Consider the following 202,514-nt stretch of genomic DNA (forward strand, 5'->3'; position numbering starts at 1 on the left):
AACGGCCATTGAATAGGAATTCAGGTTGGTATAAAAGTAATGTTACTGATATTAATTATTTGGTTAACAATTAGTTAACTTCTGATTAGTGTGTTTTTCTATGGGTATTAATTCATTTTACAAAATATTCTGGCTTGGATTAGTGCCTTATGACTTGTTGACAAAACAAAATTTTGTAGTAATTTCACTTTACGAAATTAGTGATTAGCTAATTAGTGCATTGCTTCATTAACCTAACTAAGAACATGTTGAAACGTTTACTCATTGCCTCATTGTGCCTATTGGGCACGGTGGGCTTCTCCTTTGCGCAAACCCGTACGGTTTCGGGCAAAGTGACCTCCGCCGAAGACACCTCTCCACTTCCCGGTGTAAACATTGTCGTCAAAGGAACTTCCCGCGGAGCGACGTCCAATGCCAACGGCGAATACACCCTCAGCGTGCCTGACAATGCCGGAACGTTAACGTTTTCGTTTATTGGATTTAAAACGACGGACGTTTCCATCGGGAATCGCTCGACGGTCGATCTGGCGCTGGAACCCGATGCATCGACACTTCAGGAAATTGTGGTGACGGCCCTCGGTATTTCGCGGGAGAAGAAAGCCCTCAATTACGCCGTTCAGGAACTGAAACAGGAGAAACTGAACATTGCCCGCGACCAGAACGTGGCCAACGCCCTGGCCGGTAAAATTGCGGGTGTGCAGGTGTTGGGTCAGTCGGCGGCTAAGTTTGGCAGCCCCAGCATCCGGGTTCGGGGGGTCAACTCCCTGACGGGCGGTGATCCGCTGTATGTGGTAGACGGCACGCCCACCGATGTGAGCCAGGTCAACATGGACGATGTGGAAACGCTGTCGGTGCTGAAAGGTCCTTCGGCGACGGCTTTGTACGGAAACCGGGCTTCGGCCGGGGTTATCGTTATTACGACCAAACGCGCCAAAGCGGGCGAAACCCGGCTCGACATCAACCACAGCACCACCATCGATATGGTGGGTCTGCTGCCTAAATACCAGAACGAATACGGCGGGGGCTACTCGCAGGACTGGGCAACGTTTGAATATGATCCGGCGTTGCATCCGGCTGCCTGGTCAGCGTTCAACGGGCAGAGAATCCTGGATTATTCGGCCGATGAAAGCTGGGGTCCCCGCATCGACAACTCTCCGCACCGCTCGGCGGCATCCTGGCAGCAGGGACCCGGTTTCGGACAGTTGACGCCGTATTCTGCGAATCCCAACAACGTGCGCGATTTCTTCGCCAAACCGATCAGCAACAACACCAACATCGCCTTTTCGCGCGGAACGGAAGCGTTCCAAAGCCGGATTTCGTACACGCACATCATCAACAACGGGATTGTTCCGAACTCGTCACAAACCCGCGATTTTGTCAGTGCCAAAAACACGATCAAATTTGGCAGCAAACTGTCGGCCAACCTGAATGTGAATTATACGGCGTTCAAAACGAACAACCTGCCGGCTGACCGCTACGGTTCTTCGGGTGGTACGACACCGTCGAACAGCCCGATCGGTATTTCGAACGCTACCCTGAACGGGTATAACCAGACGATCGGTTCGTTCAACCAGTGGTTTCAGCGTCAGCTTAGCATCGACGACCTCAAAAACTACAAGAATCCGGACGGTACGTTCCGGAGCTGGAACATTGGCAGTCCCACCGATCCGCGCCCGAAATACTGGGATAGCCCGTATACGCAGGTGTACGAAAATACGAACACCAACCGCAGCGACCGGCTGTTCGGAGACATTGGGTTGACGTATGAATTTACGCCTTTCCTGAAAGCCTCGGCCACTGTCCGGCGCGACCAGAACTACTTTACGCAGGAATCACGCGTGGCACAGGGTACGCTAAACGCAGGCGGTTTGGGTGCCTACTCGACCCTGGGAGCCAGTGCCCGCGAAAACAACTACGAATTTCTGGCCAGTTACAACCAGGAATTTGCCAACCTGTCGGTGGTCGCCAATGCCGGGGGAAACATCCGCTACAACCGCATCGACGGTCAGTTCCAGGCCACGGTAGGGGGGCTTTCGGCGCCGAATTTCTACAACATTGCCGCTTCCATCGACCGGCCTTTGTCGAACAATTACTTGTACGAACGGCAGGTCAACAGTGTATTCGGAAACGTGAGCGTTGGTTACAAAGATTTTGTTTTTGTAGAAGCTTCGATTCGGAACGACTGGTCGTCGACCCTGCCGAAAGCCAACAACTCGTATCTGTATCCGTCCGTGTCGGCCGGTTTGGTGTTCTCGGAGTTGATTCCGCAGAACAGCATTCTGTCATACGGTAAAATCCGGGCCGGTTATGCCCAGGTGGGTACGGACGTTGGTCCTTACCAGACGGCGTTGGCCTACAACTCCGGAACACCGTATTCGAGTAATGCAACGCTGTTCCTTCCATCGCTTTTGCCAAATTCCAACCTGCAGCCGGGTCTGTCGTCGTCTTATGAAGGTGGTATTGACCTGCGTTTCCTGAATAACCGACTGGGTTTTGAATTTACGGCCTATCGCAACGACAACAAAAACCAGATTATTCCGGTGCCGGTTACGCCGACCAGCGGCTATACCAACGCCGTTATCAACGCCGGTCTGATTCAAACCAGCGGTCTGGAGTTGCACATCAACGCGACGCCGGTTCGGTCGGCATCCGGTTTTACCTGGGAATTTGACATCAACCTGGACCGCAACCGCTCGAAGGTCGTTGAACTGCGGGAAGGCTTGACCAACTACCAGATCGACGGCCCCCAATGGCGGACGTTGACCCTCAACGCCCGCGAAGGCGAAGACTGGGGTCTGCTGGTAGGGCAGGGAATCAAGAAAGATGCCAACGGAAACCGCCTGGTCTACGGCAGTGGTGCCAATGCCGGTTTATACATCAAGGAAGAAAACGTGCCGCTGGGATCGGTGCTGCCGAAGTTCAAGGGTGGATTCCTGAATACCTTTACGTATAAAGGGCTGTCGTTGCGGGTGAATGCTGACTTCATTGCCGGGGGTAAATTCTTCTCGACCACAAAAATGTTCAACAACTATTCGGGTCTGGGTGCCGAAACCGCCGGTCTGAACGAGTTGGGTGTACCGAAACGCGATCCGGTTGCGAACAATGGCGGTATTTTGCTGGAAGGTGTAACGGAAGATGGCCAGCCAAACACCACCCGGGTCGATGCCCAGAACCTGTATGAAAACTGGCTGTTTGCGCTGAACGAGTACTGGATTTACGATAAATCCTACATCAAACTGCGCGAAGTAGCTGTGGGGTACAATTTCCCGAAAAACATGCTGGGTAAATTCATCAAATCGGCCAACATTTCGCTGATTGCCCGCAATCCGTTGCTGATTTACAGCGCGATTGGTGGCGGTATCGATATTTCTGAATCGGAGACCCTGTGGTATGAAGGCGGTCAGTTGCCGCCTGTTCGCTCGTTCGGGATCAACCTGCGCCTGGGTCTTTAATCAACACTTCAAAAACAGACATCATGAAACTTTATAAGTCCATTCTTTTTGCCGGGTTGATGCTGACGACAGTCGCCTGCAGCGATTTCGAAGAAATGAACGTCAACCCCAACAGTCCGCTGTTGCCCAACACCGCCAGTTTGTTTACGGGGGCCATTCGAACCGTCGGAACGATGAACAGCCAGGTGGGGCCGGCCGGGTTCAACATCACGCCGGCTTTGTACGTTCAGCAGTTTGGCGATGTAACGTATATCGAGGATTCCCGGTATAAGACCATCAACTTCAGCTACAACGGGTTGTATGCGGGGCCGCTGGTCAACCTGCAGGCCATCATCGATCAGAACACCAACGAGGCTACCCGCGCCAGTGTGGCGACATACGGATCGAACAACAACCAGATTGCCATTGCCCGGATTCTGAAAGCGTATATTTATCAGTGGATGACCGATCGCTGGGGCGACATTCCGTACTCACAGGCGTTGAAAGGCGATCAGAATTTCTCACCGGCTTTCGACAAGCAGCAGGATATTTATACCGATCTGTTTAAGGAATACAAGGAAGCCGCAGCCCAGTTTGATGCCGGGGCGGCTGTGAAGGGTGATATTTTGCTCAGCGGAAGTGCCGCCCGCTGGAAAAAGTTTGCCGCAACCCAACGGATGCTGGCCGCGCTGCAACTGTCAAAAGTCGATCCAACGAAAGGGAAAGCCGAATTTACAGCAGCTGTGGCCGATGGCGTTCTGGCTTCGAACGCGGATAACGTCCGGTATACGTATCTGTCGGATGCCAACAACGAGAATCCGTTGTATACCAACTATGTCCGGAGTAACCGGAAAGACTTCGCGGTGAGCAACACGTTTGTGGATTATCTCAAGAAAGTGAGCGATCCGCGTCTGCCATATCTGGCGGCTCCCAACCAGCGGGGGGAATACGTAGGGGTTCCGTATGCGGTTTTCCCGGCTACCGGCCCGGCGCAGAACTTCTCGCTGGCGGCAACAACGGTTGCGGCACAAAATGCCCCGGCCAACATCGTGACCTATGCTGAGGTTTTGTTTGCGCAGGCTGAAGCGGCCAAACTGGGCTGGACGACGGGTAACGCCAAAACCTTGTATGAATCGGCTATTAAAGCTTCTCTCCAGCAATGGATGGGAACTGCCTATACGGATGCGGCTTATACAGCTTACATTGCTCAGCCGGATGTGGCCTATAATGATGCCAAAGGAATCGAATTGATTGCCACGCAGCGCTGGATTGCATTGTTCAATCAGGGAACGTCGGCCTGGAACTCCTGGCGCCGGACGGGCTTCCCGGTGCTGAAACCGGCGGCTTCACCCCTCAACGGCGGCACGGCCATTCCGCGTCGCCTGGCCTATCCGGTCGCAACGGAGGGGACGCTGAACACGGCTAACTACAATGCCGTGATCGCCAGCCAGGGTCCCGATGATCCGTATACGCGGGTATGGTGGGACAAACCCTGATCCTGCTCTGGACGAGTGACATCAGTAACGTCCCCCCTGCGACCGCAGGGGGGACGTTTTTTTTTATAAAAAATGTCCTGTAACTACTAGATTTTCAGTGTAGAGATTAAATCCGCATTAAATTTTATAATAAAGCAGGATAAGGGAACAAAGTATTGCAATTATGAATATTGACTGATAGAATATTTTGTATATTGGCCGTTGTAATTCATTAACCTACGCTAAAAACATGAAAAAAGTTTTACTATTTGATCCGCTGTATCCCCTTGGTACAGTGGCCGAATCTCCCCCTCAATTGAGACGTTTGCCGGATGCATTGATTTCCGGAAACGCCGACTCGCTACTTTCCGGTCATTCCATCGGCTCATTTAGCTCATCTTTTACCAACGGCGCTGGTCACCAGTTTCGTTAAAAATTTACCCCCTACATCTCAGCGTATTTTACAGTACGGGTTGTTGCCCATACTCTGAAATTCAGTTCGTCAGACGCATTGATTGCTTACGCATCAGGTGCGATTTCGTACCCCATGCGACAGCGACGGGTAGTTGATCGGTCATGACGCTACGGTTTTGGAGTATCTGCACAAAACTCATACAGTCCGCTTTCAGCGGGAGACTTTTCTAAAACAGGATGACGTAAACGGGCCGTGTTGACACTGCCACCGTGATCGTCTGTTTCGTTGAATTAACCAAACAAACTACAATTTCATTATGAAAAAACATTTACTCAGTAGCTTGCTGCTGTCATTTGTGTTCTGTCTGCCTTTGTGGGCGCAGGATCTTACCGTATCGGGCCGGATCACGGCCTCGGAAGATGGTTCTCCGCTTCCCGGTGTGAATGTGATTGTGAAGGGAACCACCAAAGGAACCACGAGCAGTGCCGACGGTACCTACCAGATCACGGTCGGAAAAGGAACGGTATTGCAGTTCAGTTTCATCGGTTTTCTGAACCAAAGTGTTACGGTCGATACAAAAACCCGCATCGATGTTACCCTGAAATCCGACGTTTCCCAGTTGCAGGAGATTGTGGTAACGGCCCAGGGCATCCGGAAAAACCAGCGGGAAATTGGGTATGCGTATTCCAATGTAACAACCGAGGATGTAACCGTGGGGCGCTCTCCTCAATTGGCTCAGGCGCTGTCGGGCAAAGTAACCGGCTTAGCGGTCTATAACGTCAACAACAGCGTTGACCCGGCCGTGAAAGTGGTCTTGCGGGGCTATCGCTCTTTGACGGGGAACAACGAAGCCCTCGTGGTGCTGGACGGGATGCAAACCACCTCGACCGTGTTGGCCATCATCAATCCGAACGATATTGAGAGTGTATCGATCCTGAAAGGGGGCCAGGCGGCAACCTTATACGGTTCGGCCGGGATCAATGGTGCGCTGATCATTACCACCAAGCGGGGGGCCAAAGGAAAGCTGAAAGTATCGTATTCAAACAGCACGAACTTTGAGCAGATCAGCTTTCTGCCCAAACTTCAGGATCAGTTTGGCTCCGGATCACATTATGCTACTTCCTTCGGCGGAGCAGGGTATAAAACTGACTACCTGGAACGGATGAAAGACAACTGGCGCTCGTATGAAAACCAGCAGTATGGCGACCGGTTCGATGGCTCCATGCGGATGCAGGGCCGGACCACGGAAAGTGGTGGTCAGTACATGCTGCCGTATTCCGCTATCAAAGACGCCCGCCGGAAGGCTTTCGATACGGGTATCTCGATGAATAACCAGGTTAACTTCTCGGGGGGCGACGAAACCAGCTCGTTCTACATGTCGATTGAAAACCAGACCGTACACGGCATTGTGCCGCATGATAAAAGCAACCGGACCGGTGCCCGGCTGTCGGCGACGAAAGAATACGGCAAACTCACCACCAGTTTTAACGCGGCTTATACCCAGGCCGCGTATGACCGAACCTCGGCAGACTTTTACAATGACGTGCTCAATCAGCCTGCCAACCTGCCTTTGAAAGACCTGCGCGACTGGCAGACGAATCAGTTTGCGAACCCCAACGGTTTTTACAACGATTATTACAACAACCCGTATTTCAACGCTGATAACCAACGGATGCGATACAAGGATTCCAACCTGAACGGCAATGTGAGCCTGGTTTTCAAGCCCACTTCCTGGTTGATGTTCACCGAGCGTTTAGGGGCCATGAATAACTCACGAACCGGCAAAAACACCACCGGTAAGTTTTTATACTCAGACTGGGCTAAAAGCAAAGCCTTTATTCCGGCGCCCTTCTATCGGGATGGCGATGGCACGGGCGTCTACCGCGCCATTACCGATAACCTGGGTCAGGTGTTGGATTATTCAGGAACGGAAAACGTCATCAACAATGAATTTCTGATTCAGTTGTCGAAAGACTTTGGGCCGCTCTCCAACAAACTGATTCTGGGAAACAGCGTTTACCAACGCACGACCAAAGCCATTGGGGTTGGTTCCAGCTCCATCGTGGTACCCGATGTGTATAACGTAGCCAACCGCCAGGGCGAATTGACGGGTGGGGAAATCAGCTCGCAGGAGCGCCGGTTTGGGTACTACGCTGACTTGACCATGAATTACAAAAACTGGCTGATTCTGAACGGTACGTTCCGGTTCGATGCAACGTCACGGTTCTACAAACCCGATCGTCCGGCCAACACCTGGTCATATCCGTACTACGGTGCCGCCCTTTCGTTCATTGCAACCGATGCATTTCCTTCGCTTAAAAACAATATCCTGAACTACGCCAAGCTTCGGTTGAATGCCAACAAAAACGCCAACGACAACATTCCGTTGTATGGCCTAGACCTGGCCTATAACAATGGCGCGAACTTTCCGTATGGCAACGTGGTCGGTCTTTCGGTGGGGAACGTACTGCCCGATGGCAACCTGAAGCCCGAAATTGTCTACTCGTCTGAAATCGGTGGTGAATTCCAGTTGCTGAATAACCGCATCAATATTGACCTGTCGGCTTACTCGCAACGATCTAAAGGGCAGGTGATTACGGTTAAAATACCGAATTCGACCGGTTTCAATAACTTGCTGATCAACGTGGGGGAGACCAAAAACTGGGGCTATGAGGCTGAATTAAAATACCTGATTGCGCGGGGTGGTAAATTCTCCTGGGATGCCAGCGTTCGCTACTCTTTCAACGACAACATGGTGAATGACCTCTATCCAGGCGTCAATGAATTCCAGCTTAACAATACGTTTGCTTACGCCAACACCAACGTAATTAAAGGATCCCGTTTCCCAATGCTGAAAACCGATGGGTATCAGTATGCTCCGGACGGATCGGGTCGTGTGCTGGTGAACTCCACCACGGGTTATCCCTTGCGCAATGCGGCTTTGTCAACCCGGGGCGGTGTACTGCCCAAGCACATCGCCGGGCTGGGTTCCAAAATGGAATACGGCAACTTTGGCTTTACGTTTAACTTCGAATACCGGGGCGGCAACGTGATGTTCAGTGACCTGGGCCGTCAGATGACCTTCACCGGAACCGGTAAATGGACCGAAAACCGGGTTCCGCATGTTTTTCCAAACTCGGCTTATCTGGATACGGACGGCAAAACCGTCGTCAACAACACAACGGTTAATGTACGCGAAGCGGAATACGGCCTCTGGGTGGATAACTACCGGCTGATCTCCGAGAACTTCGTTGCGCCAGCCTGGTTTATCAAACTCCGGGACATCAACCTGTCGTATCGTCTCCCATCGGATATGCTTGCTAAAACGAAGTTCCTGTCGGGCGCCAGCATTTCCATCTACGGACGGAATGTATTCACCATCGTGGATAAACTCAATTATTACACGGACCCAGAATTCAGCAACGTAGGAAATCAGACGCCGGGTAATACGGCCATTCCAGGCACGACAACCGCCAACAGTGTGGGGATCAATACCACTGGCCAGACGCCACCGGTGCGTCAGTATGGGGTAAATATCAACCTTACATTTTAGTAACCACTGAAATTGTCTTGACATGAAATTAAAATCATTCTTCATAGTTGCCTTAGTGGCCTTTCTTGGTACGTCTTGTAAAGAGTCTTTTCTGGACATCAATACCAATCCGAACGTACTGCCGACGGCATCGCCGAGCTTTGTATTCACCAATGCACTGAATACCACGTCTACTAACCTGATCGGGAACAGCTCAACCGGAAACCAGCCCAACGAACTCGGTTATTACTGGGCGGGGCAATGGACGCAGGGGAATGGGTACATTATTAACACGACCATCTTTGCCTACAACTTTACCAACGGTGATTTCACGTATTGGGATGCCTACTACGATAACCTGCAGGACTATCAGTTTGTGATCAACAACGCCGATGCCAATAATCAGAAGTATCTGAAAGGCCCGGCGAAAGTGATGAAAGCCATGTTGTTTCAGCAATTGGTCGATATGTACGGAAACGTGCCGTATACCGAAGCCTTGAAAGGGGGCGACGTACTGGCTCCGAAATTCGATGATCAGAAGGCCATTTACGAATCGCTGATTACGTTGCTGGATGAAGCTATTGTCGATTTGAAAGCCAACCCCTTTGCCAGTGCTTTTACCGGTTCTGATATCGTCTTTAAAGGCAGCACAACCAAATGGGCACAGTTTGCCAATTCGCTGAAGATGAAAATTCTGATTCGTCAGTCAAAAGTGGCTGGCAAAGAAACCTACATCAAGACCGAGATCAATAAGATTGTGACTGAAGGTTCGGGCTTTATCACGGGCGAAGAGGTCGGTGTCGGTGGCCCTTCCTTCTTTTTGGCAACCGCCGGGAAGCTTAACGGTGTTTATGACCGCTGGGGCTACGACGCCAACGGAGCCAAACGCGCGTTGAACAACTTTCCGCGTCCCACCAAGTTTCTGATCGATGGGCTGAAAGCCGCCGGTGACACCCTGCGGATGAAGCGAATTGCCTATGCCAATGGGGGAGAAAATGGGACCGTACCGGGCACAAGTCTGCAAAAGGAGGTTTCGGCTAACTATTCCGGAACGCCGTTTGGCGTTAGCTCCGGTTATTTACCCGCCAACACGACCTCACTGGGACCCAGCCTGATCGTGAAAGGTGAATACAACCGGCCCGCGATTTTGATGACGGCGTCGGAAGTTCAGTTTCTGCTGGCCGAAGCCAAACAACGGTATGCGGATGTAACGCTGCCACTGACTGCAAAAGCGTATTTTGAAGCCGGTATTGCCCAGTCGTTCCGCGTATTGGGTGCGAATGTCGCCGGTGCAGAAGCTTTCAAGGGAAGTAAAATTGAGAACTACGATTGGGATGCATCGACGAACAAACTGACGGCCATCGCCATTCAGAAATGGATTGCCCTGACCAACTTCAGCGGTTTGGAAGCCTGGACCGAATACCGCCGTACGAACCTGCCGGTTCTACCCCAAAGCATCCAGGTGGCGGATGCAAAACGTCCTGTACGCTTTTATTACCCCAATACCGAGTCGGGTTCAAATGGTGCCAACGTAACCGCCCAGGGAACGATCGATGCCTTTAGCACGAAACTTTTCTGGGATGTTGATTAAGATAAATTTTATTAGGTAGGTTATTGGAAGGAGGTCATCGTATCGATGGCCTTTCTTTTTTAGGAATCATAAATGCAAAATGATGAATGCTAAATGTACAAGTAGAGTGCGCTAGCCTCTTCACTTGTACATTTAGCATTCATCATTTTGCATTTTATATTGACTTGAAAGATCACAAAACCGTCACGGTCGCCGGAACAGCGGGTTCGCTTTCTTTCTCTTTATCCTTCGGGAAAACGAATTTCATCGGTTTAGAAACCTGTTGGGGCAAAAGGGCCGTTTCCAGCACCTGATCGACCGTATCAACGTAGTGGATGGTCAGATCCTTGATGTAATTCTGGTTGATTTCCTCCACGTCTTTCCGGTTTTTCGAACAGAGCAGAATTTCACGAACACCCGCCCGGTTTGCCGCCAGAATTTTCTCCTTGATACCGCCCACCGGCAGCACCTTGCCGCGCAGCGTAATTTCACCGGTCATCGCCAGATAAGGCCGCACTTTTCGTTGGGTATAAATCGAAGCCATCGACGTCAGCATTGTAATGCCCGCGGAAGGGCCGTCTTTGGGCACCGCACCAGCCGGCACGTGAACGTGCAGATCGTAGTGATTGAAAACGTTATAATCGAGACCGATCTCGTCGGAATGGGCTTTCAGATACGATAAGGCCGTTACCGCCGATTCCTTCATGACATCGCCCAACTGGCCCGAAAGCGTCAGGTTGCCTTTGCCACGGCTCAGGCTCGATTCGATGAACAGGATTTCACCCCCAACCTGTGTCCAGGCTAAACCGGTCACAATACCGGCAATGTCGTCGTCGGAATACAGATCGCGGTCGAAGATTTCGGCCCCCAGCATTTTCAGCACATCCGCCGGTTTGATGGTTTTCGGATAGTCTTCTTCCAGAGCAATCGACTTGGCGATTTTGCGAACCAGCGCACCGATTTTCTGCTCCAGATTCCGAACACCCGACTCACGGGTGTAGCTTTCGATGATACGCTGAATGGCTTTATCGTCCACCATCAGATCTTTCGGCTTTAAACCGTGTTCTTTCCGTTGCTTCGGAATCAGGTATTTCTTGGCAATCTGGATTTTCTCTTCCACCGTATACCCCGTGAGCTCGATGATTTCCATCCGGTCACGCAGGGCGGGGTGGATGGTGTCAAGCGAGTTGGCGGTAGCAATGAACAACACTTTCGACAAATCGTATTCCACTTCGAGGTAGTTGTCGATAAAGGTCGAGTTCTGCTCCGGGTCGAGCACTTCGAGCAGGGCCGACGACGGATCACCCCGGAAATCGGAGCTTACTTTGTCGATTTCGTCCAGAATAAAAACCGGGTTCGATGAATCGGATTTCTTGATATTCTGAATGATTTTGCCCGGCATCGCGCCGATATAGGTTTTCCGGTGCCCCCGGATTTCGGCTTCGTCGTGAACGCCACCCAGGGCCATCCGGATGTATTTCCGGCCCAGGGCTTTGGCAACCGAGCGACCGAGCGAGGTTTTTCCGACACCCGGAGGGCCGTATAAACACAGGATCGGGGCTTTCATGCCTTCCGAAGCCCGGTCGTTTTTCAGTTTCAAAACCGCCAGGTATTCGATCATCCGTTCTTTCACTTTCTCCAGCCCGAAGTGGTCGCTGTCCAGGACTTTCTGCGCCCGCCGGAGATCAAAATTGTCTTTTGAATACTCGTTCCAGGGCAGATCGACCATCAACTCGATGTAATTCATCGTCACCGGATACTCGGGTGCCATCGGGTTGATCCGTTGGAGTTTGTTCAGTTCCTTGTCAAAATGGGCCTGAACCGCCGGGGTCCATTTTTTGCGGGCCGCCCGCATCCGGACTTCTTCCAGGTCGCGGTCGGGGCTGTCCATGCCGAGTTCGTCCTGTAACACCTTAATCTGTTGCCGCAGGAAATAGTCGCGCTGTTGCTGATCGATGTCCGAACTGGCCTTGGTCTGAATTTCGCGTTTGAGCTCCAGCAACTGAATTTGCCGCAGCATGAATTCGAGCAGCAGCGTGGCCTGTTGCGCACCTTCGGTCGTTTCCAGTAATTTCTGTTTATCGGCCACTTCGCCTTCGATGTTCGACGACAGAAAATGCATCAGAAACATCGGGCTTTCGATGTTGTCGAGGGCAATCCGGGCTTCCTGCGGAATTTCCGGATTCAGACGCAGAATTTTATAGGCTGATTCTTTCAGTGATTGAATCAGGGCTTTCGACTCCTTGCGGTTCGGGCTCGGGAAATGGTCGTCGATCTGGCGGACGTTGGCCGTCAGATAGGGTTCTTCCTGGAGGTAATTGACAATTTCAAACCGTTTTTTGCCCTGAATGATGATGGTAATGTTGCCATCGGGCAGCGTAATCATTTTGATGATGTACGCGACCGTTCCCAGGCGGTAGAGGTCGTCGGCGGTCGGTTCGTCTTTTTGCTGGTTCGACTGCGCTACGACGCCAATAATGCGGTTTCCCTTGTAAGCCTTCTTTACTAATTTGATCGATTTCTGCCGCCCCACCGTCACCGGGATCACCATGCCCGGAAAAAGCACCGTATTCCGTACGGGCAGAATCGACAGGTCGCTGGGGACAATATAGTCTTCGTCGGCATCATCGGCTGATCCCAACGGAACAATTTCGAGATTGTCCAGATCCGATTCAGCTAACCACAATTGGGTATCGTATTTACTGTTTACACTCATAATTAGGTGCCTGCCAAACTGACAGTCTTAATGTATCATACAGGCTTAATAGGTATTGAGAAACAAAGATTGATAACTAGCGCAAGGGGTATGCCAAAGATTTTGTGTGAAAAAACAGGCAGAATTGTCTGTATCGATACAAGTAACAAAAAAGGAAATGAAACTCAAAGCATACGCAGAATCAATGCATTTCCTTCGGGTAAGTACATCTACCAGGTCAGTACCTGCTGCGTATTGCTTTTTCGGAACAGGACGGTTTTTTTCTCGGTCAGATAGCTGACGTTCACCAGATTCATCTGGTCATCGAACAAATCCGTCAGCATGGATTGCTGGAGCAGACTGCCCTGAACCGGTTCGTTATACGGTATTTCGATGTAAATCCAGGTGGCATCCACTTCCTGTTCCTTGCCCAGATACCGATACGGTTTTCGCTGACGGCTGGCGCTGGTCAGGCCGAAATGCTTCCGGACGTAGCGTTCTACCAAGGGACCGTTGGCATCTTTATCACTGAGTCGCACGCGCTGGTTGTTGTTCTCTTTCGTCAGAGCCTCTTCCAGGTCGTCGGTAAACACCCGAAGACTCACTTCAAACGTCTTTTCAGCCGCATTGTACTGCATTTGTGTAATGCTGGTATGCACCGGATGGCTTCCAGTCAGGCAGAAAAGTGCAAGAAGGCAAAAAGTTATTTCGCGGAGTTGAGCGGAGGTAAAAGGAGTTAAGCGGAGATTACTAAAAACTTTGCTTAACTCCTTTTTTCTCCGCCCAACTCCGCGAAACAACTCTTCTTTAAAAAACCGCTTTGAATACATCATTGAAGATTGCAAACGCCATCAAACTCAGCAGAATTACCATGCCAACCCGTTGGGCTCCTTCCAGGAACCGGTCGGACGGTTTCCGTCCCGACACCATTTCGTAGAGCAACAGCGTCGAGTGACCGCCGTCGAGGGCCGGAATCGGCAGAATGTTGAAGAAAGCGAGGGCCATGGACAGCAGGCCGGTTACGAACCAGAAACGTTCCCACATCCAAACACCGCCAAAAAGATTCTGGGCGATGCCAATCGGGCCGCTCAAGGCTTTGGAAGCGGATACGTCGCCCCGGAAGATTTTACCAAATCCTTTGATGTTGTCGTAAACCACGCCGAAAGCCTGTTCCGTCCCTTTCACCAGCGCCTGACCAAACGTGTAGTCAATGTGTGTTTTCTTCAGCAGCGTTTCGGCGCCAAAACCGATCTGGCCTTTGTCGGTCACGGTTGTCTGGAGCAAAACCGGCTGGGGAACGTTCGGGCGTTGTACGGTCAGGGTAATCGGTTTGTTGACGTTCGCCTTGACCATGTCCTGAAACTCGTGGTAGAACCGCGTGGGCTGACCATTGACGGCAGTGATGACATCGCCTTTTTTCAGACCTGACTTTTCGGCGGGCATTCCCGGTACGAGTTCACCGACCCGGAAGGGCTGAATGGCTTCAACAAACATCCCGGCATTCTTCTTGTCGGATAACTTGTTGATAAAGTCGTTGGGAATGTCGATGGTCACTTCCTCCACTTTCCCGTCGGCGCCCGTGCGTTCAACGATGTAGTAGCTGTCGGAGCCCAGAAAGACCTCCGAACTCCGGATGTCGCTGAAATCCTCGAAGGGTTTTCCGTTGATGCGAACGATCTTATCACCGGTTTTCAGGCCGATTTCTTTGCCCAATTCGTAGGCGACAATACCGTATTTGGCATCACGGGCCGAAAGATACGTTTCACCGTTTTTGTAGGTAAGAGCGACAAAGATGACAATCCCGGTGATGACGTTGATGATGATGCCACCCAGCATGACGATCAGCCGCTGCCAGGCGGGTTTGGAGCGGAATTCCCAGGGTTGCGGTTCCTGCTGCATCGCTTTGGTATCGAGTGATTCGTCGATCATCCCGGTGATTTTGACAAAACCGCCGAGCGGGATGGCACCGAGACCATACTCTGTTCCTCCGCGCTTGATGCTCCAGACTTTCGGCGGGAAACCGATGAAATACTGCTCCACGCGCATCCCAAACGCCTTGGCGGCCAGCAGGTGTCCCAATTCGTGCAAGCCCACTAATATTGACAGGCCCAAAATGAGCTGTCCTGCCATGATTACTATTTCCATTCGTTCAAACTTTGATTATTGCAGCGAACCGCCTGCTTGTTAATTGATTAGGTTTTACTCTATTGTTGCTTCTGCTTTCTGAATTTCAGGAGGTACGCAATGCCGAAAATGACGGAACAGACCGCAAGGGCCTCGCTGAACCCGTACCAAAATTCCTGATTGATCAGCAGCATATTTCCTTGACTTTAAGGCCGGCCTTTGTTTTCTCTTCGAAATACCTTGAGCAGAACGAAGCCAATCACCAACCCAATGATAAACCAAACCCAAAAATCCATACGTAGATAACGTTGCGTAGTTAAAAAACTTCCGAAAAGCCACGAATTAATTCGCTTTTATCGGGAAACAATTAAACGAAACTTTTAATTCGGGCGGTGGCAATGCGCCGGGTTTCTTCATCCGTCCGAACGTAGTCTTCGTAGGTTGGCTGGGCCACGTATGCCACTTTCTGCATGCCTTCTTCAATGATTTCGGAGATTTCCAGAAACCCGATTTCGTCGTGCAAAAACGCTTCTACGGCTACCTCATTGGCCGCGTTGACGATGCAGGGAACGTTGCCACCCCGTCCGAGCGCGTCAAAAGCGAGTTGCAAGTTACGAAATGTTTCAAGATCAGCCTGTTCGAATGTGAGGGACGGATACTGGAGGAAGTCGAAGCGCGGAAAATCGGACGGGAGCCGGTAGGGGTACGCCAGCGCGCATTGAATCGGCAGTCGCATGTCGGGCAAACCCATCTGCGCTTTGATGCTGCCATCCTGAAACTGCACCATTGAATGAATGATGCTCTGCGGATGAACCACTACCTCAATCTGCGACGGTTCCAGCCCAAACAGCCACCGGGCTTCGATCACCTCCAGCCCCTTGTTCATGAGCGTGGCCGAGTCGATGGTAATTTTGGCCCCCATCGTCCAGTTCGGGTGTTTTAGTGCCTGGGCTTTGGTAACGGTTTTCAGAAATTCCCGCGTTTTTCCCCGGAACGGCCCGCCCGAAGCGGTCAGAATGATCTTCTCGATCGGATTATGCAATTCACCGGCCAGGCACTGAAAAATGGCCGAATGCTCCGAATCGACAGGGAGAATGTTGACGCCTTTTTCCTGCGCGAGTTTGGTAATCAGTTCGCCGGCCACCACGAGGGTTTCCTTGTTGGCCAGGGCAATGTGCTTCCCGGCTTCGATGGCCTTGATGGTGGGCAGCAAACCGGCGTAACCCACCATGGCCGTCAGCACGATGTCGATGCGTTCCATCTGCACCACCGACGACACGGCTTTGGCACCGGCATAGACCTTGATGCCCAGCGGATCGAGGGCCGAAAACACCTGATCGTAGCGGTCTTCGTTGCAGATCACCACCACGTTAGGACGCACCAGCGCGGCCTGTTCGATCAGCAGTTCGGCATTGTTGTTGGCCACGAGCACTTCGACTTCGAACGCATCGGGATGGGCGCGAATCACGTCGATCGTTTGCGTTCCGATGGAGCCGGTGGAGCCCAGAATGGCAATATGGCGTTTGGGGTTAGTCATCCAGTAAATCTTGTGAACGTAGATATTCTCTAACTTTATTGACAAAAAAAGTTGCATTCTGAAAGCCAATGGAGGCTTCTTCATGCGTTATCGTTTCGTCAAAATCATAATCGGCTTCTATCCGCAAATCTTCGGTAGCAGTCAACAACGTCGCCATTTCCTTAGGAAATATAAAGCTCTCCAAACTTTACATGCATTCCTTTGTGAGTTTTAACGTGTAAACCATGAATTAGCAGCAAGGCTTGGGTAGCGCAAAACATAGCGTAATAAGCTCGATTGACAGCGACTCCAAAGAACCCATCCTCAAGATTTGATTTTGTAGCGGCCAAATTCTTAATTCGTAACCGGATGGCATCTTTCATAATACAATGCCCTCACGTTTGATAAAATAATAGATCGCGTTTGGTCTATTTTTATAATCGCTTTCAGTAACGGCCTTTGTCGACAATAGTATGTTGTTGCTGATCATCAAATCATATTTTAAGGCAACAAGGTCATTGATCTCTTGTAATCTTGATACATTTTTGTCTTTCAATATGATAAGTAGATCAATGTCAGATTCCTCATGGTAATCGCCACGCGCATAAGAACCATATAAAATAATTCGATCAAGCCGACTTTTATACCAGGTTTCCAGCCTTGATTTCACTGCCTTGATAAGGGACTGAATAGGGTCTGGAAGGGTTGCCAAATGGTCGGCAGGATTAATGCTTGTTTCCATCTCTACACCGTTTGCATCGTCTGTAACAACCCTTCCCCGATCACCCGGTCGTTCGATAACCGGGGTACTTTGTTCTGACCGCCCAGCTTGCCCTGCGACTTCATGTAATTCCGGAACGTTTCGCGGGGCAAAACCGTCAGCTTCAGCGGACGCAGGATACTGCCCGAAATCAGATCTTTGTAATACACGTTGAGTTCGGTCAATCGGCGGTCGAGGTCGCGGACGAAGGCTTCAGCATCATGCGGTGGCGTCGCAAATTCAACAAACCACTCGTGGTAGGGCAGTCCTTCGCGGGGCGAAACCATGGGGGCCACGGTGAACTCGACCACTTCCGTTTCGGGGTGTTGCTCCATCGCGTAGTACAGGGCTTTTTCAACTTCCTCACCAATAACGTGTTCGCCAAAGGCCGAGATGAAGTGCTTGATGCGCCCCGTTACCAGCAGCCGATATGGGTCGTTCGAGACAAACTTAACAGTATCGCCCAGCGAATAGCCCCACAAACCGGCGTTGTTGTGAATGACCACGGCGTAATTCTTGCCCAACTCGACCTGCTCAATGGTCAACCGACGCGGGTTTTTGGAAAAATAGTCTTCAGCCGGGATAAATTCGAAGAAAATCCCGCTGTTCAGCATCATCAGCAGCCCTTCTTCCGTTTGCGTATCCTGGTAGGCAATGAAGCCCTCCGAAGCCGGGTAGGTTTCGATGCTATCGATTTTCTTGCCAATGGATTCGTACAATTTCGCCCGGTAGGGTTCGAAGTTGACACCCCCGTAGACAAACAGCGAAAAGTCGGGAAAAACGTCTTTGATCTTCTTGCCGGTTCGCGCTTGAATGCGATCAAAATACATCTGCACCCAGGGCGGAATGCCCGAAATCAGCGACATCGGCTGCGTCAGCGTTTCGTCGATGATCTTTTCCAGTTTGGTTTCCCAGTCCTCGATGGTGTTGGTTTCGTACGACGGCAACTGGTTGGTGCGCAGGTAGGCTGGAACGTGGTGGTTCGAAATACCGGAAAGCCGCCCGATGTTGATGCCGTTTTTGACGACCAGCTCCGGGCTGCCCGACAGAAAAATCAGCTTCTTGTCCAGAAAAGCCGACTTTCCGGTTTCGTGGATGTAGTTCAGCAGCGCGTCGCGGGCCGAGTTGATGTGGTTGGGGATCGACTCTCTGGTAATCGGGATATACTTCGTGCCGGAGGTGGTTCCGGACGTTTTGGCCATATACACCGGCTTGCCTTTCCACAACACATCCGATTCACCGGCCAGAATCCGCTCGATATACGGTTTGAGGTCTTCGTAGTCGCGGATGGGAACAGCCTGCCGAAATTCGGGATAGGAGTTAATGTCTTTAAACCGGTGATCGCGGCCAAAAGCGGTATTTTTAGCCCCCTCGACCAGGGCCTGAAACCACCGTTGCTGCGTCTCGCCCGGCCGGTGCATCCACTCCTGTTGCCGCTGTACGACAAACTGCGCCAGTGGCTTGCTCAATACTGATCGGATTCCCATAGCCCCGCAAAGGTAACAGTTTTACGCTAATGTATCCCGGCGGAATGATATTCTGAACAACCCGGCCTGGTGTTCCAAACCGTTGTTTTTTTAGTAAACAACCCTTATGGATAAAAAATAATAAAAATCCAATTATTTAGCGATAGTTGTCTCGAATTATCTATATTTTTGCACCTCCAAAAACAGGAGCTACACCGTGCTTGCACGAAAATAACGAATGGCACTATTTAACTTTCTTTCAAGCGATATTGCGATTGACCTCGGTACCGCCAATACGCTGATTATTCACAAAGACCGGATTGTGGTGGATGAGCCTTCGATCATCGCTATGGACAAAATTAATGGGAAAGTCCTGGCGATTGGTCACAAGGCGATGCAAATGCACGAAAAGACGAACGAGAATATCAAAACAATCCGCCCGCTTAAAGACGGTGTCATCGCCGACTTTACGGCCGCTGAGCTGATGATTCGCGGGTTGATTAAGATGATCGATACGGGCAACCGGCTGTTTTCACCCTCCCACCGGATGGTGATCTGCATTCCGTCTGGTATCACAGAAGTGGAGAAGCGGGCCGTCAAGGACTCTGCCGAACACGCCGGCGCCAAAGAAGTGTACATGGTCCACGAACCGATTGCGGCCGCCATCGGAATCGGGATCGATATTACCCAACCGAACGGAACGATGATTGTCGACATCGGCGGAGGCACCACAGAAATTGCGGTTATTGCCCTGTCGGGAATCGTCTGCGAACAGTCGATCCGGATTGCCGGTGATGTTTTTACGCGCGACATTGTCGATTACATGCGCCGGGAACACAACCTGCTGATTGGCGAGCGTTCGGCGGAACAAATCAAGATGGAAGTGGGCTCGGCTCTGCCCGAACTCGACAACCCACCGGCTGACTACGAAATTCGGGGCCGCGACCTGATGACCGGGATTCCGAAAGAAATCAAGGTGACCTACAGCGAAATTGCCTACGCCCTCGATAAATCGATTTCGAAGATTGAAGAAGCCGTGATGAAGGCGCTGGAAATTTCGCCACCGGAATTGTCCGCCGATATTTATACGAACGGAATTCACCTGACGGGCGGTGGCGCATTGCTGCACGGTCTCGACAAGCGGATCGGTGCCAAAACCAAGCTGCCGATCCACGTGGCCGACGATCCGCTGAAAGCCGTCGTGAAAGGAACCGGCGAGGTCATCAAAAACCTCGACATGTACAAATCCGTCCTAATTAGCTAATAAAAATGATGAATGATGAACGATGAATGATGTCTATTATAATCGTTCATCATTCATCGTTCATCATTCATCATTTTTAGCTCATGTTTGAGTTATTTCAGTTCATCGTCCGAAGCCGGAACATCATTTTGTTTGTTCTGCTCGAGGTGCTGAGCTTTTATTTTATAATCAATACCAATAACTACTGGAGCGTTCGGTATTTCAATACCTCCAATTATTACGCGGCCAAAATTCTGGACTGGTCGAACAAGGCGCAGGAATATGCCCGGCTGCGGCAGGTCAACACCGATCTGGCCGAAGAAAACCGGCGGCTCAATACGCTCGTTACCCAACTTCAGCAGCAAAAACCGCAGGCTCCCACCAGCTACCAGACGGATTCGATTTTCGCCACCCGGTTTCAGTACCGAGTGGCCCGGGTGATCAACAACACCACGCAGCACCCCAACAATTATATTACGCTGGACAAAGGCACCGCCGATGGCATCAAACCCGGCATGGGGGTGATTTCGCCCACCGGCGTCGTCGGTAAGGTCAAGATTTGCTCCGAACACCTTTCGATTGTGACTTCCATCCTGCATTCGGATTACATGGTTTCCTCCAAACTGGTGAAAGCCGGGGTCATCGGGACCGTTAAATGGGATGGCATCAACCCGACCCGGATGAAAATGCTGGACATTTCGCGCAACACGAAAATGTATCGGGGCGATTCGGTGGTCACGTCGGAATACAACGCCATTTTCCCGTCGGGGCTTCTGGTGGGCCGTGTCATCCGGGTTGGCGAAATGCCCAATCAGACCTTCCACGATGTCACCCTGTCCGTGGGGACGGATTTTAATAACCTGTCTTTCGTTTACGTTGTCGAGAATAAATTGCAGGGCGAGCAGGAAAAACTGGAAGAAACCACCGAACCGGAACGGAGATAAAGTCAACACAAACCCATGACGTTACGCGAAATACTGAACATCATTTTCCTGTTTGTGTTGTACCTGGCTCTCCAGATTCTGATTGTGCGGAATCTGGTGCTGTTCGATGTGGCGTTTTGTTTTGTTTACGTGGCCTGTATTTTGCTATTGCCCGCCGAAATGAGTCTGTCGGCTACGTTACTGACGGCTTTTGGGGTCGGAATTATCGTCGATACGTTTTACAACACGTTGGGGATGCACGCGGCCGCAACGGTATTGATGGCTTACGTTCGACCGGCGGTGGTGCGGTTTCAGGCGGCCCAGCGGGGCTTTGACAGCCGGATTGTCTTTTCGATTCATGAAATGGGTTCGCGCAATTTCTTTTATTACGTCCTGATGCTCACCTTCATCCACCACTTCGCACTCTTCCTGATCGAAGCCAATAACGTCCTCCTTTTTCTGCCAGCTATGGTAAAAATTATCGCCAGTACGGTATTTACCTCCGTCACCATCATGCTGGTGCAGTATTTTTCTCGGAATTAATTCTCTGGCTTCTGGGTCATTACAGTATGGTTTGTGTGCAGAAATGGATAGGAAAGTGATTTAAAGTTATTGGATAACCAAGCTAAATTTTGCCCCAGTAGGGGCTCAAAAGCGCAGCGTCGGTAGTCCAGAATTCCGACCTGCTCCCGCGTGCCGTGAGGTACGCGACCGTTGGGTTGCTGCGAATCGTTGCGTGCCTGACGGCACGCGAAAGAATAGAAGACCATTCTACTACCGATGCTACGCTGTTCAATCCCTGCGGGATAAGTAGCTCCGCTATTTCTATTTGGCTTTTCATTGAGATCGATCGAAATCCTATTCGATAGCGATAAATTCCTATATTACGGCTTTTTTGCAGCATCATTCCTAAAATCAGCCGAATTCCAACCCCTTATGCCCACCTACATAGCCGCCATCGACCAGGGCACCACCAGCACCCGTTGCATCGTTTTTGATCGCCAGGGCAACATTGTCTCCATCGGACAGAAAGAACATTCCCAGATTTATCCGCAACCCGGCTGGGTAGAACACGATCCGGAGGAAATCTGGCGAAACACGCAGGAGGTCATCGCACGGGCCCGTATCAATGCCCAGCTTCAGGCCAGCGACATTGCCGCCGTCGGAATCACGAATCAGCGTGAAACCACCGTGGTCTGGAACCGGAAAACCGGAAAACCGTATTACAACGCCCTCGTCTGGCAAGACACCCGCACCGGCGATCTGGTGGCCAGCTATTCAGAAGAAGCCGGGCAGGATCGGTTTCGGGTGGCCACCGGATTGCCGATGGCCACGTATTTCAGTAGTTTGAAAATCAAGTGGATACTGGACAACGTACCGGAGGTGCGTGATGATGCGGAGCGCGGTCTGGCATTGTTTGGCAATATGGACACGTTCCTGATCTGGCATCTGACGGGCGGTATTTACAACGGACAGCACATTACCGATGTGACCAACGCCAGCCGGACCCAGTTGATGAACCTGGAAACGCTGGAGTGGGACGATGCCTTGCTGGAAGCCTTCGACATTCCACGGGCAATGCTGCCGCAAATCCGGTCGAGCAGCGAGGTCTACGGCACCGTGACGTCGGAAGTGTTGCCGGGCGTTCCCATTGCCGGTATTCTGGGCGACCAGCAGGCGGCTTTGGTGGGGCAGACGTGTTTTGAACCGGGACAGGCCAAAAATACCTACGGAACCGGCTGTTTTTTACTCATGAACACCGGCACCGAACTGCGCCATTCGACCTGTGGTTTGCTGACGACGGTAGCCTACCGGTTTGGCGACCAGCCGGTTCACTATGCCCTGGAAGGCAGCGTGGCCATTGCCGGGGCACTGGTTCAGTGGCTGCGCGATAACCTCGGCCTGATTTCGACCAGCGCCGAGGTCGATAGCTTGGCGAGAACCGTGGCCGACAACGGCGGGGCGTATTTCGTTCCGGCTTTCTCGGGCTTATATGCGCCCTACTGGAAAGCCGACGCGCGGGGTGTCATCGCCGGTTTGACACGATACGTGACCAAAGCCCACCTCGCGCGGGCGGTTTTGGAAGCTACGGCCTATCAGACGCTGGACGTGGTGCAGGCAATGGAAAAAGACGCCGGTATTGAACTGAGTTCGTTGCGGGTCGATGGCGGCATGACGGTCAATGCGTTGCTGATGCAGTTTCAGGCGGATATGCTCGGTGTGCCGGTGATTCGTCCGAAAATGACGGAGACGACCGCTTTGGGCGCGGCCTATGCCGCCGGTCTGGCGGTGGGCTACTGGAGCAATTTTGACGACCTGCGCCAGAACTGGGGCGTCGACCGGACTTTCGAACCCCAGATGGCCGAAGCCGATCAGCAACGGTTTTATCGCGGTTGGCAAAAAGCCGTTGAACGCTCGTTTGGCTGGGAAAATTAACCGGTCTTCCTGTAGTCATTGAATTAATTCGGTGACTACAGGAGGGCGGAGACCATACTCCTGCGTATTTTTGCAGCCGTACATCCCGTACACGTACGTAAACCGGCTATGACGCATACGCTCATTCTTAAAAAACCACTGGCTTTCTTCGATCTGGAAACCACGGGCATTGACCCGATGAAAGACCGGATTGTTGAAATCAGTATTGCCAAGGCACTTCCCAACGGCGAGGTGGTCATCAAAACCCAACGCATCAATCCCACGATTCCCATCCCGATCGAAACCAGTCTGATTCACGGTATTTACGACGAGGATATAAAAGACGAACCAACCTTCAAAACCGTAGCGCGCTCCATGGCCCAGTTTCTGGACGGCTGTGATTTGGGTGGTTACAACTGCAATCGCTTCGATATACCCCTGTTAGTGGAAGAATTTTTGCGCGCCAATGTCGATTTTGACCTCAAAAACCGGCGTCTGATTGATGTTCAGCGGATTTTTCACATGATGGAACCGCGTACGCTGAAAGCCGCCTACAAGTTTTATTGTGGCAAAGACCTGATCAACGCCCACAGCGCAGAAGCCGATACTGTTGCCACATTTGAAGTCCTGGAGTCGATGGTGGTTCGCTACGATGGTGCCATTGTCAACGACGAAAAAGGCAACGAAATCATCATTGGCAATGATGTGGATGTTCTTAACAAGCTGATGCTGAACAACAACGTCGATTTGCGGGGGCATATGGTCTACAACAAGGAAGGTAAGGAAGTAGTCAATTTTGGCAAGCACAAAGGCACGCTGGTGGTCGATGTCCTGCAAAAAGAACCGTCTTTCTACGACTGGATTCTGAAGAGTGAATTTCCGCTCGATACCAAACGGAAACTGACGGAGATCAAACTGCGGATGTTTAACAAACGGTAATCGCGGAAGCAAACCGTCCGGTAACCTGTACTCATTCCAAATTCCCAAACCATTTGAGTAAGCGGGAATATTACTTAACTTTGCCGGGTCTTCTCCGCTGCTCACCCAGAACCGGAACAAGGCCTTAACCAGTAGTAATCGAACTTCAGAGTCGTATGCAGCCAACCCAAGTGCCGATTCAAGTACCCGAAGTGATCCAACTGATCGACTTGAAATACTACCTCATCATTAGCACGGCGCTGTTTGTCATCGGCATTATCGGTGTATTGACCCGGCGAAATGCCATCATCATTTTCATGTCGATTGAGCTGATGCTCAACTCCGTCAATCTGATGCTCATTGCTTTCTCATCCTACCGGGCCGATCCTACCGGTCAGGTTTTTGTCTTTTTCATCATGGCAGTTGCTGCGGCCGAAGTAGCCATTGGGCTCGCCATCATCGTGATGATTTACCGCAATACCCGTTCAATTGACGTCGGCTTGCTCAATAAACTCAAGTGGTAAGTAGTTAATGATGAATTATGAACGATGGATGATGAATGAGTTGAATTCATCACCGCCAGGTTTCCCGTTGTAATTCATCATTTATAACTCATCATTCATCATTCAAAATAACGCTATAGCTCTAAGAAATGCAGACGGATTTACTGATACTCTTGATTCCGCTGTTGCCTTTAATCGGATTCATTATCAATGGAATTGGTTTTCGGAAGGTGCCTGCCAGTCTGGTCGGAATCATTGGTGCCCTGGGGCCGCTGGCCGCTTTTGCCTGTGTACTGCTGGTGTTCGACGGTTTTACCACCATTTCTGAACTAGGGAATGCCGCCCCCATTCGAACGGTTTTGTTCGACTGGATCACGGTCGGCCACTTCAACATTCCGTTTTCGTTCCAGATCGACCAGCTTTCGCTGATCATGTTGCTGATTGTGACCGGTGTCGGATCCTTGATCCACATTTATTCCATCGGCTACATGAAACACGACGACGGCTACGGAAAGTTTATGGCTTTCCTGAACCTGTTTTTGTTCTTCATGCTCCTGCTGGTGATGGGGTCCAATTACGTCGTCATGTTTATTGGCTGGGAAGGCGTCGGGCTTTGCTCGTACCTGCTGATCGGTTTCTGGAATAAAAATACGAGTTACAACAACGCGGCCCGGAAAGCCTTCGTCATGAACCGCATCGGGGACCTCGGTTTCCTGCTCGGTATTTTCATGATCATGGGCGCGTTCGGCACCGTCGAATACCTCGAAGTGTTCGAACAGGCGGCCGGTTTTCCCGTCAGCGATCCCACGGTCGTCGCCATCACGATGCTGCTGTTTGTCGGAGCCATGGGGAAATCAGCGCAGATTCCGCTCTATACCTGGCTTCCCGACGCTATGGCCGGGCCAACGCCGGTTTCGGCTTTGATCCACGCAGCCACGATGGTGACGGCGGGCATCTACATGGTCGTTCGCTCGAATGTTCTCTACACGCTATCGCCGATTACGCTCGAAATCATGGGCGGTATTGCCATCGCCACGGCTTTGCTGGCCGCGTCGATTGGTCTGGTTCAAAACGACATCAAGAAAGTACTGGCCTACTCCACGGTCAGCCAGTTGGGATATATGTTCCTGGGATTGAGTGTGATGGGGTACACCTCCGGCATGTTCCACGTCATGACCCACGCCTTCTTCAAAGCTTTGCTGTTCCTCGGTGCCGGTAGCGTGATCCACGCGATGGCCGATGAGCAGGACATCCGGAAAATGGGCGGTTTGCGGAAATACCTGCCGGTTACCTACTGGACCTTCCTGATTGCCACCATTGCCATTTCCGGTATTCCGCCGTTCGCCGGTTTCTTCTCCAAAGACGAAATTCTGATGCACGTCTATGAGCACAACAAATTCCTCTGGATTCTGGGTGTGATCGGCTCGGCCATGACCTCGTTCTACATGTTCCGACTGCTGTTCCTGACGTTTTTCGGACGGTTCCGCGGCACGGAACACACCCGTGAACATCTGCACGAATCTCCCGCCACGATGACGGTTCCGTTGCTGGTACTGGCGGTTCTGTCGGTTATCGGCGGTTTCTTCAACGTGCCGGAAGCCCTGGGCGGCAGCGCTCATCTGGCGGAATTCCTGAACCCGATTTTTGAATTATCGCACAAAGTAAGACCCGAAGCGTTTAACGAAACCCTGCTGACCCACAGCGAAGAATACATGCTGATGGGAATTTCGTCGGGCGTTGCTATTTTGTCGCTGGTGGTGGCTTACGTTCTGTATATCCAGCGGGTTACGATGCCCGAGCCGGATACAGTCGACCGCCCGGTGGTCGAAAAAGTGCTGTATAACAAATATTACATTGACGAACTGTACGAAACTATCATTGTGAAACCAACCCGTGGGTTGTCGGATGCCTTCTATAGTTTCGGTGAGTTTCTTATCGACGGCGTCGTCAACGGCCTCGGCTGGGGCGTCAAACAAACGTCGGGGCAGTTGCGGAAAATGCAGACCGGTTCAATTGGGTTTTACCTTTTCGCGATGGTCGTTAGCATTGCCACCATTCTGTGGCTGCGGTTTTTTATCAAGTTTTAGTGCATGGGCGGATTGGTCAACAGTCACTTATCATACAACTAGTAGATGCTTACACTTTCTATTCTGCTCTTTCCGATTCTGGCGGCCCTGCTGGTGCTGGCTGTTGGAGGGAAACAGGCCAAACAAATCGCTTTTCTGGGCGCTCTGGTCGAACTGGGCTTGTCGGGTTACGCTTTTTTTAGTTTTGTTCCCGACGCAACGTCGCAATTCGCCTTCGATTATCCGTGGATTGCCGCGGGCAGCATTCGCTTCAGTGCCGGGATCGACGGCGTCAGTCTGTTGCTGGTGGTGCTGACCGGCCTCCTGACTCCCCTGATCATTTTATCGGCTTTTCGCCATACCTACGAACGTCCGGCGGTTTTTTACGCCCTGATTCTGTTCATGCAAGCCGCCCTGATGGGGGTTTTCACGGCGCGGGATGCGTTTTTGTTCTACCTGTATTTTGAAGCGGCTCTGATACCGATTTACTTCCTGGCTGCTTCCTGGGGTGGCGAAAACCGGATCGCGGTCACGTTTAAGTTCTTCGTGTACACAATTTTCGGGAGCCTTTTCATGCTGGTGGCGCTGGTTTATCTGTACTTCAAGACGTCGACCGCAGCCGGTCTGCATTCGTCGGCGATTACGGATCTGTATAACCTGACGCTGAGCGCAACCGAGCAAACCTGGATTTTCTGGGCCTTTTTCATTGCCTTTGCTATCAAAATGCCGGTTTTCCCCTTCCATACCTGGCAACCCGATACCTACGTCGAATCACCAACACCCGCCACCATGCTGCTGGCCGGTATTATGCTGAAAATGGGGGTTTATGGCGTCATTCGTCTTTTGTTACCGATTGTTCCCGAAGGCGTCAACCTCTGGGGAACCACGGCCATCGTTCTTTCCGTGATCGGGATTGTCTATGGCGCAATCATCGCCATTCGCCAGCGCGACATCAAGCGGCTGATTGCCTATTCATCCTTTTCGCACGTCGGTTTAATGGCCGCCGGGGTTTTCTCGCAGACTTCTTACGGTATTCAGGGTGCGCTGGTGCAAATGCTGGCGCACGGAATCAACGTCGTCGGGATGTTTTTCGTGGCCGATATCATCGCGTCGCGCACCAACACCCGGCTGCTCGACCAAATGGGCGGCATTACCCGCTATACACCGAAACTGACGGTTTATTTCATGATTCTGTTGCTGGGCAGTGTGGCCCTGCCGCTGACGAACGGTTTTGTCGGTGAGTTTTTGCTGCTGGCCGGTGTGTTCGAATACAACAACATTCTGGGTGCCATTGCCGGTCTGACCATCATTTTCGGGGCGGTTTACATGCTGCGGTTGTTCCAAAAGGCCATGTTTGGCAAAACCACGGATATAACGACCGGTTTCAAAGACGTTTCCGGAAGCGAAAGCTGGGTGTTCATTCCGCTTTGCATCATGGTTTTCTGGATTGGACTGGTTCCCAACTCGTTTTTGAAACTGACCGAACCGGCCGTCGCGAATCTGTTACAGTTTATAAAATAGTTTGACGTTTAAAGTTTAATGTTTAAAGATCGATCATCTCAATAACAGACTAAACGCTAAACTTTAAACCTGATACCTCAAACGACTTCAACTATGCTTTCGATTATACTGCTGTCTGTATTTGGAATCGTACTCTTGTACCTGGGCTTTCTGAAGTCCCGGGCGGTTCTGTTACCGGCGACTTTATTTTTTATCCTGATTGCCCTCGGAGCCGGGTTTCTGGAGTGGAATAAATCGTATCTGTATTTCGGCGACATGTTGCTGGTCAGCAACACGGCGATTTTATTCACGGGCATCGTGCTGGTTTCGGCCTTTATGGTCGTTGCCCTTTCCGGTGATTTTCTGGACGATGAAGCTGCTCAACCGGCTGAATATTATGCCATTCTGTTGTTTTCCATCGTCGGTGCCATCATGATGATCGCCTACGAGAACCTGATTATGCTCTTTGTCGGCGTCGAAATTCTGTCGGTCTCCATGTACGTCCTGACGGGTAGCGACAAGCGGAATCTGCGTTCCAACGAAGCGGCCCTGAAGTATTTTCTGATGGGGTCTTTTGCCACCGGCATCATGCTTTTTGGCATGGCGTTGTTGTACGGCGCGGCCGGTTCATTCACGCTGACCGACATCAAAGGCTACATCGCGCTGGCGCAGGGCCGTCCTTCGCTGCTGCTGTACATGGGCGTATTGCTGGTGCTGATCGGGATGCTGTTTAAAGTATCAGCGGCCCCGTTTCACTTCTGGACGCCCGACGTTTACGAAGGCGCACCGACTTTGTTTACCGCTTTCATGTCGACAGTCGTCAAAACCGCCGGTTTTGCGGCTTTGCTCCAGTTGCTGTCGGTCGCTTTCGGGGCCATTTACGGTTTCTGGTGGATCACACTGGCGGTTATTACGGGGCTGACCCTGCTGATCGGAAACCTGACGGCGGCCTACCAAGACAGCTTTAAACGGATGATGGCCTATTCGAGCATTTCCCACGCGGGCTATCTGCTGATCGGGTTGGCGGCTTTAGGGCAACAATCGAAGCAGGCATTGGTGTTTTATTCATTGGCCTATTCCGTCGCCACCATTGCGGCCTTTGGCATTCTGCTGGTGGTGGCTAAACAGCGCGTTTCCGACGGACGCCCCGACGATACGTACTCGGCTTTCAACGGACTATCGCGTCAGAACCCCTTGCTGGCGTTCATTCTGGCGGTTTCCATGTTATCATTGGCCGGTATTCCGCTGACGGCCGGTTTCTGGGGGAAATTTATGGTTTTCTCGGCGGCAATCGACAAAGGCATGGTCTGGATTCTGGTACTGGCGGTTTTGATGTCGGCAGTGGGGATTTATTACTACTTCCGGGTGGTGATCGCCATGTATTTCCGGGAAGGGTCATCGACCTACATTCAGGTGGCTCCGTTCTACCGGTTTGTGTTGATCGCGGCCACGGCCATCACGATCATTCTGGGGCTGGTGCCCGGTTTATTTCAGAATTTGATGTAGGGCCTGTCAACCGTTGGCTCATAAACTTCTCACCGATACAGGTGTAATTCGGGTAGTTTTTTACCTTTGAGTTCTCAAACAACTAAATTCCCCTGCACCAGGTGATCAGTGTGAATAACAGCCAACCTAAAATCCAGGAAGTAAAAGGGAAAAGCTTTTTTACATTCTTTTTAACGGCGCTTTTAGGAGCCACGGTCAACTTCGTCTCCCAGATTTTCTATCGAAAAGTCTTCAATTTCGATACCAGCGTTTTATTAGGCTACCTGACAGCCACGGTGGTCAGCTTTCTCCCCACCAAGAATTATGCTTTTTCGGCGCGGGAAACCGGCAATACGGGTCGTGAAGTTGTCAAGTTTCTGGTGATTGCGCTGGTTGCCTGGGGGGTGCAGGTGGGCATGGCGGTTGCAACGCTGAAATGGGTCGCCAATCCGCACTTCCCGACCGTATCATTATTCTGGCGCGAAAAAAGCTCACACGTCGTCGGAATGGGATTCAGCTTTCTGGCCAATTATTTCGGACATAAACTGTTGACTTTTCGCAGCACCGGCATGTATGACCGATTCAAAGCCCGATCCAGTCGCAGTACAGAATAAATACCATATGTAATGTGATATTTAGAAGCCTATCCTATATTTTACCAGTTGAGAGGCAGGATGTTATTGTATTTTTTGATTTTATGTTAAATTTGAGACTCAAACCTTAAACGCCCCGAGACGCAATGAAAAAAGTATTCGCACTTCTGTTCGTAGGTAGCATGCTTACCTTCGCAGCTTGCCAAAGCAAACCCAAAACGGAAGAAACGACAACAACAGACAGCACGGCTACGATGTCATCAGACAGCAGCATGATGTCGACCGACAGCGCAACGGCTGCTCCGGCTGACAGCGCGGCTGCCGATACGACGAAGTAATCCGACGATCTGAAAACGAACTGACGGAAAAAGCCTTATCTTTATGATAGGGCTTTTTTGTTTTTAGTGGGAATGGAAGTACTTCGTCTATTTGAAAAACACCTGCCGGGCCATGCCGTCACCTATTGTTACGATTTGTGGAAAAACCATCCCTTCACATTTGTTGCGTCGCGTCCCCGGCGTACGAAGCTGGGCGATTTCCGGGCCGAACCCGGAAAAGGATTGACCATTACCGTCAATAGCGACCTGAATCCCTACGCTTTTCTGATTACTTACCTGCACGAAGTCGCTCATTTGCTGGTTTACCAACGCTACCGCCGGTTTGGGCAGCCGCACGGACCGATCTGGAAAAAAACCTTCCGGGAAGTCATGCAGCCTGTGTTGCACGAGTCGGTTTTCCCCAAAACCGTATTGATTCCATTGAAACAGTATCTGAGTAACCCGGCGGCTTCGACGGGCGCTCATCCGACGCTCACCCGTTCGTTGCGGGAAATGGACGAGCAACCCGCCGGGAAACAGTTGCTGGTGGAGATGCCGGAAGGGGAGACGTTTCGTTTTTTGCAGAAAGAATACATCCGGGGCATGAAACGGCGAACCCGCGTCGTTTGTACGGAGAAGACTACAGGATTGAGAGTATCGATTTGGGCGCATGTTTGGGTGGAAAAAACGGACTAGATGCGGGTTGGCTGCTTGGCTGCTTGGAATCGGATGGGCTCTGGTTACGCAGGCGCAACCGGTACCGTCCGTATTGGCCGAGGGATCGTGGCTGAAAATAGGGATTACCAAAACCGGTATCTACAAACTCGATGCGGCTTTTCTGACGAAATCGGGCGTCCCTGTTTCGACCGTCGACCCGCGCACGATCCGGCTTTTTGGCAACGGCGGAGCCGCCTTACCGCAGGCCAACCACAAAGACCGCCCGCGCGACCTGACCGAAAATGCCATTTGGGTAACCGGCGAAACCGATGGCCGTTTCGACGTCAGCGACGTCGTCTATTTTTTCGCTGAAAGTCCGCACCCCATTTCTTACGATTCGACTTCCCGGCGACTCTCGCACCAGATTAATCCCTACAGCGATACGACGTATTATTTTCTGACGTTTGGCCAGAAAACCGGCAAACGCATTGCCACTCAGCCTACGTTGCCGCAAACCGGTACGGTAATTACCGAATTTGACGACTACGCGTTTTACAAAACCGGAGGGGAAATGACCAACCTGGTGCGGTCGGGCCGGGAGTGGCTGGAATACCTCGGCATTGGAACCGATAAAACCGTTTCTTTCAATTTGCCCGGTATGGTACCCGGCTCGAGTGCGCTGGTGACCTCCAATGTCGTAGGGCGTGCGCTGATCAATACCCAGTTTCAGTTGAAATGGGGCGCGCAAGTCGTCGGAACCCAGGCCATCGAAAGCGTAACGGATTACCAATATGATCGGAAAGGCCGTCAAAACCGTCAGACGTTTACCCTAATGCCCGCTTCGCTGGAAAGTCCGGTGAAACTGGCATTGACATACGACAGAAACGGGCAGGGCTATCTGCAATCGCTGGCGCTTCAGACCCGGCGCATCCTTCGCCGGTATGACGAACCCTTTCTTTTCCGATCGCTGGAATCGGCCCGTTCCGCAACCGTCCGCTATGTTATTCAGCAGGCCAACGCGACGATGCAGGTGTGGGATGTGACCAACCGGCAACTGCCGGTTTCGATGCCCGTCACCCTCAATGACAGGCAGGAGGGAAGCCTGCCGGCCGTGGGAAACCACCTGCGGGAATACCTGGTTTTTTCGCCGGAACAGGCAAGCATGCCCGAAACCGCCGTTGCGGTTGCCAACCAGAACCTGCAAAGCCGCGAAACGCCCGATTTACTGATCATTACCCCGGCAAGCTGGCGAACACAGGCCGAACGGCTGGCCGATTTCCGCCGGAAAAACGATCAACTTACGGTGCTGGTCGTCAGTTCGCAGGAAGTGTACAACGAATTTGCATCGGGCCAGCCCGACCCGACGGCTCTTCGGGATTTTGCCCGTTTCCTGAATAACCAGACACCGGGTAAACTCAAATACCTGCTGCTGTTTGGCGACGCGACGTTCGATTACAAAAATTATTCGAAGTTGCTGACCCCGGCTCAACTGGCGGCTACGCTGCCAACTTACGAAAGCCGGGAGTCGCTGCACCCGGTTTTGAGCTACAGTTCCGACGACTATTTCGGGTTTCTGGAAACCGCCGAGGGCGAGTGGACAGAAGATTTTTCGGGCGATCATTCGCTGGACATTGGCGTGGGACGACTGCCGGTGAAATCCGCTGAGGAAGCTCGGACGGTGGTCGATAAACTGATCCGCTATGCGGCCACGGGAAAACTGCCGGGCGACTGGCAGACGAAGATTTCCTTTGTGGCCGACGATGGCGACCGCGATTTTCCGAACATTCACCAAACCGACGCCGACCGGCTGGCCCAGAAAATAACGACCTTACGACCGCCGTTTCGGACCGAAAAACTGTATCTGGACAGTTTCGCTCAGGAATCGAGCCCCGGCGGGCAAAAGGCTCCGCTCGTGAATCAGGCCATTACGAAAGCGTTAAACGACGGTCGGTTGATTGTCAATTATACGGGCCACGGGGGCGAGTCGGGCTGGGCCGAGGAACAGGTGGTAACCTTGCAGGACATTCTGGGCTGGACCAACCGGCGGCTCCCGATCTTTGTCACGGCCACCTGCCAGTTTGGTCGCTACGACGATCCGGCGCAGACGTCCGGGGCCGAACTGGCTTTGCTGAACCCCCAGGGCGGCAGCATTGCCCTGCTGACGACGGCCCGACCGGTTTACGCCAGTACGAATTATCTGTTGAACAATGCTTTTTACGACGCCCTCGCCCAAAATACCGCCGACGGTGCGCCCCGGCTGGGCGATTTGATTCGGCTGACTAAAAATGGCAGCCTCAGCGGCAGCCTGAACCGCAATTTTACGCTTTTGGGCGATCCGTCCATGCAACTGGCTTTTCCAACGGCCCAGGCCGTGCTGACCCGCATCAACGGGAAAACCGTTGGAGACCAGGCCGACACACTCCGGGCGCTGGAAACCGTTCGGCTGGAAGGCGAAGTTCAACAGGGCCGGTCGGTTCTGAATCCATTTAATGGGTATGTAAAAGTGACGCTGTTTGATAAAGCGGACACCATAACGACCAATGGCACAGAGTTCAGCCCACCTATGAACTATGCGGAATACCGGAGCCCGCTGTATTCCGGTCAGGTACGCGTTCAGAATGGCAGGTTCGTCTGTCAGTTTGTGATGCCGAAAGATCTGGACTACCGCGTTGGTCTGGGAAAACTGTTTCTGTATGCTGTACAATCGGATAGTCTGGTTGAAGCCGCCGGGAGTTACGATAATTTATTAATCGGTAACAGCGTCCCGAATCCGGTGGCCGATACGAAGCCGCCCGTTATCCGTCTGTTTATAAACGATACGACTTTTGTAGATGGCGGAACGGTTTTTGGACCGATTACTACACTGATTGCCAAACTAAATGACGAAAATGGCATCAATATTGCGCGTAATGGTATTGGTCACGAAATAACGGTCCGGCTGAACGACGGGATGCCGGTTGTGGTGAATTCGTATTTCACCCCCAATCTGGATGATTCGCGGGGCGGGACGGTCCGCTATGACTGGCCAAACCTGCCACCGGGTGCGTACACAGTTCAGGTAAAAGCGTGGGATGTTTACAATAATCCATCGGAAACAACGTTGACTTTTGTAGTTTCCGCACAACCGCCCCTGGTCATTCGGTCGGTTGCTGTAACACCCAACCCATTTCAGGAACAGGCGAACTTCGGTTTGCAACACAATCGGCCCGGCGATGCGTTAGAAAGTACGCTGCTGATCGTCGATTTGAGCGGCCGAACGGTGAGCGAACGAATCGATCAATGTTCCAACTGCAACGCGTCTATTACCGGACTAAGCTGGAACGGAACCAGGCCGGGTGGAGCAGCGGTGATACCCGGTTTGTATGTATATCGGCTTATCTTGCGTTCAATGTCGGATGGCTCGTCGGCCATGCATTCGGGCAAGTTGCTCTACGTTAGATAGTTATAAAAATATATTCTAATTGTCCTTTTATATTCTATCTTAAACATCGTAAATTTGGCGTTCTTACCCTGGTTACCCAACGAACGCGCTGATTCGGGAGTTAATTAAACCTCTTTTATGACACGTACCTTATCGTCAATTTGTTTACTTGGTTGCCTGACACTTCCGCTTGTTTCAAATGCCCAGGTTAGTGGGGGGTTATTGGGACAGGACACGGTTGCGTACCGGATTCCTCAAATGTCATTGCCGTTCCTGAACTTTACGCCCGACGCCCGCAGTGCCGGGTTGGGGGATGCCGGTGCCGCGCTGGGTGCCGATGCCAATGCGGTTTTCTGGAATCCGGCGAAGCTGGTTTTTGCGGAGAAGGATCAGGGGCTGGCGTTGTCCTACACGCCCTGGCTGCGGAGTATCGGGGTAGACGATATGTATTTTACGTTCTTATCGGGCTACAAAAAAGTGAGCAAGAACGATGTGATCGGTCTTTCGCTGATGTATTTCGATATGGGAACCATCGACTTCACCACCATCCTGGGGCAGCCGGCCGGTTCATTTAACTCCAGAGAATATGCCGTCACGGCTTCGTATTCCCGTCGGTTGTTTCAGAACTTCTCGATGGGCGTCAACCTCCGGTACATCAACTCGAACCTGTCGGGCAACTATTCCGTCAATGGTGTCTCGTTGAAACCGGCATCGACGGCGGCTTTCGACATCAGTGCTTTTTACCAGAACGAAGTTCGGGACGATATTACCGGCAAAGGGTTTAAATGGGCGTTCGGCGGGATCATTTCCAACATTGGCGGTAAAGTAACCTACGGTACGTCTACACCCGCGCCCATCCCAACCAACCTGAAGTTAGGGACGGCCCTGACGTTGTATACCGATAAATTCAACAAATTTAACTTCATTCTCGACCTGAACAAGTTGATGGTGCCTACTCCGCCGGTGTACCAAACCGTCAATGGGGTGGTTCAGTACAACGGTGTCAACCCTATCATTGCGCAGGGGAAAAATCCGAACCGGCCAACCCTCAGCTCCATTTTTGGTTCATTCTCCGATGCGCCCGATGGCTTCTCGGAAGAGGTGAAGGAAATCAACATTGCCACGGGGATCGAATACTGGTATAATGAGCAATTTGCAGCCCGTGTTGGCTATTACCACGAACCTCGCCTGAAAGGCGGTCGGCAATATTTTACGACCGGTCTGGGCATTCGGCTACAACAGAAATACGGTGTCGATTTTGCTTACCTGATTCCGGTAACGCAGGGTAGTCCGCTGGCGCAAACGTTCCGGATTTCGCTGATCATCGACATTGACAAAAAAGCCAAATCGGCCGAAGTGGATGATGCCGAAGACAATCTTGAATAAGCTACTATAACTCCAACTGTAACGATGGCACCCTTCGGGCGTGCCATTCTTTTTTTACCGCCTGAGCAATTGCACTTGATTGAACAATGGAAGTTGTAAACCGAACCGAAGCTCCCGAATACAAACGAATTGAAGAGGTCAGGGTACCGGCCATTGCGACGCTGACGATGGACAACGGTCAGCCGCTGTATGGGATCAACGCCGGCCAGCAGCCCGTTATCCGGCTGGAGGTGATCTTTGACGCCGGTGCGTGGTATGAACCCTTACCGGGGCTGTCGACACTGGCGATGAAAATGCTGACGGAAGGAACCCATTCTCACACTTCGGCCCAAATCAGTGAATATTTTGACCGGTTCGGGGCTTTTGTCGAGCAACAAAGCGGGACCAACCGCGCCAGCCTGACGGTTTACGGTTTGACAAAGCACCTGCCAGCGTTGTTACCGATGATTCAGGAAATGCTGATGGAATCGGTCATTCCGGAAAAGGAACTGAATCACCAGAAAAACATTACCCTGCAAACACTACGGGTTAATCTGGAGAAAAACAACTTCGTCGCCAGCCGCCTGATTCGGGAAAAGGTTTTCGGTGCCCACCATCCGTATGGTCATAACCAGAAACCGGAAACCCTGGAAGCGATTCAGCGGGACGGGGTGGAAGCCTACTACCGGCAACGCATTCGACAACGGCCCTTCCGGGTCATGGTGGCCGGGCAGATTGCCGAAACCGAAATTGCCCTGATCAATCAATATCTCGGCCATCAGGTCGTTGAAACCGTTCCAGAAACCGCTGATGCGGCAAAAACCGCTATCAGTGACTTTTCGCCGGGCCTGGTCGACAAACCCGACAGCCTGCAATCGTCGATCCGGCTGGGGCGGTTGCTGTTTACCCGCAAACACCCGGATTATTTTCCGACGCTGGTGATGAATGAAGTGCTGGGCGGTTATTTCGGCTCCCGGCTGATGAAAAACATCCGGGAAGAAAAAGGATTTACGTACGGAATCTGGTCGAACCTGGCGATGCATCCCAATGAGGGATCGTTCCTGATCGGAACCGACGTCAAACGCGAAAATACGCAGGAAACACTCGACGAAATCGGGAAGGAAATTGGGCGGCTGCGCGAGGAACTGGTGCCGGAAAACGAACTGGAAACGGTTCGGAACTACATGGCGGGGTCTTACGTGGGCAATCTCAATACGCCGTTTGAAATTGCCGACCGCTACAAAGCGTTGCTCTTCGACGGTTTACCCGCCGACTATATCTCGACCTACATCGAACACATTCGCGCCGTCACGGCCGAACAGGTTCTGGAGATGGCCAACCGGTATTTGCCGGATGGTTCGTTGATTGAGGTGGTCGTGGGAGGGAAATAGTAGCCACGGACCTATTGATTTAAACCAAATAACCGCCGACTTCATATTTGGCTTAAATCAATAGGTCCCTGGGTACCTACTGAATTTCAAAAGCCGATAACTCCACAAACTTCGCGACCCGCTCGTTGATTTCGTCGGTCGTTAGATTGAAAAGTCGTTCGGCACCGAATTTTTCGACGCAGAATGACGCCATAGCCGAACCGTAAATAATACCGCGTTTCATGTTGTTGAACGATACATCGCCGGTGCTGGCCAGGTAGCCGATAAAACCGCCCGCAAACGTATCACCTGCACCGGTTGGGTCAAATACTTCTTCGAGGGGCAGCGCGGGCGCAAAAAAGATGTGGCCACCGTGGAACAGCAACGCGCCGTGTTCGCCTTTCTTGATAATCACGGTTTTGGGTCCCATCGCACCAATCTTGGCGGCCGCTTTCACCAGGGAGTATTCGCCGGACAACTGGCGGGCTTCCTCGTCGTTCACCGTCAGCACATCCACCAGTTTGATTACGTCCATGAGGTCGTCCCAGGCGATGTTCATCCAGAAATTCATGGTGTCGAGCATGATCAGTTTCGGGCGGTTCGGAAGCCGTTCGATGACCAGTTTCTGAATGGCTGGGGCGGTGTTACCCAGCATCAGAAAATCGCAGTTTCCGTAGGCTTCGGGAATAACCGGGTCGAACTTTTCCATCACATTCAACTGCACATCGATGGTATCCCGCGTATTCATGTCGTTGTGGTATTTTCCCGACCAGAAGAACGTTTTTTCGCCGGGGCGGATTTCCAGCCCGGTGGTGTCGACGCCGTGGCTTTCGAGGATGTCGATCATCTCCTGCGGAAAATCGTCGCCGACGACGGCTACCAGGTTGTTTTCATTCGTAAAATACGATGCTGACAGCGTAATGTACGTGGCGGCTCCTCCGATGATTTTATCGGTTTTGCCGAAAGGCGTTTCCAGTGCATCGAAAGCCACTGAACCAACGGTTAACAAACTCATGCTGATTGGATAAATACAGTGTAAACTAACTTGTTGAACGAACAGAAGGCTGACTGCCAGCCCAGAATGTTGCGAAGATAGGAAAACTACGCCATTTGCCACTCGTCACAACACGCTGACTTCCGACGAACATTGTGTAGATTTGTGGTCGAAGAAAACCGTAGGGTCGGATCGACCGATTGAAGAATGACAACACCGACACAGCCGCTAAAGTTATACAATACGCTCACCCGCCGGAAAGACCTGTTTGTACCGATTGCCGCGCCTTATGTGGGCTTGTACGTTTGTGGGCCAACGGTTTATAACTACGTGCATTTGGGCAACGTCCGCACGTTTCTGACCTTCGATACGCTGTTTCGGTATTTGACCCACATCGGCTACAAAGTTCGGTATGTGCGGAATATTACGGACGTGGGCCACCTGGTGGGCGATGGCGACGATGGCGAAGATAAGATCGGGCGGATGGCGAAGCTGGAAAAAATCGAACCGATGGAAATCGTGCAGCGCTACACGAACGATTTTCATTCGGTAACCGAGCTGTTCAACCTGCTGTCGCCCAGCATCGAACCCACCGCAACGGGCCATATGGTCGAGCAGATTGAAGCCGTCCGGGTTTTGATCGACAAGGGTTTGGCCTACGAATCGAATGGCTCGGTGTATTTCGATATTTTGCAATACAACCAGCAGGGCGGTAACTACGGCAAACTGTCGGGGCGTATTCTGGAGGATCTGCTGAACGAAACCCGCGATCTGGACGGTCAGTCGGAAAAACGGAATCCGCTGGATTTTGCCCTGTGGAAAAAAGCCGCCCCCGAGCACCTGATGCGGTGGCCGTCGCCCTGGAGCAACGGTTTTCCGGGCTGGCATTTGGAGTGTACCTGCATGAGTACCAAATACCTGGGAAAACAGTTCGATATTCACGGGGGCGGAATGGATTTGAAATTTCCGCACCACGAATGCGAGGTGGCGCAGGGGCAAAGCATTTACGGCGAAGAACCGGCGCGGTACTGGATGCACTCCAACATGCTGACGGTGAACGGACAGAAAATGTCGAAGTCACTGGGGAACTCCTTTCTGCCGTCGGAACTGGTGACCGGCACGCACCACCTGCTCGAACAGCCCTACAGCCCGATGACGGTGCGGTTTTTCATGTTGCAATCGCATTACCGGAGTACGCTTGACTTTTCGAACGAAGCCCTCAAAGCGGCCCAGAAAGGCTACAAACGGCTGGCAAACGGGTTGCGGATCGCGAAGACATTGACCTATACTGAAGCCGATGACGTGGCGGTTGATGAAAAAAAACAACAGGAAATTCGCAAGGCCATCGCCGATTTTTACGGTGCTCTGAACGACGATCTGAACACGGCCGTTGGCATTGCCCAACTATTTGCGTTGCTGAAATACATCAATATGCTGTATGCAAACCAGCTTCAGTCGGCGGCTTTGGGAGAGGAAATTTTTACAGAACTGAAAGAGTCGTTCATTCAGTTCATGGAAGGTGTTCTGGGGTTAACCGAAGAAAAAACCGGGAGTGATGCGGTATTGGACGGCATGTTGACGTTATACCGGGAGTATAAAGACCAGAAGCAATACGATAAAGTGGATCAGGTCCGTTCCTATTTCAAGGCGCAGGGGCTGGCCATCAAAGATATGAAGCACCGGATCGACTGGGCTTACGAAGAGTAGTCAAACCTTATCGGTAAAACATGCGCCTAAACAGGAAAATCATTCTCTTTTGGCTGGCTGCGGTGATCACCGTCAGTTCCTGCAAAAGCAAAAAACAGGATCAGCAGGAAAATCAGGCCACCGAGGTTAAAGCGGTTACAGCTCCGGCGTTCAATGCCGATTCGGCTTACGGCTACGTTGCGAAGCAGGTGGCATTTGGGCCGCGGGTGCCCAATACCGATGCTCACCGGCGTTGTGGAGACTACCTGATTGCCCAACTGAAGCAATTCGGCTGCGAAGTCACGGTGCAGAACTTCACGGCAACGACCTACGACAACCTCAAATTAAACGCCCGCAACATCATTGGCAGCATCAATCCGAATGCGCCCAAACGCATTGTTCTGGCCTCCCACTGGGATTCCCGCCCGTTTGCCGATCAGGACAGCGTGGCCCGAACCAAACCGGTGATCGGTGCGAACGACGGCGCCAGTGGCGTCGGTGTTTTACTCGAAATGGCCCGAACCATTCAACAATCCGGCGTGAAGCCCGACGTGGGTATCGATCTGATATTCTTCGATGCCGAGGACTGGGGCAATTCCGAACTGGCGAAAGACGAATACGGCGGTTTTTGTCTGGGATCGCAATATTGGGCAGCCAATAAGCATAAACCGGGATATACGGCTTATTACGGTGTTTTGCTGGATATGGTCGGTGCCAAAGGGGCTACGTTCCTGAAAGAAGGCAATTCCATGCAGTATGCGCCCACGGTGGTCAACAAAGTGTGGGAAACGGCCAGCCGCATGGGCTACAATCAGTATTTTGTCGATACGGGCCAATCGGGTCCTGCCATTACGGATGACCACCTGCCGGTGAATAAAGTCGCCAAAATTCCGATGATCGACATCATCCACCTGAAAGTAGAATCCGGTAGTTTCTTCAAAGACTGGCACACGGCCCACGACGACATGGACAACATCGACCGCGGCACACTCAAAGCCGTCGGCCAGGTATTGCTGCAAACGCTATACAATGAAGAATGAACCGTTAACCGCATTTATTTTCAGGAAGGGTCGGCGGTTTTTTCTTCGGCTGTTCACTCTTCCGGGCGCTTTGTTCCTTCTAGCAAGCTGTTCTCCCCCGCCGGATCAGCTTGGTAAGCTGGATCTGGTCAAATGGCGGACGGATCGGGGTGGTTGCAACGGCGTTAGAGCCACGCTGGTCGATGATTTCAAAACCGTTCGGCAGGAATTGAAAGGGAAATCCTCGAATGAAATTGGCCAGATTCTGGGCCGCCCGGACAGTGAGCAACTGGACGACCGCAATCAGAAATTCTACATTTACTTTCTCGAAAAAGGCGTACACTGCGAGGATCCAAAGGTGAAAACCGACAGCCGCTCGGTGGCGCTGCGAATCAGTGCGATTGGGTTGGTGACGGAGATTACGTTTCAGCGGGGGCGACCCTGAAACACCTTGCTCATCTTGCCCGGTTAAAACCGAGGGTTACAACACGATTCACTCCTGAGGGGGGGCTTATCCCAGAGGGATGAATAGTTTGTAAGGATGGGTTTTCCCACCGAATCTAAACATAAAACTTCTTCCGTTCAATAATTTCCCCCACCACATCCGGGACCAAGTAGCGAATGGAGCGGTTATTTTTAAGGGAATCGCGGATGAAGGTAGCGGAAATGTCGAGCAGGGGCGCTTGCACAAACCGCACATTCGGGTGCTGTTCCAGCGGACTGGGTTCGCTGTTCGGGCGCGGATACACATAGAGCCCAAAATACTCCAGAATCTGTTCGTGGTTCTTCCAGTTGGGAAACTGCGCCAGGTTATCACCGCCGATGATCAGTTTGAAGGCGTGCTGCGGGTATTTTTCCTGCAGCCGGATCAGCGTGTCGATCGTGAAGCTGGGGCGGGGCATGGAGAACTCGATATCCGTCGCTTTCAGCTTTGAATTATCGGCAATAGCCCGCTCCACCAGATCGATGCGGTCGAACTCGTGCAGCAGGCTTTTGTTCTTTTTAAAGGGATTTTGGGGAGAAACCACAAACCAGACCTGTTCGAGGTCGGTGGTGGTCGCCATGGTATTGGCAATGATCAGATGGCCGATGTGTACGGGATTGAAAGAGCCGAAGAACAAACCGATTTTCATAAGCAGACCGCGTTCAGACTTACCATCCGGTTCGTATTATACGACAGTGGCCTTTTCCGGAATGATGTTCTCGTTCAGGAAATTATCCGTCAGTTTCTGGGCTTTTTCCAGGGTTGTTTCCAGATCGTCGTTCACCAGAATAACGTCGAACTGATCCTGAAAGCTCATTTCGAAGTGGACCTTAAACAGCCGTTTTGACAGGCTGTCGTCGGTTTCGGTTCCACGGTCCAGCAAGCGTTGTTTCAGGGTCTCTTCGTCCGGTACTTTCACAAAAATGGCCAGGGCTTTATCTCCGTAATATTTCTTGAGTTTCAAGCCGCCCTGAACGTCGACATCGAACAAAACGTGCTTTCCGTTACTCCAGACGCGTTCGATCTCGGATTTGAGCGTTCCGTAGAATGCACCGACATACACTTCTTCCCACTCGACGAATTCGTCGTTGTCAATTTTTTCCTTAAAATCTTCGGGAGTCAGAAAGTAATAGTCTTTGCCGTTTTGTTCTGCGCGGCCCCGGCGGTCACGGGTGCAGGCGGAGATTGAAAAACCCAGATTCGGGTTTGTGGCTAGTAAGTGCCTGACAATGGTGGTTTTACCTGAACCGGAGGGTGCCGAAAAAATAATCAGTTTGCCGTCCAATGCCGCTTATTTAGTGATTTCGGATCGAATTGCGGCCGCAATTTTGTCGGGGCAGCACTTCTTTTCAACTTTGCCCTGTAAGGCTTCTTTGATACACTTTTCAAGGTGGTACATATCGATGCACGGTTTGCAGATATCGATATGCTGCTTGAAATGTTCTTTTTCTTCTTCGGTAGCCCCACCGTCCAGAATCGACTGAATCCGTTTCAGGCACTCGGCCTGATGTTCGCAGCTTTCCTTCATGGGGGCGGTCGCCTGCCTACCCTCTACACCAACCGTAGTCGACGAATGCAATGTGCCTGACATTGGAAATGTTTAATTTATTCCAGAAATAGTTCTACAATATGTAACTTGACATAACAACCAAGTATCTATCTCAAAAAGTTTCAGTTAGTCATCATTTTTGTTGTAACCCATTGACGCTGCGTATTCTTTCAGCTTGTCTTTCAATAGATTCCGGGCACGGTGTAACCGTGAGCGAACCGTTCCAATCGGAATATCCAGAATTTTGGCCATTTCCTCGTACGTGAATCCTTCGATGTCACAGAGGATAATAACCGTCCGGAAATCGACCGGCAGCGAATTGAGCGCGGAAGCCACTTCGTCGCCAATCATGTCCTGCACCGTTTCGAACCGAAGGTCCGTCGTGTGCTCGGTTTCCGATGCTTCGTCAGAATTGTAGGTTGTCTCTACATCCTGATAATCAACCTTCGCAGGTTCTTTACTTTTCTTGCGATAATCGTTGATGAAGCTGTTCTTCAGAATGCGGAACAACCACGCTTTCGCGTTAGTTCCCTGTTCGAAGGAGGAGATAAATCGAAAAGCTTTTAAATAGGTATCCTGCACCAGGTCGTTCGCGTCATCTTCGTCCATCGTCAGGCGGAAGGCAAAGTTGTACATGGAGTCGATGTGGGGCATGAACTCCTTGTTGAAGACCTGGTACTTTTGTTCGTCTGTATACCCTTGGAGTTGCGTATCTGACATAATTTCGGGCATCGTCGTCATAAAATTACAAATGAAAATTAAATGGCATCCATTTTTTTCTCGGGTTCAATACATACGGATGCGTGACTCGTAGCGATGTTTCATAGAATCAAGGGGTTAGCGCTTGAGAAAGACTATTTAACGGATAATAAAAAAATCAACGCCAATGTTTTGAGAATACTGCAAAAATCAATCCTAGCCGGTCCTGATCTCAGGAATTGCAAGGAACAAGACAAATTGGCAGGACGCAAGCCGGGGGTGATGGATGGTTGGTTAAGGCGGATGGAAGGACAGAAATAGCGAGTGAAAATCAGAACCTCAGGAATCCCGTTCGATGAGGGGGAGCGTGACCAAAAATTGTCCATTCTCTTCGTAGACGGTCGGCCGGGGTTGATTTAACATCTGGTATTTACTTAAAATATTGGAGATACCGACACCATTTGAAAGAATGCGGGAGGGTTTTCGCTGCAAATTGTTGGCGACCCGCACCGTGCCCTCATCGGTGGTAGCAATCTCGATCAGCAGCGGTTTGTCGGGCAGAATCATGTTGTGCTTGACGGCATTTTCCACCAGCAGCTGAAGCGTCAGCGGGGGCAGTTGGTGGCTGCGGTAGCGTTCGTCCACGCGCAACCGGAGTTCCAGCCCGTCGCCGTGGCGGGTTTTCAGGAGGTGAAAATACGAGCGGATAAAATCGAGTTCGGTTGTGAGCGAAATGAGATCCTGCTCGTTGGAACGCAGCAAATACCGGTAAACGCTGCTGAGTTCCTCCAGAAACTGACCCGCCTGTTTCGGATTTTCGTCGATCAGCGCGCCGAGCGAGTTCAGGCTGTTGAACAGAAAATGCGGATTGACCTGCTGCTTCAGGGCTTCCAGTTGGCTTTGCAGGTTGGCGATTTTGAGTTGCTCCTTTTCTTTTTCTGATTGGCTGAGCAGGATCGAAATGCGAAAGGCTTCGTAGACGCCCAGAATCACCAGTGTGATGGTGGTGGCACTGGATAAAATACTGTCACTTGATCGGGTTTGAAACGACACGCGCCCCGTCAACAGGAACGACGAAATTCCGCTAACCAGAAACAGGATAACGCATGTTGTTATGAAGCAGGAAGATGCGGTCCATGCCAGGCGTTTGATTACCTGCGAGCGGTGTGGAAACCGCTTCAGAAAAAATCCGATCAATAAGCGGTTCATTTCCCAGATCACGGTCATGAACACCAGGGCAATGGCAATTTTGATCAGACCGAACTGGGTGATTGGCGGGCGCAGATACCCGGTTGAGCTGACACTCAGCAGCGTCAACAGCAGAATGCCACCAATCCGGAGCCCGCGGTTATGGAGTCGGTCCAACATGAAGGTGTTTTTAGCAAGGGCGTTAAACACTGCAAATGTGTGCAAAAAATCCACATCGCCAACATGCACTTGCGCTTACGAAACCAGCGTGATGCTCAGTCCCTGCCGCAAGGTATTGTGGATTTCGGCAATGCGGTCCGTGTGTTTAATCAGCGCGTCAATTTCATCCGAAGGAGCGTCGGAGACGACCCGGGCTTTGTATTGAAAGTTGGTGCCCGGTTCGCCCACGCCCCCGAACTGGCCGGTGCAAACCACCTCCACTTCCGACACGGTGATGTTTCGTTCGGCGGCTTCCCGGTAGATGTCATTGCAGAAGCAGGTTGCCAGCGACAGCAGGAGAAGTTCGCCCCCGTTGAGCGACGATCCGTAGCCCGACGGTTTCGAGGCAATCCGGACGGTTTTTGCATCGCCGTTGGTTTGCACGACCACCTCGTGCTGCTGGAAGGTATTTTTGAGGGAAGCGGAAATTTCCATGCCTTTGCGGATTTAAATCGGGTTGGATCGCGTCTCCCCGCGGTTTTTATGCTCTGGTAAAGCTACTGAAAAGGAGAGACGCTTCAAAGTCTGTCGGCAGGAGAAACGGGGTATAGGTCAAGGCATTCAGACTGACAAAATTTCTTTTTCGACGGTATTTCTGGCAGAAAAACGGCCCTGTTTCTGTCATTTTTTCTGCCCGAAATACCGTTGGCACAGGGTTTGAAAAACCGGTTCCTGACGGTGAAAACCGCTCATCGATGTTCATTTCTGTATTGTTTAACTTTTAAAAAAGGAGGTTGATATGTCACTCATCAAAAGGAATGGGGCTTCGTCCCCGGCGTTTCCGGCTTTGTTCGATGACTTTTTTAGCCGGGATCTTTTTAATTGGAACAACAGCAATTTTTCCACAACGCAAACGACCATTCCGTCGGTCAACATCAAGGAAACGACCGAAGCGTTTGAAGTAGAACTGGCTGCGCCCGGTATGGAAAAAACGGATTTTAGGGTTGAGCTGGACGGCAATCAGCTTACGATTTCCTCGGTGAAACAGCACAGCGAGGAAAAAGAAGCGCAAAATTATTCGCGCCGGGAATTCAGCTACCAGTCCTTCCAGCGCAGCTTCGTGCTTCCCAAAGACGTGGTGGATGAAGACCGGATTGAGGCCAAATACGAAAACGGCCTGTTGCATCTGACGATTCCCAAGCGGGAAGAGGCCAAACAAAAAGGCCCGAGACGCATTGAAATCGGCTAAACCGAACGGCCTGCTCCCCGAGCAGGCCGTTTTTTTTGTGTCGAAAGGATGAGGTAATTTTCGGGGTACCGTTGGTTGTCAACCAATTACAGGCACCAGACCACCAGTTACCAGATTTTTACTACCAGTTACCACTCCGGCGTTGTGGACCCTTGGCCGACCCCCTACTTTTGATGCATCAACGGGTCAGAAAACAGCGAAACCCGGACGCTGACATCATTCCAAACAACTACTTCCAAACACTACGATGAACACATCCATCCCTTCTTCGACCACCAATTCGATTCTGGACAATTACGTTTCGGTCCTGAAAAAGTACAATGATTTTAACGGGCGCGCCCGGCGGAGTGAGTACTGGTATTTTTTCCTGATCAACATGCTGGTTACGCAGGCAGTCAATTTCACCAACATCCTGCTATTCGACGGTCTGGCGGTGATTGGCTGGATAACGATGCTGTTTAACTTGGCGATTCTGGTCCCTTCGGTGGCCGTAGCGATCCGGCGGATGCACGATGTCGGCAAGAGCGGCTGGTATGCCCTGATTCCGTTTTACAACCTGATTCTGGCCTGCACCGAAGGCACACGTGGCGTCAATGAATATGGCCCCGATCCAAAAGCCAAAGCCGCCACAGTTGCCTGATTTGTAGGTTTTAAGATATAGATGAGGCCGCCCGATTCGTTAGAGTCGGGCGGTTTTATTTTGCCTTGTCCGTCAGGGAGCAAGTTGGCTCTACCCGGGCTGTAAAGGGTCGCGCTTTTGCCAGTGATAGGCCGCAACCGAGTTCTTCCAGAAATACTTTTCGGCTACGGTTCGGCCTTTCGCGTTGAAGTATTCCTTAACGAGGCCCAATCCGACGTGAAAAGGCCGCCACTGATCGCTATTCGGCCAATCACTGCCATAGAGCAGTCGCTCTTCGCCAAAGCGGTCGAAGAGCGTATCCAGCCGTTCCCGGTAGAAAGGCAGCGTCTGTGGAATCGTTCCATCCACCCGGCGCAGGACTTCAGAAATCTTCACATACACCTGGGGCCGCTTGCCCAACGCCTGCAGGTCGGCTTCAGCGGTTTTTCGGGCCGCAGCCGCTTCCGGCGGGGTCATTTGGGGAAGATGATCGATGATGACCCGCAGATTCGGCACCAGATCCGTAACCCGCACGATGGCTGCCAGGAGCGCCGGATTCGGATTCGCCGTGTCCAGCACCAGCCCGGCCTGAGCCAGGAAGCGAAGGTCCGCTACGAACCGGGGATTGGCCAGTTGGCGGGACAGATCGTGTTCCCAAAGATTTCCGTAGCGAATTCCCCGAAACAGCGGATTGCGTTGGAAGCGTTCGAGTTGCTGGCGGAAGTCCGGCTTGCCCGGCTCGAGATTGCCCACGGTTCCGACGATGATTTTGTCCGTGGCAGCGACGTCGAGTACCCACTGGTTGTCTTCGACCCAAGGGCTGGCTTCCACGACAATCGCGCCCACAATGCCGAGGGGTACCGCGATCTTGCGGTAGCGTTCCGGCAACGCGGGTTTATACAGAATGCTGTCTTTTGGGGTCGGCCAGGGCACTCCCTGCGGGCGATTCGTATCGAACAAATGAATGTGGGTGTCAATGACCGGGATGGAGGTATCCTCCGTCCGGTCCGCCGGGGAAAGCCCGGTCGCAGCGGAAGCGCCGACGGCCAGGGCCAGAAAATTTCTGCGGTTCATGGGCCTAAAATTAGTAGTTCCCGGGAAACTTGAGCAGGCTTTGGCGCGGGTCGGATGTTCGGTTTTAGCTTAAATCCGAATTAATTATCCTTTTGATGCCGATTCGATTCCACCCTGCTTTACACCTGTTCCTTCTTCGCTCTGAAAGATAGTGTAGATTTGAGCATTGATCCGCTCGTTAGGACACCACAAGTTTAAATACCATACTATAATCATAATGCTATTCGTCGAACCTGACTGAGGTCCCCCCAATTTCTGGACCGCTCAAAGATTGGGGGCTCAAATTCTGAACTCTTTAACATTTGGAGCCAATTATAGCCCAATCTATGAGAATGCAGTTGAAGAAGAATGGCATGATTAGTTTGATAATAACGAAATATTTAAATCATTATCTGTTATGAGCGCCAATTGACTTGTTTCAACCGAATAAGAATGTAACAAATAAAGCACCCAGCCTTTCGGCTAAGTGCTTTATTTACAATGCTTAATAAACGAGCGGGAAATGGGGTTCGAACCCACGGCCTGCAGCTTGGGAAGCTGCGTTCATTATTATCCAATGAATTTCATTAGAATATAAAAAAGCTTGTAAATGAGCTGAATAGGTATTTTCTATGCTGGTTGCTGCTGGTTGTATCTGGTTGTATTCGTATATTTGTTTCAACCAGCGTTTCAACCGAAATGTCGCGAACTACCGAGCATAAAGAAGGTAAAGCTACCGTCAAGATTGTTTATTATAAGCATAAAACCCTCAGTGATGGGAGTCATCCATTTGTGGTTCGGATTACCAAAAATCGTAAGAACCGGTGGATCTCCACCGGCATGAGCCTTCATCCTCGCTACTGGAATGATGATAAAGGGGAAGTTCGTCGAAGTTACCCCCAGAAAGAGCGGGACTTACTGGAAGAGACTTTAAAAATATGGCTAAAGCGTTACAGTGAGGCTGCCAATAGTCTGGCGATCGCCGATGAGGTTCACGATGTCAAAGCCGTGGCTACTAAAGTTAGTGAAGAACGGAAAATCACCCTTCAATTTCAGCTGCTGGCATACATGGACTATCTGGCCAGCGAAATGCTTCAGATGGGCCAGGTAGGTAACCGGAAAGTGTATCGAGAAATACGGTTACAATTGACCAAGTATATCCAGGCTCAGTATAAGAAAGAAGATGTTTCTTTTGAACAGGTAAATGTCAAGTTCTGCAACGGTTGGGAAACGTTCATGCGGAAGAGCGGCCTAACTGAAATTACATTATCCGTAAAATTCAGGACGCTCCGGGCTGTACTTAATAAAGCCATTGCCAACGGCTATGCAAAAGCCGAACATTATCCGTTTGCTCGTAATTCGGCCGAAAAGCACAAATTCCATATCGGCAAATTTGATACCTCGACGACCAAGCGGGCGATTAGTCGGGCCGACATCCGGAAAATTGAAGCCTATGAGCCAGAAGGAGCAACTACATACGATTTACTAAAGCTACAACTTGCCAAAGATGTTTTTCTCTTCTCATACTACGGCGGAGGGATCAACTTTGTAGATATCGCTGCCCTACGCTGGTCTAACATATCTTCTGAGATTAACGGGAACCAGCGATTGGGCTATATCCGTCAAAAAACTGGAGGGCGGTTTTCTTTCAGGCTAGTGGCATCTTCATTGGCCATTTTGGAACGGTACCGCTCAGCGACTGGTGAAAAAGGCAACGGGTATATTTTTCCGATTCTTAACGAGGCTCTCCATAAAACACCGGTTCAGATTCATAACCGTTGCAACAAAGTTATGGGACACATCAATGCGGGTTTGAAAGATATCGCTGAAGCTGTGGGGATAACAACGCTTTTAACCACCTACGTAGCCCGGCACTCTTTTGCTACGGCGCTAAAACATTCTGGAGTTACTACGGCTGTTATTTCGGAGGCAATGGGACATAAAACGGAAGCGGTAACACAGACCTATCTGGCTTCGTTTGATAATGATTTGATTGATGAGGCTTTCAATAATTTATAATGGAAATCTTAACCATGGAAGCAGTAAAATTGATTATTAATACTATCAAAGTACGCTTCAAAGGCATTCGTATTACTGGATCAGATAACAATCTTGATAAATATATTCAAGCAAAGAAACGCTATGATAAATATCCTCAAGAATTTAAAGATGCCCATCAAGAATCGATAAATGGTTTACCTTCAAGACCAAGGATGTACAATGAAGGTTTAGATTTTTTTAATCGGTGGAATTGTGTTCAAGATATAAATCGAAAAATCATTGCCTCCATATCAATTGTTGAGATAAAGGAGAATCTAGATTTTCTACAATTATTTCTTGAAAGTCAAGCAAATCAAGAAAAGATAATTAATTGCTCCTATTTAGATGCAGCGGGTAAGCTAAAGCTTGCATATATAGGGAGAGATATTTCTATTGACCGTTTTTTTGAAGAGAGAGTATTAACTAAGGTTAGGCAATCAATTAAAGAGCTTGAGAAATTAGAAGCGCTTTCAATTCTTAATGACATTGTAATTACGCAACGCCAAGCAGAAACGAAAGTATTAAAAACTCCGAATGGACAGTTTGAAAGATTATCTACACAGAGAGAAGTAATGAGAAATGAGAAGCCGAGTAGCCAATTGTCGGTTCCTGAGTTTCGAAAGCTTGCTGATATCTTCAAAGATCCTAAAGACTTATCTGCAGCTACAGCATTTTTGTCAAAAATTGATAAACCTGTAGTTAATTCAAATAGTGAGTGGATAGCAAAATACCGTGGTCACAAATCAGTAGCTGTAGTTTGGATCACTGTATTAGAAAGAAAAGGATGGTTAAAGCCTATTTACTATAAAATGCTAGTTCCGCTGCTCAATAGCTATTTTCCTGGGCTTGAAATGGGAAAGGATGCGGGTATGTTTAACAAAGTGAATGAGGTTCAGCTCATGGCCAAAAATGAGCTAGAGAAAATGATACCAGTCAAAAAAATGTAAATGGCTTGGCAATTACTTTTTCATTCTTTCCATTCCATTTATAGAATGGAAAGAATGGAGAGAATGGCAATCCACTTCCTTTGCCCATGTCAATAACAAGATAGACATGGAAAACAAAATCGTAGTAACCCCTGAATCACAGTTACAAGCTCTAATTGCCGAAGCCATTGGTATAGAGTTTCGACGTTATTTCCTTTTTATTCAACAACATTCTGCTGGAACAGACCCGGAATACATCGACTATAAAAGATGTAAGGCTAAGTACTTTTCAAGTGTACCTGATTCCACGTTACGTCAAAAATTTGCTAATAATGAAATTCCAGGCGTAACAAAAATAGGTAAGCGATTATTAATTCACGATCAGACAATTGCTCATTGGTTACAGAGCAATCGACGTGTGCAGACTGTTGAAGTAGAACAATTAGCTGAGGAACAGTTTGTCAGTCGCCATAAAACATCGCGCAGCGGAGGGCGTAAGGTGTCATGATACCATTTCTAAATTATACTCCGTCATTAGCTTCAGGAATACGCCATTCCCAAATAAAAAAATACAAAGGGAACCCGATTGAGTTCGAAATAATCAATCACGAGGTGTATGCGAATGCAACCGGAATGTGCAAGCCGTTTGAAAAGCGGCCGATTGATTGGATAAGGCTACCTGATTCTCAGCGGTATATACAGGCATCTCAGGCAAAGTGTGAAAATCTCACTTTGATCCAAACCCGAAGAGGAGGTTCAAACCCATCCACCTGGATTCACCAGAAACTGATCGTTGTATTGGCCCGATGGCTTGATGTCGACTTTGCGGTTCAATGCGATGAATGGGTGGCTGAACTTCTACGGACCGGCAAAGTTGAGGTATCGAGCAAGGAGTATAGCCGGAAAGAACTGGCGTTAATGATCCTGCAGGCTGAAGAAGAGAAGGAGCAATTACTTCTGGAGAATGCTCAGCTACGGCCAAAAGCAGCATATGCCGATAAAGTCCTGGCCAGCGTCGACGATATCACCACAACGATTATCGCCAAAGAACTCGGTCTATCGGCAAAGCAACTCAATCAACTTCTGGTTCAGCGTCGGGTGCAGTATTATCACGACGGTCAATATATTCTTTACGCCCCGTATCAAAATAAGGGCTTGTCTTCTTCCCGAACGCATGTCTACACCAATAAAGAAAGGAAAAGCCGGACCCGGCATTACTTGGTCTGGACGGAAAAAGGCAGGGCGTTCATTCACCGTCTGCTAAACAGTTCGCCAACTAGCGCTTTAGCCCTTCCCTTAATTACTCATTCCCCACCTGCCAGTTCATCCGATCATTGATTAGGATACGTTGACCTGTAATCCGTTGGCCGGAAGCGGTTTGTTCCGGCATACTATGAGTGAGGTTATCAATTATATCCGTCTGATGAATTGGTTCTGGGAAGTGGTACCCTATTTACCCGGCTATAAGTCTGAGTATGGCTCCGTCTTTCTGGCCGTTGTTGATAGTTGTAACCGAAATGGCTGGCGGGAAACAGCTGTTGAATTTGACCGGTTGATCAACAAAGTCCGATGCTCCAAGCGGATGTACTATGAGGCATTGCGGTGGTTAACCGGGCAGGACCTGATAACGTATAAACCGGGTCGTAACGAGTATGCACCTGCCAGCTTTAACTTGAGTGAGTGGCTAAAAGCTGAGGTGCAAAAATGCACCGCTACCGTTACCTCTCCTGCACCTCAGTCGGAAAATAGTGGTGCATTTTTGCACCTCAACAATACCGCTACTGATACCTCTACCGCACCTATTAATAATAAACTAATAAACAATAAACCTAAAAACAAGAATACATCTGTCAATAAGGATAAAATCGCTTTTCGGGAAAATGTATACCTGCAACAGTCCGAGTATGATAAACTCGAAAAAGAATTTGGCAAAGACTTCGCCGACCGCTGTCTGGACAAGCTTTCAAACTACAAGCTTTCTCATGGCAAAAGCTACAAGTCCGACTATGGGGCCATTCATAATTGGGTAATTGATGAAGTGGAGAAAAAACAGAGCCGGTCGTCCGGATCTCACCTCAATGGATTAACGGTTGCCCCGACACCCACTGCTAAACCTACGCTGCGATGAACAACATCACCACATCGACTCATCTGATCAACGTCGACTTAGAACTAGAAGCGGCCGTGTTGGGCAGTGTGCTGACGACTCCCGATAAAGCGGGTGAGCTGCTTCGCTATATTCAAAAGTCGGCCATCTTTTACAAAGAGTTTCATCAACACGTTTACCAGGCCATTGCCCATCTGTATAGCCAGGGACAGGAGTGTGATTTTCTGGCCGCTAAACAATGGCTTCAAAAAAACGGTCACGATACGATCGGACTAATGCCGGTTGTTGAAAAAGGCGGCTATTTTGATCTGACGCCGAAATGTCTGTTCCTCTATGAACTGGCCGTGAAAAGATTTTTAGGGCAATACGGGCAGCGAATGATTCGGATGTCCGCCGATCCAACGACTGATGCCCTGCAACTGCTGGAACGCGTTGACGGCGATATTGACAATATTATGGGGGCCATTCAATCGATGAAGCGTCCAACTGTTAATGATCATCTAAAATTATTTTTGAATGATTTGGATGGAAAAGTAAAGCGTGAAGGGCCGTATTCCGGGCTATTAACGGGCATCCAAACGCTCGACGAGCAGACGAATGGCCTGAAATCGGGAGGCTTTTACGTGCTGGCAGCCGGTACGGGTATTGGTAAAACGGCAATTGCAGGACACATCATCAAACATCAGATTCTACAAGCAGGGAATGCCGTAGGATTGTGTACGCTTGAAATGAAAGGTTCCGAGATCCTGGGGCGGTTTGTTGCCGCCGAAACGGGTTATAGCAATTTCGAACTTGATCGGGGTAAGGGCTTAGACTATCGCCGGATTAATCAAGCCGTAACGAAGCTCTCCGGAGCGCCATTGCACATTTGGGACAAACCCATCGAACTGGTCCAACTTAAATATCAGGCCTCCGAATGGAAGCGCAGGCACGGCATTAAGCTGCTGGTGATCGATTACCTGCAGCTCGTTAAACATAGTCTGGTTAAGAACCGCTATGAGCGAGTTTCCGACATCAGCTCGACTTGTAAGGAAATGGCTCAGGAAATGGATATCGCTGTACTAGCGCTGGCACAATTGAACCGGGATCATGAGAAACGTGAAGGCTGGAAGAAACGTCCTAAACTCTCGGATTTGCGCGAAAGTGGCCAGATCGAACAGGACAGTGATGGAGTAATGATGTTGTTTAGGCCGCATAAGTACGGTCTTTCTTACGATAAGAGCAGCATCATTATTACTCCCCAAACGCTGGAGATCCACCTGCCCAAATGGCGTAATGGGATGCCTACGGATGAGGATTATCCTTTGCTTACATATTACGATGCGCCGACTAACCGCGTCGGCTCGACTCCCTTTCCGGATGTCCCTTTTTAAAACTAGCTAGTAGTAACGTTTTTTATACCACAACACACCATGATCAACACGACTACCGAAAATTTAGGCTACTTGGTTCGCTGGGACGCTCCACACCGGCCGCATGAGTTTGAAACCAATCAGCAGGTCTTTTCTCACCCGGATCTGTTAACCGCCCGCCGTCAGGCCTTTCGTTTTGCTGAAGACCTCTGCCAGAACCAGACCGGTAAGTATACACTGGAAATCGAAATCTATCTGGTTCATCTGATAATGGAACCGAGTCAGCCTGCACTAAAAGCGTACACAACACAGGTGTTTCATAAACGGTATCCGGAAGAATTACCAGAACCCGTAACTAAAGAGGTAACAACGTCTTCTGTAGAAAAAAAAGACCAGACCTTAACTCTCACTATCGTCAATATAGTTCAGGTCATAGAAACCGAGAAAGCGCTTTTGGAAGCCCTGAGCGAATTGGACGGTGAGCTCAGGTATTACGAGCAACATTTTTTTCCGACGGGCTTTGGCACCTTTGCGGTGGTGATCCGGCATCCCACCTGGATCAACGAATACACCATAGCGGTCCTCTACGATGCCCTGGCTTACGTCGTCTCCCTGATTGGCCGCTATAATCATTTTCATTCCAGCGAAGGGGATCAGGAATTAACGCTTACCGTTGTTCAACAGCCTTCCTAATTGTTTTATATCCACACCACACGAAATCATGAAAGAAATCGAAGAACAAAGACCACGGGGAGCACCTTCCAAGTATAAGTCGGAATATGCCACTATCGCCCGGCAACTCTGTTTACTGGAAGGCTCGACCGATCGGGATTTAGCCGAAGCCTTTGAGGTATCGGAAAAGACAATTGAAAACTGGAAGAAACAGTATCCCGAATTTTTACGGTCAGTCCAGGAAGGAAAAAAAATAGCTGACGCTAAGGTCGCCGAAGCCTTTTACAAACGCTGTATTGGGTTCGACTACCACGAGATTACCCGCGAAGGAAAGGCACCACTCGACTCCGCAACAGGCAGCTTTAACAAGGGATTATTAAACGTTACGAAGGTCGTCACCAAGCACGTACCACCCGATGCTGGAGCGGCATTGAACTGGCTGAAAAACCGGCAGCCGAATCATTAGCGCGACAAGGTGGAGCACCACCACAGCGGCAAAATTGATACCAATGACCTCAGCCAATTGACCGATGAACAGCTAACACAAAAATTGGCAGAACTGCAACAGAAAGCTCATGCAGCCACTAACGATTGAACAGGTTCAAATTGAACAGATTCGTCGGGAGCAAGCCCGAAGGTCTTACGTCTGGTTTGTGCCGTACCTGAAACCGGATTATTCAATGCAGCCGTTTCATGCAGTTATGGCCGATCGGTTGCAACGCTTCGCCGATGGTCACATCAAAAAGCTGATGATTACGACACCCCCTCAACACGGGAAGTCAGAATTATCGACTCGGAACTTACCGCCGTACCTGTTTGGGAAAAACCCTAACCGGAAAATTGCGGTGTTGTCCTACGCGGCCACCAAAGCCAAGAAGTTCAACCGGGAGATTCAGCTACGAATGGATAGTGACCGCTATAAACATCTATTCCCCAGTGTTCGGTTGGCAAGCCACAAGGACCCGGCTTCAACCCGGACTACCGATGAGTTCGATATTGTGGGAAATGGTGGAGTATTGAAATCCGTTGGTCGACAAGGCCCACTGACGGGTGATCCGGTGGATATAGTCATCTTCGACGATTTGCTCAAAGATCTCCAGGAAGCTAAATCATTGACGATCCGGGAAAGAACCTGGGATTGGATTGAATCGGTCGTCGAAGCCCGGTTGGATAATGATGGACAAATGCTCTATGTCACCACTCGTTGGGATGAGGACGATCCAGCCGGCCGCTTTCTGGATCGGGATGGGTATTGGTCCGATGTCAATCCGGATGGGTGGATTTTGCTCAATTTTGCCGCCCTCCGCACGGCTGACATTCTGCCCTATGATGATCGACCTCTGGGAGCTGCCCTGTGGCCCGAAAAGCACAGCCGGGAGCGCATGGAGAAGAAACGCACCGATTCGCCCATCACCTTTAATGCATTGTACCAAGGTGATCCCAAGCCCTCCCCGGAGGCCATGGTTTTTCCCGACTGGGCGGAGATCGATGAAATGCCCTCCTGTGATGTGTATTTCCATGGGCTTGACTTTGGGTTCAGCAATCACCCCAGTGCCCTGATCAAGATTGGAAAGATCGGTAACCGGCTGTATTTGGATGAGGTGTTCTATAAAACTGGTTTGACCAATCAGGATCTGCTGCAGTATTATCATGCCGCCGGATTACCACCGGGTCGGGAAACGATCTGTGACAAGGCCGAACCCAAATCCTTGGAGGAACTCCGCCGGGGTACCTACGATGCCCATGGTAAGAAGCTACCGGGCATCAATGCTACAGGTTGCGACAAAGGCCCTGGCTCAGTCAATGCCGGTATTAGCAAGCTGAAAGAGTATCGGGTGTTCTACACGCGCAGGAGTCGCAACCTGGCTCGGGAAGTTAAAAACTACCAGTGGATCATGGCCGGTGGAAAGGCAACGAATGATCCGGTCGATGATTATAACCACGCGATGGATGCCGTTCGAGGTGCGGTGTTCACCAAGTATAATAAGCCTAAAAAGGGAGCCGGTAAGTTCCGCAGCATCCAGCTGTCAAGTCCGAAGACAATTTAAAAATTTACATATCCACACATTTTATTATGGCAACAGAAAAAACGAACGAAGCTCTTGTTGAGATGAAATTAGATAAGGTGACTACGGAAGAGCGTATCTCCGATCTAAACCGGCTGATCGATGATTTGAACAACCAAAAAGAATCCTTCAGTAATGAGCTTACGCGAAAAAGTATTACGGCCCAGGAATACCGAGTCTCGGTAAAAGAGATTGAACAACAACTGCAACAGCATCTCGCCGATCTAGCCCAACAAAAACAGAAGCTGAGATCGATTCGTTGGGCCATCAGTTATAAAGATCGCTCAAGAATATAGATGCTTTAACGTACTGTCAACAATTCACATAAGCTGTTTCATGGAAAACGGAATATATTTTTACGGCCCGGCTGGATGGCAATGGGTCGCTGAGGTCGATTACGCAATCAATTACCAGGTAAACGACCTGACCTCGCCGGACTCGCTGGAGTTGAGTTATACCAATCAGTTCAATTTGCCCAACACACTGGCTATTCAAAAACTTCTGGAGAATGCCGAGCAGTTGGACGCCGGTGGCCAGCATCCCTATAAACTGGTTCCCGCCCGGATCATTGAAGAGGAGGAAATCGTTTTCGATGGCCGGGCGGAACTCAAATCGTTCCAGGGGGGGCTGGAAAGTGGTCATCTACGAAACGCACCGGGCATTGTTTGACAGTCTGAGTGAAAAGAGTATCCGGGATCTGGAGCTTTCCCGACTGGATCACCCCTGGACGCTGGACGAAATCAATGCGCGCGCTGGCGCCACGGATGGGGTCTGCTACCCAATTTTAGATTATGGAACCGTCAGCGAGGGGATCGTGCCCCAAGATACCCTATTTCCCTCGGTCTTTGTCCGCGAACTTGCCGCACAAGCCGTTGCTGAGCAAGGCTACAAACTAGTAGGTGCCTGGCTGGACGATCCGTTATTTAGGGCAATGGCGTTGCCGTTCTGTGAAGCTGAGCCGGTCAGCCGGGATCAAAACTGGGTGGATGCCCGCCGGGCTCGGGTAACGCTTGTCGATGCACCAACCATTGAGTTTGTTAATACTGGGCGATTGAACCGCATTCAGCCGTTTTCGATTGACAACCGCGACCCGTTTTTTTATGACGGCAAGGTAAATAACTACAATCCAGTCACCTATCAATACACTGCTGATACCGATATGAGACTCCGCGTAGTAGCCTATCAGGAATTTGTAGCGCGTGTTGAACTGGGCGCTCCCGAATTAAAGTTAATTGTGGAGGTAAACGGCGCAAACGTTCACCAGGCGTACTGGAGTAAAACCCTTTACAATACTAGTATTCTTGCGGAAAAAAGAGACCGGCTCGAAGTCGATACTTCCGTCTTACTGAAAAAAGGGGATGTGGTAAAAATCAGGCTAACGGTGGGTAAGCGAACAACGTTTGCAGAATATAAACTTAAAATATTCCAGACGAGTGAAACGGCTTTTGCCAGTTTTGAACCTGACCCGGTAGTTTATACCGGCGATAACTGGCTGGTTGCCCGAAACCTCCCCGATCTGAAATGCTCTCTGCTTCTAAAGTCCATTGCGTTCCAGATGTCGGGGTGGTTTAATATTGACAATCAGCGCAAAACGGTAGAGTTAATCAAGTTGACCGATCTGACCAACAACCGGGTAAATGCAGTTGACTGGTCGGCAAAGGTTGAGGAAAGTGAAGCGCCGGAAGTTCAGTTCCGGATCGAGCCGTATGCCCAGAAAAACTATGTGAAATACAAGGAACAGGACGGCGTTGACAAAGGGTATGGAGATGGGGTTATTCGTTGTGAAAACACGGCACAGTCAACCGAAACGGCCCTTTTTGAGTTGCCCTTTTCGGCGACTTTGCCCTCAACCCGGCAGGTAGGTGATTTTGGTTTACCGTTACTGATTGAAACGCGCAAGATCACTGGCAGGGGAGATACCATCCAGATCAATAAAAACTCCACCAGTCCACGAATTATTCTGGTGGAACCAACGAAAACGTTCGAGGTAGCTACGCAGATTCTCGATATCAACGGTAACATCAAGCCAGCCGCAGTAACGCTGACCGGTTGCTGGTTTGCCCGGCGCGAAAATTCCATTGTAACCAATGAGAATAACTTCTCGCTGGCTTTTGACCCAGTGCCTGGACAAGTTAGTGAAGTGCCTTTGATCGGGCGGTACTTCGGCGGTTTAAAGCGGGTCCTTCGGCGCCCTAGGGTATTTGTCCCTTCCCTGTATTTGCGCCCGGTCGATATGGCCACTCTCAATCCAAATCTTCCAATCCGTCTCAAAAACGTTCGAATTGGAGACATCGAAATAGCGGATGGGTATTTTTATCTGAATCGGGTGAACAATTATCAATCGGGCAGGACATGCACTATATCGTTGATTGCTCTCTAAATTCTTTCCAACTAGGGTTTTGTATAAATTTATCTTTGGAGGGCTTTACAATGCCAACAGCTTTCGAGCGGACGTTAGAACGGGTTCAAAACGGTGAATCGATTACGGTAGCGGTACGAATCGAATACCGAAGTTGGCGGAAGTATTACGACAAAGCGACTCCGGAAGAACGTCGACAAGTCAGTGCCGCGCGGCAAAAATTTCACTACAACAAACCGGGTCGGGCGCTGGCATTGAAACGGGCGGAAGAGACAGAAAATGTTCGGTTGATAATGCCGGTTTCCCGGAAAAAGCAGGTGCAGACCTATTGCCGAGAAAAAGGGATCAGTGTTAGCCGGTATATCAATAGCTTAATTATTTATGATCAGGTCCGGCATACCAACTCCAGAAAGGGGAGCTAGATTGAACGGACTGTGTACAACATCAAGCCTGAAGACTGATCGGCGTGAATAAGTGGTGGCCAGTGGCCTTCTGGTCGTCCCGTGGATGTCACTGGCGATGTTTGTTGCTGGTGCCAGGTATGCCCAGCGCACTAAGAAAATTTAGAGATTTTTTCCCGATCATTTATCTGTCGTTTGCTTATATGAGGATACTTGATCGGGAAATTGACCTAAAAGTACAAAACCAATAAAAAGTAAATTATAGACTTTTCTCTATTTTTGAACATATATTAATTTTAAGAAACTCTTAATCAGCCTCATGATCTCATCAGAACCATTCCACGAATACAATACTCGTGTAATACAGCTTCTCCGCACCCAGGTCTCCAGCTCATATAATCGAAATAATCATCCAATATGTCAAAAATATTGGGAGCGAATCAAAGATGGAGAATATTATTCTGAGGAAGCTTCAAAATTAATTGAAGAGTATTATCAACTAGTGGAAGTGGAATTGAAGAAAATTATTTCTAATCAATCTATTGCTTACTGGCTTCACCTTAGTAGAAGTGTTCAAGTAAATACTATGGGGGCCGACGAATCGGAACACAAGAACCTTGAGTGCAAAAATATACTAGATACCGCATTTCAAAAGTACGGGAAGTTAACTTTGTGCAATAAGGTATCTTTAGTTAAAAATGTTCATTTACAGAATATTTTAGGTGGAATTTTAACAATTAAAGAGTTCGAGTATGAGCGATATTTGATCGCGCAGTTCAAGTACTCATTAGCATTTATCACTTTAACTGCGAATGATATCGTAGAATATTATGATTTATGTAAGCTTGTATATGAAATATGGCGTTGTACTTCTTCGACTGGTTCAATTAATAGAGGCTATTCTTTATTGGTCAACCATGACCCTCATCGTATGTTTTGGATCAATAGAGGAGAAATGGAGGAACTGAGTATTAATTACAATGAAAGACTGGCTAATGTGGTTCAAAATAGTTCAATGACCGGAACTGTGTTTGTGGGTGATGATTATATTGAAAAGTCTAATGCTCACTTCTTAAATATTAACTATAAGCGACATTCAATGCGCAGTTTACTTTTTGGTGATGCCTTTGGGCCGGAATTTGCATCGTATATACCAAATTATATGCCAACGGTATTTCCATTAAAATCCTATAGAGAAGCGCATCAATTGTTTAGAAATGGTTTTATAGAAAAATTCGGCTTTTCACCTGACTCAATCTATGTAATAATTGCAGCACTAATATTAATAACCAGAGAGGATAGAATCCAGAAACGCATAAAGGATCTAATTAATATATTTAACAATTGCTATTCAGGGCCTATTGCAAAATCAGTTCTATTAGACTATATCAAGAGTAGGACTGAAACCATTTCAGAAATGTATGAAATGTCACATGAAGAAGTCACTAGTATAAATTTAGAGAAAGGATTTGATTACTTGAAGCTAATAAAGAATAGGGAAATTTTAAGCCTAAAATTTGGTGGTTTTAATTCGGTTTTTCTCCCAATTGGTAACGACAGCTATATCATTGATTATCTATGGATTTTTGATAGACTTAAGAACATGTATTTTGATGTCAAAATAAATCAAACAAAAAAGGGTGATATGCTGGAGAAGATATTAGGCAAATCCACAGTAATTCCTACTAATGGCAACTTATGTACATATAAAAAGCAAAAAAATAAAGAGAAAGATAACGAGAAAGAAATTGACTATGCTGTTGCCATAAAAGATGTACTAATAATAGTTGAATGCAAAGCCGTTTCTTATTCTATAGCTTGTCATAGAGGAGATAAAAAGGCTATTGAATATAGGAAAAATAACGTTGTAGAAAAATCTATTTCCGACGTTGACAAGAAAGCAATCTGGCTTGCAAATCATCCAATTGGAACAAATTACGACATCACTCCTTTTAGTTATATATTACCAATTGGCGTATCACCATTTCGTGAATACATTCATACACTAGATAAAAAATACTGGATTACAGACAAAGTCCCAAGGGTACTATCCACTTCGGAATTACTGTTATTGCTAAGAAATTTTGAGATCAACACTGAAACCTGTCAAAATTTAGTTCCCATAATTAAATAGCATTTATCTCATTATCATTAGAGTACACCACATACAGTACAAAAAGAAAGACCCGGCCAGTAAAACCAGCCGGGTCTTTTACAAACAAACATAATTGACGCTATCCAGCGTCGCTGGGCAAATATAGCGGATCGGCCCCAGATTACTTCCGGGCCTGCTCTTTAATCATATCCTTGATCTCCTCGAATCCCCGTTGCATGTCCTTTTTCATGTCCGCGGACTGTTGGGTAATCTGCTAGAATTGCAGATTGAAAAGTTTCTCATTCATGGCCTTTTTAACAAAAAGGAGTGTCTACCGATACGCCCGATCTTTAACCAGTCGGATATTATTAAACTTCGGAATCTCGACAACGGAATCTGCGGGGATCGTGCCGCGTCGAATCCAGTTGGTAATGACATGAGAATCCATGCCGTACTTTTTGCTGTACTCCGCAATGGTCAACCATTCATCCAGAATCAGTTCATGGCCGTTCACTTTCAGAAAGTCGAGTGTCTGCCGTGTCCCTGCCTGGATTTCGGCTAGTTCCGCATCGAAATCAATCTTGGTCTTAGTTTCCATAGCTGTTTATAGTTGTGGGGCTTTCACCCCCGGTGTTACTCATCATCCGCTTTTTGCTCCCTGAGCCATGCGATAATAGTTTTTTGTTTGGCGTACTCCTTAATCCATTTCATCTCTTCGCCCCGTTCCTCCAATTCAAAATAACGTTCATCCAGCATAGCTTTGGCGCGTCGGTAATAACTCTCATGCAGGGTTATCATCTTTTCTAAATCTTTGCGCTTCATAGCTGTGTGATTGATTAACAGTATAAAGATAGGGATTGTTCCGTAACGGAACAAAAGGTAAGGCAAGTATTTTACGGAATATTTTCGATGAGGGAGCTATCGCCCGCGAGGTATTATAAGCCGTTTATTAAGTTTGGCGAGGTAGTTACATTTACCGCTTCTATATTTGCCTCAAATCGATAAGCCAATGTCAGATATAGCACAAGAAGTAGGTCAGGCCATAAAGCAAGCGCGGGTAGAAGCAGGATTGACTCAAAAGGAGTTAGGCGAAAGAATGGGTGTCGGAACGCCAACAATAAGTAAGTATGAGAATAACGGACAGAACCTGACTGTTCAGACTTTAAAAAAAATAGCCGAAGCACTTAAGATCAAACTTAATATCAGTTTCCATAAATAGAAATTTATTTACCCAAAAATTTGCTATATATGGAAACATTCCGTACCTTTATATCACTGGAACGGCAGAAATCAGAAAAGGCGATAGAGTACCGATGAGGTTGCCCGCTGGACTGTATGAAGGAAGCCAAAATCCAATAAAAAACCCCAACGCTTTAGTTTCTGAGGCCTTTGCGAAGGGGTAAGTGTCACAACTAATCTGATATTAACTATGAACACGGAACGAAAGTACGTATCCGCTGGGAGTATTGCAACTACTGATTTGCAAACCCCACCCTCCATCTCTTTTTTACGCCTTCGGGTGGTCGATGGCAAGAGCCAGTTTACCCAGACCACCCCGCTACAGCAACGCGCTGCGGTTCACCACGCCCTGAGCCAGCTTTCTATTTCAGAAATGGACACAATGGCTGACTTCGTTTTCGGTTCACCTGAAACCCAGAAAGGAGGGTCGAACAATGAATAACGAAACCTTCGCCAGCACCCAGACGGTAAGTCAGTTCTTCGGCACTCATCCGTCCATCGACGCTCTCAATCTGCTACCTCAGTTTAAGGTCGAATACGTTTACCCGCCCAACTATACGGCTTTAACGATCAAATGTCCAGCCGATGCGGTAACGCTGTTTCGCGCCCTGCGCTCGAAAAATAATCAAGCCGGGTACATGGGAGTGAACAATATCTACGCCCTACTAATGCGTCAGGACCGGGTTTTAAGTTTTCAATTAGTCGATATGACCACAAAGGACATTTGCGGCCTGTCGGTTTCTAAAGTAGCCCGTTTTGCCTACCTCTCCGACGCTACGCATTTGATTCTGTTCTCGACTCACAATAAACAGGAGGCTCAGAAAATCCCGGTTTCGGTTTATCCGGTAGCCAACAGTCTGAAAGAGAATTTCGAGCTGTACGATCTGGATTTGGTTGACTACATCCGGTTAAGTGAGGATTCAGACTCTTCGACCTACGCTGACGGTTGGGAAGAGTTCACCCGGCTACCGACCACTTTTGAGGAGACTTACGACCTGCACCGGGATTATCAGATCAATAAAACCTCCTTCGTAAAATAAACAAACAAACATAGTGACGCTGTGAATGGCCCGGCTAACCACCGGGCTACCCTTCCCATGAATACAACGAGATCGAATAATTACGACTGGCTAACCGCGCCAATCATCCTGTTACGCAGACACGAGAAGCCGGTAGTCGAGTCGAATAAATTCATTGTCCTGCCGGGCGAACGTAAAACATTCGTCTTTGTAGCTACGATAACCCGCATTGAAGCCGATGGCGGCTACTCCCGAATCTATACCACCGATGGTAAAACCTATCTGGTCGCCAGAACCTTGCTAGAGTTTACGAGCCGACTGGATGAATTTTTAAGGGTTCATAAATCCCATCTGGTGAATCCGGATTATATCATCAGCAAACGGGTCATGCGCTGTGTTGGCAAACCTCACAGCCGGTACGTTCGCCTGCTGAACGGTGACACGGTACCCGTGTCTCGCAGAGTGAGTTTTAAAATCTGTGCCGCTGGCTAATTATTGTAAAATATACAGTTGCCTGGTTGTCTTATACCCTTGCTGGGGGGAAGTGAGAAAGGAAGTAATCTAATTCATCCGGAAAAATTCGGTGACCGCGCTCAGCGATGCCATAGGCTGGTTTCAAGTAGATTGTCTTTTTGCCAACAGGTCGGCCGTTGCGAATCCAACGGTAAATGGTTTCTTCAGAGAAGCCGGTAAGAAAAGCTACATCCTCGACGTCAAAGAGCAGTTTTGCGCGAGTCGCAGTTAGTTTTGTGTTTTTGTCAATCTGGTCTAATTTGGTCCGGATCTCTTCTAGTATTTTAGTTTCCATTATTTGTTTCCTTCAAATAGTTACCAATTTGATATTATAAAGCATATCTGGACGAAAATATCATCTAACGATTCGAGAAAATGAATCCCGATTTTGAAACAGAAATTCGATCGGTGTTAGCCGAAATCTTGGCGGCAACCAAACTTTCTGCAATCCGGTCGAAAGTGCTCTACAGCGTTGAAGATGTTGCATTTTTAACGGGGTTTTCCGCATTAACCGTTTACGGCTGGATTCATAATGGTCGGCCATTCAACGGCGGAAAGAAAAGAATTTTCCTAAAACCGGCTGATGGCCTGGCAGAAAGAGGCTTCCGGATCTTCCCTGATGAGTTGGACCATTTTCTTTCACACTTTCCGCCCGCGCGAACCTGATAATAATATTGCTTGCAACTGATTTGTGCCATATTTCTGGCAGGCTCATAAGTCGCAATTATATCAGTCTGATTCAAAAACGTTTTAAATCCAATACGTATCTACTAGTGACGATAGGTAAATAGGGACCTATTTCACAGCATGTGTGCAAGTTGCAGAGATGGCATGAACTGATGTTAACAATAACTCTTCAGTATATTATACTCATTAAAAAGGACTTATTGCACTTTAATGAATATTACTTATAATTGTTTGTTATCCAATACCTAACAATTATGCAGGTTTATTTCAGCAATAGTTATCGGGACTTTCTAATAAATGCTCATTTTATTGAGCAATTTGCCCAGGAAGATATCCCTCTTATTGCTGATCAGAAGAGCCCCGTTTGGTGTGTTGCAAAGCTCGAGCGATATCTCCGTGAAATAAATGGTCTTGTATCTATTGTGCCTCGTCGACCTACAGATTCGGACCCGTTTGGCTTTTCACCTTATATCGGTCAGGAGTTAAATCTGGCTCGCCGGGCTCGCCTACCTAGACTTCACTTCGTTGAAGAATCGGTTTTGAATCGGCATCGATTAGCGTTTCCTAAAGATGCTATTTCTTTTCGGGAAAGTGAGATCGAGGCCGATAGGAATAAGCATCTAAAAGCTATTCGAGATTTCCGGATAATTATTGAAACAAATTACCGCCCTAAATATGATTCTAAACCCAAACAGGCGACGGTCGTATTTAGTGATGAAAAGAAATTTCGCCGGTTATCTCAAGACCTCGCAGAGTTTCTTAAAAGGGAAGATTTTTCAGTTTTTTGGCTCAGTGGGGAGCGTCCTGGCTATGGCTTAGACGATATTATGGGATTAGAAACGCTTCTAAGTTCTGAGCTTTGCATTTTTTTACTAGGTGAGCGATTATCTACTGCTCATATGGCCCTTGCAATAGCTCATGCGCATTGTATTCCGTCTATTCGATTATTTTATGATAGAAATTCAACCGAATGTAACCCAAAGGTAACTGGAGCGATCTATTGGCAATCAGAATCTGATATGCTAATTGAGTTTGAAAATCAGTTAAAAAGCTACAAAATTGGGCTTTGTCTTCCCGTTGAAATGGCCAAGAGTTCAAGTGCTACAGAGGTTGCTCTTGCTTTAGGTACAATGAAAGGTTGGGAACGGAAAGATAATTTATGGAATTTGAGAGATGCAAAAGCACTAGCCGAGCATATCTATCCCAATCATTCATTTGCTAGAGATGAAGCTACTCGGGTAAGGACTGCATTTAAGCGTACTATAGATTATGGTCGTGAATCTAGTTTGGAATTATTTCGATTGTTATATGAAGGGATCATGCGTCACAGGTTTGGGTACGAAGTTGAATTGCAATCGGCCTCACCTGGCTTTCAGGCTATTCGAACTCCAACCCAAATTGAGATTCATAAAACAGCAACCTGTCTTGATATAGCTTGTTTTTTTGCGGCTTTACTTGAATTGTTGCTTCAGGAACCATTAGTTGTAATTTTGGAAGGACCTGGTTTCTCTCATTCACTTGTTGGATATCGGGGCCGAGATGAACCCAGGTGGGATAATCCTGATCTCGGTGATATCCGACGAGCAATATCATTAGGGGATGCGCTATTTATTGAAGCTACAGGATGTCTAGAAGCAAGTATTCCTGTTGGCGCTGAAACCGCTCAAGAGCGGCAAAATAAGTTGCTAACTTTCACTGACGCCAAAAATGCAGCAGAGCGCATGCTTTCCCGCGAGGACGTGAAAATAATGCATATAGTTGATGTACGACAACTGCATGAAAGTAATTAATCTATTCATCGTTTATATCTGAAATTATGCCAAGTTTAGTAACACTTTACCAACAGGAAATGCATGGGAATGTTGGATTTTTTGCAAACTGGTTCCCAGGTGACCCACTTGAGATTGGAGATGTAGGCCTTTTAGAGAATGGTAGATTTCGACGTTTGACAACACTAAAAGAGCTTAATATTGAATGCATTTCAAGCGAAGGCCAAAACAAACAAGAAATGCAATACACATCAACTCAAGGCACTAATGTTAAAGCCTCGCTTGGAGGAGCTTTGACTGCTGGAACAAAGGGTGAAATTACGATCGACTTTTCGCGTGAGGGCGCATTTGTATTTAACGCTTCCGGCCTTACCACCAAACGAATGGAGAATCGCCTTAGCGTTGGGAACCAAATTTTGGACACTTATGAAAAAAAGAACTGGGAAAGGAATTGGGTAGTAATAGAGTCATTATATGTTGCTGATTGTGCTACTATTATTGTATCTGAAGACCACTCATCTTCCATTGTCTTACAAGCAAGTGCTGATATTCCAATTCCTTCTATATCACTTTCTGATCCGAAATTAGATTTAAAAGTAACCTCGACGCGCGGCAAACTGATACACATTGTTGGTGAGAAAGGTCTGCACCCACTTTATGCTTGTTTTAAATTAAAAGATACTTGGTTTAGCCAACCTGCAATTCACCCGGTCCGTGGTGCATCAGCACGGGAGCTACCCCTTTCACGAGTGAATATTTATGAATTATTAAGCTCATAAAAAATGGTAATTGAAACGTCTTAAATATTCAGTAAAGGAGACAGATTGAAATAAAGAACCTGAGGTGACTTTGAGATAACAACTTCACGTTCTTTAAATATCAGCGAAATCCATCGTCTTGCCTTCCAGGTCTGCCAATTTCCTTTCCATATAGGCTATTTTATCGACGATTCTTTTGGCTGTAATTACTCTGTCAGTTTTTCAATCTCGTCGACGCTGATCCAGAAAATATTCTAGGATTGATTGAATATTCCGGAAATGTCTGACCCACTTATAGATAGAGGTATAAACGTGTAATACTCGTAATTTGATTTTGATGAAGGCAATATACAAACCAAACGACTACGAAGTACTGCGACGACGCTGTGTCGAGCTCCATGAAGTAGGTTGGAAGCAATTAACAATTGCTCAGGCCTTTGGTCGAACTCAACCTTGGGTGAGTCGAAAATAAAAAGAAATATTTTTTTGAAGGCATATCTATACACTGTTATTCTTCAATGTTTGCTCAGAAGATTATACCTCTATTAAAATTATCGGGCTATTTATCAATTTCGTTGGCCGCTGGAGCTTTTGGGCAGGATGAATTAATAAAGAACCTAGTAGATGGCCAAGGTGCAGAATTAGTAGCCATCAAGTCCGTGTTGGATTTAATTAAAAGTCTAACTGTCAACGAAGTTGTGGGTGCGGCCAAAGAATTACTTGAAAAATACAATTTTACTATTAATGGAGATTTAGAAAAACCTTTTCACAACGCGATCCAGCAAACTTTGAGTAGGCTTGAAAAAAACTACTTCAATCAAGGCAGCATTGATAGAGTTCAGCGACAGAAAACGCAAACTTTTTTTAATGAATTAAAGAATCTGCTAATCGCTACGCCCATTAGTGAAGAGGATGTGGAACATTTTGTCGTCAATCGACGGTATTTTCTTCATCAAACTTTCAACTTGGAACAATTAGCTGGATTTGACGATAAGCTACCCGATTCATTGCTGATATTTATTGAAGAAAACTTTGGGAATACCTTGCAGTCCGAATTTTTACAACAACTGAAGGGTAACTCCAAAGCTCAAACAGCATACATAGTATCGTTGCTGGAGGTAAACGTGCGATATGGTGCAAGAAATGCTGAAACTCTGGAAACTATGGAAAAATCCCTTTGGGCGTTGACAACTACCGTAGCTTCCATGCAGCAGCAAGGCAGTCGTATTGTGCAAGTCCTTCAACTAATACAAGAGGTTCAGCGTAAGCAGGGTGTCGACAATCGTGTAATGTTTCGTGAAATTTTGAATGAGCTTCGAAAAAATAACCAACAACCCAAATTATATGACTATACGGACTTCAGAAATAATTATAACAAAGCAGATTTTTACCACTATCGATCCGGGTATACATCTTTTATAGCCAGAGAAGCTGAAGTAGCCCAGCTACAAATTTTCATTTTACCCGATCCAATGGCTAAATTTCGCTGGTGGGTAGTAATTGGGAGGGGTGGAATCGGAAAAAGTCGTTTGACACAGGAAGTGTGTTTAATTTTCAATGAATTGGGGGGCTATTATTCAGGTTTTTTGGCCGATGAAGAGATTCAAAAAGAGAAACGGCCTTTTTGGCAATTATGGCAGCCTAAATGTCACACTGTTATCGTGGTAGACTACGTCAGCACACGCGCTGATGACATCCAACACATAATTTTAATATTAACCAATAGGGCAAAGGAATTAAACTATTCTGTTCGCCTTTTGCTGCTTGAGCGGAGCATTGATGGGCCTTGGTGGCAAACAATAAACAATAATCAGACTCGACTTTATCGTTATGCTGAGCAACCACTATTAGTTTCCCCTTTAACCGATGACGATCGTTGGCACATTATCAAAGAGGTATATTATAAAGTAAGCGACGAGCGCCGTCAAAAAGAAGGAGCTATTCTGCCACCATTACCAGATAAAGACCAGACACTTAGAGACCTCAAAGAACTAGACGAGTTTAACCGTCCACTGTTTGCTTTTTTTGTGGCTATTGCACTTAGTGATGGTATTACAATCCGGGATTGGAAGGTACATAACTTATTATTACATATTCTCAATGAGCACGAACGCAAACGTTGGTGGAATAACAGTGGAGTCCTTAAGGAGGACCAACGACTCTACGAGCGATTATTAGCATTTGCGACTATTACCCGAGGAGTCACTTTAGAACAATGGCGAATTGTTAGTAAAAAGGTGGCTAGCTTGCCAGATCCGGCCAAATTTGATTTTGGCATCCTTAACCGTTTGGGAGAATTTTCAAATGCTAATCTCTCGCTTAAGCCGGTGGAACCAGATATTCTTGGTGAATTTTTTGTAGCGGAGGTTTTAGAGGATTGGAAAACATTTTATGACGATGGGACCAATATCGCCCAATTCATAATTCATTGTTGGATATTGAGCCCCGATCAGTCGTGGTCATTTGCCGAACGATTGTTTTTCGATTTCAATGATAGAGCATGTTTACCTTATTTCTGGGCAGATATGCCTCATAATATTACTTTGGAAGTTGCTCTTGCTTGGGGAGGTTTCCAAGTCAATTTAATTCTATATCGAAGTGGTGATTTAATTGACCCTAGTATACACTACATGGCTATTGAGCGGTTGCGAAATGAGCAGACATTTAGCGTCGACGCTGAAATCGCTCTTCGTCAGGCAATGGCAGCTAATAATTTGGTCATCGCTTTTGGTGAAATTTTCATTGATCGAGCTATATTTTACTATCAGGCAATCGTACATCTACGAAATGAGCATACATTTCTTGCTGATCCTCAAATTGCACTCCGACAGGCAATGGCTGCTACCAATCTGATCTATGCTTTCGGTAAAAGCAACCTTGATCAAGCCATGTTTTATTACGAGGAGATTGTAAAGTTGCGCAAAGAACAGACCTTTAGCACTGATGCTCAGATTGCACAAAAACAGGCAATGGCTGCTTTTAATTTGACCAAATATTTCGATATTAACAACCTTGATCAGGCTATATTTTACTACGAAGAGATTGTAAAGTTGCGTAAAGAACAGGCTTTTAGCGTTGATGTTCAAATTGCTTTACAACAGGCAATAACAGCTCAAGAGCTAGTTCATAAATACTGTAAAACCGACCTTGCTAAAGCCGTATTTTTTTATCAAGCAATTGTGCAGTTACGCAAGGAACATGCCTTTGGAGCTGACGCTGAGATCGCCCTACGCCAAGCGATGGGAGCCAACAATCTGGTTATTGCTTTCAGTAAAATTGATCTTGCACTAGCGTACCTCTATTACAATGAGATTATAAAATTGCGCAATGAGGAAGCTTTTAGCGCTGATACTCAGATTGCCCTGCAACAAGCAATGGTCATAACTAACCTCGTCAGCTATGTCTGTCAAAGCGACATTAAGAAGGCTTTACATTACTATAAAGACATTGTACAACTGCATAGTGAGCCATCTTTTTGCAATGATGCCCAAATTGCCCGCCAACAAGCAATGTCCGCTAATAATCTAATCATTGGTTACAGGAAAAAAGATATTAAAAAGGCCATGCTTCACTTTCAGGAGATTGAGCAGCTACGAAGTAAACAGACTTTTATGGCTGATAGTCAGATCACTGATCAATTGGTAATTGCAATTGTGAATTTGATGAGTTATCTAGGAGAAAATCACGGACAACATTTAAATGCAATTGCATTTTATGATAAAATAACGAATTTAATATTTGAAAAAAAAGGAACCCAGTTGTTACTCCTAAAATTTGCTCAAGCATCCCGGATATTAATTTCATTAACAAGTATGTGGCGAGAAAATAATTGGATTGAATCAGAAATGGCAAAAGAAATAGTTGCTACTACTCTTCATAACATTGACCACTTATATAATACTTCCAATAACCCTGCTTTACGGATTGAAGATCCTACCATACAGATTGAATATGGTTTATTTATTTTTATGGCTCTGACCCAGTCTTGGATGACCTTTCCGGTTGATGTAATTAATCGTTGGGTAGAGGTTGTAAAATACTTGTTGGCAAAACACATTAATTATCCTGATCCTGCTTGGCAAGAAGTGATTCCTGCTTTAAAAAATTGGATACATACATTTGAAAACCACAACAAAAAGATGTAATTAAATTATGCCTTTGATGAAAAATGTAGTATAAGTTGTTATTCTTTATAGGTGTCTCGTTAATTATTTTGTAAAGAGCTCACCAATCCTGCCCTTCAATGGGAGATTGAAGGGCTTCCAGCACATTTGCCAACAGATAATATAATTTTTTCCTTTCGATTTCATCGACACTGACTCGAAAACTATTCCAGGGCTGACCGCCATCTACATTCTTAAGCATAGCAACTAATCATTAAGTATTGATCGTGTAAGCTTTCCCAAAAAGTGATCGGTTGGAAAATGGAGTCTTCCCATTATCTTTTGACAAAGGGGAAGAAAAATGAAACAAACCGATTCACAGAGGCCCAAATCGTGGCCATTCTCAAACAGCAGAATACGGGTCAAACCGTTGTTCAGATTGCCCGTGAACATGGCATTAGTGAAGCCACGTTTTATAACTGGAGGCAGAAGTACGGTGGCATGGAAGCCTCCGAGTTGAAGCGTCTAAAAGACCTCGAAGACGAGAACCGGCGTCTGAAAAAAATGTATGCCGAATTGAGCCTGGAGCATGAAGTTGTGAAGGAGGCCCTCAAAAAAAGTGACGGTCGGCCGCTGCCGTAGGGCCTGCTCAACGTCGGCAGTTAGCGCAGTGGATTGTCAAAGCCAAAGCCTTTAGTCAGCAACGGGCTTGTCGTCTGGCCGGGTTAAGCCGCCGGATGTTGGCCTACCAATCCAAGCGTCAACCGGACATCGAAGTTGAGCGGGTCATTCAAACTACCGCACGACGCCATCCCGGATGGGGATTTTGGAAGATTTACCATCGGTTGCGCCGTCAAGGGCATCCTGACAATCATAAGCGACTTTGGCGTATTTATCGCCATTTAGGGCTCAATTTGCCCAGACGAAAGCGTAAACGATTGCCTGATCGGGTAAGACAGCCATTACCAAAGGCAACCGCTGTGAATCAGGTCTGGTCATTGGATTTTATGTCAGATGCTTTGTGCGATGGACGCCGTTTCCGAACCTTGAATGTGTTAGACGACTATAATCGGCAAGCTTTGGGTGTAGAAATTGATTACTCATTGCCCGCCAAACGGGTGATTCGTTTTGTTGAACAGCTAATAGAAAGTCATGGAAAGCCCGCCTGCCTACGCTGTGACAATGGACCCGAATTTATAAGTACTGCCTTAACAGAATGGTGTGAGATGAAAGAGATCCGGTTGCACTGGATTCAGCCCGGAAAACCAACTCAGAATGCCTTTATTGAGCGGTTCAACGGGACTTTTCGCCGAGAAGTCTTAAAAGCTTACTTGTTTCGTAACTTAGCTCAAGTTCAGGAGGTGGTGGAAAAGTGGCTAGGAGATTACAATTCGGAACGGCCACATCAGGCCCTAGGTTTTATGACACCAATTGAGTTTAAACAAGCGGGACAGGCTCTATCCAAAAACTGGTCACTTAATAGGGTATAGCACAGGATATTTTTCAGCGTTGAGGTTGATCTTTTCAAGTAGAGCTTTCTCGACGTCAATATTGTGGTTATTGGCAAGCAGTAAGCAATATGCAATTACATCTGCCAATTCGTGTTTTAATTTCGAGACGTCCACCTGATCTGCAGATTTCCACAGAAACAATTCGTTTAGTTCGGCAGCTTCAATGGAAACTGCCAGAGCTAGGTCTTTAGAATTATGAAACTGCTTCCAGTCGCGTTCGTCTCGAAATTCGGTAAGTTTAACAGTTAAGGCTTGAAACTGGGTCATAAATAATTATAGTTTACGATGTTTAGTAAACAAACAGTATATGTAAGAAAAAATATTAATATTTTTCAATGTTGAAAGGCACCATGCTGAGAGTAGTTCTCTAAGCCCTAAAGTAAATCATATTGAATTGGCCAATTTATAGTAAGATGAACGGAAATTTTTCAGTTGAAGGCTTTAAGGCATTCTGTGGAACCTGCGGAAGGACAACAAATCATTTTGTAGAAAAAGAAGTCAAAGATTTCCGAGATCATACCGAGGTGGACATTCAGCAGATGATCCAATGGCAAATTATAAGATGCCGAGGTTGTGAAAGTTTGTCATTCCGACAGATTTATTCAGATAGCGAAAGTAGGGACTATGAGACTGGAGAGTGGGAAGAAACGATTAGACTTTATCCAATACGTGGAGAAGATATACTTCCAATCAAAAACTATTACAATATACCCTTCAATATAAGGGAGATGTACAGGGAGACGATCGATGCCTTCAATGGGAAAATGTACATGCTGTGCTCAGCGGGATTACGAGCACTGATTGAAGGAATATGTAGTGATCAAGGTGTAAAGTTTGGCCATATTGTAGTAGGCACTAAGGCTGGAAAAGAGATAGTAGAACCCAAAGACACTCTAGAAGGTAAAATTGAAGGATTAGCTCAGAAAAGGATTTTAACCCGCAATCATGCTGAGGTATTACATGGATTTCGGTTTCTGGGAAATGAGTCATTACATAATTTGTTGAGGCCTTCGTCTGATACTTTGAAAACGGCAATCAATATCATTGAACATACCCTTTATCATTTATATGAAATGAGTGGTGACGCCGAAAAGTTAGACAGCAAACGGAAACCTTTATTCTAAGACTGCTTAAGAAACAGCCCGCTTTAAAGATGTATGGCTATAACTTTTAAGTATAGCTTTTCTGATTCATCAATCACTGAAGTCCATATTTCCTTAATCAAGCCTTGGCCTAAATGGAAGAATCAATGACCAAAGAAATTTTCGCTCAATTTGGGTGCGCGGTTTACTTATGTCAGTGTATAGAAAAAGGAATTATGCACCTGTTAATCGTAAGCACTCCCAACATAACTAGAGATCGGTACGATGAATTACTCTACGAAAAATCCCAGCTCACCTTTGGGCAGTTGAAAAGGGAAATAAAACAGATGAATCTCTTCTTGAGTGATGGACTAATACAGATAGACCGATTTCACGAAATCAGGGATAGGCTGGCACATTCCTATTGGTGGGACAGAGCTGTAGAGTTTTCGAAACCTGAACTTCAGCCTCTCGTATTGAAAGAGCTGATTGAAATTATTGAGTTTCTAGAAATACTGAATGAATCTGCTGAGTTAAAGGCAAGAAACATACTTAGTAAAAATGGCGCGAACCTGGAAGAACTAGTAACAGAAATGCTAAAATTTGAAAGCACTCCTCCTATGCGAAAATTTCGAAAGCTAGGCAAAACTGAAACGCTTCTTATGATTTCAAAGTATCGTAACGCCAATGGAGGTGAGATACCTATTTTTGAGTTGGAAGACCATACATTATGGACAGTCTGCGAGAATGGCCTATCCCAGTTTCAGAAAGATATTAATAGAAATGAACTGTTTGAAATCGACAAATGTAGAGACATCTTTCCAATTCGGCAATTCAATCCTAGATCAGCTATAAGTGCGAATTGGCATTACGACCTAGATTTAAAGAGAAACGGGCTTAAAATGAAAATACGGCCTGTTGTGGGAGATGATAATCGATTTATAACCTTTAGATGGAGGGTAGAAAAATGATTCATATCAAATACTTTTCTCAGGGATAGGGCCCTCATGCAGGATTATTTTATATCATATTCGCTACCAAGAGAGAATCTCTTACTATAGTTAATATAATATGAGTATATATAAAAAAGAAAATCCAAATAAAGAATTAATGAGGTCTTATTGTCTTTTTATTGATTTGCTTGGATTCTCAGCTGATATGCTCCAAGCTGAATTAGATAAAACTTATCAGCAGCACTTCCTTTCGGTTTATAACGCTTTTTATGAAGCCACTAATAATATACGATATAATACTGAATTTTATAATAATATAAGTTCGGAGCTTTATAGGGCCTGGGAGTGTAAACTTTTCTCTGATAATATTTTGCTTGGCTCACCACTTAACCAATCAATCCATGAAGAATCTTTGTTTGGTAGAATAATCGAAGAGATTGCAAACTGCCAATTAAAACTAACACTTAATGGCTATTTTGTTAGAGGGGGATGGAGTATAGGAAATCTATATATCGATGAAGTTATGGCATATGGTGCTTCGTTGGTCGAAGCCGTCGGTCTAGAAAAGAAGGCAAAATTTCCACGGATAATTCTTTCTAATGAGATGTTAAATATAGTAAATAGACATTTTGACTTTTATAAAATGCCTCACGAAGCACCACAAAATTCGGATCTGTTGATTTCAAATGATGGAGAAGTTTTTGTAAACTATCTGAATAGAATAATATATATAGAGGAGGGCTTGTTTTATGAAAAACAAGATATTATAACGCACAAAAATTTAATTTTACAAAATCTTTTAAAATTTGAAAAAGCAAACCTTCCTTTTGAAGAACGAGAAAAAATACTAGCTAAATATAAATGGGTTGCTGATTATCACAATTATTTTTTTAAGTGTATAAATAAACAGTATGATGATCCACTCGATAGCGATTGTTTTATTGATTTTAATTTTGGCTATAAATTTAGTAGACTAAAAAATCCAATTTAACATTCTCTTTTTATTATAAGTCGGACAAAGCTTTCAAAGCTATAATTAAAAATAATGACCTGGAAAGACTATCAAAATAATACCGCTGACTTCTTTAAAAAACTGGGAATGCACTCAGAAACTGATATTAGAGTGACTGGTGTTAGAGGAGTTCATGATATTGATGTTTTAGTAAAATTTATTTTATTTGGAATTGAAATTATATGGATAGTGGAATGTAAACTTTGGAAAAAATCGATACCTAAAGAGAAAGTATTGACTCTGCAGCAAATAACTCAAGATGTTGGAGCTGATCGAGCTTTTCTTTTATCAGAATCAGGTTTTCAAGCAGGAGCAATTCGAGTAGCTAGTAATTCCAACATTACTTTGACAAGCTTAGACGACTTAAAACAGAACTCGCAAGATGATCTATCCCTAATGTATTTAAAATTCATTTCGGAGCAATTATGGCTTCGAAATGAAAAGCTTCTAAACTATTACGAAGTATTGAGAAGTAAGAGACAAAAAGACATACATTTCTCAATATTCATAGACATTTTAGCTAATTTATTTGCTATTAGGACAGAGATTTTTAGTGCCATTTCTAATAATTTTCCAGTTAATTTATATAACAAAATTTTATATAATTATAGAGATTTTTTAGATGAATGTGAAATAATATTTTTTAATATAAATGCTTTTATTGAAACTAATAAACATTATTATAATGAATGGTTAGAGCAGTTGACTGTTGAATCTAATCGCATTATAGTCGCGATTAATAATTTATTAGATTTGGGAAGATACGCCCTATTTAAAGAGAAAGATTTTCGATTAAAAGAAGAATCGTATTTAAGTATTTTAAAGTTAATGCGTCAAATAGATACACTTTATTGTGATTTTTTTGAAGGAAGTGCTGATAGTTGTAGTGAAATTATAACTCATATAATGAAGATTCTCGTAATAGATATTTATAAGTTCATTACTGAGCCAAGTACATCCTACGAAAACTGGGACAATAAGGTTCTATTAATAAAGAATGGTTTTAATCAGCTTGAAAGAACAATACATCGCCTATCCAACTAAACAGCCACCTACTCCAAAAATAGGCATTGGGGTATACTCTCCGAATAAATCAGATATAAAGGGCTCTCCCAAACTACCTAGCGGGCAACAAGCTATTTTAAAGGCACAACACACTAATTGTAAGCTGTTCAGAAACGCACCAGCATCCCGCCAGATTAAACTTAGCGGATTTATATACTTCGACTCAGTCCTAAACTGGTCTGCAATAAACCAAATAATTGTGGCATCACCAATTGGGACAACTTCATTAATATGCTCAATGAACTGGAGACATTGAGTTGTATCCAACGTTAACTCATTAAGTGAGTGGTCAATTGGATTATATAGTGCCAATTTTCGGGTGTTTATTGCTTCGGGCTGAGATATAATTAAATCAATAGGATGCCTACCACCAGCTGAAGGACAGGGGCGGTGCGACCAAATAAATCCGTTTTCTTGAAACTGTAACTCTGTTGCCTTTGCTGAATGCCAAAGTATTGCCGATAATTGATCTTCTGATAAACGAACGAATTTCCTGTACGTTCTTCTGTTAACGAGCACATCCAGAAACGAATCTTCGGGTTTGAGCGATGGTTCTTTAAGATACTTTTTTTTGGCAATCGGATAAAGGATCGGAGAGTATGGCTCTTCAAACGCTTTAGGTATGGGATTGTTCATACAGTTCTTTGACTACATCCAAGTATTTATAGCATCCTCGGCAATGACCGCAGGGGAAATTGGCTGTGTGACAGGAATGGGCCCACAATAAAAGGCTTGCTGGGATTTTCGATTGTCTAATCAACTCAACAGTAGTCAGGTCAATAGCAGGACAGCATAATTTGATGTTGCCTTCCTGGTATGACAGGAGGTTATTTAATCGATCATAAAAGCCGCTTGTACCGTCGGAGTGAAAACCATCCGTTTTAACCGACCCAACCATCAATTCAGTCATCCCATGAGCAATTCCTTTCATGCAGGCTAACGTAATTAGCAATTGATTGCGATAAGGCCACCATTCTGGAGAAGGCGATAATGCTAGAGAGGCTGCATCTGATAGGTCTCCGGACCCTAATTTGCTGCAATCGGCCGAAATAATATAATGAGGTATGTTAAGCGCTTTAGCTACTTGAGTACTTGCCCTTATTTCGGCTTGTGCTGGTTTTTGCCCGTAATCAATAGTAAATGCCATATCGGGTTGCTTCCAGTATATAAGAGCAATTGAGTCCATACCGCCCGATAACAATATGCCTTTACTCATTTTTGGCTAAAATCCAGTATGCTTTGTATATAGCAGTAGACAAATCGCTTTCAATAACACATTGAGTACCCTCGAGCATCTTAATCGAATCATTTGTCTCATTCTGGACATAAGCAACTACAGGAGTCTTTCTGGATACTGCATATCCCACTTCGAATAAGGTGCCAGAATCTAACCCGTCCAGCACAGCTAGAATAAGTCCTGACTTTTCAATTGCTTCTATGTCTTTGTGTACTACATCCTGAGCCAGCCCATATCCAACATCGTGAAATGGAGAAAAAACACGTACGTTTAGGCCCAAGAGGATTGTTCGGATTTGGTCGATTAACCATCGTTCGGCAAACGTAAAAAATGGACCAGCCAGATAAACCGGTTTCGATGGCTTTTGTGTAATACTCAACGGTTTAAAAGCAGATGAATTTATTTCAACAGAAGGTAGTCCTCTAGTACTACAATAAGCAGCCGTTGCCAGGGAAGCTTTCATAGCGGCATCCTCCAGGCTCTTTCCGGAAAACCAATAATAAGAAAAGCTGGCTGCGAATACATCCCCTGATCCAATTGGCCATACATAATTGGTTTCAAAAACTGGGATTATTATATTATAACCATCCTTCGCAAACACATAAGCACCTTGAGGGCCCATCTTGATGATGATGGCATACGCGCCTTCATATGTAAAAAAGAAATTCTTAATGCCTTCAATATCGTCCGTCTTACAAATGGCTTTGGCTTCCGAAAAATTAATAACAATGATTAACTCGTCCGCGGTAGAACCCGTTGAAGAAAATGGCTGAGGATTAGCTGGCGATTGCGGGTCATATACCACCTTCTTTCCCTTTACTGTAGCATTACCTTCGATCATACCATATAGGAGGATTTGATCTCCCTCTAAGGTTATTTTATGATCCGTCTTGTCTAGTGTGTCAGGCCGAGGGTGAATGCGAGGCGTACTTAAGGGATGATCATAATAAAACGAAGGGGTCAGTCGACTTCCGTTTATATCAAGTGAAAGGTTGTCAAATTGACGTTCGAGTGTTTCTAGGAATTGAGCTCTCGGCTTATCGGCGAAAGTATGGTAGTAAACTGCCTGTGTTTGATCCAAGGCCAGAACAGTCAAGCAAGCCCTTAAACCCGACCCATAAGTTTCTTCCCAGAATGGCTCGAAGCAAAACTCCTGATACGTACCTCCTACAATGTTGATCATACTGCCGTAATTAATATTTCACATTGACCGCCATTAACACTTATAACGATTGCTTTATATGAAAACCCTTGGTTTATGCAATTGATCAAATCAAATTGCTTAGCAGTTAGTATTGCGCCGGCGATCAGACCAGAGGTAGTTATAGCCTGTAATGGCCCCTGTACTCCGACTAAGCGAATGCTAAGAACATCGTTCGTTTGTAACGACGCTATTACGGCTGGATTTGGACTTGCTAACTGAGTTCGAATTTTGATGTCTTTACAATTGACGACTTCCTCCGTTGTTGGGAAGCTCCCGGCTCCCCCTCCTGAACCTCCTGACATATTCTTTTACTTTAAGTTACGTTGCTTATTTTTTCTTCTGAATGAAATTCTTTTATCACTTTCAGGGCGATCCGACTAGTTCGTCGCATATTTATCCACATGAGCGAATCCATATAAGAAGGTAGAACATCCAATGCGTGGCAGAAATCCAGATATCTACGCTCCAAGTCGAAGTATTCAATGTTTACGTCTGAGTTGGCATTGAATATTCCAGCAATAATTCCTGCCCGAAGAATATGAACGTCTATAATAGCTACCTTTTCACTCTTAAGCCAGTTTCTTGTTATCCATGAAGCTGTTTTCGGGCCAATACCTTTGATATCCAACAGCCAGTTTCTAAGCTGAATATCGTCGTTTGTATATGCCATATCCAGATCTGCCCTATTCAGAAAATTGGCGATGTATTTGCTCTTTTGGTTATAGAATCTGTAGGTAACTTTCCTGTTATTTTTTGTATAATAGGGTTGGCTTAGCACTTCCTTAATTTTACCTTCCTGTACACCTGGCTCAATCAATCTTTTGCTCTTTAATCGATCAAAGGCTTGTAAACCTAACTCCGCTGGTAACCCATATCCACCTAAAAGGCAAGCTACCACCTCTTCAATCACATCTTTTCCAAGACGGAATGTATCAGAATTTTCAGAAAAAGGAGTAACAGTATATTGCAACTTCCAATATGCAGGGGTATAAAATTGGTCAAAATGGCCCCACTGAACACCAGGAAGTAATTCTTTATTAGGGTACGGGAAATCTTTTACAATCTGGTCAACTTCTTTGAAGTAACTCAACTCATCAACGTAATCTCCAGAATCTATTAGTTTCTGTAGCTGTTGTTGAGAACTGGGCACATATGACATAGCCTGTATACGTTAAAATGCATCGTGCCGTAAAAATGTTAATTTGTTTCCTCTTTAGTAAATAAGTGTTTAGTCAAAGAGCAATAAAATCACTGCTTTTGTACGTAAAACTATCGGATGGTTTTAAAAGATATTTCTTCAAATCGTTTTCAATGAATCTAAATTTGGTAAACACATCATCTAAACCTATGATATAAGTATGTTTTGATTTATTGTGAATCAGTGGCCGTTTTATCTGGGTCAAAAATGTAAATTTTTATGGTAGTTGGCTGTCAGATTGGAGACATATATAGTCAAATTCGGGACTTTTTGCAGAAAAATGTATAAAATATCTTAGATTTTTGGAAAAGAAGACACGAAACCAAATAAATTAGCTAGTGCAAGTGACCATCCAGGCTCCTTGTCAGGCTATTAAGGAGGTCTTGTAAGCTTGATTTGGATGTTTTGGCATATCAGGAATTGTATAAGATAGTTCACCAACTTCTAGCATGGGTTTAACATATTCACTAAACAGATGAGCCGGTGAACGATTTATCAATCTGCTTAACTCATTGAGACTTAATGCCCGCCATTCACAAAGTCGTCGAATAACAGAACGGGTATAAGCGCGATCATTAGTACGTTTACCTAATGTTTGTGCTAATTGGCGAATAGTTTCTGGTATATTTTGTCCATCATCAGCAAGTACTGTAGCATCATCGGTAAGTACTGTAGCATCATCAGTAAGTACTGTAGCATCATCAGTAAGTACTGTAGCATCATCAGTAAGTACTGTAGCATCATCGGTAAGTACTGCAGCATCATCGGTAAGTACTGCAGCATCATCGGTAAGCACTGCAGCATCATCGGTAGCAACAACAGGAGCTATGTTATTAATTAGCTCAAAATTAGATGCAGGAACATAATAGGTTGCAGTGCTTTTACCCTTTTGCTCAATTAAACCTAGCTCGCGTAGCTTACGCAAATCCATACTCGCGGTTAAAGTATCGCAACCGGCAAATTGTCGGTATGTTGGGTTGTTAATAGCACCAACACCCTTCAAAAAAATGAGTGCTTTCTTTTGATCTAAATTTAAACTAAGGCCGTCAAACTGACTCAGCCAAGTTAACTGCTCTTCGCTTAGGAAGTGATGGAGAAGGAGTCGGGCTGTAAACTCATTATTGCTATGGTCAGATTCAAAGGTGGGCGGAGCCATCTCTGCTTCTTCCAAAAGCCGACGCATAGTGCGAATCCCACTCCCTTTGGTTTCTGCTAAGTTTGTATCGTGAAAAACAGCCGCAATATAGCGATTGCGAGGTTTAGACCCTGGTTCCCCTAATTGATCTTCAGGCTTAAGCGAGAAACCAGGGTTGCGAATTTCTAGCCGATTGCTATAGCGGATGATTTGCATTGGTTGCCCAACTTTATACGATTGATGCATAAAAGCATTAACTATCACTTCACGCAGCACACGGCCAGGCAGGCCCCGATAACGAGCCTGTAACTCGCCTTCGGGTAATAAAAAACCTTTTGGTAAGTCATCGGCGACAGTATTCATGGCTCGAAACACCATTCGGAACAAAGGCCCACGCATATCGACATTGTTAGCGAATCGATTGATTGGGTCATCGACCCAATCATTTCCTGGTACCCGCATATAGTCAGTACGAAGCATAGGCATTACCCGTCTTTGCCAAACAGTACCAAGCCCGCTACAGTGAGCTTATAATTATAATTATATTTTTCTTTTTCGCGAACAGCGCAGCCAAGAGCTAGTAATAGTTCTTCATCATCAAGTGTAAGTTCTTCAGCTGCTGGATTAACCTCAGTGCGCAACTTGCGATAAAGATCTAAGGCCTCAATATCGACATCTGCGAATGATGTTTGAGTCAGTGGACTACTGTCATAGGTTTCAGCATGATTATAAAATAAGACCATATCATCTTCCACACAAGCCTGATCCGTGGAACCAATGCGTCGATAAGCCCCTTCGGGTAGCTTTTTGTTTTTAAAGAAGAGAGGTTTTTGAGCTGGTGACAATTCAGGGACGAACACATTCAACAGCGCATAACCTTGAAGCCGTTCTATACGAATCTCAGGACGAATGGCAATATTAAACATACTAGCGCAAGATGTTGCCAAATCTCGCTGCAACTTGTCGGGGTCAGAAAGAGAAATAGGACGATAAGTCGGGAACAACTCGCTTTCATCACGTTGAACACCGAGTAGAATATAACCTCCGCCTAAACTCGGTTCATTAGAAAAGGCACAAACCGTTTCCAATATTGACCGGTCTATTTGGGTACCAGATTTAGCTTCTAGATAACTGCACTCATCGAAGCTATTCAGCCTTTCAAGTAAGTCTTTTACATTCAACATGCAGCTAAATTAAAACAAATAATAGAAATAGAATTAAATAACCAAGCTTTGTCAATTTAGTGATTCCAATAGACTTGTTTCAACCAGAGTTTCAACCGACGCATTAATATTATCAAAAAAAGCACCCAGCCTCTCAGCTAAGTGCTTCATTTACACTGAATAACAAACGAGCGGGAAATGGGGTTCGAACCCACGGCCTGCAGCTTGGGAAGCTGCCGCTCTACCAACTGAGCTACTCCCGCTGATAGGCTGCAAATGTTTAAAGAAAGAATGGAAAAGTCAAGAGATTTCGGTGAATCCCGTGCAACAACCGGATGCTCCGTCTTTTGGGCTACCAACTGAAAATTTATCCGCGTAAATTCACGGATTCCGCCACCTCCGGGGGCGGGGGCTTTGTATTATTCCAAAATCGTTTGATCTTACGCGCAAATCCTGACCCTTCTTATGGAAACCAAACCGCCCGCGTTTAAACCGTATATCGCCGATAATGCCACGACGGCCGAATTCACGTTCAAAGCTGTGGTCACCGGGGCGCTGTTCGGCGTCCTGTTCGGAGCTGCCACCGTCTATCTGTCCCTGAAAGCCGGCTTGTCGGTGTCGGCTTCCATTCCCATTGCGGTGCTGGCAATTTCGCTCGGCCGGCGGTTTCTGAAAACCACCATTCTCGAAAACAACATCATCCAGACCACTGGCTCGGCGGGGGAGTCCATCGCGTCCGGTGTGGTGTTCACCCTGCCCGGTTTTCTGTTCCTGACCGACGGCGTTGGCGACGATTTCTTCAATTACTGGACCATTCTAACCCTGGCCATTCTGGGCGGACTGCTCGGCACGCTCATGATGATTCCGCTGCGCCGGGCGCTCATCGTGGAGGAACACGGTAAACTGCCCTATCCCGAAGGCACGGCCTGTGGCTCCGTGCTGATTGCGGGGGAACGGGGCGGTGATTTTGCCAAAATGGCCTATCGGGGCCTGGGCGTAGCCTTGCTCTATGCCGTCCTCCAGAAAGTGCTGCACGTCATTGCCGAAGCACCGGTTTGGGCAACGAACCAGGTAAACCGCTATTTCCCATCGGCGCAGGTGTCGGGCGAAATCACTCCGGAGTACCTGGGCGTTGGCTACATCATCGGGTTTCGCATTTCGGCGGTGTTGGTGGGGGGCGGCATTCTGGCGTGGCTGGCTCTGATTCCGCTGCTGGCAACGCTGGTGCCGGGCGATACAATTGCCTTGCAATTGATCAAACTGGGGTATCTCACCAACCTGCAAACCGCCGGTGGCCCCGGCGGCTGGAACCCTGAAACACACGGTTTTGGCGACACGGCTGCCGCCATCTACCGGGCCTATATCCGGCAAATTGGCGCGGGGGCCGTCACGGCGGGCGGTTTTATGACGCTGCTGAAAACCATCCCAACCATTGTTTCGTCGTTTCGCGATAGCTTCAAAAAAGTAGATGTCGCGGCCGAAGGAACGCAGGTTCGGCGGACGGAGCAGGATTTATCCATTCGAATCGTTGTCGTTGGAAGTCTGATTCTGGCGGTTTTGATGGTGATCTTACCCCAAATTCCCGGTGACTCGGTCCTGACCAAACTGCTGATTGCCATCCTGGTGATCGTGTTTGGCTTTTTCTTCGTTACTGTGGCCAGCCGGATCGTGGGCCTGATCGGCTCCAGTTCATCGCCCGTTTCGGGAATGACCATCGCCACCATTATGGGTACGGCTTTGGTATTCATCGGCGCCGGACTGACGGGCCGAATCTACGAACCCGCTGTGCTGGTGGTGGGCGGTATGATTTGCATCGCTGCCGCTACCGCCGGAGCCACTTCTCAGGATCTGAAAACCGGTTATTTGGTGGGAGCAACACCCAAATACCAGCAAATGGCACTGTTTGTCGGCGTTATCGTCTCCTCACTGGCCATCGGCGCAACGATCAAGATTCTGGATATACCCACGCCGGACCTCGTGGCGCAGGGCATCACCCACGCCATCGGCAGCGACCGTTTTCCGGCTCCGCAGGGAACGCTCATGGCCACGCTCATCAAAGGGTTGCTGTCGTTCAACCTCGACTGGCAGTTTGTGCTCGTGGGCGCTTTCATGTCGTTTGTCGTGGAAATTTGTGGCATCAGTGCGCTGGCGTTTGCCGTCGGTTTGTATCTGCCGCTTGCGACGACACTGCCGATTTTCGCCGGGGGCTGCGTCAAGGCGCTGGTCGACTGGAATTTCAAGCGGAAAGGCATCGTCGAAGAAGACGCTGACCTGAGCCGCGGCAGTTTGTTTTCAACCGGTTTGGTGGCCGGTGGCGCCCTGGCGGGGGTGGTCGTTGCTCTGCTGTCGGTGAACGAATCGGTCTACAATTTTCTGTCCCGACTGACCCTGGAACCGGCGCTGGAGAGTGCGCTGGGGTTTGAAGGCTATCAACTGCTGGGTGCGTTGCTCTTTTTGGGTCTGGCGGTTATTCTATACCGGGTTGCCATGAAACGAAATTGATCAATAAATGAATTTCAAATGATAAACGCCAAATGTAAAAGCAGGCTGGCGCGGTGCAAACACTTTTACATTTGGCGTTCATCATTTATCATTTGAAATTAACCCCTTCTCCTTTCCCTCCCATGAACCATTTTTTACCATTCGCAGCCGGTCTTTGCCTGACTCTGCTGGCGTTTACCGCCGGTTTTGCCCAGCCCGAAACCGCCACCTATGGCCCGGATTCGCAGCGGCATGAGGGCGTTCCGAAAGGACAGGTGACGAAGTTCGTCTGGAAAAGTACGGTTTTTCCGAATACCGTTCGGGAGTATTATGTCTACGTACCAGCGCAATACAGAGCCGAAAGCCCGGCGGCTCTGATGGTGTTTCAGGACGGACACGCCTACGTGAAGGAAGACGGCGATTTCCGGGTTCCGGCAGTTTTCGACAACCTCATTCACCAGAAAGCCATACCGGTGACCATTGGCCTGTTCATCAATCCCGGTCAGCACGGCAACGACTTGCCCAAAGATCCCTGGCGAGCCGATAACCGGAGTTTCGAATACGACACGCTGACTAATCAGTACGCCCGGCTGCTCATCGAAGAGCTGATCCCGGAACTCAGCAAGACCTACAAACTGGCCGATTCACCGAAGATGCGCGCCATCGGCGGTATTTCGTCCGGCGGCATCTGCGCCTTCACGGTGGCCTGGCAGCGGCCCGATTACTTCCAGAAAGTGTTGAGCCACGTCGGCAGTTTTACAAACATCAAAGGCGGCCACGTGTATCCGTCGCTCATCCGAAAAGCTCCTAAACGCGACATCAAAGTGTTCCTGCAAGACGGCAGCAACGATCTCGATAATGCCCATGGAAACTGGTGGCTGGGGAATTTGCAGATGGATGCGGCTTTAAAATTTCGCCAGTACGACTACCGCTTTGTCGGCGGGACGGGCGGGCACAACGGCAAACACGGCGGTTCTATTCTGCCGGAGTCGCTGCGTTGGTTATGGAAAGAAAAAAAATAATGAACCGATTGACGCTGCCGATTGCTCAAAATTTGGCGGACGTTTATGTAACCGAAAGTATTATTAAGGTAATTAAGTATATTCACGTTCACAATGAAGAAGAGAGTGGCTCCTGTTAGTATGGATCGGTGATAATGATAGTGGATGCAAATGGGGCCTAAATCCCGGTAGCCCACGCTATCGGATAAACAGATGCGCACATACCAGGACAAAAAAATTGGAATTATCGGAGCTGGGCCGGCGGGTTTAACGGCCGCCTATGAACTCGCCAAAGCCGGAATCGCCGTCGAGGTGTTTGAAGCGGGCCCCAATGTAGGCGGGTTATCACAGTCCTTTCAGTTATGGAATCAAACGGTTGACCTGGGGCCGCACCGCTTTTTTAGCAGTGATGCCCGCATCAACAAAGTGTGGTTCGAAGTCGCCGGTTCTGATTTCCGCATGGTGAACCGCCTGACCCGAATTTATTACAACTCCAAACTCTTTTATTATCCCCTCAAACCCTTCGATGCGCTTCGTAAACTGGGTGTTCGCCAGTCGATTAGCAGCATGAATAGTTATTTTCGGGAGAAAATAACCCCAACGCCCGACCAGCAGACTTTCGAATCGTGGGTGGTTCGGCGGTTTGGCTACAAACTGTATTCTACCTTTTTCAAGACGTATTCCGAAAAGCTCTGGGGGATTGCCTGTACCGATCTGGACGAGGATTTTGCCGCCCAGCGGATCAAAAAATTATCGCTCGGGGAAGCCGTCAAAAATGCCTTTATAGGCGGGAAAGGCAATACACACAAAACGCTGATCGACCAGTTTGCCTACCCGGTTGGCGGCAACGGGATGATTTATGAACGGATGGCCGACTACGTTAAACGCCACGGCGGAGCGGTTCACCTGAAAACGCCGGTTCATGCGGTGGTCACCGACCAGGCGGAGCGGTATGGCATAAAACTGGAAGACGGCACCGTCAGAGCGTTCGACCACGTGATTTCGACCATGCCGCTGACGTTGCTGGTCAACCGGCTGCCGGACGTGCCGGTTGCCATCAAAAACGAGGTGAGCCGTCTGCGGTTTCGCAACACGATTCTGGTGTACCTGAAAGTAGAATCCAGTGATTTGTTTCCCGATAACTGGCTGTATATTCATTCAAAAGAACTGCTGACCGGGCGGATTACCAACTTCCGGAACTGGGTCCCGGAAATTACCAACGGTGAAAAAGCCAGCATTCTGACGCTGGAATACTGGTGTTACGAACAGGATGAGATCTGGAAAAAAACGGATGCGGAACTGATCGAACTGGCATCGAACGAACTGACCAAAACCGGGCTGATTCCCGGCGCGACCATTTCGGCCGGTTTTGTGAAACGGTTGGCGCGGAGTTACCCGGTTTATTCAAAAGGCTACAAAGAGATCCTGAAACCGATTCAGGAGTATCTTTCAGGTTTGAAAGGACTGAGCGTCATCGGCCGGTATGGCTCCTTCAAATACAACAACCAGGATCACTCCATTCTGATGGGCATCCTGGCCGCCGACAACATCGTTTCCGGAGCGAATCACGATTTGTGGGAAATCAACACCGATTATGACAGCTACCAGGAAAGCGCTTCCGTCGAGAGCCTGCAATCGGAAGCGGTGTAAAAGACAAGAGAGGTAAGACAAGAGAAGTTGGAGGAGAAACAAGCACTGTTTTTGGGTCTTTACTCTTTTGTCTACCTCTTTCCTTTCCTTCACAACCACGCTTTCAAAATGGCCGCTTGCAGCGCCGTTGGATTGGGAAGCCGGGTTATTTCAAAACTCCGTTCGGATTTTTTACCCAAGACCGCCGTTATTTCTTTGGGCTGATCGTTCTGTAAAACCAGTAGTTTGACCGGATCGCCCGGTTTTTTGGTCTTCACCAGCGCGCTCAGAGCCTGAACGTCCGCTTTCCGCCCGTCAATCTTCAGAATAACCGTTCCCTTGCGGAGCCCGGCTTTCCAGGCGGGTGATTCCCATTCGGCTTCCGTGACGAGCAGACTGTCCACCTTTTCTTTGAACGAAATGCCCAGCCACGAGCCCGGTACTTCTTTGGGGGTGGCGTCGATGGCTAAACCGGCATAGGCGAAGTATTTCGGATAGTCAATTTCTGTCACGGTCGAGGCATAATCGAACAGTTCTTTTAACGACGTCCCGGCGATTTTTTCGCATTCCGCCCAGAATTCGTTCTCCGTAAAGCCACGTTTCTCTGTCTGATAATAGGTCTGGTACAGCGCCCGCATTACGTCGTCGAGCGACTTTTTATTCTGGGTTTCATGCCGGATTTTAAAGTCGAGCATAGCACCCAGAATCGGACCTTTGCTGTAATACGAAATGGTTTTGTAGGCTTCGTCGCCCGTTCGGCCAAAGGGGCCGTCTTCCCAGGTTTCGAAACTAGCCTGGGTGGCCGACTGAAACCTGTGGCCGGGTTTGTTCTCGTAGCTGGCAACGTTTCTCTGCAAAGCCCCGAAAACCTCTTCCTCCGTCATTAAACCGGCTTTTTTCAGAATCAGGTACGGATAATAGACCGTAAATCCTTCCGAAACCCAGAGCATCCGCGTGCGATTTTGCTGATCGTAATTGAACGGTCCTAACTCGACAGGGCGAATGCGCTTGACATTGTAATGGTGGAAATATTCGTGAGCCAGAAAGTTGTAGAGCTGGTTTTTCCCGGCCCGCGTCTCCAGTTGCTCCCCGCTGAAACTGATCGATGTCGAGTTCAAATGCTCAATGCCGCCCCCGCCCGGCCCGATGGCAATGAAGGTGTAGTGTTTGTAGGGAATATCGCCAATCACGGCCACCGACCCTTCAACAATCTTCTTCAGATCCGCCATAAACTGCTGCCGGTCGAAGTTGCCGAGGTTGTACCCAATAAAATAATGCGGAATTCCCTGTACCGTGAACGAGGGCAGTTGCTCCAGATTCCCCATCAACATCGGACTGTCGTAGAGACTGTCGTAGTCCGGTGCCACAAACGTATGGGGCTGTCCGGCAACTGAATCCAGACCGGTGGCGATTGGTCCGCTCCATTTCGCATACGGTTTTAATGTAACCGTCAACGGGTGCTTAAGTCGTCCTTCGGGATACAGAAATACGCCCGCCGGTGAAATATAGCCCCGGTTTTCGTCAAGGAAATTCCCGGCCACAAAATCGCGGGTGGCTTTTACGTCATACGTCAGTGTAACCGATTTGGCCTTTTTGGGATAAACTTTCCAGCGGCTGTTGGCGGTTTTGTCCCATTTCAAAGGCTTGCCGGAACCATCGGTGGCTTGAAAATTCTGAACCTGTTGGGCGTAATTCATCAACTGGTAATACCCGGGTGTCCAGACCGGCATCTTAAAACTCAGCGTATCGCCCGGGATGCCGTTGCAACGAAACGTAACGTGGTAGAGATGTGTGGCGGGGTCTTCCATCGAAACCGTAAACGCCAAGTTTCCGACTTTTTTTTGTCCGAATGAATGCGGGATAGTGACGAGAAAAACCGCAGCAAACATTAGGGTTTGAAAAAACCGGATGAGAAATGGGTTTCGGGAAAAGAGAAGTGCAAAAGTTTCCATAAATACCGCAAAACGCTGGCGGATTTTGTCGTCCGGGCTGGTTTGCGACTCATTTTAACGATTGTCTGACAGAATTCAAAGGCAGCGTTATTCGCCATTACGCCGAAACGGCCCAACTTTTCGCCCATTTTCCGAGTCTTCGATCAGGCTCGTCAGGCGTTTTAAACGGGTTTCGGGCTGTTTGGCACCCATGATCCAGTGTCGGACCGTTTTCTGATAGGAGGGGGCCTGTTGGTGAAAAAACTGCCAGGCTTTTTCGTTCGCTTGCAACTGCGCTTCAAAAGCTGCGTCCAGTGGCTGGTCTTCTTTTTCGTGTGAATAAAGCCCGGCTTTTTTCAAATCCCGTTCCTGAAAAACGGTCAGACCGGCGGGTTTTACCAGACCTTGTTCGGTGAGTTCCCCAATCCGTTTGAGGTTGACCGCACTCCAAATGCTTTTCGTTTTCCGGGGTGTAAACCGGATCATGTAACTCGTTTCGTCGATGGATTTCCGGATGCCGTCGATCCAGCCGAAACACAAGGCTTCATCGACCGACTGCGGCCAGGTGATGCTGGGTTTGCCGGAACCCACTTTGTAAAAACCGACGAATAATTCCTTCTCGGTTTCGTGGTGCTGTTCCAGCCACTGGCGGAACTCGGCGGGTGTTGCGAAAAAGGTTGGCATAACTTGATTAAAACTTCAGATTCTGTACCCGAACGGCGTTCAGGATGGCCAGCAACGCGACGCCCACATCGGCAAAAACCGCTTCCCACATGGTCGCAATACCACCCGCACCCAACAGCAGCACAATGGCTTTCACGACCAGCGAAAGCGTGATGTTTTGCCAGACAATCTGCCGCGTCGCCCGGCCAATTTTAACCGCCGTGACAATCTTCGACGGCTGGTCGTTTTGAATCACCACGTCGGCAGTTTCAATGGTTGCGTCGGAGCCCAGGCCGCCCATCGCAATGCCCACATCGGCCAGCGCCACCACCGGCGCGTCGTTGACGCCGTCGCCCACAAATGCCAGTTTGGCCCTGGGATTACCGGAAAGGGCTTTTTTCAATCGCTCGACCTCCCGCACTTTATCCTCCGGCAACAGATCGCCGATGGCTTCCCCGACGCCGACTTGTTGGGAAACCGCCTGAACCACCGCCGATTTATCGCCCGACAGCATGACGGTTTTCAGACCCAGCGCGTGCAATTGCCGAACGGTGTCGGCGGCATCCGGTTTTTCCTCGTCGGCAATTGTGAAATACCCGGCAAACTGCCCATCAACGGCGACGAGCACCACCGTAAAAGGAATTGCCGTCAGTGCTTCGTCAAACGTTACGTTGAATTTTTGCAGCAATTTGGCGTTTCCGGCCAGCACGGTTTTGCCGTCTACGGTTCCCTTTAACCCTTGCCCCGGAATTTCTTCCACGTTTTCAACGGAAACGGGTCTCTCTTCCGAACCGGCATAAGCGAGAATGGCCGTGGCCACCGGATGCGTGGATTTGCGTTCCAAAGCCGCCGTCAGATGGGCTAATTCCGGCGTCGTCAGGCCCTGTGCCCGAACTTCCTGCACCTTGAAAACACCCTTAGTCAGCGTACCGGTTTTGTCCATCACCACGGTTTTGACCTGCGTAATCAGATCCAGAAAGACCGAGCCTTTGAACAGAATTCCGTGCCGGGAACCCGCGCCAATCCCGCCAAAATAGCCCAGCGGAATGGAGATCACGAGCGCACAAGGACAACCGATGACCAGAAAAACCAGACCGCGATAGAGCCAGTCCTGAAAGCGGTAATCCGCCACAAAAAAGTACGGCAGCAGCGTAATGGCCAGCGCCAGCGCGCAGATCATCGGCGTGTAGACTTTGGCAAACCGGGCGATGAACTCCTGCGTCTGGGCCTTGCGTCCGGTGGCTTCCTGCACCAGTTTCAAAATGCGCGACAGCTTGGAATCCTGGTAAAGCGTGGTCACTTCCATTTCCACCAGGGTTTGCCGGTTAATCATCCCCGCCAGCACATCTTCGCCTTTGGCAATGGTGCGCGGAACGCTTTCGCCGGTCAGAGCGGCTGTGTCGAACGAGCCGGTGTCGGACGTCAATTTGCCATCCAAACCCACTTTTTCACCCGGTTTGATCTGAATTACTTCGCCAATTTTTACCTGCGCGGCTTTGGTAGGTACGGTTTTTCCGTCCCGCAGAACCGTCACCGTGTCGGGCCGGACATCGAGCAGCGCTTTGATGGAACGACGCGCCCGCATCACGGCGGCATCCTGAAACAACTCGCCAATGGTGTAGAACAGCATCACGGCGACGCCTTCGGGATATTCCCGGATGAGGAACGCACCCATGGTGGCGACACCCATCAGAAAAAATTCGGTGAAGACATCGCCTTTCAAAATTCGCATTCCGGCACGGCGGAGAACCGGTCGGCCAACAGGCCAATAAGCCGCTAAATACCAGAAAAACCGCCACGGATCACGAAACCGGTTCGGCGCGTAATGATCCAGTACAATACCGCCCAGCAGCAGCAAAAAACTGATGATAACCGGCATGTATTCTTCCAGTCGGCCAAATAGGGATTTTGACTTTTCTGAACCCATAGTTTCGTCCGACGATTCGGTTTCGTCCAGATCCAGCTCATCGTGATCGTGCGTATGCCCGTCGTCGTGGGAATGATCGTGATGCTTTGCCATAGTCCTTAAAGTTCAATGAAAAAGTTGAGGATACCGAGGGCGATCAGGATGCCGCCGGTGATCTGTTTTTCGTGGTGTTCGAGCCAATGCCACTGCACTTTGGCCAGTCCCCGGAACGACAGCGCCGTCAGCCCGACCATGCACAGGATCGTAACGGCGGTATACGCAACGCTGAGTGTTGCGACGGCGGGCCAGCCCAGTGTTCCGGCCGTGAAGAAAAACGTTTCGATTTCCAGACAGGGCGACAGCAGCATGGCCAGTGCCAGGGTACCGATAATGGCCCGCTTCGAGCGGCCGGACAGGCCTTTCGGAACGTGTTCGTGGGCGCTGTGCGGGTTATGAACGGCGAAATAGACCAGTCCCATAAAAATCAGGATCAGTGACGCGATCCAGCGGGTTTGGTCTTCCAGTTGGGCCGACAATTCCACGCCAATCGCGCCAATCAACACCCCGAGAATAACCGTGCTGAGCGTGTGGAAAAAACCGCTCAAAGCTGCTACGCCGAGCGTTTCGCGCATCGTCCAGCCTTCGCTCCGGCCGATAAGGGCCACGGGAAGCCAGTGGTTGGGGATGGCCGCGTGGACGGCTCCCAGCAAAATACTACCGATCAATAGATTGAAAAGCATGGGTTTTCTTCTTAATGAACATGACCGCCCGCTTCTTCCGAATTATTTAAAACGGAATGCAGGTCATACGCACCGGCCACTACAATCTGCGCATCTTTTTTTATCGATTCGGGCAACGTTACCGCCTGATAACCGTTCTGACTGACCCCGGTACGGACCGGAACCGGCCGAAACTGGTGGTGAATGGTGCCTTCGTGTTCTTCTTTTCCTTCATAAACAAAAACCTGTGAACCCGTTCCCGATTTGATCACTGCGACATCGGGCAAAGCCGGTTCCGGAGCCGCTTTGGTTTCGATCAGGGCTTTCAGGAATGTGCCGGGGCGGAGTTGCGCATCCGGTTTTTCCAGCGCGGCATACACCCGTACAGTCCGGTCCGGTCCGGTTTCACGGTTGATATACCGCACGCGACCGATGCGTTCGCCCGGCGTTCCTCCGCCGTTTTCGCCAATAATGGAAAGCCGAACCCGCTGCCCGACCTGCACCTTCGCAATATCGCCTTCAAAAACGGTTAATTCGGCATACAGCCCGGATGTATTGATCAATTCGAACAATACATCGTTGGCATTGACAAACCGCCCCCGGTTCACGTTGACTTCCGTGACAGTTCCGGTGATGGGCGAACGGACGGCGACGGTTCGCGTAATGTTGCCCGCCGACAACGCGTTCATCGATACGCCCAGAAGCGCCAGTTGCTGCCGCAGCCCTTCGGCCCGCGAGCGGAGAATTTTGACCTGCGACGTGGCATGCTGAAACGTTTTGAGCGTTCCGACGTTCTCGCGGCTCAATTCGCGCTGGCGTTCGTATTCCTGCTCCTGAAATTCCAGTTGGCTGGTGGTTTCCAGGTATTCCTGCTGCAGCCGGATAAACTCCGGATTTTCGAGCATTGCCAGCAGTTGCCCCTGTTTGACGGCTTGGCCCGGCAGCAGGGGGGTCGAGGTCAGAATACCGCCGTAGGGCGTCGAAACCGACACCTTTTGCTGGGGCGGTATATTCACAACCCCGTTTACGCGGATGAGGTTGCTGAGGGTTCGTTCTTCCAGTCCGCCGAGCCGGATACCCACGGTTTTGAACTGTTCGTCGGTGAGTTCCACCAGCCCTTCGTCGTGCGCTTCATGGTGTTCGTCGTCTTTTTTAACCGTATCGGTATGCGCTTCGGTTGCGGTGTCCTTTTGCCGGTTGCAGGCTGAAAAAAGCAAACCGACACCAACGATGAGGAAAAAAAGCAAGTTGATTTTTAGCGTATTTTTCATGGTTCAATGCTTCCCAGGAGGTATTCAAGGTAGATAATGGTCTGATTCAGGTCGTTCAGGGCGGCCAGATAACCCGTCTGAATACCGCTCGCCGTGCGGAGGTTCTGGAACAGTTCGATGTAGCCAATTTCTCCGGCGCGGTATGACCGGTCTGCTTGTTGACGGATCAGCGTGGCTTGCGGCAACGCCGACTCTTCGTAGTACGTCAGCGTCTCGCGGTTTTTACGGTAGGTTTGCAGGAGTTCCGCAAAAGCGCCTTCGAGGGTGCGCCGACGGGCGTTGAGTTGCGCTTCCGTTCGTTGCTGACCCAACTCTGCTGCCCGAACGCGTGCCCGGAGCGGTTTGGCAACAATCGGAATCGAGATGCCAACCTGCCCGTACGTAAACCGATCGACACCCGTATAAAACCGGTCGGTGCCGTTGATTGTCTGAATGCCCCGCAGCGATTGATTCACCACGCTGAACGAATAATCGGGTTTGAGTCGTGCCCGTTCGACCTCGGTTTCGCGCCGGGCCATGTCGATCTGTTGCCGCAGCAATGCCAGTTCGGGATTTTGCGTTAACGCGACCGAATCCGGTAAACGAATGACGCGAGCGATCAGGACCGAATCCGTAATCTGGGGCAGTTGGTCAGTTCCGAGCAGCGTTTGCAGCCTTCGGGACTGGATTTGCTGGTCGGCACGGTTTTGGAGCAGCGTCATTTGGAGTTGCCTTGCTTCCACTTCGGCCGTCGTTTGTTCGAGCAGGGAACCTTCACCCGTTCGTCGCCGGATGCCAGCCGCCCGCGCTACGGCCGCAAAAAGGCTGTCCTGCCGGGTCAGTTCGCGGTGCAGCGTCTGGAGGTAAACGAGGCCGTAATACGCCGATTTAAGCTGAAAAGCCAGTTCCTGACGCGTGACCCGGCTTTCGGCTTCGGCTCCGCTAATTCGGGCATCGGCCAGGGACTTCTGACTTCGGATCAAACCCGGCGCGGGGAGTCGCTGGCCGATTTGCAGCGACTGATCGACATACCGGCTGTTGTATTGTCCGGCGGTTACGACAAGGTCAGTTTTGCCAACGTCAGAAGCCGTGCCGCGCAACGCCTGTTGATAATCGACATTCAGGGTCGAAACCCGCACCTGCGGATTGTTCAGAAACGTTTGTTTCAGCGCCTGATCCAGCGAAAGGGGCGTCGGTTGAGCGGTTGTCTGCGCCGTTGTTGCTGAAGAAATACCGCTCAGTCCCAGCGTCATCAAGCCAATGAAGGGCCATCCGGTGGCTATGGCGGTTTTGGGTTGGGGCATTAATGACTGGTCCCGTTTTCCAAACCGCTGTTCGATGAGCAGATACAAAACCGGTAATACCAGCAGTGTCAGCAGCGTCGCCGTTAGCAGGCCGCCAATGACGACGGTTGCGAGCGGTTTTTGCACTTCAGCCCCGGCGGTATTCGATAATGCCATGGGTAAAAAACCGAGTGATGCTACCGTTGCCGTCATCAGGACGGGGCGCAGTCGAATGCGGGTTCCCCGAAAAATGGCCTGTTTGAGATCGGCAATGCCGTTCCGGCGCTGGTCGTTGAATTCGGCCAGCAGCACAATGCCGTTCAAGACCGCCACGCCAAACAGGGCAATGAACCCGACAGCCGCCGAAATGCTGAACGGCATGCCGCGCAACCACAAGGCCAGAATCCCGCCAATGGCCGCCAGCGGAATGGCCGAAAAGATCAGTAATGCCTGTCGCAAGGAATGAAAGGTTAGAAAGAGTAAAAGGAAAATCAGGCCCAATGCCACCGGAACCGCTACTTGCAGCCGTTTCCGGGCGTCGATCAGGTTCTCGAACTGACCGCCGTAGGTGACGTAATAACCGGTTGGGAACCGGACCTGCCGACCGATTTTCTGTTGCAGCTCGCTCACGATCCCTTCTACATCGCGTCCCCGGACGTTGAAGCCGATGGTGAGCCGCCGTTTGGCGTCTTCGCGCTGAATCTGGTTGGGGCCGGGAATGAGTTCGACGGTGGCTACTTCCGACAGCGGAATGGCCGGGCCGTCGGTGCCGGCAATGGTCAGTGCCTGAACGTCGTTGATGCTGCGCCGGTTTTCGCCCGCCAGCCGCACCACCAGGTCAAACCGCCGTTCGCCTTCGTAAACCAAGCCCGCGCTTTCGCCGGCAAAAGCCGTGCTGATCGTGCGGTTGACATCATCGACCGATAAACCGTAGCGGGCGAGGGCTTCGCGATCCAATTTGACGACGATCTGGGGCAAGCCTTCCACCTGTTCGATATACAAATCCGTAGCGCCTTTGATGCCCGTGATCAAACCGCTCACCCGTTTGGCGAGCCGGGTGAGTTCATCCAGGTCTTCGCCAAAAATCTTGACGGCCACATCCTGCCGCGCTCCCGAAATCAGTTCATTAAAACGCATCTGAATGGGTTGCTGAAAGCCAAAGGTGACGCCCGGAATGGTTTCCAGGGCCTCCGTCATTTTTTCGGCCAATTCCTCGCGGCTCGATGCGGAAGTCCATTCCGAACGCGGTTTCAGGATAACCATCATATCGGCGGCTTCGATGGGCATGGGGTCCGTCGGAATTTCGCCCGCGCCAATTTTGCTGATGACTTCCTTGACTTCCGGAAACGTTTGCAGCAAAACCCGCTCCGCCTGGGTCGTTTTGTCTACCGTCTGGCTCAGGGACGAACCGGTCAGAACGCGGGTTTCAACGGCAAAATCGCCTTCGTCCAGCGTCGGAATAAACTCACCACCGAGCGTGGTGAAAAGCCAGCCCGCACCCACCAGCAGCAAAACCGCCACCCCTAGCACCAATGCCTTTCGTTGCATAACGCCTTGAATAATGGGTTCGTACAGCCGCTGGAAAACGTCCATCATCCGGTCTGAAATGGTGCGTTTCGTGGAGCCGGTTTTGCTCAGAACCAGTGCCGACATCATGGGCACATACGTCAGCGAGAGGATAAACGCCCCGGCAATGGCGAAGCCGACGACCTGCGCCATCGGGCCGAACATCTTGCCTTCGATGCCTGACAGCGCCAGAATTGGTAAATAGACAATCAGGATGATGAGTTCACCGAAAGCCGCCGAGGTGCGAATCCGGCTGGCGGATTGGTAGATTTCCTCGTCCATTTGCGCCTGAGTCAGCCGGGCCAGTTTTCGAGCGCCCAAATGGTGCAAGGTCGCTTCGACGATGATCACCGCACCATCGACGATCAGACCGAAGTCAATGGCTCCGAGGCTCATCAAATTGCCGGATACGCCGAAAACCTGCATCATGCCCACCGCAAACAGCATGGAAAGCGGAATGACCGACGCCACGACCAGACCGGCCCGCCAGTTGCCCAGAAACAAAATCAGCACAAAAATGACAATCAGCGCCCCCTCAATCAGGTTGCGGGTGACGGTGTTGATGGCGCGGCCCACCAGTTCGCTCCGGTCCAGAAATGCATGAATGTCAACACCTTCGGGCAGGGTTTTGCGAATCTGGTCCATGCGGTTTTTAACCCGCCCGATGACTTCGTTGGCGTTTTCGCCTTTCAGCATCAGCACCAGTGCGCCCACGGCTTCACCCTGTCCGTTGCGCGTCAAGGCACCATACCGCAGTGCTGAACCATACTTTACCTGCGCCACATCGCGAATCAGAACCGGCGTACCGTTTTTGGTCCGGCGAATGACGATGCGGCCAATGTCGGCCAGATTGCCCACCAGTCCTTCGGAGCGGATGAAATAGGCGTTGGGTTTTTTGTCAATGTAGGCCCCACCGGTATTCTGGTTGTTGCGGGATAAGGCTGTAAACAAATCGTTGATGCCAAGTCCGTAGGAGCGAAGCCGGTCGGGGTCGATCGCGATTTCGTACTGCTTGAGCAAGCCGCCGAAACTGCTGACATCGGCCACACCGGGAGTTCCCAGCAACTGCCGCCGAACGACCCAGTCCTGGAGGGAGCGGAGTTCAGTCGGGGAGTATTTCTGTTTGTAACCCGGTTTGGCGTAGATGACATACTGGTAGATTTCGCCCAAACCGGTGGTAACCGGAGCCATTTCAGGCTCGCCCGTTCCCGCCGGAATCTGGCTTCGCGCGCTGGAAAGCCGTTCGCTGATTTGCTGTCGGGCCCAGTAGAGGTCGGTCGATTCCTGAAAAACGATCGTGACGACCGACAGTCCAAACCGGGAAAACGACCGGATTTCGGCGATTCCGGGAATGGTCGCCATCGTTTGTTCGATGGGAAAGGTGATGAGCCGCTCCACTTCCTGGGCCGCCAGCGCGGGCGAGCGGGTGATGATCTGAACCTGGTTGTTGGTAATGTCGGGAACAGCGTCGATGGGCAAATGGCTGAGCGAATAACCGCCCCACACCACCAGCGCCAGCGTCAACAGGCCGATAATGAGTTTGTTACGGATGGAAAAGCGGATGATGGAATCCAGCATACCGGTACGGCGTTAAGGTAAAAAAGGAGTGAAATCGCCGATCAAGGGCGAGAAATGCAACCCAGTTGCACAGAACTGATGGGGCGCAGGTATCCTGTCTTAGCCGATTTGGGGTGGTTGCCAGCAGGAAACCGGGGGAGCGGGCAAGCGGGATTGGAGGGTAGCGTACTGAACAGAAGAAAAAGAAAAAGCCGCAAAGGTGAAGGTAAAAACCGGCATGGATTCCAGCACCGTGCCGCAGCAGGCACAACCGCAGAAAGGCGAACACAAATCCGCACCCGCCGGGTCTGCGTCGTGTTGGTGGTCATCACTGGCGACAGTCGCCGTACTCTGTTGATCGGCGCGCACGCCCAGGCAGCCGTCGGCGCAGGGCCAGGCGGACAACACCAGCAGGTGAACGCTCATCAACAAACAAACCAGTGACTTCATGCCGCAAAGCTATGGGATAAAAGGATGCAACAGGTAGTCAAAAAGTGGCTTCAATTACAAAACCGCTAAAAAAGAACGATTTAGCACTGATCAACCAAGCCTGAAAGGCTTTCATCACTAGCCCCGGGTATCGCCCGGGGTTGATGGACGCCATCCGGTTTATCAAACCCCATCGCGTCCATCATCGCCATTCCATCAATTCCCGTCATCCCATCGCGTTCGCCGACCCCGTTGCATTCGCCAATCCCATTGGGTTCTCCAATCCCCATCGCGTTCGCCAACCCTCGTTCCGCCCACCAAAACCCCGGGTGATACCCGGGGCTAGTGATTGAAGCCTTTCAGGCTTTTGGGGACCGGTGTTTTTTTTGTATTATCCGTACAATCTATACGAACTCTTCCAGAATTGACTAAATCTAAGAACTTAATTTTGGTGGTTTTTATTTTATGGTCAGGCAAAGCTGTCTTAAGTGCTGATAATAAAGCTAATTTTGTGCTTTGTACGCTTCGGTAGCGCCTTGAATACAAGCTGAAATTTGAATTTTTTCAATAATGAATTTTACCGTTTCTCATCTTCTTTCACCCCGGGTTTCCACGCGTACCATTCACCGTGGGGCTGTCGGGGCGTTGTTTTTCCTACAGGGACTGTCTTTTGCCAGTTGGGCATCTAGGATTCCGAGCATTCAACAGACGCTGGGTTTGTCGGATGCAGAACTGGGTGGGGTGTTGCTGGCTCTTCCGGCAGGTCTGATGCTTTCGCTGCCGATTGCGGGCTGGCTAACGACTAAAATCGGCAGTCGCAAAGTGGCCACCTTAGCCGTTGGTCTCTACGCGCTCACGCTCCTGAGTCTGGGATTTGCGCAAACGACGCTGCAACTGATGGCCTGTCTTTTCGTCTTTGGTTTGGTCGGTAACATGGCCAACATAGCAATCAATACGCAGGCGGTGGGCGTTGAAGCCCTCTACAAACGGCCGATCATGGCTTCGTTTCACGGGTTGTGGAGTCTGGCGGGTTTTGCGGGAGCCATGCTGGGAGCGGTTATGATTGGTGCGGGCATCGTTCCCTACCAGCATTTTGCGGCTGTCCTGTTCTTTGCCCTGGCGGCTCTGGCCGTTGCTTCCCGGTATATTTTACCGGAAGACGCCAACACGAATTCGGATCAACCCATTTTTGCCAAACCCGACAGAGCCCTGTTGATTTTGGGCATCATTGCCTTCTGCGCGATGATCTGCGAAGGCGCGATGTTCGACTGGAGCGGTATTTATTTCAAGAAAGTCATTCTGGCCGAAAAAGCGATGGTGGGCGCGGGGTATACGGCTTTCATGAGCACGATGGCCCTCGGTCGGTTTATCGCCGACTGGTTTGCCACGCGTTACGGATTAAAGCGCACGCTGCAATTGAGTGGCGTTCTGATTGCTTCCGGCTTGCTGACCGCCGTTACGTTTCCGTATCTGGGTACGGCCATTGTCGGCTTTTTCCTGGTCGGTTTTGGGGTTTCATCGGTGGTGCCACTGGTGTATAGTGCGGCCGGAAAGTCCACGGTTCTGTCGCCGGGGGTGGCCTTGGCCGCCGTTTCGACCATCGGTTTTCTGGGCTTTCTGATCGGCCCTCCGCTGATCGGTTTTGTAGCCGGTGCCACCAGCCTGCGGATCTCCTTCGTCATCATTGCCGGGATGGGCCTGTGCGTTGCGCTGATGGCGGGCAAGGTGAAGACGGCGGAGTAAGGGTTAGGAACACGAATGAAGGTGCTATACGCCGGAGGGGTTCTCTGTTAATAAAAAATAGGTAATAAACGGTAAAGCCCCGGAGGGGCGTCCTGGCTGATTTTAGGACGCCCCTCCGGGGCTTTGATGGTTCTATGAATCCGGGAGCTATTGACAGAACGCCCCTCCGGGGCTTTGATGGTTCTATGAATCCGGGAGCTATTGACAGAACGCCCCTCTGGGGCTAAATTTAGGGTCACTTACTTCGTTAATTCCAGCAATTTCTCCGGTTCGTCGGTCGTGATAAAGTCGGCTTTGCGTTCCAGCAGCCAGGCCATCATTTCCGGGTCATTAACGGTCCAGACGTTGACGGTTAACTTCTGCTGGTGGGCTTCCTGAATCCAGTTTTCGTTCTTTTTCATCACACTTTGGTGGTAATCAAGCCCGTATAAACCGTCGGCGGCCAGCAGGTCGGGGGCTTTGTCTCCATTGAGGTAGGCCACGTTGGCAGATGGGTCCAGCTCTTTCACCTTTTTGCAGACGTCATAATCGAAACTGATGTAGTCGACCAATTTCCGGCCTTTCTGCGCTTTTACGGCCTGAACGCATTTGGTCGCCAGTGCCAGCGAGTGCTCTTTGCTCACCTTCGACGCCTTAATTTCCAGAATCAACCGGGTTTTCTTCTGCTTCAAACCCGCTTTCAAATAGCTTTCCAGCGTCGGCAGCGATTCGCCGTTGCGGAGTTTGAGGGCGTTGATGTCGGCAGCCGGAGCCGTTTCAAGATTGACCCCCTGCAAGGTATGATCGTGATTGACCACCAGGGCCGAATCGGCGGTCATGTGGACGTCGAACTCACTGCCGTAGCAGCCCAGCTTGATGGCTTGTTGCAGCGACGCAATCGAATTTTGGGGGGCACCGGTATTTTTCCAGGCGCCCCGGTGGGCAATAACTTTGGTTTGTGCCATACTCTGAACTCCAAAACCGGTGAGCAGGAAGACGACGAAACTGAAACAAACGGTTTTCATACGGTTTAGCGGATTACCTGCACAAATGTAGCAGAGAACCCCGCAATGACTGAGCTATTCGCTAAAAATCAGGCGTCTTTCATTGAAAGATAACAATGGGATAACCCAATAGAATGCACCTGTTTGACTAAACCGGAAGAACTATTTCGTGGAGTTGAGCGGAGTAAAAAGAATTAAGCGAAGAAAATTAAAAAACTCCGCTTAACTCTTTTTACTCCGCTCAACTCCGCGATACAACTCAAACTTTCACTTCGCCAGCTCCTTCACCAGCACATCCAGTAGCTTATCTTCCTTTAAATCAAGGGTATATTCCCAAAACATGGCTCCGGCCAGCCCTTTGGATTTGACGTAATAAATTTTGTGTTTCATCGACTCCTTGTCGGCATACGAAATGAACGTACGGCTTTCCGGATTCCACAGATACGGCGCCTTGGCTTTGTCGTCCCAATACCGGGTATACCCGTTTTTGTTGATGTAATTAGCCACCAGATCATCATAATTCGGACTCATGTGTTTGCCCGCCGAGGGTTGAAACAAGCCTTTGTTGACCGGATTGACCGCCGTCCAGCCGCGTCCGTAAAAAGGCAGTCCGAGCACAATCTTGCTGGCCGGAACCCCGGCTTTGATGTGGCCGTTGACGGCGTCGTCGGAGCTGTTGCGCGACCGGTCGCTCAGGGCCGATTGGTACAGCGGGCTGTGGTGACCGGTTTTTTTATCATTCCCGTGATACAAGTCATACGTCATGATGTTGACATAGTCGAGGTATTTCTGCGCATTGCCCAGTTCGGTGTGGTTCACAAAAGCCGTGTCGCCCCCGGTGGCTGCCGTTAGCAGGTAATGGCGGGCTGCGGGGCGGTTGTCTTTTTTGCCCTGCGCATCCAGTTGCTCCCGTAACTCTTTCAGCAACAGCGTGAAATTCTGTTTGTCTACGGGCCGGAAGATGTTGTTTTCGCCAATCTGATCCGGATATTCCCAGTCGATATCGACGCCATCGAGCCGGTGTTTTTTCATGAACGAAACCGCACTTTTCGCGAATTTCTTCCGGGCCGCATCCGTCAGCGAAGCATCGGAAAAATACCGGCAACCGCCCCAGCCGCCAATGGAAATCAGGATTTGCAGGTCTTTATTGATCGTTTTCAGGGTGTTGAGCGTAGCCAGATTCACCGAATCCTTTGCTTTGATCGGGGCCAGTTCGCCGTTTGGGGCGGGGACGGCAAATGCGTAATTGATGTGTGTCAGTTTCTGGGGTTCGATGTCGTTTTTGGTCCAGCCGCCCCCGCCGACGTAGCCGATCAGAACGTATTTTTTGGGTTTGGACTGGCCCAAAACCGGTTGCCCAACGAGGACGAATTGGCAAAAAAGAGCCAGAAAAAGAAGGGGCAGGATACCGTGCGGTTGTTTCATCATCAGGTTGGTCAATGCGTTTGGTAGAGAAGCTGTAAAATTAACACCAATGGCGAGATGGACAATGGGTACGACGAGAGCCTGCTTCTACAAACTCACCAAAGACCACACGAGTGGTTTTGAAAACCAGCGAACAACAAATGAGTTTATTACCTACGGATCTACTTCAACGTCATGAAAATACTGCTTTTTGTATTGCCTTTGCTGCTGATCGGAGTGTCAGCTCAGGCGCAAACCAAATCCACCCCACCCGCCGTTGTCAAGGCCATTGAAGGCGTTACTGGCAAGCAATTTCAGCCCGATACGGTTTTTGCGGCTTTGTCGGAGGATGACGAAAAGTTGCTGGCGAAAGAGCCGGTGGCCAATTGGGGATTGCCACAGGCGGCCGACAACAATATGTCATACTATAATCTGGTGATTGGCACGCGGTCCTATCAACTCGTCATTCTGAAAGCGCCCAAAGCCGTATTCCCAACGGCGACGCTGCTGCGTTTCACCGACCCCAAGTCCAAACCGGAACCCATTGCGCGGGGAAGTCTCAAACCGAAGGAGGAAAAGCCAAAATAAGGAACGGTTTGATGAAATGGAGCGACGGTGGGATGGTTTTCAGTTGGCAACAGCGAACCGCTTGATGGTTCCGGCGTGGTCGAGAAGGTATACTTCGCCGGCAGGGTCCTCTCCAAACGCGGAAATGGAACCGGCACCGACCGTCAGGAGTTGATTGGCCGTTTGGGTTTCGTTCCCGGAAGTCAGCGCCCAAACCTTGCCGCTGGCGAAGTCGGCATACAGGTATTTGCCCTGTAAAGCAGGGTGAAGAGAACCGCGGTAGACGACTCCGCCCGTAACGGAAACCCCTTCATCGCGCGGGTATTGGTGGATTGGATCGATCAGATTGCCCGGATCACAGTCTTTTCGCGGATTATAACAGCTACGGGCCTCCTTTAAGCGCCAGCCATAATTCCCACCTTTTACAATAATATCGATCTCTTCGTATTGATTCTGGCCCACATCACCGGCCCAGATTTGACCGGTTTGCCTGTCAAAACTGAATCGCCAGGGGTTTCGCAATCCGTACGCAAAAATTTCCTCCCGGTATCCGTCCCGATTGTTGACGAAAGGGTTGTCTACCGGAATTCTGTAAAGACTTTTTTCGGATGGGTTGATGTCGATGCGAAGAATCTTGCCGAGCCAGGATGCCCGATTCTGGGCGTTTTGGTGCGGGTCTCCCCAGGCGCCACCATCCCCGGTCGAAATGTAGAGGTAGCCATCGGGTCCGAAAGCGATTTTGCCTCCGTTGTGATTGTCATACGGTTGCGGAAACCGCAGGACAACGGTTTCTGTAGCCGGATCAACCGAGGTCAGGCCGGGCGCGGTAGCCTGATACCGGGCAATGACGGATTCCAGTGGATTTCGCTTGGTGTAGTAAACGTAAAAATAGCCATTGCTTCTGAAGTTCGGGTGGAAAGCCAGCCCGAGCAATCCCATCTCTCCTTCGGAAGACACTTTCCGGCTGAGATCCAGGTAAACCGAAGCCTTTTGGACGGAACGTTTGTTTTCAAAGACCCGGATTTTGCCTTCCTGCTCCAGCACATACACCCGGTTGGTGCCGTCGCCCGCGTGGGTGAATTCGACCGGACGACTGAATGTCAGGTTCGGAAAAGCGTTTTCGAGCTGCCAGGAGGACTGCCCGACCAGCGGGTTCTGTGCCTGACGAAAAGAACCAGGGTGATCGGCAGCCAGAATCACAACGGCTATCAGGAGCGGAACGACCACCTTTGCGAAGACAATGGCAATTCTTTGAACCGGTTTCAGCGGGACCGGAGAATGTAAAATCAGTCTGCTCATACTGATTTAAAAGACAAAGTGTAGCGCAATAGTACTACAATTCGAGCAGGAAACGAAGGGGAGGATTGTTGCCAAAAAAGAAAGCCAGACGACCGAAGTCACCTGGCTTTTTTGTTTCACCCGATTGTAAGGATAATCCACGTCTCCGTCAATATCCTTACCACGAGCGAAATACAAGAATAAAACGCGACTCCGTGCAAATTGTTATGCGGTTTGAAAAATAAGGGGCAAAATTTTTCAGTTTTTTCAGCATGATCCATGTTTTGAAAAGAACATTGGATCATTTCTTAATGGGTATATTGAGTATACATAAAGTTACTTTTTCCAAAAAATGGTACTATTGCATTTTCTAAACCTACAGTATCCATTCATGGATTTATTTTTTGAATACGATATCGAACGACTTCGTCGCTACGCTGGTGTTGTCGAAAATACCGGTAAAATCACCGTCGAATCGTATCCTACTCATTTGCTGCTTTCCTTTACGGATGTTGGCTATTTCAATTATTGCGTATGCCACGAACCGGCGAAGATCGTCGATGTTGTCGGACAGGCCAATGCGTTTTATGGCTCCCGATCCATTCATCACCACAAACTCCTCCTCGATGAAGCCCGTAGTGATGAGAGTCAGTACCGGTTTTTGCTGGAAAACGGATATCGCCTGACAGAACGGCTGATGGCGGTTGAGGATCCGATCCTTCAGCACCGTTCGCAGCCGATCCCGGAAAATCTTCAACTCGAACGGGTTCAGGCGGCCACGCTTCCGGATTTTACAAGCGATTATCTGGCCGCTTTTGAGTCGGAACAGAAAAATACGGCACCTGTGATCACTAATTTCAGGCAATTGCTGGACAATGAAAACATCGCCCTGTTTCGGGTCAGGGATCAGGCCGAGCCGGTAGGGATTGCGGTCTTGTACGGAATTGAAAGCGATTTTTTTCTGGCGGGAGGGGCCATCCTGCCGGCCTTCCGAAACCGGGGGTATCATACGACCGCGCTGGTAACGCGTCTCAACCAGGCAAATGCCCAAAACGCCCGGCGCATTATTTCGTGGGCCTACGACGGTGGTGCAAGTTACCGAAACATGTTAAAAGTGGGGCTAGTGCCTTATAAATGTTACCGCCTGTATGAACGATGAATTTCGGCTTCGGTGGACGGAAATCGCTCAACGTTATTCCACCAAAGCTGCTTTTTGCGAGGGAAACCGCACCATAACCTATGAAATGCTGTTCCACCGGGCCCATCAGTATGCTGATGCGCTGCTGGCCCGGAATTTCAGACAGCAGTGCATTCCCGTTCTGCTCGACGATCCGCTGGAACACGTTGCCGCCTTGATCGGAGTTTTATTGTCCGGTAATTACTACCATTCAATCCATCGGCAATCGGTCGAATCCCTGAGCGACGTCGTGCATTCGCGGGCCTGCCCCGGTCTGATCAGTCATATGTCGCTGGTGGTTCCGAACCATCCGGGCTTGCCAACGCTCCTTCCCGAAACGCAGCCAACGGATCGTTTTGCCACACGGTTGTACCCGATTATTTCGCCGGAAACGCCTTTTTGCCTTTTTATGACCTCGGGCAGCACCGGGCAGCCAAAGCAGGTGATCCACTCGCATGCGAGTGTTCTGGCCGACACGTTCCGGCAAATAACCGACAACGAAATTACGGCTGCTGACCGGATCGACCTGCTGTTTTCGCTCGAATTCAGTGCCTCACTGGCCTGTATTTTTCCGGCTTTGCTGACAGGCGCTACGCTGGTGTTTTACGACCTGAAGAAAGAAGGCGTGTTGTCGTTGCCGGTTTTCTGGCAGCAGCAGAAAATTACGTTCAGCAGTTTGTCGGTTAGTACGTTTCGGCTGTTGTTAAAAACCGATACGGATTTTAGGGCCTTATCCGGCTTGCGGATGCTTTCCATCGGTGCCGAACCCATACAGCCCTCCGATATTACAGGCTTTCAGAAACGTTTTTCGACCCATACGACGCTGCAGGTGGCCTATGCGACGACCGAAACCCGGACGATTTCGGAATATAAACTGCGAACCGACACGCCGGTAACGGATCATCTTTTTTCGGTGGGCAAACCGGTGTCCGGGCGAACGGTTTGGATTCGGTCAGAAACGGGTGCGCCCTTACCCCGCCATCAGGTGGGTGAAATTATCGTTCAGGCGTCGGGTATTCCCGCGGATTATCCGAATAATCGGGATGCTACGCAACGGGCCTACCAACGCCTGCCCGACGGAATGATCGCGTATGCGACCGGCGATCTGGGCTTTTTGGACGCCGATGGGTATTTGTTCTGGTGTGGCCGCACGGATTTTGTAGTCAAGATTAACGGACAAAAGGTAAGCCTGATTCAAATCGAACAGGAATTGAAAAGCGGGAAGGGCGTAAAAAATGCTGCGGTTCTTTACGATACCTCCCACGAAAACCGGTTCTTTCTGAAAGCGTTTCTGAGTATCGAACCCGATTTTGATTTGGCCGGTTTGCGGCAATTCCTGGCGCAGCGGTTACCGGTCGTTATGCTCCCCGACCGCTACATTCTGCTCGATGCGTTGCCGCAGACCAAAACGGGTAAAATTGACCGGCTTCGTTTGGCCGCGCTGCCGGAGCCGGAAAGTCAACTTTCTGGTAAGCCGCTGGCCGATGAAGCCGATGCCTGGGATTTTGTTCCGTTGATTAAGTCCGTCTGGCAAAAAGAACTGGGGCTGACAACGGCTTTGTCGGACTATGATGACTTTTTTCAGGACCTCGGTGGCGATTCGCTGATGGCGGAGAGCTGTCTGGCCGGGTTGGAAAACCGGATCGGAAAAACCGTGCCGGTTCAGGCGGTTTTTTCGTATACGACGCCCAAAGCGCTAGCGCATTATCTCACAGGCTATGCGCAGCATCGGGTTCAGTGTATTCCGTTGAATAAACCCGAACGCAACCGGAAACACGTCTATTTCATTCCGCCATTGCCGGGCGATCGGCGCATGTATCGCGGGATTGAAAGCCATCTGAATCAGGATTGCAATGTATATTATGTTCATTACGAGCCGTATACAACCAACGGGACGCTGATTCCGCTGGCTGATCTGGTCGGGCAGATGGCCCGGGCGATTGACGAACCGGCGGATAGCCTGCTCATTGGTTTTTCATTTGGCGGATTGGTGGCCTATCAGGTGGCTTTGGCCCTGGAGCAAAGCCAGCAACTGACCCTGAACCGGCTTGTTTTACTAGACACGCCCCTCTACCGGCGAATCACGTTTCGGGAATCCTTGCGGAAAGATGTACACCGGATCGGGCGAAAGGTGGTTGCGGGTTTTAAAACGGAGCGGCCGGTTGACTGGAACGCCAGTTGGCAGCGGGCCGTTGCGCGGTATCGCAACCGCTTAACGAGTCGGACGACCCGTGCGGATGGGGGGACTCAGGCCGTCAGTTGGCAGGAACCGAGTTTCGCTGCGGTCCACCAATACGCGCGTCAGGCCGAGGTGAAAATTCCGGTTACCTGCCCCATTGTGCTCTTTCGGGCGAGCGATTCGTCCGCTTTTCAGTACGAAATACGGCCTGATTTTCGCTGGCAGTTGTTTGCTAAAACCGGTTTTGAAGAACACTGGCTGGAAGCCAACCACGATCAGGTTTTGAACTCGGTCCATAGCTACCGGATTGGAACCATTGTGAATGGCTTCTTACACTCGTGAAGAATCGAATCAGGATGCAACGGCGCCGGTTGCCCGGTCCTGATCGGCGAGTTCGGGGGCCTGCTGGTATTTTTTTGCAAGGATTCCGTACGAATCGGAGCGCATGGCGATCAGCGTAACGAGCAGACCAATGACGCCGGTTACGGTAAACAACAGCGCCAGCCCCCGGGCGCTTCCGGTGCCAAACCACGACCCCAGCAAATCCACGCCCGCGCCGGTGGTCATGAAGGGGATAAACACCAGTTGGGCAATGGGTCCGATGATGAAGGCGGTAATGGGCGAGGCCGCCTGCTCGACACTCTGGGCAAATCCGAAAACCCGGCCCTGCCGTTCGGGCGAAATCAATTTTTGAATGATGGTTTGCTCAGCCGCTTCCACCACCGGAATCAGGCAGAGATAAATAAACATGCCAACGGCAAGCAGTATAATGGACGCCTGAATGGTGAAGAAAATGCAGACCGTCCACATGGCAAGGTTGGCCAGAAAAAGCGTTCGGAGCGGTTTGGCACCCAGCCCATTACGGGCCACCACCATGCCGCCGACAATGAAGCCCAGACTCAACACGCCCCACAATGTACCCCATACCTGTACCGAAACGAGTGACAGTCCGTAGGCATCCATCAGCGACATAAAAACGCCACCCAGGAAATTGTTGAAGGTGTTGAAAAAAATGAGTCCCAGCAAACCCGGAATTTGCTGTACGGACTTCAGCGTTCCCCGGATGTCGAGGTGATTCGTTTTCGTTTCCGTAACGACAATTTCCGGTTCAGGAATGGAAAGGAGGCTTAGGTGAACGATGACCAGGGCCGTCAGCGCAATGGCCAGCGCCAGCATCCAGAACATACCCAGAAAACCGATCACCAAACCGCTGAAGAGCGACGCGACCAGAAACGACACCCCGTTGGCCGTACCGACCAGCCCGTTGGCTTTGTCGCGCTGGTCTTCGTCGATCAGAATGGTCACCAGGGTGGCAATGGCAATGCTGCGAATGTTGCCGGCAATGGCTCCCAGCAACCCAAACAGGATGAAGACCCACAGGATGGGACTTGACGGGTTGGAAAACGTGGAGGAGGGATACCAACCATACAGCAGCAAATCCACCAGATAAAACCCCAGAGAACCGACGCTCGACAGCATCATGGCGGTTTTTTTGCGGTTGTGATCGACCAGTGAACCCAGAAAAAAGCCGGAAACGGCAACGGTTCCCAGGTAAATACCGGCCATGATCGACGTAGCGACCACCGACTTGGTTTCAAGGTACAACCAGAACGTCAACGCAAACCAGACGCAATTGTTGATGACGGAAGCGGTTAGTGTATTGGCGAGAAGGGCGTAAAATCGGTTCGTCATGAGTCTGTTGTTTACTGGGGCAAACGGTCCGCTAGCCTAAAACCGCTCGCAGAGAATTCTGGTTTCCGGATTCAGGGAAAGTTGCAGACGCCTGTTTTTTGTGGTAAAAAACGTACGAAGCAGCCCCTAAAACCACAAAAACAAGCATCGGTGCCCAGTCCATTGGTGTTTTCCCCGCGCTGAAGACGCAATAGGTGGCACCCAGTAAATCAAAAATCAGTCCGGCATACGCCCATTCCTTGATCCGGGGAAAACCGGGAATCAGAATGGCCATCACGCCGAGCAGTTTCGCCCACCCCAGAAACGGAAGCAGGTAGGCCGGCAGTTCGATTTGTTTAAACCCTTCGACGGCTTGCGGTATAACCAAAATATCGGGAATAGAAGAACCCAGCATAACAAACGCGAATAATCCGGTAAAAACCCAGTACAAAATTTTCGTCTTTTTCATGGCAGTAGGTGTTGTTTGTTTACAGGACAAATTTACCACCGGATCCGGACTCGGAGAGCGTATGAAAACGGCAATCTACAGGGTGGATTGCGACAATTACGAGAGCGCCACACTGGTCGTGATGGCGGTGAAAAAAGAGGGCAAAGCGGTTTCCTTTTCTGCTTACTTTCAACCCGATGCCGGAAATTTTTCACGAACGAATTGTTTAGTGGAATCATAAAAAAACTAAATTGGCGAACACCCGCTTGTGTCCACCAATGGCTTCCCAAAACGATTTAGAATTTACGTATTCCACGATTGATCAAATTTTTCGTCTCAGCGTGGGCCAGACCGGCGACTACAGCGGGGCGATGTACAACGGCAATTTTAAGCTGACGCTGGAAGAAGCTCAACGCCAGAAACACCGTTTCATCGCGGAAAGTCTGGGCATTACCAAAGGCACAAAAGTGCTCGACATGGGGTGCGGCTGGGGGCCGTTTCTGACCTACATCAAAGGCCAGGGGGCGATTGGCCGGGGCGTAACGCTGTCGTCGGCGCAGGCTGCGGCCTGTGTGCAGAATGGCCTGACGGTGGAAGTGAAAGACTGCCGCCTGATTACGCCCGCCGATTACGGCACCTTCGATGCCGTCAGTTGCATTGGCGGTATGGAGCATTTCTGTTCGATCGAGCAGTACAAAGCCGGTCAGCAGGACGCGGTTTACGCCGATTTTTTCAAAAATCTCTACAATTTGCTGCCCGTGGGCGGGCGGTTCTACATGCAGACGATGGTTTTCAGCAAAAACATGCTACCGCTGGAAGAAATCAGTCTGGAGGCACCCAAGGACTCGGATTCGTATTCACTGGCGTTGATGATTGCCCAGTTTCCGGGTTCGTGGCTGCCCTACGGCCCTGAGCAGGTGATCCGCAATGCGGCCCCCCATTTCAAGCTGATTTCGCAAAGCAGCGGACGGTTCGATTACATCGAAACCATCGGTCAATGGCGGAAGCGGTTTCGGGCCTTTAATCTAAAGAAATACGCGTTGTATGCTTCGCTGCTGCCCCGGTTTCTAACCAACAAGGCCATGCGGGATCTGATTGCCGTTTTCCGGGTCAGCCCAAACCGGGTTTGTTTCGAACGCGAGACGATGGATCATTACCGGCTGGTGTTTGAGAAAGTGTAGACGCTGATCAAGAACGGTCCGCCGTCGCGCCGGGCGGCCGGAGCCGTTGCAATCGCCGGGCGACCCGGCTTGATCCTCTCTGTAGCGGATTTGCAATCTGCTCTTGCTAGAAACCATGAGGTTTTGCAAGTAGTTAATGCCGTTCAAACCTATAACTTAATGATTTTCCATACAACCGCTTTTCCATCAGTGGTTTCGATACGCAACAGATACATACCCGAAGGTGAAGCACTGATGTCCCATTCCTGCTGTCGGACTGGAGTCAGAAAGGTTTTTCGCTTTACTTCCCGTTCTTGCAGGTCACTTAATTGAAGCCGCCTGATCAGACGGTGAGCGGCTACGTTGATGACCAACTTACCTGAAGTTGGATTCGGATAAACGGTGATTCCATCAACCGACGATGGCTCATTCGCTAAAATCAAAGCCTTGATGGAAAGTACGTTTTTAATCGTGCCGTTCGGACAATTGACGTCACTTAATCCTGTTATAGTAAGTTTGTAATCGTTCGGCTGTTGGGTCGTGTTGAATGTAGCTGTATAAGGAGAATCCGGCGTTTGAATGACCTGACCATCCCAGCGGGTAAACAGCCACGGGCCCGTCCCCGTTAAAACAACCGAAATACGGGCGCTGTCACCGGGCAATAGATTTGAATTACTGCTGATCAGCTCTGCTGTAGGCAAAGACACAATGGTGATTTGTACCGAATCGCGGGAAAGAAGGGCAGGCTCACTACTTTCAGCATATACGGTATATGGACCGGGTTTTAGAGTCAGGGGCAAAGAGCAGGAAAAATCCTGACCGTTTACGACCGTGGGGTAACGGACCGTTTGCGAACCCGACTTTAAAACCAGTGAGAACTGGTTCGTCGTAGAAACACTTCCCTGTAGAGCTATAGAAGCGGTAAGTAGATCACCAGGGCAAAATTGGTTTTTGTTGGTCTTGACCAGCGAAAGTTTAGGAAGAACCGTCACCAGTAGGTTCGCTTCCGCGCCTGAGCAGCCATCGTCGTAGCAACGGGCGCGGTAGGTTGTGTTGATAATGGGTTTGATTTCCAATTGATTGGTGCCTTTCTCCAACCGATCGCTAACGGTTTCGCTTGCATTACGCCAGGACCAGACGACATTGCTACAGCCTTCAGCTTTCAGGGTGACCGATTCACCTGCTTCGGCGTTTTGTTTGGAGACCGATAGTTTAGGGGCCGCCATCGGCGCACAAGGGTTGTAGCGGATAATCTGGTAGGGGCCATTAAACCACAGGTTGCCCCAGCCATCGACGGTCATTCTGCCAAGATAATTATAGCTTGGCATATTCCCCACATTTTTCCACGTCTGCCCATCGTATCGGTAGAGTGCCCGGGTACCGTCAACAACGTAGAGATTACCAAATGGGTCATTGGCCATATTTCGGACCGAAGTAATGGGCGAAGCCGGAGTTGTCCAGTTTTGTCCGTCGAATTTTGCCAGAGCCGGATTTGGATAGATACTGCCCGATTGAGCAATCCAAAGATTACCGAGTGCATCGGTGGCAATGTCAGAGAGATATTTGCCCAACTGAGGGGTGTTTTCACTGGAAAAAGTGCGGGACGTTTTTGTCAGCGCGTTAATTTCGGTCAGGACATAAGAGGAATTGGAAGAGTTGTATTGAATTACCCACACCAGGCCCGATTGAAGCGGAAGCCGTCGGAATATAGAGTAGTTAACCGGGGCGTCATAAATTGATATTAGTTTATCGCTAGCTGGGGCATAAACTGCGTTGAAGTTGTAAAATAAACGCGGCCTTACAGAAAAATAGTTGAATAAATGATTGGGTTTCAAGAGAATCCGCTCTGCCAATTCGCCGGATGGATTTGCCAGTTTCCCAATCTGCCAGAAAGGACGAACTAAATAGCTGCCGTTTCCGGTTGAAACGGCATTCATTAGCCATATTCCTTCCGGATTATCTTCGCTAAATGTCAAATCATAACTGCCAATTTTACCATTGGTAGACTTTTGATTTATCACCTGAAGGACAGATTTATCTAAATTTAAATGGAATAGTCCTTCCCTGTAATGGATAAACCAAAGTGTGTCGGTGGTGACCTTTACTGAGTATATTGGGCCAATCGGCAGATTTGGATAAGTGATCGAGTTAATAAACGACCATTTAGACGCCATCTGATCGTTACCAGTTCTGAATGTCTGCTTCATTTGAGTAAGTACACCGGTAGGAAGGGTAGGATCTTGCCCTTCATTGACATCTTCGATTTTTACATAATAGAGGGTGTTTGGTCGTAGATTCTCAATCATGCCGTTAATCGTATTAGGAGTACTTTTATCATACAATGATTTCTTATAAACCAGTTGCGTAAACAACGAATCCGTAGCGACACTAACCTGGTGTGTCAGCGTATTGGTGCTCCGGGAGTATGCAAATGGAAAAGTCAATAGAGCCGGGCTAAACGGAATCGTGAAACTGGCTAGTGATGGATTTATAAAAAAACGTCCGGTTTTCGACCACGGCCCGGTCTGGCTCCCCTCCACCGACCTGACACGCCAGATAACCGGCCCTTGCTTATTGATGGAAAGTGAGAATGACGGTTTTTCACTGACGCTTTTCATGGGAGAAGCAAAGCTTTCGTCACTGGCCGATGTAATTTGAATTTCGTAGGCTGTTGCGCCCGATACGGGTTGCACCGAGAACGATTGCATCCCATTGTTATAGGGAACAAACCGTTGATCTGAGCCTGGTGAAAGAAGAACCGGAACTGAAATCGTATTGGTCGTCCGCAGTTGGCAAGTGGTTGACCAGGCTGATGAGCCGAACCGGTTAACGGCTCTTAAACGAACAAAATAGAATTGGTTTGGTTTTAGTTGATCGACATCGTACCCATTGACCGCGGTTGTGTCGCTCACTATGCTTTTTGAAAAATCGGCGGTTTCTGCAATTTCGATATCAAAACGTTCGGCCTGGGGCTGCCCGTCCCAATATAAAAAAGGGGTTCCTGCCAAAGAAAGTTCAGCCGGTAAAACAGGAGCCTTGTCAGGTGCCGCTGTTAGTTTGACAAAATTCTTATCGGCATGAGCAGTCATTACGGCTTGGCATAGCGGGTGGAAACGAAAGGATCGGTCTGTACAGTAGCTCATGATCGTCCCCTGTGTTATTTCTAAAGACCCGGTATAGTTGCAATTGCCTTCAATATTGGCGCAATAATCGATGGGTCCGCCCGCCCAGGAGCAATCTTGGGTGTGTGCTGAGCCAAAGTTATGGCCTAATTCGTGGGCAATTGTCTGGAGATTTTTTAGAGTAGACACCGAATAAATTCCCCCTAAAACGCCAAGCCCACTTGCACCCGTTACCGATTTTGTGTAGAGATAAGAAACTTTGTCATACCCTATTTCCTTAAAGTTCTTTGTCCAGACGCTTGCCAGAGTTGAAAGTAACTTATAAATATCCGATTCACCCTTATACGGATCGGGGTCGGTATCTTTCCAGATATGAATTCGGACTACCACCAGTTGGGTGTTGATTTCACGCTCGTAAACCTGCGAAACCGTTTCGATTTGTTTCAATATATAACTGCGAATCTGATTGGTGTCCTTGTCGAATTGCAAATAGGTTTCTGAATCAATATCGACGGCGATTCGACAGATATTGCGGGGAGTAGCCGCTTTCCGCGCTTTCTGATTGGCCAGCAACTGCTGCGCCTGCCCCATCATTCTGACTATGGTATCAGGTAAGTTCTGGTTACTAACTCCACAGATAGATCCGGTTTGGGCTTTCAAATAGGGACTGTAGGCGAGAATAAACAGAAAAATTAGTAAACCGTAGTGGTGTTTCATGTCGGGCAGTGGAGATGTTAAAGACGAGCTGTATTCCATATCGAAAGAATACCAGGTCGGGGTCGTTAAGGGCGGATCAAACGCATTGTGAATAGCCTATTTGCCTACTTATGACGGTACTTTCCCGGCTAAGTCACTTACACTGGCAGGAATAGCATGACTAATAGTTGAGTAGGACTATTTTGTGTGCTCACACAAGATAGTCGACAATATGAAGATCTTTATCTGCGATTTCTGCCCGAAAATCGACAACACATTAACGCTATTTTGGGGTCGGAATGAAAAAACGCTTCTCCTGCAAACAACCTTGCAACTGCTCCTCCAGCTTTCTTACAGCCAGAGGAGCAGGGCTTTCATGGAGAGAATCAACAAAATGGCGGAGTTCAGATGCGGTCATTTCACCGAAAACAGCTTCAGACAAACCGGGGCCGGGACTTTCACCTGCGTACCGGTCGGGGTTAGCTTCCCCGTTTTCGAATCCAGTTTATACACCACAATATTGTCCGTATCCTGGTTGGCGGCAAACACGTATTCGCCTTTCGGATCGACCAGAAAGTTGCGGGGCGTTTTGCCTTCAGTGGGCTGCTGGCCGACCAGCGTCACCTTGCCGTCGTTGGCAATCGACAGGATCGCCAGCGCATTGTAGCCGCGATTGGAGTGATACAGGAACTTGCCTTTCGGGTCCGTGTGGATGTCGGCGCTGGTGTTTTTGTCGGTAAAATCGTCCGGAAGCGTTTTCACATTGTCCTGAATCATCGTCAGCGCACCGGTTTTGCTGTCAAGCGCGAAGGTCGCGACGCTGGAGGTCAGTTCTTCCACCAGATACAGGTATTTTCCATTCGGGTGGATCGTGATGTGGCGCGGTCCTGAACCCGCCGAAACCGTCGCGTAGGGCGTTGCCGCCGGTTTTACTTTGCCGGTGGCCTTGTCAAATTCGTAAATGTAGACCTTGTCGGTGCCGAGGTCACAGACGTACACAAAGCGGTTGTTGGGCGATACCGTGGCCGAGTGAATGTGCGGTTTTTCCTGCCGCTGGGCGTTGGGGCCTTTGCCTTCGTAGCTTAGGGTGTCCGTCGCGGGGGCCAGGGTGCCGTCGTTCTGAATGGGCAGAACCGTGAACGTGCCACCGCCGTAGTTCGACACAAACGCAAGCTTGCCGGTTTGGTCGATAGCGATGTGGCAGGGACCGCGTCCGTGCGACGACTGCTGGTTCATCATCGTCAGCTTGCCGGTTTTGGGCTCGATGGTGTACGAACTGACGCCCCCGGAATTGGGAGCTGCTTCGTTGACCGAATACAGGAATTTACCGGTTGGGTGAATGGCCAGAAACGAAGGACTTTTGGCGTTCGAAACCGTCTGGAGTTGTTTCAGTGAGCCGTTGGCCCGGTCAAATTCCAGGACATAAATGCCTTCGCTGCCCCGGGTCGAATACGTTCCGACGTAGAGGACTTCTTTGGGTGATTGCGCGTTGACCATCAGGCTAAAGAGCAGGGCGGTTACCGTGAATAATTTTTTCATTCGTCAAGGGGAATAATCAGATCGCAAAGCTAACAAAAAGGACAAGCCGTTGACGGGCCTGTCCTTCTTCTTTCTTTTCAGCATGCGTCACCAGGCTTATTGCTTGCCAAATTCAGCATTAGCGCGAATGGTGATTTCATCGCTCACCACCGCCACCGGCGTACCGGTTCCGATGCCGAAATCCGAGCGTTTCAGTTCACCGGCAATCTTGAAGCCGGCAATTTCCTTTTTGTTCATCGGATGCGGAATGGGGCCATTGAGCGTAACGTCCAGCGTAACGGGTTTGGTCACGCCGTGCATCGTCAGATCACCGGTCACTTTGTATTTCTTTCCTTCTACTTTCTTGAATGAGTTGCTTTTAAAGGTCAGGGTAGGGTACTTGGCCGCATCGAAGTATTTATCACTTTTCAAATCGGCGTCACGACGGTCGTTGCCGGTATCGATGCTGTTTACGTCGGCCGTCAGTTCAACGACAGCATCCGTAAAGTCGGGTTTCGAGGAGGTGATTTTGGCGTCGAACGTCTTAAAATTCCCATCGACATCCGAAACCAGGAGGTGAGTAACCGTAAAACCAACTTTGGCGTGTGCTTTGTCCACGGTCCAGGTTTGCGCAAAAGTGGCTACGGAAGCGAATAGAAAGGCGGTAAATAGGGTAACTTTTTTCATAAAATTTCAGGATTTGATTGAAAATGGATTGCTTTTCGAGCAACTAGTATACGCAAAAATTCTTGTATAGACATATAATAAATCACTTTTTCCATAATTTACAGTACCAATCAAGGGCGAAAAGCGGAGTCAGGGTTTGTCGGGAAAGCGGTTTTTGGGGTTGCCCCGGAGCGCGGCCAGGTTCCGGCCTTCATGACGGCCATACACCAGGTGTTTGGATTGCCCTACCATCTGGGAACCGTAGATGCCCCGGTGGCCGGAGACGAAATAGGCCATCACGCAGGCCAGGGCTACATAAACGCCACAGTCGGCCCCGAACAGTTCAATCGCCATCAGGGTGCAGGCCAGGGGCGTGTTGGCCGCTCCGGCAAAAACCGCCACGAATCCCATCCCGGCCAGCAAGCCGGTGGGCAGTGGAATGACGTACGAAAGCGCATTACCTAGGGTCGCGCCAATGAAAAACAAGGGCGTTACCTCCCCGCCCTTGAAAGCCGCTCCCAGCGTGAGGGCCGTCAACAGGATTTTGAGGGTGAAATCGTAGGGTGGAAGCGGAACCAAAAAGGCGTCCAGAATAGTCGGGATGCCAAGCCCGATGTATTTTGTCGTGCCGAGGGCCAACACAGCCAGCGCGACCATCGCCCCACCAATCAGGGGCCGCAGCGGGGGATAGGCAACCTTGCTTTTGAAAAAACCGCTGATGGCGTGCGTCAGGCCACTGAAAACCACCGAACAGGCCCCAAAAACCGCCCCGGCAACCATCGCCCAGAGAACAGCCCCGGCCGACAGTTCCGGCACCAGCGGAATGTGGTAGTGGGTGTGTCCGACCTGCCAGGCCCGGGTGGTGAGATCGGCAAAAACGGAAGCGGCAAAAGCGGGAAACAGGGCATCGTACTTCAGTCGGCCGAGGAGAAACACTTCCAGCCCGAACACCGCCCCGGCCAGCGGGGTGCCAAAAACCGAACCGAAACCGGCCGCAATGCCAGCCACGAGTAGCAGTCGCCGGTCGCGCGGACGCAGCCGCAGCAGGCGGGTGAACTGGTCGGCCAGGGAGCCACCGATCTGCAAAGCCGTTCCTTCGCGCCCCGCCGAACCGCCGAACAGATGGGTGGCGAGGGTGCCAATCAGCACGAAAGGCGCCATCTTCAGCGGAATGATTCGGGCCGGTCGGTGGATCGTTTCGAGAAGCAGGTTATTCCCGGCTTCGACATCCTTCCCCCAATAGTGATACAGACAACCGATCAGAAAACCGCCGAGGGGCAGAAGTGCAATGATCCAGCGGTGGTTTTCCCGCCAGTGCGTGACCCAATCGAGCGATACCAGAAACAGGGCCGATGCGGAACCGACGCAGAGGCCGACCAGGGCCGAGAGCAACAGCCATTTGACCAGAAAAAAAAGAATCGGTTGCTGCCAGAAAAGCGGGGTAAGCGGGCGAAAAAGACGAAAACGAGACGATGCCATATCAAAATACCTATCAGGGATACAAAAAGCTTTTGAACCTAATAGGCGCCATCATCCCCGGGTGGGGCGGTTTCAGCAGGAAGACACCATTTCCTGTACGATAAGGCAATAATACGCGGTTTTTTGAAAAACCCCAAGCCCAGTCTGTCGCTGTTGGTTATGTGAGAGAAAAAAGTAACTTTTGTTCTCCGGTCGGACCCAAACCGACGTCCTTTCATCAACCTAAACAAAGTAGTTTTTCATGCAATTCAGGATTAGTGTGTTGTTTTTGCTGCTCAACGGAGCTTCCTACGCCCAAAAACAACCTTTTACGGCGGCTCAGCTATTCAAAAACGAAAAAACAAATACCCTGCAAACGCTGCCTGCCATCAAAGGCTGGGCCGACGATGCACATTATCTGTTGACGAAGGGCGAGAAGACCTATGCCGTCGATGTCAAAACCGGGCAGGAAAGCGAACACAAGGAAACCGGTGGCTGGGTGATGTATCCGCCTTTATCGGCTTCGCCGGATGAAAAGGGTCAGAACCTGACGGGTTCGCCCAATGGAAAGTGGCTGGCCTATACCCGGGACAGCAAAAATCTTTACCTGACGGATTCGAAGACCGGGCAGGAAAAGCAACTGACGACCGACGGTTCGGAGACGGTTTACAATGGCTACGCAGCCTGGCTGTATTGGGAGGAAGTGCTGGGCCGAGCCACGCAGCACAAGGCCTTCTGGTGGTCGCCGGATAGTAAATACCTGGCATTCATGCGGTTTGATGAAGGAAAGGTGCCGGTTTTTCCGATTGCCGGTGCTACCGGCCAGCACGGTTATCTGGAAAGCCAGCGCTACCCGAAACCGGGCGATTCGAACCCGCTGGTGAAAATGGGTGTGGTGGATGTCGCCACCGGAAAAACCGTCTGGGCGGATTACGACGCCAACGCCGATCACTATTTCGGCACGCCGTTCTGGACACCCGACTCGAAAGCCCTCTGGATGCAGTGGAAAAACCGGGGTCAGGACAACCTGAAACTGGTTGCCATTGATCCGGCCACGGGCAGCAAAACCGAACTGGTGAGTGAGACTCAGAAAACCTGGGTAGACTGGCTGACGACGGTTCATTTTTTGAGCGACGGTAAACAGTTTATCCGGATGAGCGACGCGTCGGGCTGGATGCACCTCTACCTGCACACGATGGATGGCAAGCTGAAAAATCCGGTGACCAGCGGAGATTACACGGTGACGGGTGTTTCGCTCGTCGATGCCAAAAACGGTCTGGTGTATTTCACCGCCCGCAAGGAAAATTCGGCCCGGACGGACCTCTACAAAGTGAAACTCGACGGCAAGGGATTGCAGCGGCTGACGTTCGGGGAATTTAGCCACCAGGTACAGGTGTCGCCCGGCGGTAGTCATTTCATTACCACCTATTCCAACCTCCAAACCCCGCCGAAAATGGCGCTGCTCGATAAAAATGGCAAGCTGATTCGGGAACTGGGCGATGCAAGAGGTGCTGATTTTGACAAGTTTACCGTCGCCAAAACGGAACTGGTGCGCGTGCCGACGACGGACGGTTTTCAGCTCCCGATGACGATCAAATACCCCACGAACTTCGACCCGAACAAACGTTACCCGGTTTTGATCAGCATCTACGGCGGCCCCAATGCCGGGTCGGTCTATGACCGCTGGAGCTACACCCCGGCTGCGCAATGGTATGCCCAGGACGGCTTGTTGCAGGTCGCCATCGACCACCGGGCTTCGGGGCATTTTGGCAAAACCGGGCAGAATTTCATGCACCGCAACCTGGGGAAATGGGAACTGGATGATTACAGCACGGCGGTGAAGTGGTTGATCGACAAAGGGTTGGTCGATTCTAAAAAAGTCGCGATTACGGGTGGGAGCTACGGCGGTTATGTGACGGCGCTGGCCCTGACGCGGGGTGCCGACGTTTTTACGCATGGGATTGCCAACTTCGGCGTCATGGACTGGCAATTGTACGACACCGAATACACGGAACGGTTCATGGACACCCCCGCCGAAAACCCCGAAGGCTACAAAGTAAGCTCTGTGTTGCAGTATGCCGACCGGCTGAAAGGAACGCTGCGGATTGTCCACGGCACGATGGACGACAACGTGCACATGCAGAACTCCGTCCAGTTGGTCGACAAACTGGAAACGCTCAACAAGCATTTTGAATTCATGATTTATCCCGGTGCGCGGCACGGTTTTGGTACAACCGGCAAGGCCAAACACGCCCAGGCCGAGACCGCGCGGTTCATTTACCGGTATTTGCTGGAAAAACCGTTTCCGGCGGAGGTGTGGGAGTGAAACTCAATGGGAATACCGGGAAATAGCAAACCGGGATAAGTCGAATGGCAAGTATATTTTGGCAGGATTTTCTTTAGAAAAAGGGATAAATTGACGGATACCAGCGCACTGGTTTTGGTATCGGAAGCAATGTTCCCCGAAGCCTCAAGTCCTTATTTACGTTGCAATATGTTTTTAGAAAAAATCAAATCCGGCGAATCAGGTGTGCTGCTGTATGGCATTACACCCCCCAAAGTCGGTACCGCTCCTGATCGAATTGCTGAAATTGCCCAAAAAACAATCGACCGACTCGCTATTCTGGATATTGATGCCCTTGTGGTTTATGATGTACAGGACGAGTCGGCGCGGACAAATGAAGAAAGGCCCTTTCCCTTTATCAATGCGCTGGATCCGCTGATTTTTGCCTCCAAGTATCTGAGCATTTTATGCATCCCCAAAATCGTCTATCGGCCCGCCGGCAAATTTTCTGCCGATGAGTTGTCTGACTGGCTGGAAGAGCTGCACAGACAGCAGTTCTATCCTGTTTTTGTCGGTATTCCGGCCCCGGACTTTCCGGTAAAAACGAGCCTGCCGGAAGCCTACCAACTCTGGAGCAAACACCGGGACACGTCCGTTATGGGCGCAGTTACCATCCCTGAAAGGCATCATGTGCTGAAAGATGAAGAAGTCAGGGTGCTGGATAAAATGAACCACGGGGTTTCGTACTTTATTTCACAATGTGTCTTCAATCTGGCATATGCCCGGCAGGTGATCGAAGATCTGGCCATCGGTTGTAAACGGCAAGGGATCACCCCACCGACGCTCATTTTCACGATTAGCGCCTGCGGATCGGCCAAAACCCTGCATTTTATGGAGTGGTTGGGTATCCACATACCGGACGAGGTGAAAGCAGAACTGAAAGCATCGGACGATATGCTGGAAAAATCGGTACGAATTTGCCTCGACATTGCCTCGGCACTGACCACCATCTGTTTGGAACACGCCGTCCCGTTTGGTTTCAATATCGAAAGTGTTGCCATTCGCAAAGCAGAGATCGACGCTTCGATCGATCTGGTGAATCAAATAAGTCAGATGCTGAAGGAGAAAGGGGTCAGAAAGTCATCGGAAGGAAAAGAGTTCGAGGTTACTACGCTTAGTCAGTCCGATCTCTAATCCGGTCAGAAGTTTGCTGTTTTTGACCAAAAATAGTAGCTTGTTTTGATCCTGTAGAACACAAAAAAGCCCGGGAGACGATCTCCCGGGCTCACCGCCTAACGCTAAATCGTTTGATTCATACAGGAAATAACACTCGGAGATGGATATAACTATTGGGAAAGATGAACTGAATTTGATAATTAGTAAGCTTGTTTCAGCATTTTTAGATCAAAATTTCCCAGATCAGGAAATCGCTATTACTGAAGACTATTTCTGGCATATTGAGAAAAATAGTCTCTATAACGTATACTCTGATATCAATTCGGAGGATCTAAATCTTGGCTCCTTGCAGGATACAGTCCTGGAATTGAAGAAACTGACTCCTGATGATTACAACCCTGTATCCACCGTTGATATTCGGCGAATTTCATTTATTATAAGATACTTGTCTGGTATATAGATACCCAGCACGCTACTATCAGAGATATGATCGTATCAAAGTACATTTTAGATGTTTTAAAATTGCTATTAGATGGTGATGAAAATGGAAAAGCGGCTAAACTACAAATCCCCTTCTTAAGTGATGCGGAGTATGAGTATACAAACGGTGGCGGTGTTTTTGTTAGCTTCTTACATTTAGAAGAGATTTTTGAGCACAAACTTACTAAAGACGACCTGGTTCTCAACGGTGTAACTATAGTTTCACCAGAGCTTAAAATTGGTGCTGATGCTACAGTTTTTCTAAGAGATGGTATAGTCGATAGATTAGAAATTTGGTCATTCGATGGTAATTATCCTGACCATGATCTGATAAACTATACACTGAAACAAGTTTGGCATGATTCTTCAGGTAGTGTAATAGAAGCGAGTGAATAAATGATATTTTGCATTAATTTTCAATATGGGAATAATAGTCAGCACTAACGCTTCTGGAAATTCCTAAACTATTATGGCAGTAAACGTATTCCCTGAAGACTATGATCTAATCAGTTTTTTTGAGGTAGAGCCAGAGGTGTTAGATACTGATGTACCTTGGTTTTACAATACTATTACCTTTCAAAAACAGTACGCTGATGAATTGTTGTACTGTACGTTTTCGCCAGCCTATGGAGATTTAGACTTAACGTTGGTTAGTAATCAAAAAGCAAAACTTATTCTCAGCCTACACAACATTGAGGCCATCCAAATTTTGAAAGAATCCAAAAGTGAACATCTTAAAGTAGCTTTTCATCGTGATACCTTATTAAAGGACTTTCTTCTTACTCTTAAACCCCAGGTAAGTATCATTTGGGGAACCACTTACGAAGTAGATTAAATTCTGAATGTTAGCCAAAGTAGGTAATTATAACGCCAAAAAAGTCTTATCTATCAGCTTCCAGAATTGCAATCAATCCGGAAGTTCTTGAGGATTAAGCTTTTTAGCCAGATGCTTCAAAGCGGGATCACAAACCTGATATAGCTTGAAATTTGATTGAGCTTGATTGAGACTTATAGTATTCGCACCGCCTTCATAATCAGGTTCGGCTAGTTGAATTGGATCATCTTCCCACCAACATACCAGGCAGATACCGTATTGGCCCAAAGGAGGCTCATAGTAGGTGAAATACTCACAACACGGACATTGGTAACGTCCAAATTTATTGCTCTTGGCAGTCATAAATAACTATTCTGTGCAATTAGCTGCTTCGCCAGCGTATAAGCTAAGATAACTTTCCGGCTTTTTTTAGAAAGAAAACAGCCGTTGCAATGAGTAATCCGCACACAATTATGAATTTCCCCAGGGTTTTATCCCAGGTTCCTCTTGCGTAATAGGGTTCTGTCTTCCTGTCTATATACTGCACAAGTCGGTTAAGGCGCTCATCTTTCGTATTTTGTGTTTCGTCGTAATAAACCGTGATTACTTCCCCGACCTTTAACTCGTCGATTCTCTCGAACTTTGGCTTAAAATCCCCAGCATCCTTACCAATGAAGATTTCAAATGGGTAAGGATATTCTTTAACCTGAATATACCGATACTTTCCAAGGTCTCGGTTAGGATGCTGTTCAAACTGCTTTCCCTGATAAATAATTTTTCCCGAGATTGAATGGAATTCGTTTTTATCCTTTTCGCCCCTTAAAAGCAGAATTGAACCGAGCAAGAGAATAAAAAAAGCACTTAGATAAGCTTTAACGGCAGTCACAGAAGCTACGGTTGAAATTGCACAATTAGGCAATAATAATAGACAACACCCTAATCAACAAACACTTTATTGGTTTTTGAATTGGCAAACTGATAGGGGGCTAAGACAGGCGTGCAGATTAAACGCTTTAGATAAACCCGTTCAGTTGTTCAGTAAACCTTTAATTGGTATAAATTCTATTCAACAAGCAACGGTTTCAGATTTCTGTTGCTTATTTTAGCTGTCTCCTAACCCTGAATGATAATGTTTAAAAAACTGCTGCTGAGCGCCTTTTGTGGCCTTTCGGCCCTGCTTTCCCTGGCTCAGACTGAAATGCCGTTGTATTCCGGCCCGGTGCCGAATGCAAAACCGTCGGACGTCCAGGAAGTGAAACGACCCGACCAGGTGGTGAGTCAGGTCATTCAGCCTATGCTGACGGTTTATCAACCGCCGAAGGGCCAGGCCAACGGAACGGCGGTGATCATCTGTCCGGGCGGGGGCTACGGCGTGCTGGTGATGAAACGCGAAGGCTACGATGTGGCCGAAGCCTTCAACAAAATGGGCGTGACGGCTTTCGTGCTGAAATACCGCCTGCCCAATGAAAAAACCATGCTCGACCCGTCCATTGGGCCGTTGCAGGACGCGCAGCAGGCCCTCAAAACCGTGCGGCAACGGGCTGCGGAATGGGGCGTTGATCCGAAAAAAATCGGCATCATGGGTTTCTCAGCGGGTGGCCACCTGGCAGCTACGGCCGGAACGCACTTTAACCAGAAAGTGATCGACAACCCGGAAGCGGTTAGCGTTCGGCCGGATTTTATGATTCTGGTGTATCCGGTTATCTCCTTTACGGATCAGGTCGGTCATTCCGGGTCCCGCAAAAATCTGTTGGGTGCTTCGCCCAAACCGGAGCAGGTAACGCTGTATTCCAATGAGTTGCAGGTCACGTCATCCACTCCGCCCGCTTTTATCACCCACGCCAGTGACGATACGGTGGTGCCGGTCAAAAACAGTCTGCTGTTCTATGAAGCCCTTCAGCAAAATAAAGTGCTTTCTGATCTTCACATCTATACCAAAGGCGAACACGGATATCTGAAAACACCGGCCTTCGACGAGTGGTTTGGCCGGTGCCGCCACTGGCTGATTCAAACGGGGTTGATGGACAGCCGTCCCTGAGGGGATTCAGGGGCAGACTATAGAATTAAAAACCGTTCTAAAATCCAAAAATCGGGTGATCTTATTAATATAAGTTCCAGTAACTAACATTGGCATTATTTTTATAAAAAGATCAGTAAATTAGCTCATTAATTTTCTTGTCTGTTTATAATCTCCTTTGTCGTTGGTTGAAGTGGTTGCCCGAAGTATGAAAAAAATCCTACTCCCGCTATTATTATGTATAGTTATTTCGGCTCGGGCTCAAAATCCGGCTTCCATGCCGCCGGTACCAGCGATTCAAACCGCCATCAAGGCCAGCCTGAAAGCAAAAATTACGGGGGTGGTAATGGATGCATCTCAGAACAAACCCGTTGAGTTTGCCACGGTTGCCTTACTGAATCCTAAAACCGAAAAAATCGTCGGTGGAACCACCACCAGCGAGTCTGGTAAATTTACCATCAGCGGGGTGGATGCCGGCGTCTACCGGATCGTGATCAGTTTTATCGGGTACGAAAATAGAACCATCAATACCGTCCAGGTCGGTTCGGAAGGGGCCGAGGTGGCATTGGGCGTCGTGCAGATGCAAACCGATTCGCGGACGCTGAACGAGGTGGTGGTGACGGCCGAAAAACCGCTGGTCGAAGACAAGGATGACCGGCTGGTCTACAACGCCGACAAGGACATTACCAACAGCGGTGGTACGGCCATCGACGTTTTGAAAAAAGTGCCTTTGCTGACGGTTGATCCCGACGGGACGGTTACGTTGAAAGGCAGCAGCAGCATTAAAGTGCTGATCAACAACAAACCGTCGAGTATCATGGCCCGCAGCATCAGCGAAGCGCTCCAGATGATTCCGGCGGAACTGATCAAATCGGTGGAAGTCGTGACGGCTCCTTCGGCCAAATACGACGCGGAAGGAACCGCCGGTGTGATCAACATCATCACCAAAAACCAGTTGCAGGGCCTGACGGGCGGGGTAAATGCCTCGGTTGGGAGCCGTCGGAACAACCTCGGCGGAAACTTCAATTTCAAGCAAAACAAGCTGAGTATCACCTCGTACGGGGGCGGTAATGTCAATAATTATTTCGGGGGATCCGAAACCATGCGGCAGAATCTGCTGGACGGTCAGGTCATCAGCACGATTGAACAGATCAATGCCTACAAAAACAAAGGGCGCTCGGGGTTTGGCTCTGTGAGCGTCGATTACGACCTCGATTCGCTGAACCGCATTGGCGTCGATGCCAGCTTCGGCGGGGAAGGGCGGAACACGAATTCCACGCGCGATACGCGGGTGACGTCCGACGATCCGCAGAATTTCCGGCGGTATAATTACAGCCAAAACCGCAACCGCAACATGGACGTCAACTTCAATTACACGAAAACGTTCAAGCGGAGTACGGAGCAGGAATACACGTTTTTGGCGCAGTATAACCGCAACAACAACCACAGCAACTATTCGCTGAACCAGTTTCCGCTGCCCGAAAGCGAGGTGATCGACTACCGGGAGCGCAACAACAACGACAACCAGCAAAAGGAATTCACGATCCAGACCGACTACACCCATCCGTTTTCCACCGTCAAACGCCGGATTCTGGAAGTTGGAACCAAGGCCATTCTGCGTGATGTGGGCAGTGATTACCGCCTGGAAAATGCGCCCGACGGCTCGTTGAACTACCGGGAAGACCCCACCCGCGCCAATACGTTCGACTATCAGCAGTGGGTCTGGTCGTCGTATGCGTCGTTTCGGATGCGGACCAGCAAAATGTGGGGTTTTAGCCTGGGCGGGCGGATGGAAATGACGAACATCAACGCCAATTTTATCTCGACCAGCACGAAGTTTACCGATCGCTACCAGAATTTTCTGCCGAACGTAACCGTTTCGAAGCGGTTTGGCGAAGAACGACGGCTAAAACTGAATTACAGCCAGCGGATTCAGCGGCCGTCCATTTTCTACCTGAACCCATACGTCAACTACTCCGATCCGAAAAACATCCAGACCGGCAACCCGTATCTGGACCCGGAACTGGCGCATTCGGTCGAGTTGTCGTACAGCACGTTTACCAAAGGCGGAACAACCGTGAACGCGATGCTTTTCGGGCGGCAAACCAACAACGCCATCGAGCGGATCACGACGGTCGACACGAGCGGTATTTCGAGCAGCACCTACCGGAACATCGCCCAGAATTCGACCTACGGCATGAATCTGTTCGGGTCGGCGCGTCCGGTGAAACAGTGGAACATCAGCGGGTCGTTCGGGCTGAACTACAACATTCTGAACAGCAACGCCTTGAATATTACCAACGAAAACTGGAGTTACCGGATTAACCTGAACACCTCGCTCCAGTTGCCCAACGACATCAGCCTTCAGGCCAACGGTTCTTACAATTCGCGCCGGATTCTGTTGCAGGGGCAATCGTCCGGTTTTTACTACTACGGTTTTTCGGGCCGGAAGGAATTCAAGAAACAGAAAGTGACGATCACCGCCAGTGCCGAAAACCCCTTTCGACGCTACAACACCATTGTGACCTTGCTGCGCACGCCCACTTTCATCTCGGATGGCTCCAACTACAACGTCATCCGGAACATCCGTTTGTCAGTCAACTGGCGGTTCGGAAAAATGAATGCCGGCCAAAACCGCGAGAAGAAGAAAATTTCGAACGACGACGGGAAACAGGGGTAACAGGATAACTATACTGGGATAAAGGCTTGGTTTTGGCTGAAAATGCCTACCTTACTCTGCGAATCACGAAATTTGTTTGCTAATGAGAAGATTGCCTGCCCTTCAGGATCCTAGTTCCGTAGCCCCACCTTCCTCCGCTATCGACCGTTTTTTACTGCGCTTTATCCGGGACAGCCGCGATCTGCCGTTTGTCTATCTGACGCTAAAAATCACGTTTACGCTGGTTCCGCTGGGTATTTTGTTGTTCATCCCGGGCATCACCGGCTGGGTTTGGGGCGTATTGGCATTTGCCTGTTTTGCGTCGTATGCGATCTATAAAGGGCCATTTGGACTCATGGTGCATTGCGCGGCCCACCGGCCGCTGTTCAAACGGGAATACAGTGCGCTGAACTATTACATGCCGACGTTTCTGGCGCTTTTCTTCGGAATGTCGCCCGACACCTACCAGAGTCACCACATCGGTATGCACCATCCCGAGAATAACATGCCGGAAGATCTGAGCAGTACGATGACCTATAAGCGCGACAGCGTGAGGGGGTTTCTGATGTATCTGGCTAACTTTTTCTTTCTGGGCGTAATCACACTGATCGGTTATCTGAAGCGAAAAAACCGCCAGAAAATGGCGGTGAAAGCCATGAGCGGTGAAATCCTTTTTCTGACGATGTGCGCGATTCTTCTGTGGGTAAATGCCCCTGCCACGATTGTGGTGTTTCTGCTTCCATTTGTCATGACGCGCGTTTTTGGCATGATCGGCAACTGGACGCAACACGCTTTCATCGACCGGAACGATCCGGCGAATGCCTACAAAAACAGCATTACCTGCATCAACGTCAAGTATAACCGCATGTGCTGGAACGACGGGTACCACATCAGCCACCACTGCCGCCCGGCCATGCACTGGAGCGAGCATCCCAAATTCTTCCTGAAAACCCTCGACCAGTATGCGGCCCACAAAGCCATTATTTTCGAAGGGCTCGACTATGGACAGGTTTTTGGCTTACTCCTGAGCAAACAGTATAATCGACTGGCCAAACACGTCGTCAACGTCAACGGGGCATTTCAGAACGAACAGGAAATCATTGAGTTGATGAAATACCGGGTGCGGCCCATTTTGGAATGGAACCCGGAGAAGGCGTCGGCGGTTGCGGGGTGACTGGTAATCGGATAGGGGGCAATAAGTCAGGCTTCGGTACCGTGCTTAGAATATCGTAATTTTCAGATTGGTGTATTTTTTTATGCGCTTGAAATCTGACTGGTTATAGGTATAAAGCTCCGCGCAGTAAGTTTCAGCAATAGCCGTATGAATACAGTCATTTATGTTTTGAAATCCAACTTTCTTTGCCAGTTCGATAGCTCTCCGGTATTGAGCTACAGAGTAATTAACAAGTGGAGGAGCTAGCAGGCTGTCAACCAGGCTTTCAATATCCCGTGTAGGTACCTTTAATTTGGCGAGAACAAAGGCTGATTCTTGCAGGCAAAGCAAAGAGCAAAAGAACAATCCCTCTTTTGATGCATTCTGGTAGAGTTGAATGGCTTGCTGATTTTTAGCCGAGTCTTGTTCAACCAGATAATTAATGAGGACGTCTGTGTCAAAATAAATCATCGAACCCTACATATTAACTTCGTTGGCCAGAGCAGACAGGTCCATGTTCGGGTCTACTTTTACCTTCTTTAGCTTCTTGCGCAGCTTTTCCATCTTGTAAAAGGCATCCATCTGGCTTGCAGGGTTAGCGTCGTTGCTATCTTCTACCGTAATATTCACCTCTTTGCCGGCAAATTGAGTCTTGATAGCTTCTAGAAAACCGCTATTCAATGAATCCACTGGTAGTTTATACGTCAGTTGCATAAAGGTCGCTTTTGAATGCCAATATAACGCTTTTTTAGGTTGACCTGTTCCCGAGTGTCGGTAAAGCCAGTACCGTATTTGTGTATACGTACAAAATGCAAGGTGTAAAAAAACGCCAACCATCAACTGGCTGGCATTTTTCATTAGCGGCTCCTCTGAACCGAAACCGCTGTGGTTCGGGAATTGGCCCGCAGCAACACCAGCGCAATGACAAAGAATACCGATTCGGTCACCAGCCATTGCCGGCCAAAATCGCCCAGGGCTCCTTCGGCAAAAACCGTAATGGTGCGTGAGATCGCGTAAAAGCCCCATAGCAGACACAGAAAAGCCAGACCCTTGTTGACATCATTGAGCATGAGGTAAATGAGGCTGATAAACAGAGTCAGACCAACTCCGCCATAAACGCCCCGAATGGAGCTAAAAGCATCTGTGTTGGTGAGTTGAACGTGAACCAGATCCATAACGGACTGGGGGTTGGCAAAAGCCATGATACTGACCGAGAGGAGGGCCAAAGCCGAGAGCAGGATGAATCCCTGAGCGGCCCGTTTTACAATCGTTTGCGTTTGCATGTTCGTCGTAGTTGTTGGTTTACGAGGCAAAGTTGCAGACGTTTTTCGTCGCGAATCTTGGTCTTGACCAGGATTTTAGCAGGAAATCAACCTACGGAACCATGCGTTCATACACCTCGTCGAATCCGGCGTTTTTGCTCAGTTTGTAATGCTCCGCGTGGTAGCGGTCGAGTTTGTCCAGAATCTGAATCAGCAGGGCTTTTTCGCTCTCGGTCAACGAACTGTAGGCAACGTCGGCCACCCGGTTCATCACCGGAAAACAGTCTTGCAGAATGGTTAGACCCGCTTCGGTGATGCGCAGGCGTTTGGAGCGCCGGTCGTTTTCATCCGGAAATTCTTCAATGTACCCCATGCCCACCAGCCGGTTCACCACGTCGATCCCGGAGGCAAACTCCACCATCATTTCATAAATCAACTCGCTTTTCTTGGGCGTTCCCATTTGCGCCAGCACAATCAGGTAAACCGGCTCGTCAATGCTTTTGAAGTTGAGCGGGAACATGGCCTTTTTGGAATAAAAATAACCATATTTCGACAACCGCCCGATCAATGCCGCCAGCCGCGCCGACGGCCGGATCTCGGTCAGCGAACGGTTTGCGGTTCCCGTCAGGCTCTCCACCCATTTTTCATCGTATAACCCATCGGCCGAAGCCACCGGGCGGTGCTCGTTGAGGGTCGCGGGCTGAGCGGTTTCGGTTAAATAATGCAGGCAAAAGCCGGCCACATCCGCATCGGGCGTAGCCTCACTATACCTGGCCCAGGCATTCACTAAGTCAACAAGCTGCTGTTCTCCCCGGTCCATATTATTATGATTTCATACAAAATAACGGATAAGCACTCCTATTTAACTACGGAAATAAAATATTTTTTGCAATGCAGTAAACAATAATTATGTTTTCGTAGTAATATTGCAAATGTATACATTGTATAATTACGAAAGCGTAGTTTTGGTTCCCAAACTAAAGTGTCACGACTGAGTGCGTATACCCCTTCAAAACTGATGATAGCAGAATTAAAAGGCGTTGGCAAGGAATACCAAACCGGCGATCAAACCATTGTGGCCCTGCAACCCACCACCCTGCAATTGAACGAGGGTGAACTGTTGCTCATCATCGGACCGTCGGGTTCGGGCAAAACCACCTTGCTCTCGCTGTTGGGCTGCGTGATTTATCCCAGCTACGGCGATTTGTGGGTCGATGGGCAATATGTCAATAAATTGAATCAAAGGGAATTGGCCCGTCTTCGGCTGAATACCATCGGATTTGTTTTCCAGAATTTTAACCTGCTGGCTCCGCTCACCGCCGAAGAGAATGTGATCATGCCGTTGAAACTCCAGGGCGTGAACAGCTCCGAAGCCCGCGACCGCACCGAGCAGGCCCTTAAAACCGTGGGCATGACCGATCGGCGCCGGAACCTCCCGAAACAACTGTCGGGCGGGCAGCAGCAGCGAATCGCCATCGCCCGCGCCCTCGTCACCAACCCCCGGCTGGTGCTGTGCGACGAACCAACGGCATCGCTGGACAAAAATTCGGTAGGCATCGTCATGCAGGAACTCCGCGCGCTGGCCAACGAAGGCAAGTCAGTGGCTGTCGTAACCCACGATCCCCGCCTGAAACAATACGCCCATCGGATCGTGGAAGTCGATAACGGGGTAGTAAACGAAGTAAACGAATTTAACGACTAAGGCTATGAAACCGGTTTACTTATTTGGTCTATTGCTTGGACTCGCGTCCTGCGGAGGCAGCAAAGACAAAACTGCGGAGTCGCAGGATTCTGTTCGGACGGTGCAAACGCCGAAGCGCATCGACGAGGTGCTCGGCATTGCGGTGATTGAGCCGGCAAAGCGAATTAGCCAGTTATCCGCCGAAACCGGTGGTCTGGTCAAGAGCATTGCCGTCACTATTGGTGAGGAAGTGAAAAAAGGGCAGGTGATTCTGACCATGGACAACGCCGTCGAGTCGGCACAGTTGCGACAGGCCAGTGTCAAAATCAAAACCCAGCAGGACGCTATCGAAACCGCCCGGCAAAACGTGCAGACGCTGCGCGTACAACTCCAGAAGGCCGAAGCCGATCTCCAACGGAACCAGACGTTGTTTGCCGGAAAAGCCCTGACGCAGAAGGATCTGGACGATTCGAAGTATGAAGTGACGAACCTGCAACAGCAAATCTGGGCGTCGGAAGCCCAGGTTCGGGAGGCTCAGGGGCGCATCAGCGAACTCCGGGCCGACATCCAGTATGCGTCGACAGTGGCCGGGCTGAAAACCGTCAAAGCACCCGAAAATGGAACGTTGCTGAGTCTGGATGCTAAAATCGGCCAGTTTCTGTCCAGCAACCAGTCCATCGGCGATTTTGCCCCGGCGGGTCCGCTGATCGCGCTGACCGAAATTGATGAACTGTTTGCGCTGAAGATAAAAGTGGGCCAGAAGGCTTACATCCGACCCCAGGGCAGCGACGAGCGACTGACCACAGGAACGGTGGTGCTGACATCGCCCTACCTCCGCAAAAAATCGCTTTTTGCCGATAATGCCGCCAACCTCGAAGACCGGCGCGTTCGCGAAGTTCGGGTGCAACTGGACGACCCCGGCAAAGTCATCATTGGGGCTCGGGTCGAGTGTCTCATTTCCATTCAATAAGGTAAAAACCGCCTTTTACCATGCTTAGAATTGCGTTCAAATTCATCCGGTATGATGTGGCCAAGTCGCTCGGCGCACTGGCGGGAATCGTTATTTCGGTGTTTCTGGTGGGGCAGCAGGCCGGTATTTTCATCTTCCTGACCGACGCCATGCGGAGCATTGTCGACAACAACAAGGGCTACATTTGGGTGACGGACGAAACCACGACCAACGCCAACCAGCTCAGCCAGCTCGACGTTCGGAAAGGCTACGAAATTGGTTCGCTGCCGGGCGTGGAACGGGTGTATCCGGTGGTCATCGCCGGAGCCGGGGCCAAATTTGCCAACGGCACCACGAGCGGTTTTTCGCTGATCGGCTCCGAAGCCCCCGCTTTTGTCGGCGGCCCGTGGCGGCTCTACACCGCCAAACCGGCTGACATGATTCCGGAAGGCGCCCTGATTACCGATTTCTACGATGCCAAAGCCCTCGGTGGACTTAAACCGGGCGATTATTTTGAAGTCAACGGAAAAAAGGTGTACAACGCGGGCCTGACGCGGGGCGCTCGCTCGTTTGGCGGGGGATTGCTGGCGTTCACGACCATCGAACGCGCCCGCTATCTGGCCAACGTCCCCACCAATAAAGTGAGTTTTTACCTCGTCAAACCCAAAACCGGTGTTCTGGAAGCAGCGGTTATTCAGCAGATTAACCAGAGCATCACCGGTGTCCGGGCCTGGAATGCCGATGACCTCTCGCAGGTTACCGTCAAAACCGTGTTGGCCACCAACGGGATTGCGGCTTCGTTCGGTAGCCTGATCGGTTTCGCGGTCATTTCCGGACTGGTCATTATCGGACTAACGCTCTATTCGGCCGCCATCGACCGCATCAAGGACTATGGTACGCTCAAAGCGATTGGCGCCACCAACGGTTACGTCAGCCGCCTGATTCTGACCCAGGCGCTGCTGTTTGCCGTCGTGGGCTACGTGGTTGGTCGTGGATTGGCCGAGGCTTTCCGGCTGGGCATTGCGCAATCGGGAACGTTGTTTTTCTTCCCGATCTGGTTTGAATACGCCCTGTTCGTCATCACGCTGGTCATCTCGCTGGGTGGTTCGGTATTCGCCATCCGGCGCATCAACTCGCTGGAACCGGCCACGGTTTTCAGGGGATAATTTTATTGAGTGATTGAGTGATTGAGCGATTGTGTGACGGGGCCGACCACGCGGTAAGCGAATGAGTGGTTATGCCCGGCTATCCGTCTTCATGGGTCAATATTCTTTATTTTCAACAAGATACAATATGAAACCGGCCGTATTTCAACGTTCCTTTTCCTTCTTTAGCTTCATGGCGGTAGCCCGATTCGCGCTTTTGCTCGCCGGCCTGCTTTCACTCCATCACGCATTCGCTCAATCGCTCAATAATAAAATTACGCTCGCTCAGGCGTTGCAGCAGGCGCAGGCGAATCGGCTGGAACTGACGAATCAGCGGTTGCAGACGCAGATTACGGAGAGTGACGAAGCCCGCCGACGCGCCCAATGGCAACCGCAGCTCAATGCCGGAGCCGATTTTCGCTGGAACACGCAGATTCAGCGGAGCGTGATCAAAAATGCGCCGTTTGCCAACGGCCAGGACCTGGTGCTGCGGTTTGGCACGCCTTTCAACAACATTCTGAACGTGCAGGCCGAGCAGAAGGTCTACGACGCCCAAAGCCGCATCGAACGTTCGATCAACCGGTTGAATGCCGAAAACCAGCAGACGACGCTGGAAACCCGGAACGTCGAGGTGCGGCAACAAGTGACCGAAGCCTATTACCAGACGGTATTCAATCGCGAAAAACAGCGGTTGTCGGAACGCGCCCGGCTGCGGGCGCAGGGCTATCTGGAACAGGCGCAGGCCCGTTTTCAGGCCGGGACGCTGCTGGAAAGCGAGTTCGACCGGTTTTCGCTGGACCTCAGCAATGCCGAACTGACCTACCGCAACGACCAGCGCGATTATGCGTTGAGTCTGGAAAATCTCCGCTACCGCATCAACGCCCCGCAACCCGTTGAACCCGCCGATTCGCTCCGGGCCTTGTTTGCGGAATTTCAAACGCTGGAACTAACGGCTGGCAATCGCCCGGAACTACGGACGGAAGAGCTGAACCGGCAGGTGAACGAACTCAACCAGCGCCGGGAACAGGCCCGGCTGGCACCGGTCGTAACGGCCTACGGCGCGTATTTTGCCCAGCAATTTTCCGATGCCTTCAATCCGTTCCAGGGCGGAACCTGGTTTCCCTACAATTATGTCGGTTTGCGGGTCAACGTCCCGGTGTTCGACGGGCGACAAACGCGGCTGAACAAACAGGATTACGTTCGGCGGGCCCAGATCAATCAGAATACGCTTCTGCAACTGAAAAACGACTTTGACTACGAGCTCCGGGCGGCCCGGAATACACTCGATCAGGCCCGCGAGAACCTTGCCGAAACGCAGAAGAACATCGCCCAGGCCCAGAACATTCTGGCCATCGACCGCGTCCGTTTCGACGCCGGGACGCTGCTGCTGGCCGACTTTCGCAACAGCGAATACAGCCTGCAACAGGCCGAAAACAACTACCTGCGGGCGGTTTATGACGTATTGCTTGGGCAGGTTCAGGTGCGGAAAGCGTTGGGGAATTTGTAAAAAGGATATTCTGACTTGCAGAGAGTTTGAGGAAGTTTAGGCGGTTGACGGCCTCTACGAAACAGAAACTACCAAAGGTTTTTAGGATGAGTAGTTTTCCGGAATTTTTTCCAAACCGGGATTTCTTACTTTTGCTTTTTCTCACGTCAACGCCCCATGAAACCACAGCACCAGCAGATTATCCGAATCGGGAATACGAAAGACAAGGACACGCTGTCGAAACCCCAGAAGGAGTTTAACCGCCTGACCCGGAAAATCGAAACGCTGGAAAAAGAGCTGGTGGAATACCGGGAGGCTTCAACCCGCATTCAGCAACGCATTCAGACGGAACTTTTGCCCTTGCAGACCGAATTTCAGGAACAACGGGCCGCGCTGGTTCGGGTTTTTGATCGCGCCCACGATTCCGGCACTTTCAAGGCCAATGAACGGAAAAAACTGGTCGACATCATCCTGAATCTGACGTATGACCTCATCTCCGAACACGACCGGGATGATTTGAAGCCGATTTACGACAAATATGACCCCGACGGTTTCGATGCCACCAATGCCGAAGCCGATGAGCTGACGTCGGAGGCCATGAAGGCGATGTACAGCAGCATGTTCGGCGTTGAGTTTGACGACGATGTGGACGTGAGTTCTCCCGAAAAAATGGCGGAACACCTGCGTCAAAAACTGGAAGAACAGCAAACCGCCTTCGAGGAACAACAACGGCAAACCGAGGAGCGACGTGCTCAGCGGCCCAAAACCAAAAAACAACTGGAGCGGGAAGCCAAAAAACAGACCGAAGAACGCAGCACAACGAAAGCCGTGCGGACGGTTTACATGGATCTGGTGAAGGCCTTTCATCCCGACCGGGAACCGGACGAAGCTGAGAAACTGCGCAAAACCGAGGTGATGAAGCGCATTACGGAAGCCTACGAAAAAAGCGATTTGCTGACCTTGCTCCGGTTACAACTGGAGTTTAACCGCATCGATCAGGACCACCTCGAAACGCTGGCCGAAGAGCAGTTGAAGTATTACAATAAAATTCTGAAACAGCAGACGCAGGAACTGGAAGAGCAGCTCTATGATTTACAATCGCAACTTTCGTCCATCAGCGGGAAATCGCTGCTGTTCGTGTCATCACCGATGAGCCTGGAATACAGCTTTAAAACCGACGTGCAGGAGTTGAAACGCAGCATCAAAAACCTGAAAAATGATCTGAAAGCCTTTCAGGACGCTGGTGTGCTGAAGCAGTGGCTGAAGTCATACCGGGTTCAGAAAGCCGGGGATTTCGACGGTTTTTTCTGACGGTTACCGGTCCAGATACCGTTTCAAATCTGAGATGGAATGAATGCCCAGCTGGTTGGCCTGCGTCCGGCGCATCATCAGGGCATACGTGTTGTTGAAACCCAGCGGAGATAGCCAGGTCAGGGTATACCGGTTTTGAAATTCGCGGCTGACATACTGAAAAACCGCTTTTCGGTCGGATTTGATGGAATCGGCCAGGGCTGGGGGCGGTTGCAGAATCACGAGCAAACCCGTTCCGGTGTATTCCGGATACAGGTCGATGTCGCCCGCCGTCAGCGCGTCGAAACAGATTTTGGTGCCGCCCAGACCGGTTTTCGTAATCACTTCCAGTGTCGTACGGTTTTCGAGCAACTGCCGCAGAATTTCGGCCAGAATGTATTGTTCCGTAAAAATTTTGGTGCCGATCACGATCTTTCCGGCGCGTTTTACCTCCACGGGTGGAATCAGCAAGCCGGTTTGCTGCAAAAATTGCCGGGCCACGGCTTCGGGCGATTCGTGCAGAAAATCCGCGCGGTAGTTCAACTCCGTCATCACCGAATCCGACAGCCGCCCTTCCAGCAAATGCAGTGTTTTGGGGACGTCGGGATATTGCTTTAAGATTGCATTTCGAATCACCAGTGCGGCTTCGTAGGGCGGAAATGCGTTTTTGTTATCCTCCAGAACCCGCAACTGAAACGCCTTGATCCGTCCGTCGGTCGAATATCCACTGATGAGATCGACCTGTCCGCGAAAAACCGCTTCGTACATCAGATTCTGGTCGATGAGTTTGGGTGTCATCTGCAAACCGTAGGCCCGAACCAGGCCCGGATACCCGTCGGCGCGGCCATAAAACTCGTGGGCAAAACCGGCCGTCAGCTTTGCCTGACTCCCCAGCGGTACCCAGTAAAAAGCCGACAGAATGGGAGCGATCAGCAGAAAAACGAGAGCCACCCGGCGAAGCTGTAATCCCTGCAACTGCTGCAGCCGGGCCAGCGAAAAATCGAAGAAAATGGCTAACAAAGCCGCCGGAATAGCGCCCGCCAAAATCATGTTGCTGTTGTTGAGGGCGATCCCACCAAAGACAAACTCGCCCAGGCCCCCGGCGGCCACGTAAGCTGCCAAGGTTGCCACGCCCACGTTGATGACGGTGGCGGTGCGAATTCCGGCAAAGATAACCGGCAGGGCCAGTGGCAGTTCCACCCGGATCAGCATCTGCCCGGTGGTCATGCCCATGCCCAGCGCGGCTTCTTTCAGCATCGGACTCACTTCCCGAATGCCCACGTAGGTGTTGCGGACAATCGGCAATAAAGCGTACAGAAACAAGGCGGTGATGGCCGGCCAGATACCGATTCCCAGCATCGGAATCAGGAAGCCCAGCAGGGCAATGCTCGGAATGGTTTGCAGAATGCCCACGACTGCCAGGACGACGGAAGCCGAACGCGGGCGGTATGTGATGAGGATGCCCAGCGGAAGGCCAACCAGCAACGCCAGGCAGAGCGACAGAAACGTCAGGCCAATGTGCGTCAGGGTTTGTTCGGCCAGTTTGTCCCGTTGTTGAACCAAAAAGTCGAAAAAATCCTGCATGATTGTGCTTAGATAGCCCCTAAATTGGATTGAAATACACGCCGATGCCGAACCAGCGGGTTTTCTGGTTTTCGTAGACGCTGTAGGGCCGGAAACCGGTGTAGCTTTCCAGCAGGAACGTCAGGTTGTTGGCCGTACGGCCCAGCTCCAGCCCCAAACCGGCTTTGACACCGGGGCGGAAGTCGGTTTGCTGCCAGACTTTCAGATCCACACCACCCACAAAGCGGGCAAAGGCCTGCGACGGTTTGCGGTAATAAAAACCGGCCTGAGCGCTCAGCCGCTCGCGTTCTGCCGGTTTGCGCAGGCCAATGCCGACGCCCACGTATTTCCGTAAACCGTTCTTCTCGTGGTTGTATGTCACGTCGATCACTTCGTAATTGACCGGGTTGGGCAGGTAATAATTGATCTGGTTGCGAAACAGATAATCGTCGCCGAGGTGCGACGAAAGGTGATACAACCGCAACCGCCAACTGTGATTCCGGACTTTGATGTTATAGAGAAAACTGAGCCGGTAATCGGTGTTCATCAACTGACGTTTCTGTTTGTTCAGCTTGTCGTCGTGATACACTTCAAACTGCGTAAACGAAGCCACATCGAACGAAAGCTCGCTGCTGCGGTCGGCGGATTTATACCAGCGGATCAGCGGTTTTCGAAGTCCGAACGCAAACGGGACGATGGTGCCGTCGTATTTATCGCCGTCCATCCAGTAGCCGGGTAAAACGCTGACGCTGGTTTGGGCTTCGATGGGGTCCAGCAGAATGGGGTCGAAGAGGTGGCCTTTGGGCAGAAATTCCCGGCGCGGAAACGCCGGCTCGGTGAGTGTCGCGTGGCGAATCACGAGGGTGTCGGGCAGATCCTGCGCCAACGCACCCACCGATCCGGTAAGGAGAAGAAAGGACAGCAAATAAAGTTTCATCGCGCAATAAAAACCTCCGGTTTTTAGGCCGGAGGGTGACAACAGAGAGTTTTTTTAAGCCTCAACGCCCGTTTTCTTCAATTCGGCGTAGTGTTTATAGAAGTACGGAATGGTTTCGATTCCCTTGTAGAAATTGAACAAACCGTAGCTCTCGTTCGGCGAATGCAGCGCGTCGATGTCCAGACCAAAACCCATCAGAATGGATTTGACGCCCAGTTCCTGCTCAAACAGCGCCACGATGGGAATGCTGCCACCGCCCCGGGTCGGAATGGCTTCTTTGCCCCAGGCTTCGCGGAAGGCCCGGCGGGCGGCTTCAAATTCGACCGAGTCGGTGGGCGTTACGTACGGCTGACCGCCGTGGTGGGGCGTTACGGTTACGGTTACCGTCGGCGGAGCGATAGAAATAAAATGCTTCGTAAACAGTTCGGTAATCTCGTCGGGGTCCTGACGCGGTACGAGCCGCATGCTGATTTTGGCCTGCGCCTTGCCCGGCAACACGGTTTTGGCGCCTTCGCCGATATAGCCACCCCAGATGCCGTTCACGTCCAGCGTCGGACGAATCGAAGCCCGTTCGGGCGACGAATAGCCTTCTTCGCCAAAAACCGCCTTGAGGTTCAGATCGCGTTTGTATTCTTCTTCATCGAAGGGGGCTTCGGCCAGGGCTGCCCGTTCTTCTGTGGTTAACTCGTCAACTTTATCGTAAAAGCTGGGGATCGTGATCCGGCCTTTTTCATCGTGCAAGGAGGCAATCATCTGACACAGCACGTTGAGCGGATTGTGAACCGCACCACCGTAAACGCCCGAATGCAGATCGCGGTTGGGTCCAACGACTTCCACTTCGACGTAGGAAAGCCCCCGCAAACCGGCTTCAATAGACGGCACATCGTTGGCAATGATGCTGGTATCTGAAATCAGAATCACGTCGCATTTGAGTTTGTCGCGGTTGGCGGCCACAAAATTACCCAGGTGATCGGAGCCGATTTCTTCTTCGCCTTCAATCATCACTTTGACATTGCAGGGCAACCCATCGGTGGCCAGCATGGCTTCCAGCGCTTTGACGTGCATGTAAAACTGGCCTTTGTCATCGCACGAACCCCGGGCATAAATGCGTTCGTTGCGGATGGTCGGTTCGAAAGGCGGGGTGTTCCAGAGTTCGTACGGATCAGCGGGCTGGACATCGTAGTGGCCGTACACCAGAACCGTCGGCAGCGCATCGTCGATCAGTTTTTCTGCGTAAACGACCGGATGGCCTGGTGTTTCGTGCAGCGCAGCGTTGTCGAGACCGGCGGCAGTCAGCTTATCCCGGACAAATTCAGCCGCCCGGCGCATATCAGGTTTGAATTTGGAATCGGCACTCACGGACGGAATCCGCAGCAATTCGAAGAGTTCGTTCAGAAACCGTTCTTTATGTTCCGCAAAGTAGGTTGATAACATGGTGTTGACGGGTTTTTGTCGGACTGACAAAGGAAATAGTACCAAAAAATGACGCCCCGAAGTTAATCACTTCGGGGCGTCATGCAATCAGGAATAGCTTGAAACTTATTCTTCGTCTTCTTTCTTCCGGAATTTGATCAGCCGTGTCCGGCTTTCTTCGCCGTTCAGCAGCCGGGTGATGTTTTTCTGATGGGTCAGTACCACAAACAGGAAAACCACCACGCCAAAAACGATCAGCAGCGGATGTTCTTTTTGCCCAAACGCCCGCAGCAGCAACAGCACCGGAAAGGCCAGAGCCGCCATCATCGAACCCAGCGAAACGTATTGCGAGGCAATGACCACCACCAGAAAAATACCGATGCAGACAGCGGCCACTTCGGGGTGAATCGCGAGAACCATACCCAGGAGCGAGGCAACGCCTTTGCCACCTTTGAAGTCGGCCCAGATCGGAAAAACGTGCCCGATGACGGCCACAAGACCGAAAACCAGTTTGAACGTCAGGATTTCGTGGGTTCCGATTACGTCGAAATACCACAGCAGAGAGGAAAGGATGGTGGCGGTGTAGCCTTTCAGTACGTCGATCAGCATGACGACCGTACCGGCCCGTTTGCCCAGAACGCGAAAGGTGTTGGTCGCACCGGCGTTTCCACTTCCGTATTTACGAATATCTAATCCAAAAAAACCCTCTCCATACCAAACGGCAGTCGGAATGGAACCCAACAGATAAGCAAGTAAGGTCGTTGCAATGATTAATAACACGTTCATTCAAGAAATCTACCGCTTCGGCGGTGCGATTGACATTGAGTACATACTAAACTTAAACCACCCCAAAGAGGTGTGCAGAGACTTAAAAGTAGGGATTTTCGGCGGGTTGTAACATCTCCTGAATGACAAATCTACGAAAAAAACCGGGTTTGTTACCGTTTAATAACACCAAAACCATGAAATGTATTCCTTTATCACCATTTTTTATGTATTTCCCACAGCCAGACGACTGTGGGAAATAGACTTATTTCTCCATCGGATGTTCTTTCAGCAACTGATCCGGCGCGTAAAAATCCTTTTTGCTTCCAATAGCAGCCCGAACCTGCTTCACTTTTGCCGGCAGGATGGCCGAAGCCTGGTTTCCGAATGAATTTCGGACGTAGGTCAGCACCGCTGCAATTTCATCGTCCTTCAGCAAACCGCCAAAAGGTGTCATCGGAACCTGGCCGGGGTAATTTTTGCCTGCTACTTCGATAGGTCCCAGCAGCCCGTTCAGCACAATTTTGATGAGACGGTCTTCGTTGCCCGACACCCACTTCGTACCGTTCAGCGGAGGAAAACCGGAGGCCGCCAGTCCTTTGCCATCGGGCTGGTGGCAGGTGGTACAATACCCTTCCTTGCCGTAAATCTCTTTGCCTTTGTTAAACAGCGCCAGTTCGGCACCTTTCAGCGTGGATTTTTCAGCTACCTCTTTCACGGCTTTGACGTTGACGTCGTTCAGGTGCGCAACGGCGGTTTCGTAAGCATGAATCATCCAGTCGTCGAGCGGTTTTTTCTTGGCCTCGGCCAGAATAGGCAGTCCTTTTTCCTTTCCGATCCAGGAGGCCGCCACAATCGCATCCAGCCGAACCCGGCTGTTGTCGTCTTTCACAGCCTGCATCAGCAAAGCCGCCTGATCGGGCACCTGATGACCGGTATACCGCACGACCTGAACCGCTGCGGCCCGGGCGTGGTAATCTTTCGCCTTCAGCACCTGGCGCAGCAGCGGCTGATCGACCTTGTTCATCCCCCAACTCACCCACAAACCTTCCAGCAGGTGGTGTTCGTAGCGTGGATCGTTTTTGTCCAGTTTTGCCACCCAGGTTTTCAGTTTTGCCAATACCTGATTCACATCGCGGCCGCGCAGCTCGCGTCGGGTGCGGTAGCGGGTGCGGTATTCGGGCAGTTTCAGGTTATCCAGCAATTCTTCGATCGTGGCCCCGTCTACTTTCGCCGGTTTCACCAGCGGACGTGCGGGATACGTAATCCGGTAGACCCGACCGTGCGAGTGGTCGCGTAGCGGATCGCGGGCGTTGTGCTGCATGTGGCCGATCAGAATGTTGTGCCAGTCGATCAGGTACAGCGAACCGTCGGGCGCAAACTCCATGTCGACGGGCCGGAAGTTGCGGTCTTCGCTCACCACCAGATCCATCCGGTGCTGGCTTTTATACCCGGTTCCGTCGTCGACCAGCGTGTGTTCTTTCATGCCCAGAAAACCGATGGTGTTGTTGATCAGAAAATCGCCCTGCAATTCGTCGGGAAAATGGCGGCTGGAAACAAACTCCAGACCTGACGTTGGACGAACCCGGTGCGCTTCTTCGATCAACTGTACGGATTTATGCGTGGCCTGACCGTAGCGTGGCAACACTGTTCCCGGCATCATCCAGCGAACATCGGGGCTGGACGTTTCGGCAAAAAACGGCTGTCCCCAGTCGTCAAACGCAATGCCCCAGGGATTTGGGATGGAAAGTTGCGCGGTGCGCTCCAGCTTGTGGCGCTGGGGTGTGTACCGGTAAAAACCGCCGTTGGTGGCCCGAACCGGGCCGTATGACGTTTCGACGTTGGTATGCAAAAACACGCCTTCGCCCGAATAAATGGCCCCGGAAGGGTCTACGCAAAAGGCGTGGCTGTTGTGGTGGGTGTCGTGGTCGTCGAAGCCACTCAGCAGAATTTCACTTTTGTCCGCCTTGTCATCCCCATTGGTATCCGTAAAGAGCTTCAGGTTGGTTCCCTGCGAAACATAGACGCCTTCTTTCGCGATTTCGAAGCCCAGCGGCAGGTGCAAGCCATCGGCAAAAACCGTCTCTTTGTCGGCCTTGCCATCGCCGTTGGTATCTTCGAAAATCAGAATCTTGTCATTGGGTTTGGAATCGCCCGGTTTGTAGTGCGGATAGCTCGGCATCACCGCCACCCAAAGCCGCCCCTTGGCGTCGAATGACATCTGCATCGGTTTGGCCAGATTCGGAAATTCTTCCTCAGAGGCAAATAACTCAATCTTGTAACCCGTTGGCACTTTGAGTTTTGCCAGAGCCTCCTTGCCGTAGAGATAGGTTAAACTGCCGTTTTTCTCCGGGTTGTAGTTGGTTTTTACGGGTGGGAGCGGGGAGGTATTTTTATCGGCCACCGCCAAATCCAGTTTCTCGCCTTTGGAAGCCGCCAGCCAGATGGCCGTGTCCCGAATGGCGGTTAGCTCGCGGATTTTCTGGATTTCGGCGGGGTAGTTTTCCGGACCAAACGGATTGTAGCGACGTCCATAGACGTGCACGCCATTCGGAATTTTGAAATCGTTGTGCCACATCCAGTTTTTTTCCATCACGGCCTCGTGAATCAGCTTCCGGTTGGCTTGTGCCTTGGCAGCCGCCTTTCCAAAGATCTGATCGACCAGCAACACACCCAGTTTTTTGTAGCCTTCTTCGTTCAACTGTGAACCGTCGATGGTCAGCGGTTCGGCGCTGTCGGCATACCATTGCCGGGAAGGGGTAAAGGCATCGACAAAGAGTACGTTGTTCTGCTCCGCCACTTCCTTCATGGCTTTGGTATACAGCATCAGGTTTTCATTTTCCTTTTTGCCGTTTGGCAGGTCCATTTTGGCGGATAAATCCTCAAAAGCGATGGGCGAAACGATGGCGAGTTGCGGAGCGGTCGTGCCGTTGTATTTCTGGCTCAGCGTCCATTTGATAAACGCGTCCAGTTCGGCTTTGTAGTTATCCAGTTTGGCCGGCCCCTGGAACGATTCGTTATACCCGAAAAAAGCGACGATGATGTCGGTTTTCAGGCGGGTGAGCCACTGGTCAGGCGTTTCGAAATGGCCTTCACTTTGGGAGGGGTTGGCGTATTCGGTCTGAAACTTTTCGGCACCGGGAAACGCCCAGGGTAAATTCCGGCTGGCGTGGGGCCGGAAACCGGGGGTGTCGCCCCCGTCGCACATGTTCCGGATGAAGAACTCGCTATCGGGGTAGCGAACCTGCATTTCGGTCTCAAAATTGTCGTAATTCATCATCCTTGACCCCAGATTGTTGCCAAGCAGCATGATGCGCGACCCTTTTTTGAGCGGAATCGGTTCGGCTCCCGAAAAGAAACCCCGGTTTGATTGAAAAGCACTGAACGCGATGAGCCCCAATCCAACGGCAATCAGCAGTCCGATGAGGCTATTTTTCCTGGGTTTAGACATTTCTATAACTTCTAATGGGTTATACGGATTCGAAACGGCGGGATTTTGGGCAACTACTTCACGATACCCCGGTAAGGCACATTGATGGCGATGTTACCCTTCCATTTTTTGGGAATTGGTTTGCCCACCAGCCAGTGTATGGCATTGATGGTCAGTCGCTGAACGCTTTCCTGTTGAAAATCTTCGGGGTGTCCGAGGGTGGTGAAGAAAACTTTCGCATTGGCTTTGTTTTTCCACGTCCAGGCAACCGGGTTATCAATGGCCGGTTTGTCCGGGTTGACCGATTTGCCCATCAGCAGGAGCGTCGCATCCTTCGGGGGATAGTCCGGCCGCACCCGGTAGAGCCATGAAGCCGCGTGAAAAGAGGGGGCCACGCCCGTCAGAATGGGGTTCTTTGCCGCTTCCGGAATGATCGTTACGTCCGTCGTGCTTTCGTGTCCGTAGTGGGTATGCCCTGCCTTTCCCCAACCGGGCGGTGAGCCAAACGCCCGTTCGCCGAAAGCATTCCATTCCTCCGAAGGATCGCCTTTCGGGAAATTAAAGGCGTGCGTGGACGTCCGGAAACCCATGACCGGTTTTCCCGACTTGAGGTATTCGTCAATATACTGGAGTTGATCGGGGGGCAACTGCCGCCACCGCAGAAAAAATACCGCCAGATCGGCTTCCCGCAGGGCTTCCAGACCGGGGATGTTTTTTTCGGCATTCTGGTTCGGAGCCGATTTGATGACTTTGGTCCGGAAGCCATAATTTTTTTCCAATTCGGCTGCAATCAGCGGGAGGGTTTGTTCACCGCTGTATTCATGGTCGCCCGCAACAAAAACGATATACGGTTTTTCGGCTTTTGCCGGTGATTTCAGTCGGTTGGCGAGGGCTTCGTTTTCGGCCAGGCTCAGCAAGCCGGCGAGTCCCAGCAGGCCGGAGGTCTGTTGTAAAAAAGCTCTGCGTTTGGTTTTCATGAAGGGTCGGTTTAGGATCCAGGTTCTAATCTGCCAAATTAAGGAAATTTGGACGCGGATTTACTCGTGGGGGAGATTTTGTGAACCAGGAAACCGTATTTTGGGAACGTGATGGCAGGAAGCCGACGGTATTTCGACAATAGGCTTATGTACAAAGCGGGAATTCGTTGCGGGTTTTGCCTGGAGGAGAAAAACCGTTCGCTATCTTTTTCAGGAACAGGATGGTTTGTGCGGTAAATCGTATGATATTGGCTTGATTTATGACGGTATTTCTACCTAAAATCCGAGTATGAGCGAACGGGAAAAAATGCTGGCCGGGGAATGGTATTGGGCCAATGACCCTGAACTGCTGGCGATGCGGGCGCGCGCCCGGGAATTATTCATGCGGTATAACCAAACCCTCAACAGTGAGCAGCCGCTCCGGGAAGAAATACTGGGGATTCTGCTGGGATCATTTGGCAAAAATCCGGACATTCAGCCGCCTTTCTATTGCGATTATGGCGCTTATATTCATCTGGGCGACACGGTTTTTATCAACTACAACTGCACCATCCTGGATTACTGCCCGGTCACCATTGGCAACAATGTGCTGATCGGCCCCAATGTGAGCCTGTATGCTGCTTCCCATCCACTACTGGCCAGCCACCGCATTCAGAAGGGATCGGATATTGCGAAACCAATTACGATTGGTAACAACGTCTGGCTGGCCGGCAATGTCGTCGTTTGTCCGGGTGTAACCATCGGCGACAACACCACCATCGGGGCTGGTAGCATCGTGACGCGGGACATTCCGGCGAATGTGTTTGCCGCCGGTAATCCGTGCCGGGTGATTCGGGAAATTACGGAATAAGCTGATTCTTAACCCTGTTCCTATGATTGCTGTTCGCCACCTTACCAAGCAATACCCGACGCACCTGGCCGTCGATGACGTCTCCTTCGAAGTGGGCGCGCGCGAAACGCTGGTGCTGCTGGGAACCAGCGGTTCCGGCAAAACCACCACGCTGAAGATGATCAACCGGCTGATTGAGCCGACATCGGGTGTCATTGAGGTGAACGGGGTTGCGATCGGCGAGCGGAAACTTCACGAACTCCGGCGGGAAATTGGCTACGTGATTCAGGAAACCGGCCTGTTTCCGCATTACACCATTGGCGAAAACATCGCCCTGGTGCCGAGGTTGTTGCAGTGGGACGAACGAAAAATTCAGGACCGGATTCGGGAACTGATGGCGATGCTCCGCCTGCCCGAAACTTTCCTCAAAGCCTATCCCAGCCAGCTCAGTGGTGGACAACGGCAGCGGGTGGGACTGGCCCGGGCGCTGGCGGCTCAACCGTCGATTCTGCTGATGGACGAACCACTGGGTGCGCTCGATCCCGTTACCCGGAGTGCCATTCGCCGGGAATTCCGAAATCTGGAAGAAATACGCCAGAAAACCATCGTTTTGGTAACCCACGACATCCGGGAAGCGTTCGAACTCGGCGACCGGGTGGCGTTGATGGACGGTGGCCGCATCCAGCAGATCGGAACGCCCCGCGAACTGCTCCTGCGGCCGGTCAATGAATTTGTCCGCAAATTTTTCGCCGACCAGTGGCTGTCGCTTCAGTTGCACGCCTTTTCGCTCCAGGATTTATCGCCCTATCTGCCCGACGAAGCCACTTCGCCCCCCGAAGCGCGGCTTTTTCCGGCCCACACCCAACTGGCCGATGTCATGAGCGAACTGTCCGGTCCCAACTCCATTGTTTTCCAGTCCAATCACCGGTTTATAACCGTACAGTCGGCTACCATCTGGCCCGCACTGGGGCAGTTGCTCCAGAATCAATCCGTATCGTAAACCGTACCGACCGTGCAGGAATTTTTCGAATTCGTTGTTGAACATGCGGATAAACTGGCCGAACAAACGCTGACCCACATCGGCCTGACGTTCCTGTCACTGTGCATCGCACTGATCATCGGCATCCCGCTGGGTGTGCTGATTACGTTCCGCCCCCGCATCGTCGGCGTCGTTCTGGGATCGGTGGGCGTGCTGCAAACCATTCCGAGCATTGCCTTGCTGGGGTTTATGATTCCGCTGCTGGGGATTGGGCCGGGACCGGCCATTGTCGCCCTGTTCCTGTATGCCCTGCTGCCCATTGTTCAGAACACTTACGTGGGCATTCGGGAAGTGAGTCCGGCGCTGAAAGAAGCCGCGCGGGGCATGGGACTCACACCCTGGCAGGTGCTGATGCGGCTGGAGTTTCCGTTAGCCTTGCCGGTTATTTTTGCCGGCATCCGCACGGCCACGGTCATCAATGTCGGCGTCGCGACGCTGGCGGCTTACCTCGCGGCTGGCGGACTGGGGGAGTTTATTTTCGGCGGTATTGCCCTGAACAACACCAACATGATCCTGGCCGGCACCATTCCTTCGGCCCTGCTGGCGATTCTGCTGGACGCCGGGCTGGCCCGTTTGCAGAAGCTGCGCGGTTTGGGCCGCTATCGCGTCATGGCGGTTTTCTTCCTGCTCGTCCCGGTTCTGTCGTCGTTCTATCTGGTGCCGGGCGCGGGTCGCCCGACATTGCGTGCCGGTTTTGCGCACGAATTCTACGGGCGGGCTGACGGCTATCCGGCACTGCTTCGGACGTATAACCTGCATCTGGCGTCGCGGCTGATTGACCAGAATCTGATGTATGAAGCCGTTCGCACCGATCTGGTGGACATCATCAGCGGATATTCAACCGACGGGCGCATCAAGGCCTTCAATCTGCGGACGCTGACGGACGACAAACACGCGTTTCCGCCCTACGAAGCGGCTTTGGTCGTTCGGCAGAATACCTTGAAACAGCACCCGGAACTGCAACCCACGCTGGATTTGCTGGCCGGGCAGCTTTCGGATTCGTCCATGACCGAATTGAACTACCAGGTCGATCACCTGCACCAATCGCCAGCCGCCGTGGCGCGGCAGTTTCTGACCAGCGCCGGATTGCTTCGGAAACCGGATGGACAGAAGCGGCAGGGGAAGATTGTGATTGGCGCCATGATCTTTACGGAGCAGTATATTCTGGCCGAAATCGTGCGGCAATTGGTCGAAAACCGGACGGCGCTGGAGGTGATTACCAAAACCGGTCTGGGCGGCACCAAAATCTGCTTCGATGCCCTGATCGCCGGGGATCTTGATCTCTATCCGGAATACACCGGCACCGGTTTGCTGGTCATCCTGCAACCTCCGTTAGTGGTATCCGACACGTTGCAAGTAAGCACCAAAGCGGTTTATCAGTACGTCAGCCAGGAGTTTGACCGGAAATACCAGTTAAGCTGGTTGAAACCGCTGGGCTTCAACAATACTTACGCCCTGATGATGCGCGAGGCACAAGCAGAACAGTTGGGCATCCGGACCAATTCGGAGTTGAAGCAGTATCTGGACCGGTGATTTCAGTCTCATTAATATATTCCGATTGATGTAGCGGAAAGATGCCCTACTTCCCGCTATCCGCCGGTACTTTATTCCCCGGTTTTGTTCCAAATCTATTCCCGAAAAAATCGCCCGGATTCCAGGTGGGGCGCTCCGGATGCTGGGCGGTCAGATAACCGATCAGAAACTGGAGTTGGGCGTGTTTGGCGGCCGCATTGAAGTCGAATGGCTGGTCGATTTCGTCCTGGGGAGAATGGTAGATCGTCGCCCGCCAGTCGAGGTTCAGCTTCAGGCCGTCAACTTGCGGGTTGCCCGAATCCGTCCCGCTTTTGACATAAATCGCCGGAATGCCCTGCCGGACAAAGCTGAAATGATCGCTGCGCATGAACACCACCTGCTCCGGCATGGGATCTTTGGCCACCTTCACGCCCAGAAAGGACGCTGCGGTATTGACCGCCTTCGCCATGCTGGAATGCTCGTAGCCATACGGCACTATGTCGACCAGCGGATGAAAGAAAAACGGCATATCCAGACACAGGTTGGCCACCATCGATTCTTTCGGAACCGTCGGGTTGCTGGCGAAATAATCGGAACCCAACAGCCCCATTTCCTCCGCCGTGACGCCCACAAACAGAATCGAACGCTTGGGCTTCGTTGGCAATGACGCATACATCCGGGCCGCTTCGAGGTTGATGCCGACGCCCGACGCGTTGTCGTGTGCGCCGTTGTAAATGGAGTCGCCTTTGACGGGTCGGCCAATGCCGAGGTGATCGAGGTGCGAAACGTACACGACGTATTCGTTCTTCAGAACCGGGTCGGTTCCGGGCAGCACACCGACCACATTATACCCGGCAATGTCGCCCCCGGATTGGGTTTCGGTTTTCATCCGAACCGAAAAATTGAGCGGAAACGTTTGTGGAATGCTCTTGTTGGCAGCCGCGATGACATCCGCCAATGCGTGGCCGGATTCACTAAAAATCGTCCGCGCCGTTGAATCGCCCAGCGAAGCAACGCCTTTCAGTTCCGGGAAAACCCGTTGCGGTTTGCCGTCTTTGTCCAGCCAGCGGTAGGTGCCTTGTCGGGCGCGTGGGGCCGAGGCTTCCATGCGGTTGCGGACGTCGGTAGGCAGGCTGAACGAGATCACACCAACCGCACCGTGGGCAGCCGCATTCTCCAGCTTGGCCGAACCGTGATACGCCCGCTGGTTGGACGGAAAAGCCGCCGGAGCGCCGTTGAAATAGGCCACAATTTTGCCTTTGACGTCAATATTTTTATAATCGTCGTAGTTCAGATCGGGGGCTGTGACGCCAAAACCGACGAAAACAACGGGCGCAGTAACCTCACTTTTTTCGCTGCCATATACCGGGGCCAACATGTAGTTCTTTCCGAAGTTCAACGTTTGTTCGCCCTTCTTGCCGATCAGCGTCAGCGAGCTGTTTTCTTCGTTTACCCGCCACTGGCGCAGCGGGACTTTCTGTAAGTACGTCTGGTTATCGCCCGCCGGTTGCAGGCCGAGGGCTTCAAACTGCGAAATCACGTAATTGGCCGCCAGCCGGTAGCCGCGCGTTCCCGGCTTTCGGCCTTCCATGGCGTCGTCGGCCAGGAAGCGCATGTGGGCGCGGATGGCTTCCGGTTTTACGGACTGAACAGCGGTTTGGGCGTCGGCCGGAATGCCGGATTTGGCCTTATCCTGAGCGGAAACGATGGAAAGACTGAGGAGGAAGAAGTTTAGGGTTAAGGCGGTTTTCATATCCGGTCGCAAATTTTCAAACAACCAAGATAAGAAGAACCCCATAAAATAACAGAAAATTCTACCAGGAAGTCCAGCCACCATCCACCATCAGGTTTTGACCCGTCACGTACGATGCGGCATCGGAGAGTAAAAACGCGACCGATCCCGCAATTTCGGGCGACTGTCCGACGCGACCCAGGGGCGTTTTTTGCGAAAGCCGTTCGACAAACGCCGGCTCGTTCTGTTGCACCGCCGGATTGGGAAATGGGCCGGGCGAAATGCAGTTGCACCGCACGCCCTGCCGACCCCAATGCACCGCCAGATACCGGGTCATCTGAATAATACCGGCTTTGCCGACACCGTATTCAATCGGATTTTTGTTCATTGGGGCTTCATAGGCGGCAGGATCGGGCGACACAGAACCGTACATGCTGGAAAACAGCACCATACTTCCCCGACCCAGCCGGGCCATTTCCTGACCGACTGATCGGGCGATCAAAAACGTGGCCGTGAGTCCGCCGTGGTTTACGTCGTCAAAATCCTGCTCGGTCAACTCTTCGAGTTTTTTGCCGGTCGAGGCAAAGGCGAGATTGACCAGACCATGAGGGACGCCCCGACGCTGGATCTGTTCACTGACAAACGCCTGAATGGCAGTGCCCTGGCGAATGTCGAGCGTGGCCGGGAAAACCTGCGGACCCAATTGGGCGGAGGTGACAAAGGCGGCCGCGCGGTCGTCCAGATCGGCGCAGAGGACGCTGGCCCCCGCAGCCTGAAGCAAGCGAACCGCGGCCTGACCCAGATAACCGGCTCCGCCAATGACCCAAATGTCTTTCCCGTTCAGGCCGAATGCATCCGTGAATAAATCCGCCATACTAGGAATTTAAATAAATGATTTTGCCGCCCTGCGACAGACTATCCCGGGCCGCCAGCAAGGTTTTGATGATGTTTTCGGTTTTGGCAAATGACAGCCGGGGCTGGTTTTCCTCGACCGACCGGATAAACTCGATCAGGTTATCCCGGAACATGCCAAACCAGTTTTTGACTTCGATCAGCCGCCAGCCGTCCTTGCCAAACAACGAAATCTGGAACGTCAGGGCAATGTCCATGAACAGATGCACCGTCGCCTGCAAACCGTCGGCAAACTCCAGGTACACCACATCTCCGCCGTCGCGCCCGACGTGCCGGACCGAAACAGGCGTCGGATCGTCCAAGACCATGAACAAGCCTTCGAGCATGTGAACGCCGTACTTGATCCAGTCTTTTTTTCCTACGGACGTGGCAAGTTGCAGTTTTCCCAGCGCGCCGAACTCGTTTTTCACCGCCCGCAATTCCGTTGCGTAACGCATGGACGAGCAGGACATAATGAACCTCCCGTTTGCCACCTGTTCCGAAAAGTAGGCCAGATCTTCCGAGCTGCTGGCCAGCGGTTTATCGACAAAAAGCGGGATGCCCGCTTCGATGAACGGTTTGGCCATGTCGACATGGTTTTCGGGGTCGTCGCGACCCAGAATCACGGCATCGACCTGCCCGATCAGGTCCGTCATCTGATCGACAACGTGGTCAACCTGAACGGCTTTGGCGATACTTTCCGAAATCGCCCGATCCTGCGTCCAGACGTGCGTTACCCGCGCCCCCGGAATGCCCAGCAGATCGCGGTTGGCCGTCAGATAGGCCGATACACCGGGATACCCGACCCGATTAATTTCAGCCGCATCAAAAAAGCCGTTGATGATGGCCGACCAGGAGTACGGATGGGCGTTGCCCGCACTCATTCCAATAATTCCGAGTTTTACCACAGTTTTAAGGGTTGTATTCATATCCCGCCCGTGCGGTTTCAAACGAATGCGTTTTATTCTTTTTTCGCGGTAATTTTCAAAATAGCATATGCGGCCCCGGCGCGTACATCGGCATTTTCGTGTTTCAGCATCGGAACCAAAACCGGCAGGTCGGCCGCAATGCCTTTTTCGGACAGTGCGGTTGCCAGTTCCAGTTGATCACCGAGGGCTGGGGACGCCTTCGCGGCCAACATTTTGATCCGGAGCAGCCGGTACGGCTCCGACTGCCGGGCCTTCGGCGAAGCCGTCGCCATCGCGGCATGTACCAGATTCAACTGAAGTCCCGACGAAACCGGCTCCGACAAAGCGGCTTCGGCCAGACGGTTCCATTCGGCGGTGGTGAGTCCTCCCAGACGACGGATGATAAAGGCACCCAGTTTTCGGGGGGCGGTTTCTTCCGAGCGGGCGAGGGCCAGATTGAGAAATTTCTGCCGGTTGGCCGGAGCCGATTTCGCATCCGACAAGGTTGCTCCCCACAAAGTGTAGAGCGACAACGCCCGGTTTTCTCCGGCAATCGCTTTTTGGGCGGCTTCAGCATCGACCGTGGTGGGTGAGATACCGAGTTTGGCCAGGGTTTCGGCGGCATGGATGCGGTCGGGGCCGTTGGGGTCGGCAAACGCTGCGGCAATCTGATCCGTCCACTTTTTCTTTTCTGCCGGGGTGCTGGCAGCCTGCGCCAGCACCCGCCAGATGCCGATGCGATACGGTGATTTTTTTTCGAACTGCCGCAGTTCCTCCAGGTACACGTCCTGAACGCCAGCCGGTTCGCCGATCCAGAGCAAATACTCGGCCGCGTGCACTTTGATCCATTCCTGTTCGGTCTTCAAAACCGTCCGCAGTTCCTGAAGACACTGGTTTCGTAAGGCATCGGAAGTGGATTGGGCAGAAACCGGCGTAGAGGCAAAGTCAATCATAAACAGAAAAAAAAATAGCAGGGTTTGGATTTGTTTCATTCGGGAACAAGGGTTGAAAAAGACGGAATCAATGCCCGTGCTCCGGCTCGGGCTTCCGCCACACCGGACGCTGGAATGGAGCGATACGGCCAGCGCATCCGGCAATCGCCCGACGACCAGCCGCCCACTGCGGCCAAAAATTTATCACAGGCCGGGTCAGCATACTTCTGGTCGAGGATGTACGGAACGATGTATTCCGTCATGAATTGCTGAATGCGCTGCTCCCATTCCAGTGCCTGGGGCAGATCGGTTTGCATCAGGTGGTACCAGTCCAGCGCCAGTTGCGGATGCAGGCAGGCGACGTTCGAATACGAACCGTGGGCGCCTTCCCGAAAACCGGTCGCCAGCCGGTGACCCGGAACAAAGACTGATAACCCGGCCATGTATTCGCGCATCTGCTCGTACCAAACGGCATCCCCACCGGCCACTTTAACGCCGATCAACTGCGGCACCGCGTCTTTCAGCCGACCGAATTGAATGGGCGTCAACCGCACTTTGGCGTGGGGCGGGTTGTATAACACGATCCGTACATCTGTCGAAACGGCGGCCATTTTCTTCAGAAACGCCATAATTTCGGCTTCGGTAGGTGGAAACCAGTCGGGCAGAATGAGCTGAACGGCCCCCGGTTCCTGCCGGATCGCCCATTTCAGGCGGTTCAGGGAAATCCAGGGACTCATGTGGCTCACGCCAATCTGAAACGGAAGCCCGGCTTCGCGGCAGCGTTGGGCGAGCAAACGGTGGATACGCCGGAATTCGGTCTCGGTCTGGTTGTAAAATTCGCCCGCCGTACCGTTGGAATACAACCCATTGACGCCGAACCCGATGACTCGATCGATTTCCTTTTCCAACCGTTTAAAGTCGATGGAATCATCCGCGTTGATGGGGAGCATCAGCGTGGCCCAGGTGCCGCGAATGTCGGCGGCTTCAAGCGGGCGGGTTGCGGAAGGCGTATCAACAGGCATCGGGCAACTAGTTAAGTTTATCGAGCGGCACCTGCGCCAGATAAATGGCGGATTTTCCGTCGTGGGTCGAATAATACGAAACCCAGAGTGTATTCCGGTGAATGACCATGCCGGGGTAGCTCGCGTCGCCACTGCTCGGGAACGGTATCGTTTTGGTGATGTTTCCCTGCCGATCGGTCAGGTACAGCGCCATTTTGTTGGGGGAGGCATAATTTCGGGAACCGATCACCAGTTTCTGATCATTCAAAAACAGAAAGTTCGGTCCACCCAGCCGAATGGCCATTTTGTGGTACGTCCAGTTGGTGTAGGGGGCCGGGCTTTCCGCCACGAGGCCCATCTGATCCTCGGCTTCCCGGCGAATCAGCACAACCATGTTGCCGGTTTTGTCGAACCGGATGGTCGATTCGTTGGGCCGACCGGTTACGTCGAGATCCGAGACTTTTTCGTATTGAATGCCGTCTTTGGTTTTCAGCAGGTAAACCACCCATTTGTCATCGGTTACAATCTGATAGTCGATGGCGTAGCCGGTGCCGTTGTGCCAGGTCGTGCGCCAGATCCAGTCTTTAGAAGGTGAAATGGCCGGGTCCAGGGTAGATTTTTGTGGCACTGAAAAGTTCGCCCCTTTTTTGTCGGAAAACGAAACCATCGGCGCAATCCGCTGCACTTTCACTTTGCCGCCCGTTGGTCCGAAAACCGCCCCGGCCATCGTCACCATCAGCTTTTTGTCCGGCGTAATGGTCAGTTTGGGGTCGCGCAGGTCGAGGGAAGGAATGGCCAGCAGGGTGACGCTTTTCCAGTCTTTGCCGTCTTTTGACTTCAAAATCCGCACTTTCCCGCTGTTGGTCGTATCGACGTGCGAAAAACCTTCGCGGAACGTGCAGTAGAATTCATTGTTGAACAAAACCAGGTCCGTAAACGCGCTGTGGGGCGGCTGGTCCCAGATTTTGGCGACACGCACGTAGTCCGGGAACGTCCCGTCCTGCGCGCGCGCCGACCATGAACAGCAAGAAATCAGGCTTAGGAATAGCAGTAGTTTTTTCATCGTATCGATTGCGTCACTGTTCGGGATTTAGTTTGGGTTTAAGCAGAAATAAAATAACCGCACAGATGACCAGCAGTCCGGTAGCAACCTGGAATATCTGGCTGAAACTGACCTGTGCATCGCGCAAAACACCACCCGCATAGAGGCCAAGTCCGCCGATGATACAACTGAACAAATTCAGAATCCCGTAGCCGGTAGCCCGGTAGCGGGGGTCAGAAACCAGGCACAAAATGGGCATCATATTGGCGTCGCTGAACACGCGTGTGAAGGCGTAAAACACAAATCCGACGATGGCTACCGGCAGAATATCCGTCGTACTCGCCAGAAAAATGGCCGGAGCGGCAATACAGAGCCCGATGGCTGGCACCAGAATCCGTCCACGCGGGTTTTTCAGGCTCACCCGGTCGGCCAGAGCGCCACCGGTCAGAACGCCGACGAGGGCGGCCGTGTGAAAATAACCGGTCGCGTATAAACCGGCCTGCGACTGTGAAAGATTAAATTGCTCCTGATAAAAGGTTGGTAACCAGCCTACAATTAGCCAGCCGAGCACACCCAGCAAGCCCCAGAAAATCAGCAGCATCAGGTACGAAGGGTTGCTGAATAAATGAAGAACTGCATCGCCGAATCGGACGGGAATTACCGACTGTGTAGCGGTTTTTGGCGTTTCCACCGGGTTTGGCGCATCCCGCAGAAAGAAAAGCAGAATGACCGAGTACACCACACCAACCAGCCCGAAAACACTGAAAGCGACACTCCAGTCGTGGCTTTCGGCAATCATGCCGCCGACAAAACCGAGGCTTTGCCCCACCATAACCCCGGCAATGTGAATACCCGTCGCCAGCGAGCGCGTGGAGCCCCGGTGGTAATCGACGATGAGGGCCATGGCGGCCGGAATGTAGCAGGCTTCACTAATGCCCATCAGCGCCCGGGTCGCCAGCAATTCGTTGAAAGTAGTAGCCTGGGAAGTTAGCCACGTAACCAGCGACCAGACGAAGAGGCTGCCGATGATGACCCGGCTGCGGTTGTAACGATCGGCCAGAAAACCGGCAAAAGGGCTCATAAGGCCATAAATCCATAGAAAAACCGCCGTCAGTAGTCCAAATTGGGCGTCGGTCATCGGAATGGCCGTCTTGATCGATTCGCGCATGGTGGTGATCATGGTGCGATCGAGGTAATTCAGACAGCCGACCACGCAGAGAAGTGCTACGGCCAGCCAGGCCCCTTTGGGCAGGGCGGAAACTTTCGGGGGAGTCGCGAGCGTATCGGTTTTCATATAACGTTTCGGAGGTTAATGCCCGCAGGAATAGTCTGTTTACTGAAGCTCCAGGATCGAGCCGGCAATGTGACGGGTACTGTTCTCCAGGTTGTAGTAATACACCACCAGCACGCGTTTCTTGTCGAGCTGCACCGACCACGGATAGCCAATGTCGCCGTTGCCGCCATCTTCCCGCAAAACGATTTCGGGCGCGGTTTTAAAATCGGTGCATTCGGCGTTCAGGATGCGCGCCCGGATGCCGAAGGGTTGGTGCCGGTAGCCGTAGACCAGCAACACCCGGTTGTCGGCCAGTCGCGTGGCCTGCATCGGATGGCCCTGAAAGCCCATCGATTCCCATTTAAAACTCTTTCCGCCGTCGGTTGAGCGGGCAATACACGCCTGATCGTCCATATTCGCGGTGCGCAAAAAACCGATGATGTCGCCTTTGGGCGTTTCGTAGGCGGAGGCTTCGTTGAACGCTATTTTATCGTCGATGGCTACGACACTTTCGTATTTCCAGGTCAGTCCTTTGTCGTCCGAAACGATCAGGTGGTTCGACGTTTTCTTCGGCGACTGGGAATCGCTGGAGGCCACCACCCAATAGATGCGACCGCTTTTGCCTTCATACAACGCCCCCCGGTTGTAGGCTGGAATGGGTACGCCACCAAGCGGACTAAAGTTGATTTCGGGCTTAATGTGCGGGGGATAAATCGGTCCTTGCCAGTTCTTTCCGCCGTCCGTCGAACGAACCAGATAACCGCCCAGGAAAATGGCCCCACCCGCTTCAAAATACGGTTTTTTCAGATTGGCCATGCCGTCGGGACGGAGGAACGCCCAGCCGTAACTGGCGCACAGGATATCCCCGTTTTTCAGCTGGAGCAGACAAGGGTCCTGCGAGCCGCCGAAGGTGTGGGAATAAATCAGTTCCGGTTCTTTCGTCCAGGTTTCGCCGTCTTTCGACCGCAGTGCCACCAGGTAGCTGTTGGGGTCGACGTGCGTCGTGCCCTTTTCGCCAAAACCTTTCCGGTCCGGAGCCCGCCGAAAAGCCAGCAGCAATTCGCCGTTTGGTTTTTTGACAATCGACGGAAACGAAGCATAAAACCGCTCGTCCTTGTAAATAACGAAATCCTTCACTTTCCGGGCGGGCGGAACCGCTGTGGTTTGAGGGACAGGGACGTTTTCCGAAACAAACGACATGGTTCCAACTGAAACCGCGCCGGAAAGCAGAAGGAACAACGCAATACTATTTATTCGTGGGAGCATGGGAACGGGTTTAGGAAGCACATACAAAAATACATTTTGGTGATTGGTTACGCTTCTACTTTTCTTTCGATTTATAATACTTTTCTTCGGAGTTTGGAAAGATATAAACACATAGCCGAACGGATTTTGAATGATTGTATAAGTTTAATAGGCCAGCCTGGTATCATTCCTTCAAATTAAACGTGGTGCTGTGCGCCATCGACACGATCATCTGCTGGTCCTTGACGGCGTTGCTGCTGCCGACGGGGACGGTTTTGTCCTGAATCCAGGCCACAATCCGTGTTTGAACCCGGCCCTTGATCACCGTCCCGGTTTCCCGGTCCACCCACTGCTCGCGTTTGTACAGAATCTTCCCACCGTGCTCGTTGAAAAACCGGTAGCGGGAACCGCCCACCTGTCGGGCTTCTTCGTCGGGCAACAAATCTTCCACCCGGACGCCCAGGTCACTGAGCCAGACTTCGCCCGTGGCCCGGATCAATCGACACGCCCGGCCTGCCAACTCGGTGTCGTTGATGTAAGTCATGCTCATGGTAGTCGGTTTAACCGGCGGTAAATCCGTGCCGTTCAGCATCGGAATCCGCACGCTTTCAAGGCTTTCCCAGTGATCGCCCGGGCGGATGCCATCCACCGGCAGCAGCGGCACCAACACCGGAATGTCCGGAGCTAGCCACTGAGCCGCGTGGCCCTTTGCCTCAATCTGACTCACCTTCCCCTGCCGACTGGCCACGAAGTTGATCTGCTGTTTTTCCTGAGGACCTTCCTCGAACCACCGAAAGCCGGTCACCTCGGCGGTCAGCGGAGCGGCTTCTTCGGCGCTGTGTTTCCCCACTTTCAGCGTCAGGCTGGCCGTCGCTTCCAGGTATGGCATGTTGGTGGCCGGTCGGGGCGAGAACATCTTGAAGTGGGGATGTTCGACTTTCGTCAGCGTGTTCGTCACCGGAATGCCCTGCAATTCGGCCACGGTCACTTCGTAGGTAAAGGTCTTATCCGCTGGTAACTGGGGGGCTTTAACGCCCTGATCAGGTTTTAAATACCGGAACAACTGCTTCAGAATCCGTTCGTTTTCGGCCCAGGGGCGCGACATGTTGCCGGTCCACGAACCATTGTCGCCCACCAGAATGAATTTCCCTTTTCCCGGTCGCGTCATCACGATGCCGGGGCCTTTGACGTTGCGGTCGGGGTAGCCCGCGTCGGACGCGACCTGCATCAGAACCGTCGGATTTTTGGCTTCCGGCAGAATCTTAAGTGTACAGCCCGAACCGTAGTGAAAAATGGGGACGTCGTAGAAATACGGATGGTTTTCGCCGATGGTCACGTCGGAATAATGCGTGTCGTCGCTGTTCCAGTCGAGGCCAAAACTGCGCACCAGTTTGCGCAACTGGACGCCTTCAAAATCTTCGGCAGCCCGGTCGTCGCCCCCGCTGTTGATCATGACCATCAAACTGCCGCCTTTCTCGACATACCGCCGGAGCATCGCAATCTCGGCATCGGTGATGAGGTTGGCCGTGGGGTCCAGTTTCGGATTGTCGGGATTGACAATGACAACGGCGTCTTTCGTCGCCAGCAGGGTTTCGGAGTACGGTTCCTGCGCCATCGAAATGGCAAATTCTTTTTCCAGGGCTACAAAAACCGGGTCGAACGTGTTGGTGTGCACAAAATCATCCCAGCCGTAGCGACCGTTAATCGTGGTCCAGGAACCGGTTACCATGTAGTTGCCGACTTTGGTGCTGGGCCCTTTGCGGTGGTAATAATCAAACAGCAACGTTGGGGTTGGAGCCGCCTGCGGGCTGTATAAAAAAGGGACGGCTTCTTTCTTCGGCTTCTTTTTCGCTTTCACCGTCTGATTCGAATCAGCGACTACCAGGTTTTCGTGCGCCCGATTCGGCTTCCAATCCGCTGCTCCGGCAGAAACCGTACAGCCAAGACAAAGTGCGAGATAAAGCCAGTTACGGTGGGTCATGATGTATGAAGTTGAGTAATGCAAACCGTTTTATTTCATTCTTAAATCCCTGTCGCGTAGCGACGAAATGTGTGTAGGAGAATCCTTGCCGGGAATGAATCCTGGTCGCATAGCGCCCGAACATCCCCGCCCGAACAGGTTTGATCGCTACGCGACTAGCCACTACCCCCGAAGAAAGTTATCTTTTCAAAGCGGAGAAACCGTAACCTCCCGGACTTTGATGGCCTTGCGGGTTTGTCCCTGCGCATTTTTGTGCATAAAGTCGGAATAAATCACCAGGAATTTGTCCGGCCCAGTCGCCAGTAAACCGGTATAACCGCAGGAAACCGGCTCGGTTTTGCCCCGGTCATTTTCCAGATAAGGTTGCGAATCAGGCTGGCCAAAGGACATCATTTCGAAGCCATTGGTCCATTTCTCGCCTTTGCCGTCGTTCGAAAACCGGAGTTGAACGCCCGGGCGACCCGCCGAAACCACCGTGACGCCGTTTTCCAGTTGCAGCAAGCGGGGCAACACGCCGTTCGGTGTAATGACTTTGGGTTTGGTCCAGGTTTTGCCCTGATCGGTGGAACGGCTGGCGTACATGGGACCGCTGTAAATGTCGTGTGAACGAATGACGCTGAGGTAGGTACCGTCGGCCAGAATTTCAAAGGCTGGTTCGGTAAACCAGTACTTGTTTACGCCGTTGGTGTCGATTTTGGTGTCGGGCTGGTACGGAATGCGGCTCAGAATTTTCCAGGATTTTCCCGAATCGGTGGAACGGTAGAAGAAAACCCCGCCTTTGATGTCCACGCTTCCGTCTTCCCGAATGTGGAATCCCGGATAAATACAGGCCACGACCGCGCCATCGGCGGCTACTTTCATGTCGCCCCACCACACCACCGGCACCATGCCGCGCAGGCTGTAGCGCAGGGCCTGCGGATCATCGAGGGCGGCATGTTCTTCCTGCCAGGCGGTTTCGCCTTTCTTCCGGCGGGCCAGAAAAACCCCCTGCCGACTCGCCGGCATTTCAGACAACTTAAAAAACTTGTGTTCGTATTTTCTGCGGGTCATCGAACCGAGCGATTGGGGCATCGCCAGCTCGGATTCTTTGAGGGGCGTCGGGGTCAGAATTTTGATACGATCGCCATTGGGCAGCAGCAACCCTTCATCCGCGCCGGTTTCTTCCCAGCTTTTTGGATTTTGTTTCCAGGTTTTCCCGCCATCGGTGGAAATGGACGAAGGCGACAAGGTGTTTCCGTAGGATTCCATGGCGTCTTTGGCCATGTGCCATTTGGCCAGAATGGCGCCATCGGCGGTGCCGGCGATGGTTGGAAACTGAAAAAAGCCCCATTCTTCCACTTTGTCGGCAACACTCACCACCGCCGGTTCACCCAGCGTTACCCGGTATTTTTCCTGGCCATTCTGTTTATACAGAACATCGGTTTTGCCATACGCCGGAATCCCGTGCATGATAACGGAAAGGGGCTCATTTCGTTCGGTCCATTCCAGGCTGGGAGCCGCTGTTTTCTGGGCGGTTTTGCAGCCACCCAGAATAAGCCCGAAAAGAAGAAGGTAAGATTTTGTCATTGAAAGTGAGGGTGTTGAGCAAAGAAAAGGGTTGGTCAGCGCGGAGAAACCGTGATCTCCCGGACCTTGATGGCTTTACGGATTTCGCCTTTTTCGTTTTTGTATTTGAAATCCGAGTAAATCAGTAAAAATTTGTCCGGTCCCGTTGCCAACAGTTCCGGATACCCACACGAAACCGCGTCTTTGGGGTCACCGAACGGCAGCATTTCAAAGGCATCGGTCCATTGCAGACCGTTCGACGTCGTTGAAAAACGGAGCTGCATACCGGGGCGACCTGAGGCCAAAGCCGTGACGCCATTGCTTAACTGGAGCAATTTGGGCAACACCCCCGAACTCGTGAACGCCTTCGGGTGACTCCAGGTTGCGCCTTTATCGGTCGACCGGCTGACGTACATCGGGCTGTTGCCCAGCCCATCGGTGGTTCGCAGGACACACAGGTAAGAACCGTCTTTCAGAATTTCGAAAGCGGGCTCCGTAAAACCCAGGGCAAGTCGTTTGTTGCCGTTGGGGTCATGGGTCAAATCCGGCGCATAGGGAATCCGTCCGACGATTTTCCACGTCTTGCCCTGGTCGGCCGATCGGTAAAAATGCACGCCGGATGCCGCCACTTTTCCGTTTTGAAGCGAAAAACCGGGGTAGGTGCCGGTCATGATTTCCTTCGTGGATTCCACGCGCATGTCGCCCCACCACACCAGCGGAAAAAGTTTGTCGTCCGTGTAGCGAACCGCCGTTGGATCAATGAGTTGGTTGTGTTCCAGCGTCCACTCTTTTTGGCCTTTTTTCAGGCGGTTGATGTAAACGCCCTGTAGCTTTTCCGGTAATTCATCCACTTTATAATAGGAAAAACTCCGGCCGTACGTTTCCGGCGTTGTTCCCACTTTTTTGGGAAGTTTCAGGGTGCTGGTGTCGATCGCGGCTGGCGTATAGTTTTTGATCCGGTCGCCATTGGGCAACACCAGACCGTCTCCGAGCGGTCGTGACCCCGGGTGAGGGGTCCAGGTTTTTCCGCCATCGGTCGAAACAGCGTACCCGTTGCTGTCCTTGCCGTAACTTTCGGCATGATCGGAGTGCATGGCCCACGAGGCTACCAGCGATCCGTCGACACTGCGGTAAATCGTCGGGAACTGGAAATAGCCCCAGCCTACTGCTTTATCGGCCACCGTTACGACAACGGGTTGCCCCAGCGTTACCCGATACTTTTCCTTGCCATTCTGTTGATAAGCAACTTCCGTTTTTCCATAGGCCGGAATGCCGGGCGTGATGACGGAAAGGGATTGGTTTTTCTTTTCCTCCCAGTTCATGGAAGGAACACCCGGTTGTTGGCTTTTGCCAACCAGCGAAAGGGCACAAAGCAGAATGACAAGAGGAGATGTATTCATTGGGGTTAGGAGTTCTGCCAGAGGAGGGGAGCGATCAGAAAAAAACGGGCAACCAGCGCACATGAAAAACGTGCGCTGGTTGCCCAGGGGGGTACTTAATAACCGGGATTCTGTTTGATCTTGGGTTCCAGACTCAGTACGTTGCTCGAAATCGGGAACAGCAGCAAATGATCCTTGCCCTTTTGAGCCTGTAGCGACGGAACGATGTCGAACGCTTTGCCAAACCGAACCAGGTCCCACCAGCGTTTGCCCTCCAGCATCAGTTCCAGCAGTCGTTCTTTCAGAATGGCCGCATCGTTGGCCTCTTTGGTTCCGTTGACGAATTTGTAGGCATCGAATTTCGCCCCGTAAGCCCGTTGCCGCACCAGATTCATTTCCGTACTTGGGTCCTGGCCCAAGGCGTTTTTGGCTTCAGCTTTCATCAACAAAACATCCGCATAGCGGTACAGGATGATGTCGTCGACAAAAAACCGGACGCCCCCTTCAACGGTTCCCTGTCCTTTCGTCTGCACCGAGATGAAATAGTTTCGGGCGCCATTGGCACCGGTCGTATAGACCTCGTGGAAAGTACCGGCCCGGCGTTGATCATCGACCGAAAACTGGTTCCGGACGAGCGCACTGGGTTCCCAGACGTTGTTGCCACCCGACACCCCGACGATGGCTTTGGAGGCCGCTTCGGCATTGGCGGGTAGTGCCCCAACGGCCATGTAGATGTTATTGAAGTAATTGTCCCCGACTTCCAGATACCGGAAGCCCACCGACATCAGGATTTCCTTGCTGCCTTTGTTGGTGTATTTAAACAGACTGGCATAGTCGGCCAGCAGTGAAACGTCGGCTTTGGCCACTTCGTCGCAGGCCGCCAGGGCCGTCGTAAAATCAGCCTGTCCACCGTTGGCGCGTTTGCCCGTCCACAGATACACATCGGCTTTCAGGGCGTTGACCGACGGTTTCGACCACATGCTCCGGCCGTTCGTAAAGTTGTTGTCCGGGAAAAGTTGGATCGCTTTTTCAATATCTTCCTTGATCAGCTTAAAAACATCCGCAGCGGGCGATCGTTCCAGAAAGGTCGTTTCCGGGTCATAGCCTTCAGTGGGCAGGGTCCGCAGTGGCAAGTCGCCCCAGGTTCTGACCATGACGAAGTAGAGAAACGCCCGCATGGCATAAGCCTGCGCCAACGTGCTGTTCTTTACGTTTTCCGAACTAAAGGTAATCGTTGGCGCGTATTTCAGAATCAGGTTGGCGGCATTGACCGCCGAATACAAGCCGATCCAGTCGGGACCGGCACCTGCCTGGTTGAGGGTGTTCAGATAAAAGCGGTCATAATCCAAGGTGCCGGCCAGCGACTTCTGCATGACTTCACTACGGCCCTCGCCGTAGATATACAGGTTGAGCAGCGCTTCGTTCCGCAGTTTGACGTACATCCCGTTCAAACCGCCTTTGGCGTCGTCTTCCGTTTTCCAGAACGACGCATTGGTGATCACGCTCGTCGGATCGAGCATCAATTGGTCCGTACAGGAGGTGGTACTGATCAGCAGACCCAGTACGAATCCCGAAAGAAGTTTATAGGGTGATTTCATGGTTCAGCGAGTGATTAGAAGGTAAGAGAAGCTCCAAACGCGATGTTTTCCGGAATCGGATACCGTCCGTTGTCCCGGTCGCCATCTTCCGGATTCAGTCCTTCGTAGGCCGTAAAGTAATGCAGGTTGTTGCCGGTCAGGTTAAAGCGGAGGTTGCTGATTTTAAATTTCTGCAAGACCGCTGACGGTACACTGTAGCTGAGCGTAATTTCCCGCAGACACAGGTAATCGCCTTTTTCATAATAGGTGGAATTGGTCGTTAATTCATGCCAGGCCGTTCCACGCCAGTTGCTGTAGTTTCCGATACCCGGTTGATACTGTACCATGCTGGCAACATCGCCCTGTTTTTTCCAGGATTTTTCGACCATTTCCTTCGTCATGCTCACCCCGGCCCACTGACCGTCCATGAACGCCCGGGCGTAATTGTAAATGGTGTGGCCGGTTGCATAGTCCAGTCGAACGACAAAATTAAAATTCTTGTACGACAGGCTGCTGGAAAAACCGCCCGTCCAGACCGGGAACGGATTGCCCATGTAAACGCGGTCCCGTTCGTCGATGATGTTATTGCCATCCACATCCTGGAAGATGGCATCGCCACCGTATTTGGTTTTATCGGCGTAGGTAATCATCTGATCCACCGGTGCCGACTTGGCGGCTTCGTCTGTGGCATACACGCCAATCTGGTTCCAGGCATAGTGGTCGCCAATCCGTCCTCCTTCGCGCAAACCACCTCCCCAGACATACGATGCGGTGGCGGGGTCATACACATTGTACCCGCCGATGCGGTTATTGAGCGTGCCGTTGTAGGGCAAGGTCAGGATTTTGTGCCTGGTTTTGGCCGCATTCAGGCCAACCTGCCATTGCAGTGGGGAAGAAGGGGGCAGAATCTGCGCGCTAAGTTCGAGTTCAACGCCTTTGTTTTCGAGGCTGCCCAGGTTTGTGAAGATACTGGAGAAACCGGTCGATGGCGGCAGCGTCAGGCTGGTCAGCAGGTTGTCGGTCACACGCCGGTACACATCGACAATCACATTTACCCGGCTTTTGAACAAACCGAGGTCGGCCCCCACGTTAAAGGTTTTGGACTGCTCCCATTTCAGCGACGGGTTCGGAATTACGGTATTTTGTACGGCCGAAACGCCCAGATAGCGCGCTCCTACACCGTATTCACCCTGCGACTGGAAGTCGGAAAGACCGCTGATGTTCCCGTTGACCCCATAGCTTCCGCGTAGTTTTAGCTGAACCAAATCGGCAGGAAGCGCATTCCAGAACTCTTCATGGTGCAGGTTCCAGCCGACCGATACGCCCGGGAAAAAGCCCCATTTGTGGTTGGCCCCCAGGTTGGAAGCTCCGTCGTAGCGGGCATTCAGCGAGAACAGGTATTTCTGTTTGTAGTCGTAGTTAACCCGGCCAAAATAACCCAGAATCACCTGATCACTGACCGAACCACCCACTGAAACCGGGGTGGTAGCCGCATTCAGCGTTGGAATCAAGTCCGTAGCCGCCCCTTGGCCGCTGGCCGACATGGCATAACTGTTCCGTCCAAAGTAAGAAAAACCGCCTTTTATCGACAGATTATGGGAAGACGCAAACGTTTTATCGTACGAGAAAACCGCATCTGCCTGATATTGAGTTAGTTTAGAGTAGCTCGCCGAGGCTGCCCGGGTCGTTACCGCTGTGGTTCCGTTGTAATACGAAGGCAGGAACGAATAGCCATCCGTGGCTAATTTATACATCGAAAGCTGTGGCTCGAACGAAAGACCCGGCAAAATATCCCACCGACCACCGACCGACAGCGTCATGTTTTCGATGGAGTTGCCGCGTTTGTCTTTGTTCAGAAAGTACGCGGCATTTCCGTTGCCCCGGTTGGCACCCGGTGCCAGCGTGCCGTCTTCGTAGTACAGCTTCGAGGTCGGCACGTTGGCGGCTGAGCGGTAGAAGATTTGCGAAATGTTATAGACCTCGTTATTGCTTGAACGGGTAAACATCGTCCGCCCGAAGAACGTCAGGTTGTCCCGCACTTTGAGTTCACCGTTCAGGTTAAACGTCAAGCGGTCATATTTGGTCGTAATAACCGTTCCCTGGTTGTTCAGATACCCGACACCCGCATTGAAGGTCGCCTTTTCGGTCCCGCCAGTCAGCGCAACATAATGGTTGTGCGAAACGCCGTCCTGATAAATCAGTTTCTGGAAGTCCGTATTCTGAAAGATGATGGTTTTGGAGGAATCCAGCGGGTCCGGCATACTTTCCCAGCCTTCGTTCAGCTTGTGCTTGTTGGCGTCCGACAGATACTGGGTCGTGTAAATCGTATTGTTGGTCAGGTCGTTACCGGTTCCGGCTCCCGTCGCCAGTGTCAACTGGCGCGTAGCGGTCGGGTCTTTTTTCGCCGAGCGAACCGCCCCGAGCCGTTGCAGGTAAATGTAGTCGCGGGCATTCGCCATTTCATACATTTTACCCGGTTTGGAGAAAACCAGGTCGTAGGAATAGGTTACTTTGGTTTTCCCGCTTTTCCCGGTTTTGGTGGTAATGATTACGACGCCATTTGACCCCCTGGCGCCGTAAATAGCCGTCGAAGCGGCATCTTTTAAGACTTGCAATGATTCGATGTCGTCGGGGTTGATGTCATTCATGTTGGTCCGAATGATCCCGTCGATGATGTAGAGCGGAGCCGCGCCGTTGGGGTTGTTGATGGAGGTTCCCCCGCGCACAATAATCCGGGGTGCTGCGCCCGGCTGACCGCCGTTGGCGGGGGCCTGCACCCGAACACCCGGGATGTTTCCCTGCAGGGCCGAGGCCGCGTTGGCATACGGCGTATTCTCCAGCACTTTGGTGTCGAGCTTGGAAACGGAAGTCGTCAGCACTTCCCGCGACTGGGTGCCGTAACCCACCACCACCACTTCGTTCAGCGTTTTGCTGTCGCCTTTCAGGGTAATGTCCAGCAGGGCCTGGTTTCCGACCGTGATTTCCTGCGACTCATACCCCAGAAAACTGAAGACCAGGACCGACTGGTCGCTGGGCACGTTGATGGTGTACTGACCGCTGGCGTCCGTTGTCGCTCCCGTGGTCGTTCCTTTCACAACGATGCTGACGCCGGGCAAACCTTCGTTCCGTTCATCGGTAATTTTGCCTTTAACCGAGCGCGCTTGTTGGGCGAAAACAGCGAGGCTACTGAAGAGCAGCGTAACCAACAAAAAATAGCGCTTTCCGAAAGAAAGAGCAGGTAAAGTTTTCTTTTCCATAGTATCTTAAATAGAAAGTCATACCAAATTTGACGATAGCAAAATTAAGTTTCGGTTCTATCGCATCCTGCTACTTTTATCTGTATTTGTAATACTATTTTTCGGAAAAGCCGGAAAGGTACTTTTTTTCGGAAGAAAAGGCGATTAGACGAGATTCAGCGTCTTTCGGTACTCACTGGGCGTCATGTTCTTGATTTTTTTGAATTGCCGGTTGAAGTTCGCCAGGTTGTTGAAACCGCTTTCACCGGCAGCTTCGACAATGTTCAAATCTTTTTCGGAAATCAGTTTACAGGCGTACCCAATGCGAACGGTATTCAGGTATTCGACGAAGGAGACGCGGTAGTGTTCTTTGAAAAAACAGCAGAAGGTCGTCAGGGCCATGTTGGCAACGCTCGCAATTTCGGGCAGCGAGATTTCTTCCTGGAAGTTCTGCATAATGTACTGGTTGATTTTTCGCAGGTGGTCGGAGGATTTAAGGTGGGTAGTCTGAACATAACCGGGGCTGGCCAGTAACTCATAGTCAGTGGTTTGCGCGAGCAGGTCAAAAATGGACAACAGAGCTGATAATCGCTGTAAACCGTTCATCGTCAGCATCCGGGTCATCGTGTCGGCGATCTTTTCCCGGGTGTCGCCCTTGATGACCATGCCCCGGTTCGACCGCATCAGGAAGCTCCGGAAGGCTTCCATTTCCGGAATTTCCATGAACGTTTTGCCCAGAAAAGAGTCGACAAACTGAACGACAATGGCGTCGGCCTGGTAGCCGGCTTCTCCCTTGAAAAATTCGGGATCGTTCACCCAGACGTGGGGCAGCGAAGGACCCATAAACACCAGATCGCCCGCGTCGAAATACCCGATATGATCGCCCACCATCCGGCGACCGGTACTTTTCAGCACCAGCACTAGTTCGTACTCGGGATGGTAGTGCCACGGACAGGGGAAAAATTGGCCAATCTCCTGAAACACAATAAAAGATTTGTCGTATTCCTGTGGTAACCGAAATTCGATAGTTTTCATGGCGAATCGGACGTATAAAGTAAAACTGGTCAGTAAGTATAGTATAATTGTTGAATCCGTCAGAAACTTATGAAGAATAGTATCAGAAATATGGATAAAAGTAACAGAAATAGCAAACTCTCCCGACTACTTTTGCTGATACGTACAGGGTCGACCATTCGGCCCTGGTGAATACAACCTTTCTATCTGCTTTTTCACGCATGAGTAAAACAAAAGTGATTCACCCTGACCGTGACCCTGCCTTTGCGACCGGAGCCTATTCAGACGGGGTGATTGCCGGCGGCTTTCTATTTGTCAGCGGTCAGGCGGCCGTCGATTTCAAGACGTCTCAATTTTTGCTGGGAACCATTGAAGACGAAACCCACCGAACCTTACAGAACATCAAAACGATTGTGGAATCGGCGGGCGCCACGCTGGAGGATGTGGTCAAGTGCACCGTTCACCTGGCCGACATCGCCGAGTTCGACCGCTACAATACGGTATATGCCCAGTATTTTCCGGGAATCAAACCGGCCCGAACCACCGTGCAATCGGTGTTGGCTGAGGGGTTGAAAGTAGAAATTGATTGCATTGTTAAACTCCCGGCCTGAAAACCTGTTCGGCGAATGGATGAGACTATACAAACGAGTGAGATCAGCGTAGGCGTTGTGGGGCTTGGGTTGATGGGCAGCAGTATCGTGGCCGCCCTGTTGATGGCTGGTCACCCGGTTAAAGCCATCGCCCCCCTGCCCAATGAGCTGGCCGATGCCCTCCAGCGCATTACTAGCCAACTGCAACACGGCGAAGAAGCCGAACTGCTCACGCAGCCGCTGGAAAAAACCGTCGCCCTGCTGACCCTTTCGGCAGATTATGGCGAACTGCACGACTGCCGGCTGGTGCTGGAGTGTGTCACCGAGAAAATCCCGATCAAACAAACCGTTTATGAAAAAATAGCCGCTGTCGTCAGCAATGACGCCGTACTGGCCAGCAATACATCGGCCATTCCGATCAGCATGTTGCAGCAGTATGTGCCGAATCCGGAGCGGTTTATGGGCGTTCACTGGGCCGAACCGGCCTACATGACCCGGTTTATGGAAATCACCTGCGGCACCCACACCTCGGTGGACCTCGCCGACTGGGTGTTTCGACTGGCCCACCACTGGAAAAAAGAGCCCACGCTGCTGCGAAAAGACATTCGCGGTTTTGTAACCAACCGCCTGATGTACGCCATTTACCGCGAAGGCCTGCACCTGGTGGAAACCGGGGCCGCCAGCCTGGACGATGTCGACAAGGCGTTTCGCTACGATGCCGGTTCCTGGATTACGATGATGGGCCTTTTCCGGCGGATGGATTACACCGGTTTGCAGGATTACCCCGAAATCTTCCGGCGCCTTTTCCCCCAACTGAGCAATTCCGAAGCGGTTCCGAAGCTGATGCAGCAACTCGTGGACCGGCAGTTGCGGGGCACACAGAGTGCCCAGGGCCTGTATGACTATACCGAAGAAGAAGCGAAGGAATGGGACAAGGCCTTTGCGGTTTTTAATAAAGATATCTATCAATTGGCCGCCCGGTATCCGTTCCGGACCGACCAACGAATCGGTTAAACCAACGTAATGACACACTACACCGAATCGGCCGCCTTGCTCGAACGGGCAAAAAAAGTGCTGGCCGGGGGCGTTTCGTCCGAGTTCCGCAAGTACAATCATCCCCACGCCATTTTTTATACGCACGGAAAAGGAAGCCGCATCTACGACGTAGACGGCAATGAATACCTGGATTTTACACTGAGTCAGGGGCCGCTGCTGCTCGGGCATTCGCACCCGGAAGTGTTGCAGGCCATCCACGACTATTCCGAACAGGGCCAGCTTTTTGCCGGTCAGCACCACAAAGAAATTGAACTGGCCGAAAAACTGGCCGACCTGATTCCGTCCGCCGACCTCATGCGGTTTTGTCTGGACGGTTCCGAGGCCGTGCAAACTGCCTTTCGGGTAGCCCGCGCCAAAACCGGTAAAACCAAGTTCCTGCGTTTTGAAGGACATTACCACGGCTGGCTCGACAACGTCGCCTGGGGATTGTCGACGCCTTCGGTAGAAGCCCTGGGCGACCGGGAAGACCCGAACGTGTATCCATGGAGCGCCGGTCTGGCCCCGAATTCCCGCGAGGAGTTCATTATTTTGCCCTGGAATGATCTGGAGCTGGTTCGGAAAACCGTCGCTGAGCACCACCATGAACTGGCCGCCATCATTACGGAGCCGATTATGTGTAACAACGGCTGCATTGTGCCGCAGGACGGTTTTCTGCAAGGGCTCCGCGACCTCTGCGATCAGTACGAAATGGCACTGATTTTCGATGAAGTCATTACCGGTTTTCGGGTTTCGCTCAAAGGGGCTCAGGATTATTTCGGCATCACGCCTGATCTGTCCATTTTTGCCAAAGCCATCGCCAGCGGGTATCCGATCAGTGCCATCGTGGGCAAACGCGCGTGGATGCAGTTGATTGAGGAAGCGAAAGTGATCCACGCGGGCACGATGAACGCCAGCAACCCGACCATTGCGGCCGCTTTGGCCACGATTCAGGTATTGGAAAGAGATCAGCCGTATGAACGCTTGTACCGGTTTGGTCAAAAACTGATGACGGGCCTGGAACAGGCCGCAGCTGAAACGGGCCAGAATCTGCGCGTGCAGGGACTGGGACCGATGTTCCACGCCGGTTTTACCGACCAGCCGTCCGTAACCGATTACCGGGGTACGCTGGGATATAACCGGGTTAAACTTGCTAAATTCATTGCGGGCATGCACGATCGGGGCGTCCGGGTCATTGGCCGGGGTCTTTGGTACATCAGTGCCGCCCATACCGAAGAGGATATTGATCACGCCATCAAAACGGCCCGCGAAGTGCTGGGAAGTGAGGAACTGGGCTGGTAACGATACGAAAAGAAGACGGCTGCTGCGCTTATTTCCAGCGGTTTAACACCAACGCATTATGGGGAACACATCACCTGAAAAAGAGGAAATCGTCGTAACGGGATGGGGCAAACGGACAACGGGGATCATCGCCTGTTTGCGCCAGGCCGGCCACCCGGTGACGGTATATACCACCCGCCCGGTTGAAACGACCGACTGTGGCCCGGTTTCGCCAACCCTGGTGGAAATCGATGCCTCGGACCGGCAGGTGAAGGCAATCCGGCACCTGGATAGCCCATTGACGGTCAATCTGGTCATTGCCGGTACGGATGAGAATGAGGCTCAGAAAAAAGCCCTGATCCGGCAACTGGAAGCGGTTCTTTCGCCCCAGGCACTGATTGCCATTAATACGGAGAGCATCCCGCTCAGCAGTCTCCAGCAGGACGCCCGCCATCCCGAACGGATCATCGGCGTGAACTGGACCGAACCCGCCGATACGACGTATTTTCTGGAGATCATCACCAACGAAAAAAGTGACCCCAAGCGGGTCGATGACTTTTATACCCAGGCAAAATTATTCTGGCAAAAAGACCCCTATGTGGTTCAGAATGACACCGGTATTCGAACCCGGATGCTGTGTGCCATGATTCGGGAAGCGTTTTATCTGGTGGAAAACGGCTACGTTTCCGTCGAGGATGTCGACCGCGCCTGCCGGAATGATCCGGGCTATTATTTACCCTTTTCGGGCAATTTCCGGTATATGGACCTCATGGGAACGTTCATTTACGGGGTCGTCATGCAGGATTTGTTTCCCGAATTGTCGAAGGCCCGTCATGTCCCCCGGTTTTTTACCGAAATCGTGGAGAACGGCGGTTTGGGCATGAGTACCGAAAAAGGACTCTACGCGTACGAAGCCGGGGAGGTGGAACAATGGGACGAATCGTTCCGGGAGTTTAGCCTCCAGATTCAGGAGTTGATCAGCAAATACCCGTTCAATTACGCCGAAACCCCGAAGCGGGTGAGCAAACAGACCGTGGTAGTATGACGAAGCGACTGATTTTTGATGCCCACCTCGACCTGGCGATGAACGCCCTGGAATGGAACCGGGATCTGTCGCGCCCGCTGGTCGAAATCCGGCTGCGCGAAATGGGGATGAAGGACAAACCCGACCGGGGCAAAGGAACCGTCTGTTTGCCCGAACTCCGGAAAGGCGGTATTGGTCTGGTGGTAGCGACGCAATTGTCGCGGGTGACACCCTACGGCAGTTCGCTGCCCGGCTGGCACTCGCCACAGCAAGCCTGGGCCATGACGCAGGCACAACTGGTCTGGTACCGCGAAATGGAAACCCTCGGCGAGATGATCCAGATCACGAATCGGACGGAACTGGAAGCGCATCTGGCGTTGTGGAACAATACCGAACAGCCTGACGAAGAGAAACCGATCGGGTATATTCTGAGTCTGGAAGGCGCGGATTCGCTGGTGGATGTCTCGTATTTGCACCGGGCGTACGACTACGGTTTGCGCGCGATGGGTCTGTCGCATTTCGGGCCGGGCCGCTACGCACCGGGTACGAAAATGGAAGGACCGCTAACGCCGTTAGGATTCGAATTGCTGAACGAAATGGGCAAGCTAAACCTGATTCTGGACGTTACGCACCTGACCGACGAAGGGTTCCGGCAGGTGATGGATCGCTATCAGGGGCCGGTTTGGGCCAGTCACCACAACGTTCGGAAGATCGTTCCAAACCAGCGCCAGCTCACGGATGAGCAGATCAAACAACTCATTGAACGGGACGCCGTGATTGGTGGGATGCTCGATTGCTGGGCGATGGACATTCGGTTTATCGATACGGTTTCGGACCCCTGGCAACTGGACATCCGGCTCGAAAACCTCGTCGATCACTGGGATCACATCTGTCAGATTGCCGGCAACAGCCATCACGTGGCCATTGGGAGCGATCTGGACGGTATTTTCGGAACCGAGCAGTCGCCCTGGGACATGAATTCGATCGCCGATTTGCGGAAATACGAGGACATTCTGGCCCGTCGGGGTTACCAACCCACCGATATCGACAATATTTTTCACGGAAACTGGCTGCGGTTTTTACGCAAAGCCTGGAAATAAATACACCCCCAACCGAACGAAACGATGAACTTTCAGGCCGGTGCGGCTCAGGTAGACATTACCCCGCCGTTGGGAACGTTGATCAACGGCGATTTTATCACCCATTACGCCCGCTATATCCACGACCCGTTGTATGCCAAGGCGTTGGTACTGCAACAGAACAACACGCTGGTGGCCCTGGTGATGGTCGACATCTGCGCCATGCCGAAAGATTTGCTGGACGAGGTCAAGCAAATCATCCAGAGCCAGACCGGCATTGCCCCACAGAATGTATTGATTGCCAGTACGCACACCCACGCGGCTGGCTCCGTCGCGAGTTTGTTGCTGGGAGCCGCCGATTTACCCTACCGGCAAAAACTACCCGGTTTCCTGGTGGAAGCCGTTGTGGAAGCGACGCAGCAGCTTCGGCCGGCCCAAGTCGGATTTGGGGCGGTGGAGGTGCCGGAACACGTGGTTTGCCGCCGGTTTTTCATGAAAGAAGGTTATGCCGCCCGCAATCCCGTCACCGGTGGACTCGACGGCGTGAAAACCAATCCGTTTGGCGATGAGCAGCAGATCGACCGGCGCGTGGTCCCCATCGACCCGCAAGTCGGTTTTCTGGCCGTGAAAGGACTGGACGACCAATGGATCAGCGTCCTGGCGAACTACTCGCTGCATTACGTCGGCGATTGGGAAAATGGTACGATCACCGCTGATTACTTTGGGGTGTTTTCCGATGAACTGCGCCGTCAACTGGGCGCGGGTTCGGCGTTTGTCGGCATGATGAGCAACGGCACGAGCGGAGAAGCCAACATCTGGGATTTTCTGAACCCCGACCGCTATCCGAAAGAGCATTTCGCCAAAAGCGATTTGATCGGCAAGGACATTGCTGCCCGGGTTGGCGAAGCGTTGCAAACCGTTGACTGGCAGACAAATCCAGACCTTTTTGCCCACTACGCGGAGGTTCCGACGGGCGTTCGAAAGCCGTCGGCGGACGAACTGGAAACCGCCCGGAGCGTGGTGGCCGTGTCGCAGTATGAAGCCATTCAACAGGTCGATGCGGATGCATTGCACCGGATTTATGCCCGCGAACAGGTGTTGCTGAATGACTATCCGGACACGATTCTGTTTCCGGTACAGGCCATACAAATCGGGGCGGGGCAAATCGGGGCTTTGGGCGGGGAGTTTTTTGCCGAAACCGGTTTGCGGCTCAAGCAAAACCGGTCGGGCAGCCCCTACTTTACCATCACCATGGCCAATGGCTACGTCGGCTACGTGCCACCCGCGCACGAAATTCAGCGGGGCGGTTACGAAACCTGGCGTTGCCGGACCAGTTTTCTGGAACCAGGCGCCGAGGAGCGCATTCGAACCAAACTGGTTGACCTGCTGGATAAAAAGAACTCAGAAGCAGTAAACTACGAAGTATAACGATCAACTAACGGTTCAATTCGTATGGAAACAGGAAACGCGCAAGACCTGAAAGAAGCCTTTCGCCGGGACGGATACGTTTTTCTACCCGGTTTTTTATCCCCCGCCGAAGTGGGTGAACTCAATGAACAGGTTAAAAATTTTATCAGCGGAGAAGTCCCCGCGATGCCCAAAGAACTCGTCTTCTACGAAGACAAGAACGATCCGGCGACCTTGAAGCAGCTCATCGATATGCAGAAATACAATGCCTATTTCGATGTGATGCTGAATAACAGCAAATTCAAGCAAATTGCCGAGTTTCTGCTGGACGATGTGGCTATTCCTAAAACCCTTGAATATTTCAACAAACCGCCCAAAATCGGCAAACCGACGCCCCCGCACCAGGACAATTATTATTTCATGCTGAAACCGACCGAAGCCGTGACGATGTGGCTGGCGCTGGAGGATGTCGATGCCGAGAACGGTTGCGTTCGCTACGTGACCGGTTCGCACCAAAACGGCATTCGACCGCACGGCCGGACCCAGACGCTCGGGTTCTCGCAGGGCATCACGGATTTCTGGACCGAAGACGATCAGGCCAAGGCCGTTGCTTTTCCCGCCAAACCGGGTGATCTGCTGATTCACCATTCGATGACGATCCACTGGGCGGAAGCCAACCGCACCGAAAACCGTACGCGCAAAGCCATCGGTCTGATTTACTGGGCCGAATCGGCGAAGGAGGATACCGAAGCCAAAGCGGCTTACCAGAAGAAATTGCACGCTGAAACCCTCTGAGATGATCGATCCGGAGACGCTTATTGGTCACGGCACGCACCGGTATCAGGTTTTCCCGGACTGGGGCAAGCTGAATCCGGCGACGCATCCGGTGAAGGATTGCCACGAAATGGTGATCGACGCCCAGGGCCGGATTTTGATGCTGACCAATGAAACCCGCAACAACATCCTGATCTACGACCGGTCGGGAAAGCTGCTGGATTCGTGGGGAACGGACTATCCGGGCGGCCACGGGTTGACGTTAGTTAACGAAAACGGTGAAGAATTTCTGTTGATTACGGACATTGATCGCCATCAGGTCATTAAAACGACGCTAACGGGTCAGGTTGTGATGACGCTGGATTATCCCCGGGAAATCAGTGCCTACACCGCTGCCGACCAGTTTCTGCCGACCCAAACCGCCGTTGGTCCGACCGGTGATCTGTATGTAACCGATGGCTATGGGCTGCAATACGTCATTCAGTACACCAGCCAGGGCGACTACATCCGGCACTGGGGCGGGCGGGGCGATGAAAACGGGCAGTTTGACTGCGTACACGGGATTGCGCTCGACACCCGAAAACCGGATGAGCCGACCTTGTTGCTTACCTCCCGGAATCACAATGTGCTCAAGCGGTTCACACTGGACGGGCAGTACATCAGCACGATTCCGCTGCCCGGCTCGTTTGTCTGCCGACCGGTTATTCACGATCAGTATGTTTTTGCGGCTGTCTTTCGGTCCACCACCAACCGGAATATAGGCTCGGGCTACATCACCATTCTGGATGAAAATGATCGGGTGATCTCGACGCCGGGCGGCACCGAACCGATCTATGAAAACGGTATCTTACAAACGCAATCGCAACACCGTCCGGTTTTTGTCCATCCGCACGACGTTTGCATCGACGCAGACGAGAACGTGTACGTTTGCCAGTGGAATGCCAACAACGTATACCCCATGCAGTTAAAGCGGGTATAACGAAACGGAAAAACAGATTTTACCATGAAAATGCGCGAAAGCCGGGTATTGAAGAAGTTACGAGCTGGCGAAGTGGTCAGTTGTTTTAAAGTGAATTTTGGCGATGGTCAGGCGTCCGAACTGGTGGCTTTGACCGGTTTTGACTGCATCTGGATCGACCGTGAACACCAGGGACAGGATTGGTCGGTGGTGAGTTCGCACATCTGGGCGACCAAATCGCAGGATGCCGACATCATGGTCCGGGTGCCGCGCGGCAGCTACAGCGATTACGTCAAACCGCTGGAACTGGACGCCACCGGCATTCTGGTGCCGCACTGCATGGGTCTGGAAGACGCGAAGAAAGTGGTTCAGATGACCCGGTTTCACCCCCTGGGCCTGCGGGCCATCGACGGCGGCAATGCCGATGGGGCCTACACCAACCTCGATTTTCATGAATACCTCCGGCAAGCCAACCAGCAGCGGTTTGTCGCGCTTCAGATCGAAGACCCCGAACCGCTCGACGAACTGGAGGAAATTGCCGCCCTCGACGGCGTGGATATGCTGTTTTTCGGCCCTGGTGATTTCAGCCAGGCCATCGGTGCGCCCGGCGAATGGAATCACCCCCGACTGGTAGCCGCCCGCAAACGCGTCGCCGAAGTGTGTATTAAACACGGCAAATTTGCCGCCACCACCGGCCCCATCGACCGGCTGGAGGAGTTCGTCGCGATGGGCTACAGGTTCGTCAGCGTGGGTGCCGATGTCGTGGGCGTCAGCAATTATTGTCACGGTTTGATCAATCGCTTCAACAAAGAAACAACACCGGTTCAATCGGCTCAGGGAGGGTATAAATAATGAGAAAAAGGGAACTGGGAAAAACCGGCATTGCGGTTTCGGAACTGGCGTTCGGTGGGGTTGAAATCGGACTGCCCTACGGCATTGGCGTCAAAAGCGAAGCTGACATGCTGTCGGAAGACGAATCGATCCGATTGCTGCACGAAGCCACGGAATCGGGCGTCAATTTTTTCGATACGGCCCGCCTGTATGGCGCGAGTGAAACCATCATGGGCAAGGCTTTTCGGGACCGGCGCGAACAGGTCGTGATCGGGACCAAATGCCGCCAGTTGCGCGATGGAAACGGCGAACTTCCTACCGGTTTTGCCCTGAAAAAGCTCATTAAGACGTCGCTTTTAGAGAGCCTGACGGCTTTGCAGACGGATTATGTCGATATTTTCATGCTCCACCAGGCCGATCTGGGGATTTTAGAAAATGAGGAAATTGCCCCCATTTTTGCGGATTTGAAAGCAGAGGGTGCCATTCGGAGTACGGGCGTCTCAACCTATTCGGTTGAGGAAACCCAGAAAGCCATCGAAACCGGGGTGTGGGATGTCATTCAACTGCCGTTTAACCTGATGGACCAGCGACAGGCGCAGGCGTTTGCACAGGCTGCGGAAAAGGGTGTCGGCATCGTCGTTCGGTCGGTTCTGATGAAAGGCTTACTGACCAGCAAAGGCCAGCAACTGCACCCGGCGCTGGCGGATGTTGAAAACCACCTCCGCCGGTTTGATGACCTGGTGGCTACCGGTTTTCCGGATTTGTCCACGCTGGCCGTTCGGTTCGTGGCGACCTTCCCCGAAGTGTCTTCCCTATTGGTGGGCATCGACAAACCGGACTATCTGCACCAGTCGCTGGCGGCCGTGAATGGCCCTCATCTGGATGCCGAAACGCTGGTCCGGGCGAAAAACCTGGCTTATCCCGACCCCGCTTTTCTCAACCTGCCCCACTGGGACCGGATGGGCTGGTTAAACTAACTGCGAACAACTGTATGCATATCAACGATTTATTTAATTTAACCGGCAAAGTGAGTCTGGTGACAGGTGGTGCGGGCAACTACGGCAAGTGCATCGTGGAAGGGCTGGCGGAAGCCGGTTCGACCGTGATCACGGCTTCCCGAAACCTGGCCGCCGGGCAGGAAGTAGCCACTCAGTTTCAGTCCCGTGGGCTGGATGTGTTTGCCCTGCCGGTCGATCAGGGCGATCCGGATTCGGTTCAAAACCTGAAAACCCAAATCCGTTTGCAGTTCGGCAAGCTGGATGTGTTCGTCAACAATGCGGTTTCGCGGCCCATGAAGGGCTACGATGCACCCCTGGCGGATTTTGCGGAATCGATGCGGGTCAATGCGACCGGTTCGATGGACATCCTGCGCGAAATGGCCGACCTGATTGTCGAGAATGGGGGTGGTAGCATCATCAACATCGGCTCGATGATGGGCATGTTCGGCCCGGATCTGTCCAATTACGAAGGCACCACGATGGGCAATCCGCCCCCCGATTATTTCTTTCACAATGCGGGTTTACTCAACCTGACGAAATACATGGCCCAGATTCTGGCGGGGAAAAACGTGCGCGTCAACTGCGTCAGTCCCGGCGGGCTTTTCAACCACCAACCGGAACGGTTTCTGGAGAATTACACCAAAAAAGTCCCCCTGCGACGCATGGCGAACCAGGACGACATCAAGGGATTGATCGTGTTGCTGGCTTCCGAAGCCGGGGCCTACATCAACGGCGAGAATATTCTGATGGATGGCGGTTTGAATGCTTAATGCCGCCATTTGACGTAGTTCCCCTTGCTCAGTACCTCGGCCCACTGGTGGTAGCCCGCCAGCGTCAGGTGAACGCCGTCCCAGGAGTATTCTTTCTTGAGCTTTCCGGCTTCGTCCACAAAATGCGGGTGGAGGTCGATCACTTCGAAGCCTTCCGTTCGGGCCATTTCTTTCAGGGCCGCATTCAACGTCTGAATGTGGCCCTCTTTGTTATAGTGGCTCCTGAGTTTCTGAAACGAATCGTTGGTCGGCAGCAGCGTCTGGAAATAGATTCGGGTGGATGGGGTGCCGGTTTTCAACCGTCGCGCCATCCGGCGGTAGTTCTGTAGAATGACGGAGTCGGGAATGTTTCGCGCGAGATCGTTGATGCCAATCAGGATGAAGACCTTCGCCGGACGGCCCTGAATCACTTCGTCGAGCCGTTCCAGAACGCCGAAGGTGATGTCGCCCGGAATGCCCCGGTTTTTGTACCGGCTGTCGCCCAGTAAATCGCTCCAGTCGGCCCAGAAGGTCAGGCTGTTGCCCAGAAAAACCACGTCTTTGCGGGAATGCGGCAGCGATCGGAATAGATCGACCCGAGCCTTGTAAATGTCGGGCCGAACGGTGCTGTCCCATTTGATTTCCTGCGCCAAAACCGTCCAATTTCCAACCAACAATAGTGCGATGAACGCTGCGGTTTTTATCATAATCGTATGTATTATTCTACCAATAGGAGTCCGCTACGCGGCCGGTCATTGCATTGTTTAACAGCCCACGGTTGAAACCGTGGGTTTAGAGAAAAATGGCGTTTATACTAACCGTTTTAACGGTTTCGAGGCCCTAAAACCGTTAAAACGGTTTCATAAAACAATGGCATTTCCTCGTTTCCCACGGTTGAAACCGTGGGCTGGTTTTTTCTTGATCTGGTTCTGCTGCCGTTTCGGCTTCGTCCGTTCGGTTAATTTCCCGCCAGTTGCGAAGGCGTCAATTCATTCAGCAACGGGTTGCCCAGTTGAAACCGCTCTACATTGTGCAGAAAAATCGACGAAACCCGCTCCAGAAACCGGGGACTCAGGCTGGAACCCGAAATGTGGGGCGTCAGGATGACGTTCGGGAAGTGCCAGAGTGGATGCTCCGGCGGCATGGGGTAGTGGTAGTGGGTGTCGAGGGCGGCCCCCGCAATCCAGCCCTCCGCCAGCGCCCTGATCAGGGCGGCTTCCTGAATCAAAGGGCCCCGCGCCGGGTTGAGCAAAAAGGCTGTGGGTTTCAGCAGCCGAAGTTCGGATTCGCCCAGGATTCCCGTGGTGGTTCCCGTTTGCGGAATTGCCAGCACCAGAAAATCCAGGCTTTGTAGAAACGCTTCTTTTTCGGAACCGTAAAACACGCGGTCGGGCAGATTGCCTTCGGAATCACCGGTTCCGGGGACGTTGTAAACCGCATCCCTCGGCTGAATCGGCTGCCGAACCAGCACGTGAACCGTCATGCCCAGCGCTTTGGCCAGCCGGGCGGTTTCGCGGCCAATCCCGCCGTAGCCCCAGATGCCGACCACCGAGCCGCGAATTTCGTTCTGAAACCGGGCCGACCGATCCCAGATCTGGCCCTCCTGATTCCGAACCAGCCCGCGCAGGTCGCGGGCCAGGTTGATCATCATGGCGATGTTCCATTCCGCAATCGGCACGTCGAAAACACCGAGGGAGTTGCAGGCCCGGACGCCCCGCTCCACGAGGTTTTTGCCAAACAACTGGCTGTAGCCCGCCGAACTGATCTGCACCAGTTTCAGCCGCGTCATCGCTTCGTGGTTTTCGGGGAGAAACGTGCAGAACAGAACATCGCAATCCTGAATCTGATCGGTCGGCAACGGCCTTACTTTTTCCTCCGGCTGCTCCACAACGGCGACCGAAACGCCCGGTAGTTGCTGCAACGAACGGAGAACCGGTTCGTATACCGGCATATCAATCAAGACTTTCAGCATGGTTTCAGGTCGTCAGGATTTTGCCGGGAACGCTGTTAAATTCACCGCTGCCGGGAATAAACGGGAACCGGCGAATCGTTTCATCAGTCAAGTCAATGCCCAAACCCGGTTTTTCGGGGCGCACTACGTAACCGTTTTTCAGTTGCAGACTGTCGCCGATGACTTCGCTGTGCAGCGGACCATAGGCGGGAGCGACTTCCAGAATCACCGTGTTCGGGCAGGCAAAACCGCAGTGGATATTCTGCATCTGCGAACCGCCCGCTCCCCAGGCATGGGGCGCAATCTTCTGTCCGCGTTGCGCCAGACGGGAGGCCACCAGCATGAACTGATCCAGACCGGCGGTAAAGGAAGCATCGGGCTGGCCGATGCCAAAACTATCCTGCTCGATGAACGTCTGCCATTCGCAAACCGCCGTCAGGCATTCACCCCCGGCGATGATCGTTTGGGTGTTCCGGCGCAGTTCGGCGTAGAGGTCGGGGCGGGTGTAGTGCAGCGGTTCTTCCAAACAGAAAAGGCGGTACGGTTCCAGCGCCCGCGCGACTACCGTGGCAGTTTCGAGTCCCCAGGTCAGCGTCGGACTATTGCCCATGTGGGCGTCGAACAGCAGCCAGAGGTCGTTGCCAAACTGCTGACGGACATAATCGGCTTTTTTTGCCTCTAAATCAGCCGCTTCAGTCGGGTCGATAGAAACATGAAAACCGGAATCTTTCCAGTACGCCCCGGCTCCGATTTTAACACCCTGAAACCCCAGTGACTGATAAAAGGCCACTTTGTCGCCCAGTTTTTCCAGCGGATAATTACTGGGGCCACCCGTCGCATAGCAGGGAAGTTGATCCGGGGCGGCAAATGGGTTTTCTGCGGTTTGTGGAAAACCGCCTTTCCACGCTTCGCCCAGTAGTTTGTAAACCGGAACGCCCATCAATTTTCCCTTCAAATCCCACAAAGCGGCTTCGATTCCGGCCAGCACAATGGCACCCAGGCCGACGCGGCACCAGAAATTGCCGCACTGGTACATCCGTTGCCACAATTCCGGAATGTCATCGACGGTATTGCCGATCAGAATCGGTTTGAAAAAATCCACAATGGCGGGGACGCCTTCCGGGAAAAAATACCCGGCGTAGGTTTCGCCCAAACCGGTCAGCCCGGCGTCGGTTTCGATGCGGATAAAAGCCGCACTGCGCAGTTTTCGCGCTTCGGAAAGATACGGGTCATTTGTACAGGGACCCGTCAGCAGGATGGTTTCGACGTTTGTAATTTTCATGTCAGTCCGGCAGTTCCTTAAACCGCTTTCGATTGAACGGCGATTTCAAGGGCCGCCACCGTAATGGGCTCTTTGCTTTGGTTTTCAATGACAATTTTGTTCCAGCCGTCGGTGATGAGCGAAACGGGAAACCGGTAGGTGTAGCCCACATGATCTTTGGTCAAATGCGTCAGCGACCCGCAGGGGAGGAGCAGTTTGGCGGTCGATTCGTTCTTGAGATTCGGCCAGCAGCCGTTGATCGAAACCGGCAGGTAGGTTGGTTTTTCGCCGGCTTTCAGCACCACCTGCACCAGCATTTCCAGATTCTGGTCGGCGGGTTCGGCGCACATGGCCAGTTGGAACGAACGTTGCGCAAAAGGGCCAATGCTGGCGGGCAACTGGGCGGGAAGCTCAAACGGGGTTGGATTGAAAAACGCCCCGGCGGTGCTAAAACAGTACTGTTTCGGTTTTCCCCGTAAAAAATTGAGCTTATCGATGTCGCGCAAGGCCGTGTAATCGGACCGAATGCCCGGAATTAACGGTTGATCCGTACAGAAAAAGTTGAACCATTCGATGCCCTGCGCGCCCATGGCCAGTTTCGCGGCCGCATTGGCCCGCACAATTTCTGGACTGGCGCTAATGTACCGCATCCGCTCTTTGACGGTCCCCGACTCGTTCTGCGTGGGCAGGCTGTTGGCGCCATCGTCTACGGAACCGTAGATGGTCACGCGGTCGCCCAGGCGTTTTCGGAATTCGTCGTGCGGCATGTCCCAGGTGGTGGCCCAGAAACCCGCCGGAATGACGAAATCAAGGGTTCCGTCCTGACACAGCGTGACCACATCCACGCCAATGGCTTTCAGTTGGTCCAGTGCTCCCGGAATGCGCATCCCGAACGGATACGGTTTTCCGGTTTTCTTCGCCTGACGCTGCGTGAGCGCGCGAATCTGGCGAAACCAGTCGTTCATCATCGCGATGGTTTCGGGCGAGGCACCGGGTTCGCAGCAGAGCGGTTGGCGCCACCAGTCCAGTTCCAGGCCTTCATAATCGTAGTCTTCCACCACTTCCCGAATCTGCTCGAACATCAGGGCGCGGACTTCCGGTTTTTCGTAATTCAACCCGATCCGGTCCTGCGCATTCTGCAAGCCGTACGAAGCGTGTTGCAGCCGCATCTCTTTCTTCTTAAAAAGCGGCAGATTGAAAAAGCTGCCTTCCGGGTTGCGACTCCCGTGCATGTCGTTCATGCGAATGCTGACCCAGGGCGAGATTTTCCGGCGTCGACACGCTTTGGCGGTTTCGGCCAGCCAGTCCACGCCCGCGTCGATCAGATCCTGATAACGGTCCATGAAACGCGAGAAATTATCGAGAAATTCTTCGACGGCTTCCGGTTCGGTGATGCCCTGACAGACGGCGTGGCCGCGAAAAAAGTCGCGGTCGCCCCGTTTGTAGCCATCGAGAATGCTGGGGATTTTTTTGCTGGGATACCAGGCGCGGTTGGCGTTGGCGTTGATCACGAAGGTATCAATCCCGTTGTCGGCCAATACATCCACGTAACGGTGAATGGCTTTGGCTTTGAACGGCCCGCCCACCGCTACCGGTTTGGTACCCATTTTGCCGGTGCGCGGATTGGCAACGGTTTTCAGCGAATAGTCTTCGGGTTGCCAGAGCTCCGGATTGTAAAAATACACGCAGGTATCACCGTTGAACAGGTTGCGGTGTTTGTCCAACGCCGGTTTTTTGGGCGGTGTCGTCCGCTGTTCACCGGCGTGCGACACCGGCTCGTCGTCCGATGAACCTTCCAGCAGATTTGGCAAGACCGGAACGGCCGTGGCACTGATCAAGCCCGTCCGCAGGAAGTCTCGCCGGGTTTTCATTTTTTCAGATCTCATGACAACTCGTTAAGGGAAAGTGGGGTGATTTATGCCCGTAGGATCACTGATATGTACAAAAGTAACTGCTGCCGGTTGGCTATTCTCTTACTTTTAGGTGCAATTCTGATACTTTCTTTCAGGCAGGATGCCATTTGGGCGAAGCCATCCCGTAACCTGCCAGGGTTTACGGGAGATCCCCGTCTTTTCTCAAAAGTAGCAGGGATTGACTCATTTGTGACAGCGTTTTTTCGTCCGAAAGCGGACCTTTAATTCATCCAAAACGGACAACCAAACCAAACTTCCTACGCCATGAAAACGATCCTCCACTCCCTGTTCGTTGCTTCTTCCCTGACGCTGATGAGCGCTCCTTCCGTCCAGGCTGACCGCTACAAATCCATCGCCCCCAAGGAGGTGACCGAGGTGGCTGCGCAGAATAGATTAAAAAACGATCTGACGTATTCGACGGCGGCTTATAAACATCCGAATAAAATAACCGCTGCCCGTCAGTGGGAGCCGGAATCGGGGGTAGAATTCCGGATTCGGAACCGCAAGGCGCAGGAAATTACCGGCTACCGGGAACACCAACGCCGGGGTGGTTTGGGCGATACCGCCATTGCGATTCCTTCAAAACCGGCTTTCGTGAACCGGAATTATAAACCGCAGAATAGAATAGCCGACTAGTCGCAGAAATTACGGGGTAAAAACATCCTTCAAGGCTCTCAGCGCGGCATGATGCCCGCACATGCCGTGCACACCGCCCCCCGGTGGGGTAGACGACGAGCAGATGTAAAGTCCTTTTGCAGAAGTTCGGTAGGGCGACCAGCGCAGCGCGGGCCGGGTGAAAAGCTGACCGATGTCGATGATGCCGCCGTTGATGTCGCCCCCGATGTAGTTGGGGTTGTGCGCTTCCATCTGGGCAGGGTTCATCGTGCTTCGGGCCAGAATCCGGTCGCGGAAACCGGGAGCAAACCGCTCGATCTGGTTTTCAATAGCCGTGGTCATGTCCACCGTCGACCCGTTTGGAATGTGGCAATAAGCCCAGGCGGTGTGCTTCCCCGCCGGGGCCCGCGTCGCGTCGAACAGGCTTTGCTGGGCGAGCAGAACATACGGTTTTTCGGGATGCTGGCCTTTCGAAGACCGCAGTTCCGAGTCGGCGATTTCTTCCAGCGTATTGCCCAGGTGAACCGTACCGGCTTGTCGGCAGCTTTCCACCGTGAACGGAATCGGGCCGTCCAGTGCCCAGTCGACCTTGAAAACACCCATGCCGTAGCGGTATCGGTTCAGTTGCCAGCGATAGAGCGGAGAAAACCGGTGTCCGGCAATTTGCAGGAGTTGTTTGGGCGTAATGTCGAACAAAACCGCCTTCGAAGAGGGCAGTTGCGCCAGCGAAGAGACGTAAAAATTGGTTTCGATTTTACCACCCAACGAGATAAAGTAGGCGGCTAATGCCCTGGCAATCTGTTGCGAACCACCTTTGGGTAAGGGCCAGCCCCGCACGTGAGCCGCCGTCATCAGCACGAGGGCAATGGCCGAGGTCGTGAAATTAGACAGGGGCTGAATGGAATGAGCGGCCATGCCCGCCAGCAACCCTTTGGCCTGTGGGGTCTCGAATAATTTCGCCAGCCAGGTTACCGGCGGCAGGGCTTTCAGACCAAATTGGGCAAAATCCAGCGGGTGTTTGGGAAAGGTCAAGGGACCCAACACGTCGAAGTCGATGCGGGGCCACTGCTCGATCAGCGGTTTGAACAGGTTGCGGTACGTTTTTTCGTCTGACCCCAGTGAACGGGCGGTTTCGTCTACCGATCGGGTCAAAAGGGCCGCTGTGCCATCGTCGAACGGATGGGCTGCGGCAATGGGCGGCTCGATGTATTCCAGGCCAAAAGCACCGAGGGGTAGTGTCCGGAAAAACGGCGAGTTGACCGCCAGCGGGTGAATGGCCGAGCAGGTGTCGTGCATAAAACCGGGCAGCGTCAGTTCCGCCGACCGCAGTCCGCCCCCGATTTCGGGCTTGCCTTCCAGCACCAGCACCGAAAGCCCGGCCTGTTGCAAGGTGATGGCGGCTGCCAGCCCATTCGGACCGGAACCCACGACGACGGCGTCAAAATCAGTTTTATGCATGGCGTGAAAAAAAGGTTGTTACGCAGGGTGAAGCGGAGGCAATCAGAGTGAATCAGAGAAAAAGAAAGAAAAAAACTCTGATTCACTCTGATTGCCTCCGCTTCACTCTGTGTAACCATTGAAACTTCCGGCCGGAACAGCACCTGCCCGTTGAGTTTAACCTCCCAGGCCGTGATAGGGTTCAAATGAGAACCGGTATCTGTAGGGGATACAATTGTACGAATTAAACAATGTCTTTAATTTATCGAATTTGTGTGCGGTTGTGCTTTGATTTTAATTCTGATAAACCCTTTCTTTGGTACTCTATTAAATAAATAGAACAAGAAGAATAAAATTCGACTCCTTTCATTGGACTGTCACCATGAAAACGTTTAACTACCTGAACAAACATTCCCATCCGACACGTACGCTGTCAGAAGGGTGTTGCTTGTCCTGTTTGCCAACAGCCCTCTCTTCCTGCTGTTGTTGCTGTCTGTAATCTTCTGTTGTTCATTTGATCTTTTTTATCGTTAGTCAGCATGCTCCTGATTTAACCCGGCATGCTCTGAATGGGTCCTATTATTATAGTATTCCTATAGGAATGATAGTTAAAATCTGTTTTACAAGTTTACCAATTAGTCACCATGAGACATTTGTATGTGTTTGATTATGAAAGGATTCTAGCCCGATGGGTCTTTTCGATTTTTCTACTTTTGACCACACTGGTAGGGTATTCGCAAGGTCCGGTTAAAGGGCAGGTTATTTCTGAAGACGACCGCCAGGGTATTCCGGGAATCAATGTACTCATCAAAAACACGACTCAGGGCACTGTAACCGACGCGGCTGGAAATTTCCACATTCAGGCGTCTCCGAATGCCGTGCTGGTTTTTTCGGGTGTCGGTTTTATTCGACAGGAAGTGCCGGTCAACGGCAAAAGCCAGCTCGACGTGAAACTGGTGGTGGACAATCGGCAGTTAAATGAAGTCATCGTAGTGGGTTATGGCACGCAGAAAAAGAGCGATTTAACCGGAGCCGTAAGTTCGCTGGATTCAAAAGAATTCAACAAAGGCGTGCAAACGTCGGTGGATCAGTTGATTGCCGGGCGAGCCGCCGGGGTGCAGATTACGCAGGCCAGCGCCGAACCGGGCGGGGGTGTCACCATCCGCATCCGGGGTGCCAACTCCATCAACGCCAACAACGAACCGTTGTACGTGATCGACGGCCTGCCCATCGACAATTCGCCCGTGGTACCCAACTCGCCGGTGATTACGGACGGAGCGGTGCGCAACCCGTTGAATGCGCTTAATCCGGCTGACATCGAATCAATTGAGATTCTGAAAGATGCGTCGGCCACGGCCATTTACGGATCGCGGGGGGCCAATGGGGTTATTTTGGTGACGACCAAAAAAGGGACAAAAGGCAAGCTGAAGGTCAATTACAACGCTTACACGGCTTTTCAGAATGTGACCAAAACCATCCCGATGCTGAACACGCAGCAGTACATCAGTTTGCTGAACGATCTGAAAAAGGACCAGGGACTGGCACCGGAATTTACGAGTGAACAAATTGCCGCCATCGGCAACGGAACCAACTGGCAGCAGGAAATTTACCGACCGGGCTACACGCGCAATCACCAGTTGGCTTTTTCGGGTGGTCAGGATAAATTTAACTACTACGCATCGGTCAATTACTACGATCAGAAGGGCGTCATCATCAGTTCCGGGATCAAAAAATACATTGGCCGCGCCAATCTGACCTACAACGACGACCGGTTTAAGTTTGGGCTGAATCTGAATTCGAGTCTGGTAAAAGACGATTTTGTACCGAACGGCGTCAGCATCAACGAAGGAGCCGGAGTGGTCAATACCGCCATTTTTCAGGACCCGACCCTGCCAATCCGGGACGCGAATGGCAATTACGCCCAGACGCTGATCGTGAACCTGGAAAACCCGGTGGCACTGGCCAACGAAGTGACGGATGTGGCCGAAACCAACCGCACGTTTGGGAATATCTTTGCCGAATATTTCATTTTGCCCGAACTGTCGGTGAAAGTCAATGCCGGAACGGACCGGCAAACCGCCCGTCGCGACAGCTACCTTTCGCGCCAGACCCGTCGCGGTCAGGCCACCAACGGGATTGCCGACGCGCAGGCCAGCAGCGCCAGCAACTATCTGCTTGAATTGACGGCCCGCTACAGCAAAACGTTCAGCGATATTCACAAAGTAGAGGTGCTGGGCGGGTATACCTACCAGCAGTTTGAGAACAACTACATCGGAGCCGGTTCACAAAATTTCTCGTCGGATGCGTTGTTGTTCAATAATTTAGCCGCTGGTGCCCGCTCGACCTTCGATGTGGCTTCGGGCCGGAATCAGAACCAGCTTCAGTCGTATCTGGGGCGCGTCAACTACAATTTGCTGGATAAATATTTGCTGACGGCTTCGTTCCGGGCCGACGGTTCATCGCGGTTTGGCGAGAACAACAAGTTCGGTTTTTTTCCCTCGGTTGCGCTCGGCTGGCGCATCAAAGAAGAAGATTTTCTGAAGAGCATCACGGTTTTGTCGGACCTGAAACTGCGCGGAAGCTACGGGTTAACGGGAAATCAGGACATCGGGAGTTACAAATCTCTCGTGTTGCTGGGGCCACAGGGGAACGCCATTTTCGACGGCGTTTCGTACGTCGGCGTGTCCACCACGCAGTTGCCCAATGCCAATCTGAAATGGGAAACCACGGGCCAGCTCGACATTGGTCTTGATTTTGGCCTCTTCGGGAACCGGCTGACAGGGTCCATCGATTACTTCAATAAGAACACCAGAGACCTGCTTTTACAACTTCCCGTTCCGCGCACAACCGGTTTTTCGACGACCTTCAAGAACGTGGGCGGCATGAAAAACCAGGGTTTGGAAATCACGCTGAGCACGGTCAACATCCAGAAACCGTTCACCTGGCGGTCATCGGTCAATTTCTCGCTGATTCGCAATGAAGTGACTGATCTGGCGGGACTTCCGTATATCCTGCAAGGCGAAGCCGGTTTCTCCAAAGACTTCAGCATCATCCGCAAAGGCGAACCGCTGAACTCGTTTTTCGGCTACGTCATCGACGGCGTTTACCAACTGGGCGACAACATCAAATCGTCTCCGCAGCCGCTGGCCAGCCCCGGCGATTACCGCTACCGGGACGTCAACGGCGACGGGCAAATCACGACCGCCGACCGCACGATTCTGGGTTCACCGTTTCCGAGCTACACGTTCGGGATCAACAACGACTTCGCCTACGGTCCGCTGACGTTCTCTTTCTTTTTGCAGGGCGTGCAGGGCAGCAGCGTTTTCAACCTGAACCGCACCGAATCCGAAAACCCGATTTCGTTCCGCCGTAACCGCCTGGCCGAATCGTATACCGACCGCTGGACGCCCACGAACCCGACCAACAACAACCCATCCGGTATTGCGCCGAAAGTGGCGTATGCGACCAACATCAACAGCCGTGCCGTCGAAGATGCCTCGTTCATTCGGCTGAAAACCGTTCAACTGGCCTACAACCTGCCGTTGGCGAAACTGAATTTCATCCGGAGCGCCCAGCTTTATGTGACTGGCCAGAACCTGTTTACGATCACGAACTACACCGGTTCCGACCCCGAAGTGAGCGCATTTGGCACGTCGAACGTCCGGGCGGATTACAATTCGTATCCGCTGACGCGGACGTATACCGTGGGTCTGAATCTTAATTTTTAACCGACATTTCTCATGAAAAAGATATTCTATTTACTCATTGTCAGCTTGTTGATCGGGTGCGCCGACCCGCTGGAAGAAGAAGTCTATTCCGCTTTCGGCCCCAATAACTTCTTCCAGAAAGCCGACGATGCCGAAGGCTTACTCAACTCGGCGTATGCAGTGGAACAACGCCGGGGTTTTCGGAATTATCTGCTGATGGCTGAGGTCAATACCGACCTGCTAATCAACCGGGAAGGCGGTCTGCGGAGTCTGGCGCAACCACTGGAAGATTTTACCTGGAACGCGTCGCACGAGTTTTTCGAAACCGCCTGGACCACGCATTACCGGACCATTTACCGGACAAATCTGATTCTGGATCAGGTGCCTGCGATTGCGATGCCCGACGCCCGGAAAGCCCAGATTCTGGCCGAAGCCCGGTTTTTACGCGCCAGCGCCTACCAGACCCTGTACGAATTGTTCGGGCCGGTTCCGCTGATCACGAGCAGCACCATCAGCAGTGACGACCGGCCCAGCCGCGCCACCAAAGAAGAATTTGTCGCCTTCGTCGAAACCGAATTCAAAGCCGTTGCTGACGTTTTGCCGGCGGTTTCGACCCAATACGGACGGGCTACGAAAGGGGCCGCTCTGTCGTTGCTGACCCGGTTTCATCTGAACAACAAGAAATGGCAGGAAACAGCCGAAACCGCCAAGAAAGTCATTGATCTAAATGTATATCAGTTGTTTAATACAACGAATCGGACCAATCTGTTCGATATTGCCAACGAAAAAAACAGCGAGTTTATCTACATTCGTCCCAATCTGGCCCAGCCGGGTTTGGGCGATAATTACATGCCGCACGCGGCCCCGCCGAATTACAAATTCAAAACTGCGCCCAAAACCAATTATGCGACGCAATTGAAAACGTTATCGGCTTTTTATAACACCTTCGACCCGGCTGACCAACGGCGGCAGGCCATCATTACGGAGTACGAGGATGTCAACGGAAAAATTATCAAGCTCGGAACCGATGATGTTCGTAGTTTTAAGTTCAAGGAGGACCTGAGCGCGACCGGCGAAGTGATGGGCAACGATTTTCCGGTGTATCGCTACGCCGACATTCTGCTCAGCCGCGCCGAAGCCCTCAACGAACTGAGCGGCCCGACGCCGGAAGCCATCGACCTGATCAACCAGGTGCGGACGAAAGCAGGCGTTGCGTTGTTGAAAATTGGCGATTTTGCGTCCAAAGAAGCGTTGCGGGCGCATCTGCTGAAAGAACGCGGCTGGGAATTTTTTTCGGAGGAACTCCGTCGGCAGGACTTGATCCGGCACGGCAAATTCATCGAATTTGCCAAAGCACGCGGAAAAGTCGCTTTCGATTACCAGGTCCTGTTTCCGTTGCCACAAAGCGAAATTGACCGGAATCCGAGCCTGAAACAGAATGACGGTTATAAATGAGATGACATAAAACCAACCAAACAGCCTGAAAGGCTGCTATCACTAGCCCCGGGTATAACCCGGGGGGGCGGTCCGGCACAACCGGAATCCGGGGGTTATATCGAATTCCACGGCCCAACCGGAATCCTGGGTTATATCGAATTGCGGGGTTGCACCGGAATTGGGGTTATATCGGATTCCTGTTGCACCCAACCGGTCCCCGGGTTAAACCCGGGGCTAGTGATTGGCAACCCTTTGGGCTTTTTGTTGGCGTAAGCTACTTATTTAAAAGATTTTCTAGGGATGAATAGTTTTTCGATGAAAACGGGTTTGATGATCAGCCTTATCGTGCTGGTAATTGGTGGTTCTGTCGCTCAAAAACGGACACCGCCCAACATCGTCGTTTTTCTGGTCGATGACATGGGCTGGCAGGACACGTCGGTGCCGTTCTGGAAACAGGTGACGGAGTTGAACCGGCGGTATCGGACGCCCAACATGGAACGGCTGGCGCGGGAAGGGCTGAAGTTTACGAATGCTTACGCCATGCCGGTTTGTACGCCCACCCGCACGAGTCTGCTGAGTGGCGTCAACTCGGCCCACAGCCGGATCACGCACTGGACATCACCGAATAAAGACAAAAATACCGATTACCCGGACACCACACTGAATTCCGTCGACTGGAATTACAACGGGTTGAGTCCGGTTGCCGGAATTGAGCACACGTTTCACGCGACGCCCTTGCCAACGTTGCTGAGTCAAAACGGGTATTACACGATTCATACCGGAAAAGCCCACTTCGGTTCGGCCGGAACGCCGGGTGCTGATCCGAAAAATCTGGGGTTTCAGGTGAACATTGCCGGGAATGAAATCGGACATCCAGCCAGCTATTTAGGAACCGATAACTACGACCGGCCCAGTAATGGAAAGCCCAACCGCAACGCCGTTCCGGGACTGGAAGCGTACCACGGCAAAGACGTTTTTCTGAGCGAAGCACTCACGCTTGAAGCCCTGAAAGCCGTGGAGGTGCCGATTCAGAAAAAGCAGCCGTTCTTTCTCTATTTCAGTCACTACGCCGTTCATACGCCGATTATGGCCGACAAGCGGTTTTTAGATCACTACCTGAAAACCGGGTTGGATAGCACCGAAGCCAAGTATGCGTCGCTGGTGGAAGGCATGGACAAGAGCCTGGGCGACCTGCTGAATTTTCTGGACGAACGCAAGATGACGGACAATACCGTGGTCATTTTTATGTCCGACAACGGCGGATTGAGCACCACGCCGTTGCGGGGTGGTCAGGAACACACGCACAACCTGCCGTTGCGGGCCGGAAAAGGATCGGTTTATGAAGGCGGTATTCGCGAGCCGATGCTGGTGCGCTGGCCGGGCGTGGTCAAACCGGGTGGTGTGACGGAGCAGTATGTCATTGTTGAAGACTTCTTTCCGACCATTCTGGCGATAGCCGACGTGAAAAAACCGGCGGTTGTGCAGCAGATCGATGGCCGGTCGTTTCTGCCGCTGCTGAAAAATCCGGCGTTGAAAGACAACGGGCGGGCGCTTGTCTGGCACCACCCCAACCGCTGGATTCCGGCCGAAGGGCCAATGCTGCACTGGGCGAGCGGGATTCGGCAGGGCGACTGGAAACTGGTGTATGACCACCGGAGCGCGGCCCTGGAATTGTATAACCTGAAAAACGATATTAGCGAACAACAAAATTTGGCGACAGCGCATCCCGATAAAGTAAAACAGCTCGCTTTGTTGCTTACTAAACAATTAAAGACCTGGAACGCGCAGATGCCGACGTTCAAAAAAACCGGTAAAGCGGTGGCGTGGCCGGAAGACGTAATTCCGTGAACGGTTTACGGCAAGTTACTCCGTTTTGTTGGAATGCGTCAGCCAACTGTATACCGAAAACCGTAAACTACAATTAACTAGGAATCAAAAAGTAACGATAATGAATTTAAAAATTGGAGTAGGAATTCTCGTGGTCATTTCGGCACTGGCGGCCGTGTTGGTGGTGATTCCTGGGTATTCGCCGAAGGAACCGGAAACCGTTCAGGCAACCCGGCCTAATGTGATTTTTATCTTTTCCGACGACCACGCTTACCAGGCCATCAGCGCCTACGGCAGCAAACTTGCCAAAACGCCCAACATCGACCGGATTGCGAAAGAAGGTGCGATTCTGTACAACAACGTCGTCACCAATTCCATTTGCGGACCCAGCCGGGCCACGCTTCTGACCGGGAAATACAGCCACCTCAACGGCTACAAAGTCAACGAGCGGAAGTTTGAAATCAACCAGCCGGTTTTTCCGGAAGAGTTGCAGAAAAACGGCTACCAAACTGCCTGGATCGGCAAAATGCATTTGGGTAGTTTACCACACGGGTTCAATTACCTCAATGTGTTGCCGGGGCAGGGTCATTATTACGGCCCAACATTCATCAACTCCAACGGCGATACCACCCGGTATCCGGGCTATGTAACCAACGTCGTGACGAAACTTTCGCTGGACTGGCTGAACCAGCGGGATGCATCCAAACCGTTCTTTCTGGTCGTGGGCCACAAAGCGACGCACCGCGAATGGTTGCCCGATTTGCAGGATCTGGGGGCGTATGACAACGTGAATTTTCCGCTGCCCGCGACGTTTTATGACAACTACGAAGGCCGGGAAGCCGCCAAGAACCAGGATATGACCATCGACAAAACGATGCGGTTGAAGGAAGACCTGAAAGTACACGCGGATTACGAGAAAAGCGGGATTTATAACCGGTTTTCGCCCGCCGAGAAAAAAGCATTTTATGAGTATTACGAAAATAAGGTCAGTAAAGAGTTTGACGAGAAAAAGCTGAGCGGAAAAGCCCTGGCCGAGTGGAAATTTCAGCGGTATCTGCGGGATTATCTGGCTACGGCCAACTCGCTGGATCGCAACATTGGTGAACTACTGGATTACCTGGATAAATCGGGTCTGGCCAAAAATACCGTCGTCATTTATGCCTCCGATCAGGGTTTTTACCTGGGCGAACACGGCTGGTTCGACAAGCGGTTTATTTACGAACAATCGCTGAAAACGCCGTTTGTGATCCGGTATCCGGGCGTGATCAAACCGGGTACACAGGTCAACCAGCTCGTTTCCAACATCGACTGGGCTCCAACGGTGCTGAACCTGACGGGTACCGCCATTCCGAAAGAAATTCAGGGTGAGTCGTTTCTGCCGTTGCTGACGGGTAAAAAAGTGGCCTGGCGCAAAGATGCGTATTACCATTACTACGAATATCCGCAGCCGCACCACGTCTATCCGCACATCGGATTGCGGGGGGAACAATACAAACTGGTGCGGTTTTACGGGCCGAAAGACTACTGGGAACTGTTCGATCTGAAAAAAGATCCGCAGGAACTTCGGAACGTCTATGGCGTTAAAGGGTATGAAGCGATTACCGCTGACCTGAAAGCGAGACTCAAAGACCAAATCCGGAAATACAAGGATGATGAAGCACTCAAAATTGTGGAAAGTGGGATCTGACAGGAGGTATTGGGGCTATTTAACGATCTTATTTTGTGGCATTTTTCTGACCGTACTGGTGGGTTGCCAGTCGCAGAATCAATCGGCAGAAGAAGCTGCAAAGGCCGATAGTGCTGCACACTGCGTGGCGAAGGGAATGCCGTCGCGGTCGGCGGCTGTTCGGCAGGCGGCTTCCGTAACGGCGTCGGGCGAAAACGGCACGGATGACATGGTGTTGATTCCCGGCGGAACGTTCCAGATGGGTTCCGATGAGTTTCCTGATTCCCGCCCGCTTCATACCGTAAAAGTCAACGGTTTCTGGATGGACAAGCACGAGGTTACCAATGCCGAATTTGCCCGGTTCGTGGAAGCGACCAAGTATGTAACCGTAGCCGAACGACCGTTGAATCCGAAGGATTACCCCGGTGTTCCGGCGGATAAATTGGTGCCGGGCTCGGCGGTTTTTACACCCCCGAATCAGGCGGTGTCACTCGAAAATCCGCTGGTTTGGTGGCAATATGTCGCCGGAGCCAGTTGGAAAAAACCGGCCGGACCGCAGAGTGATTTGAAAGGGCGCGAAAACCAGCCGGTGGTACACGTTTGCTACGAAGATGCGGCTGCCTACGCGAAATGGGCCGGAAAGCGACTGCCAACCGAAGCCGAATGGGAGTTTGCCGCACAGGGCGGTAAAGGCAACCGGAAATACTACTGGGGCGAAGAGCTAAAACCGGCCGGTAAATGGGTCGCTAATATTTATCAGGGCAATTTCCCGAACCAGAACACGACGGAAGACGGTTTTGCCGGGATTGCGCCGGTTCAGACGTTTCCGCCGAATCCGTACGGCTTATATGACATGGACGGTAACGTCTGGGAGTGGTGCCAGGATTTGTACCGCCCTGATTATTACCGGAATAGCCCGAAAGAAAATCCCAAAGGCCCAACGGATAGCTACGATCCCGACGAACCGGGCGCAGTCAAATACGTCCAGCGGGGCGGCTCCTTCCTGTGCAGCGATCAGTATTGCATCCGCTACAAAGCCGGGAGCCGGGGCAAGGGCGAAGTGAGCAGCGGGAGCGATAACCTGGGATTTCGGTGTGTGCGGGATCAGTAACCAACCCGGTTCTCTTTATTCCTGTCTTCCGATGAAATGGATCACCCGCGAACGGCCGAAAATTGACCGTATTGCCTGTCCCTGGCTCATCAGGCGGTTTATCGACCCCGAAGCCGAGATTATTTTTGTGCCTGATTCGCAGGTAAAATTGCAGGCAGAAACACTTCAGGCCATCCCGTTCGACATTCCCGGCGTCGAGTTTACGCACTACGAAAACCAGTGCACGTTCGACTATTTTCTGAAAAAATACGATTTGAAAGACCCGGCCCTGCACGTCATGGCACCCATTATTCGGGGCGCAGATACCGACGACCATGCCGTGGCCAGCCAGTCGGCCGGTTTGTGGGCCATTTCGGCGGGCATGGCGTTTCTGATCCGGGATGATTACGAACTGCTGGAAAGAGGGATGTTTATCTACGATTCGCTCTACACGTGGGCCACCTATCTGCCACAGATGAAACACGTCCAGAGCCCGACGGAACACCTGCTCCTGCAAATTTACCGCACATATCTGACCCAAAAAGGCGCGAAGAAAACGAAAGCTCCTGCCTGGACCGCCGAACTTCGGGATATGATTCAGAATCATATCGATACCAATCTGAGTTTGAATCTGAAGACGGTTTCCGAAGATTTGAACATCCATCCGACGTATTTGTCACGGGAGTTTTCCCGGTATTTCGATGACCTCTCGTTCGGGGAGTACATCCGCAAACTTCGGATCGAAAAAGCGATTCAACTGCTCGAAACGTCCACCCATTCCCTGTCTGAAATCGGGTACCTGACCGGTTTTTCGGACCAGAGCCATTTTACCCGCATTTTCCGGCAGCACACCGGAAAAAGTCCTTCTGAGTTCCGAAAAAATCTCGCCAAACGTAAAGCCGATCCCAAAGGTTAATTCTGTTCTATTTTGCCAGCGCAGGACTTTCTAGCATTGCAGTGAGGATGCCCATTGATGAGTCGGGTGTCGGTAGGTTTCACCAAAATGCGTTGATTGCCGTGCTTATTTTTAGAAGAATTGCTGTATTAAGCCTGCTCAGTTTGGCATTGGCTGGTGTATCGAAAACCGCCAATGCCCAGGAAACCCCGCCCGTTTATCCCCGAATCGCCGGGTATGTTGGCATTCTGCATCCTTTGGTAACGTTCAGCGGAGAAGAAACCGTCACGAATTTCGATGCCTATTACATCGTGGGATTGCCAACCGGAATCAACATCTGGAAAAGCCCGAAAATTGGTTTTTCGGTTGAAATCGTGCCCTTGATCCGGGCAGAGAATGGGACCAGCAAAGTCGGAAATCTGCTGTTTCACCCCGGCGTTTTGGTGAGTCTGGGACACGGTTTTACGCTGGCAGGACGGGCGGCTTTCGAAACCGCCGGGCGCTACGGTTTTACGCCGGTGTTGAACAAGATCGTCAAAAAGAACAAAAACAGCGGGTATTTCGTGGCCGTACCGTTGCCGGTGCGGTTTGGAAACAACCATCCCGCCAACGTCACCATCGGTTTTCAGTTTGGCATCAGCTTCTGAACCGCTTATTCCGCCGGTTTCACCTCCTTCACCATCTGCGCCGTAATCAGTTTTTTATCGGACGAATTCCCCCACGAATTCAGGATGTAATTCATCACATCGGCCACTTCCTGCTCATTCAGGCCGGGTTCCGGCATCATATTGTCGTAGGTAACGCCGTTCACCTTGATCTCTCCCTGCAAGCCAAATTTAATGGCCTGAATGGCTTTGATTGGCGTTTTCAGCAGATAATCGGATTTCGCCAGGGGCGGAAACGTCTCGACCACGCCCTCGCCTTTGGCCATGTGGCAATTGATGCAATTCCCGGCATAGAGCATTTTGCCCCGCGCCATACTTTTTTCCAGCTCATTTTCAGGATCAGGCAGCATGGCGGAACAAAATACAAGGCCTGAAAGCAGCAAAAGCAGGGGTTTCATCATGGTAAGAAGGTCGAAATTCTGTAAAGGAAATTTTCGGTTGGTGTTACTCGCAACACGAACTGGTTAACGGGATAATCCGGTTGCAAGTTCACGGATCCCCTTTTCTCTAAAACCGAAGGCGGGTTCTGCCCTCCGCCCTATCGCACTATCTCTCTGCACATTATGGGTATACTACCCACTCAGAAGGCTTCCCGGCTTTTTTAAATACAAGTAAAAAAAGGAATGGCTCAATTATTGCCTCCGACTACCGGTAATTGATCGTGCATCAGGGGGCGTAGAAGCTCCTGGTGAATCCGATTTTTATCTACTCAACGTTATTTTTATGCATTCAACATTTTACCACCTGAAGAGGCTGGCTTTCGTGTCGGCACTCTTGCTTTTTCATCTGCAAGCCTGGGCCCAGCTCAGCCTGACTTCTCCCCTCAACCGAATCGTTTACCAACGCAATCAGAGCAACAAGGCGGCTATTCCGATCCGTGGCAACTGGCCCGCCAACACGACGCGGATCGATGCCAGAGCTGTCGCCCGGAATGGGCAAGGCCAGACGACCGGCTGGTTTACCATTGCGACCAGTGCCCAGGACGGGCAGTTTCAGGGGAGTTTACCAGCCTCCGGGGGGTGGTATACGCTGGAGGTGCGCGCCATGGTCGGCAGCACGCCGGTCGGCACCGCCAGCATCGAACGGGTCGGCGTCGGCGAGGTGTTTGTGGTGGCCGGTCATTCTGTTGCCCAGGGACAGGAGAACAACTTGGCCGGCAGCGACGACGAACGGGTCAATACAGTACCGGTTTTTCCGGAAACCTCCGCTTATTCGTCCTACGAAAGTACCGCCAATCCAGTCTATCTTCCCCGAAGTTTTGGCCACTACGAATCAGGTGTGACGCCCGCTCCATTCGCGCACGGGACCTACTTTTGGGCCAAAATGGGACAGGCGCTGACGCAACGTCTGAATGTTCCCGTTCTGCTTTTCAATGCAGCCTATGGGGGAACCAGCCTGGAGCACTGGGCGAAATCTGCTCTTGGTCAGTCATTTGAACACCCTTTTATCAACTCCTCCATCCGAATGCCGTATATCAATGTCAAAAATACGCTGCAGGTCTATTGCAGCCAAACCGGTATTCGCGGCATTCTCTCCGACCAGGGACAAAACGACTGGAGCAATACCAATGAAGATCAGGTGTTGCAATACTACCAGACCTGGGTCAATCAGACCCGGGCCGATCTGGGTTTTCCGTCGCTGGCCGTGGTGGTCAATCGGCAAACGCCCTACAAAACGCGTCCTGTGATTCGACGTGCACAGGAACGAATGATTCAAACGCCAAATTGTTTCCCTGGGCCTGACTATGATCTGTTGACGTCCAACGACCGGGCCGATGGGGTTCACCTGACGTTAGCAGGGGCGGCAAAAGCCGCCCAATACTGGTCGAATGCCCTGAATGATGCCTTCTTCTCGAATTCGACTCCGTATGTGTTGCCCGCTCTTTCCACGGCGCAACCGGTTGAAGAAACGCCAACAGAAAATCCACCCGTTGTTTCGGGTAACTTCGACGGGTATTTGACGCAGGAAGCCAGTTGCAGCACGCTTTCGGGTTGGGTGTATGACCGCAACAAACCCAACAACACGTTTACGGTGGAATTCTTCGACGGCTCCTCGATTGCCGAGGGTACGCTGATCGGTTCCATCGTGGCCAGCGACTTC

The 202,514-nt window shown here is 51.0% G+C and carries 173 protein-coding genes, 1 tRNA gene and 1 riboswitch; of the genes, 98 read left to right on the forward strand and 76 right to left on the reverse strand.

Translation table 11 applies throughout. The features are described 5' to 3' along the window. Positions 1-245: 245 nt before the first annotated feature. The 5 genes from FH871_RS17435 (at position 246) to FH871_RS17455 (ending at position 10,444) form a co-directional block, all read left to right on the forward strand. Positions 246-3,452: a SusC/RagA family TonB-linked outer membrane protein gene (locus FH871_RS17435; RefSeq protein WP_138992691.1), complete on the forward strand. Its 3,207-nt coding sequence runs from the start codon at positions 246-248 to the stop codon at positions 3,450-3,452. Positions 3,453-3,475: 23 nt separating this feature from the next. Next, entirely contained in the window at positions 3,476-4,927 is a 1,452-nt protein-coding gene (locus tag FH871_RS17440) for a SusD/RagB family nutrient-binding outer membrane lipoprotein (RefSeq protein WP_138992692.1), read from the forward strand. A 229-nt stretch (positions 4,928-5,156) separates the two neighbouring features. Then, positions 5,157-5,339, forward strand: coding sequence for a hypothetical protein (locus tag FH871_RS17445; RefSeq protein WP_138992693.1), 183 nt, complete (start codon positions 5,157-5,159; stop codon positions 5,337-5,339). Between the two features lie 298 nt (positions 5,340-5,637). Continuing rightward, on the forward strand, positions 5,638-8,874 hold the full coding sequence (locus FH871_RS17450) for a SusC/RagA family TonB-linked outer membrane protein (protein ID WP_138992694.1): 3,237 nt from the start codon (positions 5,638-5,640) through the stop codon (positions 8,872-8,874). Positions 8,875-8,896: 22 nt separating this feature from the next. After that, complete coding sequence (locus FH871_RS17455; RefSeq protein ID WP_138992695.1) at positions 8,897-10,444, forward strand: SusD/RagB family nutrient-binding outer membrane lipoprotein; 1,548 nt, start codon at positions 8,897-8,899, stop codon at positions 10,442-10,444. A gap of 172 nt (positions 10,445-10,616) precedes the next feature. Here the strand turns inward: FH871_RS17455 and lon are convergent, their stop codons facing one another. The 8 genes from lon to FH871_RS17490 all read right to left on the reverse strand — a co-directional run bounded on the left by lon (position 10,617) and on the right by FH871_RS17490 (position 19,005). Continuing rightward, positions 10,617-13,139, reverse strand: coding sequence for an endopeptidase La (gene lon / locus FH871_RS17460; protein WP_138992696.1), 2,523 nt, complete (start codon positions 13,137-13,139; stop codon positions 10,617-10,619). Positions 13,140-13,348: 209 nt separating this feature from the next. Then, positions 13,349-13,825, reverse strand: coding sequence for a DUF6702 family protein (locus FH871_RS17465; protein WP_138992852.1), 477 nt, complete (start codon positions 13,823-13,825; stop codon positions 13,349-13,351). Positions 13,826-13,925: 100 nt separating this feature from the next. After that, entirely contained in the window at positions 13,926-15,263 is a 1,338-nt protein-coding gene (gene rseP, locus FH871_RS17470) for an RIP metalloprotease RseP (protein ID WP_138992697.1), read from the reverse strand. A 346-nt stretch (positions 15,264-15,609) separates the two neighbouring features. Continuing rightward, positions 15,610-16,779 carry a 1-deoxy-D-xylulose-5-phosphate reductoisomerase gene (locus tag FH871_RS17475; protein WP_138992698.1) on the reverse strand — a complete coding sequence of 390 codons (1,170 nt, stop codon included), beginning with the start codon at positions 16,777-16,779 and terminating at the stop codon, positions 15,610-15,612. After that, positions 16,772-16,936: a hypothetical protein gene (locus FH871_RS33180; RefSeq protein WP_171062870.1), complete on the reverse strand. Its 165-nt coding sequence runs from the start codon at positions 16,934-16,936 to the stop codon at positions 16,772-16,774. The genes FH871_RS17475 and FH871_RS33180 overlap by 8 nt, the downstream gene beginning before the upstream one ends. 4 nt (positions 16,937-16,940) lie before the next feature. After that, complete coding sequence (locus FH871_RS17480; protein WP_138992699.1) at positions 16,941-17,141, reverse strand: HEPN domain-containing protein; 201 nt, start codon at positions 17,139-17,141, stop codon at positions 16,941-16,943. After that, positions 17,138-17,500 (reverse strand): nucleotidyltransferase domain-containing protein, encoded by a 363-nt coding sequence (locus FH871_RS17485; protein WP_138992700.1) that lies wholly within the window; start codon positions 17,498-17,500, stop codon positions 17,138-17,140. Before FH871_RS17485 ends, FH871_RS17480 begins: the two co-directional genes overlap by 4 nt. A gap of 2 nt (positions 17,501-17,502) precedes the next feature. Then, complete coding sequence (locus tag FH871_RS17490) at positions 17,503-19,005, reverse strand: GH3 auxin-responsive promoter family protein (RefSeq protein WP_138992701.1); 1,503 nt, start codon at positions 19,003-19,005, stop codon at positions 17,503-17,505. A gap of 217 nt (positions 19,006-19,222) precedes the next feature. On the opposite strand from FH871_RS17490, the gene FH871_RS17495 reads away from it, so the two are divergent. The 15 genes from FH871_RS17495 (at position 19,223) to FH871_RS17565 (ending at position 37,781) form a co-directional block, all read left to right on the forward strand. Then, positions 19,223-20,248, forward strand: a complete 1,026-nt coding sequence (locus FH871_RS17495; protein ID WP_114404541.1) for a rod shape-determining protein — start codon at positions 19,223-19,225, stop codon at positions 20,246-20,248. A gap of 83 nt (positions 20,249-20,331) precedes the next feature. After that, positions 20,332-21,171: a rod shape-determining protein MreC gene (gene mreC, locus FH871_RS17500; RefSeq protein WP_138992702.1), complete on the forward strand. Its 840-nt coding sequence runs from the start codon at positions 20,332-20,334 to the stop codon at positions 21,169-21,171. Positions 21,172-21,186: 15 nt separating this feature from the next. Next, positions 21,187-21,693: a hypothetical protein gene (locus FH871_RS17505; protein WP_138992703.1), complete on the forward strand. Its 507-nt coding sequence runs from the start codon at positions 21,187-21,189 to the stop codon at positions 21,691-21,693. Between the two features lie 393 nt (positions 21,694-22,086). Then, entirely contained in the window at positions 22,087-23,586 is a 1,500-nt protein-coding gene (glpK, locus tag FH871_RS17510; RefSeq protein ID WP_138992704.1) for a glycerol kinase GlpK, read from the forward strand. A gap of 108 nt (positions 23,587-23,694) precedes the next feature. Beyond that, positions 23,695-24,504, forward strand: a complete 810-nt coding sequence (locus FH871_RS17515) for a 3'-5' exonuclease (RefSeq protein WP_138992705.1) — start codon at positions 23,695-23,697, stop codon at positions 24,502-24,504. A gap of 155 nt (positions 24,505-24,659) precedes the next feature. Then, entirely contained in the window at positions 24,660-25,007 is a 348-nt protein-coding gene (gene nuoK / locus FH871_RS17520) for an NADH-quinone oxidoreductase subunit NuoK (protein ID WP_114404536.1), read from the forward strand. Positions 25,008-25,135: 128 nt separating this feature from the next. Next, positions 25,136-27,073, forward strand: coding sequence for an NADH-quinone oxidoreductase subunit L (gene nuoL / locus FH871_RS17525; protein ID WP_138992706.1), 1,938 nt, complete (start codon positions 25,136-25,138; stop codon positions 27,071-27,073). A gap of 45 nt (positions 27,074-27,118) precedes the next feature. After that, a complete protein-coding gene (locus FH871_RS17530) occupies positions 27,119-28,573 on the forward strand; it encodes a NuoM family protein (protein ID WP_138992707.1) in 1,455 nt (484 codons plus the stop codon). A gap of 93 nt (positions 28,574-28,666) precedes the next feature. Continuing rightward, positions 28,667-30,058 (forward strand): NADH-quinone oxidoreductase subunit N, encoded by a 1,392-nt coding sequence (locus FH871_RS17535; protein WP_138992708.1) that lies wholly within the window; start codon positions 28,667-28,669, stop codon positions 30,056-30,058. Between the two features lie 101 nt (positions 30,059-30,159). Then, complete coding sequence (locus FH871_RS17540; RefSeq protein ID WP_138992709.1) at positions 30,160-30,651, forward strand: GtrA family protein; 492 nt, start codon at positions 30,160-30,162, stop codon at positions 30,649-30,651. Between the two features lie 161 nt (positions 30,652-30,812). Beyond that, positions 30,813-30,968, forward strand: coding sequence for a hypothetical protein (locus FH871_RS17545; RefSeq protein ID WP_229312051.1), 156 nt, complete (start codon positions 30,813-30,815; stop codon positions 30,966-30,968). A 72-nt stretch (positions 30,969-31,040) separates the two neighbouring features. Continuing rightward, on the forward strand, positions 31,041-31,643 hold the full coding sequence (locus FH871_RS17550; protein WP_138992710.1) for a SprT family zinc-dependent metalloprotease: 603 nt from the start codon (positions 31,041-31,043) through the stop codon (positions 31,641-31,643). Between the two features lie 73 nt (positions 31,644-31,716). Continuing rightward, the gene (gene porU, locus FH871_RS17555; RefSeq protein WP_229317361.1) at positions 31,717-35,046 is read left to right on the forward strand and encodes a type IX secretion system sortase PorU; all 3,330 of its coding nucleotides are present in this window, start codon (positions 31,717-31,719) and stop codon (positions 35,044-35,046) included. A gap of 117 nt (positions 35,047-35,163) precedes the next feature. Continuing rightward, on the forward strand, positions 35,164-36,411 hold the full coding sequence (gene porV / locus FH871_RS17560) for a type IX secretion system outer membrane channel protein PorV (protein ID WP_138992712.1): 1,248 nt from the start codon (positions 35,164-35,166) through the stop codon (positions 36,409-36,411). An 86-nt stretch (positions 36,412-36,497) separates the two neighbouring features. Further along, positions 36,498-37,781 carry a pitrilysin family protein gene (locus FH871_RS17565; protein ID WP_138992713.1) on the forward strand — a complete coding sequence of 428 codons (1,284 nt, stop codon included), beginning with the start codon at positions 36,498-36,500 and terminating at the stop codon, positions 37,779-37,781. A gap of 76 nt (positions 37,782-37,857) precedes the next feature. Here the strand turns inward: FH871_RS17565 and FH871_RS17570 are convergent, their stop codons facing one another. After that, positions 37,858-38,775, reverse strand: coding sequence for a PfkB family carbohydrate kinase (locus FH871_RS17570; RefSeq protein ID WP_138992714.1), 918 nt, complete (start codon positions 38,773-38,775; stop codon positions 37,858-37,860). A gap of 186 nt (positions 38,776-38,961) precedes the next feature. Between FH871_RS17570 and cysS the strand changes: the two genes are divergently transcribed. The 3 genes from cysS (at position 38,962) to FH871_RS17585 (ending at position 41,904) form a co-directional block, all read left to right on the forward strand. Beyond that, entirely contained in the window at positions 38,962-40,461 is a 1,500-nt protein-coding gene (gene cysS, locus FH871_RS17575; protein WP_138992715.1) for a cysteine--tRNA ligase, read from the forward strand. Between the two features lie 20 nt (positions 40,462-40,481). Further along, positions 40,482-41,480 (forward strand): M28 family peptidase, encoded by a 999-nt coding sequence (locus FH871_RS17580; RefSeq protein ID WP_138992716.1) that lies wholly within the window; start codon positions 40,482-40,484, stop codon positions 41,478-41,480. 70 nt (positions 41,481-41,550) lie between these two features. Beyond that, a complete protein-coding gene (locus tag FH871_RS17585) occupies positions 41,551-41,904 on the forward strand; it encodes a hypothetical protein (RefSeq protein ID WP_138992717.1) in 354 nt (117 codons plus the stop codon). A gap of 115 nt (positions 41,905-42,019) precedes the next feature. Here the strand turns inward: FH871_RS17585 and nadD are convergent, their stop codons facing one another. The 6 genes from nadD to FH871_RS17615 all read right to left on the reverse strand — a co-directional run bounded on the left by nadD (position 42,020) and on the right by FH871_RS17615 (position 46,033). Continuing rightward, positions 42,020-42,592, reverse strand: a complete 573-nt coding sequence (gene nadD, locus FH871_RS17590) for a nicotinate (nicotinamide) nucleotide adenylyltransferase (protein WP_114404522.1) — start codon at positions 42,590-42,592, stop codon at positions 42,020-42,022. 36 nt (positions 42,593-42,628) lie between these two features. Continuing rightward, positions 42,629-43,228, reverse strand: coding sequence for a guanylate kinase (gene gmk / locus FH871_RS17595; protein ID WP_138992718.1), 600 nt, complete (start codon positions 43,226-43,228; stop codon positions 42,629-42,631). Positions 43,229-43,234: 6 nt separating this feature from the next. Beyond that, entirely contained in the window at positions 43,235-43,534 is a 300-nt protein-coding gene (locus FH871_RS17600) for a zf-HC2 domain-containing protein (RefSeq protein ID WP_225309527.1), read from the reverse strand. An 84-nt stretch (positions 43,535-43,618) separates the two neighbouring features. Continuing rightward, on the reverse strand, positions 43,619-44,233 hold the full coding sequence (locus tag FH871_RS17605; RefSeq protein ID WP_114404520.1) for a sigma-70 family RNA polymerase sigma factor: 615 nt from the start codon (positions 44,231-44,233) through the stop codon (positions 43,619-43,621). Between the two features lie 297 nt (positions 44,234-44,530). After that, positions 44,531-45,559: a sensor histidine kinase gene (locus FH871_RS17610; RefSeq protein ID WP_138992719.1), complete on the reverse strand. Its 1,029-nt coding sequence runs from the start codon at positions 45,557-45,559 to the stop codon at positions 44,531-44,533. A 75-nt stretch (positions 45,560-45,634) separates the two neighbouring features. Beyond that, complete coding sequence (locus tag FH871_RS17615; protein WP_138992720.1) at positions 45,635-46,033, reverse strand: OsmC family protein; 399 nt, start codon at positions 46,031-46,033, stop codon at positions 45,635-45,637. A gap of 304 nt (positions 46,034-46,337) precedes the next feature. Here FH871_RS17615 and FH871_RS17620 point away from each other — a divergent pair, with 304 nt between their 5' ends. Both FH871_RS17620 and FH871_RS17625 read left to right on the forward strand, forming a co-directional pair. Then, positions 46,338-46,787 carry an Hsp20/alpha crystallin family protein gene (locus tag FH871_RS17620; RefSeq protein ID WP_138992721.1) on the forward strand — a complete coding sequence of 150 codons (450 nt, stop codon included), beginning with the start codon at positions 46,338-46,340 and terminating at the stop codon, positions 46,785-46,787. Positions 46,788-47,034: 247 nt separating this feature from the next. Further along, positions 47,035-47,427 carry a DUF805 domain-containing protein gene (locus tag FH871_RS17625; protein ID WP_138992722.1) on the forward strand — a complete coding sequence of 131 codons (393 nt, stop codon included), beginning with the start codon at positions 47,035-47,037 and terminating at the stop codon, positions 47,425-47,427. A gap of 90 nt (positions 47,428-47,517) precedes the next feature. Here FH871_RS17625 and FH871_RS17630 read toward each other — a convergent pair whose 3' ends face one another. Beyond that, positions 47,518-48,480 (reverse strand): amidohydrolase, encoded by a 963-nt coding sequence (locus FH871_RS17630; protein ID WP_138992723.1) that lies wholly within the window; start codon positions 48,478-48,480, stop codon positions 47,518-47,520. Positions 48,481-49,158: 678 nt separating this feature from the next. Here FH871_RS17630 and FH871_RS17635 point away from each other — a divergent pair. The 14 genes from FH871_RS17635 (at position 49,159) to FH871_RS17700 (ending at position 62,516) form a co-directional block, all read left to right on the forward strand. Next, entirely contained in the window at positions 49,159-50,478 is a 1,320-nt protein-coding gene (locus FH871_RS17635; protein ID WP_138992724.1) for a site-specific integrase, read from the forward strand. After that, on the forward strand, positions 50,478-51,446 hold the full coding sequence (locus FH871_RS17640) for a hypothetical protein (RefSeq protein WP_138992725.1): 969 nt from the start codon (positions 50,478-50,480) through the stop codon (positions 51,444-51,446). Before FH871_RS17635 ends, FH871_RS17640 begins: the two co-directional genes overlap by 1 nt. Positions 51,447-51,552: 106 nt before the next feature. Then, positions 51,553-51,933, forward strand: a complete 381-nt coding sequence (locus tag FH871_RS17645) for a hypothetical protein (protein WP_138992726.1) — start codon at positions 51,553-51,555, stop codon at positions 51,931-51,933. After that, positions 51,930-52,763: a phage antirepressor KilAC domain-containing protein gene (locus FH871_RS17650; RefSeq protein WP_138992727.1), complete on the forward strand. Its 834-nt coding sequence runs from the start codon at positions 51,930-51,932 to the stop codon at positions 52,761-52,763. The genes FH871_RS17645 and FH871_RS17650 overlap by 4 nt, the downstream gene beginning before the upstream one ends. Positions 52,764-52,818: 55 nt before the next feature. Further along, entirely contained in the window at positions 52,819-53,553 is a 735-nt protein-coding gene (locus tag FH871_RS17655; RefSeq protein WP_138992728.1) for a hypothetical protein, read from the forward strand. Continuing rightward, positions 53,550-54,905, forward strand: coding sequence for a DnaB-like helicase C-terminal domain-containing protein (locus FH871_RS17660; RefSeq protein ID WP_138992729.1), 1,356 nt, complete (start codon positions 53,550-53,552; stop codon positions 54,903-54,905). Before FH871_RS17655 ends, FH871_RS17660 begins: the two co-directional genes overlap by 4 nt. 39 nt (positions 54,906-54,944) lie before the next feature. After that, positions 54,945-55,577: a hypothetical protein gene (locus FH871_RS17665; protein WP_138992730.1), complete on the forward strand. Its 633-nt coding sequence runs from the start codon at positions 54,945-54,947 to the stop codon at positions 55,575-55,577. Positions 55,578-55,605: 28 nt separating this feature from the next. After that, positions 55,606-56,022, forward strand: coding sequence for a helix-turn-helix domain-containing protein (locus FH871_RS17670; protein WP_138992731.1), 417 nt, complete (start codon positions 55,606-55,608; stop codon positions 56,020-56,022). A gap of 109 nt (positions 56,023-56,131) precedes the next feature. Then, positions 56,132-57,604, forward strand: a complete 1,473-nt coding sequence (locus FH871_RS17675; RefSeq protein ID WP_138992732.1) for a terminase large subunit — start codon at positions 56,132-56,134, stop codon at positions 57,602-57,604. Between the two features lie 26 nt (positions 57,605-57,630). Then, positions 57,631-57,918 (forward strand): hypothetical protein, encoded by a 288-nt coding sequence (locus tag FH871_RS17680; RefSeq protein WP_138992733.1) that lies wholly within the window; start codon positions 57,631-57,633, stop codon positions 57,916-57,918. A 40-nt stretch (positions 57,919-57,958) separates the two neighbouring features. Further along, positions 57,959-58,291, forward strand: coding sequence for a hypothetical protein (locus tag FH871_RS17685; protein ID WP_138992734.1), 333 nt, complete (start codon positions 57,959-57,961; stop codon positions 58,289-58,291). Next, positions 58,284-60,002: a hypothetical protein gene (locus tag FH871_RS17690; protein WP_138992735.1), complete on the forward strand. Its 1,719-nt coding sequence runs from the start codon at positions 58,284-58,286 to the stop codon at positions 60,000-60,002. Before FH871_RS17685 ends, FH871_RS17690 begins: the two co-directional genes overlap by 8 nt. Positions 60,003-60,052: 50 nt before the next feature. After that, the gene (locus tag FH871_RS17695; protein ID WP_138992736.1) at positions 60,053-60,403 is read left to right on the forward strand and encodes a hypothetical protein; all 351 of its coding nucleotides are present in this window, start codon (positions 60,053-60,055) and stop codon (positions 60,401-60,403) included. Between the two features lie 298 nt (positions 60,404-60,701). Next, positions 60,702-62,516: a hypothetical protein gene (locus tag FH871_RS17700; RefSeq protein WP_138992737.1), complete on the forward strand. Its 1,815-nt coding sequence runs from the start codon at positions 60,702-60,704 to the stop codon at positions 62,514-62,516. Positions 62,517-62,808: 292 nt separating this feature from the next. On the opposite strand, the gene FH871_RS17705 is transcribed toward FH871_RS17700, so the two are convergent. Beyond that, positions 62,809-63,075 carry a hypothetical protein gene (locus FH871_RS17705; protein WP_138992738.1) on the reverse strand — a complete coding sequence of 89 codons (267 nt, stop codon included), beginning with the start codon at positions 63,073-63,075 and terminating at the stop codon, positions 62,809-62,811. 35 nt (positions 63,076-63,110) lie between these two features. Next, a complete protein-coding gene (locus FH871_RS17710) occupies positions 63,111-63,299 on the reverse strand; it encodes a hypothetical protein (protein ID WP_138992739.1) in 189 nt (62 codons plus the stop codon). 187 nt (positions 63,300-63,486) lie between these two features. Here FH871_RS17710 and FH871_RS17715 point away from each other — a divergent pair, with 187 nt between their 5' ends. From FH871_RS17715 to FH871_RS17730, 4 genes are all read left to right on the forward strand, one after another. Continuing rightward, the gene (locus FH871_RS17715) at positions 63,487-63,696 is read left to right on the forward strand and encodes a helix-turn-helix domain-containing protein (RefSeq protein ID WP_138992740.1); all 210 of its coding nucleotides are present in this window, start codon (positions 63,487-63,489) and stop codon (positions 63,694-63,696) included. 210 nt (positions 63,697-63,906) lie between these two features. Continuing rightward, positions 63,907-64,158 carry a hypothetical protein gene (locus tag FH871_RS17720; protein ID WP_138992741.1) on the forward strand — a complete coding sequence of 84 codons (252 nt, stop codon included), beginning with the start codon at positions 63,907-63,909 and terminating at the stop codon, positions 64,156-64,158. Further along, positions 64,151-64,756 (forward strand): hypothetical protein, encoded by a 606-nt coding sequence (locus FH871_RS17725; protein WP_138992742.1) that lies wholly within the window; start codon positions 64,151-64,153, stop codon positions 64,754-64,756. The genes FH871_RS17720 and FH871_RS17725 overlap by 8 nt, the downstream gene beginning before the upstream one ends. A gap of 57 nt (positions 64,757-64,813) precedes the next feature. After that, positions 64,814-65,227, forward strand: coding sequence for a LytTR family DNA-binding domain-containing protein (locus FH871_RS17730; RefSeq protein ID WP_138992743.1), 414 nt, complete (start codon positions 64,814-64,816; stop codon positions 65,225-65,227). A 31-nt stretch (positions 65,228-65,258) separates the two neighbouring features. Here the strand turns inward: FH871_RS17730 and FH871_RS17735 are convergent, their stop codons facing one another. Continuing rightward, positions 65,259-65,543 carry a helix-turn-helix domain-containing protein gene (locus tag FH871_RS17735; protein ID WP_138992744.1) on the reverse strand — a complete coding sequence of 95 codons (285 nt, stop codon included), beginning with the start codon at positions 65,541-65,543 and terminating at the stop codon, positions 65,259-65,261. Between the two features lie 80 nt (positions 65,544-65,623). Here FH871_RS17735 and FH871_RS17740 point away from each other — a divergent pair, with 80 nt between their 5' ends. The 4 genes from FH871_RS17740 (at position 65,624) to FH871_RS17760 (ending at position 72,607) form a co-directional block, all read left to right on the forward strand. Beyond that, complete coding sequence (locus tag FH871_RS17740; RefSeq protein WP_138992745.1) at positions 65,624-65,914, forward strand: helix-turn-helix domain-containing protein; 291 nt, start codon at positions 65,624-65,626, stop codon at positions 65,912-65,914. A gap of 275 nt (positions 65,915-66,189) precedes the next feature. Continuing rightward, on the forward strand, positions 66,190-67,725 hold the full coding sequence (locus FH871_RS17745) for a hypothetical protein (RefSeq protein WP_138992746.1): 1,536 nt from the start codon (positions 66,190-66,192) through the stop codon (positions 67,723-67,725). 26 nt (positions 67,726-67,751) lie between these two features. Beyond that, positions 67,752-68,483: a hypothetical protein gene (locus tag FH871_RS17750; protein ID WP_138992747.1), complete on the forward strand. Its 732-nt coding sequence runs from the start codon at positions 67,752-67,754 to the stop codon at positions 68,481-68,483. A 497-nt stretch (positions 68,484-68,980) separates the two neighbouring features. Continuing rightward, a complete protein-coding gene (locus tag FH871_RS17760) occupies positions 68,981-72,607 on the forward strand; it encodes an ATP-binding protein (protein ID WP_138992748.1) in 3,627 nt (1,208 codons plus the stop codon). A 79-nt stretch (positions 72,608-72,686) separates the two neighbouring features. Here the strand turns inward: FH871_RS17760 and FH871_RS33185 are convergent, their stop codons facing one another. Continuing rightward, positions 72,687-72,827, reverse strand: coding sequence for a hypothetical protein (locus FH871_RS33185; RefSeq protein WP_171062872.1), 141 nt, complete (start codon positions 72,825-72,827; stop codon positions 72,687-72,689). 59 nt (positions 72,828-72,886) lie between these two features. Between FH871_RS33185 and FH871_RS17765 the strand changes: the two genes are divergently transcribed. Beyond that, positions 72,887-74,055, forward strand: a protein-coding gene (locus FH871_RS17765; RefSeq protein WP_229317363.1) for an IS3 family transposase whose coding sequence is annotated in 2 segments (ribosomal slippage) — positions 72,887-73,187 and positions 73,187-74,055 — 1,170 coding nt in all. Because the reading frame shifts where the segments join, the coding sequence is not laid out codon by codon here. On the opposite strand, the gene FH871_RS17770 is transcribed toward FH871_RS17765, so the two are convergent. Beyond that, complete coding sequence (locus FH871_RS17770; RefSeq protein WP_138992749.1) at positions 74,038-74,343, reverse strand: nucleotide pyrophosphohydrolase; 306 nt, start codon at positions 74,341-74,343, stop codon at positions 74,038-74,040. The two genes, FH871_RS17765 and FH871_RS17770, sit on opposite strands and share 18 nt — an antisense overlap. Before the next feature lie 146 nt (positions 74,344-74,489). Between FH871_RS17770 and FH871_RS17775 the strand changes: the two genes are divergently transcribed. From FH871_RS17775 to FH871_RS17790, 4 genes are all read left to right on the forward strand, one after another. Then, a complete protein-coding gene (locus FH871_RS17775; RefSeq protein ID WP_138992750.1) occupies positions 74,490-75,200 on the forward strand; it encodes a DUF4145 domain-containing protein in 711 nt (236 codons plus the stop codon). Positions 75,201-75,325: 125 nt separating this feature from the next. Next, on the forward strand, positions 75,326-76,129 hold the full coding sequence (locus tag FH871_RS17780) for a hypothetical protein (RefSeq protein ID WP_138992751.1): 804 nt from the start codon (positions 75,326-75,328) through the stop codon (positions 76,127-76,129). Positions 76,130-76,229: 100 nt separating this feature from the next. After that, a complete protein-coding gene (locus tag FH871_RS17785) occupies positions 76,230-77,102 on the forward strand; it encodes a hypothetical protein (RefSeq protein WP_138992752.1) in 873 nt (290 codons plus the stop codon). A gap of 54 nt (positions 77,103-77,156) precedes the next feature. After that, positions 77,157-78,167 carry a restriction endonuclease gene (locus FH871_RS17790; protein WP_138992753.1) on the forward strand — a complete coding sequence of 337 codons (1,011 nt, stop codon included), beginning with the start codon at positions 77,157-77,159 and terminating at the stop codon, positions 78,165-78,167. On the opposite strand, the gene FH871_RS17795 is transcribed toward FH871_RS17790, so the two are convergent. From FH871_RS17795 to FH871_RS17825, 7 genes are all read right to left on the reverse strand, one after another. Then, positions 78,156-78,824, reverse strand: a complete 669-nt coding sequence (locus tag FH871_RS17795; protein ID WP_138992754.1) for a nitroreductase family protein — start codon at positions 78,822-78,824, stop codon at positions 78,156-78,158. The genes FH871_RS17790 and FH871_RS17795 overlap by 12 nt on opposite strands. Further along, positions 78,805-79,404 (reverse strand): 7-cyano-7-deazaguanine synthase, encoded by a 600-nt coding sequence (locus FH871_RS17800; RefSeq protein ID WP_138992755.1) that lies wholly within the window; start codon positions 79,402-79,404, stop codon positions 78,805-78,807. Before FH871_RS17800 ends, FH871_RS17795 begins: the two co-directional genes overlap by 20 nt. After that, entirely contained in the window at positions 79,397-80,608 is a 1,212-nt protein-coding gene (locus tag FH871_RS17805) for a PfkB family carbohydrate kinase (RefSeq protein WP_138992756.1), read from the reverse strand. The genes FH871_RS17800 and FH871_RS17805 overlap by 8 nt, the downstream gene beginning before the upstream one ends. 334 nt (positions 80,609-80,942) lie before the next feature. After that, complete coding sequence (locus FH871_RS17810) at positions 80,943-81,788, reverse strand: 8-oxoguanine DNA glycosylase (RefSeq protein ID WP_138992757.1); 846 nt, start codon at positions 81,786-81,788, stop codon at positions 80,943-80,945. A gap of 403 nt (positions 81,789-82,191) precedes the next feature. Next, positions 82,192-83,442 (reverse strand): ATP-binding protein, encoded by a 1,251-nt coding sequence (locus tag FH871_RS17815; RefSeq protein ID WP_171062873.1) that lies wholly within the window; start codon positions 83,440-83,442, stop codon positions 82,192-82,194. 5 nt (positions 83,443-83,447) lie between these two features. Beyond that, on the reverse strand, positions 83,448-84,146 hold the full coding sequence (locus tag FH871_RS17820; protein WP_138992759.1) for a helix-turn-helix domain-containing protein: 699 nt from the start codon (positions 84,144-84,146) through the stop codon (positions 83,448-83,450). A gap of 169 nt (positions 84,147-84,315) precedes the next feature. After that, positions 84,316-84,388: transfer RNA gene (locus FH871_RS17825), tRNA-Gly, on the reverse strand. 202 nt (positions 84,389-84,590) lie between these two features. Here FH871_RS17825 and FH871_RS17830 point away from each other — a divergent pair. The 3 genes from FH871_RS17830 to FH871_RS17840 all read left to right on the forward strand — a co-directional run bounded on the left by FH871_RS17830 (position 84,591) and on the right by FH871_RS17840 (position 89,257). After that, entirely contained in the window at positions 84,591-86,627 is a 2,037-nt protein-coding gene (locus tag FH871_RS17830) for an OPT family oligopeptide transporter (protein ID WP_138992760.1), read from the forward strand. A 122-nt stretch (positions 86,628-86,749) separates the two neighbouring features. Next, positions 86,750-87,628 (forward strand): esterase family protein, encoded by an 879-nt coding sequence (locus tag FH871_RS17835; protein WP_138992761.1) that lies wholly within the window; start codon positions 86,750-86,752, stop codon positions 87,626-87,628. A gap of 192 nt (positions 87,629-87,820) precedes the next feature. Continuing rightward, entirely contained in the window at positions 87,821-89,257 is a 1,437-nt protein-coding gene (locus FH871_RS17840; protein ID WP_138992762.1) for an FAD-dependent oxidoreductase, read from the forward strand. An 89-nt stretch (positions 89,258-89,346) separates the two neighbouring features. Here FH871_RS17840 and FH871_RS17845 read toward each other — a convergent pair whose 3' ends face one another. Beyond that, positions 89,347-91,125, reverse strand: coding sequence for a M61 family metallopeptidase (locus tag FH871_RS17845; protein ID WP_171062874.1), 1,779 nt, complete (start codon positions 91,123-91,125; stop codon positions 89,347-89,349). Positions 91,126-91,131: 6 nt separating this feature from the next. On the opposite strand from FH871_RS17845, the gene FH871_RS34000 reads away from it, so the two are divergent. Further along, positions 91,132-91,257, forward strand: coding sequence for a hypothetical protein (locus tag FH871_RS34000; RefSeq protein ID WP_255516931.1), 126 nt, complete (start codon positions 91,132-91,134; stop codon positions 91,255-91,257). A gap of 18 nt (positions 91,258-91,275) precedes the next feature. Here the strand turns inward: FH871_RS34000 and FH871_RS17850 are convergent, their stop codons facing one another. The 6 genes from FH871_RS17850 to FH871_RS17875 all read right to left on the reverse strand — a co-directional run bounded on the left by FH871_RS17850 (position 91,276) and on the right by FH871_RS17875 (position 100,561). Further along, on the reverse strand, positions 91,276-91,851 hold the full coding sequence (locus tag FH871_RS17850) for a YdeI family protein (protein WP_138992764.1): 576 nt from the start codon (positions 91,849-91,851) through the stop codon (positions 91,276-91,278). Positions 91,852-91,858: 7 nt separating this feature from the next. Continuing rightward, positions 91,859-93,850, reverse strand: a complete 1,992-nt coding sequence (locus FH871_RS17855) for a heavy metal translocating P-type ATPase (RefSeq protein ID WP_138992765.1) — start codon at positions 93,848-93,850, stop codon at positions 91,859-91,861. A gap of 5 nt (positions 93,851-93,855) precedes the next feature. Continuing rightward, entirely contained in the window at positions 93,856-94,476 is a 621-nt protein-coding gene (locus tag FH871_RS17860) for a hypothetical protein (RefSeq protein WP_138992766.1), read from the reverse strand. Positions 94,477-94,487: 11 nt separating this feature from the next. Further along, on the reverse strand, positions 94,488-95,726 hold the full coding sequence (locus FH871_RS17865) for an efflux RND transporter periplasmic adaptor subunit (protein ID WP_138992767.1): 1,239 nt from the start codon (positions 95,724-95,726) through the stop codon (positions 94,488-94,490). Next, complete coding sequence (locus FH871_RS17870) at positions 95,723-100,132, reverse strand: CusA/CzcA family heavy metal efflux RND transporter (protein ID WP_138992768.1); 4,410 nt, start codon at positions 100,130-100,132, stop codon at positions 95,723-95,725. The genes FH871_RS17865 and FH871_RS17870 overlap by 4 nt, the downstream gene beginning before the upstream one ends. Positions 100,133-100,231: 99 nt before the next feature. Next, positions 100,232-100,561 carry a DUF6660 family protein gene (locus FH871_RS17875; RefSeq protein ID WP_138992769.1) on the reverse strand — a complete coding sequence of 110 codons (330 nt, stop codon included), beginning with the start codon at positions 100,559-100,561 and terminating at the stop codon, positions 100,232-100,234. A gap of 549 nt (positions 100,562-101,110) precedes the next feature. Here FH871_RS17875 and FH871_RS17880 point away from each other — a divergent pair. Continuing rightward, complete coding sequence (locus FH871_RS17880) at positions 101,111-102,283, forward strand: MFS transporter (RefSeq protein WP_138992770.1); 1,173 nt, start codon at positions 101,111-101,113, stop codon at positions 102,281-102,283. A gap of 239 nt (positions 102,284-102,522) precedes the next feature. Here FH871_RS17880 and FH871_RS17885 read toward each other — a convergent pair whose 3' ends face one another. Further along, entirely contained in the window at positions 102,523-103,287 is a 765-nt protein-coding gene (locus FH871_RS17885; RefSeq protein ID WP_138992771.1) for a glycerophosphodiester phosphodiesterase family protein, read from the reverse strand. 246 nt (positions 103,288-103,533) lie between these two features. Beyond that, positions 103,534-104,691: a glycoside hydrolase family 18 protein gene (locus FH871_RS17890; protein ID WP_138992853.1), complete on the reverse strand. Its 1,158-nt coding sequence runs from the start codon at positions 104,689-104,691 to the stop codon at positions 103,534-103,536. A gap of 174 nt (positions 104,692-104,865) precedes the next feature. Between FH871_RS17890 and FH871_RS17895 the strand changes: the two genes are divergently transcribed. Next, positions 104,866-105,258 (forward strand): hypothetical protein, encoded by a 393-nt coding sequence (locus FH871_RS17895; RefSeq protein WP_138992772.1) that lies wholly within the window; start codon positions 104,866-104,868, stop codon positions 105,256-105,258. Between the two features lie 39 nt (positions 105,259-105,297). Here FH871_RS17895 and FH871_RS17900 read toward each other — a convergent pair whose 3' ends face one another. After that, entirely contained in the window at positions 105,298-106,536 is a 1,239-nt protein-coding gene (locus FH871_RS17900; protein ID WP_138992773.1) for a sorbosone dehydrogenase family protein, read from the reverse strand. 370 nt (positions 106,537-106,906) lie between these two features. Here FH871_RS17900 and FH871_RS17905 point away from each other — a divergent pair, with 370 nt between their 5' ends. Next, a complete protein-coding gene (locus tag FH871_RS17905; protein ID WP_138992774.1) occupies positions 106,907-107,674 on the forward strand; it encodes a hypothetical protein in 768 nt (255 codons plus the stop codon). After that, positions 107,664-110,213, forward strand: coding sequence for an AMP-binding protein (locus tag FH871_RS17910; protein WP_138992775.1), 2,550 nt, complete (start codon positions 107,664-107,666; stop codon positions 110,211-110,213). The genes FH871_RS17905 and FH871_RS17910 overlap by 11 nt, the downstream gene beginning before the upstream one ends. A 9-nt stretch (positions 110,214-110,222) precedes the next feature. On the opposite strand, the gene FH871_RS17915 is transcribed toward FH871_RS17910, so the two are convergent. Both FH871_RS17915 and FH871_RS17920 read right to left on the reverse strand, forming a co-directional pair. Then, positions 110,223-111,563 carry an MFS transporter gene (locus FH871_RS17915; protein ID WP_138992776.1) on the reverse strand — a complete coding sequence of 447 codons (1,341 nt, stop codon included), beginning with the start codon at positions 111,561-111,563 and terminating at the stop codon, positions 110,223-110,225. Between the two features lie 31 nt (positions 111,564-111,594). After that, positions 111,595-112,011, reverse strand: coding sequence for a DoxX family protein (locus tag FH871_RS17920; RefSeq protein ID WP_138992777.1), 417 nt, complete (start codon positions 112,009-112,011; stop codon positions 111,595-111,597). A 61-nt stretch (positions 112,012-112,072) separates the two neighbouring features. Between FH871_RS17920 and FH871_RS33190 the strand changes: the two genes are divergently transcribed. Then, positions 112,073-112,231: a hypothetical protein gene (locus FH871_RS33190; RefSeq protein ID WP_212768243.1), complete on the forward strand. Its 159-nt coding sequence runs from the start codon at positions 112,073-112,075 to the stop codon at positions 112,229-112,231. A 37-nt stretch (positions 112,232-112,268) separates the two neighbouring features. Next, on the forward strand, positions 112,269-113,171 hold the full coding sequence (locus FH871_RS17925) for a cyclopropane-fatty-acyl-phospholipid synthase family protein (protein ID WP_138992778.1): 903 nt from the start codon (positions 112,269-112,271) through the stop codon (positions 113,169-113,171). A gap of 149 nt (positions 113,172-113,320) precedes the next feature. On the opposite strand, the gene FH871_RS17930 is transcribed toward FH871_RS17925, so the two are convergent. The 4 genes from FH871_RS17930 to FH871_RS17945 all read right to left on the reverse strand — a co-directional run bounded on the left by FH871_RS17930 (position 113,321) and on the right by FH871_RS17945 (position 120,631). Continuing rightward, entirely contained in the window at positions 113,321-116,989 is a 3,669-nt protein-coding gene (locus FH871_RS17930; RefSeq protein ID WP_171062876.1) for a M12 family metallo-peptidase, read from the reverse strand. 393 nt (positions 116,990-117,382) lie between these two features. Continuing rightward, positions 117,383-118,507 carry a lactonase family protein gene (locus FH871_RS17935; protein ID WP_138992780.1) on the reverse strand — a complete coding sequence of 375 codons (1,125 nt, stop codon included), beginning with the start codon at positions 118,505-118,507 and terminating at the stop codon, positions 117,383-117,385. Between the two features lie 96 nt (positions 118,508-118,603). After that, positions 118,604-119,173, reverse strand: coding sequence for a YceI family protein (locus FH871_RS17940; protein ID WP_138992781.1), 570 nt, complete (start codon positions 119,171-119,173; stop codon positions 118,604-118,606). Positions 119,174-119,302: 129 nt separating this feature from the next. Continuing rightward, complete coding sequence (locus FH871_RS17945; RefSeq protein ID WP_138992782.1) at positions 119,303-120,631, reverse strand: voltage-gated chloride channel family protein; 1,329 nt, start codon at positions 120,629-120,631, stop codon at positions 119,303-119,305. 35 nt (positions 120,632-120,666) lie between these two features. Further along, positions 120,667-120,734, reverse strand: a riboswitch (Fluoride riboswitch). A gap of 138 nt (positions 120,735-120,872) precedes the next feature. Here FH871_RS17945 and FH871_RS17950 point away from each other — a divergent pair. The 5 genes from FH871_RS17950 (at position 120,873) to FH871_RS17970 (ending at position 125,385) form a co-directional block, all read left to right on the forward strand. Next, a complete protein-coding gene (locus FH871_RS17950) occupies positions 120,873-122,936 on the forward strand; it encodes a S9 family peptidase (protein ID WP_138992783.1) in 2,064 nt (687 codons plus the stop codon). Between the two features lie 90 nt (positions 122,937-123,026). Beyond that, positions 123,027-124,088 (forward strand): methylenetetrahydrofolate reductase, encoded by a 1,062-nt coding sequence (locus FH871_RS17955; protein WP_229317365.1) that lies wholly within the window; start codon positions 123,027-123,029, stop codon positions 124,086-124,088. 142 nt (positions 124,089-124,230) lie between these two features. Continuing rightward, positions 124,231-124,530, forward strand: a complete 300-nt coding sequence (locus FH871_RS17960; RefSeq protein WP_138992784.1) for a hypothetical protein — start codon at positions 124,231-124,233, stop codon at positions 124,528-124,530. A gap of 26 nt (positions 124,531-124,556) precedes the next feature. Further along, complete coding sequence (locus FH871_RS17965) at positions 124,557-124,946, forward strand: hypothetical protein (RefSeq protein ID WP_138992785.1); 390 nt, start codon at positions 124,557-124,559, stop codon at positions 124,944-124,946. A 73-nt stretch (positions 124,947-125,019) separates the two neighbouring features. Then, a complete protein-coding gene (locus FH871_RS17970; protein ID WP_138992786.1) occupies positions 125,020-125,385 on the forward strand; it encodes a hypothetical protein in 366 nt (121 codons plus the stop codon). A 72-nt stretch (positions 125,386-125,457) separates the two neighbouring features. Here FH871_RS17970 and FH871_RS17975 read toward each other — a convergent pair whose 3' ends face one another. Further along, positions 125,458-125,727 carry a CPCC family cysteine-rich protein gene (locus FH871_RS17975; protein WP_138992787.1) on the reverse strand — a complete coding sequence of 90 codons (270 nt, stop codon included), beginning with the start codon at positions 125,725-125,727 and terminating at the stop codon, positions 125,458-125,460. Between the two features lie 43 nt (positions 125,728-125,770). After that, entirely contained in the window at positions 125,771-126,250 is a 480-nt protein-coding gene (locus FH871_RS17980; protein WP_138992788.1) for a hypothetical protein, read from the reverse strand. A gap of 243 nt (positions 126,251-126,493) precedes the next feature. On the opposite strand from FH871_RS17980, the gene FH871_RS17985 reads away from it, so the two are divergent. The 3 genes from FH871_RS17985 to FH871_RS17995 all read left to right on the forward strand — a co-directional run bounded on the left by FH871_RS17985 (position 126,494) and on the right by FH871_RS17995 (position 131,214). Next, positions 126,494-127,402 (forward strand): alpha/beta hydrolase, encoded by a 909-nt coding sequence (locus FH871_RS17985; RefSeq protein ID WP_138992789.1) that lies wholly within the window; start codon positions 126,494-126,496, stop codon positions 127,400-127,402. Between the two features lie 256 nt (positions 127,403-127,658). Next, a complete protein-coding gene (locus FH871_RS17990; RefSeq protein ID WP_171062877.1) occupies positions 127,659-130,061 on the forward strand; it encodes an outer membrane beta-barrel family protein in 2,403 nt (800 codons plus the stop codon). Positions 130,062-130,143: 82 nt separating this feature from the next. Further along, entirely contained in the window at positions 130,144-131,214 is a 1,071-nt protein-coding gene (locus tag FH871_RS17995) for a fatty acid desaturase (protein WP_138992791.1), read from the forward strand. A gap of 45 nt (positions 131,215-131,259) precedes the next feature. Here FH871_RS17995 and FH871_RS18000 read toward each other — a convergent pair whose 3' ends face one another. The 4 genes from FH871_RS18000 to FH871_RS18015 all read right to left on the reverse strand — a co-directional run bounded on the left by FH871_RS18000 (position 131,260) and on the right by FH871_RS18015 (position 133,275). Then, a complete protein-coding gene (locus FH871_RS18000; RefSeq protein ID WP_138992792.1) occupies positions 131,260-131,664 on the reverse strand; it encodes a type II toxin-antitoxin system VapC family toxin in 405 nt (134 codons plus the stop codon). A 6-nt stretch (positions 131,665-131,670) separates the two neighbouring features. Then, positions 131,671-132,051 carry a hypothetical protein gene (locus tag FH871_RS18005; RefSeq protein WP_138992793.1) on the reverse strand — a complete coding sequence of 127 codons (381 nt, stop codon included), beginning with the start codon at positions 132,049-132,051 and terminating at the stop codon, positions 131,671-131,673. Next, positions 132,051-132,476 carry a DUF4345 domain-containing protein gene (locus tag FH871_RS18010; protein WP_138992794.1) on the reverse strand — a complete coding sequence of 142 codons (426 nt, stop codon included), beginning with the start codon at positions 132,474-132,476 and terminating at the stop codon, positions 132,051-132,053. Before FH871_RS18010 ends, FH871_RS18005 begins: the two co-directional genes overlap by 1 nt. Before the next feature lie 91 nt (positions 132,477-132,567). Further along, a complete protein-coding gene (locus FH871_RS18015) occupies positions 132,568-133,275 on the reverse strand; it encodes a MarR family winged helix-turn-helix transcriptional regulator (protein ID WP_138992795.1) in 708 nt (235 codons plus the stop codon). A gap of 198 nt (positions 133,276-133,473) precedes the next feature. Here FH871_RS18015 and FH871_RS18020 point away from each other — a divergent pair, with 198 nt between their 5' ends. The 5 genes from FH871_RS18020 (at position 133,474) to FH871_RS18040 (ending at position 139,027) form a co-directional block, all read left to right on the forward strand. After that, positions 133,474-134,157, forward strand: a complete 684-nt coding sequence (locus FH871_RS18020; RefSeq protein ID WP_171062878.1) for an ABC transporter ATP-binding protein — start codon at positions 133,474-133,476, stop codon at positions 134,155-134,157. A 4-nt stretch (positions 134,158-134,161) separates the two neighbouring features. After that, entirely contained in the window at positions 134,162-135,106 is a 945-nt protein-coding gene (locus tag FH871_RS18025) for an HlyD family secretion protein (protein ID WP_138992796.1), read from the forward strand. A 20-nt stretch (positions 135,107-135,126) separates the two neighbouring features. Then, positions 135,127-136,251, forward strand: a complete 1,125-nt coding sequence (locus FH871_RS18030; protein ID WP_138992797.1) for an ABC transporter permease — start codon at positions 135,127-135,129, stop codon at positions 136,249-136,251. Between the two features lie 172 nt (positions 136,252-136,423). Further along, the gene (locus FH871_RS18035) at positions 136,424-137,737 is read left to right on the forward strand and encodes a TolC family protein (protein ID WP_138992798.1); all 1,314 of its coding nucleotides are present in this window, start codon (positions 136,424-136,426) and stop codon (positions 137,735-137,737) included. Between the two features lie 156 nt (positions 137,738-137,893). Next, the gene (locus tag FH871_RS18040) at positions 137,894-139,027 is read left to right on the forward strand and encodes a hypothetical protein (RefSeq protein WP_138992799.1); all 1,134 of its coding nucleotides are present in this window, start codon (positions 137,894-137,896) and stop codon (positions 139,025-139,027) included. 3 nt (positions 139,028-139,030) lie between these two features. On the opposite strand, the gene FH871_RS18045 is transcribed toward FH871_RS18040, so the two are convergent. The 6 genes from FH871_RS18045 to FH871_RS18070 all read right to left on the reverse strand — a co-directional run bounded on the left by FH871_RS18045 (position 139,031) and on the right by FH871_RS18070 (position 148,091). After that, entirely contained in the window at positions 139,031-140,590 is a 1,560-nt protein-coding gene (locus tag FH871_RS18045) for an ABC transporter permease/substrate-binding protein (RefSeq protein WP_138992800.1), read from the reverse strand. 19 nt (positions 140,591-140,609) lie between these two features. After that, positions 140,610-141,506, reverse strand: a complete 897-nt coding sequence (locus FH871_RS18050; RefSeq protein WP_138992801.1) for a DUF1207 domain-containing protein — start codon at positions 141,504-141,506, stop codon at positions 140,610-140,612. Positions 141,507-141,560: 54 nt separating this feature from the next. Further along, the gene (locus tag FH871_RS18055; protein ID WP_138992802.1) at positions 141,561-142,940 is read right to left on the reverse strand and encodes a dipeptidase; all 1,380 of its coding nucleotides are present in this window, start codon (positions 142,938-142,940) and stop codon (positions 141,561-141,563) included. A gap of 105 nt (positions 142,941-143,045) precedes the next feature. Then, complete coding sequence (plsY, locus tag FH871_RS18060; protein ID WP_138992803.1) at positions 143,046-143,705, reverse strand: glycerol-3-phosphate 1-O-acyltransferase PlsY; 660 nt, start codon at positions 143,703-143,705, stop codon at positions 143,046-143,048. Between the two features lie 244 nt (positions 143,706-143,949). Further along, the gene (locus FH871_RS18065) at positions 143,950-147,135 is read right to left on the reverse strand and encodes a PVC-type heme-binding CxxCH protein (protein WP_138992804.1); all 3,186 of its coding nucleotides are present in this window, start codon (positions 147,133-147,135) and stop codon (positions 143,950-143,952) included. A gap of 53 nt (positions 147,136-147,188) precedes the next feature. Continuing rightward, positions 147,189-148,091, reverse strand: a complete 903-nt coding sequence (locus FH871_RS18070; protein WP_138992805.1) for a ThuA domain-containing protein — start codon at positions 148,089-148,091, stop codon at positions 147,189-147,191. A 289-nt stretch (positions 148,092-148,380) separates the two neighbouring features. Here FH871_RS18070 and FH871_RS18075 point away from each other — a divergent pair, with 289 nt between their 5' ends. Genes FH871_RS18075 through FH871_RS18085 form a run of 3 tightly spaced genes read left to right on the forward strand, consistent with a single transcriptional unit; the run spans position 148,381 to position 151,492 of the window. After that, a complete protein-coding gene (locus FH871_RS18075; RefSeq protein WP_138992806.1) occupies positions 148,381-148,941 on the forward strand; it encodes a sugar O-acetyltransferase in 561 nt (186 codons plus the stop codon). A 22-nt stretch (positions 148,942-148,963) separates the two neighbouring features. Further along, complete coding sequence (locus FH871_RS18080) at positions 148,964-149,920, forward strand: ABC transporter ATP-binding protein (RefSeq protein WP_138992807.1); 957 nt, start codon at positions 148,964-148,966, stop codon at positions 149,918-149,920. A 12-nt stretch (positions 149,921-149,932) separates the two neighbouring features. Further along, positions 149,933-151,492: an ABC transporter permease/substrate-binding protein gene (locus FH871_RS18085; RefSeq protein ID WP_138992808.1), complete on the forward strand. Its 1,560-nt coding sequence runs from the start codon at positions 149,933-149,935 to the stop codon at positions 151,490-151,492. 46 nt (positions 151,493-151,538) lie between these two features. Here the strand turns inward: FH871_RS18085 and FH871_RS18090 are convergent, their stop codons facing one another. The 14 genes from FH871_RS18090 to FH871_RS18155 all read right to left on the reverse strand — a co-directional run bounded on the left by FH871_RS18090 (position 151,539) and on the right by FH871_RS18155 (position 171,248). Beyond that, positions 151,539-153,224 (reverse strand): M28 family metallopeptidase, encoded by a 1,686-nt coding sequence (locus FH871_RS18090; RefSeq protein WP_138992809.1) that lies wholly within the window; start codon positions 153,222-153,224, stop codon positions 151,539-151,541. A 61-nt stretch (positions 153,225-153,285) separates the two neighbouring features. Further along, a complete protein-coding gene (locus FH871_RS18095) occupies positions 153,286-154,077 on the reverse strand; it encodes an SDR family oxidoreductase (protein ID WP_138992810.1) in 792 nt (263 codons plus the stop codon). Position 154,078: 1 nt separating this feature from the next. Next, a complete protein-coding gene (locus FH871_RS18100) occupies positions 154,079-155,023 on the reverse strand; it encodes a Gfo/Idh/MocA family protein (RefSeq protein ID WP_229317367.1) in 945 nt (314 codons plus the stop codon). A 32-nt stretch (positions 155,024-155,055) separates the two neighbouring features. Beyond that, positions 155,056-155,994 carry a hypothetical protein gene (locus tag FH871_RS18105; RefSeq protein WP_138992811.1) on the reverse strand — a complete coding sequence of 313 codons (939 nt, stop codon included), beginning with the start codon at positions 155,992-155,994 and terminating at the stop codon, positions 155,056-155,058. After that, on the reverse strand, positions 155,991-156,956 hold the full coding sequence (locus FH871_RS18110; protein ID WP_138992812.1) for a dihydrodipicolinate synthase family protein: 966 nt from the start codon (positions 156,954-156,956) through the stop codon (positions 155,991-155,993). Before FH871_RS18110 ends, FH871_RS18105 begins: the two co-directional genes overlap by 4 nt. A 7-nt stretch (positions 156,957-156,963) precedes the next feature. Continuing rightward, on the reverse strand, positions 156,964-157,998 hold the full coding sequence (locus FH871_RS18115; RefSeq protein ID WP_138992813.1) for a hypothetical protein: 1,035 nt from the start codon (positions 157,996-157,998) through the stop codon (positions 156,964-156,966). 13 nt (positions 157,999-158,011) lie between these two features. After that, a complete protein-coding gene (locus tag FH871_RS18120; RefSeq protein WP_138992814.1) occupies positions 158,012-159,271 on the reverse strand; it encodes an MFS transporter in 1,260 nt (419 codons plus the stop codon). 39 nt (positions 159,272-159,310) lie between these two features. Continuing rightward, positions 159,311-160,516 (reverse strand): sialidase family protein, encoded by a 1,206-nt coding sequence (locus FH871_RS18125; RefSeq protein ID WP_212768244.1) that lies wholly within the window; start codon positions 160,514-160,516, stop codon positions 159,311-159,313. A 163-nt stretch (positions 160,517-160,679) separates the two neighbouring features. Beyond that, the gene (locus FH871_RS18130; protein ID WP_138992815.1) at positions 160,680-162,476 is read right to left on the reverse strand and encodes a hypothetical protein; all 1,797 of its coding nucleotides are present in this window, start codon (positions 162,474-162,476) and stop codon (positions 160,680-160,682) included. 186 nt (positions 162,477-162,662) lie between these two features. Then, complete coding sequence (locus FH871_RS18135; RefSeq protein ID WP_138992816.1) at positions 162,663-164,042, reverse strand: sialidase family protein; 1,380 nt, start codon at positions 164,040-164,042, stop codon at positions 162,663-162,665. Between the two features lie 35 nt (positions 164,043-164,077). Further along, positions 164,078-165,421 carry a sialidase family protein gene (locus FH871_RS18140; protein ID WP_171062879.1) on the reverse strand — a complete coding sequence of 448 codons (1,344 nt, stop codon included), beginning with the start codon at positions 165,419-165,421 and terminating at the stop codon, positions 164,078-164,080. Between the two features lie 95 nt (positions 165,422-165,516). After that, entirely contained in the window at positions 165,517-166,998 is a 1,482-nt protein-coding gene (locus FH871_RS18145; protein ID WP_138992818.1) for a RagB/SusD family nutrient uptake outer membrane protein, read from the reverse strand. Positions 166,999-167,012: 14 nt separating this feature from the next. Next, positions 167,013-170,234: a TonB-dependent receptor gene (locus FH871_RS18150; RefSeq protein WP_138992819.1), complete on the reverse strand. Its 3,222-nt coding sequence runs from the start codon at positions 170,232-170,234 to the stop codon at positions 167,013-167,015. A gap of 144 nt (positions 170,235-170,378) precedes the next feature. Continuing rightward, positions 170,379-171,248 carry an AraC family transcriptional regulator gene (locus FH871_RS18155; RefSeq protein ID WP_138992820.1) on the reverse strand — a complete coding sequence of 290 codons (870 nt, stop codon included), beginning with the start codon at positions 171,246-171,248 and terminating at the stop codon, positions 170,379-170,381. Positions 171,249-171,448: 200 nt separating this feature from the next. Between FH871_RS18155 and FH871_RS18160 the strand changes: the two genes are divergently transcribed. From FH871_RS18160 to FH871_RS18210, 11 genes are read left to right on the forward strand one after another with little or no spacing between them, the layout of a single operon-like run. Then, positions 171,449-171,838: a RidA family protein gene (locus FH871_RS18160; protein WP_138992821.1), complete on the forward strand. Its 390-nt coding sequence runs from the start codon at positions 171,449-171,451 to the stop codon at positions 171,836-171,838. 15 nt (positions 171,839-171,853) lie between these two features. Continuing rightward, on the forward strand, positions 171,854-172,831 hold the full coding sequence (locus FH871_RS18165) for a 3-hydroxyacyl-CoA dehydrogenase family protein (protein WP_138992822.1): 978 nt from the start codon (positions 171,854-171,856) through the stop codon (positions 172,829-172,831). Positions 172,832-172,840: 9 nt separating this feature from the next. Then, a complete protein-coding gene (locus tag FH871_RS18170; protein WP_138992823.1) occupies positions 172,841-174,151 on the forward strand; it encodes an aspartate aminotransferase family protein in 1,311 nt (436 codons plus the stop codon). A 58-nt stretch (positions 174,152-174,209) separates the two neighbouring features. Next, entirely contained in the window at positions 174,210-175,175 is a 966-nt protein-coding gene (locus tag FH871_RS18175; RefSeq protein ID WP_138992824.1) for a 3-hydroxyacyl-CoA dehydrogenase family protein, read from the forward strand. After that, positions 175,172-176,254: a dipeptidase gene (locus FH871_RS18180; RefSeq protein WP_138992825.1), complete on the forward strand. Its 1,083-nt coding sequence runs from the start codon at positions 175,172-175,174 to the stop codon at positions 176,252-176,254. The genes FH871_RS18175 and FH871_RS18180 overlap by 4 nt, the downstream gene beginning before the upstream one ends. Before the next feature lie 24 nt (positions 176,255-176,278). Further along, a complete protein-coding gene (locus FH871_RS18185) occupies positions 176,279-177,661 on the forward strand; it encodes a neutral/alkaline non-lysosomal ceramidase N-terminal domain-containing protein (protein ID WP_138992826.1) in 1,383 nt (460 codons plus the stop codon). 24 nt (positions 177,662-177,685) lie between these two features. Next, positions 177,686-178,435, forward strand: coding sequence for a phytanoyl-CoA dioxygenase family protein (locus FH871_RS18190; protein ID WP_138992827.1), 750 nt, complete (start codon positions 177,686-177,688; stop codon positions 178,433-178,435). Position 178,436: 1 nt separating this feature from the next. Beyond that, positions 178,437-179,393, forward strand: coding sequence for a 6-bladed beta-propeller (locus tag FH871_RS18195; protein ID WP_138992828.1), 957 nt, complete (start codon positions 178,437-178,439; stop codon positions 179,391-179,393). Between the two features lie 24 nt (positions 179,394-179,417). Then, positions 179,418-180,224, forward strand: coding sequence for an HpcH/HpaI aldolase/citrate lyase family protein (locus tag FH871_RS18200; RefSeq protein ID WP_138992829.1), 807 nt, complete (start codon positions 179,418-179,420; stop codon positions 180,222-180,224). Continuing rightward, entirely contained in the window at positions 180,224-181,180 is a 957-nt protein-coding gene (locus tag FH871_RS18205; protein WP_138992830.1) for an aldo/keto reductase, read from the forward strand. Before FH871_RS18200 ends, FH871_RS18205 begins: the two co-directional genes overlap by 1 nt. A gap of 14 nt (positions 181,181-181,194) precedes the next feature. After that, complete coding sequence (locus FH871_RS18210) at positions 181,195-181,971, forward strand: SDR family oxidoreductase (RefSeq protein ID WP_138992831.1); 777 nt, start codon at positions 181,195-181,197, stop codon at positions 181,969-181,971. Here the strand turns inward: FH871_RS18210 and FH871_RS18215 are convergent. From FH871_RS18215 to FH871_RS18230, 4 genes are all read right to left on the reverse strand, one after another. Then, positions 181,968-182,657, reverse strand: coding sequence for a GDSL-type esterase/lipase family protein (locus FH871_RS18215; RefSeq protein WP_138992832.1), 690 nt, complete (start codon positions 182,655-182,657; stop codon positions 181,968-181,970). The genes FH871_RS18210 and FH871_RS18215 overlap by 4 nt on opposite strands. Before the next feature lie 251 nt (positions 182,658-182,908). Next, positions 182,909-183,922 (reverse strand): D-2-hydroxyacid dehydrogenase, encoded by a 1,014-nt coding sequence (locus tag FH871_RS18220; RefSeq protein WP_138992833.1) that lies wholly within the window; start codon positions 183,920-183,922, stop codon positions 182,909-182,911. A 4-nt stretch (positions 183,923-183,926) separates the two neighbouring features. Beyond that, positions 183,927-185,183 (reverse strand): mandelate racemase/muconate lactonizing enzyme family protein, encoded by a 1,257-nt coding sequence (locus FH871_RS18225; protein ID WP_138992834.1) that lies wholly within the window; start codon positions 185,181-185,183, stop codon positions 183,927-183,929. Positions 185,184-185,200: 17 nt separating this feature from the next. Continuing rightward, positions 185,201-187,033, reverse strand: coding sequence for a hypothetical protein (locus tag FH871_RS18230; protein WP_229317369.1), 1,833 nt, complete (start codon positions 187,031-187,033; stop codon positions 185,201-185,203). Between the two features lie 306 nt (positions 187,034-187,339). Here FH871_RS18230 and FH871_RS18235 point away from each other — a divergent pair, with 306 nt between their 5' ends. Further along, complete coding sequence (locus FH871_RS18235; protein WP_138992836.1) at positions 187,340-187,711, forward strand: hypothetical protein; 372 nt, start codon at positions 187,340-187,342, stop codon at positions 187,709-187,711. Between the two features lie 9 nt (positions 187,712-187,720). On the opposite strand, the gene FH871_RS18240 is transcribed toward FH871_RS18235, so the two are convergent. Beyond that, positions 187,721-189,148: an NAD(P)/FAD-dependent oxidoreductase gene (locus FH871_RS18240; protein ID WP_138992837.1), complete on the reverse strand. Its 1,428-nt coding sequence runs from the start codon at positions 189,146-189,148 to the stop codon at positions 187,721-187,723. A 692-nt stretch (positions 189,149-189,840) separates the two neighbouring features. Between FH871_RS18240 and FH871_RS18245 the strand changes: the two genes are divergently transcribed. The 7 genes from FH871_RS18245 to FH871_RS18275 all read left to right on the forward strand — a co-directional run bounded on the left by FH871_RS18245 (position 189,841) and on the right by FH871_RS18275 (position 200,396). Then, positions 189,841-192,855, forward strand: coding sequence for a TonB-dependent receptor (locus tag FH871_RS18245; RefSeq protein ID WP_171062880.1), 3,015 nt, complete (start codon positions 189,841-189,843; stop codon positions 192,853-192,855). A gap of 12 nt (positions 192,856-192,867) precedes the next feature. Further along, positions 192,868-194,289, forward strand: a complete 1,422-nt coding sequence (locus tag FH871_RS18250; RefSeq protein ID WP_138992839.1) for a RagB/SusD family nutrient uptake outer membrane protein — start codon at positions 192,868-192,870, stop codon at positions 194,287-194,289. 312 nt (positions 194,290-194,601) lie between these two features. Further along, positions 194,602-196,119, forward strand: coding sequence for a sulfatase (locus FH871_RS18255; protein ID WP_229317371.1), 1,518 nt, complete (start codon positions 194,602-194,604; stop codon positions 196,117-196,119). A 100-nt stretch (positions 196,120-196,219) separates the two neighbouring features. Further along, complete coding sequence (locus tag FH871_RS18260) at positions 196,220-197,785, forward strand: sulfatase (RefSeq protein ID WP_138992841.1); 1,566 nt, start codon at positions 196,220-196,222, stop codon at positions 197,783-197,785. After that, the gene (locus FH871_RS18265) at positions 197,751-198,875 is read left to right on the forward strand and encodes a formylglycine-generating enzyme family protein (protein WP_138992858.1); all 1,125 of its coding nucleotides are present in this window, start codon (positions 197,751-197,753) and stop codon (positions 198,873-198,875) included. The genes FH871_RS18260 and FH871_RS18265 overlap by 35 nt, the downstream gene beginning before the upstream one ends. A gap of 31 nt (positions 198,876-198,906) precedes the next feature. Then, positions 198,907-199,770, forward strand: a complete 864-nt coding sequence (locus tag FH871_RS18270) for a chromate resistance protein ChrB domain-containing protein (RefSeq protein ID WP_138992842.1) — start codon at positions 198,907-198,909, stop codon at positions 199,768-199,770. 143 nt (positions 199,771-199,913) lie between these two features. Then, positions 199,914-200,396, forward strand: coding sequence for a hypothetical protein (locus FH871_RS18275; RefSeq protein WP_229317373.1), 483 nt, complete (start codon positions 199,914-199,916; stop codon positions 200,394-200,396). Between the two features lie 5 nt (positions 200,397-200,401). Here the strand turns inward: FH871_RS18275 and FH871_RS18280 are convergent, their stop codons facing one another. After that, complete coding sequence (locus FH871_RS18280) at positions 200,402-200,815, reverse strand: cytochrome c (protein WP_229317375.1); 414 nt, start codon at positions 200,813-200,815, stop codon at positions 200,402-200,404. Positions 200,816-201,137: 322 nt separating this feature from the next. Between FH871_RS18280 and FH871_RS18285 the strand changes: the two genes are divergently transcribed. Beyond that, the coding region (locus FH871_RS18285; protein WP_138992843.1) for a sialate O-acetylesterase at positions 201,138-202,514 on the forward strand (1,377 nt) is incomplete at its 3' end.

It is taken from the genome of Larkinella sp. C7, assembly GCF_006149005.1.
GTDB lineage: Bacteria > Bacteroidota > Bacteroidia > Cytophagales > Spirosomataceae > Larkinella.

What these genes read in the sequence shown, in the direction of transcription:
- FH871_RS17435 (WP_138992691.1), top strand. Translation starts at nt 246, where the DNA reads ATGTTGAAACGTTTACTCATTGCCTCATTGTGCCTATTGGGCACGGTG.
- FH871_RS17440 (WP_138992692.1), top strand. Translation starts at nt 3,476, where the DNA reads ATGAAACTTTATAAGTCCATTCTTTTTGCCGGGTTGATGCTGACGACA.
- FH871_RS17445 (WP_138992693.1), top strand. Translation starts at nt 5,157, where the DNA reads ATGAAAAAAGTTTTACTATTTGATCCGCTGTATCCCCTTGGTACAGTG.
- FH871_RS17450 (WP_138992694.1), top strand. Translation starts at nt 5,638, where the DNA reads ATGAAAAAACATTTACTCAGTAGCTTGCTGCTGTCATTTGTGTTCTGT.
- FH871_RS17455 (WP_138992695.1), top strand. Translation starts at nt 8,897, where the DNA reads ATGAAATTAAAATCATTCTTCATAGTTGCCTTAGTGGCCTTTCTTGGT.
- lon (WP_138992696.1), bottom strand. Translation starts at nt 13,139, where the DNA reads ATGAGTGTAAACAGTAAATACGATACCCAATTGTGGTTAGCTGAATCG.
- rseP (WP_138992697.1), bottom strand. Translation starts at nt 15,263, where the DNA reads ATGGAAATAGTAATCATGGCAGGACAGCTCATTTTGGGCCTGTCAATA.
- FH871_RS17475 (WP_138992698.1), bottom strand. Translation starts at nt 16,779, where the DNA reads ATGACTAACCCCAAACGCCATATTGCCATTCTGGGCTCCACCGGCTCC.
- FH871_RS33180 (WP_171062870.1), bottom strand. Translation starts at nt 16,936, where the DNA reads ATGGCGACGTTGTTGACTGCTACCGAAGATTTGCGGATAGAAGCCGAT.
- FH871_RS17480 (WP_138992699.1), bottom strand. Translation starts at nt 17,141, where the DNA reads ATGAAAGATGCCATCCGGTTACGAATTAAGAATTTGGCCGCTACAAAA.
- FH871_RS17485 (WP_138992700.1), bottom strand. Translation starts at nt 17,500, where the DNA reads ATGGAAACAAGCATTAATCCTGCCGACCATTTGGCAACCCTTCCAGAC.
- FH871_RS17490 (WP_138992701.1), bottom strand. Translation starts at nt 19,005, where the DNA reads ATGGGAATCCGATCAGTATTGAGCAAGCCACTGGCGCAGTTTGTCGTA.
- FH871_RS17495 (WP_114404541.1), top strand. Translation starts at nt 19,223, where the DNA reads ATGGCACTATTTAACTTTCTTTCAAGCGATATTGCGATTGACCTCGGT.
- mreC (WP_138992702.1), top strand. Translation starts at nt 20,332, where the DNA reads ATGTTTGAGTTATTTCAGTTCATCGTCCGAAGCCGGAACATCATTTTG.
- FH871_RS17505 (WP_138992703.1), top strand. Translation starts at nt 21,187, where the DNA reads ATGACGTTACGCGAAATACTGAACATCATTTTCCTGTTTGTGTTGTAC.
- glpK (WP_138992704.1), top strand. Translation starts at nt 22,087, where the DNA reads ATGCCCACCTACATAGCCGCCATCGACCAGGGCACCACCAGCACCCGT.
- FH871_RS17515 (WP_138992705.1), top strand. Translation starts at nt 23,695, where the DNA reads ATGACGCATACGCTCATTCTTAAAAAACCACTGGCTTTCTTCGATCTG.
- nuoK (WP_114404536.1), top strand. Translation starts at nt 24,660, where the DNA reads ATGCAGCCAACCCAAGTGCCGATTCAAGTACCCGAAGTGATCCAACTG.
- nuoL (WP_138992706.1), top strand. Translation starts at nt 25,136, where the DNA reads ATGCAGACGGATTTACTGATACTCTTGATTCCGCTGTTGCCTTTAATC.
- FH871_RS17530 (WP_138992707.1), top strand. Translation starts at nt 27,119, where the DNA reads ATGCTTACACTTTCTATTCTGCTCTTTCCGATTCTGGCGGCCCTGCTG.
- FH871_RS17535 (WP_138992708.1), top strand. Translation starts at nt 28,667, where the DNA reads ATGCTTTCGATTATACTGCTGTCTGTATTTGGAATCGTACTCTTGTAC.
- FH871_RS17545 (WP_229312051.1), top strand. Translation starts at nt 30,813, where the DNA reads ATGCTTACCTTCGCAGCTTGCCAAAGCAAACCCAAAACGGAAGAAACG.
- FH871_RS17550 (WP_138992710.1), top strand. Translation starts at nt 31,041, where the DNA reads ATGGAAGTACTTCGTCTATTTGAAAAACACCTGCCGGGCCATGCCGTC.
- porV (WP_138992712.1), top strand. Translation starts at nt 35,164, where the DNA reads ATGACACGTACCTTATCGTCAATTTGTTTACTTGGTTGCCTGACACTT.
- FH871_RS17565 (WP_138992713.1), top strand. Translation starts at nt 36,498, where the DNA reads ATGGAAGTTGTAAACCGAACCGAAGCTCCCGAATACAAACGAATTGAA.
- FH871_RS17570 (WP_138992714.1), bottom strand. Translation starts at nt 38,775, where the DNA reads ATGAGTTTGTTAACCGTTGGTTCAGTGGCTTTCGATGCACTGGAAACG.
- cysS (WP_138992715.1), top strand. Translation starts at nt 38,962, where the DNA reads ATGACAACACCGACACAGCCGCTAAAGTTATACAATACGCTCACCCGC.
- FH871_RS17580 (WP_138992716.1), top strand. Translation starts at nt 40,482, where the DNA reads ATGCGCCTAAACAGGAAAATCATTCTCTTTTGGCTGGCTGCGGTGATC.
- nadD (WP_114404522.1), bottom strand. Translation starts at nt 42,592, where the DNA reads ATGAAAATCGGTTTGTTCTTCGGCTCTTTCAATCCCGTACACATCGGC.
- FH871_RS17600 (WP_225309527.1), bottom strand. Translation starts at nt 43,534, where the DNA reads ATGTCAGGCACATTGCATTCGTCGACTACGGTTGGTGTAGAGGGTAGG.
- FH871_RS17605 (WP_114404520.1), bottom strand. Translation starts at nt 44,233, where the DNA reads ATGACGACGATGCCCGAAATTATGTCAGATACGCAACTCCAAGGGTAT.
- FH871_RS17610 (WP_138992719.1), bottom strand. Translation starts at nt 45,559, where the DNA reads ATGTTGGACCGACTCCATAACCGCGGGCTCCGGATTGGTGGCATTCTG.
- FH871_RS17615 (WP_138992720.1), bottom strand. Translation starts at nt 46,033, where the DNA reads ATGGAAATTTCCGCTTCCCTCAAAAATACCTTCCAGCAGCACGAGGTG.
- FH871_RS17620 (WP_138992721.1), top strand. Translation starts at nt 46,338, where the DNA reads ATGTCACTCATCAAAAGGAATGGGGCTTCGTCCCCGGCGTTTCCGGCT.
- FH871_RS17625 (WP_138992722.1), top strand. Translation starts at nt 47,035, where the DNA reads ATGAACACATCCATCCCTTCTTCGACCACCAATTCGATTCTGGACAAT.
- FH871_RS17630 (WP_138992723.1), bottom strand. Translation starts at nt 48,480, where the DNA reads ATGAACCGCAGAAATTTTCTGGCCCTGGCCGTCGGCGCTTCCGCTGCG.
- FH871_RS17635 (WP_138992724.1), top strand. Translation starts at nt 49,159, where the DNA reads ATGTCGCGAACTACCGAGCATAAAGAAGGTAAAGCTACCGTCAAGATT.
- FH871_RS17640 (WP_138992725.1), top strand. Translation starts at nt 50,478, where the DNA reads ATGGAAATCTTAACCATGGAAGCAGTAAAATTGATTATTAATACTATC.
- FH871_RS17645 (WP_138992726.1), top strand. Translation starts at nt 51,553, where the DNA reads ATGGAAAACAAAATCGTAGTAACCCCTGAATCACAGTTACAAGCTCTA.
- FH871_RS17650 (WP_138992727.1), top strand. Translation starts at nt 51,930, where the DNA reads ATGATACCATTTCTAAATTATACTCCGTCATTAGCTTCAGGAATACGC.
- FH871_RS17655 (WP_138992728.1), top strand. Translation starts at nt 52,819, where the DNA reads ATGAGTGAGGTTATCAATTATATCCGTCTGATGAATTGGTTCTGGGAA.
- FH871_RS17660 (WP_138992729.1), top strand. Translation starts at nt 53,550, where the DNA reads ATGAACAACATCACCACATCGACTCATCTGATCAACGTCGACTTAGAA.
- FH871_RS17665 (WP_138992730.1), top strand. Translation starts at nt 54,945, where the DNA reads ATGATCAACACGACTACCGAAAATTTAGGCTACTTGGTTCGCTGGGAC.
- FH871_RS17670 (WP_138992731.1), top strand. Translation starts at nt 55,606, where the DNA reads ATGAAAGAAATCGAAGAACAAAGACCACGGGGAGCACCTTCCAAGTAT.
- FH871_RS17675 (WP_138992732.1), top strand. Translation starts at nt 56,132, where the DNA reads ATGCAGCCACTAACGATTGAACAGGTTCAAATTGAACAGATTCGTCGG.
- FH871_RS17680 (WP_138992733.1), top strand. Translation starts at nt 57,631, where the DNA reads ATGGCAACAGAAAAAACGAACGAAGCTCTTGTTGAGATGAAATTAGAT.
- FH871_RS17685 (WP_138992734.1), top strand. Translation starts at nt 57,959, where the DNA reads ATGGAAAACGGAATATATTTTTACGGCCCGGCTGGATGGCAATGGGTC.
- FH871_RS17695 (WP_138992736.1), top strand. Translation starts at nt 60,053, where the DNA reads ATGCCAACAGCTTTCGAGCGGACGTTAGAACGGGTTCAAAACGGTGAA.
- FH871_RS17700 (WP_138992737.1), top strand. Translation starts at nt 60,702, where the DNA reads ATGATCTCATCAGAACCATTCCACGAATACAATACTCGTGTAATACAG.
- FH871_RS17705 (WP_138992738.1), bottom strand. Translation starts at nt 63,075, where the DNA reads ATGGAAACTAAGACCAAGATTGATTTCGATGCGGAACTAGCCGAAATC.
- FH871_RS17710 (WP_138992739.1), bottom strand. Translation starts at nt 63,299, where the DNA reads ATGAAGCGCAAAGATTTAGAAAAGATGATAACCCTGCATGAGAGTTAT.
- FH871_RS17715 (WP_138992740.1), top strand. Translation starts at nt 63,487, where the DNA reads ATGTCAGATATAGCACAAGAAGTAGGTCAGGCCATAAAGCAAGCGCGG.
- FH871_RS17720 (WP_138992741.1), top strand. Translation starts at nt 63,907, where the DNA reads ATGAACACGGAACGAAAGTACGTATCCGCTGGGAGTATTGCAACTACT.
- FH871_RS17725 (WP_138992742.1), top strand. Translation starts at nt 64,151, where the DNA reads ATGAATAACGAAACCTTCGCCAGCACCCAGACGGTAAGTCAGTTCTTC.
- FH871_RS17730 (WP_138992743.1), top strand. Translation starts at nt 64,814, where the DNA reads ATGAATACAACGAGATCGAATAATTACGACTGGCTAACCGCGCCAATC.
- FH871_RS17735 (WP_138992744.1), bottom strand. Translation starts at nt 65,543, where the DNA reads ATGGAAACTAAAATACTAGAAGAGATCCGGACCAAATTAGACCAGATT.
- FH871_RS17740 (WP_138992745.1), top strand. Translation starts at nt 65,624, where the DNA reads ATGAATCCCGATTTTGAAACAGAAATTCGATCGGTGTTAGCCGAAATC.
- FH871_RS17745 (WP_138992746.1), top strand. Translation starts at nt 66,190, where the DNA reads ATGCAGGTTTATTTCAGCAATAGTTATCGGGACTTTCTAATAAATGCT.
- FH871_RS17750 (WP_138992747.1), top strand. Translation starts at nt 67,752, where the DNA reads ATGCCAAGTTTAGTAACACTTTACCAACAGGAAATGCATGGGAATGTT.
- FH871_RS17760 (WP_138992748.1), top strand. Translation starts at nt 68,981, where the DNA reads ATGTTTGCTCAGAAGATTATACCTCTATTAAAATTATCGGGCTATTTA.
- FH871_RS33185 (WP_171062872.1), bottom strand. Translation starts at nt 72,827, where the DNA reads ATGCTTAAGAATGTAGATGGCGGTCAGCCCTGGAATAGTTTTCGAGTC.
- FH871_RS17770 (WP_138992749.1), bottom strand. Translation starts at nt 74,343, where the DNA reads ATGACCCAGTTTCAAGCCTTAACTGTTAAACTTACCGAATTTCGAGAC.
- FH871_RS17775 (WP_138992750.1), top strand. Translation starts at nt 74,490, where the DNA reads ATGAACGGAAATTTTTCAGTTGAAGGCTTTAAGGCATTCTGTGGAACC.
- FH871_RS17780 (WP_138992751.1), top strand. Translation starts at nt 75,326, where the DNA reads ATGACCAAAGAAATTTTCGCTCAATTTGGGTGCGCGGTTTACTTATGT.
- FH871_RS17785 (WP_138992752.1), top strand. Translation starts at nt 76,230, where the DNA reads ATGAGTATATATAAAAAAGAAAATCCAAATAAAGAATTAATGAGGTCT.
- FH871_RS17790 (WP_138992753.1), top strand. Translation starts at nt 77,157, where the DNA reads ATGACCTGGAAAGACTATCAAAATAATACCGCTGACTTCTTTAAAAAA.
- FH871_RS17795 (WP_138992754.1), bottom strand. Translation starts at nt 78,824, where the DNA reads ATGAACAATCCCATACCTAAAGCGTTTGAAGAGCCATACTCTCCGATC.
- FH871_RS17800 (WP_138992755.1), bottom strand. Translation starts at nt 79,404, where the DNA reads ATGAGTAAAGGCATATTGTTATCGGGCGGTATGGACTCAATTGCTCTT.
- FH871_RS17805 (WP_138992756.1), bottom strand. Translation starts at nt 80,608, where the DNA reads ATGATCAACATTGTAGGAGGTACGTATCAGGAGTTTTGCTTCGAGCCA.
- FH871_RS17810 (WP_138992757.1), bottom strand. Translation starts at nt 81,788, where the DNA reads ATGTCATATGTGCCCAGTTCTCAACAACAGCTACAGAAACTAATAGAT.
- FH871_RS17815 (WP_171062873.1), bottom strand. Translation starts at nt 83,442, where the DNA reads ATGCTTCGTACTGACTATATGCGGGTACCAGGAAATGATTGGGTCGAT.
- FH871_RS17820 (WP_138992759.1), bottom strand. Translation starts at nt 84,146, where the DNA reads ATGTTGAATGTAAAAGACTTACTTGAAAGGCTGAATAGCTTCGATGAG.
- FH871_RS17830 (WP_138992760.1), top strand. Translation starts at nt 84,591, where the DNA reads ATGGAAACCAAACCGCCCGCGTTTAAACCGTATATCGCCGATAATGCC.
- FH871_RS17835 (WP_138992761.1), top strand. Translation starts at nt 86,750, where the DNA reads ATGAACCATTTTTTACCATTCGCAGCCGGTCTTTGCCTGACTCTGCTG.
- FH871_RS17840 (WP_138992762.1), top strand. Translation starts at nt 87,821, where the DNA reads ATGCGCACATACCAGGACAAAAAAATTGGAATTATCGGAGCTGGGCCG.
- FH871_RS17845 (WP_171062874.1), bottom strand. Translation starts at nt 91,125, where the DNA reads ATGTTTGCTGCGGTTTTTCTCGTCACTATCCCGCATTCATTCGGACAA.
- FH871_RS17850 (WP_138992764.1), bottom strand. Translation starts at nt 91,851, where the DNA reads ATGCCAACCTTTTTCGCAACACCCGCCGAGTTCCGCCAGTGGCTGGAA.
- FH871_RS17855 (WP_138992765.1), bottom strand. Translation starts at nt 93,850, where the DNA reads ATGGCAAAGCATCACGATCATTCCCACGACGACGGGCATACGCACGAT.
- FH871_RS17860 (WP_138992766.1), bottom strand. Translation starts at nt 94,476, where the DNA reads ATGCTTTTCAATCTATTGATCGGTAGTATTTTGCTGGGAGCCGTCCAC.
- FH871_RS17865 (WP_138992767.1), bottom strand. Translation starts at nt 95,726, where the DNA reads ATGAAAAATACGCTAAAAATCAACTTGCTTTTTTTCCTCATCGTTGGT.
- FH871_RS17870 (WP_138992768.1), bottom strand. Translation starts at nt 100,132, where the DNA reads ATGCTGGATTCCATCATCCGCTTTTCCATCCGTAACAAACTCATTATC.
- FH871_RS17875 (WP_138992769.1), bottom strand. Translation starts at nt 100,561, where the DNA reads ATGAAGTCACTGGTTTGTTTGTTGATGAGCGTTCACCTGCTGGTGTTG.
- FH871_RS17880 (WP_138992770.1), top strand. Translation starts at nt 101,111, where the DNA reads ATGAATTTTACCGTTTCTCATCTTCTTTCACCCCGGGTTTCCACGCGT.
- FH871_RS17885 (WP_138992771.1), bottom strand. Translation starts at nt 103,287, where the DNA reads ATGAAAACCGTTTGTTTCAGTTTCGTCGTCTTCCTGCTCACCGGTTTT.
- FH871_RS17890 (WP_138992853.1), bottom strand. Translation starts at nt 104,691, where the DNA reads ATGAAACAACCGCACGGTATCCTGCCCCTTCTTTTTCTGGCTCTTTTT.
- FH871_RS17895 (WP_138992772.1), top strand. Translation starts at nt 104,866, where the DNA reads ATGAAAATACTGCTTTTTGTATTGCCTTTGCTGCTGATCGGAGTGTCA.
- FH871_RS17900 (WP_138992773.1), bottom strand. Translation starts at nt 106,536, where the DNA reads ATGAGCAGACTGATTTTACATTCTCCGGTCCCGCTGAAACCGGTTCAA.
- FH871_RS17905 (WP_138992774.1), top strand. Translation starts at nt 106,907, where the DNA reads ATGGATTTATTTTTTGAATACGATATCGAACGACTTCGTCGCTACGCT.
- FH871_RS17910 (WP_138992775.1), top strand. Translation starts at nt 107,664, where the DNA reads ATGAACGATGAATTTCGGCTTCGGTGGACGGAAATCGCTCAACGTTAT.
- FH871_RS17915 (WP_138992776.1), bottom strand. Translation starts at nt 111,563, where the DNA reads ATGACGAACCGATTTTACGCCCTTCTCGCCAATACACTAACCGCTTCC.
- FH871_RS17920 (WP_138992777.1), bottom strand. Translation starts at nt 112,011, where the DNA reads ATGAAAAAGACGAAAATTTTGTACTGGGTTTTTACCGGATTATTCGCG.
- FH871_RS33190 (WP_212768243.1), top strand. Translation starts at nt 112,073, where the DNA reads ATGAAAACGGCAATCTACAGGGTGGATTGCGACAATTACGAGAGCGCC.
- FH871_RS17925 (WP_138992778.1), top strand. Translation starts at nt 112,269, where the DNA reads ATGGCTTCCCAAAACGATTTAGAATTTACGTATTCCACGATTGATCAA.
- FH871_RS17930 (WP_171062876.1), bottom strand. Translation starts at nt 116,989, where the DNA reads ATGAAACACCACTACGGTTTACTAATTTTTCTGTTTATTCTCGCCTAC.
- FH871_RS17935 (WP_138992780.1), bottom strand. Translation starts at nt 118,507, where the DNA reads ATGAAAAAATTATTCACGGTAACCGCCCTGCTCTTTAGCCTGATGGTC.
- FH871_RS17940 (WP_138992781.1), bottom strand. Translation starts at nt 119,173, where the DNA reads ATGAAAAAAGTTACCCTATTTACCGCCTTTCTATTCGCTTCCGTAGCC.
- FH871_RS17945 (WP_138992782.1), bottom strand. Translation starts at nt 120,631, where the DNA reads ATGGCATCGTCTCGTTTTCGTCTTTTTCGCCCGCTTACCCCGCTTTTC.
- FH871_RS17950 (WP_138992783.1), top strand. Translation starts at nt 120,873, where the DNA reads ATGCAATTCAGGATTAGTGTGTTGTTTTTGCTGCTCAACGGAGCTTCC.
- FH871_RS17960 (WP_138992784.1), top strand. Translation starts at nt 124,231, where the DNA reads ATGGATATAACTATTGGGAAAGATGAACTGAATTTGATAATTAGTAAG.
- FH871_RS17965 (WP_138992785.1), top strand. Translation starts at nt 124,557, where the DNA reads ATGATCGTATCAAAGTACATTTTAGATGTTTTAAAATTGCTATTAGAT.
- FH871_RS17970 (WP_138992786.1), top strand. Translation starts at nt 125,020, where the DNA reads ATGGCAGTAAACGTATTCCCTGAAGACTATGATCTAATCAGTTTTTTT.
- FH871_RS17975 (WP_138992787.1), bottom strand. Translation starts at nt 125,727, where the DNA reads ATGACTGCCAAGAGCAATAAATTTGGACGTTACCAATGTCCGTGTTGT.
- FH871_RS17985 (WP_138992789.1), top strand. Translation starts at nt 126,494, where the DNA reads ATGTTTAAAAAACTGCTGCTGAGCGCCTTTTGTGGCCTTTCGGCCCTG.
- FH871_RS17990 (WP_171062877.1), top strand. Translation starts at nt 127,659, where the DNA reads ATGCCGCCGGTACCAGCGATTCAAACCGCCATCAAGGCCAGCCTGAAA.
- FH871_RS17995 (WP_138992791.1), top strand. Translation starts at nt 130,144, where the DNA reads ATGAGAAGATTGCCTGCCCTTCAGGATCCTAGTTCCGTAGCCCCACCT.
- FH871_RS18000 (WP_138992792.1), bottom strand. Translation starts at nt 131,664, where the DNA reads ATGATTTATTTTGACACAGACGTCCTCATTAATTATCTGGTTGAACAA.
- FH871_RS18005 (WP_138992793.1), bottom strand. Translation starts at nt 132,051, where the DNA reads ATGAAAAATGCCAGCCAGTTGATGGTTGGCGTTTTTTTACACCTTGCA.
- FH871_RS18010 (WP_138992794.1), bottom strand. Translation starts at nt 132,476, where the DNA reads ATGCAAACGCAAACGATTGTAAAACGGGCCGCTCAGGGATTCATCCTG.
- FH871_RS18015 (WP_138992795.1), bottom strand. Translation starts at nt 133,275, where the DNA reads ATGGACCGGGGAGAACAGCAGCTTGTTGACTTAGTGAATGCCTGGGCC.
- FH871_RS18020 (WP_171062878.1), top strand. Translation starts at nt 133,474, where the DNA reads ATGATAGCAGAATTAAAAGGCGTTGGCAAGGAATACCAAACCGGCGAT.
- FH871_RS18025 (WP_138992796.1), top strand. Translation starts at nt 134,162, where the DNA reads ATGAAACCGGTTTACTTATTTGGTCTATTGCTTGGACTCGCGTCCTGC.
- FH871_RS18030 (WP_138992797.1), top strand. Translation starts at nt 135,127, where the DNA reads ATGCTTAGAATTGCGTTCAAATTCATCCGGTATGATGTGGCCAAGTCG.
- FH871_RS18035 (WP_138992798.1), top strand. Translation starts at nt 136,424, where the DNA reads ATGGCGGTAGCCCGATTCGCGCTTTTGCTCGCCGGCCTGCTTTCACTC.
- FH871_RS18040 (WP_138992799.1), top strand. Translation starts at nt 137,894, where the DNA reads ATGAAACCACAGCACCAGCAGATTATCCGAATCGGGAATACGAAAGAC.
- FH871_RS18045 (WP_138992800.1), bottom strand. Translation starts at nt 140,590, where the DNA reads ATGCAGGATTTTTTCGACTTTTTGGTTCAACAACGGGACAAACTGGCC.
- FH871_RS18050 (WP_138992801.1), bottom strand. Translation starts at nt 141,506, where the DNA reads ATGAAACTTTATTTGCTGTCCTTTCTTCTCCTTACCGGATCGGTGGGT.
- FH871_RS18055 (WP_138992802.1), bottom strand. Translation starts at nt 142,940, where the DNA reads ATGTTATCAACCTACTTTGCGGAACATAAAGAACGGTTTCTGAACGAA.
- plsY (WP_138992803.1), bottom strand. Translation starts at nt 143,705, where the DNA reads ATGAACGTGTTATTAATCATTGCAACGACCTTACTTGCTTATCTGTTG.
- FH871_RS18065 (WP_138992804.1), bottom strand. Translation starts at nt 147,135, where the DNA reads ATGTCTAAACCCAGGAAAAATAGCCTCATCGGACTGCTGATTGCCGTT.
- FH871_RS18070 (WP_138992805.1), bottom strand. Translation starts at nt 148,091, where the DNA reads ATGAAAACCAAACGCAGAGCTTTTTTACAACAGACCTCCGGCCTGCTG.
- FH871_RS18075 (WP_138992806.1), top strand. Translation starts at nt 148,381, where the DNA reads ATGAGCGAACGGGAAAAAATGCTGGCCGGGGAATGGTATTGGGCCAAT.
- FH871_RS18080 (WP_138992807.1), top strand. Translation starts at nt 148,964, where the DNA reads ATGATTGCTGTTCGCCACCTTACCAAGCAATACCCGACGCACCTGGCC.
- FH871_RS18090 (WP_138992809.1), bottom strand. Translation starts at nt 153,224, where the DNA reads ATGAAAACCGCCTTAACCCTAAACTTCTTCCTCCTCAGTCTTTCCATC.
- FH871_RS18095 (WP_138992810.1), bottom strand. Translation starts at nt 154,077, where the DNA reads ATGGCGGATTTATTCACGGATGCATTCGGCCTGAACGGGAAAGACATT.
- FH871_RS18100 (WP_229317367.1), bottom strand. Translation starts at nt 155,023, where the DNA reads ATGAATACAACCCTTAAAACTGTGGTAAAACTCGGAATTATTGGAATG.
- FH871_RS18105 (WP_138992811.1), bottom strand. Translation starts at nt 155,994, where the DNA reads ATGAAACAAATCCAAACCCTGCTATTTTTTTTTCTGTTTATGATTGAC.
- FH871_RS18110 (WP_138992812.1), bottom strand. Translation starts at nt 156,956, where the DNA reads ATGCCTGTTGATACGCCTTCCGCAACCCGCCCGCTTGAAGCCGCCGAC.
- FH871_RS18115 (WP_138992813.1), bottom strand. Translation starts at nt 157,998, where the DNA reads ATGAAAAAACTACTGCTATTCCTAAGCCTGATTTCTTGCTGTTCATGG.
- FH871_RS18120 (WP_138992814.1), bottom strand. Translation starts at nt 159,271, where the DNA reads ATGAAAACCGATACGCTCGCGACTCCCCCGAAAGTTTCCGCCCTGCCC.
- FH871_RS18125 (WP_212768244.1), bottom strand. Translation starts at nt 160,516, where the DNA reads ATGCTCCCACGAATAAATAGTATTGCGTTGTTCCTTCTGCTTTCCGGC.
- FH871_RS18130 (WP_138992815.1), bottom strand. Translation starts at nt 162,476, where the DNA reads ATGACCCACCGTAACTGGCTTTATCTCGCACTTTGTCTTGGCTGTACG.
- FH871_RS18135 (WP_138992816.1), bottom strand. Translation starts at nt 164,042, where the DNA reads ATGACAAAATCTTACCTTCTTCTTTTCGGGCTTATTCTGGGTGGCTGC.
- FH871_RS18140 (WP_171062879.1), bottom strand. Translation starts at nt 165,421, where the DNA reads ATGAATACATCTCCTCTTGTCATTCTGCTTTGTGCCCTTTCGCTGGTT.
- FH871_RS18145 (WP_138992818.1), bottom strand. Translation starts at nt 166,998, where the DNA reads ATGAAATCACCCTATAAACTTCTTTCGGGATTCGTACTGGGTCTGCTG.
- FH871_RS18150 (WP_138992819.1), bottom strand. Translation starts at nt 170,234, where the DNA reads ATGGAAAAGAAAACTTTACCTGCTCTTTCTTTCGGAAAGCGCTATTTT.
- FH871_RS18155 (WP_138992820.1), bottom strand. Translation starts at nt 171,248, where the DNA reads ATGAAAACTATCGAATTTCGGTTACCACAGGAATACGACAAATCTTTT.
- FH871_RS18160 (WP_138992821.1), top strand. Translation starts at nt 171,449, where the DNA reads ATGAGTAAAACAAAAGTGATTCACCCTGACCGTGACCCTGCCTTTGCG.
- FH871_RS18165 (WP_138992822.1), top strand. Translation starts at nt 171,854, where the DNA reads ATGGATGAGACTATACAAACGAGTGAGATCAGCGTAGGCGTTGTGGGG.
- FH871_RS18170 (WP_138992823.1), top strand. Translation starts at nt 172,841, where the DNA reads ATGACACACTACACCGAATCGGCCGCCTTGCTCGAACGGGCAAAAAAA.
- FH871_RS18175 (WP_138992824.1), top strand. Translation starts at nt 174,210, where the DNA reads ATGGGGAACACATCACCTGAAAAAGAGGAAATCGTCGTAACGGGATGG.
- FH871_RS18180 (WP_138992825.1), top strand. Translation starts at nt 175,172, where the DNA reads ATGACGAAGCGACTGATTTTTGATGCCCACCTCGACCTGGCGATGAAC.
- FH871_RS18185 (WP_138992826.1), top strand. Translation starts at nt 176,279, where the DNA reads ATGAACTTTCAGGCCGGTGCGGCTCAGGTAGACATTACCCCGCCGTTG.
- FH871_RS18190 (WP_138992827.1), top strand. Translation starts at nt 177,686, where the DNA reads ATGGAAACAGGAAACGCGCAAGACCTGAAAGAAGCCTTTCGCCGGGAC.
- FH871_RS18195 (WP_138992828.1), top strand. Translation starts at nt 178,437, where the DNA reads ATGATCGATCCGGAGACGCTTATTGGTCACGGCACGCACCGGTATCAG.
- FH871_RS18200 (WP_138992829.1), top strand. Translation starts at nt 179,418, where the DNA reads ATGAAAATGCGCGAAAGCCGGGTATTGAAGAAGTTACGAGCTGGCGAA.
- FH871_RS18205 (WP_138992830.1), top strand. Translation starts at nt 180,224, where the DNA reads ATGAGAAAAAGGGAACTGGGAAAAACCGGCATTGCGGTTTCGGAACTG.
- FH871_RS18210 (WP_138992831.1), top strand. Translation starts at nt 181,195, where the DNA reads ATGCATATCAACGATTTATTTAATTTAACCGGCAAAGTGAGTCTGGTG.
- FH871_RS18215 (WP_138992832.1), bottom strand. Translation starts at nt 182,657, where the DNA reads ATGATAAAAACCGCAGCGTTCATCGCACTATTGTTGGTTGGAAATTGG.
- FH871_RS18220 (WP_138992833.1), bottom strand. Translation starts at nt 183,922, where the DNA reads ATGCTGAAAGTCTTGATTGATATGCCGGTATACGAACCGGTTCTCCGT.
- FH871_RS18225 (WP_138992834.1), bottom strand. Translation starts at nt 185,183, where the DNA reads ATGAAAATTACAAACGTCGAAACCATCCTGCTGACGGGTCCCTGTACA.
- FH871_RS18230 (WP_229317369.1), bottom strand. Translation starts at nt 187,033, where the DNA reads ATGAAAACCCGGCGAGACTTCCTGCGGACGGGCTTGATCAGTGCCACG.
- FH871_RS18235 (WP_138992836.1), top strand. Translation starts at nt 187,340, where the DNA reads ATGAAAACGATCCTCCACTCCCTGTTCGTTGCTTCTTCCCTGACGCTG.
- FH871_RS18240 (WP_138992837.1), bottom strand. Translation starts at nt 189,148, where the DNA reads ATGCATAAAACTGATTTTGACGCCGTCGTCGTGGGTTCCGGTCCGAAT.
- FH871_RS18250 (WP_138992839.1), top strand. Translation starts at nt 192,868, where the DNA reads ATGAAAAAGATATTCTATTTACTCATTGTCAGCTTGTTGATCGGGTGC.
- FH871_RS18255 (WP_229317371.1), top strand. Translation starts at nt 194,602, where the DNA reads ATGATCAGCCTTATCGTGCTGGTAATTGGTGGTTCTGTCGCTCAAAAA.
- FH871_RS18260 (WP_138992841.1), top strand. Translation starts at nt 196,220, where the DNA reads ATGAATTTAAAAATTGGAGTAGGAATTCTCGTGGTCATTTCGGCACTG.
- FH871_RS18265 (WP_138992858.1), top strand. Translation starts at nt 197,751, where the DNA reads ATGAAGCACTCAAAATTGTGGAAAGTGGGATCTGACAGGAGGTATTGG.
- FH871_RS18270 (WP_138992842.1), top strand. Translation starts at nt 198,907, where the DNA reads ATGAAATGGATCACCCGCGAACGGCCGAAAATTGACCGTATTGCCTGT.
- FH871_RS18280 (WP_229317375.1), bottom strand. Translation starts at nt 200,815, where the DNA reads ATGATGAAACCCCTGCTTTTGCTGCTTTCAGGCCTTGTATTTTGTTCC.